Raw genomic sequence first — 230,686 nt, forward strand, 5'->3', positions numbered from 1 at the left:
TCGGGGTCTCCTTGCTGGTGACCGTCACAAACAGGGCATCGTTGCCGGGAGCGGCCGCGGACAATTCCTGCGTGGCCTCGCCGTTGGCGCCGACATTGAGGATGTTGCCGGTGGAGAGCTGCAATGGGGTGCCATGCTTCGTGCTCCAGACCCGGATCTGCAACGACGTGGCCTTCGAGGAGAAGTTGGCGACGGACAGCTGCTGCGTGGATCCGGTGGTGGTGGGCCCCAGCAGGAAGTCCTGCTCGAGCGCTGGCGCCACGCAGGTCGAGGCCGACAATCCCTTGAGATCGCCCTCGCTGGCCCAGGAGGCCACAGCCGCCGCAGCGCCCGTGCCGGATTTCGCCGCCAGCAAACGTGTCTCGAAGGCGCTCGACCCCTTGTCGGCGGAACCCGAATAGGTCTTGACGCTGGCCCCGCTGACGGTGTCGTCACCGGTGAGCTTCTTGTCATCCGCCTCGCTGCCATTGGTCACCGCGCTCACCGTCGCCTGGTAGACGGATCCGAAAGCCCCGTATCTCGCGGATGAGGCGACGTTGCCTTCGGAGGGCTGGAAGGCGCTGTCGCCGTATTTGCCGCTGTCCGAAAGCGCCATGCGCGAAGGGCAATAATAGGTGAGGTCGGTCTGGCTGACTGGTTTCGCCGTGGCGCTGGCGCCACCTTTGGCCGGATCCACCAGCCATTTCGGCAACGGCACAAGGACCACCGCGGCAATCAAGGCGACCAGCACCACAACGGTGATCACTCCCAAAACCACACGCCACACCATGCGGGAACGCGAGGCGCGGGCTTCCAACACCCCGGCCCCTTCAGGGCTTGCCTGCGATCCGGCTTCGGTTCCCTTGCCACCGCCCTGGGCGGTTTGCGCACCGGTTAAGGTCGCTGGCGGCGCCGGGACCGGCGGAACCGCGTGCCCACTGCCGTTGTCTTCCATACGTTCGTTCATCGTATCCCCGTTATCGTTCATGCCTGTTCCTGCCCATAGCGCCGCGTCCTGGGTATCGCCACCAGGACATAGACCAACGTCACTATCGCCAGGCACCACAGCCACGCCTTGCGCCAGGCGCTGTGCTGCGCCGCGTCCTGCCCCTTGGTGGACACGCCCTGCTTGCCCTCGTCGACCTTGGTCAGCCGATAGTAGGTGCCGGACGGGCTGGTGACCATCGATTGCACCCCGTCGCTAGCGTTGATGTTGCTGATCAGGCGCAACGTGGCGTCCTTGTCCGCAGCCGTCTTATCGGCCGAGACATAGATGCCGCCGAAACCAAGCTTGGCTATCGAGTCGATGGCGTCGTCATCGCCATTGGAAAGCAGCACTGCGCTGGCATTGGCCAGAAGACCGACGGACACGTCATCGACGCCAGAGGCCTCCTGGGCCATATACGCCGGCGAGACGTCGACCAAGTCCCCACGCCGCGAACGCATGACCGAAAAGTCGATGTGGTTGTCGCTTGTGGCCTCAAGCGCGAGGACGCGATGGCTGTCTTTGCCCTCAAGATAATCGGTGGCCACCATCGGCAAACCGCCTTCGCTGACATGGACATCGTTGCCCCGATACCATACGCCGAAGGCCCCGGCGCCGAGCGTGGCCGATGCCAAAACCGCAACCAAGACCACACGCCCGGCCTTGACCGCCACGCCTTTCACCTTGGCCGCGCCACTGGAAGCATCAAGGTTCTGCGCCTCCTGCTCGCCCTGGGAGACGCGCAGGGGGACGAAGCGCTTGACCGCCCCGCCGGCCACGATGCAGGAACAGGCGAGCAAGGCCATCAGGGCCAGCGCGACGCCCGGGAGCACCGATCCCGCGCCAACCGTACCACCTTGGACCACCACGCCAATGCGGCAGGCGGCCATGGAAAGCACCAGGCCGACAATGGCGACGGCCCACATCATCCTTGTGGCGCGAAGCGCGAAAGGCAGCAGCAGCGCCAGCAACGCCAAGACCACGACGATGCCGAGCACCGCCGCCACCAGGACATCAGGCCCCAACTGCCCGAAAGAACGTGTCTGCGCATCCGCGCCCGCGGAAAGGCCGAAGGCACGCGCGACGACCTGCGCGAACGAGAGCGAATCCGGCGCGGTCAAGGGTGTCGGGGCAAGCACATCGGCGAAGAACTGGCGCCACGCGCCCTGCGTGGCGTAATGGACGCCGTCAACAATCGTGGGCGCGAGCACGGCGAGGGTCGGCAGGGGAATCAGCAACAGCATGGTGCGGTGCGAGCGCACCACGACAAGGAACAGGGCCAGGCAGACGATCAGCGCGAGCGCCAGCTGCGGCTCACAGGCCGTGACCACGGCGAAGCAGAGCGCGGCGCATGCGGCGGCCTGGACGGAAGGATGGGGCCGCACCATATCCTCGGTGTTATACATCCCAACGGCCCTGAACGTGAAGGCGAACGCCGCGGGCAGGAACACCATGGCCATGAGCAATGGCAGATTGGCGTCGCCGAACGCCCCGAAAGCAAGCGCGAAGGCGACCCACAGCAGGCCGGTGACGACACGCACCGGATCGGAACGGGTGAAGACGCCCGCGAAAGCCCAAAACGCCAATGCCATCGCCGGAGCCGCCAGGAAGAACATCAACGACAAGGCAACAGCCGGATGGCCCAATGTGAACACCGAAGCCACCAGCCAGACCATGAGCCAAGGGGCTGGAGGAACGGCGATGCCGACGCCGACGCCAAAGGCCCAGGGCGTGCTCGCCGCGGAAAGTAACGTGCTGAAATTCGCGGCGCTGGGAATCAGCATGGATGAATAGGGGCTGCCGCCGCCCCAGACCTTGCGGAACACCTCCCATTGGAACGCCACGACCGCCGCGAAAGCGACCAGGGCCATCACTGTGGCGGCACCGAAACGGCGAATCGCGCGCGTGCGCAGATGGCTCTTGGCCAGAGGGCTCAGCAACACGGTATGTTGCTGGCTGTCGAACGCATTGCGACGTTTGCGCCACTGCCCTATCTGCCGGCGGTCGGCGGAAAGCAGATCCGAGGAGACCGAAGCGGCCCCATGCCGGCGTGGCTGCTGGCGGCGGGCGTGGATCATCCCCGGCAACGAGCCGAACACCCTCCATGGCAGGCACAGCACACACCACGCCCGCCACGGGCGCTTGGCGACAAGCGCGCCGATGGCATGCCAGAGCGCCCGGAACAGGTTCGCTATCCACAGCAATGGCCAGAAAAGCGTGCGGATATCCGTGTAATAGTATTTCTGCGCCGCATCGAGGACCGGCATGGTGGTATCCAGCGGAGCGTCCTCGTCAACAGGCTCGCCCGCCCTGGTCCGGATGCCCTCGAAACGCGCCCTGCGATGGGCGATATGGGCCTGGGGCACCACGATGACGCGGCCGCCGGACTCGCAGATGCGCCGCGAGAAATCGGCGCCCTCGGCGAATGTGGTGAACCACCGGTTGATGTCCCCCACCTCCTTGGTGGTCGGCAGAGGCAGCAACGCACCGGCCAACGAGACCGCGAACACATCGCTGCGCCCGTCATATTGCTCCTGGTCGGGTTCGCCTTCCACGACGAGGCTTTCCAGACGGTGCTTGCCCGCGTAGGCGCCGACGTTGTGCAGGGCGGTGCCGCCCCAATCCAGCTGCTTGGCGCCGATCAGCGAGACGGTGGGCGTGTTGTGCCAGGTCTCCACCAATGACTCAAGGCAGGACTGGCCCACAGGCCTGGAATCGTCATGCAGCAGCCACAGCGCACGCACCGAGGCGGGAAGGCTGGCGTAATGGAGCCCTTTGCCCACGGCGTCGGAAAACGAGGTGGCTCCCGAGGCACGAACCAACTGGACATCGACACGTTCAGGGGGTTCCGGCGCCAGTTGCTCGGCGGCGCCGTGCCCAAGCTCAGGCAACGAGGAGACGGCGAAGCCGGTGCGCATCGGCTGGGATGTGCCACCGGTGCAATCGGCGATGACGATGGTGCGCGGCAGCACCTTCTGGCTCAACAAGGCGTGCAAGGTCGCGGGGAAGAAACGGACATCACGCTCCACGGTCACGATGGCGGCGATGCTGCGGTCGACCGTCTGTCCGGGGATATGGGGCCGCTCACCGACCACTCCGGCCACAATCCGTTGAATATCGACACTGCCGTTGGAACTCATGCTCACCAGTGTAGACGAAGGCCTCGCTAGCCCGGCAACACAACCCAGTCACCACACAATCAGGCGTTGCATTGTGAAATCCGCCTGGTACCATCTATACAGGAAAAATTCAGCCACTAGGTTTACAATGCCCTCTGTAGAACAGTGACGGTAATATTCCCGCAGCGGTCTTTAAGGCTTTGGCTCGGGTAAGCAGAAAGGCGAGATATGGCTTCACACCGTATCAAAGACCTCCAGATACCTAATCTCGGTGGATGGCACACCCCCAAACCCATGCATGGCACCACTTATATGGTTCGCCACCGGGTGCGCAGCGCCATCGTCATGACCGTGGTCGGTATTTTGGTGTTCGTCTCGACCGCCGTCGGCGTCGCCGCCTTCGCCTTGGCCCACGCCCCCAAAACCGTCAAAGTCATCCGCCAGCATGGAGCCCCCGCCGAGAAACTCGTCGACCCCAATGCGGGCAAGCCCATCGAGTTCCTTGTTCTGGGACAGGACACCCGAGACGGCGGCGATAACGCCGCGCTTGGCGGTACCCACGATGAAGGCGAGCACAACGCCGACACTTCCATGGTGGTCCAGATCAGCGCCGACCGCTCCTATATCAACCTTGTCTCCATCCCCCGCGATTCCCTGGTCAACGCCCCCAGCTGCCAGACGTCCAAAGGCACCGTCCCCGCGCGGCACAACGTGATGTTCAACTCCATCTTTGCCACCGGCTGGAACGTGGGTGGCGACCTCGCCAGCGCGGCGAGCTGTACCATGAACGCCGTCAACGCTTTGACCGGCCTTAAACTCGAGCATTTCATCGTGGTCGATTTTCAAGGCCTTCAGGGCATGATCAACGCCATCGGCGGGGTCAACGTATGCCTGCCCACGGATATGAAGGACAATTACACCGGTCTTGACTTGAAGCAAGGTCTCCAGCATCTCGACGGCACGCAGGCCACCGAATACGCGCGTATGCGCCATGGCACCGGCACCGACGGCAGCGACATCATGCGCGCCGCACGCCAGCAATACCTGGTCAAGGAGATACTCAGCGAAGCGTTGTCGAAGAACCTGCTGACCAACAGCCAGCAACTCTACCGCCTTGCCCATGAGGCCTTGAAATCCCTGAACATCTCCAGCGGACTCTCCAACGCCACCACGCTGGCGGGTCTGGCCTTGAGCCTGCACAGCCTCAAAACCGACCACATCTACGCGCGCACCATCCCCGTCGTGCCGGCGCCAAGCGACCCCAACAACCGCGTGGTCTGGGCCAGCAATGCCGATGAGGTCTGGAGCGTGTTGCGCGAATACAAGCCGTTGACCCAACAGGACATGTCCTCCAGCCAGGGCGACGACAACCAAAGCTCGAACTCCACGAGTCAAGGAACCACTGGCCAGAACCAGACCCAGCCGCAACAAGGCGCACCCGATCCAGTGACCGGCCTGATCACCACCTCCGACGGCAGATTGATCGATCCGGCCACCGGAGGAACCGTTGACAAGAAAAACGGCATGATCCGTGATCCCAAGACGGGCCAGTACATGGGTGTCGCCAACCAGTACCTCAACGCAACCGTATGTGCGGTTCCTGCGCAGAAGTAGGGCAATCTTCCCTCCTGATGGCTTTGCCACGAGTAAAAGTAGTAAAGGCTTAGCGACAGGGGGTCATATGGTCAAGCAGTCAGGCGGATACGACGCACAGGGCAATCCCCCGAGCTTCATGCCATCCGGCGCGCATAGACGTCCCGATACCGGGCGTGTGCCGGCCGCCAATGACCCATCCGTGCCCCCTGCCTTTTCTCCCAACGCGGCACGCAAGAGGAGAAACCCTCGCCAATCCCAACCTGCCGGGATTTCGGCTCCAGCGTCCCAGGCACGCTCGCCGCGCCAGAGTGCCGGTTCCTCCCGCGTCGCCTCGCCCGTGCGCGCCTATTCCCAATATGACGGACAGGGATATCAGCCGGGCAGGCCGCCCCGGAGGCCCAATCGGGGCGATGCCCCGGGATTCGCCAATGCGGCCGCGAAACCACGTAAAAAGCACCATTGGGTGCTGACCACCCTGCTGGTCATCGTATTGGCCATCGTCCTGGCGCTGTTCGGTTGCTGGAACTGGGCCAACGCCCAATTGGACAAGGCCGATTGGCTGACCGGCAAAGCCGACACGGACGGCGCCTCATGGCTCATCCTCGGCTCCGACGAACGCGACGATTCCGGGGTCGGCGGCAGCGTCGAGGACACCCCCGGCTTCCGCACCGACACCATCCTCGTGCTCACCAAACCCGCCCACGGCAACTCCTCACTGATCTCGATCCCGCGCGACTCGCTGGTCAAGGTCGGCGGCACCAACATGAAGATCAACGCCGTCGCCGAGACGCAAAGCAAGAAAACGCTGACCGGCGAGGTCGAGGACATCACCGGCAAGAAGATCGACCATGTCGCCGAAATCAAGTTCAACGGCCTGACCAAGGTGGTCGACGCCTTGGGCGGGGTCAACCTCTGCTACGACAGCACCGTCAACGACTGGCGTTCGGGCCTGAACTGGCAGGCGGGCTGCCACGTGGCCGACGGGGCCACCGCGCTGGCCTTCTCCCGCATGCGCTACTCCGACCCGAAAGGCGATTTCGGCCGTGCGGAACGCCAGCGCCAAGTCATCGGGGCCATCATGGGCAAAGCCTTCTCTAGCGAGACCATGAAAAGCCCGAAGAAGCTCCAGCAGGTCGCCAAGGCCGCCCTTTCCTCCATCGAGGTCGACAAGAAGACGAATCCGCTGACCTTGGCGTCGATGGCGATGGCGTTCAAGGCCGCCACCGGGAAGCTCGGCATCTCCGGTTCCGTCTATTGGACGGACCCCAACCACTATGTGCGCGGTGTCGGCTCCACGGTGCTGCTGGACGATTCGAAGAACCTCGAGCTCTTCGATGAGCTTTCCGCCGGAACCCACGCGCCAGGAACCGTCGGCACCTTGGCCGAAACCGTCTCCCAATGATTTGAGACCACGAAGCCGCTGAACATCGTATCGGTTTGGTGCATCTCATTTCGTCTGGCATCAACGCGCCGGGCGATGCCGATGAGGCGAAGGACGCTCCCCATTGCCGTACGAAATGGAATTCGGGTATTTTTCTGGCAAAAACCCTTGAAAAAATATCCGTTTCGTGGTTATCTAAGAAGTGGAATCCAGTGATGACAACAGGAAGGTCGTTTGCTTCTATGAGTAATGCTTTTGATTGGCGCGCCAAGGCGGCTTGCCGCGACAAGGACCCCGAGCTCTTCTTCCCCGTGGGCAACACCGGCGCCGCCTACCAGCAGATCGAGGAGGCCAAGGCCATCTGCCGCACGTGCAAGGTCATCGACGCGTGCCTCAAGTGCGCGCTTGACACCAACCAGGATTACGGCGTCTGGGGAGGCTTGAGCGAGGATGAGCGCCGCGCCTTGAAGCGCCGCGCCATGCGTGCCCGCCGCAGCCAGAACATGCAGATGCAGGTCTGAACGCTTTTAGCGTTGGCCACGCGTACGTCAAAGTGCCTGGCCGGCGGATTGACAGAATGGGTTCTGTCTTGGTTTTATAAAAATCCCTTCCGGTTTGTGGTAATCGGAAGGGATTTTTATATGGTAATCGTTGAATACGGACTGCTTATCCATCCATGAAAGGCATCAGCGGGAAACGTACCATCCCTGATTTCCCGTCATCGATATGGATGCCCCTGTCTTGACGGCGATCAGTATTCCGCCTCGTCGCCTTCCTGCGCGGCCCGCAGGTTGATGTCGAGGATGACCCTCGTGCCGCCGCCGTGGCGGTCGTCCCAGCGCACGGTGCCGTTGAAGTCGTTGGTCACGAACGTGTTGATGATCTGCGTGCCCAGCCCGGAACCCGAGGAACGGGCCATGCCGTTGTCCTCCTCGGCGGCCAGGCCGGAGCCGTCGTCTTCGACCACCACGTTCAAGTGATTACCGCTGCGGCCCACGGAAATGGTGATGTTGCCTTCCTTGCGGCCTTCGAAGCCGTGCTCCACCGCGTTGGTGATGAGCTCGGTCAACACCAGCGAAAGCGGCGTGGCGTCCTGCGCCGGCATCATGCCGAACTTGCCAATGTAGCGGATGTGGATGTGCTGGTCGTCCATCGTGGCCAGGTCAACGCTCATCTTCAAAAGATTGGAGATCACGGCGTCGTAGTCGACGATCTCGTTGACGGTCTGGCTCAGGCCCTCATGCACGGTGGCGATGGTCTGGATGCGCCGTTGCGCCTCCTTGAGCTCGGTTTTCACCTCCTGCGATTTGGTCTTTCTCGCCTGCAGGCGGAGCAATGCAGACACTGTCTGGAGATTGTTCTTGACCCTGTGGTGGATTTCGGAGATGGTGGCGTCCTTCGTTTGTAGTTCCTGTTCACGGCGGCGCAGTTCCGTGACATCGCGGCAAAGCACGATGGCGCCGGCGCGTCCTGTCTCGTTGTAGAGCGGCAGCGAATGCATCGAGACCATGGAGTTGTTGGCGTCGAGCTCGCAATCGGCGGCCGCTTTGCCGCTCAGGACCAGCGGCAGGGTCTCGGGGACCGGGTCGTTGGGATGGAGTAATTGCGTTCCTATTTCACTCAGGTAATGTCCTTCCATTTGGGTGATGGCGCCAAGCCTGCGGAAGCAGCTGATGGCGTTGGGCGCGGCGTATTTGACGATGCCGGTGGGGCCGAGGATGATGAAACCGTCGGAGACCCTGGCGTTGTGCCGTTGGCTCATGATCGCGTCGTGATAGGGGAACTGGCCGCGTGGGATCATCTCGAAGAGCATCTTGCCGGCGTTGATGCTTTCGGATTCGTAGCGGCCGTTGGATTCGCGCGTGGACATGTTGGTCTCGCGCACCACCACGCCCAGTGTCTTGTTGCCGCAGCGCACCGGGGCGTAGACGTTGCAGACGCTCGATTTGCCGACCTGGTGCAGCGTCGTGGTGTGCAGCACGCCTTTGGCGTTCATCGCGGTGTCGATCTCGTCGACGAGGTTTTCGGAGACCTCATGCCCGACGACATCGTCACTGCGCATCGTCATCACGGTGGAGGGGCGGCACTGCTCGGCGACTATGTATTTGCCGTCATCACGCTTCAGCACCAGAAGCAGGTCGGCGAAGCTCAGATCGGCGATAACCTGCCAGTCCGCCACCAACAAATGAAGCCATTCACGATCGCCGGCGTCGAAATCTGATTGCGCGGCGAGAATCTCATCAAAATCAGCCATACTTCAATGATACATGGTCGATTCCACGAGTGTCGCGCATGGCTTGAAGATGTCATCAACTTAGGTTACGATAACGTAAGTTACGTTCGCGTAGGAAATGGTTGTTTGTGGTGCTCCTTAACGGCGCATGCCTGTTTCATCGATACATCCGAGACTTTGGAGGGACCATGTCAGAGAAGTCCGCCGACAATCCGGCAGATATCGTCTCAACCGACGACCAGCGTCACGACGACCTGTCAAACGGTGACATCGAACATGCCTGCGCACAAAACCGACAGCAAGGCTCTGACAGCGGTGCCTCCACCCAACAGAAGAAAGATTCGAAAGACGCCGACGCGATCACGACCAGCGTCACCCAAGCCCAGCAAGAAGCCATGGAAGCCAAGGCCGAGGCCATCAGGGCCACGGCGCGAGGCAAGGCCGACACCATCCGGCGCAAGGCCGATGAGCGGGCGGCATACGTCATCGCCAAAGGCGAGGTGAGGGCCGCCGAGGCGCTGGGAATCACTCCCCCACCCATGCCTGGCCGCAAGGTGCGTCTCGACGTCCACGGCCGCCCGAAGCCGTTGCTGCGCGGCTGGATCCACGCCGTCGCCGCCCCGCTGGCGCTGGCAGCCGGCATCGTGCTGATCTGCCTGGCCAAAGGCACCGGGCTCAAGTGGGCGTGCGCGGTGTTCATGGTCTGCTCGCTCATCCTCTTCGTCAATTCCGCCACCTACCACTTGGGCGACTGGTCGCCGAAGACCACCGACATCCTGCGCCGCGTCGACCACATGAACATCTTCCTGTTGATCGCCGGCACCTACACCCCGGTCTCCTTCGCGCTGACACCCGGTTGGCGCAATGGCGTCATCACAGGCATGTGGGCCTGCACGCTGGTGGCCCTCCTGATCCACGTCATCTGGATCAATGCCCCGCGCTGGCTCTACACGGCCGTCTATATCATTTTCGGAGTCTCGGGCGTGGCCTTCCTCGACCTCTTCTGGTTCTCGCCGTACGCCGGCCCGGCCGTCGTGGTGCTGCTCGCCGCCGGCGGCGCCTGCTACATCGCAGGGGCCATCGTCTACGCGCTGCGCAAGCCCGACCCATGGCCGCGGATCTTCGGCTTCCACGAGATCTTCCATCTGGGGACGGTGGCCGGTTACGCCTGCCACATGGTGGCCATCTACATGGTCATCGTCAATCTCTCGTGAGGCCATGCGTCTGAGCTTTCAACGCTGATAATCAATACCGGATGACATCCAGTATCAGATATCATAAAGGTCTGAATCCACTGTTCATGGATTCAGACCTTTATGATGTTAAGCAAAGCGCCAACAAGCCCGGGCCACTACTTCATCGGCTTGGCGTCCTTGATCTTCACTGTGATCTCACGGCCGTTGGGTGCCTTGTAGCTGACCTCGTCGCCCTTCTTGGAGCCCATGATGGCGGCGCCGATCGGCGACTCGGGGCTGATGACGTCGTAGTCGGTGGCCACGGCGATGTCGCGCGAGCCGAGCACGTACTTCATCTCCTTGCCCGCGAGCTCGAGCGTGACCAGCGAGCCGTTGCCGACCTTGCCAGCCGGCGGCGCCTTCAGGATCTTCGTGTTGCGCAGTTTCACGATGAGCTCGTTGATGCGTCCCTCGTTCTTGCCCTGCTCCTCACGCGCGGCCTGATAGCCGCCGTTCTCGGAAAGATCGCCTTCGGCACGGGCCGTGGCGATGCGCTGGGTGATCTCGTCGCGGTAGTCGCCCTGACGATAGGCCAGCTCCTTCTGAAGCTTGTCGTAGGCCTCCTGCGTGAGCAGAACGGTCTTTTCTTCCTCTGCCATGATTCTTCCTTGCCTTTTCATCGGTTTGTTTCCACTACATATCCGGCCGATACCGGACGGTTAAAAAAATAAGACCGGCGCCGCGGCCGGTCATCGTATTCGATTCCAGCGTCAGCGCGTCGAGATGATGTCGACCACAAACACCAGCGTGTCATCACCGCCGATGCCGGCCTGCGGCATCCCCTGCCGGCCATAGCCGTATTCCGGCGGAATCGAGACCACCAGGCGGGAGCCGACATTGTGCCCGGGAACCGTGCGGTCCCAACCCTTGATGACCTGACCGACGCCAATGCCGAAACTGGCGGGCTGGTGGCGGTCGAAACTCGAATCGAAGGGTTCGTCCTTGCCCCATACCACACCGTGGTAGTTGACGGTGACCGTGTCGCCGGAGCGGACCATCGGGCCGTTGCCTTCGACGAGCTCGACGGCCTTGAGTCCCGCCGGGGCCGGGGTATCCGGGAATTCGATCACCGGTCGGGCGCCGAATTCGGCGTTCACCTCGGGCATGTTCGTAGCCATACGTAGGCCTCCTTGTTGTTTCGCAATGCCACTAGGTTAGCACCCACGCACCCCTCAGGTGCGGTTTGCGCTCAAAGTGCACAGAATCTTCCGGAAGCAATCACCATGGACAGCGCGATGACCCCAACGTTTTGGCCATCGCGTCACCGTCAGCATTCCACGACGTTGACCGCCAGCCCACCTTCCGAGGTCTCCTTGTATTTCGACATCATGTCGGCGCCGGTGTCCTTCATGGTCTTGATGACCTGGTCGAGGCTGACCATGTGCTGGCCGTTGCCCAACAGGGCCATGCGCACCGCGTTGACGGCAGTGTTGGCGGCCATGGCGTTGCGCTCGATGCAGGGTATCTGGACAAGCCCGGACACCGGATCGCAGGTCAGGCCCAGATGGTGCTCCATGGCCACCTCGGCCGCGTTCTCAACCTGGCGTGGCGTGCCCTGCATGACCTCGCACAACCCTGCGGCCGCCATCGAGGCCGCGGAACCGACCTCGCCCTGGCATCCGACCTCCGCGCCGGAGATCGAGGCGTTGCGCTTGAAGAGATAGCCGACGGCACCGGCCGCCAGCAGGAAGCGGATCACGCCATCCTCGTCGGCGGAACCGGCGAAATGCCAATAGTATTCGAGCACGGCGGGGATGACGCCGGCGGAGCCGTTGGTGGGAGCGGTGACGATGCGGCCTCCCCCTGCGTTCTCCTCGTTGACCGCCAGCGCGAAAAGGTCGACCCAGGTGCATTCCGAGGATTCGAGCACGGCCGCGGGCCGACGGACGTTATGCGAGAGGATGTCGGCGTTGCCGGAAAGCTCACGGTATATCTTGGGCGCGCGGCGCGGCACATCAAGGCCGCCAGGCAGTATCGTCTGCGCGCTCATGCAGCCGTTCTTGACGCAGTCGTCCATGTGGCGCCAGACGTTGAGCAGCGCCTCCTTGATCTCCTGCGGCGAACGCGTGGCGGTTTCGTTGGCCCAGACGACCTCGGAGACGCTTTTGCCCTCGCGCTTGCAGATGTCAAGCAGCTCATTGGCGCTGGCGAAGGGATATGGCGCCTCGGGCGGAAAATCGTTGCTGCTGTCGACCGTCTCCTCCTCGGCGAAGGTCGAGCCTTTCGGCGCCTTCTCATGGATGCCGATCATCAGGTCGTCAGGATGGCCCTTGCGCACGAACCCGCCGCCGATGGAATACCAGACCTGCTCGTCGACCTTTTCGCCGTGGTCGTCGAACGCCTCGAAACGCATGCCGTTGGGATGCGCCGCCAGCATCTTCCATTTTTCGAAGACAACGTCCTTGTCGTAATCGAACTTGATCCTGTGCTTGCCATCGAGGTCGAGCGTCCCGGTGTTCTCGCATTCCTGTTTGATGTTGAGCAGGTGCTCGGTGTTGACCGTGGCCGGCACATTGCCTTCCAAACCCGCGACAATCGCCCTGTCGGTGCCATGGCCCAGGCCGGTCATGGACAGTGAGCCGTACAGGGTGCTGCGCACACGGGAGACGCGGCCGAGGAGGTCGCGCTCGTTCAACGAGGCGACGAAATTGGAGGCGGCCACCATCGGCCCGACCGTATGCGACGAGCTGGGGCCCACCCCGACCTTGAACATATCGAGAATACTGAACATGCCATCATTGTAGCGTGTCCGCGTACGAGACATGCTTCAGCGAGTGGGCCTCGCCTATCAGTCGGGTGTGGGAACTGTGTGTTTCTTGACTACTTGCGTGCCGTCGTCAGCTCCGGCTTGACGAAAAGCACCGTCAGGGCGCACAGCACCGTCATCCCGGCGATGAACAGGAAAGCGTTGGTGAACGAACCGTGGGCGGCCTCGACCATGCTGCCGAGGATGGTCGGCGCGAGGAAGCCGCCGATGGTCCCGCCGGTGTTGATCACAGCGATGGAGGAACCGATGATCTCGGCGTTCATGATCTTGTGAGGCCAGGTGAAGATGCCGGTGAAGGCGAACATCGAGACCAGGCTCATCAGCGCCAGCAGCACCATCGATATGATCAGGCTGCTCTTGCCCACGAAAGTGAAGACCACGATGAGCACGGCGGTGATCAGGCAGGCGCCGATGATGGCGGCGCGTTCACGGCCGAGGAACAGCTTGGAGAGCAGGGACCCGGAGAAGATGGTCGCCAGCATGGTGAAGATGGAGTTGACCGCCAGCACCAGAGCCGCCTGGGTCGTGCCCAGCTTGAAGGTGGTCTTGATGTAGGTGGGCATCCACGACATCTGGCCGTAGAGCATGACGTTGATGAAGACCATCGCGATGAACAGGACAATGACATTGCGGTTCTTGATGACGTCCTTGAAACCGACCTTGGGCGCGTCGGCCTTGGCGGCCGCGACGTTGCCGGCCTTGGCTTCGGATTGCGCCTTGCGCTCCTCCTCGGCCGCGCCGCCGTGGGCGGGCACGAAGAACCAGATGAGGATGACGGAGACGAGGTAAAGGGCGCCGAGGACGGCGTAGGCCATACGCCAGTTCTTGTCGACCAGCACACCACCCAAGGTGAAGGCGAGGATGCCGCCGATGCCGGAGGTGGAGAGGATCAGCGACTGGACGAACGTGCGCTTTTTCAGCGGGAAGTTCTCGGCGATCGACTTGGTGACGCTCGGCGGATAACCGCCGTGGCCGAGGCCCATGCAGAAACGCATGACGACGAAGAGGACCAAACCGCCCATCGCGCCAAACAGGAAGGCGAAGACGGCGATGAACGTCAATGAACCGATCAGCACCTTTTTCGCGCCGATGCGGTCGGCGAGCCATCCGCAGGGAATCTGCATCAACGCATACCCGAGGAAGAAGAACGACATGATCAGACCGGTCTGGGTCTTGCCGAGATGGAACTGGTTGCCAATCGGTATGACAGCCAACGAGATCATGCTCTTGTCCATGTAGACGATGGAGTAGCCGGCCATCAGCGCGACGATGATCATCGCGCCTCCGCGTTTCGCCGTCTCTTCCACTGGTTTGGCCGTGGGTGTCCCTGCCATGTATAACCGCCTTTCGAGAAGAATAAAACAACGCCAAGTTTACTCGCGAAAATGTAATTAATATTACAAAAACGGCATATTTTGAGACAAACGGGCGAAACCGGGTGTTCGGCCAGTAGAGCCGGCATGGCATAATGAGGACTTGTGGCCTCAAGGCCAGTGTGCCCCCGTGGCGGAATTGGTAGACGCAGCTGACTTAAAATCAGCCGCCTTCGGGCTTGTGGGTTCGAGTCCCACCGGGGGTACGAACGTTGGAAATCAACGAAGATTGACATTCGACCGCTATGTTCTTTGGGACTCAGGGCAATCCTTGGTGTGACATTTGTATGACAAACGTATCCCCGAGACACAGTTTTCGACGTATTAATCGTTCAGCAGTCTTGTGCCGTAATCCAGGACGATGCCGTCCAAGAGGCCGTGGTCGCTGGAGACGAACGAATCGATGACCTGGCCGTGGTCGAGTTTCGCCGCCTGCGCGACGCGGGTGAGAACGCGGTTCCAGATCAAGGCTCCCCCGCCGACCACGTCGATGCGGCCGGGATGGATGGTCTTGTAGGTCGCGCGCTCGGCGCGAGGCATGTTGAGAAAGCGGTTGTCCACCTTGAAAATGTCTTTGTATGACACGCGGACGCCATCGACGGCGCGATGATCGTATTCCTTCAATCCCAAGACCAGCGCGGTCATCGTGGTGACGCTGCCGGAGACACCGATGATGGTGCGGGTCTTGCCTGCGGGAACGTGGGCGAAAGCCTCGTCGATATGCCGGTCGATGTCCTCGCTTGCCTGGTTGATCTCATCCTGCGTCGGCGGGTCGTGGCGCAGATGGCGTTCCGTCATGCGCACCGAGCCGATGTTCATCGAGAACGCGGATTGCACGCTCGTGGCGGGCGCGGACTTGCCGTCGCCGCCCATGACCATCTCAGTGGAGCCTCCCCCGAGATCGACCACCAGATACGGCGCCTCAAGCCCACGGCGTGGCACGCTGCCGGTGGCTCCGAGGAAGCTCAGCGCGGCCTCCTCCGTCCCGGGGATCACTTCCGGGCGCACGCCGAGAATCGACTCGATGCCATCCTCGAACTCCTTGCGGTTCTGGGCATCGCGTGTGGCCGAGGTTGCCACGAAACGCAACCCGTCGGCGGGATGCTCCTTCAAAACCTCGGCGAATCGCCTCGCGGCCGCATACGCGCGTTGAAGCGCGTCATCAGCGAAACGGTGGGTCTTGTCAACATCCTGGCCGAGCCGGATGACCTCGAGCATGCGCGGAACGACATCCTCGACACTCCCGTCGGCGAAGACCTTGGAGACCTTGAGACGTATGGAATTGGTGCCGCAATCGATGCCGGCCACCGTCACGAAATCCTTGGTCTTGTCATTCATATCAGCACCATCCACTTTTGTCTCATCCTGTTTCGACGTCTCCGAGATTATCCGCCAGACGCAACATTGCCGGCCCGCAGCCAGGCGACAACAACCATATCTGCACGCGACACGCGTGAGAGCGCACGTCCGGAACCACTCAGTCCAGTTCCGTGGTGCAGCGGCAGACTTCGGGATCGAACTCGTCGGCGATGCGCTTCATCACCACGTCGCCGATCGGGTTCACGCCCTCGCCCATCACCAGCGTCTGGGCGACCAGGGCGTGCAGGCACTTCACGCGCACAGGCATGCCGCCGACGCTGGTGCCGGCGATATGCTCCTCGCTGTCGCCAAGTCGGCCAGCCAGCTCATGCCGGAAAGCGAGGTAGAGCCGGTGCGCCCGCCCATACTGTTCATGAATCGTCTCGTCGTTCTGGACCAAATCGGTATAGTGCTGCATCGAACCGTCGGCCTCGACGCGCGAGACGGCCTTGACGGCCTCCGGACTGGTCAGGTAGCAGGTTGTAGGGAACGGCGTGCCGTCAGGCAGCACCGGACGGGTCACCACGGCCAGCGGCCTGCCGCACACGCACCTCGCCCCTACGGCCACCATGCCGCGGGGAAAACGGCCAAGCTGGCGCTTCACCATCGCCACGTCGTCATCGCTTGGCTTGTCGGCCATGACACGATCGACCAAGGCCTTCGCCTGCGAAGCGAGGCCGGCATCGACATCCTGTTGGGCTTCCGGCGAATGACCGTTGGAAACGGCGGATTGTTGTTCGACGCTTTGGTCGTTCTGGTTTAGGGATTCCAGGGATTGTTCTTGCTGCACGCTGTTCCTTTATCGCTCGATTGATTAGTGGCATCCACCGCTAATAGTGCTTATTACATCGTGTTCATGTTCTAGGAATATTCACGGCTTGCACGAATTCAGCCTTCAACATTGAACACCAGATATCAGGCAGCTGATTGGCTGCCATTACCGTTTGTTGGCATTCACGCCGTTTTGGTTTCCACCTTTGGCGTCGCCCGCACCAGCCTTTTGCCCGTTCTTGTTCACGGACTGGCCACCGTTTTTAGTGTTGTCGCCTTGCTGGTTGTTCCGGCCGGATTTGCCGGCTGGGTTCGTGGCATCGCCGGATTGGCCACCCACCGCGCCTGGCGTGGTGACGGCCGTGCCGCCGACCTTGTCCTTTTTCAACGGCTCATCGGCCTTCTTGAACCCGTAGGCGAGCTCGCGATACCAGGGCAGGGTCTGCTGGTCGGAGTCCGAGGAGCTTTCGCCGCCGTTCTCTGATTTGGGTTTGACGCCGGTGACGGCCTCGGGATGCTCGACGTGGATGGCCTGTTCGCCGGGAAAGACGAATCCCAGCCGTTCCCGGGCCTGCGCGGTGACGTAGGCGCTGTCGTTCCACCGGGAGATGTCGTTCTCGAGATCCTGTTTCTTGGCCACCAACGCGGCCTCCTGCCGCTTCAACCCATTGAGCTCGGCAAGGTTCAGGGCGTAGCTATGGAACGTGGCGACCAATTGGATGGCGCCCAAGGCCACGATGAACAGGGCGATGAAGAACGCCACCGGGCCGGAGCCGCGGCGCTTGGCCGGCTTCTTGCCCGCATCGGTTTTGTTCTTGGTTGTTGTGGTGCCCATAAGACAAGAAAATACCCGTCACATTCGACTTACCAGAAGCAAATGTGGCGGGTAAAAGCTCACGGCGCAACCGCGCCGCAATGGCTAGCTAGAAACTACTTGACGTACTTCTTGCAGGCCTTGAAGGCGGAATAGCCGGCGTACTCGGCGGTGGAGCCAAGCTCCTCCTCGATCTCGAGCAGGCGGTTGTACTTCGCGATGCGCTCGCCACGGGCAGGAGCACCGGTCTTGATCTGACGGGTGTTCTTGGCGACGGCGAGGTCGGCGATGGTGGTGTCCGGGGTCTCGCCGGAACGGTGGGAGACCATGGAGGTGAAGCCGTTGGCCGTGGCGAGCTCGATGGCGTCGAGCGTTTCGGTGACGGTGCCGATCTGGTTGAGCTTGACAAGCAGGCTGTTGGCAGCGTGCAGGTCGATGCCCTTCTGCAGGCGCTTCGGGTTGGTCACGAGCAGGTCGTCGCCGACGAACTGGAGCTTGTCGCCCATTTCGGCGGTGATCTTCTGCCATGCAGGCCAATCCTCTTCGGCGAACGGATCCTCGATGGAGACCAGCGGATACTTGGAGACGAGCTCCTTGTAGTAATCCAGCATGTAGTCGGCATCGCGATCGGCGCCGTCGAAGTGGTACTTGTTGGTCTCCTTGTTGTAGAACTCGGAGGAAGCCACGTCAAGGCACAGGCCAATCTGGCGGCCGGGCTCATAGCCGGCGGCCTCAATGGCCTTCATGATGTACTTGAGGGAATCCTCGTTGTCCTTCATCTTCGGGGCGAAGCCGCCTTCGTCGCCGAGACCCGTGTCATGGCCGTCCTTCTTGAGGATGCCCTTGAGGGTGTGATAGACCTCAACGCCAGCGCGTAGCGCGTCGCTGTAGGTCTCGAAGCCGTACGGGGAAATCATGTATTCCTGGATGTCGGTGGCGAAATCAGCATGCGCACCGCCGTTCATGATGTTCATGTTCGGAACCGGCAGGATGTGGCCGTTGGTGCCGCCGATATAGCGGTAGAGCGGCAGTTCCGCGGATTCCGCAGCGGCGTAAAGGGCCGCCAGGGATACACCGAGGATGGCGTTGGCGCCGAGCTTGCCCTTGTTGGGGGTGCCGTCGAGCTCGATCATCGTCTCGTCGAGGGCGCGCTGGTCGGTGGCATCCATGCCGATGACCTTGGGCGCGATAGTCTCGTTGACGGCCTTGACCGCTTCGAGAACACCCTTGCCGTTGTAACGGGACTTGTCGCCATCGCGACGCTCCCAAGCCTCGGCCTCGCCGGTCGAAGCTCCGGAAGGAACCAGGCCGATGCCTTCGGCACCATCAACGGTGTCGAGGACTACCTTGACGGTCGGGTTTCCGCGGGAATCGAGAATTTCGCTGGCATATACGCTTTCAATTGCTGCCACAATTACTCCTTAAAGATGGACTTGCACTAACAGTTCCAAGGTTAGTGGGTTTGATGGACGTAAACAGACAAAACAAGACAAATATTGTGAGCGTTAACAGTTCTTGTTTCCAGTCAATTGCAAGTATTCGACAAGTCGCTTTTATTTGTTGTGATTGTCTTGATAAGCCTTGTCTTTTAGATGCTCCACACCAGCCATCAGCGTGCTCAGCCCTGTTTGGGCCTGCCCGTCCACGCAAGGTCCTCAAGCAACTGGTCGGCCCAGCCCATAACTTCGGGGCTGGTCATCGGCTTGCTGCCCATCGAGCCGCCGAACGGCGCGGGGATAAGGAGCGTGTGGGTGACCGGACGGTATTGCGTGCCCTTGTAAATCCGGGAAAGTCGCATCTGCAGGGATTCCGGCGGGTCAATCTTGGAAATGCGCACACGATTGCCTTGCGTGACGATTTCGGAAATACCGAGCGCACGAGCCTTGCTGCGAAGACGGGCGACATCGAAAAGCGTGTCGAACTCCTCAGGCAGCGGGCCGTAACGGTCGGTAAGCTCCTCGCGCAAATCGGCAAGATCCCCTTCGCTTCGGGCACTGGCCAGCTTGCGGTAGGCCTCGAGACGCAGCTTGTCCGAATCGATGTAGTCGACCGGAATCGACGCCTCGATGGGCAAATCGATGGTGACGGCGACGGATTCCTTGCGTTCCGGTTCCTTGTATTTCTCGACAGCATCGGAGACCATGCGCACGTAGAGGTCGAAGCCGACGCCCTCGATGTGGCCGCTTTGCTCGCCGCCCAAGAGGTTGCCAGTTCCACGCAGCTCCAGGTCTTTCATCGCTACGTCGAAGCCGGAACCAAGCGCCGTGTTCTGCGCGATGGTGGCCAGTCGGTCGTGCGACTGCTGGGTCATGGGCTTGCTTGGGTCGTAGAGGAAGTAGGCGTAGGCGCGTTCGCGGCCACGACCGACACGGCCTCGCAGCTGGTGAAGCTGGCTCAAGCCAAAACGGTCGGCGTGGTCGACGATCAGCGTGTTGGCGTTGGTGATATCGAGGCCGGTCTCGATGATTGTAGTACAAACGAGCACGTCAATATCGCGGTGCCAAAAGTCCTGGATGATGTTGTCGAGCTGCTTCTCCCCCATCTTGCCATGGGCGATGCCGATACGCGCCTCCGGGACGAGTTCGTGAATCTTGGCGGCGACCTTGTCGATGTCGTTGACGCGGTTGTGGACGTAGAAGACCTGGCCGCCGCGCAGAAGCTCGCGCCGAATCGCGGCGGTGACCTGCGCGTCCTCGTAGGCGCCGACGTAGGTGAGCACCGGCAGACGGTCTTCGGGAGGCGTGGCCAGCGTCGACATCTCACGGATGCCGGTGACTGCCATTTCCAGCGTTCTCGGGATTGGCGTGGCGGAAAGCGAAAGCACGTCGATGTTGGTACGCAGTGCCTTCAGCGTCTCCTTGTGCTCGACGCCGAAACGCTGCTCCTCGTCGATAATGAGAAGACCCAAATCCTTGAACTTGATTTTCGGGTTCAGGAGCTTGTGGGTGCCGATGACAACATCCACCTTGCCGGATTCCAGCCCCTTGAGCGTTTCGTCGATCTCCTTTTTGCTCTGGAATCGGCTCATCGCCGCCACGGTGACCGGGAAATTTTCGTACCGCTCGGTGAACGTCTCAAAGTGCTGCTGCACCAGAAGCGTGGTTGGGGCGAGGATGGCGACCTGTTTGCCATCCTGCACGGCCTTGAACGCGGCATGCACGGCGATTTCCGTTTTGCCGAAACCGACGTCGCCACAAATCAGGCGATCCATCGGCACGGGCTTCTCCATGTCGGCCTTGACCTCGTCGATGGTGGTGAGCTGGTCGGCCGTCTCCTGATACGGGAAGGAATCCTCGAGCTCCTTCTGCCATGGGGTGTCTGGGCTGAATGCGAAGCCTTTAGCCTGTTGGCGCGCGGAATAGAGCTTGACCAAATCGTCGGCGATCTCATGGACGTGCTTGCGAGCCTTGGCCTTGGTCTGCGCCCAGTCGGAGCCGCCGAGCTTGTTGAGCTTCGGCTTGTCGGCACCGATGTATTTGGAGACCTGGTCGAGCTGGTCGGTGGGAATGAACAGTTTGTCCGGAGGCGCGTTGCGTTTGGAAGGCGCATATTCGATGACCAGATATTCACGGGTGGCACGGTTGGCTCCGACTCCGGTGGTGCGCTGGCGCATTTCGACAAACTGGCCGATGCCGTGCTGCTCGTGGACGATGTAATCACCGGCCTTGAGCTCCATCAGGTCGATGGCCTTGTGACGGCGACGCGAAGTCTTCTGCTGGGCGACAGCGCTGGTCTTGCCGGTCAGGTCACGTTCGGTGAGCAAAGCGAATTTTGCGGCGGAATCGATGAAACCGTCCATCGCCTGCGAGCGCACGGTGTCGAATCTGGTTACGCCGGTCTGGCCGAGCGCACGCTTCAGGCGGGATAATGTCCCGTTGGCCGCAGCCGTGATGGTGACTTCGAAACCGTCGTCTATCAGGCCTTCGACACCGGTGGTCGCACGTTTTTCGTCGCCACGATACTCCTCGGGAACTTTCGCGTCGAGCTGGACGTGACCGGACAGAGCCTTGTCAACACCAAAGCTGGTCAATCGCCAGACGTCGTGGTTGGAGAATTCCAGCGACCGGATGGTCTCATCGAAATCGAGGAAACTCGCTTGGTCGAAGCTGATGGGCGCACCGGCTCCATGACCGCTGGCGGCCACATGCCAGCTCGCGGCGAGGAACTCGTTGGCAGTTTTGGCGAGGTCGGCCGCGGCGCGACGCAGTTTTTCAGGATCGGAAAGCATGATGACCGCGTCGCGGGGCAGCATCGTGGACACCGGCTGCATATCGTCGATCAGTGCGGGAATCAGCGATTCCATGCCTTCCACGGGGATGGAATCAGCGATAGATTGCAACATGTCATCGGCGTTGGGAATGCGGCCGATCAGCGATTTGGCACGGGCACGCACCTTGTCGGTCAGCTGGAGTTCACGGCAGGGCGTGGCCCAGACGATATCGATGCCGTCGCCGTAGGTGCGCTGGTCGGAGGCGTGGAATTCCTTAATGGTGTCGATTTCGTCGCCGAAGAATTCGATACGCACTGGATGCGGCAAGGTCGGCGGGAAGACATCAACGATACCGCCACGCACTGCGAACTCACCGCGGTTGACGACCAGATCGACGCGGGTATAGGCGTTCTCCACCAGTCGCGCAGAGACCTCGTCCAGCGGAATCTCGCTGCCGACTTTGAACACCAACGGTTCCACGTCGCCCAACCCGGCCACCACCGGCTGAATCAGCGAACGCACCGGCATCACCAGAATGCGAATCGGGCCGAACATCTCGCTGTGCTCTTGGGGATGGCAAAGCCTACGGAATACAGCCATGCGGCTGGCCACCGTGTCAGCACGCGGCGAAAGGCGTTCGTGAGGCAACGTCTCCCAAGCCTCGAGCTGGCTCACTTCATTGGGATCTCCCCCATACCACGAACGAATCGAGTTGACGGTTTCCTCAGCTTCACGGCTCGAAGACACCACCATCACCACTGAGGAATATTGTGCACGCGCGGCCGCGAGCGCCGGCCGTATGCCTTCTGGAGCACCGACAGTCAGCGCCTGATCGGCAGCACCCTCCGGAGCTTCGATCTCACCGGCAAGCAAGTCTCGGAACGCCCCGTCATCATCAAGACGCGGCAGGAATCCGGCAAGTGAGCCGGACATATCCTGCGCGGCATGGTCATCGGTACCTTTCACAGCCTGATCTGGCAGCCTTGCCGAAGAAACATCTGCGCGTTCATTGGAATCTTTGCCAGACGATACCGGCTTTTCTGATACAGACGTATTACAGTGTCGTTGAGAGCTTTTGACGCTGCCTTTTATGGTTTTCAAAGTTGACGTATTTACTTTGCCCTTGTCTGATTGCTTGGTTTTACCGACATGACGTTTATCATCACCACGGCTTTGGCCCTTCGCTTCAGCGGCCATTGAACCGCTCCTGTGCCTCGCTCATGCCTTCGAACATGATGGTCTCCACCGCGTCGGCGCCGTCGGCGAGGAATTCGGGCAGCTCCTTGCGCTGGGACGCGGAGAAGCCGCCAAGCACCCAGTTGACCGTGTTCTCGTGGGCGTGCGGCCCACGGGCGGCGTGGCCGGTGCCCATGCGAACGCGTGAATACTTGTTGGTGCCCAGCGACTTGTCAATGGAACGGATGCCGTTGTGTCCGCCTGCCGAGCCGCCTGCTTTGACCTTGATGCGGCCGAAATCGAGGTCCATATCATCATGGATGGCGATGACCTTGCTGGGGTCGATATCGTAATACTCCGAAATCGACGAAACGGCGTCTCCGGAATCGTTCATATAGGTCAACGGCTTGGCGAGGAAGAACTTCACGCTTTTGCCGCTGAGGTTCATCACGCCTTTGCCCAATTCGGCCAATCCCTTGTGATCGCCAAAGGACACCGACCAGCGCTCCGCCAGCACGTCGGCGGCCATGAACCCCATGTTGTGGCGGGTGCCCTCGTACTTCTTGCCAGGGTTCCCGAGTCCCGCGATCAGCCAGAATTGTGATGCCATCTCTTGCTTTGTTCCTTTTCGTCCGCGATATACAAGCCATATATCAAGTCTCATCAACGCAAACCGCCTGTATCCGGGCATAGCAAAACACACCGAAACGCGGTTATCTGCTCTTCATGATACCGATTCCAACCGACTCTTGACTACACCAAACACGAACACACCTGCAAACACATCGAATGTAGGTATTACAAATCCAAATACCAGTAAGACATATCAAGATAGTCATGACCGTTCCAGCAAGCCTTGGGAAGGAAACCGTAGCGGGTGAAACCGAAATGCTTCATCAGAGCGATGGAGCCGGTGTTGCTGGCGAAAATCAGCGCAATGGCCTTGCGGTCGCCGAGTTCCTTGGCCTTGGCGAGCAGCCATGACACCATCTGGGTACCGTAGCCCTGACGCTGCGCGGCGTTGGCGATGTAATAGCTCAACTCCACCACCCCGTCATAGCCGGCGCGTGGATGAAAACGCGACAGGGAGCCGAAGCCGACGATCTCCCCGTTTTCGTCTTCCATGACCACTACAGGAAAATCACGGCGCGGCTCGTGCTCCGACACCCATTGACTTCGCTGTTCGAGCCTGCGTGGGGTCAGATCGGCCGTCGATCCGCCGGCTACGACGGCTTCGTTGTAGATGTCGGTGATCGCCTGTAAATCACCATCCAACGCCGCTCGAATCATCATTGCCTCTATCCAAAACTATTTGAAGCCGTTGAAAAAAACGGTCCAGAACTTACTGATGAAATATGATAACGGCGCTATATGAACAACAAACGAAATGTCGCGTTCATATAACGCCGTTATCCCAGCCCAATCGGCTTATTACTGCTGGCCCTCCAATTGCAGGGCACGGTTCAACTGGTCGCTGAGGTCCTGCTGAGCCTTGCCGTAAGCGGCCCAATCGCCCTTCTTCATGGCGGCGTCGGAATCCTTCATAGCCTGGCCCGCCTTGTTGAGGGCGTCCTTCAGGTCTGGATTGTTGGCGGCGGCGCCGGATTGGTTGGACGTGCCGGCTTGCCCATTGGCCTTGCCGGAATTGTCGCCTTGGGTCGTGGAGCTTCCAGACAAGGAACCGCTGGCCGCGGCGCCGCCCTTGTTCTCGGCGTCGCCCGCCGAGGCGCCGGAATCGCCGCCGAAGACCTGATCAAGCGCCTCGTCCAAGGTGTCCGCGAAGCCCACTTGGTCGCCGAAGGCCACGAGGACCTTCTTCAACAGCGGGAAGCTCGTGGCGCCGCTGGACTTGACGTAAACAGGCTCGACGTAGACCAGCCCGCCGCCCAAAGGCAGGGTGAGCAGGTTGCCGCGCACCACCTTGGTGGAGCCGGATTCAAGGAGGTTGAGCTCCTTGGAGACGTCCGCGTTCGAGTTGAAGTTGTTCTGCGCCTGGCCTGGGCCGGGTACGTTGGCATCCTTCGGCAGCTCCTGCAATCGCAGGGTGCCGTAGTTCGGCCCGACCTTGCCCTTGGTGTTTCCTGCATCCGAGTCGACCGAGAGGAAACCAGTAAGAATCTCACGGGTCGAGTTCGGGTCGCCCGCTGGGATGAAGGTCGAGGTCAGCGAGAAGAGCGGCTTCTTGGAGCCACCGGTCTTCAACGTCAGGTAGTACGGCGGCTGCAGCACGTCGCGGCTCTGGGCGTCCTTGGACTCGGTCGGGTCGACCGGGGTCTGCCAGAAGTCCTCGCCCGAGAAGAACTGGCCCGGGCTGGTGACGTGGTACTTGGTCAGCAGCTGGCGCTGCACCTTGAAGAGGCTTTCCGGGTAACGCATGTGGCTCATCAGCTGGCCGGAGATGTCGGAGATTGGGTGGTACTGGCCCGGGAAGATCTTCTGCCAGGCCTTGATGACCGGATCCTGCGTGTCCCAAGTATAAAGGTTCACCGAACCGTCGTAGGCGTCGACCGTGGCCTTCACCGAATTGCGGATGTAGTTGGCCGGTTGCGAATTGAGCCCCTGAATGGTGTTCGAGGAGATCGTGGTCGAATCCTGTGTGGCCACTCCGAGGTCCGTGGTCTGCGAATACGGGTAGGCGGCGGAGGTGGTGTAGCCATCGACGATCCACTTCACACGGCCATTGACCACGGCAGGATAGACACGTCCATCGAGCGTCAGGTACGGGGCAACCTTGGCGACGCGGTCGCGCGGGCTGCGGTCGTAGAGGATCTGCGAATCGGAGGTGACACGGTCGGAGAAGAAGATCTGGTCGCTGCCGAAGCGGATGGCGTAGAGCAGACGGGTCAGCATGTTGCCGACCTTCGGCCCGCCGTTGCCCTCAAAGGTGTTGGAGGCGCCGGTGGAACCCTTCGGATAGTCGAACTCCCAAGGCGAGGTGCCCTTGGGCGAGCCGACGATGGAGTACTCCGGCGAGTTCGGCGAGAAGTAGATGCGCGGCTCGTAGTGCTGCGTGTCGGTCAGCTTGCCTTGGGTCGGGATGCCGGATTCGAAGAACTCCGGGTTGCCATCGCTGGTCACCTTGTTGCCATAGGCCGCCACAATGCCATAGCCGTGGGTATACACGGTGTGGTCGTTGACCCAGTTGCGGTTGTCGTTGCCGTCGAGGTTCAACTCGCGGGCGGCGATCACCGTGTCCTGGCTCTTGCCGTTGATGTCGTATTTGTCGACCGCGAGCGAATCCGCGAAAGTGTAATACTGTTTGGACTGCTGCAACTGCTTGAACGTGGGCGAGGTGATCAGAGGATCGAGCAGACGAATCTGCGCGGTGGTCTCCGGGTCGCTGGCCAAGGCTCCGGACTTGCCTTCGGTGGTGGCGTTGTAGCCGCCGACCTTGACCTTGTCGAGTCCGTAGGCCTGCTGGGTCGCTTTGATGTTGCGGGCGATATAGCTCGACTCCATCTCCTGCTCGTTGGGGCTGACCTTGAAGCGCTGCAAAAGCAACGGCCAGAGCATGCCGAGCACGATGGCCACGACCAGAACCGCGGCGATGGCGATCATCGGCACACGCCACGCCTTGACGGCCGCGACGACGCGGGTGTCCGGCGAGGCCGGCCCGTCGAACGAATGCGAACGCATGAGCCAGACGCCCAGCAACACGCCAAGGATCGCGGTCAAAGCGGCAAGGATGAAGGTGACGGGAACGCCGGCGTGCACCGTGGTGTAATCGGCGCCGGTGAACCGGTTCCCGCTCTGGGTGAGCGTGTCGAAAACGCCGAGGACCTGACGGGCCGACCACGCGAGCATGTTGAGGATGAACCAGACGCTGATCTGGCGACGCGCGTACTTGGTCATCGTCATGATGCCATGTCCATTGACCGGCATGGTGATGCGGATGCCGCCCATGGCGAAATGCGTGACCACGCAGAAGAGCAGGCCGAAGAACAGGAGCATCCTCAACGCCGAGAGCATGAAGCTCAGTCCGGGAAGGATGAACACATAGAAGCCATTGTCGATGCCGAACTGGGGATCCTTGATGCCGAACGGCTGGGCGTGGAACATCAGCAGGACCTCGGACCAGTTCGAGTTGAACTGGAAGCCGAAGATCAGGCCGACGACCAGCGAGACGATCACGGCCACTTTCCTGGCGGACTTGGAGCTCACCGACTTGCCGACCTCGACGACATCGCCTTTGACGCGGATGGTGGAGCCGTCCGCGGAATCCGGGCGCTTGCGGATGGCCATGGTCGCGGCGAAGTAGCTGACCAAAGCCATCAACACGGCGAACGCAGCCCATAAACCGATCTTCGTCCACAACTGCGTCCAGACGACCGACTGGAAGCCCAGCTGGCCGTACCACATCAGATCCGTGACGAAGTGATCGAGCCCGAAGAGCAAGGCCAGGACCAGCACCACGACCACAACCACGCCGATGAAGACCTTCGTGCCCTTGGAGGCCGGCTTCGGCTGATAGCTCGCACGACGCGTCAGGCGCGGGTTGCCGTTGCGCGGCGGCCAGAAATCACTCGTTTTGAAGTTCGTGCGCTTGCGGCCGGCATGGCCGTCGTCGTCGCCATCGGTATGGATGTGCAGAATTTTAGGGTCATCGTCATCGTCGTTCTGGCGGTAACGGTTGGAGCCATTGCGCGGGTCCGGGAACCCGCCGAAAAAGTCGAAGAAAGACATGCCTCAATCGTAGCGAAAGGTGTCGCCCGTCACCTTTGAGCGAAGCCGGTAAACCAGCGATAATCAAAATCATCGAGAACCGTGAAATTAGACAAGACCAACTTGACCGTCCTTCTCCTTATAGTGGTCAGCATTGAAGGTCGTGCGTCGACACAATCGCCGCAATCTCAATACCGGAGGAAACATGGAAAACATCACGGAACCAGGCGCGGCGAAGGCCGATGACGCCACTGGGACGACCACGAACGGCGCACAACGCCAAGGTGTCGTCAACGACAACAATCACGCGTCGGTGGAAGGCAAGGCGCAACGGCTTTCGGGCAAGCACCGGCTGGTCACCGCGTTCACGTTCTTCTCCATGTTCTTCGGGGCCGGCAACCTCATCTTCCCGCCGCTGATGGGCGCCCAGGCGCAATCCGCGGCGCTGCCTGCCACCATCGGGTTCATCGTCTCGGCCGTGGGCCTGCCGATCCTCGGCGTGCTGGCCGTCGCCTCGGCGGGTGGCTTCGAACACCTCGCCTCACGCGTCTCCCCCAAGTTCGCAGCCGTCCTGGCATTCGTCATCATCATGGCCATCGGCCCCTGCTTCGCCATCCCACGCACGGCCACCACCTCCTATGAGATGGCCATCACACCGTTTGTCGGCGAGAACAACCGCTTGGCGCTGCTCATTTACTCACTGGTCTTCTTCACGTTGTCGTTCATCCTGAGCCAGCACCCCGAGAAGCTCTCCAAATCGCTGGGACGCTTCATGGGGCCGCTGCTCTTGGTGCTCATCGCCGTCATGTTCGTCGCCTGCATCTTCATCAACCATGCCCCGCTCGGCAAGCCGTTCGGCGAATACGCGCATGGTTCGCTGGTATATGGGTTCATCAATGGCTACCAGACCATGGACCTGCTTGCCGCCTTGTACTTCGGCATCGTCATCTCCGCGAACATTTCGGAATTCGGCGTCACCGACACCAAGGCCAACCGCCGCGAGACCGGCATCGCGGGAACCGGCGCGGGCATCCTGCTGATCCTCATCTACGCCGCGCTTTCCTTCATCGGTGCGGTGAGCGGAACCATCAAATCCGCCAACGGCAAGAACGACACCGGAGCCACGGTGCTGACCAATCTCACCACTTCGGCCTTTGGTTCCATCGGCACCGCCTTCGTCGGCCTCATCTTCATACTGGCCTGCTTCAACGTATGCACCGGGCTCATCTCGACCTGCGCGACCTATTTCGAAGAGACATTCCCCACCGTCTTTGGCCATCCGGTCAGATACCGCGCATGGAGCGTGTTCTTCGCCGTGTTCAGTTTCATCGTCTCGAACGCCGGCCTGAGCGCCATCATCACCGTCTCGTTGCCGGTGCTTGGCGCGCTCTATCCGATGGCCATCGTCCTGGTATTGCTCAATCTCGTGCAAAAGCCCTTCTCGTCCAAGTTCCCGCGCGTCTACTTCTGGACGGTGCTGTTGGTGGCCATATTCACCATCTTCGACTGCATCGTCAAACTGCTGGCTGTTTTCGGGCTTTCGGTGACATCGGTGAGCAACGCTTTGGCCGCCCTACCACTTTATAACGCCCAACTCACTTGGCTCATCCCCGCAACCACAGGCATCGTCATCGGCATCATCGACAGCCTGATCCGGCGCAAATAGCAATTATTCTGAAGCCTTTGAAAGGTGGGCTTGTCCATACATCCAAAGCCATCACGCTGATCGAATCATTCCCATGGAAGAGATAACCCTCTATTGATTGGAACGCTCATGAAGGCAAAGATAATATTTTATTATTATCAATGACTCCTAATTCGGTTATTTTCCAATTTTTATTCGATTAAATTAGCTTTTCCGTAGGTTTTTGCTACGCTAAAGGCATGTGCACGAAATCAGAGGACTCTATTTCAGTTTCTGCTCCTCTTCTCAGATTCAAGAAAACGACTCCATTGCTGGCAAAAACACATTCAGACAAAAAGCATAAACCCGATGACGCACGTTCTTCGGACGCAACCCTCGCAACCGCGAAAAACTCCGCCCCTATGCACTATGCAATCGCGGAGCAACTCGCCGTGGACATCATAGAAGGCCGTTGGAAACCCGGCACGAACATCACCCTCAACGACATCCAGCAGAAGTTCTCCATTTCGCGTACCGTGGCCCGGGAAGTAGCGCATACACTGGAATCGGCGCACGCTGTCGTCATCAAAAAGCGCGTCGGGCTCATCGCCCAGGATCTTGACAACTGGCTTTCGCTCGACACACAGGTCATGCAATGGAAACTCCATTCCAGCTATCGCAAGCAGCAGCTGCTGACCCTGACCGAGCTGCGTCTGGCCGTGGAACCGTTCGCGGCGGCGGACGCCGCGTTGAAAGCCCCACTCGAGACCAAGGCCCTGATGCCGGTCATGGCCATGCAGCTGAGGAAAGACGGGGAATCCGGCAATCTCGAGGAATTCCACAAACTCGATATCCGCTTCCATGACGAGGTGCTCACCAGCAGCGGCAACGAATTGTTCTCAGCCCTCTCGCCTCTGGTCAATATCGTGCTGGCCAGCCGCGTGGAACAAGGTCTTTATCCGTCAAAACCAAGGCCGGAGGCCTTGGACGCGCATGACGAGGTCGCCGACGCGATATGGAAAGGCGACGCCGAAAAAGCCAAAAAGGCCATGACCCTTATCGTCGACGAGGTGCGCACCACGACAGAAAGCGCGTGAATCCTTCAAAAGCAGGCGAAACCCCATAGACATTCGCATAACTGTCTTTTGGCGCAGTGAACGCCATCCGCGCTTACGGTAATGCCTGCCTACGCCTCAAACATAAAGGGTGCTGTCCTCCAAATCAGAGAACAGCACCCTTTTACCTTTTCATCCCGGCCTCTTACGGTTCATGTCCGAACAGCTCGGGCGCGAACCTTGGAACCAATACGGAGGCCGGTTGCGAATCAGGCGATGACGCCCAACGCGTTGAAGATGCACAGCGCGATGAAAGAGACGATGCCGCCAAGGGCGTTGACCGTCGTCAGATACTTCAACCCCTGCTTGGTGTTGAGGTTGAACAGCGAGGTCATCATCCAGAAACCGCTGCAGTTGACGTGCCACAGCACCATGGAGCCGGCGCAGATGGCCAAGGTGGCCACGATCGGCGACAAGGCGAGCGCACCCATCATCGGGTTGATGAGCGATGCGGAGATCATGACGGCGATGGTCATCGAACCGGTCGCGCCCATGATGACGGCGGCCAGGACGAACGGGATGATGATGGCCGGGATGTGCATGCGGACGATCATCTGACCAAGCTGCTTGACCACGGCGTTGTCCTGAAGGATGCCGCCCAAAGCGCCGCCCATGCCGATCATGATCAGGGTGTCGATCGAGATCTTCATGGCGCGCTTGACCCAGCTGTTCATGGAGATCTCCAGGGTGGAGGACTTGTCGGTCAGACTGGAATCATCCTTCTGCGCGTTCTTCAGCACCGTCGACTTACGTCCGATGATCAGCAGCGCCACCAGGATGACGCCGACGAACAGGGCGAAAGTGGTGTTGCCGATGGAGCTGAAGAAGGTGTAGGTGGACGAACCCTTCTTGCAGAACATCTCGCCGATGGATCCGGCGCCGATGAGCACCAGCGGGACCAACAGCGGCATGAACGACAGGAACGTCGAAGGAGCGCCCTCTTCCTTGATGCACATCTCCTCGACCGTGGCGTCTTTCGGGGCCTCTTCATATTCACTGGCGAACTGGGGGTTCGCGGGAATGTATTCAGCCCTGGAAAGGAACGGCTTGCTGATGAAATAGGTGACGATGAAGGCGATGAGGCTGATGATGATGCCCCAGATCATGACCTGGCCGACATCGGCGCCGAAAAGGGCCGTGACAGCCAGAGTGCCCGGGTGGGTCGGGACCAGACCGTGCGTGACGGTGAGGCCGAGGCAGACCAGCGGGGCGACAAGCGCCATGCTGATGTGCTTGCGCTTGCCGATGATCGCCGTGATCGGGGCGGTCAGCACTTCGGTGACGTTGCCGAAGACCGCGAGGGTCATCGTGAACGCCGCGGACGACGGCGCCAGTTCCAGGTGCTTGCCACGGAAAAGCCTGATGAAGAAGTTGGTGATCTGCGTGGCGGCGCCGGTATCCTGGATGCCCATCGCGATGATGGCGCCGAAGATGATGGTGATGCCGATGCTGCCCAAGGTCGAGCCGAAGGACTTATTGATCTTGTCCATTGTGTCGGCGAGATTGCCACCCAACGTCAATCCCAGCAACAGCGCGATGACGAACAGCGACATGACAGGGTTGATTTTCAGTTTGACGGTGAACAATACCAGCAATACCACCGCAATGATCAAAATGATCAGAAATACTGCAGGACTCATGATGTCCCTTCCTTACTTATAGGAATTTATGGATTTACGAAATGGAAGCGCTTTATTCGGCCACGCCCGCCTTTTCCATCGCGTCACGGGTGGTCTTATAGGCATGGGAGAACACCCATTCCGGCGATTCCTTCCAATAGTCGGGACGGAACGTCTCGATGGACACCACTCCGCTGTAGCCGATCCGCTTCAGCACCCGCAGGAAGTCCTGCAGATCGATGTCACCGGTTCCGCAGAAGCACCTGTTGGTCTGCGTGAGCCCTTCCATCGGGCGATCGTCCGCATCGTTGATATGGACGTCGAAGACCTTCTTGGGGTCCGCCAGCTCCATCACGGAGAAATCCTGCAGTTGGTGATAGAGATAGAGGTTGCAGGCATCGAAGACCAAGCCGACGTTGTCCTTGTCGACGGCGTTGACGATGTCGGACGCCTGTTCGACGGTGCGGATGGAGCTGTATTCGTGACCCACCGACTCGAGGCACAGCTTGACGTCGTACTTCGCGGCCATGTCGCCGAGCTTCTTGAGGATACGGACGCAATTGGCAAAAATCGTCTCCCAAGGGGTGTCGTAGATGCCCTCGACCTCCGGGTTGCGGTGCAAGGGCGCGACGACGATGAACGTCTTGGAGCCAATGCGCTGGGCCGTCTCGCAGCCAAGCTGGAAGTCATCCATGACCTCCTGGTGCTTAGCCGGGTCGTCATGGTCGGTGAACAGGTCCTCATAGATGTACAAGGCGTTCATGGCATGAGGACGAACCCTGCTGTGCTTGAAGAAATCAGCCAGCTCGTCGACCGAATGGTCCTTCAGGTAGTTCCTGAGCATGTCGAGCCTGATCTCGATGGCGTCGAAACCATATTTCTCGGCCAACTCAAGATCGGTCTGCAGATCGGAACAATCCCTTGCGGTCGCTTCATTGAAACCTATTTTCATGTCTTTCCTCACTTCTGATTGGTACGGATCGGGAACTTGATCGGCTCATCGCTCTTGGTGCTCTGATAGATGGCGGTGAACAGCTCCACCGTCCTGCGGCCCTCATAGCCATCGACCAAAGGCTGGGTCCCATTGGCCACGGCGCTGAGGAAGTCCTCGATCTGCAGCCGATGGTAATAGCGCATGGAATCGACGCTGTTGAAGAAATCGCTGTCTTCCTTCTTCCAGACCTCCTGCTTGTCGGCTTCGCCTTCCACCGTCCACAGATCGTTATACGGAGGCTCGGTGATCGAGGAGACGCCGGCGATGAACATCGCGCCGCCGTCGGTCTGCACACCGATCGAGGCACCGTTCTCGCCGTAGACATGGACCTTGCCGTAAAGGGCGGGGTTCTGGGAATTGCTGACGACGATGTTGCCCAATCCGCCGTTCTTGAACTTGACGACAGCCACGGCCGTGTCCTCGACCTCGATATACGGATGGTTGAGGTTGCGCCATACGCCATAGACCTCATCCACCTCGCCCATGTACCAAAGCAGCAGATCCAGCTGATGCGGGGCCTGGTTGACGAGGACGCCGCCGCCTTCACCATCCCAGGTTCCACGCCAGTCGTCACTATCGTAATACGCCTTGTCGCGCCAGCCCAGCATGCGGACCGCGCCGAGCACCGGCTTGCCAATCTTGCCGTCGTCGATCGCCTGCTTCATGCGCATGCAAGGACGATAGAAGCGACGCTGGCAGATCACACCGACCTGCTTGTGCGTTTTCTCGGAGGTGGCGAGGATGGCATCGCAGTCTTCCAGCGAGGAGGCCATCGGCTTCTCGATCAGTACATTCGCCCCGGCTTCCATCGCGGCGATCGCGGGCTTGGCGTGGGCGGGATGCGGGGTGCAGATGCTCACCACATCGATGTGTTCCTTTTCCACCATCTCAGCCACATCATCGTAAGCGTGGACACCATATTTGGCCGCGTATTCGCGTGCCTTGTCGATATTGCGGCTGCAAACGGCCGCGAATTCAGAATTTTCCAGCTTCATGAACGCTTGGGCATGGAAATCGGTTACCTTGCCGCAACCGACGATAGCGGTTCTCAATTTGCTCATTGTTTTCTCCTTTGAAAAATAATTGATAATTATGCAGTTTTGAATTCTTGCAATCGAATATTCATTGCGATAATCAATTCTCCACTGGCGCTCCTTTCATGTCGTCCTGCGATTTTCGCACCGCGTAAAGCCTCAAACACCGGAATGGGATCGGCACCATTCCGACATGTTCAACGCGGCTTCATCGCCCACATTTTCAAACATTGGACCCCAATCTCTCGGCTTCATATCCTTTGATAAGGTCGATCGCCCGTTTTTCGACTTCCCCAGGCGTGGCATCGATCGAGATAGCGGCGCCCGGTTCGTCCTCGGCCAGGGGCTCGAGATCGCCAAACTGACTCGGCAACAATGACGTCGGCATGTAATGCCCCGTGCGCTGAGCCAATCTTGACGCGATCAGATGTTCGGAACCGACCAGATGAATGAAAAAGACATCGACGTTCTTGCGTAACACATCACGATAGGAACGCTTCAGAGCCGAACAAGAAACTACAGTCGACTCCCGTTTCCCCTCGTGTTCGACGATCCATCCGTTGATGGCTTTCAGCCAAGGCCAACGATCCTCGTCAGTCAGCGGAATGCCATGGCTCATTTTCTCGACATTGGCCGGGGAATGGAAATCATCGCCTTCAGCCATGACGAATCCCAATTGATCCCGTATAGCCTCGGAAACAGTAGTCTTCCCGCATCCAGAAACGCCCATCACGACAATGTGAATGCTCATGCCATCTCCTTATATACACGAACAGACCTGGTATGTACTATATTAATCACATCATATCAATCTGTCAAAAGAAACTACCAAAAAAATATTAAATACTCTTTTTAACATACAACTTGAGTCAGGGTCATCGATTTTAGCTAGGTAATCTTGACGGCGACCCACAAGATTCCAACCCGCAGGATGACGCCGAAAGACATTTTTAAGAAAAACGTTTTATTTTTGAAAGCGAATGTTCCATGCCGTTTTGTTCCGATACAGGATGAAGCTTTCACCGCTGGAAAAACAAAACATTGCCTCAACACATGCATAGACGACTTTGTCCGTGTCTTAAAAACTCAAAGAAAAACGAAAATCCGCCGCATCGCGTTGGTCATCCCAGGCCTAAAAATGACTCAATCCCGGATTCACCAAGCCGGGAAAATCAAAACCCGGGCCTCACGAGGCGATTGATGCCCGCCATGCGTTCACGGCCTTCGCGGCTTCCTCAATAACATGTTCTGGCGAGGCGTCAATCGACACCTCAACGCCCTCTTCACCCGGTTGCAGGGACTCCAAATCCGCAAACTGGCTGGGAAGCAGAGAGACCGGCATATAATGGCCTTTGCGCTGCCGCATCCTCGAACCAATCAAGTCCTGGGAACCCACCAGATGAATGAACAGGACATCCAGGTCCTTACGTAATACATCACGATAGGCGCGTTTCAGCGCGGAACAGGAGACGACAGTGGACACGCCCTTGGCGTCCTGCTTGCGCATCCATTGGTTGATGGTCTTGAGCCAAGGCCAGCGATCCTCGTCGTTCAGGGGGATGCCGTGGCTCATCTTGTCGACGTTGGCCTGGGGATGGAAGTCGTCGCCTTCGGCCATCTGGAAGCCGAATTTGTCGGCGAGCGCCTGGGCCACGGTGGTTTTCCCACATCCGGAAACGCCCATGACGATGATGTGTGTGCTCACGGCCTATCCTCCTGTTTGTTCTTATCCCCCACTTTAAAAACCCACAAAAGGACAGTCAACGCGGTGTCAGTATTTGCCTTACCTGACGTTAAGGATTGGGGGATCATCCATTAAACCATTCCTCGGAATGGACCACCAACAGCAAGGCCGGATGGCTCATGACAATCACCATCCGGCCTTGTTCGTCAATCACCGGTCATCCCAGCATTTCAGGCTTGGAAATCATACCTGTCAGTCCGTGTCGTCCTTGGCGATGGCGCCGGTGGCGTGACCGATGGCGCGCAGGCCATGGTAGATCACCAGCACCGCGACGGTGCCGATGGCGATGCCGTTGAACTTGACGCCCGAGATGGCGAAGCCGAAGTCGGCGATGCCGATGATCATGGTCACGGCGGCGGTCATGTTGTTGAGCGGCTTGCCGAAGTCGACGTGGTTGTCGACCCAGATGCGCACGCCGACCATGCCGATCATGCCGTAAAGCAGGGTGGTCACGCCGCCGAGCACACCGGCGGGAATCGTGTTAATGATGGCGCCGAACTTCGGGCACAGGCTCAGGATCAGGGCAAAGGCCGCGGCGCACCAGTAGGCGGCGGTGGAATAGACGCGGGTGGCGGCCATCACGCCGATGTTCTCGCCGTAGGTGGTGGTGCCGGAGCCGCCGCCGAAACCGGCGATGGTGGTGCCAAGGCCGTCGGCGAACAGGGCGGTGCCGATGTGGTCGTCATAGTTGCGGCCGGTCATCTGCGCGACGGACTTGACATGGCCGACGTTTTCAGCGATCAGGACCATGACCACAGGGATGAACATGGGCAGCACCGAGAAATCGGCCTGCGGCAGGTGGAAGTGCGGGAAACCGATCCACGCGGCCTTGCCGACCGCCGCGAAATCGACCTGACCGCGCAGGCAGGCGTAGGCGTAGCCGACCAGCACACCGAGCAGGATGTTCAGGCGGCCAAGCAGGCCTTTGAAAAGCACCGCGATGAGCAGGACGGCAGCCAAGGTGACCACGGCGGTGTCGGGGGCCTTCTGGAAGTTGTTCCACACCGACGGGGCGAGGTTGAAGCCGATGATGGCGACGATGGCGCCATTGACCACCGGCGGCATGATGATGTCGATCCATTTGACACCGGCGAAGTGCACCAGCAGGCCGATGAGCGCCAGCAGCATACCAGTGACCATGATGCCGAAGCTGGCCACGGCGATGCCCTTGTGCGCGGTGGTGACCGCGACGATCGGGGCTATAAAACCAAATGAGCTACCCAAATAACTGGGTAGCTCATTTTTATTGATCAACAGGAACAACGCCGTCGACATCGCCGTGAAGAACAACGTCGTGGATGGATCGAAGCCCGTCAATATCGGAACCAGGAACGTCGCGCCGAACATCGCGATGACGTGCTGGGCACCGATGCCCGCCGTGCGTCCCCACGTCATGCGCTCATCGGGGTCGACCACTTCTCCGGGGTTCAACGTCTTGCCGTCGCCATGCAGTTTCCAGGTGAACATGTTGCTCATCCTTGACTCTCCTTTTGGGCATACTTCCGCCACTAATTGAAAATAGAGGATTCACCGCGCGGCTTTGCTTTCACTTTGCTTCCGTCGCGCGCCTTGGGACATTTTAGCGACCCCTTTGACATCGGCGTGTCGGATCTCTCAAGCGATAATCAGCTCCTCTAAGAGACAACTGACGTTGTTGGAGGTCGGGATATGCAATGTTCGGGACGCTCCTTGGCCGCTCGGCCGTGTCTTACGCCCGAACATTGCATATCCCGACCTCCAACACTCAACACATTCTGACTGCTGAAGCAAACTTTGAACTTACAGATGCGGAGTCACGGACTGAACCACATCCACCAAGTCGCCGTTGGAAAGGTAGGGGCGCTGGAACTCACGCCACGGGTCGACCTTGATCATCCAACGGCCGGTGTCCTTGTCATAGACGGGACGGGCGGTCTGCTCGTAGCGGATGCGCTCGTCGGTGCGGCCGGTGTTCGGGTCGCGGCGGGAATAGTGCAGGCAGGTGCAGTTGGTGATGGTCCAATTGTCGCTGTCGGCGCGGCGCAGGAACTCCTCGTCGGAAAGATCCTCGAGGGTCAGCATCAACGAAAGCATGAAATCGCCGTGGGTCACCGCGATGACCGACTGGGCCTCGGCGCGACGGTTGAGCGCCGTCAACAGGTTGTGGACACGGTTCTCAGCCACGTCGGCGATGGATTCGCCGGCCGGCGGACGCCAATAGAGCGGATCGGTTTTCTTGAACATCCAGTTACGCTCGTAGTTGTTCTTGAACACCTCCTGGGTCACGGTGCTGATCTCGCCCCACGAACGCTCTCGCAACACGCGGGTCTCCTCCCACTTGGCCTTGGGAAGCGCCATGGTCGCCGCGGTCTCGCGCGTGCGCACGTAAGGAGAAACCAGATAGCGGTCGAAGAGCTGCTGCTGCTCGACCAGCCAGCGGCCGATGCAATAGGCCTGCTTGCGCCCTGTCGCCGTGAGCCGCCACGAGCGGTCTGGCACCGTAACGTTGTCCTGCTTATAGAGGGAATTGTCGCCATGCTCCCCTGCCTTGACAATGACGTTCGCCTCCGATTCACCGTGCCGGATCACATACAAATCCAATGGCATACCCATCTGCCAAACCTCGTTTTCGTTTGTCTTCGATCAATCTTCGTTATTCATCTTCAACCCATTATCGCACAAGGCGTCCGATGAAGGCCAACGGCGAAACAGAATGAAGAATGCATGAATTTCAAGACATGAAACGAATCGAGAAGATCGATAGAGGTATTGCCTTTTCAAAACAAATCAACATTGCACATACGAGCAGCAACAAAAAACGCTTTCTCACATTCCTGTAATACTTTCGCAGGAATGTGAGAAGAAGCGTTTGCGGGCTTATAGTCCGTTACGATCTCACGAATCGCAGACCAGGCAATCAGCCCTCAATGGCGATCTGGTGCTTGGTCTCGACCTTCGGCTGCGGCTGCACCTTGGCGATCTCGAGGCTCAACGTGCCGTCCTTGTAGCTGGCGTGAATGTCGGATTCCTTGACCTCGTCACCAACGTAGAAGCTGCGCGAGCAAGTGCCGGCGTAACGTTCACGGCGCAGCCACTTGCCTTCATCGTTCTTCTCGTCATGGTTCTCGTCGCGCTTGGCGGAGACGGTCAGATAGCCGTCATGCAGCTCAAGGGCGATGTCGTCCTTGTTGAAGCCAGGCATGTCGATGGAGACGTCGTAGGCCTTGTCGGTCTCGCGAACATCGGTCTTCATCATGTTGGCCGAAGAGATCGGGTTACCCATGCGGGAGCTGGAATCTCCCCAGCCGGCGAAGAACGGATCGTCGAACATATCAGAGAACGCATCATGCATCAAAGCCGGAAACATAGCCATAATCAATACTCCTAAGTATTTGAGGCAAGCCGTGACGCCGCGGCCGGAAGCCGAACCGGCCGGTGACGAGACGCTCCGGAACCTTGCGGCTCCAAGTCTTTATCTTGTCACTTAGTCCAACCGATATTCCCGCTCTCGCTTCCCAAATTTAACCTGCAGTGAACAAAACTTGAGTCTCCTTGACTCAACTTTTGAAAATTGATTCTGGAAAAGGCCGGAATCACCTAGAACCCGCAGTAACTATTTGCCAAAATACCTGCAAACATAAAGAAACGGACCATCGCCATTCACGACGACAGTCCGTTCCCAAGTTTATGCACTACGGCAAGCAGTGCGCCTATTCGCCTTTATATGGGTAGTCACGACGATGCTTCGCCCGGTATTCACGGACACGCTTGACCTTGTTCTGCCGGTTGAACTCGATGACCGACACACCGTCGAACGCGTCTTCCTTGCCGTCGCGGTTCTTGGCGGCAAACATCCAGAACACGGTGATCGACGGCTGGCCCTCACGGCCGCGGGCGTGGGTGAAATTGGCGATCCGCCAAGTCGAGACCACTTGGTCGTCGAGGGCATCCTCGATCCAGTGGTGCATCTGGTTGCGGTTCTCGTAGATATGCCCGTTGCACTCCTCATAGACGCAATCGGGCGCGAAAATCGCGTCGAGCTTGTCGAAATCGCGTGTCACCCACATATTGAAGTACTCGGAAATGGCACGCTCACGCCGCCGTGCCCTCGGAATCGATAACGTCACTGTCGCCATGACTTCAATCATACGCTATACAAACAGCGCGATGAGGCCTAAATAAGAATTTTTCTATGAAATTTACGACATCGAAACACAAGCGCCTGAACACTTTGCGGGAATAAATCCTAATGATTTTCCTTATTCTGCGATAATCAGTCCCAGCAATCGGCGACTCACGAAAGACGATCGCTAAGATAGTCCCGCAACACCACGGCTTGGTTGTGCTCCGGATCCTTGGCCCCATAAAGCAAAGTGACCTTCGGCTGCGTGCGGCATATCTCGACCAGCTTGCCAACCGTTTCCGTATCGGCGTCCAATTCTTTGCGATACTTATCCGCGAACTCATCGAATTTCGCGGGATCATGGCCAAACCATTTGCGCAACTCGGTAGTCGGACCAATCTCCTTCAGCCACAAATCAAGCTTCGCGTTCACCTTCGAAATGCCGCGCGGCCAAAGTCTGTCGACCAACACGCGATAACCGTCCGAATCCTCAGCCGCTTCATATATCCGTTTCAACGCAATCGTCATGTCCGCTCCTTCGGCTTTTATGCCTCAGCGTAGCGCAAACGTCATCAAAACGACAGAGGTAGGGAATGTCCGTGAATCGAAGTTTTGTGATACACACTGAAACCCTTTAATAGCGGTGTGATCATCCTCTGCCTGCGACCTCAAGATTTTCCGATACAAACAAGATTGCCTCGGTGCTCGTGCCGGAATCCCCTCACACACGCACCGAGACAATCGAAAAAAACTAACAGACGTCAGCTCATCAGGAAATCAAGGACGTTCATACCAGCGTCGGTTTCCGCGCGATAGAGTTCGGTGTAGCCGCATTGCGTGCAGCTGACGGTGATGAACTTCTTGTTCTGCACGTTGAAGAGCTTGGCGAATTCGCCGCCCGTCGCCTGGAATTGGTCGGAAGTGTAGTGCTGGCATCCGCACTTCTCGCATACGTACTGTTTCTGTTCCATCGTTGGACCTTTCGTTATATTTGCACATCTCTCAATAGTCTATCTAACCATAATCCCAAGGCAGAGAAAACGTATACTGCTCACAAATACATGGTCACAAAATAGGGTTCCCGAACCAGCAATCATCACTATTTTGAGCTGGTGGCTTGGCCACACACGAAAAATGGGAAGTGCCTCAACATAGCTGAAGCCACGTTGAGGCACTTTTTGCCACTGAAACATCTTGTGATAAAAGGTTCAGACCAGAACCTCGTCGATTGGCTTGTCCCCGTCATAGAAGACGACGGTCTTGCGCTTGGCGACATCCGCCGAAAGCACACGGGCGATGACGGCAGCGACATTGCCGCGCGAGGTCGCACGCTGCTCTGGCGTGGCGGGCTTGCCATCGATTAGCGTATGGTCGTCGGTCAGGACGATCTTGTCGGTCTCCGGCTCAAGCGTGAGCAAGCCAGGACCCAAAATCGTGTATTCGAGCGAGGAATCACGCAGGTGGGCGTCGGCATCATGCTTGGCCTGGGCGTACGGAACGAACGATTCCGGCCAACCCATCGCCTTCGGATCGCGGTCGGCGGTGTCGTAAGAGACCATCACAAAACGACGCACACCAGCCTTTTGCGCCGCATCCATAGCGTTGACCGCGGCTTGGTAATCGACGGCATGGGTGCGCTCGGCGTCCCCGCCACCGGCACCAGCCGAGAACACGACAGCCACGACGCCAACGAAGAGCCCCACGAAGCTGTCGACATTGGCGTGTTCCATATCAAAGACCACCGGATTCGCCCCGGCCTTGCGCACATCGTCGGATTGCGCCGGGTTGCGGATGACCGCGTCAACGCTAAAGCCCACTTCCTTCAGCTTCGGCTCGGCGAGCAGCGCCACTTTGCCATGCCCGCCCAAAATCACCACTCGTCGCTCATCAGCCATATCGGTTCCTTTCAAGAGTTTTATCGTCCATCGTTATTGATGAACCCTATTCACCCTCATCATGCCATAAAACCGATTTACGCGGACAGAACGAATATTGAACGCGCAATTGCGGAATTTAGAACTCGGTCAGCAGCTGCTGAGCATGTTGGAACCTTGATTCCATCACTGAAACGGAACGATTGTCGATGTGGCGCAACCTGGCTCGTGGAATCGCCTGCTTGACCACGGAACCCAACGTTTTAGCGTAATCTCGCGCTTCCTGCCGCGAAATGCCAAACAGATCCAATGCCTCATCGCTCGTCAATGCAGCGACGTCCACATGTTCATCTCCAAACAGCGCAAGCTGATGCCGGTCATCCGTCTCACCCTGATAAGGCTCAGGATTCAAATCGAACGCGGGCGAAAGCCGCCAATCCTTCAGCGAACGCAGGAAACCATGGTTACGCAGATGGTCGTCAAGATTGCCGATAGCCGAGCCAAACATGGCACGTTGCCAAAGCTGGCGAGTGTCAACACCAACCTGACGTGCGAACTCCACCAAGTCCAGCCAATCGCCGCCTTCGCCGTCTTTCGCCTCAAGAGCCGTCATGGCCGAAATATAGGGAATTCGTTGCAAATTTTCCGGCTGGCCGCCCTCGCCGCGGTCAAAACGTTTTGTCAGAAGAACCGTCCGCTGCTGATTATTCGAATCCTTGATGCTCGCGACACGATGCTCGGGCACATCGATTCCAGCCTGCTCGGCAAGTTCCAGCGTCACCGCTTCCCAGCCGATGACATCCCAATCATCACCGTCAGGCTTCGGGAACTTGGCCAGCCACAACGCATTACTGTCGAACACCGATGCCTTCGGACGGGCACCACCCAGTGAGCCCGTTGCCCGATAGAGCCTTCGCAAGGCGGTATCGTCGACTTCCCGATTCTCCTCGACCGCATCGGCCGTGTTCAGCAATCCCGATAAATCCGTAAGTACCGGAACACCTTCATTACTTGCGAGCGCCTTCCCATCTGCGAAAAATCTGACCGCACCCTGGCGGGTCACATCATTGACGCCCAACAGATATTCGGATTCCGGCAGATTGCGCCTCTTCCGGTTGCGCTCGAGCAGTTTTCTACCCCACCGATCGGGAGCGGCGTCGGAAAACGGCCCCAACCCAGCGAACACGAACGGCGAAAGCGAACGAGGAAGGCTGGGAGCAAAGTCGAACGATTCCGGGCTATCGACGTAATCGGAGCTGTATCTGAAAGTGGAACTAGGGCCATTGAAATACAGGGTTCCGGCAGTCATTTCCTCGCCGCTCTCAACAGTCGTACGGACTTCAACTTGTCGCTGGTTCATAGCGCCACCTCCGTTCTTTTTGCATATAGACCGGTTTATTCAACTACTATTGTTCGTTGCCTCAACAAGACAACTACCAGTCTAATGGGCCTTTGTCTACATTCGGAAATAAATCCTGATTCCTGCATCCACCCTGCAGGATTCTAAACCTTCTCTTATCTGAGTAATTATGTCCTGATTACTTCTATAGTTCGAGAAAATAGATTCTTTAATTCCTTATTTGGGATATTTCTTACGCCCCTCTCACACGCTTGGTCAAAACTAAGCCTTCTTATTGTTTTCATCTAAAAACTTATTTCGATTAGCGCACACGCTTGGGCAGAATCTGGGCGGCTCGAACCATGCCCAAGTCATGCGAATAGGGATCAGCCGCCTTGACCATGTAATCGGCCAGCTGGAGTATTCGTGCAACAGTAATCAGCGCATCAGAACGCACCGGTCGCCCGTGCTCGAGATTGGTCACGGTAGTCTCGCTAATCCCCGCACGCTTCGCCACGTCGCTGACCCGCAGCCCCAGCAACTTACGTTGCGCTGCGAAGTGCTCTCCGATAATCCGCAAGTCCCGTTTCGTAGTGGTCGGCGTATATTTCATTTCTCACCTAACAACTTAAGCATTAGAAACCTATTGATTAAATAGATTATACTATAACAAACTAATGCTAAAGTTAAAAGTGACGTCCACTCTCAAGCGGTACAAAATCTTCATTTGATTACGCTGAAACTATTTTTCCATGAGCGTCACATTCATAAGAATGGTCATATAAGTATGTTGGAGAAATATCGATAGTGTCGTTTTGCCACGTCGGAATGCCATGCACAACCTTGACATCTTTAAACACCTTTTCATCTCGCAAGGGTTCAAAGGCCGGGACTTTGTCAAAGAGTTTCGTAAAGTCACAGATCCGTGTTTCACCAGTGGAAAAGGAGACCAGCATAATGTGATCATCGGTCACACGTACGGATTCAATTTCCATTTCCGCTGTAGGAGCATCTGCATACACAATGCCATCTTTTTCAAACACTGGATATCTCCTTACGAAAGCGACTCAGCTTATTCAAGCAAACAGAGACTTACTAGTTCCTCAGCACTCCATGCCATTCATATTCATATAACATTAACCAAGTTCACACCTGCTTGTAATGCTCATTGTAAAGGAAATCTATAGTTCCGGAGAAATCTTTCCTGATATCCTCTATAATCGAAAAGTCACTGTGAATCGTATTGTTTCACAATACAACCTTGATTTATGACGTCTGAAAAGAGAGCAATTATGATGACACGACACAATTTCTCTCCACTGATGACTGTCAAAGGACTCGCAGGGCTGCTGTATCGGATGGGGCGCACCTTCGATGGGCTCAATACCTCACGGATGGCGACCGAAGATTTTCTGCGGACCGGCAATCCCCAAGTTGTTGGATCTCGCAACGTACGCACTGTTGTGCGATTTGAAAGACGCGTCCTCTTACGTTATTGAATATGATTACTCGACCCAACCTATGAATCTGGCTTGGTTCACTGGTATCAACGCGAAAATGACACGAACGGCGGCGATGGAGCCTGGCGTGTTGAGAACGGCTGAAAACGTCATCGTCTCTATTCGCCGAGGCACTTACACTCCGTCGGTGCCTTCCGCTGCGGCAATCGAGGAAGAGCTAAATCAGGTTTCGAATAACGGGATTGCCTCGTCTCTGGACACAACCAACGGTACAGCATCTCTGGAATCTTCGCAAACGCTTAATCGCGCATCCCACTTATTCGCAACCTTAACAAAAATGCAACCCTTCGGAGACGGCAATAAACGCACTGCACTACTTGCTGCAAATGGTCTACTGCTTAAACTGTGCTCGTCTGATGTACTTGCAGTACCAGTGGAGCCGCCTGATTGCGAAACATTCAACGACAAGCTAAGCGCTTGGTATCTGGATGATGACCCGTCTGTTATCGGCTGGCTTGCGGATTGGAACCGTACGAATCCAACCGACTGAACGACCATAAGAATGACGAAGTGGCCCGGTATCAGAAATATCGGGCCACTTTTAAAGTCAGACTAATATCAGCTCACACGTTGAATTTGAAGTCTACTATGTCACCGGGCTGCATCACGTAGTCGCGGCCTTCCTGGCGGAGCTTGCCTTCTTCCTTGATCTCGTTCATGCTGCCATTGGCGGCGACGAAATCGTCGTAGGAGACGATGTCGGCCTTGATGAAGCCACGCTCGAAATCGCTGTGGATGACGCCGGCGGCCTGAGGGGCGGTCCAGCCCTGATGGATCTGCCAGGCGCGCACCTCCTTGACGCCAGCGGTGAGGAAGGTCTGCAGGCCGAGCACGTCGAAACCGACACGGGCCAGCTGGTCAAGACCGGATTCCTTCAAACCGGCATCGGTAAGCATCTCGCGGGCATCGGCCTCGTCGAGGTCCGTCAAATCGGACTCGAACTGGGCGTTGAGGAAAATCGACTGCGCGGGCGCGACGGAATCAGCGAGCTGCTTCTGGAAATCCTTGTCACTCAGCTCATTATCGTCGACGTTGAACACGTAGATGAACGGCTTGGCGGTCATCAAGTGCAGGTCGTAGATGTCGGCCTTGTCGATCTTGCCGGCGGATGCGGCGTGGTCGATGGTCTCCCCTGCGCTCAGAATTTCCTTCGCCTTCTTGACAGCATCCATATATTCCTGCGTAACCTTTTTGCCGCGGAATTCCTTCTCGAGCTTCGGCAGCGCGTTCTCGATGGTCTGCAGATCGGCAAGCATAAGCTCTGTGTTGATGGTGTCGATGTCGTCGGACGGGTCGACCTTGCCGTTGACGTGGACGATGTCGTCATCCTTGAAGGCGCGCACGACCTCGCAGATCGCGTCGGCCTCGCGGATGTTGGCCAGGAACTTGTTGCCCAGGCCCTCGCCCTCTGAGGCGCCCTTGACAATGCCGGCGATGTCAACGAAAGTGACTGTGGCCGGCACGATCTTCTCGGTGCCCACCAGCTTGGCGAGCACGGGCAAGCGCTTGTCGGGCAGCGGCACGATGCCGGTGTTGGGCTCGATGGTGGCGAACGGATAGTTTTCCGCAAGCACGTTGTTGCGGGTCAGGGCATTGAACATGGTGGATTTGCCGACATTGGGCAGACCGACGATTCCGATAGTTAAAGACATATCTCAAGTCTACCGGCGAACCGGACGTTATCGGATTGCAGATTCGATGACACGATGAACCGTTCATCACAACTGCGAGTCTGGTTATCTAAATCACGAAAATATCAGAGAACAATGCTCAAATCGAAGCAAGGCCGCATCGCTGACGTAATATTACCAGTTCAACAATGCCATAAACAAAACAAACCTTGCCAACGTGGCAAATCCTCTCAACCAAGGCTGAAAACACTAAACCAATGACTCGTTCATTTTGTTCATTACCGTAGAATTCTGACGTAAATAAACTAAACCGAAATTCTACAGCAAACTCAATCTTGCGGAGGAACGAATGCCTCGAAAATGAAGTAGTCGAAACCGTCACGGCATTGAGCGAGTTCCTCGGCGCTGCGCGGGGTCCAGGCCACCGGAATCGTACCCAACGCACGCGCGGCACGCATCGACGGCGAATGGCCACCATGCCAGTCATAGGCGATAAAATCAGGACGCGAGACCCAGTTGAAGCCGAGTTTTCCGGCAATCCACGACAACGCGCCATCGATGGATTTGAACGAAAATGGCCCGGAAGCCGCGAGTTGCCCGCGGAAGACCTCGGGATGATTGTGGCGATACCAGCCCATGGCCATCGGGTTGAAGGATTCCACCACATACGGGCCGTCATAGGCACGCAAAAGAGCATCACCACTTTCCATCAGCAAGCGTTGGCGAGCGCCCCAGGCGTTGCCTTCGAACTTGTATTCGACGATGATCGGCACACGCCCGGCGACGACCTTGAGCACATCGGAGAACAGCGGAACATGCTGGTACTTGCTCTGCTGCGGCAAGGGCATGATCTTCTCCGCCTCCACTTCGGCGGGCGTGAGGGCCTCGGCTTTCGCGTCGCCATAGACGCTGGGGTTCGGGAACAGCGGAATATGTCGCAATTCGTCATACGTGAGGTCTGCTATACGCTGTTCGCAACCTGCCACGCGTTTCAAATCAGGGTCATGGACCACCACGACCTTGCTGTCGGCGGTGAGCTGGAGGTCGAGTTCGATGCCGTATCCGGCCTCACAGGCGGCGGCAAAGGCGGCAAGCGAATTCTCTGGTGCGATTGGCCTTTCGTCGTTTTCCAACCCGACGCCATAGCCTGCCTGACGGGCCATGCGACGCGCGAGCTGGATATAGTCGCCGTCGGTTTCCCCGTATTGCTTGGTCAACCCCGAACCGGCGTCGTGCAGGCCGCGATGGGCGTACCAGACGTCCGGCATCTGAGGAACATTGCTGGCTTTCCTGTCTTTTTGGGAACGCGGAGCCAACGCCCATGCCGCCGCTCCGGCAAGCACGACACCACCCAGCAATACCCGGGAAAGCCAGGAAGCAGAACCTTTCCTGGCCGCTTTTGGCTTGGCGATTTGCCGATTCTTGGTGCGCCTTGACATTTGTTCTCCTACCATTGCTGGAAATTCGCGTCACACATCATCGTATATGGCGTAGATGAAATACCCTGATAAATATCCGTCGCACTACAAAGACTCTGTATAAAATTGTTGTGCTTCGCGCGCCTTGCCCATCAAACTGTGCTCATCCTGCTTCGTCATATCTAGTAACACTTTGTCATACAGTATTACAACAGGTCATATCCATATGGCACGCTTCCGGTAATCCAATCTTTCAGCGACGGTCACGATGAGGGATATGGATGTGCGGCACCCTGCCCCTGACGATGACCGTCCAGGCATCGGTCAGGGTGTGGATGAAGTGCCCTTCTTGCCGTTCCGCGGCGGCGATGGCGCGCGCGGCCGGACCCATAATCGGATTGTCAAGATGCGGAACAAGACGGAAATCGACGAGATGGAGACCGGTCACGTCCTGCAGCGAAGGGGCGGCGCTGCGTTCGTCCATTTTGCCGATATAGCCGATGTCCGGACCAGCGACGACGGCACCGGCGGAAACCCCGACATACGTCTTGCCCGCGGCGACCTGCCGGACGATGATGTCGGCGGCCCCGGAACGGCGCAGCTCATGCAACAGGAAGAAGCTGTTGCCGCCACCCACCCAGATGATGTCACAAGTGGAAAGAATGTAGTTGATTTCCTTGGCACTCGCCCGCGCGACTTCGAGCAGGTGCACGCGGAAACCTGCGGCGCGCAACATCCACCGCACCCAAGGCCGCAGCAAACGGGTGATTTCCTTGTTGTCGGCCGTCGGGATATAGGCAATGCGCAGACGGGAATGAAAAGCATGGCGTTGGGGCAGCACGCTCAACAGCGAGCGGAGTGCGGGAAGAGCGCTCGACGCCAAAAGTACCCTGCCCATGTCAATCCACCTCCGATTCCTGCCATTCGTGCGCCACCTTTTCTATTATTGTGACGTCGTCAACCCGTATTTTCCTTATGATAACGCCCGGAATCAGGGATATTCCGTGAGATTAATTGCACAAAACCAGTCCCTCGTCGCCATCACAGCATTATCACTTTACAGCAATAAACCGCCTGGAAACCGCGACATTCAGCCGTTCTGGATGGCGTCCACACCCGAAATCACCGCGCCTCGGAAGCCCTGCTTCTCCAGCTCGGTGACGCCTTTGATGGTGGTGCCGCCGGGCGAGCAGACGGCGTCCTTCATCGCGCCGGGATTGGTACCGGTGGCCATGTAGAGCGCCCCGACGCCTTCGGTCATCTTGGCGGCCAACCGGTAGGCGGTCTCGCGCTTGAGGCCGTATTTCACGCCCGCGTCCGCGAGCGCCTCGATGTACATCGCGGTGAACGCGGGCGCGCAACCGGCCACGGACGAGCCGATGTCCATGAGCGCGGTGTCCACGCGCTCAATCAAAGCAATCGGCGAAAACAGGGACTCGAAAGTCTCACGCTGTGAATCAGTCAACGTATTGGCGTTTTCGGTGACGAGGATGCCCTGGTCGACCTCGATGGGCGTGTTCGGAATGACGCATTGCACATGCGCCCCTTCGCCCAGAAGCTCCTCGTAGTAGTCGAGGTTCCGGCCTGCGGCAATGGAGACGATGAATTTGTCATCGCTTTTGAGGTCGTCCAGAACGTCGGCGAGCGCCGTCTCAATCTGGTTTGGCTTGACGGCGACAATAATCACGTCCGTTGCGGCGACGGTCTCCGTGGCGCTATGCGTGGCCTCGGCGCCGATGGCGGCCGTCGCGGCTTGCGCTTTGTCAAAATGGCCGGAGTTGGCGATGATGTGGGAACCGTCGACCACTCCCCCGTTGACCAGTCCTTTGGCGATGCCTTGCGCCATGTTGCCGAAACCGATGAATCCTACCGTCACGTTTTGCGCCATAAAAACTCCTTGTAACCGAATCAATGAAAAAGGTTGCTTCCCTCAATCCTAATCCATAGGCCAAGTAAGCGCGCCTTCCCCATCAGCTACCAATCCAAGGAATCAAGCAGAGCAACTGAACGTAACGGCAGACACACCAAACAAAAGTCCCGACACGCCACCGGCGTCAACCAAGGAAGGCGACGCAAGGCGCGGCCGAACTCAGAACAGGCTCTCCAGATCCCCGCGGTCAAGGGCCGCACGGTAAAGATGCGCGAACACCGTGCCGCCGTGGTGGATGCCGTCGTGCTCGTAGGCGTTGGTGACCCAAGCGTGCGAGTTGCCCACGCGCGAAAGCGTGTCGAGCTGCATACCGGAGTCGACGTACATGTCGTCGAAATAGACGGCGGCCTGAAGCGGCACGTCGTTGCGCTTGAGCTGCGCGACATCATAGATCTTGCCGAAATGCGTGTCGGCCATGAGCACATCCATGGCCGCGCGGAACGGCCGCAGGGCGCGCTCCTCCTCGAACATCCACGGGAAAGTCGCCTCGCCGGTGAACATAAGCGGCCGGTGGTCGGTGGCGAACTCAGGATGGGTGTCGCGCACCTGCTGGGCGGCCCAACCGATGGGCTCGGCAAGCTCACCGTCGGCGTAGATGAACTCCTGAAGCGGCCAATAGAGCGGATACGACGAGGTGGCTTCCATGACGGATTCGAGGAACTGGTCGGAAAGCGGGGCGTGCATGTCCTCGGAACCGTCGCCTTGAGCAAAGGCCATGTCCAAGATCCAGTGCAGACGTTCGGGGCTCGGCTTCATGCCGAAGTCGCTGCCCAAGGTCTGCAGGCGTTCGACGGTCAACTGGTCGCCGTTGGGCAGCACGATCTTTTGTCCGGCCTGCGTCGCCCGCGAAGTCGGCTTCTTGGCGCGCTTGCCGGCAGCGAACGGGGCCAGTTTGTTGGCGACGGCCACCACGCGCTCGATGTCCTGCGGATAACGCTGGTAATACCGGTTCGTCTTGTTGACCATCCGCGTGAACGTATGCTCATAGACTTCCCGGGTATTGGCCGGAACGTGCGGAATCCCGCCGGCGGTGAAACTGGCGGCGACCCCTTCGGGATACAGCGAAAGATAAGCCAACGTCAGGAAACCGCCGTAGCTCTGGCCCAACGTCACCCATTTCCTCCCGCCGAATTCAGTGCGGCGCAAATGCTCGAAATCGCGGACAATAGAGCCAGCGAGAAAGTATTTCAGGTATTCCGCTTGGTTCGCCGCCCCTTCGATGCGACGCATGGCGTTCGAATCCACGCAGGACGAACGGCCGGTGCCACGCTGATCGGGCAGGATGACGCGGAAATGCTTGATGGCCTCCCCAATCCAGCCATCGCTCGACGGATCCAGCGGACGCGGCGAGGCGCCTCCCGGCCCACCTTGCAGAAAAATCAGCAATGGCAGATCATCGTGCACATGCTCGGGCGCGGTGACCACGCGATAGAACAGGCTCAACGACTCGCCTGTGAACCCCTTCCCAGGCGAGTTGACGCGCCAATCGAGCGGCACCTTGATGGATCGGTCCTCCACAGACAGTCCAGGTACGTAATATTTTGCCAGTAAAGTCATGTTTTCCCCCTGATAACTATGACATTCCAACGTGTTTTACTGTATACCGACTACGGAAAATACGCCAGTCAAACAACCATTATTTGACTAAAAATGTCACATGGTGGAATCACTACCAATGTCATTATACATAATGAAAAATCACCGAAACCGATTACCAGCGTAACACGGCGAACGATGCTTCTTCCAGCTTCAAATTTAAGGAAAACTATTATAACGGAAATATCAAGCCGGATATCATTCCTCAGCACGATATCGGAGGCGACCGGGCTGCGATAGGCTTGAGGCATGAGCAAGATACGGCGGTTCGGCGCATGGCTGGCGCGCAACCCGGTGGCCGGGGACTCCCTGCTGGCGCTGGTGGCGCTGTTCTTCGCCTGCATCAGCACGACCTCCGCTGAAGGCGGGCTGTGGGTCGGCTACAGCGCAAGCTGGCAGATCCTCTGGTCATGCGCGCTTATTGTTCCGCTCCTTTTCCGTCGTACGCATCCGCAAAGTGCGGCGCTGGTTTTTGCTGGCCTTGCCGTCCTGCAGCTTCTCACAGGGCCAAGCTATGTATTCGGCGATTTGCTTGCCGCAGTGATGCTTTATTCGGTTATCGTTTACGGCAATCCCGCACGCAGCAAGGTGTTTATCACCTTGGCATTTGTCATCGGCACCGCCGCGGCACCGATCATCATTTGGGGCTCGGAAGTCGGGCCACTGCAAAACAATCCTCAAAACGCAGGTGATTCGGCAAGCTGGGTCTATTATTCCTGCCATGCCGTCTACACGTCAGGCCTTACTCACTCGTGCGGAGTTAATCTTTTCGGCACCACACTTTTCCTGCTCGTCTGCATCGTCACCGTGCTCGTCGCCGCCTGTTTCATGGGCTACCGGTCGCGCATAAGGCTCGCCACCGCGTCCCTGCTGCGCGAACGCAACGAGGCGCTGGCCGCACGCGAACAGGAGAATCTCGACATCGCGCGCACCGCCGAACGCGCCCGCATCGCCCGCGACATGCACGACGTGGTGGCCCACACGCTTTCCACCATCATCGTTCAGTCCGACGGTGGCAGGTACGCAGGTGCGAAAGACCCGGCAAAAGCGCGGGAAATCATGGAGACCATCCGGCACGAGTCGCTACGGGCACAGCATGATATGGACGGGCTCCTGAGCACATTCGGCGGAACCTCACACGCCGGTTACAGTGATATTCCCGCGCTTGTGGCTCAAGCCGACACAACCGCCCACGCCGCCAACGGAAACGTAATACGCACAGTCGGCGGCACCGCCCGGCCGCAACCGGAACGGCTGAGCGACAAAGCCCAATCCGCGCTGTATCACGCCGTGCAGGAAGCACTCACCAATGCCCGCAAATATGCCGGTAAAGGTGTTACCGTTGAGGTTTCGGAAACCTGGAACGCCAACGGTCTGCATTTGACCGTGCGCGACAACGGCAACGGAGCCGCAGCAACGCTCGACGGGCATCGTCCGGGCTACGGGATCACCGGCATGCGCGAACGCATCGAGGCTGTGGGCGGGAACGTTCAGGCCGGGCCTAGGGTAGGTGGCGGGTTCGAAGTTGACATTACTTTGCCGTTTGATACAACCACGAAAATATCGCACGATACAGCGGTGTCGGTTCAGGCAATATCTTCTCCTCACACAGAAGTTTCATTGCAGACCAATGACAAAAAGGCCAATCGTCAAGTTGATAATTACGAACCTATAAATAAAGAACCCGGCAATCATCACGCCAAATCTGTTGAGATTTCAGCAAAAGGCGGCAGCGAGCGTAGCGAGCCCAATGGCATAACAACACATCACTATTCCCTCTTTGCAAACCTCTTGGCGAACAAAGGCAATTCCACAGCAAAACCGACAAACGGACAGGCATCGGTCGACCTCAACTGGGCGGAACGCCTATCAGAATTCTTCGCAAGGCACTACGTGCTGGCCGACGCCATCATCGCGTTGGTGCTGATGGCCGTCATCTTCCCTTGGAGCGTGCTGACGTTCCGGTACAACGACGGCAGCCACATCATGATGCTCGGCACCTCAGCCCATGCCTCCACACTTATGCTGAATATCGCTGATTTCGTCATCAGTTTGGTCGTGTTTGCAACCTTGACGCTTCGTCGTCGTTTCCCGCAAACTGCGGCGGCCGTTATGGTCGTTGCGGCGGCCTTCTCGTTATGTTTCCTGGAGGAGATACCGTCGGCCGTACTCTATGCGCCGCTATCGCTGTATTCGGTATGCCTTTACGGCAGAGACCACTCGCGTCGCTGGGCAAGCGTCACCGCGATCGTGGATTCCATATTGTTCGGTCTGCGTTTCAGTGGGTCGTTCGTCGGCTATCCGACGTTGGTGGATTGGGTGTCGAACCGGCAACAATACCCGGGGGTTTACGGGACGCGGGGCAGCTATCCCCACGAGATCATCGGGTTCATGTTCTTTGCCTTGGCCATGTGCGCGGTGGCGATCGGCGCCGCGCTGTGGGTGCGGGCCAGCGGCACGAACGCCATGGTGCTCGAGGCCCGGCACGAGGCGCTGGAAGCGGAATCAGCCAAAAAACAGGTTCAGGCGGCCAACAGCGAACGCGAACGGATCGGTGCGCAGATTCGCGGCGAAGTCAGCGAAACGTTGGCCGGTGTTATCGACAAAGCCGACGCGGGACTTTCCATGCTCAATACCGATGCGGCTTCGGGCGTAACCACTTCCCCGCAATCCATCACCGAGGCCTTCCGCGCCATCGGCGAGCAGGGCCGCGAAGCGCTGGCACACATGCGGGAACTGCTGCGTATGCTGCGCGAAACCGGCGGCAGCGATGACAATCTGGCCATAGCTCAGCCTTTGCTACATCCTGTAGCAGGGATGGAAAGCAAAGAATGATGGCTTTGCCGCCGCGTGTTGCTAACCTTGAAACCATGAGTGAAACACAGCCTATCCGAGTCCTTATCGCCGACGATCAGGAGCTGGTGAGGGCGGGTTTCGCCATGGTCATCGATTCGCAGGACGACATGGAAGTGGTCGGACAGGCCTCCAACGGCGACGAAGCGGTGTCGCTGAGCCTTGACTTGAAGCCGGATGTGGTGCTGATGGATGTGCGCATGCCAGGCACTGACGGCATCGAGGCGACGAAACTCATCATCGACGCGGAACGGAAAGCGAATTCTGCAGATGATACGACAGTTCCCGACAGGAAAACCCACGTCATTATTCTGACCACATTTGATCTTGACGAATACGTGATGAGCGCCATCGACGCTGGAGCCTCTGGGTTCCTATTAAAGGACACCGAACCGGAGACGCTGTTGTCCTCGATTCGTACGGTGTATCAAGGAAACGCCATCATCGCCCCGTCCGCCACCAAGCGGCTCATTGAGAAGATGGTCGACGGCGAACTGGGTGCGACGCGGGCGGCGGCGAAAAATTCTGACATCATCGGCAATACCGAAAATACTAAGAACGACAATGCCATTGCCCAAGTTCCGCAGCAAGACAACAATTCCGCAGCACTTCCTTACCACGACCCGGCGGTCGATACGCTGACCGACCGCGAGCGCGAAGTGCTGATCGAGATCGCACACGGCCTCTCCAATCAGGAAATCGCGGACAAACTGTGCATTAGTCTGCCGACCGTCAAGACCCACGTCGCCCACATCCTACAGAAGACCTATTCGCGCGACCGCGTGCAGGCCGTAGTCTTCGCCTACGATAACAAGCTGGTCTAAGCAGGTCATTGTCCAGCCAAGCGCGAGCCACACCGGTTCCGCGTCTCCGCCAATAAGAGAAATCGCTGCGATTGCCACATATCTAACCAACCAGACGAATCCATGTAATCTTTACTGTGAAACATAGTCGATTCAGAAACCATCAAATAGCCTGGTGGCGATAGATTCCAAGTAATCAATCAAGCCAACCGAGCATAAAAAGGTTCCGTTCAACTCTCATAATCAAGAAACGAACGGAACCTTTTATATCGAACGCTGCCTCAGAACGATACTGGCTTTCTTCTACGCTTCGGCAAGCGCGGCCACCGGCGGGGTCTTGACCGCCCGCCTAGCCGGGAAGATGCTCGAGACCAGAGCGGCGAGCGCGGCGATCAGCAGGACCGCACCGTTGAACTTCCAGTCGAAGAGGTAGGCCGTCTTGCCGTAGAGGCTGAAGACCATGTAGGAGCCAAGCCAGCCGAACGCCGTGCCGAGGACGACGCCGACCACGCCGGAGACCAGCGAGATCAGGAGCGCCTCGCAGGCCAGGGAGCGCTTGAGTTGGCCGCGCGTCATGCCGATGGCGCGCAGGGTGGCCGATTCGCGGGTGCGTTCGATCACCGACAGGCTCAGCGTGTTGGCCACGCCGATCAGGGCGATGAGCACGGCAACGGCAAGCAGGGCGATCAATACCTTCATGATGGTGTCGATCTGCGTGTCCCAAGTGATGCGGTCGGCGATTGGGCCGGTGACGTTGATGCCGTCGGTGGAGCCCAAGGCGCTCTGCACGGCGTCGAACGTGTCGGTGACACTTGCCGCGTTCGTGTCGAACTTGGTCAGGAGCATGTGGCCGTCGATTTGGATATTGCCGCCGGTGAGCACCGACTGGTCGACGAAGACGACCATGGAATACATGCTGGTGAGCTTGCGGTAATCGGCCTGGGTGACCTTCATCGTTGGCAACTCGATGTGGTTCTTGGAACCGTCCTTGCCAACGTTGTCGAATTTGACGGAGTTGTTCTCGAAGCTCATCTTTTTGCCGGTCTGCCCGTTGTAAAGCGGGGCGAGCACGGTGCCGGGGGCGATGGTTCCGGAAGAAATATCCGTGTGCATCACCTTCTGCAGGCTTTGCTTGCTGTTGACACCGACCAGTAGCGCGCTCACGTCGACCTGTCCGTTGCCCAGTTTCACCATCGCTGTGGCGGTGGGTGCGTAGAGCGTATCCGAAATGCCCTTGATCTTCGCGACTTTATTCGCAGTATGTTTGGTCAGACCGTTGCCTTCGGCGGTCATATCGACACTGTAATGCGAATCGAGCGTGGAGTCCATGGTCTGCTTGCCGCACGCAGCGCCGGTGGCGATGGTGGAGACGAGGGTGACACCGATCAGCAGAGCGACACCGGTGGCGGCGACACGACGCGGATTCTTCTGGATGTTCGCGTTGGCGATGTTGGCGGACGGGCCGATGTGCGCGACCAATGCTCCGACACCGCGCATCAGCACCGGCATCCAGAATGTGGCGGTGATGGCCAGGCCGACGAAAAGCAGGATGCAGCCGCCGATGGCCGAGAGCAGCGCAAATTCGTAAGTGGTGTCGCTGCCGTTGCCCGGTGATGGGGTGTTGATGATGGAAGGCATACGGCTCGCGCCGAGCGCACAGCAGACCACACCGAAGACAATCATCAAAGTACCCAGAACGCCGCGCACCCTGCCGGCCTTGCGGGTATCGGTGACCTCGATCGGGCGCAGCGCCTCAAGCGGGGTGACGGCCGTTGCGGAACGCGCGGAGCCGATGGAGGCGAGCACCGTCATGACGATGCCGAAGGCCAGCGGCACCACGATAACCGGCCAGGTGACAATAAGCTTCATGGTGGAACCCATGTCTCCCATGGCGAAGCCAAGCTTGCCCAAGCCGCCTATCAAGGCCATCGCCACGAGAATGCCGAGGACGGAAGCGATAAGACCCAGTATGCCGGCTTCGAAAAGCACGGAACGGTAAAGCTGGCCTTTCTTGGCGCCGATGGTGCGCAGCAGGGCGAGCGTGCGACGACGCTGGGCGACCATGACCTGGAAGGTGTTGGCGATGACCAAGGCCGCGACGAACATGGCAAGGATGCCGAAGACCATGAGGAAGATCTTCACCGGTGAGCTGCCATTGCCGCTCAGGGCCTTCATCTGCTCGTCGCCGATATGCTCTCGGGTGTCGACGCTCATCTTTTTGCCAAGGATCTGCTTGACCTGGGGTATGGCCATTCTGGCTTTGGCCGGGTCGACGTTGATAAGCAAACCGTTGGAAGGAACGTCGTTGAAGGAATCCACACCATAGAGTTTCGTCAGCACTTGCGGCGAAACCAAGGTGACGCCGCCGTAAACGGTATAGCTACCGCTCTGGTCGCGGGTCAGGCCAATCAACGTCGAGTTGGCGGTAGGGGCATTGCCGGAACCGCCCTCGGAAAGGGTGAGTTTGAACGCATCGCCGATCTTCAGATGCATCTTGTCAGCCATCTTCTCGGGGATGGCGGCCTCATCGGCCTTGAGTGGGCTATGCCCCTTGACCACCTCGACTGGCTGGAGCCTATCGCTGGTGGAGCCCAGACCGTACATGGTTGTGGACGAGCTATCGCCCTTCTTGACATGGCCGTCGCCATAAACCACGGGCTGCGTAGCGGTGACACCATCGACCTTGGCGATTTCGTCGGCCTTGAAGGTGCTGACTGTCGGCGGGGCGTCGTTGCTGTAAGTGCTGCTATCGCCACCATTCGAACCTTTCAGCGCCGCGACATAGTCGGCCTGCATGAATCTCGAGGTCAACTGCGTGCGCAGCGAGTCGTCCATGGAGTTGCCGAACAGGAAGGTCGCGGCGATGAACGCGGTGCCGATGAGGATGGCGATGCCGGCGGGAATGAGCATCTTCCCGCTCTTTTTCATAAGTTTGAGTGTTACTGAGAACATTGTTGGTTCCTTTGTCTGCTGCAGGTTCGTTCGCTGGATCTAGTGAAGAGGGCGCTTACGCTGCCTCGATTCACCGGACCGCTTGCGCGTGCCTGGGCTTGCCGTTCATCAGCTGATCCATCGTGGGCGCCGCGCTCTGTCGGGCTGCGCGTTCGCTTTCCTCCATCAACAGGTCGCTCATGTGCTCAGCGGTTGGGTGCTGCTCGTCGGCCACGATGCGGCCGTCAGCGAAGACGATGGCGCGGTCGGCGTAGGAGGCGGCCACCGCGTCGTGGGTGACCATGACCACGGTCTGGCCGAACTCGCGTACGGAACGCTTGAGAAAGCTCAGGACCTCGGCGCTGGAAACGGAATCCAGATTGCCGGTCGGCTCGTCGGCGAAGACTACCTGCGGCTTGGAAATCAGTGCACGGGCGATGGCGACGCGCTGCTGCTGGCCGCCGGAAAGCTCGTTGGGGCGGTGTTTCAGGCGTTGCGTGAGTCCGAGGGTTTCGATCAAGGTGTTGAACCATTTCCTGTCAACCTTGGAGCCGGCGAGGGTCAGGGGCATGAGGATGTTCTGCTCGGCGGTGAACATCGGCAGGAGGTTGAAGCTCTGGAAGATGAAGCCGATCTCGTTGCGGCGCAGCATGGTGAGCTGGTTGTCGTTCATCTTGGTGATGTCCTGTCCGCCGAGGATGACCTTGCCGCTCGTCACGGAATCGAGGCCGGCAAGCGTATGCATCATGGTTGATTTGCCGGAACCAGAAGGGCCCATGATGGCGGTGAATTTGCCTTTTTCAAAGCCGACGTTGACATTGCGCAACGCGTGCACGACGTTCTCGCCCGTACCGTAGTCCTTGACCAGGTCGATGGCCTCGACCGCGAACTTCTTATGCTGTTGTGGTTGCGCTTGGGGTTGGATCTGGAAAAGTGGCTGCGCCTGCTGCGGCTGGGATTGAGCGAATTGCTGTGGCTGCGGCTGCGGCGGCACGAAAGAAGGAGCGGGAACATTGGCGTTCGGCGCGGCGTTGGCGTAACCGGCATCAGGATTCACGCCTGAATTCGGGTTGATGATGCTGTGGAAATCGCTGCTGGCGTTGTTGCCGTTGACGTTGGTGGGGTTCATCTGGACTCCTTTGTTGAGGTCACTGCTTGTCTGATACCTCAGATTCTAAAAGAAACCGCCCGTCTCCCCCATCGTGCGCAGGAATGAATTTCCGTCATTTCTTTGCTTATATCCGATTCCATAACCATCATCCAAAAGGATGACAACGCTCAAGAACATGACAGAAGGCAGACACCGGAATAATCCGATATCTGCCTTCTGACATATTTGTACTACGAAATTACTTGGCGAGGCCGGAGGCGCGTAGGGCCTCAAAACCGCCCTTCAAATCATCGAGGATGTCATCGATGTATTCGGTGCCGATCGACAGGCGGATGGTGCCTTGATGAATGCCCTGGCTTTCCAGCTCCTCGCGCGTCTCCTGGGCGTGGGTCGTGGAGGCCGGGTGTACGACGAGGCTCTTCACATCCGCGACGTTGGCGAGCAGACTGAACAGGTGCAGGTTGTTGATGAATACGCGCGCTGCGTCCTTGCCGCCCTTGATATCGAAGGTGAAGATGGAGCCGGCGCCGTTCGGGAAGTACTTCTCATAGCGCTCGTGGTCGGGACGGCCGGGGATCGAGGGGTGCGAGACGGACTCGACCTCGGGCACGGTCTGCAGGTATTCGACCACCTTGAGCGCGTTCTGGACGTGGCGTTCGACGCGCAGCGACAGCGTTTCGGTGCCTTGCAGAAGCAGCCATGCGGCGAACGGGCTGATGCAGGCGCCGGTGTCGCGCAGGAAGATGGCACGGGCGCGGGTGACGAAGGCCGTCTCGCCAAGCGCCTCGTAGAAGTTCATGCCATGATAGGAGGGATCAGGTTCGGTCAGCGTCGGGAACTTGCCCGGCACCGCGGCCCAGTTGAAGTGACCACCTTCGACGATGACGCCGCCGAGGGTCGTGCCGTGGCCGCCGATGAACTTGGTGGCCGATTCCACGACGATGTCCGCACCGTTCTCCAGCGGACGGAAAAGATACGGGGTAGCGAAGGTGTTGTCGACGAAAACCGGCAGGTTGTGCTTGTGCGCGATCTTGGAGATGGCCTCGAAATCGGGCAGGTCGGCGTTCGGGTTGCCGAAGGTCTCGAAGTAGACGAGCTTGGTGTTCTCCTGGATGGCGTCCTCGAAGTTCTGCGGGTCGGCGGGATCGACGAACGTGGTGGTGATGCCGTCGCGCGGCAGGGTGTGGCGCATCAGGTTGAAGGTGCCGCCGTAGATGTGCGATGAGGAGACGATGTGGTCGCCGGTCTGCGTGATGTTGCGCAGCGCGGCCTCGACTGCCGCCGCGCCACTGGCCAAAGCGAGCGCCGCGGTGCCTCCTTCGAGCGCGGCCATGCGCTTTTCGAAGACATCCTCGGTCGAGTTGGTGAGGCGGCCGTAGATGTTACCTGGATCCTGCAGGGCGAAACGCGCCTCGGCGTGGTCGAAGTCGTGGAAGACGTAGCTGGTGGTGGCGTAGATCGGCACGGCGCGCGCGTCGGTGGCGGGGTCGGCCTGCTCCTGACCCACATGCAGCTGCAGGGTCTCGAAATGGTACTTCTTCGGTGTGGTCTCGTCGGTCATTTCCGGCTCCTTATATATGACAATGTCCAATGTGGTATTTCCCATTCCGAGCGTAAACCAAGGGAACAGGCGCGGCAAGCGCGACGCTATCCCGGTAATCTATAACGGCTTGAAAACCCTTGGAATCTAGACGTTAACCGAACAAGCCTGACACGGCGTATTTGGCAAAAATCCAATACCCAGCCATCTTGCGGACGAAACGGGGCGTGTCTGTCCGCAACAAGGCTACAGTCGGTACCAGCGACGCACCAGGCATTCCCGCCTGGCACGGACGCCAATATTATTCATAGACTTTCTGAAAGGTCATGAAATGCAAGAAGATACGACGCTCTATGAGCGCGACCCCAAATACATCCCCCGCGTTGCGGCAGTGCACGACATGTGCGGCTACGGCAAATGCTCGTTGACCGCTGCGATCCCGATTCTTTCGGCGTGCGGCTGCGACGTGTGCCCGGTGCCGACGGCCCTGTTTTCGGCGCACACCAAGTTCCCGGTCTACACCTTCCACGACACCACGGATATGCTTTCCGGCTATCTCGACGCGTGGCAGAAGGTGAACGTCCAGCTCGACGGCATCTATTCCGGATTCCTCGGCTCGGCCGAGCAGGTGGACATCATCAAGCGCATGTACCGCGAATACCCCAAGGCGCTGCGGCTGGTCGACCCCGTGATGGGCGACGGCGGGCAGATGTACCCCACGTATTCCAAGGAAATGTGCGACGCTATCAAGACGCTCGTGGACGGCGCGGACGTCTTGATGCCGAACCTCACCGAGGCCAGCATCCTGACCGGACGCGACTACCCGGGCCAGAACCTCAACGATGACGAGGCGACCGATTGGGTCGGCGCGTTGCTTGATATGGGCGCGAAGAACGTCGTATTGAAGGGCATCGACCGCGGCGACGGCGAGCTGCGCAACTTCGTGGGCAGCGCGAGCGCCGGAGCCTCGGCACGCGTCGAGCTCGCGCACGACAAGCTCCCTTACATGATCCACGGCACCGGCGATGCCTTCGCTTCGGCGTTGTGCGGCGCGGTGATGGCCGGAAAGACACTCGGTGAATCGGCCCAGGTGGCCGGCGAATTCGTGCGTCACGCCATGGAGTCCACGCGCAACCAGCCCGATTTCGAGCAGCGCGGCGTGAGCTTCGAGCTCAACTTGGGCGAGCTGACCGGGCTCGTCGGCTGATCGTTTTGCTTTCGGCTTTGATTGCCAGTTGCCGTGCTGCGGTTTCGTCTTGATTTGATCTGGGATTGCAGCACGGCATCGGCATGAACCATATATCATCCCTGTTTCTCAGCGTTTTCCTGTTATTCCGCCGAGAAACAGGGTGATTTTTTATATCGCTCCCCTCTAATGCTTTCTGATCGGCAGCGCAGGATTACCACGGAATTTGCATATCATTCCTTCCCATTCATCCATTTCCGGGATTGCGCCAAACCGCAAAGAGCGATTCCGCATCGGGTCTCAAGCAACAAGTCAAGTCATCGTAACTATCAAGAATGATGGCCGAATAGAGAGCCGGACAGTAGTTCGTAAGGTGGATGAATTTGTGGGTACTTTCGGCTTCCCGCACCGAGTTTTCCACCACTGACGCTCACACCGGCAAAGTTCTCCACCACTCGCATCCCGACTTACGCACATGCCATTAAAACCATCCACATCCTTGCCCACAATTGCATTACATCAAAGTGAAGTTATCCAGAGAAACGCCGGGAAAATCGAAAACGGCGAGCGTTCGACCACAGCACCCGTTTTTTCCACGGTGAAAACGGGAACCGTGCAACACTCAAATACATGGACACACAAACTTCAGTATCACAAAAATATCGATCCGCAGGATATTTTGGAGGCGGCACCGGCTCCAACGACATAGCTTCGGAAGGGCTGCTGGCAGAACTCGAGGAGCAGCTGGCCATGCCAGACCTTTCGGCCAAACAGCTCGGGACGATCGGCGAACGGTATGCGGCGGCATGGCTGGCCCAGCTCGGTTGGCATGTGCTGACTAGAAACTGGAGCACCCGTTTCGGCGAGCTTGACATCATCATGCTGACCCCGGAACACATCGTGGTGTTCGTCGAGGTGAAAACGCGGCGGACACAGCGCTACGGCACCCCGCAGGAGGCCATCACCCCGCACAAACAGGCGAACCTTCACCACGCGGCCGCGCTCTGGCTGGCAGGGCCGGGCAAATCCATACGCCGAACGGGCATCCGCTTCGACGCCATGTCCATCCTGTTGGAAGGCAATAGGCCAAAAATCCAGCACATACCGGGGGCGTTCTGATGGCCATCGGGACGGCGATGTCGGTCGGACTGGTCGGGCTCAAGGCCAACGCCATCCAGATGCAGGCCTTCATCTCGCCCGGACTGCCGTATTTCTCCATCATCGGCCTGCCGGACACCTCGCTGAGCGAAGCGCGCGAACGGGTGAAATCCGCCTGCCAAGCCAGCGGTTTCAGCTGGCCAGAAACACGGGTGACGGTCAACCTCTCCCCTGCCTCGTTGCCCAAACGCGGCTCCTCGCACGACCTGGCCATCGCGGTTTCCGTGCTGAGCGCGGCCGGAGTCATTCCACACGATTGCCTGGCCGACACCATCGTGCTCGGCGAACTCAACCTCGACGGTTCGGTCCTGCCGGTCACCGGCGTCCTGCCGATCGCCCTGTATGCCCGCGAACACGGCATCGACCAGATCATCGTGCCGGATCGCAATGTCGAGGAAGCCCAACTCGTGGACGAAATCAGCGTCATCGGCATCCGCCATTTGGGCGAACTCATCGAGTTGATGGGCGGGACGGCGAAATACCATATCAACGAGGCGCGCATCCCCGCCGAGCAAACGGTCAACGACGACGAGGCCAACCTCGCTCCGCCCGTCGGCGACATGGCCGAGGTCATCGGTCAGGAACGTACGAAATGGGCCTTGGAAGTGGCGGCGGCAGGCGGCCATCATCTGCTCATGACCGGGCCTCCCGGCTCCGGCAAGACCATGCTCGCCTCACGCATGCCCGGCATCATGTGCCCGCTGAACGAACAGGAGCAGCTTGAGGTCGCTTCGATACGCTCACTGTGCGGGACCTTGCCAAACTATGGCATCAGCGACGTCCCGCCGTTCGAGGCCCCACACCACACCGCTTCGACGGCATCGCTGGTCGGCGGCGGATCGGGAATCGCCACGCCAGGGGCCATCACGCGCGCCCATCGCGGGGTGCTTTTCATGGACGAGGCGCCGGAATTCTCCCCACGCTCGTTGCAGACATTGCGCGAACCACTGGAATCCGGGTACGTCGCCCTCTCCCGCTCGAAAGGCACAACCTACTACCCCGCCAATTTCCAGCTCATCATGGCGGCGAACCCCTGCCCGTGCGGCTATGGGTATGGCGACGGCTCACGCTGCACCTGCAAGGAAAAGGACCGCATCCGTTATTTCTCAAGGCTCTCCGGCCCCATCCTCGACCGCATCGACATCCAGGTAGAGGTGCCGCCGGTGGAGCACCTGATGACACAAAACTCGCAACCACAGACCACCAGCGAGCAGATGCGCCATAAGGTCACCACCGCCCGACATACCGCCCAGAAACGTTTCGCCGCCTACCACTGGACCTGCAACGCGCAGGCATCCGGCACCTGGCTTCGCGCGAACACCTCAAAGGCCGCGCTCACGCTGATCGACGAGGCCTTGGAAAACGAGCGGTTGAGCCTGCGCGGCGCCGACCGCGCGTTGCGCCTGGCATGGACGCTCGCCGACCTGAGTGGCAAGACGACACCCGGCCACGACGAAATGATGCAAGGCATCGCCTTGCGGACGAAAGAGTCATGATGAACGAGATCACACAAGCGACGGCCAATCCGTCACCCGCCATGTCAGCGGACCGAAAATCGGTCAATACGTCGAACATCGATGAGGACATGCTGGCGCGGGCCATCCTGACCTTCTGCGTCGACAGCGCCGACGCTTTGCTGTTCGCCACCATCAAAGGAGCCGGCGACGCCGTCACCGCCCTTCGGCTTATCGCCGACGACAAAGGAGAGGCAGCGAACCGCAACAGACTCGATGAAGCTTTCGCCACAGGCACGGCCAAATGGGGGCGGAAAGTCAACACACGCGGCATGAGCTCGTTCCATCACGGCTTGGAACGCTGGCGGGAACGACTTCGTCAACTGCCGTCATCCGATGCCCAAGAACTGACGGAATGGTTCAGTGCAGGTGGGGCCCAATGGATCATCGGACCGGCCAGCCCTTACTGGCCGGCTCAGCTCGACGATCTATCAATAAGAAAGGACTGGGCCTCCCCGCTGTGTCTCTGGGGCATCGGCGACCCGGCGGCTTTGACGAGCTGCCCACAACCATTGGCCGTCGTGGGTTCCCGTGGCGCGGATGATTACGGACGATACGTGGCGAGGACCATCGCCAAGAAAGCCGCGGAGCAAGGACATCTGGTGGTCTCCGGCGGCGCGTTCGGCATCGATGCCGCTGCGCATTGGGGCGCACTCGACGCCATGAACGGCATCGGAGAGGACGAGAGTGGGCGAACCGTCGCCGTCTTCGCCGGAGGTCTCAACCACATTGGCCCCGAGCGCAACCAACCTTTGTTCAATCGCATTAAGGCCAACGGCGGGGCGCTCATCAGCGAGCTGTGCCCGGACACCATCCCCGAGGCGCGACGGTTCCTCTTGCGCAACCGCATCATCGCGGCCCTGGCCTCCACGGTGGTCGTGGCGCAGGCTCGCAGCCGCTCGGGAGCGCTCAACACGGCCAACTGGGCGGCGGAGCTCGGACGGGTAGTCTACGCGGCCCCCGGCAACATCAACACCCCAGGCAACACCGGCTGCAACTGGCTCATCCGCGACCAACGGGCCACCATCCTCACCTCCGTCAATGACATCGACGAAATCTGCCACAAAGGCCATGCACCAAAAGTAATACATTCTGACGATAGAACGACGACACGAAATAACACTGAAACCGAAGAGAGCCTCGTGAAGGCTCCTATACCAGCCATATCCACCGACGCCAAGGAGAAAAATCATGAATGCATTGACCATTCCAGAAAGCAATCCCACAACACCGATACCGGTAACGGACACGCTGCCATGCAAATCCCTTTGCCAAGCCGCGCCGAGGCTTCGCAAGCCGAACAAGGAAACGGCGCAATGGGCCACGACTCATCCGGCCATCCACTCCCGGAATCGCCAACTTCCAAGGCAAAACCCACCCTTGTGCAGCAGGAGGTGCTGACGGGCATACGCCGTTGCAGGAGACGAGGCGACGCCGCCACGCACGAGGCCATTCTGATGACGCTCAACACCCCCCGTTCGAAGGCCAAGCACGGACCCGCAGCACAGCACCAATCAAACGACATAACAGAACCAGCCAAGCCATGGAACATCGGAAAGTTGGAAAGCATGCTCGGAGAGATGGAGCTGCTTGGTATGGTCGAACAGCGATTCGGCACAGTTCATATCATCAGCGGCAATGCCGGTAGAAGCGAGAAATCATGACTCAATCCATCAAACCAAGCCGAAAGACAGCAATGGGATACAAACAGCCAGCCACGGGCGTTTCCGAGGCCTCAGCACTGCCACTGGCAACGTTGCATGTCAACGACCCATCCATCCTCGCCGGCGTTCTCATGTTTCGGGGCGGGAGGCAGGAATGATACGCCCTCATCCTCAAGCAACGCCCGCTGACGATCGGGCCCGCCGAACGCAAAGCCAGGAGCCAGCGAACCATCGCGGAATACGACACGATGGCACGGGATCACGCCCGGTTCAGGATTGGAATGTAGCGCATAACCCACGAACCTCGCGTTGCGCGGATTACCCGCGAGCGCCGCCACCTGCCCGTACGTGGCCACCTTGCCTTCGGGAATCTTTCGAACGACATCGTAGACACGTGCATTGAATGTTCCACTCATACCCCCATGGTACGAGCGCCCCACCCATAAGGGAAGAGCCAATTAACCTCGTTCCTGCAAAACGCTCTTGCTGGCCTTGTGCCATAATCGGGGGTATGAGTCCAGAGCAAGTTGAAGACATGTACGATGCGGTGATCATCGGCGCGGGGGCTGCCGGATTGTCGGCGGCGCTGGGAATTTTACGAACCGATGCGGTCAAGGAAATGAAGGCGGAAGGCCGCGAACCGAAGCTTCTGGTCATCTCGAAACTGCAGGCGTTGCGCTCGCACACCGGCTCGGCGGAAGGCGGCATCGCGGCGAGTCTCGGCAACATCGAACACGACGACTGGCACTGGCATTATTACGACACCGTCAAGGGCGGCGATTGGCTGGTCGATCAGGACGCAGCTAAGATTCTGGCACAATACGCCCCGCAGACCGTTGTCAATCTCGAACGCAGCGGAGTGGCGTTCTCCCGTACAGCAGACGGGCATATCGCCCAGCGCAAGTTTGGTGGGCATACCAAGGATTACGGCAAGGCACCGGTGCGACGCGCGGCATACGCGGCCGACCGCATCGGCCATCAGATCCTCTACGCGCTGTGGCAGCAGTGCATCGGCGCGGGAGTGCAGTTCGCGGAGGAATGGTACGTCACCGATCTGGTTTTGAACGACGCCAAAGACAAAGCTTGCGGCGTGGTCGCATTCGACACCCATACCGGCAAGACACATGCCGTCGCCTCGCGCAACGTTCTCATGGCGACCGGCGGTGCGGGGCGTCTTTTCCATACGACCTCGAACTCATGGGACTTGACGGGCGACGGCATGGCATTGGCTTTGAAAGCCGGACTGCAACTTGAGGATCCGGAATTCGTACAGTTCCACCCCACCGGACTGGCACACACCGGAATCCTGCTTTCCGAGGCCTCACGCGGCGAGGGCGGTATCCTGCGCAACGCCGACGGCGAGGCGTTCATGGCCCGTTACGCTCCGGAACACAAGAATCTGGCGGCACGCGACGTGGTCAGCCGTTCCATCATGGCCGAGGTCGACGCCGGCCGAGGTGTGGCCGACCCCAAGGATCCGGATGGCCCCAAGGATTGCGTCTGGCTGGATATGACCGGAATCGATAAGACACACATGCAAGAGGTGCTGCCGCAGGTCGTCGAGACCATCCGCGACTATGCAGGACTCGACCCGAGCAAGGACTGGGTGCCGGTCAAACCAACCGCGCATTACACCATGGGCGGCATCCCCATCACCACCAATGGCGAGGTCTACCGCTGGCAGGATGGTGAACGGCATATCGTCCAGGGACTGTACGCGGCCGGCGAGTGCTCCTGTGTCAGTGTCCACGGCGCGAACCGTTTGGGCGGCAACAGTCTGCTCGACGCCTGTCTTTTCGGCACACGTTCCGGTGAATCCATCGCAAAAAGCATCGCCAGCGACGAGGATAACACTGGTAGCACCGACGTACAGTCACCGGATGCCGAAAGGCAGAATTCCACTAATGCCGCAACGGAGAAACGCAAACTATCAATCAACAACCTGCTGACCTCGTTGGGCAACGATGGCGCTCCGGCCGAAGATGCGGGAGATGCCGAAAAAACATCGACAACAGCGGAAACAGCTGAAAGCGACGACAACCCATACCAGCTGCTGGCCGACCTTGGCACAACCATGGAGCATGCGGTTGCGGTGAGATGCGACGCCGGCAGCATCGCCGAAGCGCAACGAACAATCATCAACGAGTTGCTGCCACGAGCGAAAGCGTTGCGCTCCCATTCGGATACCGCCGCCTTCAATCAGGAGCTGACGGCCATTTTCGAAGTCGACAACCTCCTCGAACTTGCCCAGGCCATGCTCAACGCCTCGGCCGCACGGCACGAATCCCGTGGCGCATTCGCGCGCACCGATTTCCCGCAACGCGACGACGAGCATTTCCTGACCCACTCCATGGCTGACGCTACCGGCGAAGTGGATTGGCAACCGGTCCATATCGTCGATATGCCGCCGAAAGCGCGCGCATACTAAGTCGGCCAAGAAACCACAATTGACACATAGACCATAGAAACAACGGCCATGGTTCGTGGCAGACTACAGACAGCGGAACAGACAACAAAGGCACTGGCAATGAGCGATGATGTAATACAAGGAATGAATGTGACCATAAGGGTTCACCGGTTCACCCCGAAACCCGAAGAAGACCGTGCCCGTCGTCATTCCTCAAGCCCGTTCGGAGCCAAGGCACGCAACGGCAGCCCGTTCGGATCGTCACCGTCGCGCCGTCGGGTGCGCGGCAAACATTGGACGCAGGACTACGCCATCCAAGTGCAACCCGGGCAAACCGTGCTCGACTGCTTGCTCGGCATCAAACGCGACACCGACCCGACGCTGGCCTTCCGCTATTCCTGCGGCCATGGCATCTGCGGCTCCGATGCGGTGGCCATCAACGGCACGCCGACGCTGCTGTGCACCGCCAAGGTCGAGGATTACGCCAAGCCAGAATCAGGCCAAAATGGCGGCGCAAACGCAATGGCCGACGAAGGATTCCGGCCGACCGCAACCAAAGAAAACGTCGTGGCCAATAACGCTTCCGTTAACGATTCCAATCAGTCTTACGATGACGGCCGCTCTCGCATCATTCCCAGCTCAGGCGATCCCAATAACCTCGGTGGTTTCGATGATTCGAATGGTGCCGCGGCGAATTCAGACAGCCCATCAAACCTCGGCCTCATCGAAATCGCCCCGCTGCCTGGCTTCCCCGTGCTGCGCGACCTCATCGTCGACATCGACCAGATGATGAGCCAGATCAAGAAACTCGAACCGTATCTCAAAGCCGACGGTAAGCTGGCCACCACCGAAGACGGCAAAATCGACATGTTCGAATACCTGCAACGCCCCGAAGAGCTCAAACGCTATGAGCTCTTGAGCAATTGCATCTCGTGCGGGGTATGCGAAGGCAGCTGCCCGGTCTACGCCGGCGGCGAGGCGTTCATCGGCCCCGCGGCGCTGATCGCGGCCTCACGGTTCATCAACGATTCGCGCGACGATGACACCAACGCGCGGCTCAACGCCATCGCCACCGCCGACGGCATCACCGCCTGCCAGTCCGTGCGCGCCTGCAGCCGCGAGTGCCCCCGCGGCATCGATGTCGGCGAGGAGATGTGGCAACTCACCGAACGGGTCAAGAACCGGCAAATCTAGTCCTCCGCCCAAAGCGACTCCGGTAATCTCATCATCACAAAAGATGTATGACATTTTATCTTCGTGAAGTGATAACACCGCTGATTCTTCCTTTACGGGCCTTTCATTAGGCTTTGGCGATTGCTAGCCGTATCATGAAAACCAGTAACGAAGCCGCTATACGCGGAAAGTCAACAGAAGTGCGGAGCGCAAGATGAACAAGACGACGTATACGAACATGGCCAAGGTCTGGGAATTCACGGAGGAACATGCGCTGGGCCTCGAAAACGACGTCCTGCGCAAGGCGCGCGCGGACGCCGAAGCGGCCGGGCTTCCGCAGGGTTCCGCCGCCCAAGCCAACCTGCTACGTTTCATCACCAGGACGCTCAACGCCACCTCGATCATCAGCGTCGGCACCGGTTCAATCGTCGAGGCATTGCAACTGGTGGAGGGGCTGGGCGGCGCCGGCCAGCTGACGGCCGTGGATTCCTCGGCCCGTGGCATCACCATCATCCGCAGCCTGTTCGCTGACTTCTCCGATTCCGTGGACAACCGAACCACCCTGAGGGCCGTCAACACCTCGCCGACCGTCTTCCTGCCGCGGCTCAACGCCGGCACCTACGACCTCATCGTCGTCTCCGGCGTCGCCTCGAATTATGCGCCCTCATTCGAGCAGGCGGCGAATCTGCTGAAAGCCGGAGGCCGGATCATCTTCACCGACATGTCAGGCTCCGCCTTCCCCGATGATGACAAACCGAACGCCATGCGCACGCTGTTGACCCAAGTCGAGGACGACGAACGCTTCGAAGAGGCGTTGACCCCGACCGGAACCGGCATGCTTATCGCCGTGAAACGCTGAACTTTCAGCTATTTCGTCATTCCACCAATCGCCAGCCGAACGGCTTCCTCTGGATTGTCGGTGAACTGCACCTTTTTGAGGTCTTCCTTCGAGATGAGTCCACGATCAAGCATCGGCCCCTGGACCCAGTCAAAAAGCCCTTTCCAATACTGCGTGTCGAACAGCACCACCGGCTTGGGTGAGGTCTTGCCGGTCTGCACCAGCGTCAAAATCTCGAACATCTCGTCAAGCGTGCCGAACCCGCCCGGGCAGACGATCAGCGCCGAGGAATACTTGACGAACATCATCTTGCGCACGAAGAAATAGCGGAAGTTCATCCCGAGGTTGACCCACTGGTTGAGCCCTTCCTCGTGCGGCAGCTCGATGCCGAGCCCCACGGAGACGCCACCGGCCTCGGCCGCACCGCGGTTCGCCGCCTCCATGATGCCGGGCCCGCCACCAGTGATGACCGTAATGCCGCCCTGCGCCGCCATCTGGCCCATGCGCATGGCCTGATGGTACTCCGGCTCGTCCTCCTTCACCCGAGCCGAACCAAAGACGCACAGCGCCCGACCCAAATCCGCCAGCGCGTCGAAGCCTTCCACGAATTCCGATTGAATGCGTAACACACGCCAGGGGTCACCATGCCGCCAATCCTTGTTGCCCCGGACTTTGACCGGACGCGCGGCGGCGTTCTTGGCGAAACTCCCATCATCGCCCCGAACAGCCATGTCGCCTTCGTTGGCCTCGCTGTTCCGGCTTTCATCAGCGATGGCATCGTCATCGGACGCCGCAAGCAAGGCCTGGTCCGGCGTCTGTTGCGGAATCATGGATCCGCGCATCAACACCGAGCCGCTACGATGCGTCTCCCACGAACGCACATCGCCCATGGAACCTGCTGCGTCGCCGGCCTTACCCGTACCGTCGATTCCACCATCAGCGCTGCCGGCACCGGACATTTTGCCGACATCGGTTCCGGCGTGGTCATCCGCTCTGTTCATTGTCATTACGCTCCTAGTCTCCATACCCAAAATCCCGCCTCCCATGCCCGTCACACGCAACGCAACATGATTCTTACCGCATGCTATTGTCCTAAGCAGGAGAAGCCTTCAATACTGTCATTGAAGCAGGAAGGGACGCCAAATGAGCGGCAATCAGTCATGGAACCAACCGGGAACGAACGCGGGATACCAACCGGCTCCAGCCAGCAACACGATATACAACGCTCCGACCAGCAGCATCCCACCACTGCCCACCACCGTTCCTCTTCCCGGCGGCATGACGCCCCAGCAAAACGGCGGTGCGACGCCTCCCGCGAAAACCCGCAAGAACAAAATCACCATGGCCATCATCATCGCGGCCGTCGTGGTTGTGGTGGCGGCCATCGCAGCGGGCGGATTCTATTATTACTCCACGAATTCCCACGATTCCGCGGTAACCCAGTACGGAAAAGCCGTCAACCATCTCGCGGATGTCAAGTCGGACCTGAAATCGGCCATCAAACACGCCAATAGCGACACCAGCGACATCCACAAAGGCCAGCTCAAGAACCCTGGGCTCCTCGACACTTACCAGAAGACACTGAAGAAATCCCGAAAGCTTTCCAACGCCAAATCCCCCGCAAATATCTCCGACACGGCCAACACCTCCACCAAGGACCTCAAGCGGGCGACGCAATCCTTGAACGACCTTTCCGGCAAAATCGCCGCCAGCGCCGATGACATGAGCAAAGCCGCCAAAAAGATCATCGATTCCAAAAACGCCGCCGACGAAGTGCTGAAACCCGTGGAACGCGAAGTGGTGGCGGCCGAAAAGCAGAAAAAGGCCAATGACGAGGAAGCGGCCAACAGCGGCATCGACCTGGGCGCCATCAAGCACGGCGATTATTCTAGCCTCACCGGCACCTGGACCAACCCGGGCGGGGCCTGGATGAAGATCTCGAACGGCGAGGTAACCCCTCAAAATCCAGTCTCGGGCAGCACGCCTCCCTACCGTCTTGCCGAATGCCCGGGAGGCTATGACGATTACTGCTTCTCCCCCGGCACATTGCCATCGACGCAATACCAATTGCTGCAAAACGGAGCCTTGCAGGATTTCCATGGCGAGGAAGTCAATTTGCAATACAGTCTTGTCATCGTGCCGAAAAACGTGACACTCTACAACGCATCGTATGATTCCTATGATGTGGGCAACGACCCGACGGATTCATCACGCGACCGTATCATCCCCTCAGCGGGACCGGCAATCAACCAGGGCCAAACCCCGTTCTGCGGAGATTCCGGCTGCGCCTACTACCGCAGTGGCGGCGGCGAGGCTTCGGACGCCTCGAAACAGAAGCTCAAGAGCAAGGTCAACTCGGCCAACGACGATATCGCCAACCTCGACGAACAATGGGAGGAAGAGGCCAAGGCCAACTTCCAGTGCCGCGTCGACGTGGTCAACGGCGCACAGAAGACCTGCCCGGCGATTGGCGCCAACGACAAGGACTCCAACGACGCCGGCAAGTCCGGCGACACGAAGGCCAGCGCCTACGTTGAATCGAAAACGCACGGTACAAAGTTGCTTGCCAGTTCAGCTCTGCTGGACAATACCGAAAATTCGGGCTCAAACCATCAAGCAACGGTCTCCTCTCGCTAATTCGCGACCTCAGGATTAATTTTTATCATTACAACTTATCCATGCCGGCCTTGTACCAGAGGACGGCTATGTTGACACGCTCCCGAGCGCCGAGCTTGGCGAGAATGCGGCTTACCGTCTTTTTGACGGAATCCGGCTGGATGCTCAAACGTTCCGCGATTTCAGCGTTTGACAGACCTTCGCTTACCAACGAAGCGACTTCAAGCTCGCGCCTGCCGAGGGTCGCGAATTGGGCGCGCAGATCGGCTTGTTCGGCTTTGGCATTGGCCTTCGAAATCCCGCGTTTGATCACTTCGCCAGTGATGCGCGGCGTCAGAATCGCGTCGCCCTCGTATACCGAATGAATCGCACGGCAAAGGCCTGCCGTATGCACATCCTTCAAGAGGAAACCGGAAGCGCCCGCACCCAACGCCCCGAAGGCGTAATCGTCCTGGTCATAGGTGGTCAGCATCAGAATCTTGATATTCGGATAACGCTGTTTGATGGCTGCGGTCGCGTCGATACCATCCATGACCGGCATCCGCACATCCATCAGTATGACATCAGGTAATGGTTCATTGTCCGCACTCAACGAAACGAGCGTTTCGAGTGCCACCTGCCCATTTTCCGCCTGACCCATCACCTGAAGTTCGCGGTCTTTGGCGACCATCAGCGCGAATCCCATTCTCGCCGGCCGCTGGTCATCGACAATCATGACGCGAATCATGCCCGCTCACCACCTTGCGATTGCTTGGCAGCGAATCCTATCAACGAAGGAATATACGCCTTCACCGTCCAGCCATCGCCATCCGGCCCAGCGGCAAACGTACCTCCTACCCGCCTGACACTTTCCCTGAGTCTCGCCAATCCAGTGCCATCGCCGTATTCGGTTGACTTCAGCTCTGTTTTGTTATTTTGTTCAAATTCTGTTTGATAGGTTCCAGCAACTTGTCCGGAAACGACGGAATTTGTCTTGTCTTTTTGACCACTTGATGCAACCGAATCTTTCTCAGCAACATTCTTTTGGTTCAGTCCATCAACTGATTTTCCATTGTCACGAACGGTAATGGCAATGCCACCTTGCCCGTCATGATCCCAGGAAACGACGATCCTATCGGCACTTTGCCCATGCCGGATGGCGTTGGTAATGGATTCGCGAGTGATGATGAAACTCAAATCCGCCTGCTGCGAATCTTGCGGCCGACGTCCCGTTTCCGTCAAAGCCGTGGTGATACCAATTTGGCGGGAATGATCAAGAATAGATTCGATGTCGTCCCAATCGTGAAACTTTACCTGAGCAGACGACACAGGGATGTTGCTGTCCTGATTGCCATTTTTGGCAACGCCACCAGCGTTTTGTTCGGAACCATGATTATTTTCCTGATTCGTACTCTTATCGACGTCAACTGGTTGCAATGCCTTCACCGCGGTTCTCGTGTCCGCAAGCCCTTGCCGCGCCAAATCGTTGATCATGCCGATGGCATCGTTCATCTCAGGCTTGTCGCTGATGCCATCCAATCCTTCGGAAAGGGCGATGATGGCGGTCAGATCATGGCCGACGCTGTCGTGAAGTTCAGCTGCTATACGGGACTGCTTCATGGCCTTGTCGCGTTCCTGAATAAGTTGTTTTCCGCGTTTCTGCTCATCATGCAAAGCCTGCATAGATTGCAGACGCTTTCTATAGCTCCGCACCATCACCCCAGAAACAACAAACACTATATAGAGCAGAACGAAAGGGTATAAAAAGTTGGTCAATCCGCCATCCTGGTGCCATACGGTCGCCAAAACCACACTGCCCGATCCCAGCAATCCCGCAGCAACCAGCCCGCATAGCCGCAACGGCAGGCTCCCGATTCCCGCCGCGGCAAAATACAAAGCAATCGCCCACGGCAACGACAGATAGCTAATAGCAGAACCGTAAAGCGCCGAAACCAGTAGTAACAATGCGGTTTCCAGCAACACCGTCCCTAGCGGCCAACGACGGCAGAACCATATCCCGATCACCGCAACGACAACGATGAGAACAAATAACGGCATTGCCCATGCATTCGCTGTCATCGCCAACCGCAATGTCGGATTCGCAATGCTGGGAACCAGCAATAGACGGGTCACGAACACGGTCTCATACAGGGCGCAGAGCGCAGCAAGAACATGGGCGCCGTTCATACGACCCCAAGCCTGTCGCATTTGATCCGTTAGTTTCGCCGTGCTCATATCGTCTCCTTTCATCGACCGCCGTTTCATTCCGTCTGTTCTGTCCGTTTCGCCTGTTCCATCCGTGCCATCCATTCCATTATGGCGGTTTTGACGTATAACTTCGGGCATCGTTATACGGCCTTGCGCGTGAGCCTGTGGAAAATCAGCCCGCCAACGATAACCCAGAACGCCGCCATCAATGTTGCCGTCATTACGGAACCGAGCGAAGCAATATTGTCCAGGTCGCGAGCGGCCGAAGCGCCGGTAATCAGCGAGAAGGGATAGGCCAGCGTCAACGAAGGGACGACAAGCGAAAGTACACATCCGACCAACGTCAATACCAAAACGACGCTCATCATGCCGGCAAAGGATTCGAATTCCACCGAAATCGCCTGGGTCAAGGTCATGATCGTCCAGACGGCCAAGGTCATGGGAACGCCACGAAACAGGAATGGCCCTACGTCACGCAAGTTGAAACCAAGTATCACCTTTCCGACCACGAAGAATTCAACCTCGAAAACTGCCACAGTCAACAACGAAGCCAACAAGCCATGCAGCATCTTGCCCGCGACCGCCGCCAATGCCGTGCCGCTGGCGTTGAGACGCTGCCAGTTGCGGCCGACGTGCTCGTTGGATTCGATTTGCGAGGCGAACGCCGCGACCAGAATCGGCATGAACACCATGCTGGGCAGCAGGATGGCCTGCCCCCAGACCGCCGCCCACGTCACGCCTTGGGCTTGAAAATCCTTGCGATAGTCGACATACTGGCTCCACCCATTGAACATGCCGATGAGGTCGAAAAGCGCCGTTGCGATCCAGTACCACAGATTGCCCGCCTTACGTATCTCCCAGCGAAGCGCCGCGGCTACGGAGGGTTTGGAAATCCGCTTGTTCGCCGCCATTCGGCCGTTTATCGACGATTGCGCGTTTACCATTACTTGTCCATCTATCATTTGATTCCCATTCATCGCCTTGACTCCTTTGCCTTGATAATGAACACAGAAGCAACCGTCCAAACCACACAAGCGATAAGACTTGCCGCTACACGAATCCACGGGTTTACAACCATCGTCACACTCGCGTATCCGTTTGCCATAGCCTTGCTCACGAAGGGATCAGCGGCAGAACTAATGCCAGCAGGAAACAACCAGCCAAGCCACGGCTTGTCCAACGCAATCAGGCCGGAACCGATTAGACCAGCAATGACGCCGACGCCAAGGCCAACGGCCTGTTTGCCGACAAGCATGGAAATCAGCAATTGAATGGCCACGACCGCCAACGACGAGAACAACGCGATCAGCGATGTCACCACCAACAGCCTTGCAAAACTTCCAGTAAAACCGAAACCTTTCGCCTTTGCGGCCACGGGAATCCAGGCCAAAGGAATGATGAAGCACATCGCGAGCACCAACCCCGCAACCACAAACTTGGCAAGGAATCTCATCGCCTCTGATTGCCCCAGCGACAGCCATTTGAGGTTCATCCGCCCGCCCGTTTCCATAACCGCCAGGCGACTGGTCAGCAACGCGGCCAGAATCGGAGCCATAAGACTAATGAAGGTGTATGGCTCGTTGTCAGCAAGCAGAACGGTACGAAACGCCGGATTGCCGCTGGTCCGCTTCATGAATGCTGCTCCCGCCCACGCAGAGGTCAACAACGCCATGCCCGCTGCCATCCACCAGAACGACGAACCTTTGAGCTTGCGTAGTTCCATAAGAATTGCGGTAAATATGGGCATGCCGCTTTTCTTGCCGGTTGTGTTTACAGAGGTTCTCAAAACCGATTGATTGCAATATGGATTGTCGTATAGACTAAATCCTATCATGTTGGCACTCATCGCACACCTCCCGAAATCGGCATCGAACCAACGTTGGAATATGGCCGGAATCCAGAAACATTCTGATTCACCATAGTTGGCATGTTGCCGATATTCGCTGCCATCTGGGTCGTTTCTGGTTTGCGCTCCATCGTCATCGATGCTTGAGTGGCATGATTGTTCTGTTTATCTTGCAATTCCTGATTTTGCGGGCTTTCCACCAACTCAAGGAACGCTTCTTCGAGACTCTTGCGCTCGGAAGCGACGCGATAGACCGCGATGTTCTTATCGACCATTTGCGAGACCAAAGCGGCAATCCGACCATCCGAACATTCTGGAATCTGCAACTCGCCGGTCTTTGGCATGAACCGATAGGCGATGCCGTTCCCGCTGAGCACCTCAGCGACACTTTTCGGGTCGGAAACGCGGATATTGATATGCCCCTGTTCGCGCAGATCGTCCAAAGAACCCTGATACAGCAGACGGCCGGAAGCGATGATGCCGACCACCGGCGCCATCTTTTCGATTTCGGAGAGGATATGGCTGCTGATGATGAAGGTAACCCCTTCACAGACCGCCAGATTCATGATCATCTCGCGAACCTCGACCACCGCCTCGGCATCAAGACCATTCGTGGGCTCATCTAGCAGCAACAGCTCAGGCCTTGAAATTAGCGCCATAGCGATACCCAAACGTTGCTTCATACCCAACGAATAGTCCTTGGCCTTCTTGTCTTCGTGACCTTTCAGACCTACCTGAGCCATCACCTGCGTCGCTGCAAAGGACGGCAGACCAAGATAGTCAGCGACCATCCGGCAATTGTCCAAACCGGACAGGCCGGGATAGAAGCTCGGCCCTTCGATCATCGAACCGACACGACCGGGCTGAATACGGTGGCTTGCGCCACGTTTGCCGTCAACCTGCTGCCCCAGCATCCACATCTGGCCAGAGGTCGGCGAGGTAAGTCCCAGCAAGAGCTTCATCGTGGTGGATTTGCCGGCGCCATTCGGTCCGAGCAGGCCGTAGACACCGCCCGTCGGCACTTTGAGATTCAACCCATCCACCGCTTTGAAATCCCCGTATGTCTTCACGAGGTTCTGGGTAGCCACAGCCAGTTCCGGCTGCGCCCCAGATTTTCCATAACCGTTGACATTCATCGTTCCGCCTTTCAAAGTAAGTACTTCGTGTACTTCCTATACAAGACGGGGCAACTTGTGGTGACAACGCAAAACGGAAAACTGTACCCCTAGGTAGACATAGAGAGCCCAGTAGCGAAACTAAATACCAGAGGATTTATGCTTTCTTATTGATCCATAACAGCACAGCAAAGAAGAGCATTTCCCAGATTGCCTTTCCGGAAACGGCACCTGTATGCAGGGATACATTTGGAATACATGCCATCGGCAAAGCATATTGTCGAGAAATCAAAAAATCCACGGAACCTTGCGATTCCGCGGATTTAATTTGTGCGCACGGCAGGATTCGAACCTGTAACCTGTGCTATAATAATAGAAGTTGTAGATTAACAGTTTTTGGCTTATTTACAACGTTTTAATCTAATTTTCAAATGTTGATATTGTCGATATTGTTGCTATTATAGGATGTTGTTGGACACCTATTGGACACCTATAAGAAGGTTGATATGAAGTCTCATCTCACCGATGCTGAAAAAACGAAATTTGAGCGTGAGCAGGTGGCGGTCCAGAAGCTTCGACCGGCTACTGGTGGCATCATCCTACGAATGGCTGCCAATGGCTCTTTCCGTTACATAGCTCGATATCATTGCCCCGCATGTGGCGGCCGGAAGCACTCTCATTCCTATCACACACGCCATCAGGCGGTTGCCGCACTCAATGCTGTCGCCGCATCCATAGATTTGGCCGAAGCCAGCGGTCGCAAATATGAATGTGCCGAAAAAGAGCAGCCTTCACATCCAACGGCGCAGGCAGCCCAAACACTTGATGATTACGCAGCAACCTTCATCGATCACCCGGAACGGTGCGGAGCAAGAAGCCACGCTCCAAGTCACCAGAAAAACATGTGGCAGACATACAACCAACTGATTAAGCCCTATCTCGGCCGCACGCCACTTCCCCAGCTTTCAACTACTCAAATCGCTGCATGGCATAATTCCTTGACCGTCAGTGAACACCGCAAAGCAGTGGCATACAACCTTCTGCACTCCATCATGCAAGCTGCATGCCACGATCCTACAGAACCGAGAGTGACTATCAATCCAGTAGATATTCCACGCGCTGGAGTTCGTCGGCGCGCCACCGAGCGCTATGCGGCAACCCAAGAAGAAATTGAGCTGTTCGCCTCGAAAGTCGTTGTACATGCACGACCAAAATTAGGTGCCAGGCCAGGCGACGCACGCCCGGTGGACGTTCGTGGCACTCAAAGTATGCGCATGCTCTTTTTGACTACCGCATATTGCGCTTTGCGCCGTGAAGAGGCAATTTGTCTGACCCGTAGCGATGTCCAACAAGATGAAACTGGAATCTGGTACATCAATATCGACAAAGCGGCAACGCGCGGGCTCGACCCCCAAACGGGATCGACTAAGCTCATCGTCGGCAAACCTAAATCCAAGGCTTCAAAACGACATGTACCAATCAGTCCTCTGCTTAAGGACCGTCTCATCGAATACATGAACCAAAACGTCGGCCTGGACCAGCTTTCACTCTTGTTCCCTTCAACTATCGGACGTATGTGGGATGACCATACTATCTACCGTGTCCTCCGAAAAGCTGCCGATGAAGCGGGGCTGCCACCACAGAGCAACCCGCCAAAACGATTCGACATGTATGCCTTACGCCACACCGGCATTACATGGTACGCCAGATACAGCAAGGCCACGCTACCCGCAATCATGCGCTTCTCAGGGCAATCGGAAATCAAATCCGCACAGCAATACTTCCATGCCGATGACGATCAAGTTTCAAAAGACATCGCCCTCGCCGCACAACGAATGAGCCACGAAGGACAAGCCACAGCTGTCTAGAGTAGACAGCTACCTCGCCGCCACACACCCCTATCCGTCTACATACTAAACCAAACAATATCAATGTTTCATACACGGTATTAGACGGATAGACAGATAGTAGCCCACTCGTATTCCTCACCACAAATACCATTACACCATAAATAATTTCATATTAGCTATTGTATTCTAAAATACCCGTCTATCCGTCTAGTCTTCCATAGAAACCTTGTATTTCCAACGGTTCCACGCAAGACAGTTATGAAACATCGACCGTCTATAGCTGTCTATATCCGTCCACTTTGGCCTACCTTCGACCCCAAACAGCCAATTGAAGCCATGGAGGGTCTGCGTGGCAACAGTCTTATCAAACTTCTTGCGAGATTTGAAGAAGCGTTTAACGGTCCGGCCGTTTCGCACACCGATGCCTCTGTTTCAGGTCAAGTTGGTCCAGTGTCTCGTCAAGGCTATAAGTGACTAGGGAGCCGTTGCGGGTCTGTTCCTCACGGTTGTCATGGTGGTCGAGTTGTCCTAGCTAGGCAAGGTGGGGAGAGTCCCACAACAGACACTGTATTGCCGGAATGCCATGATACGCTGAAACTATTTACGCAGAAGTACGAAGAAATGAGACCAAATGATACCAATGAGACCAACAAGGAAGAAATATCAGGTCTTCGTCAGTTCCACGTTCACTGATCTGGAGGATCTCAGGAAGGCGGCCCTGGACGCGTTATGGACCCGTGACTACATTCCCGCAGGTATGGAGCACTTCGCGGCCACTGACCAACCCCAGCTCGACCGTATCTCAACGGCTTTAGATGAGACCGATATACTCGTACTTATCATTGGTGGCCGTTATGGGTCAATCAACGAAAACCCGAAATCGCCCTATTTCAAAAAGGGCTATGTCGAGTGCGAGTATCTGATGGCTCTCGAGAAAAAGATTCCCGTATTAGCGTTTATCTGTGAAAATCCAGGTCAACTTCCTCGCGATGAATGCGATAGGGACGACACCAAACTTGAAGAGTTCAAGGCGCAAATAAGAAGTGACGATCGGGAATGCGGCAGTTGGAAAGCCGGCGATGATCCGGCGGTACTGACCACCGACATCGTCACAGCCGTGAACGAAGAGAGGGAGCGCCTCGAAAACCAGTTGTGTGGCTGGTCGAGGGGTGACGCCCCCTCGACCGTGGCCGACAGCCTCGCCACTGTCAACAGTCTCAGGAAGAAAAGCGACGAACTGGAAGCGGAGAAAAAGTCACTCATTAATCAACTGGCACTCTTCAAAAAAGAAGACAAGGAAGAAAAAGAAACGACGGAACCTGTCACCCTGGAGCAGGCAAAAGAGCTATCCGACAGGAAACTCACCATTCAAGGGGCAGGATACCGTAAGCCAACCACTGATTTCGAAAGGTTTGATCTTGAGACGACTTTAGGCTCGGTGTTCAGACTCATGGGCCGCTTCCTGATAGAAAATAAAACATGGGATTCCCTTTTCGAAAGGTTCAATGCCGACCTGTCCTGGCAAGTCAATTGGAACACGACAACCATCTCGCCTCCCTCAGAGGATTCAATAGCATCAAAACTCAGGCGCACCGGCCTCATTGAGACATACGAGTCGCCCGAAACAACGAACTGGGACGACAACGATAATGTACTTTGGTTCCACCTGTCAGATTTCGGGGAGCAGGCGCTCACCATACTCGAGAGAGCAGACCCTGAAGACAAGCAAATACAATTTGCCTTCAAACAACGGGAAAAAGAATCAAAACCGATAGTGGATCCTTGGATGCAGTCATCTCAAGCAGTCGAACCAACGACACGCCAAGAACCCGAATTCTAGCAGCATTGCAAAAGAGCACCAGAGCCATTTATTGCTTCTTGGTTTGTTGCAAGGTTCGGTAGATAGTGGTGCGTCCGACGTTGTATTGGCTGGCGATCTCGTTGACGGTGACGGTGCCGGATTCGTAGAGCTCGCGGGCGCGTTTGGCCTGGGCTGGGGTGAGCTTGGGCTTGCGCCCGCCCTTGCGTCCTCGCCGGCGTGCGGCCTGGAGGCCGGCGTTGGTGCGCTCTCGGATCAGGTCGCGCTCGAACTGGGCCATGGCGGCAAAAATGTTGTAGACGAGCATCCCGCCCGAGGTGGTCGCGTCGATGTTCTCCGTGAGGCTTTTGAATCCCACCCCTGCCTCTTGGAACCGGTTCATGAGGTTGACGAGGTTCTGGAGGCTGCGGCCCATGCGGTCGAGCTTCCAGACGACCACGGTGTCGCCCTCGCGCAGGGTCTGGAGCATGAGGTCGAGCTGGGGTCGGTGCTCCTTCGCCCCGCTGGCGTGATCGACGTAGATGTGACCGCGTTCGCACCCGGCCTTAACAAGCGCGTCCACCTGGAGATCCTCGTTCTGGTCCAACGTGGAGACCCTGGCGTATCCGATCAGCATCCCGAATCCTTTCGTACCGAAACCCGTTACTATTCCATTATATCGGACATTGAATACGGTACGGGTTGTGGTACGTCGAAAGCGTAAGGAAACCGGTAAAAACCGAACCGGGTTATAGGCGTCCCGTAAACGACCGTTTATGGGACACCCGAAAACGGGTTGTTGAAAGGAAAAGGGAGCGATACGACGAGCTTGGTCGGCCGTCGCATCGCTCCCCTTTCGAAGGTTTGGAGGATGTCAGCTCTTGGCGTTCGAGTCTTTGCTGACGGCTTTGGCGTGGTCGATGGCTTTCTTGAGCTGGTCACGGGTGGCGTTGTCGGCCACCTTGCCGTCGGAGTCCTTGTAGAGCTGCTCGGCCTTGGCGAGGTCGCCGTCGAGCCTCTTGTGGGTGGTCCTGTCCATGTCATTGACGAGCGCCTGCTGGTGTTTGGCTGTATCCGTATTTCCGGTGTATGTGGCGGCGAGGTCGCGGTTGTCGATCGCGGTCTGGCGGATGTTCTTGGTCGGCCCGCCCGCAGGACAAGAGACGGCTTTTGGCGCCTTGCCGGCCTTAGCGCTGTCTTCTTCGACGGTTTTCAGCAGGGTCTTGTCGGTGAGCTCGCCGGGCTTCTTGGCGTCCTTGGCGAGGCTGGCGCCTTTGGCGAGTGTCGCCTGGTGCTGCTTGTAGGCGGTGTTGACGGCGGTCTCGCTTTGCCGGCAGTCGGCCAGCGCCGTCCTGTGGTCGGCTTGTACGCCCAGATACGCGCCCACGCCTACCAGCGCTACGACCAGCAGTGCGACGACGGTGCTGGCGATCCTGTGGTTTCTGATGTACGCGGTGATGGCTTCCATGCCCGTCCTTCTCCTTGGTGTTCGATCTCCGGTATCGCATTGTACGCACACCTGAGGAAAGAACGGCATGACAAACACTAACGGTCAGGTCGTGGAAGCGGGCTACGATGCAAGACATGAACGAGAAGAGGAACACAAGGAAGATTCGCCCGCTGCTGGCGGGCACGGCGACGTTGCTGTTGGCCGTGGGGATGCTGGCCGGAGGCGTCGCCGACGCCGCAACCCCGGCATCGACCGGCGATTACCAAGCCTATGATGCGGCGGATAGCCAGCTGGTCGATGCGATGAGCGCCGTCAACGGCTCCGTCAAGCAGAAGTCCGACGCCGACGCACAGGCTGCCGCCCAAGCGGCGCAACAAGCCCAAGAGGCCGCGCAGGCCCAGGCACAGTCGGCCCAGGGTTCAACTGGTGGAGGCCGTTCCTCTGTTGGCTTCGGTTCCCGTTCCGGCGGATGGAACTCGTCGCGCTATTCCGCGCCTTCCACTCCATCGGCACCTGCGCCGTCCTATCAACCAGCACCTTCATATACGCCGTCTGCACCTTCAAACGGCGGTAAAGATCCACTTGCTGCACACGGCCCTTGGATTGATCCTAGCGATGGATCTTGTTTTGCTGAGTGTTTCTGAGAAGATCCATTTCATCTACTGAGATGCAATGTAGAGGCCGTCATTCTTTAGAGAATGGTTTTTGTGATTTGTGATCCCTGTTTGGGCTGCATGGCTATCGTCATGGACAGTATTGATTGTAACGTTTCAGCGCGCTAAAACAGGCAAAGTTGTTTATCCTAGTAGCATGTCAAAGATACCAATAGGCCGCTGTTTGCTGTGCTGTTGAGGTGTACCACGTGTATCGGAAGACTAGATGATGGTATGAATCCTCGATATGAGGAGCGGGCCAACTACGTTAGCCCTTGCATTTAAGGGCTAAGCCATGACCGAGGTCACCACGCGGGGCGTGTCCCTGCCGGGTGGCTTAACCCTGAAATGGCCAGGGGCTTACGCCCCCGACACCCCTCTGCCTCATTGCATGAAAGGCCGGGCGGCAACCTTGCATCGGTTGCCGCCCGGCCTTTCCTGTCTTCGGCTCCTCGCCTTCGCCGTGTCGGTGGGCGGGTGCGCGGTGACACGGGTCACGGCTCCCGTCCACAAGCACGGCGGAGGCTGCGGCCAAGGCGTTCCAGCCTTGGATCCAGGCGAGGGAGCCGATAGGCCCCCTCGACCCGCGCCACCCGCACACCGGCGCAGAGACGCCGGGCGCGGACGGATTGCTAGCCCAGTTCGGGACCGGCGGGTACGGGGGCGGGACAAGCCGAAAGATCCTCACCGGAGGCGTCACCGCCATCGTCGCCGGTTTCAAGGCGGGCCAGATAGTCCTCGGCCTCCATGACCGCGCGACGGCCGGGGTCCATGCCCTCCACGAGTTGCGACGCCTCGGCGTCAAGCTCGTCGGCGATCTCGTCGAACGACCGCCCGTCCCCTTGCAGCCCGGACCAGGCGGCGAGCGCCCGGTCGTCATGGTCGCGCATCCGACGCACCAGCGCGAGGAACGGGCCGTCACCGTCGCCGCCGTCAGGGTCACCGTCGGCGTCCCCGCCGCCGGACGCGATCTTCAGGAGGCGCCTGGCGATCTCGTCGCCGTCCTCGCCGAGGTACCTGAGGTACAGGTAGCGTTTCAGCATCCGCATATCGCCCGCATAACCCTCGAGGCCACGGGTGCCGGCGCACAGCACGCCGTACTCGTAGCAACAGGTCTCGAACCAGCCCGGGCTCGTCAGCCTGCCGGTGAAACCGTCATCGGCACGCATCGCGGCCATCACTTCGGCGGCATCGGTCCCGTCCGGCAGATGCCGGGCACCCTCGTCGATGCGTCTCGCCATCTCGTCGGGGTCGAACGGCTCGTGCCGCATGCCCATGCCGATGATGATGTTGACCGTCTTGTCAATCTTAATGTTGGGTTCCATTTTCCCTACTTCCTTCCGTGCCGTTCATAACGGCACACATATAAATTCGTTCTTTACCGGGTTACGGCGGAGCACCCGCCGTCGCGTCTAGGGCGGCAGCCAGAGGCCGGCGGATCTACAGGACACGCTCATGGGAGCGCCCCCTTCCCGTATCCGGCTCCATGCGGTCCAGAAGCTCCCTTCTGCGTGCCGGGGGAAGCCCACGCCACTCATCGGCCGTATACAGGCGTCCGGAGGCGTGTCTGGGCAGCAGACCGGGCTCGTCGTCCAGCATCCGCCCCAACGCCTCCAACGCCTTCTCCTTTTCAGGCGGGGGTGCGACGGGCCGGGCGGCAGCGCCCTTTTCCACGCCGGCGCGATAGCCCTGTTCATAGCCCTCTCGCCGAGCCTGCTCGACCAGGGTTTTAGCACGGGCCATCTCATGTGAAAGCCACGAACGCAACGCAGTCACGAAACGCTCACACGTCTCCCGCAGCCATTCCAGCAGTGATGCCTCACGGGCGTCCAGCGCCTTCTCACGCTTGTCCAGAGCCGTCCGGCGGCATTCAGTCGTCTCCAGCTCCTTATGGGCCTTGAGGGCATCGTTTTGGGCCTTTTTGCGGACCTCAAGCGTCCTCCGGGCCAGCGGGGCCACCTCGGCGGCCACTGCGCTGTCCATCTTCAGCTTCTCGACCTCGGCATTGGACGAATACGAGGCCTTTGTAGACTCGTAATGGCAGTCGAACCGGTCACGCGCCAAAGCCTGTATCCTACGGTTCAGTTCACGCAGCCACTTGCGGGTCACCAGACGGTTGCAGTCGAACCACACGCCCTGTGGCGCACGCCCACGGCGCGAGCGCGTCCGCGGGGCTGTCCCGTTGATCCTCTCGATCTGCTCCGGAGAGGTCGCTGGCACGAACATGGCGTGCATGTGGATGCGCGAGGTGCGCGTCACCGGCGGGTCGTCCGGACCCGCCGGCACGCCCTCGGCCTCAAGCTGGGAACGCGGGACCACGTAGTCGTGGACCTCGTCATAATGAATGACGCCGCCCACGCACATGCCCCAGCCGCCGGCCATCGCCGACTGCTCGGTCAGGCACCCGCGGAAGAACCGGATGACGGCCCCGCGGTCATCAGGATGCGGGAAGTCCTCGGGCAGGTCATAGACCATCGAGCACATCACCACCGTGTCCTTGCGCCACCGCCGGCCCGGTGGCTTGGCCGCGCGCACCTCCCCCACGATCCGGCGCAGACGGGCCATCAGATCCTCGCCATCCACACTCAGCACCACGTTCAACCGCGTCAGCGCCTGATCTATATGGGGATTCGAATGCCGCTCGCCAAGACGAAGAACATGGAAAATGATCGCGACGGCCTTCGAAAACGAATATTTTCCAAGATTGACACCAGCCAAAACAGCCACCTCCTGAAGCAAAAATGTGATTGGAGCCGCCGCCCCGACAGCCACAGACGTGTGGCATCGGGACGACGGAATAAGACAGCGGAACTAGCCCAGCATCTCCTCCGGTGTCGGCTTATGACGGGTAGGTGGGATGTTGACGGCAGGTGCCTCCTTGGCGCGTGGAATACGCTTCAAGCCACGTACCTGATGCTTGCCCTGATCTATGGAACGCACAATGGATTCGGAAATGGTCTCTGCCACGTAATCCTCGCGACCCTCAAGCGTAGGCAGCCTTGATTTGCTAATCGACGGCACGCCCAGCTGCCATCCATCAGACTCGGCAAGGGGCCTGAGAGCCTTGCCGAATACTATTCTCCCGACTATCCTGCCTAAAGGATGGTTCCGCTTGAACCAGCGCTCGTAAAGCTCATACAACGCGCTGCTCGGAATTTCAGACATACCGTAAAGTTGATCGTGAATGTCGAACCACCACTCCTTGACGGGATCGTTCTCCAACGCCCATTCCTCAAGCGCGCGCCTGGAAAATTCGGTTTCGGCCCATGTACCGAAGTCCGGGCACAACAACGCCCAGGTAAGCAGGTAGCTCAGCACATCCGTCCGTTGCAGGTAATCGCCGATCTCCGGCCGCCGGGCATGATCCTTGAACTGCTTGGTCAGCTTAACGACCACAATCCTGTCCAACATCGCCTCGCTCTTGTCCTTCACTCGCGGAAGATCGTTGAACGCCTGAACCACGAGGCAGCACGGTTTGAGAAGATAGCTGTCCTTGCCTTTGTGCTCGGCCTTGATCTCACCGCCGGAGATGATGGATTTGAACATGGAACTGTCATTGAAATACGTGTTCGCGTCATTGTCGTCACCGATGACCAGCGATGTATGCTCCAGGGAGGCACCGATCCAACGCGACTGGCTGGGGTCATTGAAAACCGACAGTGGAAGTGATGCTGTCTGTTCCCTCCCGACAATGCTGACCATGAGGTTGAGTAGCGTCGACTTGCCGTTGCTGCCATCGCCGACGAGGAAAATCGCCTTCCGCGCCCTCACCGCCAGGCTTGGGATCAGGGAAGCCTTGAGCATCTCCCGAATCATCGGGACAAGCTCATCGCCATACGTGTCCTTAAGCCAACTCATGGCCTCCCAGCCATCGATGACCGGACTCTCGGCTTGGGGGTTGTACGGAATGCCGCCCTTCGCCAGGAACACGAGATCCGGAGAGAACGGCTTGAGGACATTGCCTTTCACGTCCCATACGCCATTGGCGAGCGGCACATATTCACTGCGGGATGTCAAAGTCACACGTGGTGCCATATCATGGATCTCCGCAATAACCTCGTCAACTTCGCGCTTAGTCACCGGAAGAAAAATACTTTCCGCAAAAACCCTTGCGATCACGGCGATATCGGACTCGACCACATCCGATGGCAAATAAACGCCAGACTCTTTGTCGTATGCGCAAAGCTGCGAGCCACGCTCTCTGCCCACTTCACGCCGGACAACCCGAAGCGGACACCCAAGAGCCTCGCAAGCTTCCCGTACCAATCTGCCCATTGTGCTGGTATCAACGCCCACCGGCTTGCCTTTAGGACCTTTGGACATGCGAACCGGATATCCGTTACTCACCCTCGCATAAATCTTCTCCTGGAGTGAGTCTGGCTTAATCCCACTGCCAGCGAGTACTATATTCGTCGTCAATCCCTCGGTCATAGAACCAAAACTGGCGGCCGTCTTCCGTGACCTCTCGTCACCCGTACCGTCCGTATATCGTGGCTTATAGCTCATGAGTTCCGGCTGTCCGCTCATCGGGCATCACCCGCCATCGGGTTCGCCGGTTCGAACAGAGCGTCTACATCGGCCATATACACACGAAGCAGCGCGTTCTTGCCGCCATGCGGGCTCGGATGGCGGTAGGCCATAAGGTCGCCGCGAGCGATGTCACGATACAGAAGGTCAGGAGAAACACCCCAGCGCTTCGCAGCACAGGAAACAGACACGAATGAGTGGTCTAAACTGACATTGTTGTTACTATGGGTACCCACTATTGTAGGCATAATGCTCCTTAGCATCACACCCTTGCGAGAGAGTACGCGCAACAGCGATACACATATTACGTGATTTAGATAATTTGCTGGGCCGAACCCATGACATTTTTAAATGCCAACAAACCACTAGGTACAATGTCAATGATAGCAATTATGCAGTTACTATGCAAACTTCACGCTAATAGCGATAAACGCATGTGTCTACATAAACGTTAGCTAGCCACATAAAATAGGACAAAAGCATGAGTACGATCAGAAGAAATGAATAATTATGGCAGAAAATAATGCAACACAAGATTTTAGCCGAGTCGTGATCCGCTGTGAAAATTCCGAAACTCATAGGAGGAACGGAAAACAAGCAGCGCCCGTACTAGCAGAGTATTGGCGAGATGGGCAGAACCGGATCTACCGGCCAGATATATTTAACCATTGGGAAGATCCGTCAAACCCCGGCACCTTTAAAGTGTATCCATTTGGTGTGGATCGATGCCCCCAATGCCACAAGAACAACCCTATATCCATAGAAAAGACGCGTCTGGAGCTCGAAAGGCTCTGGGACATCCTGCGATATCCTGCAGTTTTAAAAAAACTTGACGCGAGCCGATTTTCACTCGATGAAGAATACGTTCAAGGTATTCATGACGATATCCTTCCGATTTTCGATAACATCGAACGTTATAAGCACGATCTTCTGGCATCTGACGGATCTGGGCTCCAGAAGGATCTCAAAGACCTCGATCCCATCGAAAAAGAAAAATATGAGTACCTATACGATGAATCTGAGCTGATGGAGGAGGAAGTCGAAGAAACCAGATCCGGGAACGGCTCCTTCACGATAGCCATACCTGCATCCCGATTCGCTTCCCTCCTGTCAAACAGACAATACGAACGGAACGTATTTTCCCTAGCCATACATGAAGGCTACAGGCCACAGTTACAGGCTACGCACGAATAACGGAATAAACAACATTTCGGCAACGGTGTCCAACCAAAATATTATTTCTATTGGACACCTATTGGACACCTGGAAAAAGTAAATCCGCGGAATCGTTGAAATTCCGCGGAATTGAATGGTGCGCACGGCAGGATTCGAACCTGTAACCTGCTGATCCGTAGTCAGCTGCTCTAATCCATTGGGCTACGTGCGCAGTGTCAAGAACCTTGTTTTTGACAACTCATCTAATATAACGTTTCGGGTCGATTCTCGCAAGCATAGGCGTGTCGCGAAGGCACATCAATGCATTACATAACGATCTGGAATCATGTCCCGCAATTCATGGAAAACCGTTCGCTGATGGTCATCCAAACCTCCACGAACGAACTCCATCAGTCGATAGCAGGTATGAATATCTGAAACATCAACAACGACAAAACAAAAGCTTCAAGCCTTGTCATTCAAGACACCAGTCAAAACCATAACCCAGAAAACAAGTAACGTTCCGCTTATCCGAACGCGTGTACCTTGCTGCGACGCGAAGAATGCCCGGACGAGGCCGACGAAACCACCATCTTCGGCACGCCCTCACCGCTGACGGCGGAAGCGTCCACGATAACCTGCTGAACATCGTTCATCTCCGGAAGCTGGAACATCGTCTCCTCAAGCGTCTTTTCAATGATGGAACGTAGTCCGCGGGCACCGGTTCCCTCTCTAATCGCCTTGGCGGCGATGGCGGCGATGGCCTCATCGGTGAACGAGAGTTTGACCCCGTCGACGGCGAAAAGCTTGCGGTATTGCTTGACCAGCGCATTGGCCGGGCGCACGAGGATATCGCGCAGATCCTGCTCGGTGAGTTCGTCGAGCACGCTGACTACCGGCAGTCTGCCGATGAATTCGGGCAGCAGTCCGAAATCGCCCAGATCATCCGCATCGACCTGCCGCAACAGATCGGCTTTGCTTTCGTCGTGCTCGTGCAGGGTGGCGGTGAAACCACTTTCCTGCGCACCGAGCCGCTTGCGGACGATGGCGTCGAGACCGACGAACGCGCCGCCACAAATGAAGAGGATGTCGCGCGTGTCCATCTTGACGGTGTTCTGATCGCGGTGCTTGCGCGTACCCTCACCTTCCAGCGGCACCGAGGCGATGGTGCCTTCGAGGATCTTCAGCAGCGCCTGCTGCACGCCCTCCCCACTCACGTCACGGGTCAGCGAGGCGCTTTCACCACTTTTGCGCGCGATCTTGTCAATCTCATCAATGTAAACGATGCCGTGCTGTGCCCGATCCACATCGCCGTCAGCGGCCTGCAGGAGCCGTTGCAACACGCTCTCCACGTCGTCGCCGATATAGCCGGCCTCGGTCAGCGTGGTGGCGTCCACAATGACGAATGGCACGTTCATCACGCGGGCGAGCGTCTGCGCCAGATAGGTCTTGCCAACGCCCGTGGGTCCAAGCAGCAGAATATTGGATTTGGCCACTTGAACGTCGACCAGAGGGTCACCACTTGATTTTCCAGAACGTTTGGAGGAACCTGCCTTGTTGTTTCCAGCGGTGACGGCTTTTCGCGCAGCACCCGATGCGGCAGCGGCCTTGCCCATCCCCGCGCCGGAGACGCGGCCACCCTCGCCCATCTCCATGTTGACGCGCTTGTAATGGTTGTAGACGGCCACGGAAAGGGTGCGCTTGGCCTGCGGCTGGCCGACCACGTACTGGTCGAGATAGGCGTATATTTCTGAAGGTTTGGGCAGGTTCAGCGCATTAATCTTGACTTCCTCGTCGGTGTCATCGTTGATGAGGTCGACGCATTGGGCGATGCACTCGTCGCAGATCGCCGCACCCTGGCCGGTGACCAGCTTGCGCACCTGACGTTCGCTTTTGCCGCAGAATCCGCAGCGCGGGACGGAGTCGTTATAATCCACCACGTCGCCCATGCCTTCTCCTTACCGCGTCGCACGCTTTCAGCTCAGCCTGTCATGACCATTTGTTCGCCGCTTTTCCAGCAGCACATCCAATACGACGATACCCCTCACGCGCGAACGCAAGGGGTATCGAATTATTTTTGTTGTAAATCTACACGGCGAATCGCGGCATAATCACTACCGTAACCGTTACCGCTACCACTACTTGCGGTTGGCAAGCACCTCGTCGACCATGCCGTAATCCTTGGCCTCCTGGGCCGTCAGGAAGGTGTCGACCTCGATGTCCTTGCGGACGCGCTCGACCGACTGGCCGGTGTGCTTGGCAAGAGTCTCCTCGAGCCATTCGCGCATACGCAGCATTTCCTTGGCCTGGATCTCGATCTCGGTGGCCTTGCCAAATCCCTGATCGATGGCCGGCTGGTGGATGAGCACACGCGCGTTCGGGAGCATCAGACGCTTGCCCTTGGTACCAGCAGCCAAAATGACCGCAGCGGCCGAAGCGGCCTGGCCAAGGCAGACGGTCTGCACATCAGGCTTGATGTATTGCATCGTGTCATAGATGGCCGTCATCGCGGTCATCGAGCCGCCGGGAGAGTTGATGTACATCATCACGTCGCGGTTAGGGTCCTGGCTTTCCAGCACCAAGAGCTGAGCCATGATGTCGTCGGCGGAGGTGTCGTCCACCTGCACGCCCATGAAGATGATGCGATCCTCGAACAGACGGCTATACGCATCCTGCGTCTTCATACCGTACGGCGTCTTCTCGCTGAACTGCGGCATCACGTAACGGTTCTGGGGCGCAAAACCGGCCACGCCACGCGGGCCCGCGAGACGCTCGGCACGAGCTACAAACTTCGCTTCTTCACTTGCCATGTTCACTCCCCGTCCTTCTTGGTGCTCATCGTGCCCGGCGTGGTCACGATCTTATCGAAGAAACCGTATTCCAGCGCCTGCTGGGCGGTGAACCAGTGGTCGTATTCGTTGTCGCGGTAAATCTCTTCGAGGGTGTGGCCGGTCTGCTCGGCCGTGAGCTTCGAAAGGGTCTGCTTCATGTCCATGATCAGCTCGGCGTTGATGCGCACGTCGGTGGCCGTGCCGCCGATGCCGCCGGAAGGCTGGTGCATCAGGATACGGGCATGGGAAGTGGCGAAACGCTTGCCCTTGGTGCCGCTGGAAAGCAGGAACTGGCCCATGGAGGCCGCCATGCCGACAGCGACGGTGGCCACGTCGGGCTCAATGAGCTGCATGGTGTCGTAGATGGCCATGCCGGCGGTGATGGAACCGCCGGGCGAATTGATGTAAAGCCAGATGTCCTTCTTCGGGTCTTCGGCCGCGAGCATCAACATCTGGGCGCAGATGACGTTAGCGTTCTGATCCTTGACCTCGTCGCCAAGCCAGATGATGCGCTCCTTCAAGAGCCTATTGAAAATCGGATCCGTGATGGAGGGAGCGGAATCCTCCCCCTCGTCCATCGACGGCGTAGATGTCAGCAATCCTGCCACCATATCTCCTTGATATTCACGTTTTATTACCGTTAAAGATATTACCCGCACTTATACGACAGCCCTCAGTTTTTTGCGCTGAGAACGAGAAACAAAGCCGATGAAACCGCGCGAAACCAGCGCCGACACGGCCACGCCGACACCGACCGGCACGAAGAAGGCCATCGGTGCCCCCGTCAGTTCCATCACCAGGCACATTGCCATCAGCGGCGCCTGCTGAGAGGCGGCGAGCAACGCCGAAGCCCCGACCAACGCACACGCGGTGACGGTGTCACCTGGGCTCAACAAAACCCACGCGAAACCGAGCAATGCGCCCAGTGTCGCACCTATCGAAATGCCAGGCTGGAGCACGCCGCCAGAAGCGCCGGAACGGATGGTGCCGAGCGTCAACACGACTTTGGCCACCAGCAGAGCCAGCAGAATCGGTATGAGGGCATCAGCCTCGCGGGCGGTGGCGGCAAAGGCGTATTGCGCCACGGAACGGCCGTTACCCATGATCTGCGGCAGCCATATCGCCACGATGCCAGTCGCCAGCGCGGCCAACGGCATCATCCAGAGGATGCCCGCGCCTTTGGGTTTGTTGCCTTCGGCCCATTGCGAGCCTTTGCGGAACAGCGCGCCGGCGATACCGCAGACAATGCCGGCGAGAACGGCGAACAAGGTCAGGCTCAGCGTCGAAATCACAGATTTGCCCATGGCGGACATCCCGTAGAACGTACCGCGCCCGCGGATCATCGAAGCGATATAGGCCGATACCGCCGAGGTGCCGAGCGCCAAGGTGACGGTTTCCATGCTGATGTCGGAAAGCAGGATCTCGATGGCGAAAAACGTGCCGGCGAGTGGGGCGTTGTAGACACCAGCAAGTCCTGCCGCCGCGGCTACGGCGACAACGGTCTTGCGGTCTTTTTCGTCGTTTAAATGGACAAGTTTCGAAAAGCGTTGCCCAAGCATCGCACCGAACTCGCGCGGTGCGACCTCACGGCCGATGGACGAGCCAGAACCCACGATGAAGATCTGCAACAAGACATGAACGGTGGTCTGCCAAACTGGCATTCGTTCCCCCGCCACGGCAATCTTCACTGACGGCACTTTGGTGGTTTTGGTACGCAGCAGCCACCAGACGACCGCCGCGAACACCGATCCGCCAACAATCGACGCGATGCGCCGCCACGCCGCCACCTGATAGGGGCTCGGATTCTGCGGGTTCTCGACATAGCCCAGCATGATCCGTTCGACACCGCTCAGCATCAGGCCGAGCAGGCCGGAACTCACGCCGACGACTCCCCCGAGCAGGAAGATGACGGCGGCGAGCAGGCCCAGCCGTTTCAATCCGCTATCGTTCTTTTCTTCCACCAGCGCTTCTGACTTTCCGCGACATTGATATGGAGGACGCGTTGCGCCACTTCCACTTAATTATCTTCAGACCAATATAATCGCGACCAAGAAAAACCGTCGCACCAATGCCAAATTCGATCGGCCACATTCATGCTGTCCACTTACATTGACAGCATTCGCAAAGCAAAAATGCAAAGAACCAAACAGTATTAAAAATCAACATCCATTGCAATAGACCTGAACCAAACAAACGAAAAGGGAGCCGGGCGAACCCGTACTCCCTTTTAGCGTTATTAGAGATTGATGATTACTCCGAAATCACTCGGCCTCATCTTGGTCGGAAAGCTCGTCGGCGACGGCGGCAGCGGCGGACGCGGCCTCGACGCTTTCGTTCTCCTCGGCATCCTCGACGGCCTCGTCCTCACCGAGGAACGGGGTCAGGTCGAGATCCTTGCCATCGCAGGTGAACTTGACGGCACGCATGCCGGCAAGCAGGCCCTTGGAACGGCCGACTTCCTGAACGGCGGAGCCAAGCTGGCCGTTCTGGACGATCGCGTTGATGAAGGCGCTCGGATCCATGCCATACTGCTGGGCGATGGAAGCGAGGAAGTTGGTGACATCGGCCTGGGAAACCTTGACGTCGAGCTGCTCGGCCAAAGTGTCGAGCACGATCTGGTCCTTGAGCTCCTTGTCGGCGGTCTCTTCGGCTTCCTTCTTCTGCTCGTCGGTGGCCTTCTCGGGATCGGCGGTGACCTGCTTCAAGCGCTCTTCGACCATGTCCTTGCGGACGCCTTCGGGCACCGGAATCTCCACGTCCTTCTTCAGGGCGTCGAGGAACGCATCGCGCGCCTCATTGGCCTGACGGCCTTCGCCGTCACGCTCGCACTGCTTGCGGATATCGGCCTTGAGCTCGTCCAAGGTGTCGAACTCGGAGGCTTCCTGGGCGAAATCATCGTCGAGCTTGGGCAGCTCTTCGGCCTTGACGGAGTTGACCTTGACCTTGATCTGGGCCTTCTCGCCTTCGTGGTCACCACTTTCCAGCGTGCCTTCGAAGGTGGTCTCCTCGCCTGCGGACAGACCATCAAGCGCTTCGTCGATGCCGTCGAGCAGCTTGCCGCTGCCGAGCTCGTAGCTCACGCCTTCCTGGGAATCGACGGACTCACCGTCAATCTGGGCGTCAAGGTCGATGTTGGCGAAATCGCCCTTCTTGGCGGGACGATCGACACCCACGAGGGTGCCAAAACGCTGGCGAAGGTTGTCGAGGCGCTTGTCGACGTCCTCATCGGTGACCTCGGTCTTGGGGACCTCAAGGGTTATGCCGTCGAGCTTCGGCAGCTCGATTTCAGGGCGGCGCTCGACGGTGGCGATGAACTTCACCTTGGTGTCGTCCTTCTCGCTGGTCGGCATTTCCTTGACATCCAGCTCGGGCTGGGCCATGGGGCGAATCTTCTTTTCCTCGAGGGCCTTGGAGTAAAGCTCCGGGACGGCGCTGTTGACGGCCTCGCCGGCGACGGCACCAAAGCCGACGCGCTGGTCGATGATCTTGCCCGGGACGTGGCCCTTGCGGAAGCCCGGGACGCTGATCTGCTTGGCGATCTCCTTGCGGGCTTGATCAAGATACGGGTCGAACTCTTCCGGGTCGACGGTGACGGTGAGCTTCACCTTGGTGGGCTCGAGATTCCTCACGCTGATTTTCACGCTAGTACTCCTGACGATTATTCCTACTACTTCTGCACTTAGGCAACCCTCATATGATAACGCGACTTACGGACTCAGAGACAAGCGCAACCTGCCATTTTCGCGCCCCTTGTTCGCGTAGAAACTCAGGGATATCAAGGCCGGCCGCATCATCTCGCCAGCACAGGTTGCGGATGATCTGCGGCTTGATGACCACGTCGGGCGGGGTCCTTGTGTCCTGCGCGATCTGGGCGATGACGGCACGGACTTTCTTGAGACGGGCGAACCGCTCAGGTTGATGAACGGACCAGTATTTCATCGAACGCGGCGCATTGGCTTGTGCCTCCTTCGAGGGCGTCGGCGGCTCAGGCCAGTCCTTCGGCTTGAGTTTCAGCGCCTCTTGGATGGTGTCTTTCCACACGCTGGGCTTGATGGAACGCTGGATGGGGGCGTAACGTTCGAACATCTTGTCCTGCTCGTTGCCCATGTGGATGCGCACGCGCTCGTTCAGGCTGCGGATGGCGCGGAACTGGCGGGCGTTATGTGGCTTCTTCTGGGCGGCCTCGATGATGGCGGCATCGCTCAGAAGCAGGGTCGGGGCGATGTCATGCTCGCGTGCAAGCTCATCGCGTTTTTCCCACAGCGCTTTGGCGACGGCCTGGCCTCGCCTGTCGTGGCCAAGCGCGGTGAAATGGGAAATGCGCATCCACGGCACCGGGTGGGGCGTTTGCGGACCTGTCCCCTCTGCCAGCGCATGGCTGAATTCTTCATTGGCCCATTCCATTTTGCCGGCTTTTTTGAGATCGGCACGCATTTTCTGCTCAAGTTCGATCAGCAGTTCGACATCAAGGGCCGCGTAATTACGCCAATCCCTTGGCAAGGGGCGATACGACCAATCGGCGGCGGAATGTTCCTTGGCCAATGTAATACCAAGGTAATGTTCGGTGACCGCGGCAAGGCCGAAACGTTTCAACCCCAACAATCTTGCGGCGATTTCGGTATCGAAAAGATTGCGAACCTTCATACCCAGATCGGTGAAGCCAGGCAGATCCTGTAGGGAATCGTGGATGATCCACGTGGCATCGCCGACGGCACGGTTGAATTCGTTCCAGTCCGCTCCGGCTTCATTCAGGGCTATCGGATCGAGCAGAACGATGCCGGAACCGGTGCGTTTGAACTGCACCAGCCAGTCCTCATGACCGTATCGATAGCCCGAAGCGCGTTCAGCATCGGCCGCCAGCGAGCCATCGCCAGCGGCCAACCTGTCGGATGCCTCGCGGAATCCGTCAAGCGTGTCGGTCACCTCAGGGACGCCCTCACGCGGCTCTTCCTGCAATCGCGGATCGCTACTCAACCGAACTCCCACTCCGTCCACCGCAGAGCTCATAGCTTCGCTTTCCCATACAAGGCGTTGCAAGCTCCGAGTCCAATGGACACTGCTATACACTAAATCCGGCGTCCACCATATCGCGAGCCTTGGGCAGTCTTTTCTACACCGGCTGAGAGGATTACCAAGCAAACATCAAAACAAGGCAGAAATCATGCTTTCTCTCGCTGATGAGATGATTACGGATGGCCATCGCTCCCTCAGTTGGAGCGCACCACGTCCATGAAACGGGGGCCGTAAAGGTGCAGTTTGTTCTCGCCCACGCCGTTGACCGCTAGGAACTGGGCGTCCGTGACCGGCTTGATACGGGCCATGTCACGCAGGGTTTTGTCGGAGAAGACAATGTAAGGCGGTTTGCCGATTTCCTGGGCGATGGTCCGACGCAGCTCACGGAACTTCTGGAAGAGCGCCTCATCCTCTTCGGTGGGTTCGTAATCGCCATAAACGGCCTTACCGGCACGCGAGCCGCCAGCACCATTTGTGTCATCGGCATCATAGGAACCGAAAGCGGAACCTGATGTTGCGGCAACCGGCTTCTTGCGCTGGACGCGTTTGATCTCATAGTGGAAATCGGGTTTCACTGTCTCCCCCGCCCGCACACCGAAACGGACAATCGGCAGTCTGCCTTCAGAAACGAACAGATAGCCATCGGTGGCCATCTGGTTGATGACATCGTGGATTCGCGCGTCCGGCACATCACGCAACGCACCATAGCTTGGAACACGGTCGAGGTGACGATTGATGAGATCCTGCGCTTTAGAGCCTCGTAATACGGATACGATCTTGCCCATGCCGAAGCTCTGGTTCAGGTCGTGGACGCAACGGCTCACCGCCCGAGCCACGTCGGAAACGTCGATGGTCTCGAACGTGCTTTCGCAATTGGAGCAGTTGCCGCACCTGAATGTTTCACCATCCGCTTGCGTATCCTGCTCTGAATCATGTTCTGCGGGATCGACGCTCTTGGGATCGGCGAAATACCGCATGATGTAGCGGTGCAGACATTCGGTGGTGCGGCAATAGCCAATCATAGCGTTCAACAGACGCCGATGACTCTGCCGAACGATCTCTTGCTCTTCGGGGCTCATGCGGTCGTTGTCGGAATCCATGTCCAGAAGCCTGCGGCGGGTGACGATATCCGATTCGTTCCAGAGCAAAGTGCAACGTCCCGGTTCGCCATCCCTGCCCGCTCGGCCAGCCTCCTGATAGTAGGCCTCGATGCTTTCCGGCATATTGTGATGGATGACGTAGCGGACGTTCGACTTGTCGATGCCCATGCCGAAGGCGTTGGTGGCCACCACCACCGGCACCTGGTCGGTGACGAAATCGCGTTGCGCCTTGTCGCGCGCCTCAGCGGACATGCCGCCGTGATAAGCGGCGGCAACGATGCCGTGTCGGTTCAGCTCGTCGGCGAGCGCTTCGGTCTCCTTGCGTGTGGCGCAGTAGACGATGCCGGATTCGTCGGGATGCTTAGCTGCATATTCGGTAATCCATACGTTCTTACGTTTGGTCGGCATGTTGATGATGTCGAAATAGAGATTTGGCCGGTCAAAGCCCGTAACCGTAACCTTGGGATTGCGAAGACGCAGCAAACGGACGATATCACGACGCACTTTTTCGGTGGCGGTCGCCGTGAACGCGGCGACGGTCGGTCGCACCGGCAAACTGTCGATGAACTCGCCGATGCCCAGATACGACGAACGGAAATCCTGTCCCCATTGCGAGACGCAGTGCGCTTCGTCCACCGTAATCAGCGATATTTTGACCTGCGAGGCGAAGTTGCGGAACCGTTCGGTTTCCAGACGTTCGGGGGCAACGTAAAGCATTTTCACATCGCCACGACGGGCCAGCGCGAACACCATGGATTGCTCGTCGCTTTCCTGCGTGGTGTTGATGAACGCGGCCTTGATGCCCGCATCATTCAAGGCGTCCACCTGATCGCGCATCAGCGATATCAGCGGGGAGATGACGATGGTCAGACCTGGCAACATGGTGGCCGGCACCTGATAGCAGATGGATTTGCCGGCCCCTGTCGGCATTACCCCCAGAACGTCATGGCCAGCAAGGATGGCATTGACCAGATCCTCCTGACCTTCGCGGAACGAATCGTAGCCGAAGTACTGCTTCAGGGCTGCGAGCGCACCACTAGACGGCCCAGACGATACAGACTCAGCCTGGGTCAATGACGAGGAAGAAGGCAATGCAGACATCAGTCACCGAGCCCATTCTTCAGTTCGATGCCGGCTTCGCTCATCTGCTTGCGTGCGCTCACGCCTTGGTCCTCGCTGACCGGTTCGGTCATGTCCTCAAAGACGGTGACGGAATACCCCAGCTTCTTGGCGTCAAGAGCGGTTTCCTTGACACAGTGCGATTCGGCCAGGCCGACCACATCGACGTGGTCGACGCCGGCATCCTTCAAGCCCTGAGCCAAGGTTTTGCCGTCTTTCTGCATCTGGGCGAATTCCTCGCGGGTCTGCACGCGGTCGGTATTGTCTTCGATGCCTTCGAAGCCGGAATACGCCGAGGCGTACTGGCCCTTTTTGAAGTGGTGCTTAAGACCAAGCGCCGCGATCTGTGGCATCAGTTCGGCGTTCGGCGTGCCCGCGACGCCGTGCTTCGGCCATGAATCCACAAAATCGGGATGGTCAGAGAAATGCGAACCCGGTTCGATATGCCAATCCTGCGTGGTGGCGATATAGGCGTACTCATCGCCATGCGCCTTCACATATTCGGCGATGCGATCGGCCACAGCCGTGCCGCCTTCGACCCCAAGCTCCCCACCTTCGCAGAACGTGGGCTGCACGTCCACGATGATCAATGCCTTGCCTGCCATATTGACTCCTGCCACTACCTTGAATCCGAATGATTTCCGAATTCCAAAACCAACTCCACAAAGATTGCGCCGCCGAATCGCCAAGCGCGAACCCGCTCGGCCAGAACCCACTCAACTCAAAACCAGACCGTCAGTCCTCTTCAATCTGCTTCAGTGCGTCCTCGACGCTGACGCACAAATCCGGAAAATGCTTGATCAGATCCTGGTCACCGGTCACCACCATGTCGGCGTTGGCCTGGCGCGACGCGGCGATAATGAGGTCATCCTCATAATCGGGATGAACCTCCCATAGCTTGAGAGCATTCTTGCAAGTTGATTGATCAACCGCAACCACCATTGCAATTAATTTCAATAAATCATCAACGCAATGCCAACCGAATTTAGGAGCCATATTGGAGACCGTAGCCTGCACAACTACAGATTCGCTGTTTGCAAATTGTTTTTTGAACGATGACCTCGAAATGTAGTCAACATCCTTTAAAGACAAGGATATGCAAAGCAGCTTAATCACGTCCGAATCCAAACAGGCACGCAGAAGTTGCATAGCGTTCGCGTTACCGGAACGCCATCCAAGAAGGTAATCCAGCAACACATTCGTGTCGAAAACCACTCGTTTTTCTTCAATCATTGTCATCACCTCTCTTATTTATGCGCATATTCATCGACTACATCTTCATAAGCCGCATCGCGCATTTCCTTATATGTCATATTCGCCCAAGGATGTTCGCCGTCATCAGACAAACCAGCCTCTTTCAACGTTCGAGACCACAAGGTCGCACCATCCTCCATCGCCTTGAGTCTGCGCTGCTTTTCGGCTTCCCTATCGGCCTTTTCAGCTTTAGTTTGCAAATCCGGAGTATCGCCATAATCCTTGATGAAGTCCCACAGCTCACGCACCACGGAACTTGGGTTCTTCCCCCTGCGCTTGAGTATCTCGTCAACGTCGTCTTTTAAGTCGGCATCGATACGAACGTTCATCTGCACCATCGACATAGTCCCTCCTTTACCTCGCACTCATGACTCTAACTGCTATACGTTATAGCTTAACATATATCGTAATAAAATCAAAACGGGACAGAAGCATTGTCCTGTCTCGTTTTAAAGAGTTTCAGCTAAAAAATAAAATCACTGCTATACGCGGCACACAAAGCCTTCCCATGGGCCAAGCTGACCTCGCACGGGCAGCGAACCAGTGGTTGAAATCAGCAACCGAGCCTTGTCAAGATTCCCGCTCGTTGCCAGCAATTTCGCCGCCTGACGCGGAATCGGAACGTTCTGGCTGGAACAGTTCACCGCAACCAACAGTTTTTCGTTGCCGAGCGAACGCGTGAAAGCGTAGACATACTCGTCATGGGCATCAATCAGCTTCCAATCGCCGGCGGCGACCACCGCGTTGGTGTGCCGTAATTCGATAAGCTTCTTATAGAAGGAATACACAGAATCCGGATCGTCCACTTCCGCCTCGACGTTGATGACATCGTGGTTCGGATTGACAGCGATCCACGGTTCGACCGAAGCATCCGATGCCGTAAAGCCGGCGTATTTGCTGCCATCCCACTGCATCGGCGTACGCGCGTTGTCGCGGCTGCGTTTGGCCAGCACCTCCAGCATTTCCCCGGGCGAGACCTGATGCTGCTCGTCGACGCGCTCCTGATAGATGTTGAGCGACTGGATGTCGCGGTACTGCTCGAGCCGGGTGAAGTGGGCATTGGTCATTCCCAGCTCCTCACCTTCATAGATATACGGCGTGCCGCGATGCATGTGCAGCAGCAGGCCGAGCGCCTTGGCGCTTTTGACCCGCATCGCCTCGCTGTCGTCGCCCCAACGCGAGAGGGCGCGCGGCTGGTCGTGGTTGCTGAAATACAGGCTCGCCCAACCGGCTTTGCGCACCACCTTCTGCTCCTTGGCCATGACCTTGCGCAGATCTTCGACCTTGAACGGGACCGGCGTCCATGTGTCATAATTCTTGCAATCAAACAACACGTGGTCAAAGAGAAACATCATGTCAAGCTCGCCGTGGGCCGGATCGGTGATATAACCGTCGCGTTTCATGCGGATTCCGGGCGCCTCACCCACGGTCATATAGCCTTCGCGCCCGTCGAAGACCGCACGGCGCATCTCGCGCAGGAACTCGTCGAGCCGCGGCCCGTCAGTGCAGGCCAGGAACGGCGTGGAATAGCCATGATTCGCCGGCAAATCAGGAATGTGCCCGCCCTGCTCGCCCGGCAGCTTGCCGTTGGAATCGACGCGCTTGGAGATTTCGGCGATGACGTCCATGCGGAAGCCGTCGATGCCGCGATCCATCCACCAATTCATCATCTTGTAGACGGCCTTGCGCACCTCCGGATTCTCCCAGTTGAGGTCGGGCTGTTTGGCGGAATATTGGTGGAGATAGTATTCGCCGCGTTTCGGATCGTAGGTCCAGGCCGAACCGCCGAAATAACTGCCCCACTTGTTCGGTTCCGCGCCCGGCGTGCCCGGTTCGTGCCCCTTGCGCGCCGGCCGCCACCAATACCAGTCCGCGTGTTCGTCGTTCTTGTCGCGGCTGGCCTGAAACCACGCATGCTCGTCCGAGGTGTGGTTGACGACGAGATCCATCACGACCTTGAGCCCGCGTTTGTGGGCTTCGCTCAGTAGCTCGTCCATATCGTCCATCGTGCCGAATCTGGGGTCGATGTTCTGGTAATCGGCGATGTCGTAACCGTTGTCGACCTGCGGCGAAACGTAGACAGGACTCAGCCACAGCACGTCCACGCCAAGACCGGCCAAGTAATCAAGCCTAGAGATAATCCCCTGAATGTCGCCGAAACCGTCGCCATTACTGTCCTGGAAACTGCGTGGGTAAATCTGATAGACCACCGCGTTGGCCCACCAAGGATTCGGCGTCGCCCCGTTGGTGCGTACGTCGTCCGCAATCGTCATCCTCTGTCCATCAACCATATCAACACTTCCTTCCGCTGCTGCATCTTCGCACTTACGTATCGAATCTCAACATTCATCATATTCGTTATTACGAAAACTTGGAATCCCTCGATACATCGTTTCTCATAACACGCAATCGGTCTCTGTCATTCCACGTTGCCCAACTTCGAATCGCCGGCAAAAACTAAATCGTCAATGTGATATATTTGCAACATAGTGATAAATACATCACTACACTTGTAGTTACGAACAGTTTGTAATCACCGGAAAGGAACCGAAGATGCCAACGTCATCACATCGTTTCAATCCCAAAAGTTGGTCGCTGAACCAGATACGCTGGGTGCAATTCGCTTGCATGCTGCTCGCCACCCTTATTTCACTTCCCGCTGTGTTCTTCCCCGACACTTGGATTTGGCAGCATTTTCTTTGCATGGTCGGCTTCCTCATTCTGGGAGGTATCGACCTAGCCCTCAATAAACTGATTTCACATGGCCCGAACGGCATGTTCACCATGGGGTTGAGCAACTCCGCGGAAAACAGATTGAAAGACGAGAGCGCGCTGCTCCATGAGAATCAGGCGAATACCATGTCTATTTTCATTTTGTTCTTAGCGCTCATCTGCATCGCCATGATCAACCAATTCGCTTTAGGCAATTGGCTGCGTTTCAATGTCTATCTTCTGCTCTTCATCGCCTCATTGATGGAGACGGTGCAATTGGGATGCTATCTCTATCTCGAACGTCGTGACTTGAAGGCCGCCGATGCCGAGGCTTAATACCACGCTCAAGCAGGTCCGGCAGAAAGCTGGCATGACACAATCCGAACTTGCCGCACTGGTCGGCGTGCGGCGCGAGACCATCATCCGGTTGGAAGCGGGCGCGTACAACCCCTCACTCAAGCTGGCGCTTGATATCGCGCACGTTTTCGATACCACCGTCGAAAAGCTGTTTTCCTTCGAAAACTGAGATGCACAAAAGTATGCCACCGAAACGCGCGAAATACCAATCCATAGCCGTTTCCTCAAATGAACGGTTCATCTTCCCTAGGCCAGAGGCGCAATTATCCTTGGGATTATGGAGTATATCGAAACGCAATCAGAACGCACCGAACTGCCGCTGGTGGTCATCCCCACGATGTTCGAGGCCATGTACCAGCCGCTCGCCACAAGCATGCGCATGCTGCACAACGTCGCCCGCGTGAGGATGTACCGTGATTTCAACATCGAGCCGGAGACCATCGTCGAACGCTGCAAAGACGCCGATATCGTCGTGGTCATCGGCTTCCACGTCACCGGCAAGCTGCTCGACGAACTCGCCACCCACGTCCGCTGCTTCGTGTTCGGCGGCACCGGCGTCGCCAATTTCATCGATCTCAACCGCACACGAGAACTGGGCATCCGCGTGTGCAACACCGTCCATTATGGCGATGAAACCGTTGCGGAATATACGTTCGCGCTGATTTTCGAACTTGCTCGTGGCGTCGGCACGATGGATCGCAGCATCCGCGAAGGCAACTGGAGCGGCCTCGAAGGTACGTCACTGAAAGACAAGACCATCGGACTTGTCGGTTTCGGCGGCATCGGCCAGACCGTGGCCCGCATCGCCGACGGTTTCGGCATGCACACGCTGGTCTGGAATTCGCACGTCAACGCCGCCACCGCACGCTCATTGCGGGCAACGCGGGTTGACAGCATCGGCGAGCTGATGGCCCATTCGGATATCGTGAGCCTTCATCTGCCATTGAACGACGAGACATTCCGGGTCGTCACCGCCGCCGATCTCGACCAAATCAAACCAGGCAGCTACTTCATCAACACCGCCCGTGCCGAGCTCATCGAACCAGGCGCACTCGCCAACAGGCTCAAGCGCAGCGACATCAAAGCCGCCATCGATGTCTATGACACGGAGCCGCTGCCCGCCGATGACCTGCTGCGCTCAGTCCCCAACACGATCCTCACCCCGCATGTCGCCTGGCGTGCCGACGACGCCTACCGTGACCTTTCCCGCCAACTCGCGCGCTCAATCCTCGCCTTCTGCAATGGCGAGCGTTTCAACGTGGTGGAATAGCAACAGACTTACAACGACGCGGCGGCAACTAGTTCACGGGTATAAACGGCTTGCGGTCGATTCAGCACGTCATCGGTGCTGCCGCTTTCGATCACCTTGCCATCGTGAAGCACGACGATACGATCAGCAATGTGCTGGACAACGCCCAAATCGTGCGAAATCATGATGATGGCTGTTTCCGGGCGCGACTTGCGGATGGCAGCGAACGCCTCAAGGATCTGCAAGCGCGCTGCCACATCAATGGCGCTCATCGGTTCGTCAGCGACAATCAGCTTGGGGTCGGTGACCAACGCACGGGCGATGGCGACACGTTGCGCCTGCCCACCTGAAAGGTCAACCGGATAACGATTCAGAAACTCATCAGGATCAAGACCGACCAAGGACAGGGATTCTCGTACTTTCTTGTCGATATCCAGATTGTGGTTTTTCGAATACTTGTGTTGGATTCTCAACGGTTCCGCCACCGACTTGGCCACCGTCCAACACGGGTCGAGTGAGGTAAACGGGCTTTGGAATACGAGACTTGATTCCCGGCGCAAAGCCTCATATCCAGCCGATTTTCTGCCGTCGACCTCTTCGCCTTCGAACGTCACCGTTCCCAAAGTCGGCTTGTCAAGGCCCAGCAGAATCCGTGTCAACGTGGACTTGCCCGACCCTGAGCCGCCGATCAATGCAAGGCACTCCCCCGAACGCACTTCGACGTCCACGCCGTCCAGCGCAACCTGTCGCTCTTTGTCTTTCCCGAACACACGGTTAATCCCTTTGCCGGTCAACAACATCTGTGGCTCAGTCATCATAATCCCGCTTTCGTTGCAACGTGAGCTCCCGCGCCGCCCCTACCAATTTCTTGGTCTGCTCGTTCTGCGGATCGTCAAGCAAATCTGAGGTCTTTCCCGATTCGATAATCCGGCCGTCGTCAAGCACATAGCAACGAGTCGTGGCTCGGGCGAGCACCGAAAAATCGTGGGTGATGAACAGCATCGAAGCTCCGGCTTTGTCTACCAACGAAACCAGCAGGTCCACGATCTGACGCTGGGTAATGGAGTCGAGGGCCGTCGTCGGCTCGTCGGCGATAATCAGGCGCGGCGAAGTAATCAGAGCTGTGGCAATACCGACGCGCTGCTGCTGGCCGCCGGAGAGCTCGCTCGGATATTTCTTCGCCGTGGCCTCGTCAAGCCCGACCTTTTCAAGCATTTTCGCAACACGGGCTTGCCGGTCGGCTTTGTCCAAATCATAATGAAGTTTCAGCGGCAGTTCGACCTGATTGCCGACGGTCAAAACCGGATTCAACGATGACGCAGGATTCTGGAACACCGCACCGACATAGCGCCCACGCAGACCGGCAAGAACGGCTTCGTCCGCCCCGATTACTTGCGTATCGCCAAGCATCACAGAGCCTTCAGCTTGTGCGTTCATTGGCAGTAGGCCGAGCATCGCCTTGGAAATCATGGATTTGCCGGAACCCGACGATCCGATGAGCCCGACTCGTTCACCGTCGCCGATACGCAAATCGACACCGTGCACAATCGGCTTGTCGGCAATAGAAATACCAAGCTGTTTCACTTCAACACTCAAAATCAAACCTCCCGCAATTCCGGATTGGTCACAGGATCGACGGCATCGCGCAACACGTCGCCGAAAACATTCAACGCCACCACCACGACGGTGACGATGAGACCAGGCCAGAGGACGGTCAGCGGATAGACATTGATGAACTTGACCGACGTGGCCAGCGAATGCCCCCAGCTCGGAACGCCGCTCGGAACGCCGACGCCGAGGTAGGTCAGGCCGGATTCGGCGAGCACGGCGGTGCCAGCGGAAAGCGAAAGCTGGACCATGATGGTCGGCATCGTGTTTGGCAGGATATGGTACAGCATCACCGAGAAACCTGAAGCACCGTATGAAAGCGCCGAGGCGACATAGTCGGAATTGGCCGCCAGCAACGCCTGCGGCCGTGCTATACGCGCCAGATTGAGGCCGTAGCCGATGCCGCAGGCGATGATGATAACCGCCACCGAAGCCCCCATCGGAACCGCGAGAATCAAGGCAATCAGAACGGTCGGGATGGAAATCAGGGCGTCCACCGCAACCACCGAAACATTCGACAGCGCCGAGTTGCGCGAGACCATCGCGCCCATCAGCAATATGCCCAACGCTCCAGCGAAGATTACGGCCAAGATCGCGATGAAAAGGTTCGTGTGTGCCCCGGCCATCAGCCAGCTGAACACGTCCGCGCCGGTGCCGTCGGTGCCGAGCCAATGCGCGGCGGATGGCTTGGCCCAGACATGGTAACCGTCGGTCGCCCACAGCGATTGCGGCGTCCAAACCAATGAAATCAGCGAAACTGCAACCCACAACGCCAATACGATGAGTGCAAACTTGCCTTCGCCACGCCGCCATATAGAACGTAATACAATGGCAAACTTATTCGAAGACTTGGTTCCCCTGTTCTTTGATACTTTTCCAGAAGGCTGAGTCATTGCATTTTCAACGGCATAAAGAGCATCCTGTTGTGCATTCGTCGATTTCTTATTGATGCGATTCGATTCGGGTACGTTTCTCGTCATTGCGCACCTCCTTGGACGGCGTGCTTCAGACGCGGGTCGAGGAAGCGGTGCAACAGATCTACGAGGAAGCCGACGAGCAGGAAGAACGCGGCCAGCATGAAAAGCTCGCTTTGCACGGCGATGAGGTCTCGATTGCCGAGGTCGGTGACCAAGCCCGCGCCGATGCCAGGCAGCGCGAAGAGGTTTTCGATGACCATGACGCCGGTGATCATGCCGGCGAACATCAGCCCGACCACACTCACCAGCTGCGGCGTCGCCAGTCGCAACCCGACCTTAAGCGCGGCCTGACGGCGTGTATAGCCGCAGGCCATCGCCTGATCCATGTAGCCGCTGTTCATCACGTCACCCAGCGCCGAACGTGTATAGCGCATCAGGCTCGCGCCGTCGATGATGCCGACCGTCAACGCAGGCAACACCAACGAGGCCAATGCCGAACCAAAGCTCGACCAGCCGGCCTCAGGGAATCCTTGTGAAGGCAAGATACCCAGCAGTCCCGTTCCGCGCCCAAACAACAGAATCAGCAGCAGACCTCCCCACAGCGCGGGGATGGCACCGCCGACGATGGCGACGAAGTGGAATGCGGAACGTACCGCCGAACGCGTGGTCAAAGTGGCCACTACCCCGAGCGTCAGGCCGATGGCGAGCGCCACGACAAGCCCCAGCACAATCAGCGGAAAAGTGACCGAGGCACGCATGGCGACGGTCGAGCTGATCGAGCGTCCGGTCAGAAGCGAGGTGCCGAAGTTGCCGCGCAGCAAACCGCCCATCCAGCTGAAATACTGCACAACCAGCGGCCGGTCGAGCCCCATCTGCGAGCGCAGCTGTGCCACACGTTCCGGCGGTGCGTTGAGCCCGGCCATCACGCTGGCCACGTCGCCCGGCAGAATGCGCAGCGCCGCGAAAATCACCACCGAAATGGCAAGCAGCGCCGCCACAAACAGCAGGAAACGCTGAATGACGAATCGCATCACACTACCTATCCCTTTCCAAATCAGATATTGGAACCAGCACGAATACAACTCCTAAGTTCTGTGATACCTCTGCACTGATGCCAAGGCCGCAACAGGAATCATGTCGACAATCTTTATTTCGTGATTTCCTCTGTAAAAGAGCCGGGCATACAGGGAAAATTATGATTTAAGGCCATTTTCGTAATTTCCTCTGCATGCGTATCATCTTTATCAAGAAAATCATGATTCGAGCCGATTCTTCTGAATCTCATCGCATCCTCACTATGAACCATGAGCTGCGCACACACTCATGCAGCCGCTACTTGGCTGATGTCATATACATCACTCCATACAGCGGCAGCAGTGTCTGGTTCAGGTTGAGCGGGAAGCCCGATACGCCCCTCCTCATCGCGGTGGTGATGCGGTAGTTGAAGAGCCAGTCGGCCGGCGCGTCCTCGCTAACCACACGGGCTGCCTTGGCCAGCAACGCGTCGCGCTGAGAGTCGCTGGAGGCGGCCATCGCCTGGTTGTAGTAGTCCTTGACCTTCTGGTTGCTGTAGTTGTAGTAGTAACTGTCCTGTGTCCACTGCGAGAAGTCGTGGCTTTCGTTGTGATCGACCAGCGAGAGGTCGTAGTCCTTGTTTTTCAGCACGTCCTGCAGCCACGTGGAGAATTCGACCACATTGACTTTCAGATCGATGCCGATGAGCTTCAACTGGCTGCGCAGCTGGTCGCCGAGTTCGGTGCCGTAAGTGTTGGCGTAGGTCAGTCGCAGCTCAAGCGGATGGTCTGGCGTATAGCCAGCCTCCTTCATCAGCGCCTTCGCCTTGTCCACGTTGTGCGGATACAGCCTGGTCAGATCCTCGTAGCCAGGGTCGAGCGAGGGAATCGGCCCACCCAACGGCTTGTCGGCCCCACCACGTGAAGCGATGAGCTGCTTGTGGTCGATGGCGTAGCGGATGGCCTGGCGCACGCGCACGTCCGCGGTCTTGGCGCCCTTGGAATTCATGGCGAGCACGTATTTGTCGGTGTCGTCTCCGGCCTCGACCCGATAATGATCCTTGTCTTTTACAAAGGGTTCGGCAAGGTTCTCAGTCACGGGTGCCAGCACCTGGACATCCCCGGATTTCAGCGCGTTGACGGCTGCATTGTCATCGCCGAAATAGCGCAGCACGATAGTTGGAGTCACCGCCTTGTGCTCGCCCCAGTACTTCGGATTGGCCTTCAAGGTGATGGAATCGTTCGGCACGAATTTGGCGACGGTATACGGCCCGGAGCCCACCGCTTGAGTCTTCATATCATAGTTGGCGTTTTTGTCGAACACCAGTCCCGGCCGGCAGGCGAGCACCCACAACAGGTTGGCGTAGGGCGCGGTCAGGTCGAGTTTGACGGTATCGGCGTCGGTGGCCGTCACCGACTTGAAATTCATGAGCGATTCGGAATCGTGATAATGCTTGGACACCAGTTCGTTGATGGACCACGCCACGTCGTTGGCGTTGAGTTTGTCGCCGTTGGAGAAGTTCATGCCGCGGTTGAGATGGAACGTATAGCTCAAACCGTCGGCGCTTTTCTCCCAGCTTTTGGCCAGCCCCGGCACAACCTTGTTGTTGGAATCGCGGGCGACAAGTCCTTCATAGACATTGCCGACGAGCACCTGGTCGAGCGAGGAGCCGGACTGGTTGCGGATATCGAGGTTCGTGGGGGCAAGTTTGAGACCCACGGTCACGGAATCAGCTTTATGCATCTCAGCCATTCCCGTATCGACCTTTTGATTGCCGCGAACCACGACGAAAACGGCGATAAGCGCCACCACAACCACCGCCGCGATAATCGCCCAGATCCAACCTTTTTTCTTACCTTTGCCGGTCTTACCGCCGTTGCCGCCAAAACCGTTACCAGCGTTGCCGCCTTTGACATGCGCGTTGAGCGTCTCATCGGTGCTGCCCGCGCTGTTTTTGCTGGGATTGGCGTCGGCGTTGGCATCCCCCGCATTTGCGGAGCCGCCGGTCACACTCGCTTTGACACCGGAAACATTCGCCGCCGTCTCGTTTTCGTTGCCGCCTGTTGCATTGTTATCGGTTGCGTCGTTCTCGCCGTACACACCTGAATTGGTAGGCATACTTTCCTCTTTGATAGGTACTATTACATTCGCTAGCCGCCCTTACGGGTCGTCTGCACTTCCCCATCCTAGGATTACCGATAGATTTATGGCGTCAAATCCAGTACACCCAGCGCACAGAACTCACCCATTACACCTAGCGAGCCCGAAACGTCCCATACGCCTCAACCGCGCCTACCCCTTCAGATCCAGCTTCCAGATGCCGTCATTGCCCACCCGGCTACTGATGATATGAATGAATTCCGAAAGCATCCAGATGGCCGCGATCTCGGTGACCGCGACGAGGAACACGGCTATGTAGATGCCGAAGGACATCAACCTGGCGAAGGTCCAGAACAAGAAGAACGTCACCAACATATAGATCTCCGCGAATCCGATGATCGAGCGCAGGAACCTCAGCTGCCACAGCTGGCGCGCGTCGTCGTCAAGCACCAAAGCGTCATACAAAAGGTTGAGCGTGGACACGATGACGACACCCAGCAAAACGCCGCCCACGACCACCGAAATATTGGCCAGCGGCTTCATTCCGGCCAGCAGCGGCCAGTTCACCAACACCCTGGGAATGGTCCCATAGATCAAAAACGCCCCCCAAGCCACCATGCAGAGCAGCGAGACTTGGGTAAACAGAATGGCGATTCTTAACCAGATGCGTGATTTCATAATTCCAGTTTACGTTGAGGCCTCACTTTCGAGCGTCGAGCTATCATAAAAGGACACGCGCATTGGAAAATGCGCATCATCCGTATCGTTCAAGGCGTGGCCCACGTCTGGAAAACTTTTAGGAAAGGCGGACACATGCTCCTCGCCATCGACATCGGCAACACGAACATCGAAATCGGCGTGGTGGACGACGCCTCCTCGGCCATCACCGACACCTGGCGGATCACCACCAAGACCTTCCGCACCAGCGACGAATATGGCCTGCTGTTGCTCCAGTTCCTCGATACGGGCGGATACAGCCCCGAGGACGTCCAGGACGTCATCATCGCCTCGGTGGTGCCGCAGATCATGCATTCCTTCCGCTCCAGCATCATCAAGTTCCTCGATATCGACCCGATGGTCGTGGGCCCTGGCGTCAAATCCGGCCTGTCCATCCGCATGGACGACCCGAAATCGCTGGGGGCGGACTGCCTGGCCGATTGCGTGGGCGCCTACGGCGTCTACGGCGGCCCGGTGCTGGTCGCGGATTTCGGCACGGCGACCACCTTCAATTACATCGACGGCAACAAGGCGATCACCGCAGGTCTCATCAGCCCCGGCCTGCAGACCTCCATCAGCTCCTTGGTCTCCGGCACGGCGCAACTGCCGGAAGTGGAGATCACCCGGCCCGACTCCATCCTCGCCAAAGGCACGAAAACCGCGATGCAGGCAGGATTGTATTACAACTTCCTCGGTGGCATCGAGCGCACCATTGAGCAGTTCCATCGCGAAATCAACGAGCAATTCAAGGTCGTAGCCACGGGCGGCCTCGGCTCCGTCTTCAAGGACGACACCGACGCCATCGACGTCTACGACCCGGACCTCATCTTCAAAGGCATGTCGATCATCTACCAGCTCAACGCCTGAGGCAGAGGCGAATCCCAAGAAACCAAACCGGCCTCATTGCACGGTGAAGCCCTGGTTGGTGCCGTACTCCTTGATGTCCTTCTGCCATAAGGCCATGCCGTCGACCAGGCTCACCTTGGGCCCCGGGTCCTGCGGCAGGTTCAGCGGGCTGCCGTCCTGGTTGGTCTGCCCAAGCCTGATCCGGTTCTCCACCTTGAGCAGGGAGCGTTCGGCGTTCGTCCACTTGTAGGATTGCCCGAGTGTGGCCCGGAAATCGCTTCTCGCGTAGACCTCGAAGGGCAGGTATTGGTAGCCGACCGACACGTTCTCGGCGGCGCGCGAGAGCACGCGGTTGAACTGCTGGCCGCCGAAATAGGGCACGTCGATGCCGCGCGAGTCCCGCACGGTGGTCTTGTTGAGGAAACGCGGGCTGTTCAATGTCGCCTTATCGGCGGGGAACGCGCCGCCGTCGACCCTTTTGGCGATGCCGGAGCGGTCGAGGCAGACGTAGCGGATGAAACGCATGGCGGCCTCGGGTTTGCGGCTCAGGTTCAGCACCGAAAGCGCCGATCCCCCGTTCTCGGAGTTCGTCGCCGAGCCATCGGCCGTGGGCATCGAGGCCACCCGCCAGAGCCCGGCGCTTCCCGGCACATCGGAAAGCAGGAGCGAGGGCATCCACGCCCCGGTGAACACAGAGGCGACCGACCCGGTGGCCAGGGCGTTCTTCCAACCATCGGACCAGGTGTTGAGCTGGGTGTTGATGAGGTCCTCGTCGATCATCTTCTGCCAGAACGCCGTGAAACCTTGCGTCCCCGCGTCATCGGCCAAGTCCACCGTCACGGTTTTGCCGTCCCCGGTCGTGTGGAAGGGCCGCCCTCCATTGAGCCAGATCATGGCGTTGTAGAAACTCGCGTCCCCGGCGTCTGCGGCGATGTAGACGCCAATCGCCTTGAGCTTTTTGGCGGCCTCGTAGTAATCATTCCATGTGTGTATTTGAGAGGCGTCGACACCAGCCTGTCGGAAGACGTCGTCGTTGTAGAAGAAGGCCATCGGACCGGAGTCCATCGGCACACCGTAGACGCGGCCGTTCATGTGCACGCTCGACCAGGTGCCGGGCGTGTAGTTGTCGCCGTAGCCTTGCGTCTGGTCGGTGATGTCACGCAACTGGCCGCTGACGGCGTACTGCGGCAGGGCGAAGTACTCGAGCTGCACCACGTCAGGCATGTTATAGCCGTCCTGGATGGCGGAATTGAGGTTGTCGTAGCCGCTGGTGGCCTTGATGTCCACGCGGATATCGGGGTTGGCGAGCTCGAAATCGCGGGCCTCGGCCCTCATGCTCGGCTCCCACGACCAGACGGTGATGACGGTGCGGTTGTCCTGCCGCCCGCAGGCGGAGACGGCGAAAACGGCTGACAACACAGCCATCATGGCCAACAGACGCCTGACCTGTCTTAATAACACCGCGCACTCCAGTCTCGCCGAACGTTCTTCAACAGTCTACGCGAGGTCCACCACCTGCCTGCGCTCATCTTGGCCATTCACATGTCTGGAGCCGAATCGAATCCACCAATAACGAATCGGCGCCCGCGGGATTTCCTGAGAGGAAACCCGCGGGCGCCGATGATGCGCGATCGTCAATCAGCGGTTATTCCTTAACCGTATAACCCTGCTTCTTGGCGTAGTCCACCAGATGGTCCTGCCAAGTGGCGACGCCCTTCTCGAGGGTCGTCTTCTTGTCCGTGAACGCGGCGCCGGCATCATCGGAATAGATGCCACGCGCGTAGACCTCGAACGGCAGGAACTTATAGCCGGGAACCACGTTCTTCGCGGCCTGGGCAAGCACCTCGTTGAACTTCTGGCCACCGAAGTACTCGTTGGGCTGGCCCTTCGAATCCTTCAATGTGGTCATGTTCAGGAAGTCGCTGGACGCGAGGGTGTTGTTGTCGGCCGGGAAGGCGCCGGCATCGACGCGGGTCTTGATGCCGGCCTTGTTATGGCAGACATAATCGATGAACTTGTAGGCGGCCTTGCTCTTGGCATCGTCCTTGGACTTGATCACGGCAAGCGAGGAACCGCCGTTCTCCGAGTTCTCGGTACCACCGCTCTTCCAGGTCGGCATCGGGGCCACACGCCACTTGCCGGACGCGTCGGGAGCGCCGGACAGCAAGTTGTTCGGCATCCAGGCACCGGTCAGCAGGGACGCGATGGAGCCATCGTTAAGCCCCCTGTTCCAATCATCGGACCAACCGGGGGTCTTGGTATCAATCAGGTCCTCATCGATCAGCTTCTGCTCGAAATCGACCCACTTCTTGACCTTCGGGTCCTTGGTGAGGTTGATGGTGACCGTCTTCCCGTCTTTGCTGGTGCTGAACGGTGTGGCGCCGGCCTGCCATGTCATCGAGTCGAAGAAGCCCGCATCGCCGGAATCCGAGGTGATGTAGTTGCCGGTCGCCTTGACTTTCTTGGCATCCTCATAGAACTCGTCCCAAGTGGTGGGTGGCTGGCTGATACCCGCCTTGTCGAACACCGACTTGTTGTAGAAAAGGGCCATCGGGCCGGAATCCATCGGCAATGCGTAGACCCCGCCGTTGATGTTGACGGAGTTCCATGTTCCGGGCGTGTAGAAGCTCTTGTATCCCGAAGCTCCCATGTCGGAGAGATTCGTGACGTTGTTCCTGATCACGTATTCAGGCAGCGCGTAATACTCGATCTGAGCCACATCGGGGGCACCCTTGCCCGCGGACATCGCGTTGTTCAACGCGGTGTATTCCTTTTTGTTGGTTCCCGCGTTCGTGACCTTCACGGAGATGTCGGGATTCGCCTTTTCAAAGCCCTTGACCGTCGCCGGAAGCGTCGGCTCCCACGACCACACGACGATCGAGGTCTTGCCACCTGAATTCGATGACGAGTTGGATCCTCCACCGCATGCGGCCAATGGCATTAACATCGCCGCGGCACCCACCATGGCGATAATTCGCTTGTCGAACTTCATCGTTCCTTCTCCTTCGTTAATTATTATCAAAAACAGTTGCGTTACTTATTTTTTTCCACCATCTCACGGCTCTCGGCGGAAACGTCTCATCCTCACCTTGGAACCAACCACCCCCTTTGCTCAGGCAAAGACGGTTCATTGTCATGCAAAATATTCATGGTGCTTCCTTGCGGATCCGTCATTCCTTGACGGCGCCGGCGGCGAGGCCGGACTGCCAGTACTTCTGCAGGAGCAGGAACGCAATCACCAACGGGATGATGGTGATAAGCGATCCGGTGATCACCAAGTTCTGGATGGCCTGGCCACCAGCGGTCGAGGCCTGGTCCTTCCACTGGTTCAGGCCAATGGTCAGCGGGTACCAATCCGCGTCCTTCAACATGATCAACGGCAGGAAGTAGTTGTTCCACGTCGCCACGATCGTGAACAGCGCGGTCGTGACAATGCCCGGGGAAAGCAAGGGAAGGGCGATGGTGAAGAAGGTGCGGAACTCGCCCGCCCCGTCCACGCGCGCCGCCTCGATCAGCTCGGTGGGCACCGCCTGCTCCGAGAATATCCACATCAGATACAGGCCGAACGGCGAAATCAGGCTGGGCAGAATCATCGCCCAGGGCGTGTTGGTCAGGCCCAGCTTGGCGAAGAGCAGGAACTGCGGGACGGCCAAGGCGATGCCAGGCACCGAAATCGCGCCGATGATGACCGCGAAGACGGCCTTGCGGCCCGGGAAGCGGAACTTGGCCAGCGCGTAGCCGCCCATGATCGCCAGCAAGGTCGCCCCGCCAGCCCCGACGACCACATAGAAAATCGTGTTCAGCAGCCAGCGGCCGAAGATGCCGTCCTGGTAGGTGAACACGGTGACGATATTGTCCCACAGGGCGAAGGTGTGGCCGAAGCCCAGGCCGAACGTCGAGGTGAAGTCCGACTGCGTCTTCGTGGCGTTGATCAGCAGGTAGACGAACGGGAAGAGGCTGTAAACGGCAAAGATGCCGACCACGATCGTCAGCCACATCGAGCGACGCGGGTTGTCGGGGTTCGAGAAGCCGGATTTGGCGGCGCGTTTGCGCTCGGCGGCCTCGTCTTTAGCGATGCGGCGCTGACGTTGTTTCTCCGCCTTTTTCGCGGCTTTCTCCTGGGCACGCAGATCCTGCTCGGAGGCACGGGTCGAGACGACGGCGTTGACGTTCATTTCGATGGTCTCACTCATTTCATCTGCTCCTTCATGCTGTTCAATTGCACCGCGTAGGCGATCACCATGGTGATCACGGCCATCACGATCGCCAGCGCCGCGGCGTAATTGCTCTGCCCGCCGGTGAAGCTCAGGTTGTAGGCGTACATGTTCGGGGTGTAATACGTCGTGATCGCGTTGCCCGGAACCATGTTCTGCATGATCGAAGGCTCGTTGAACAGCTGGAAGCTCCCGATGATGCTGAAGATCACCGTGATCGCCAGCGAGCCCTTGAGCTCCGGCATCTTGATCTTGCGCACGATCTGCCACTCCGAGGCGCCGTCGATGGCCGCGGCCTCATACATGGAGTGCGGAATGGTGGACAGGGAGGAATAGAAGATCAGCATATTGTAGCCCGTGAACTCCCAAGTATTGATGTTACCGATCGCCGCCAGCAGCACCGAAGGCTGCAACACGTCGATATGCGTGCCCATCCACTGGTTGAACGAGCCGATCAGGCCGTATTTCGCGCCGTACATGAACGCCCAAATCAGTGTGGAGACCACGGCGGGCACCGCGTAGGGCAGGAACGTGGAGATGCGGAAGAACTTCGTGCCGTGCAGGCGCATCGAATCGATCGCCAGCGCCAGAAGCGCGGCCAAGGTCAGCATGATCGGCACCTGGACGATGGTGAAGAGCGTCACGCGCCACACCGAGCTCCAGAACTGCGGGTCATGGAAAAGCCTCGTGTAGTTCTCGAACCCCACGAACACGGTGCCGCCGATCATCTTCGTCTGGAAGAACGACAGATAGATCGCGTACAACACCGGAATCACGAACACGAAGACGAACACGAGGGCGAACGGCCACATGAATTTCCAGCCACGCCAGTCGAGTTTATGACGATGGACCTGAACTGCCTCATTGCTTCCCTGCATTGCACTCCTCGTTCCCTGTTTGCCGTTGCCCGATAAGACATCTCCGTCTGTAACAATCGACATGACTGCCCTCCCTCATGAAGGGATCCGTTACGACCAGGCACATCATCCCGGTCCTTACGAATGTTTACGTTACCATTTTACCATGAATTTTCAAAATCAATCAAAATGAGGGAAATCTTATGCTCGAGGAATACCAAGGCCCTGTGTTCGCTATATGATGAATCATTATGCATCGCAAACAATCAGCATCGATTCAGGATGTAGCCAAGGAGGCCGGCATCTCGCCGCAGACCGTCTCCCGCGTGGCCAACAACAGCGATAAGGTGCGCCCTGAAACGAAGAAAAAAGTGCTTAGCGCGATGCAGAAACTCGGCTACCGCCCCAACTACGCCGCCAGGGCATTGAAACGCGGGCATTTCAACGATGTGGGCGTCGTGCTATACAGCATGGCCGAATACGGCAACACGCATATCCTCGACAGCATCCTCTCCACAGCGAACGCGAATCATTACGCGACGACCATCCAGATCATGGATGGCTCAAGTCCACACCCGCTTTATGACGCAGTGGAACGCATGCAGGTCCTGCCGGTGGACGGCATCATCGTCATCATGGAACGTTGTACTTCGGATTTTGAGGATTTCCAACCACCGGCGGATTTTCCAGTGGTGTTGATCAGCGAGCGCCCCTCCCCCCATTGCGTCACCGTCGACACTGACCAATACGACTGCTCGACGCAGATCGTCAACTATTTGCTGGGAAAAGGCCACAAGACCGTCTACCACATCGCCGGGCCGATCCACTCCTCGCAGGCGGCGGAGCGGAGACTCGCCGGCTGGGCGGACGCGCTCTATGACGCCGACATCACCGACCTGCCGGAAGTGCATTACGGCGACTGGCACGCGCAATCCGGCTATGACATCGCCCTCGAGTTGGCCAAACGCCCCGATTGCACCGCCGTGTATGCGGCGAACGACCAGATGGCCTACGGCGCGATGCTCGGCTTCAAGGCCGCCGGCAAGCGGGTGCCCGAAGACATCAGTGTCATGGGCATCGACGACTCGCTGGGCGACTACGTGCCCCAACTGGAGCTGACGACGTTGCGCCCGCGTTTCGATGAGATCGGCAGGCGCGCCTTCGACACGATCATTGGGGCGAGCACTGGCAGGCAGGCCCCCAAGCCGGGGGTCAAGATCGGCATTCCCGCGAGCCTCATTGAGCGTGGCTCCGTTCGGGCGATACGGTAACGGAATACACGACGAATCACAGCCGATCGGCACGAAGGCCCGCAACGGCCAAGCCAGTGAATCGGCAAAATGCCACAGAAAGCGTAACAAAGCAATGCGGCGCCGTCCTAGGCGTTGAAGTCATTTGGAAATCAACGCGCCAGCCTAGACAGGCGCCGCACAGTCATTCACTTTCGCTTATTCCTTGGTCACAACCACCCCGTTGGGTTCCAGAAGCGCGTTCTTTCGACCCGCGTCGACGCTGGCATGAGAGGTGACGACTGGGACACCGGATATCGCGGCGGCCGCCGGCTTGCTGTCGCGGTTGAAATAGAACACGAAACAGGTGTCTTTGCCATCCTGTGTCGCCCCGCGCTCGACGCGAAGAATGGATCCTGTATCCTGGCCTTTGACGTAAGGAACATTCATCTGGCCAAGTAGCTCGGGAAGCGTTTGGGAAAGGCCCTCGCGGCCCAAACGGCAACCCACATAGGCGGCCAACCCGGAACCGAAACCGTTGAGGGTGATGGCGGGAACGCCGTCCAAACCGGTGTATTCGCCCGCCTTGTAGCTGGCAAGCACCTTGGCGGATGGCGCCACATCGGTGATGTGATCGGCGATGTCACGCGCCACCGTGCCGTTGGTCAGCTCAAGATGGTCGAGCGTGCCGTCATCGTCGCCCATCGGCACGAATTCCTCGCTACGCACTCCCACGACGTCGCCGATCGACCCGGGGTAACCGCCGAGCCAGATGTGGTCGTGCTCGTCGGAGATTCCCGAATAGCAGGTGACGATGACCTTGCCGCCGCCCTTGACGTATTCGCGCAGGCGCTGCGAGTTCTTCTCGCTCAGCAGGTAGACGCTGGGGAGCACGACGGTGTCATACTCGTCCCAAGGCCCACGGATGGGCACCATGTCGGCGGTGACGCCATGATCGGCGAACGCGCGGAACCAATCAAGCGGTTCGGTGGCGTGGCACACCTGCTGGGTGGGTGTGGCGAGATTTTCGGTGGCCCATTCGCTCTCATAATCGAAGACGATGGCCACTTCGGACTTCTTCAGCCTCGTCTCCAGAATCCCGGCGTCGGCGAGCTTGTTGAGGTCGTCGCCCAATTCGCAGACGTCGCGAAACACCTGGCTGTTCTCGCCGGAATGCGGAAGCATAGCGCTATGGAACTTCTCGGCGCCCGCCCTCGATTGCCTCCATTGGAAGAAGCAGATGGCGTCCGCGCCCATCCCGAGATGGACCATCGCGTCGCGGATGAGCTGCCCAGGCTCCTTGCGGTAGTTGATCGGGCGCCAATTGACGGCGGACGTGGAATTCTCCATCAGGAACCACGGCCGCTTGCGCGCGATGCCATCGACCAGCGAGGCCGAATAGGCCATTTCGTCCAGATGGGCCTCGCCAGGCAGGAAGTAATGGTCGTTCGAAACGAAATCGACCTCATCGCCCCAATCATCATAATCAAGCACTGAGGAGTTGACGCTGACCATGAAATTCGTGGTCAACGGGATGTCTGGGGTGATGCGGGAGAGCTCGTCGCGTTCGGCGCTGTAGAAGGCCTTGAGCGCGTCGGAGCAAAAGCGCTTGAAATCAAGCATCTTGCTGGGGTTGGTGAAGCTGCCTTGGACCCCGACGTAACGCGGCGGGATAATCTGCGAGAAATCGGTGATCTCCTGCGACCAAAACGCGGCTCCCCAGGCCTCATTGACGGCTTGCGGGGTGCCGTAGCGCTGCCTACACCATTCCTGGAAGGCATGCATGGCGTCGTCGGAATAATCGAAGCGGTTGTGGCAACCATACTCGTTGCCGACATGCCAGGCGACGACGTACGGGTTGCCCTTGTAATGCTCAGCCAAGGCGCGGCAGAGCTTCAGGGCATAATCGCGGAACACCGGACTCGTTGGGCGCCAATGCTGGCGTGCCCCAGGCCAGACGGTGTGGCCCTCCTGGTCGCGCAACAGCACTTCGGGGTGCTTCTGCGTCAGCCACAGCGGCGGCGAGGCGGTGGCTGATGCCAGGTCGACGGCGATTCCGGCGCGGCCGAGCATGCCGATGACCTTATCGAGCCAGCCGAAATCGAACTCCCCCTCGCGAGGTTCGATGCGATCCCAGGAGAAAATGCCCAGCGAGACGATGTTCACCCCCGCCTCGCCCATGAGCCGGACGTCCTCGCTCCAGACCTCCTCTGGCCACTGGTCGGGGTTGTAGTCCCCGCCATACCAGATGCGCGGGCGGGAGCCTTTGAGCGGCTGCGGCCACCGGTATTGCCTGTGCTCGAACATATTCGTACTCCATTGCCAAACAATTTTGTTTACGTTGCCATTCTTATGATACCAGCAACGCAGAAAGGATATCAGAAACGTGACGCGTTTTCATCCGCCCGCACATCCCCATCCTGACTATGCCTTCAGCTCGTTGATCTCAAACGACTTAGACAAGCGGGATGCGCGAAACGAACGTGCGCGGCTCGTGGCCCACCGGGTCGATGAAACCCATCGAGCGCGCCACCAATTGCAACGGTTGCGAGAAATCCGAATAATCGGGCTCGATGATTCGCGGGTAGAGGTCATCGCCTTTGATCGGCAGGCCGAGCGAGTTCATGTGGACCCGCAGCTGGTGCGTCTTACCGGTTTTCGGGTGAAGGACGTATCGCCGGTAGCGCACGGCAGCGTATCCCGCGTTTGGCGAACCGCTTGATGGGCCGCTTGACGTTTGTTCCAAATCCATGTCGCCAAGTTCAATGACCGTCTCAGCGTTGACCTCGCCCGGCACCTCGTAGGCCTGCAAGCGCCCGCGGTCCTTGACGATATGCGAGCACCGCCTGAGCGGAAACACAGCGGGAGGATCCAACCGCTCGATGGTGCCGGTCTTTGGCCGAGTGATTGGCTTGGCTGGCGCCAGGCACTCGTAGACTTTCTCAACGCGATGGTCCTGGAACAGCATCTGGTAATCCCGGCGCCGAGCGGGATCGCGTACAAACAAGACCACTCCGGCGGTCAGGCGGTCGAGTCTGTGGGCCGGCGTGATTTGCGGCTCCCCGAAACGCTCACGCAACCTGACGAGCGCGGTCTGCCGGTACCACATCCCCCGTGGCGTGGTGGCCAGAAAATGGGGCTTGTCCACCACAATGATGTTCTCGTCCTCGTAAAGGATCGCCAACTCGAACGGCACTTCCGGCTCATCGAGGACGAAACGATGCCTGGCCTCCAAAATGTATTACTCTACCGTCACGGACTTGGCGAGGTTGCGGGGCTTGTCGACGTCGTAGCCCTTGAGCTTGGCCACATCAAGCGCGAAAAGCTGCAGGGGCACCACGTCGACCAGCGGGCTCAGAAGCGTCGGGCACTCGGGCCTCCAGAAGACGATGTCCGCGTATTTCTCGGCGTCCGGGTCGCCCACCTCGGCCACGGCGATGGTGAACGCGCCGCGCGCCTTGACCTCCTCGATGGAGGAGATGACCTTGTTGTGCAGCACGTTGCGGCCGCGCGAGGACGGCACGATGACCACCACCGGCTCGCCTTCCTCGACCAGGGCAATGGGCCCGTGCTTGAGCTCGCCGGCGGCAAACCCTTCAGTGAAGGTGTAGGCGATCTCCTTGAGCTTCAAGGCGCCTTCCAACGCCACCGGATAGCCGACGTGGCGTCCCAAAAAGAGGAACGACTTGGCGTTCAGCAGTTTCTTGGCGGCTTCCTGGACCGAACCGGCCTGTCTGTCGAGCACCCACTGGATCTTCTCGGGCATCTCCTTGAGCTGGTCGAGGATGTGGTGGATCTCGTCGCGGTAAAGCGTGCCCTTGACCTGCGCCAGATAGAGGCCAAGCAGGTAGGCGGCGACGATCTGGGCGACGAACGCCTTCGTAGAGGCCACGGCGATCTCGGGACCGGCGTGCGTGTAGAGCACCGCGTCGGACTCGCGCGGGATCGTGGAGCCTTGTGTATTGCAGATAGCGAGCACGCGCGAGCCTTGTTCGCGGGCGTGTCGCAGGGCCATCAGCGTGTCCATGGTCTCGCCGGACTGCGAGATGGCGACCACCAGCGTGCGCGGGGTCAGAATCGGGTCGCGGTAGCGGAACTCGTGCGCCAACTCGACCTCGACGGGGATGCGCACCCAGTGCTCGATGGCGTATTTGGCGACCATGCCGGCGTAACTGGCGGTGCCGCAGGCCACGACGATGATCTTGTCGATCTGGCGGAAGACCTCGGGGTCGATATGCACCTCGTCGAGCTTGATCTCACCGGCCTCGTTGAAGCGGCCGAGCAGCGTGTTGCGCACGGCTGCCGGGTCCTCGTGGATCTCCTTGTCCATGAAGGAGTCCCAGCCGCCCTTCTCGGAGGCGCTGGCGTCCCAGTCGACGGTGAACCGCTTGGAATCGGTGACGGGGTTGCCGTCGAAATCGGTGACGGTCACCTTGTCGCCGGAGATGCACACCGCCTGGTCCTGGTCGAGCTCCATGGCCTCCTTGGTGTAGGCGACGAACGCGGCGACATCGGAGCCCAAGAAGTTCTCGCCGTCACCGAGGCCGACGACCAGCGGGGAATCGTGGCGGGCGCCGACGACGATATCTGGCTGACGGATGTCGACGGCCAGGATGGTGAACGCACCGGAAAGCATGCGGGCCATGCGCCGCAGCGCCTCGAAGAGGTCGGGCTTGCCGGTCTCCTCGATGATGGTGTTGGCGATCTTGCCCAGAAGTTTCGCGGCCACCTCGGTGTCGGTGGCGGAGAGGAAGGTGTAGCCCTCGGTCTGCAGGTCGAGGCGCAGGGTCTCGGCGTTCTCGATGATGCCGTTGTGGATGATGGCGATCTTGCCGTCCTGGCTGGTATGCGGATGGGCGTTGACATCGCTCGGCTCGCCGTTGGTGGCCCAGCGGGTATGGCCGATGCCCACGGTCGCGCTGGGCATGGGGCTGCGCTTGATGTCGGCGGCGAGATTGGCCAGCCGCCCGGACTTCTTGCGTACGGCTACGCTTTCCATCCCCGGAGCGGCCAGCGCCACGCCCGCCGAGTCATATCCGCGGTATTCGAGGCGTTGAAGCCCCTGCATGCACACTTCCAGCGGCTTCCCGCAAGCGGTCTTGTTTCCAGCAAATCCAACGATTCCACACATAACAATCTAGTTTACGTGACGCCCCTGAGACGCGACACCATCCCCGCGAAAGTTTCACCATCTGTTACATTCTTTAACTTTTACAGATTGGCTTTAACTACTTACTGACGTGGCGGGGTGGGGATATGCAATGTCCGACACGCTCCGGGCCGCTCAGGCCGAGTCTTTACGGTCTGACATCGCATATCCCCACCCCACCACTCAACGATTAAAACTCGGATATGAACCATGCTTTAGGCTGAGTCTTGGGGTCTGGGATATGCGATGTTCGGGCGTAAGACACGGCCGAGCGGCCAAGGAGCGTCCCGAACATTGTATATCCCAGACTCCAAGCACGTCAGTCAGAAACCTAATCGATTAAAAGCAATTAGAGCACGTGGCTCAGGAAGTCCTGGAAGCGGGGCTCCTGTGGGGCGTCGATGATTTCGGGGCCGCCGTGTTCGACGACGACGCCGCCATCCATGAAGACGATCTGGTCAGCCACTTCGCGGGCGAATCCGATCTCGTGAGTCACCACGATCATCGTCATGCCGGCGTCGGCCAGCGAGCGCATCACGCTAAGCACCTCTCCCACAAGCTCCGGGTCAAGCGCCGAGGTCGGCTCGTCGAAGAGCATGATCTTGGGGTTCATCGCCAGCGCCCGGGCGATGGCCACGCGCTGCTGCTGTCCGCCGGAAAGCTGCATCGGGTAGTAATTCGCCCTGTCCGCCATACCCACGCGTTCCAGCTCGCGCATGGCCTGCTCGCGCGCCTTCGCTTTGGGCACCTTGCCGACATGCACCGGCGCCTCCATCACGTTCTGGAGCACCGTGCGGTGCGGGAAGAGGTTGAATCGTTGGAAGACCATGCCAAGCTTCTCGCGCTGGCGGGCAATCTCCTTGTCGCCCAGCGTCTGCAGCTCGTCCTTGCCGTCGTGGTCGACGTGCTTGTAGCCGATGAGCTCGCCGTCGACCTCGATGCTGCCGCCGGTCAAGGTCTCGAGTTGGTTGATCAAGCGCAGGAAGGTGGATTTGCCGGAGCCGGAAGGTCCGAGGATCACCGTCACCGTACCCGGCATCACCGTCATGTCGATGCCCTTGAGCACATGCAAGCTGCCGAACGCCTTATGCACCTGCGTCGCCTTGACAGCGGGCACCACAGCGGAGTCCAGAGCGGTCGGTTCGCCACTGGCGGCTCCGTTCACCGCCGCGTTCATCGCTGAATTGTCAATCATCATATCGTTGTTGTCCATGTCTCACTCCCTCACGCGTTCAGTCCGAGGAACGCCGTTTCACCGGTGTCGCTGGCCGCCTTGGCCGCAGGTTTCTCGGCCTCGCCGTCGGCGCCTTTGGCGTCCGGTCCGTCGGAGCCCTCGTTGAAGCCCTTGCCGAAGTAGCGCTCGAGCCAGGCCTGCGCGACCATCAGGATGGAGGTGATCACCAAGTACCAGAAGCACGCCACCATGAGCAGCGGGATCGGCTTGTAGATGCGGTTGGCGATGGCGTTGGTAGCGAACTGGATCTCGAGGCTGAATGGCACCGCGGAGACCAGCGAGGTCGTCTTCAGCATGCTGATGACCTCGTTGCCCGTGGGCGGCACGATGATGCGCATGGCCTGCGGCAGGATCACGCGGCGCATGATCATCGTGCGCGGCATGCCCAACGCCTCGGCGGCCTCGCTCTGCCCGGGGTCGACGGCCTCGAGCCCGGCGCGCACGATCTCGGCCAGGTAGGCGGATTCGTTCAGCGCCAAGCCGGTCATGGCCGCGAGGAAACCGGGCTGGATGAGCTTGTTGAGCTGGGCGGTGTCCATCTGCCAGAAATTGATGTTGGTGAAGGGAATCCCCAGCGAAATCGTCGGAATCAAGACCGCGAACAGGCCCCAGAACACGAGCTGCGTATACACAGGCGTGCCGCGGAAGAACCAGATCCAGAACCAGCTCACCCCGCGCAGCACCGGGTTGACGGACTTGCGCATCACCGCCAGCAGGACGGCCAGCACGATGGCGATGAGCATGGAGGTCACCGTCAAGACGAGCGTCCAGCCGATGCCGCTCAGGACGTGCTCGTTGAAGAGGTATTTCCAGACGGTGGGCCAGTCGAACTTCTTGTTGGTCACCATGCCGTGCGCGAGCATCACCGCGAGGAACGCGATGATGACGCCGGCAATCAGCGAGCCGGGACGATGCACCGGCCTCGCGTGGATCCGATTGGGAATATCAAGCCCGTCCGATTGACTCCTGTGTGCCATGACGCACCTTTCCGCTTTCACTGCGCTTGGAAACCAATATCATTCGCATGCCTCCACCAGATGAGGCAGATTGAAACCTATTTGTATATTATACGAAGCTACGCATAATTGTGTCGTTATCTCATATTCGGGAACGCCGACACGGATTCACTCCGCAAAACCAAGAAAGCCCAGCCGACACCCACAGGCATCGGCCGGACTCCCCTCACAGCGCGACTTACTTACTTGACTTCACTGTAGTCGTTGATCTTGGCCTCCTTGATGGCGCCGGACTCGTCGCCCCAGGCCTTGAGGATCTTCATGTACGTGCCATCGTCCATCAGCTTCTGCAGCGCGGCCTGCACAGCCTTCGCGGTCTGCATGTCGCCCTTCTTGACCACCACGGCCTCGGGGGTCATGTTGAATGCCTTACCCAAGAGCTCAAGCTGGTCGCCGTTCTGCTTGACGGCGTAGCCGGAGACGGGCGAATCGGCGCAGAACGCGTCGGCCTTGCCGGTGGCCACGTTGGTCGCCACGACGGTCTGCTCCTTCATCGACTGGATGTCGATGGCCTTCTTGCCGGCGGCGACGCACTGCTGGCTCAGGTTCTTCACCGTGGTCTCGTGGACGGTGCCGGTCTGCACGGCCACGCTGTGCCCGCAGAGGTTGTCGACCGAAAGCTTCTTCGGGTTGCCCTTCTGCACGGCGAAGGAGGCGCCGACATTGAGGAAGGAGACGAATTCGCCGGCGTCCTTACGGTCGGGGTCCATCGTGAAGCCGGAGATGCCGACGTCATACTTCGAGCCGATGCCGGGCATAATCGAGTCGAACTCGGCCGCGGTCGGGTCGAACTTCAAGCCGAAGATGGCGGCGAGCGACTTGGCCACATCCATGTCATAGCCAATCGGCGTCTTGCCGTCCTTGTCGAGGAACTCGGCCGGCGCGTAATCCGGCGAGACGCCGACGGTGAACTTGCCGTCCTTCTTGACCGAATCCGGCAGCATCGCGGCAATCTTGGGGTCCTTCTTGACAGAACTCGTGTTGGAAGTGCTGCCCTTGGGCGTCGCGCTCTTGTCGCTGTCATCGGTGGTGCCGCAGGCGGCCACACTGGCCACCATCGCCGTGGCACACACGCCCACCAGCACGCTCTTGATTATTTGTGAGACTTTGAACGACATCTTGCATCCTCTCTTCTTGAATGGACTCGGACGTTCCATTCATCGCGTATAACTTGCATAATATACTTACCTCTGTATTTATGCAATTCATCGTCTCACTAAATGGACACTCATGTATTGGGAAATCGGTTTTCACAAGAACTATCACGATATGCGACACGCCGTAGCACCTGTTTTTGAGACGCATTTCAGGCAGTCGTCTCTTGCGACATCAAAACTTCCACGAACCTTGTCGAAAGGTATGGCATTGCTGGGTTGCAAACCTTTTAAGCACATCCACCAGACCGTCACATGACGCGGTTTCCACACGCCCGAAGGCGGTTGTTTTTGTACCTAAAAGCCGTTAAGGTGTGGACTCATCGGAACGGTGGAACCGTATACGATAATGTATTACATCGCGGGTTCCGATTTTGAAGAAAAAAGGTTGGTGTTTGCCATGGGTGTTATCCGCACGTTGGTCTCGGCGCTGGTTTGTATTGCAACGATGTCAACGCTAACCCCCCCCGCAATGCTAGTCTAAACGAAACTTTCCCATCACTTCCCAACACCACCCAATCCTCATCCTCACCCCACGGTACTTCCCAATCAGCCTTCTCATCTGAACCTTCCGGTTCCACGCGTCGTTCCAACCCATCACGGCCCACGCCCTCTTCCAAGTCCCCTGCGTCCCCCAACGCAACGTCGCGTCACAGCTCCCCCATCTTCTCTACCGTTCATTCCGCCTCGCACATCGTCGAGGGCCAGGTCCCGTCCCCGTCCGCGTCGCCGTTGACGCGTGGCGGGCCATCCGTGGGCCCGCAAACGTCGTGCGCCGCGCAGCACGGCACTTGGGGTACAGCGGGTTGGGACTTCAGTACGGACTGCGCGCTAATCATCCATGGCGGCAACAACTCCACCGCCTTGAGTTCCACCGCATTTGGCTCAGGCACGACATCGGGCTCGATCGCCAACACCGCCACCAGCGTGACCATCGATGGGACCCTCAGCATAAACGCTTACCGCGCGTTTTATCATTGGGCCTCACTCCAGCATTTCCACATGACGACCACAGGGAAAATCACACTCCCCTCAAGCGCCGAAAGCATGTTCGAAGGCGACACCAATCTGAAGTCGGTGGACGCGTCCGGTTGGGACACCAGCAGAACCACATGGATGGACAGCATGTTTTACGGCTGCTCTCAGCTGTCCGGCCTGAACCTATCCGGCTGGGACGTACACGCCATCAGCGCACCGAACATGTTCTCTGGCGCCGTCCTCGACTCCGTCACCGCACGCAACTGGCGGGTCGGCAGCAACATCGGCATGGTCAAAGCATTCAATGTCTCGGGCCTGTCGAAGCTCGACCTGTCCAGCTGTACCTTCGACACCTCCCTCACCAGCCTCGGTGCCATGTTCATGAATATGTCCGGACTCACCTACGTGGACGTATCCGGCTGGGACACCAGCCACATCACCGACATGGGCAACATGTTCAACGGTGACGGAAATCTGACCGCCATCACCGGCCTGCACGACTGGGACACCGGCAAGGTCACGAACATGGGCAGCATGTTCTCCGGCTGCCGCAGCCTCGCCAGCCTGGACGTGTCCCATTTCGACACCAGCAACGTCCAGACCATGATAAGGATGTTCCAGAACTGCGCCAAGCTCGTGACCCTCGACGTCACCGACTTCAACACCAGCAAAGTCACCAACATGGACACCATGTTTGGCGACATGCCGAAGCTCACGGTCCTCGACCCGTCGGGCTTCGACATGCACGGGATCACCTCTACCGCCAACCTGTTCAGAAACGACACCAACCTTAAGAAGCTCGACCTGAGCGGTTGGGATCTACGCAACGACACTCATGGCCAACAAGGCACACTTCCCACGGGACTGCGTATGCTCGCCCTCGGACCAAACACCAAACTCTATGACACCAACTCGTTCTCCAATGTCAGCCGGAGCATCAACTGGGTGCAGACGGACGGCTTCCAACCCGGCGCCACGCTGACGGGATGGAACGGTCTGACCCCCGCCCTGGCCACCAAGGCCGCCTCCGCCGACCGCGCGGGCTACTACGTCGACGAAAAATACGTCGGCGCCACGGTCATCGCCGACGCCAACGGCGGCACCGGTAGCGACATACAGGAGTTCAACACCTGGGACACCACCCAGACCGTCGCCGCGCCCGCCGCCAACAAGCTCACCGGCCACAAACCCCACGCCGTGTTCACCGGCTGGAACACCTGCCGGGCCGGCGGCACCACCGGCGGATGCACCCCGTACGCACCCGGCCAGACCATCGTCAGCCTCGAACGGGGCAAGTACTTCCCCCAGCAGAACATCGTCCTCTACGCCCAATGGCGTGACGTCGACGCGCCCGCCGGCCTCACCATCGCCTACCACCACCATGCGGGCGGCGGCACGGTCGACGTGGCCGGAACGGCCGCCCACGCGGGAACCGTCGAAACCTGCCTGGCCCCCGGCCAATGCCAGACCGCCATCACCAGCGGCGGGTCATGGAGCATCAGCTTCACCGACAGCACGTTCACCACCCAATACCCCGCAGGCTCCCAGTACACCCTCACCACACACATCACCGACAGGGACACAGACCCCGTCACCAACCAGCCGGTCATCAGCCCCGACGTTCTCCTCGAAGGCACCCTGCCATACATGGCCACCACACTCGCCACCGACGGCGCCGCGACACCCGTCGGCAGCGTGCCCGACGTGCCAACGGCCCTCATCGACGCCGATGACGCCAAAGCCTACCCGATCCTGCCAAGGCTCGCCGCCTCTGGCGGCATCAACGTCGACGGCGGCTACCTCACCGGCTGGCACCACCTGGCCGGCAAGACCACAGCCGAGTTCACCACACCAGGCGAGACAGGCATACCCGCCGCCGACGGGACCACCAGCGGCAAACGGACCACCGTCACCCTCCACCCGGTCTGGCGCACCCTCAACACCCCCACCGGCACCGGCCAGCGCTCCCCCACGGACAACAGCGTGCGCTTCACCACCACCGGCAAGCCATGGACCACCAACGACACCATCACCCTCTGCGTCAAACCACGCACCCAAGCCGCCTACCAGCCCGGCGACTGCGCCACGCCCAAGACCACAAGCGACTGGGACGGCGCCAGCGACTACACCACCAACCACGACTACACCAAGGAACAAATGCCCCAAGGCGGCGACTACGACATCAAAACCACACTGAGCACACCCAGCGTCACCGACACCTGGCGCGGCGACGGCACCACCCAGACCGGAGCGATCACCAAGACCAGCACGACAACCACCCACATCAGCGGCATCTACCTCAGCAGCCTGCCCCTCACCGGCGGACAACCCCAGCGACTCGCCGCGCTGCTCGCCGCCGGGCTCGCCATGGCGTTGCTCCTGCTCGCCGGAGCCGACTGGCTCCGCCACCAACGCCAAACCAACACCCGCCACAGTAGATGAGACACACGGCACAGGACATTGCCCGCCCACAACGGGCAAAACCTTGTCCCGCGCCCCAAATCAAAGACTTCCCGCCAAGCCAACCAACACCCCGGCCGGCGGGAACCCAACCGGGTGCCGGCACGGCAACCAAACCCAAACCAACCCCGCGCCGACACCCACTCTCAACGCAGTGGGTCCCATTCCAATGAAAAGGAATGGGATCCACTGTTGTAATACATATAAGTTACACGCTGGCAGAACAGCTAAATACAAAACCAAAACCAGTATCAGCTCAGTATTCAGTCATTGCAAATGTTGCAACAACTGCGCGCGAAACCGCTCAGCGCACCAGCTTGTTCTTGTAGCGCATCGCACGCAGGGCCTCGCGCTTGTCTTCGGCCTCGCGCAGGGCCTGACGCTTGTCGTATTCCTTCTTGCCTCGGGCCAAGGCAATCTCGGCCTTCACGCGGCCGTCTTTGAAATAGAGGCTCAGCGGCACGATGGTGTAGCCCTTGGCTTCGGTCTGGCGGGAAAGCTTGGCGATCTGCGAGGCATGCAGCAGCAGCTTGCGCTTGCGCTTCGGGGCATGATTGTTCCATGTGCCGTTGAGATATTCGGGGATATTCGCGCCTTCCAGCCACATCTCGCCGTTGCGGTCGATGGAGACGAACGATTCGGCCAGGGACGCGCGGCCCTCGCGCAATGACTTGACTTCGGTGCCCGTGAGCACGAGGCCGGCCTCGTAATGGTCCTCGATGGTGTAGTTGTGCCGCGCCTTGCGGTTCTGCGCAATAAGTTGCGTGCCTTGTTCCTTCGCCATGTCCTCTTCCTTCTCTTTTGCCCGTTGTTCCTGTGATTTCGATATGCCGACCATAGCACGAACGCGCCACCCGAAACGGGCAGCGCGCTCATGATGTTAGCTATCGAAACATTCGGACAACGGCAAACCGGCCATCAGTAAATGTATTCGTATGCGCTTGAGGCGGGAAGCGTCTCGTACGCCGGCCAGCGCGGCCAGAAGCCGCTGCCACCTTCGGAAATCGTCATCATGCCGCCGTTGATCGATTCGACGACCGCCACATGGCCGTACGCGGGGCTGGCCACCCAAGTGGTGACCCTCTGGCCACGGGCGAACACGACAACCGCGCCTACCGCGGGCGTGCGGCCGACGGCCCAACCCATGCTACGGGCGGTATTGGCCCAATCGCCACCGTTGCCCATGTGTCCGGTGACCGGCTTGCCGAGCTGGTTGCGGCGGATCCAAGCCCACAACGTGCACTGCTTGGGCGGGTACGGAGCGGCGCCGCCACTCCAGCCGCCGCCACCGCCACCGCCTGAGACAGGCCGTGAGGGCCGGGCAGGAGCGGACGGGCGGCTGCCGCCACCCCAGGTCTGGCCACCGTTGGAATGGGCGTTGTAATTGCTGTTGGAGGCAGAGATAGCGGCCTGCGACTGGGCATCAATCTGCGCCTTAAGCGAGACCATCTGCGCCGCTGCCCTTGCGGAATCCGTGGTCAGCTGGCTCTGCTGGCTTTGCAGATAGTTGCGCTGGCTGACGCCTTGGTCGAGCAGGCTCTGCAGGCTGCTCTGCTTGGCCTGCGCGGTCTGCGCCGCTTGCTGGGCCGTGGCCGCGTCGCTGTCGGCCTGCACTTTGAGCTTGGAGATCTGGTTCTCGATGGCCTCAAGGCGCTGCTTGCGGTTCTGCGAGGTGTTGAGCGTGTTGGCGTCCTCGTCGGCGGCGTTGGCCTCGCTGCGCTTGACGGCGGCCTGCGACTGCATCGTGTCGACGAAGTCCTGCGTGGTGGTCGACTTGGTGACCACGTTCATGACCTCGGTGGCCTGCGTGGCATGGAAGCTGTCGCGCGCCACCTGCGCCACACCGGCCTTGGCGTCATCGTAATCCGCGCCGGTCTGCTTGATCTTGGCCTCAAGGTCCTGCTTGTCCTTGATGGCCGCGTTGAGACGGTCCGTGGCCGATTGGGCCGCGCTCTGGGCCTGTGTGGCGCCATCCTGCGCGTCCGAGGCGGCCTGCTGGGCCGCGGGAATCTGATTGTCGGTCAGGTCGTTCAATTCGATGATCTTGTTCGCCAGATCGGCGTTGACCCCGGCCAGCTGGCTGCGAAGATTGTTGGTCTCCTGCTGTTTCTGACGATAATCCCCCCATGTGGCGGCCTCGGCCGGCTCCGGACTCGTCGTAAGCACCGCAGCGGCGCAAGCAAGCAACATGGAGACGGAAAGCACCATCCCCACAAACACGCGCAAACGTTGAGTGACTTTCAGCACAACAACACCTTTCCTAAAGTAATGCAATGTTTCCATTGTAACAAACCCATATTAACCACTTCGATGGCATGCCCCTCACGATTCAATAGCCGACAGCGCAATTGTCGTTGGTCTGCCTCGAAGCCATCGGACCGTCAGACCTGCAGATAACGTCTCAGCGAGAGCGTCGAAACGAACGCCGAAAGCAGCATCGCGCCGATGATCAGCGCCGGAGCCATCAGCCAGACCGTCACCTGGTTGATGAACGGCATCCACTGCACGTTCTTCGCCAGCCAGTCGGTGATGAACAGCTTGACGATCGCGCTCAGCGCCGCGCACGAGAGCAGCGAGCCCAGGAATGAGGCCAGCACGCCTTCCAGGATGAACGGCAATCGGATCGTCCAGTTCGAGGCGCCCACCAGGCGCATGATCTCCGTCTCGTTCTTGCGGCTCGCGGCGCTCATACGTATGGTGATGCCCGTCAGGAGGACGGCGACCACCACCATCACCGCCGCCAGGACCAGGGTGACGGCGGTTCCCTTGTTCAGTATGGCGAAGACCGGGTCGAAGATCTGGCGTTGGTCAAGCACCTCTTCGACACCCTGACTGCCGGTGAGCGTCTCAGAGACTTCCTGGTATTTGGTCGGGTCCTTGAGCTTCAGTTTCAGCGAATCCTGCATGTCCGCGGCCGTCAGCGTGCGGCCCTGGTAGATGCCGTTCGGGTATTGCTTGAGGAAAGTGTTCTTGTAGAAGTCCTCACGGCTTTCGTAGGTGATCTTGGAGACCACGTTGCTCAGGTCGTCGTGAATCTTGTCTTCGAGCTGGACGATCTCCTGCTGGGTCGGAGCCTTGCCCGCCGAGCAGTTGGCGACCTGGCTGGTGCCGTCCGGGCAGAGCCAGACGACGACCTCGACCTCCTTGTACCAATCGCCCTTGGCCTTGGTGATCTGCGCCTGCATCAGGCCGGATGCGCCGATGAAGAGGAAGGAGATGAACGTGACCAGCAGCACGGAGAGGATCATCGAGACGTTCTGCCTCAGGCTCGTCCATGTCTCCGAAAGGATGAATCGTGCTCTCATTTGCGCTCCTCCGTGGCTTCGCCGTTTCCGCCGGGCTGGCTTGCCGCATTACGTGGCTGGGCCGACCCATTGCGCGGTTGGCCTGATGTATTACGATTCTGGCCGTTCCCGGCGCTCTTGCCAGCTGTTGATTTCGACGCTGATGCCGATTTCACTGGTGGCACCGGCGGCGCGGGCAAAGCGGGCGACTTGGCTTTCGAGGTTGGCTTCTTCGCCTTCGGCAACGAAACGGAAACTGGCTTGTTGCCTTGCCGACCCATACTTAGGGTTGTATTCCGCTTTGTCTTTGGTACCGATTTTGACGTGGACGTTGCCTGCGGCGTTGAAGTTGATGTCTGCTTCGATGTTGATGCCGATGCCGTCGTCGGCTTAGACTTAGCCTTCAACTCATGCGCGCTGGTGACCTCTTCGCGCGTCAGGCCCTTGCCCCAGGTCATCGTGGTCTCCGCGGCTTGGAACACCTCGCCGTACCGTCCGGTCCTGCCGGAATGCATGGCGTTGGCGAGGCGTGCGATGCCCTCGTTCTCGCCGGTCCCGTTGGCCACGGCATCGGCGACGGCGTCCATGGCCTGCGTGGCGACGATGGAACGGTCGCTGATGGGCGCATCAGACGACGTATTCGATGAGGTGCCGCCACCAATCGCGTTGGCACCTTGCGGCCTCTTGAATTTGTTGGCGCTGGGATCGATGACCTGCTTGGCCTTCGATTCCACGTCGGCGTCCGGGAAGTAACGGGCGGAATCGTAGCTGCCCTTGGCCTCGTCGCGCACGATCTTGCCGGCGTGCAGCTCGACCACGCGCTTGCGCATGGAATTGACGATCTCCTCGTTGTGGGTCGCCATGACGATGGTGGTGCCGGTGCGGTTGATGGCGTCCAGGACCTCCATGATGCCGAGGGATGTGGTCGGGTCGAGGTTACCGGTGGGCTCGTCGGCCAGGAGAATCTGCGGGTGGTTGACGTAGGCGCGGGCGATAGCCACACGCTGCGCCTCGCCGCCGGAAAGCTCGTGCGGGTAGTTCTTTTCCTTGCCGGTAAGACCTACGGTCTCAAGAACTTTGGGGACCAGCGACTTGATGGTCGAACGCCGTGTGCCGATGACCTCGAGCGCGAAGGCTACGTTCTGCCAGACCGTCTTGTTATTCAGGAGCTTGTAGTCCTGGAAGATGAAGCCGATGGAACGGCGGTACTGCGGGATCTGCCGGGCGGTGAGGCGACGCAGGTCGTTGCCTGCCACGCGGATCTCGCCGTCGGTGGCCTCCTCCTCGCGCAGCAACAGGCTCAACAATGTCGTCTTGCCAGAGCCGGAGGCGCCCACAAGAAAGACGAAGTCGCCGCGTTCGATGTCGAGGTTGATATGGTCGAGGGCGGGCCGTGTGCCCTTGGGATAGATCTTGGAGACCTTGTCCAATGTGATCAACGCCATAATGCCGTTTCCTTACTGTTTTCCGCTCAAGTCCAAGTCTACGGACTTCAGCATCGCAGATTGTCCTGATTCCACCGAAATGGCTGAAAGTCTTTACTTTTTACTTTTTATTGCCGTCTTTGCCGTCGTCCTCGGCTTGCTCGGCCTCCAACGCGGCCTGGCGGCGTTGCTCGTGACGCCAGCGGATGCCCGCGTCGATGAAGCCGTTGATATCGCCGTCGAAAACGGCCTGCGTCTGGCTGGTCTCGTAGCCGGTGCGCAGATCCTTGACCATCTGGTAAGGATGTAATACATACGAGCGCATCTGGTCACCCCAGCTGGCCTTGATATCGCCCGCCAGTTCCTTCTTTTTCTTGGCTTCCTCCTCGTGACGAAGCACCAGAAGGCGGGACTGGAGGACGGCCATGGCGGCGGCGCGGTTCTGTATCTGGCTGCGTTCGTCCTGCATCGTCACCACGATGCCAGTGGGCAAATGGGTGATGCGCACCGCGGAATACGTCGTGTTGACGCCTTGTCCGCCGGGGCCGGAGGAGCAGTAGGTATCCACGCGGATGTCGGAATCGGGGATGTCGATGTGGTCGGTCTCCTCGACCAGCGGCACCACCTCGACCGCGGCGAAACTGGTTTGACGGCGGCCTTGGTTGTCGAACGGCGAGATGCGAACCAGACGGTGCGTGCCTCCCTCGACGGAAAGACGACCATATGCGTACGGCGCGTCGACCTCGAACGTTGCCGACTTGATGCCGGCTTCTTCGGCGTAGGAGGTGTCCATCACCTTGGCCTTGTAGCCGTTGCGCTCGGCCCAACGCAAGTACATGCGCAGCAACATCTGCGCGAAATCGGCCGCGTCGACGCCGCCGGCACCGCTTCGGATGGTGACCACGGCGCTGCGCTCGTCGTATTCGCCGTCAAGCAGCGTCTGAATCTCCATCTCGTCGAGGTCCTTTTGCAGGGCGTCGACGCCGTTCTGGGCCTCTTTCATCGAATCGACGTCGTTCTCTTCCTGGCCCAGCTCGTATAGCGTCTCAATGTCGTCAAGCCTGCTCGAAAGCGAATCGAGCTTCTTGATCAGGCCCTGCTTGTTGGAGAGCCTGCTCGTGATCTTCTGCGCGTTCTCGACGTCATCCCAGAGGTTCGGCTTCGACGCCTCTTTCTCCAACTCGGCGATCTCGGACTTGAGGCGGTCGACGTCCAACGCCTTTTCAATCGTCTCGTATTTGGTACGCGCTTCGCCCAGCGCCTGTGAAAAATCAAATTCCGCCATTGCACTCCACCTTATGTCTGCTCACTGAAAACTCTCTGACCGTCCTGATCACCGCTATACCGTGGCAAGCCGTTAAGCATCAATCCGATTCCTTGGATCTTGAAACCCGCCTGTTGCAGGCACGCACGTCACGCTTTCGATGAACCGCGCCGCAACATGGCGTTGATGCCACCGTTCTTGCCGGGAAGCATATGCAAGGCGTCAAAGACCCGCATAGATCGCAGGAATCACCAGCGCGAGCAACATGGCCGCAGCCACGACGATGCAGATCGCCCGCACGATGTTGCGGCGACGGCTTTCGCGGCGTTCGCGTTCGTTCCTGTAATCACTCACAATCCTTCATTGTATCGAGCCTGCGGGATTTAGCGTCTATATCCAATCCGACTGACGTTGTGGGGCGGGATATACAATGCTTCGGCACCCTCCAGGCCGGTAGGCCAAGCTTTACGCCTCAGCATCGCATATCCCGCCCCACAACTCAACGTTCAGAAAATCCTGACTATCCACCTTTGAGCTTTACAGGGACAAAAAGGCGGTTATGCGCTAGATTAGAAACATATTTATTTCAACAATGTAGCTAGAAGGAGCAGGTATGAGTGACGAACGGACGGCTTGGGGCTGGGGTCTGGCCTCGATCGACGAGGCGGGCAACACGCTGGACGTGTGGTATCCAAAGCTGGAGATGGGCGCGGCGCCGAGTGAAGCCGACCGTCCTCGCCACGGATTCGACGCCCTCGTACGCACCAAAGCCGACGAGCGCGGGGTTCGTCGTGAGCCTGTGTTCACCGTTTCCGACCTTGACTCCCCCATCGCCGATGCCGCCGACGCCTACCTGCGTCTGCATTTGCTGAGCATGTGCATGGTGGAGCCGAACACCATCAATCTCGACGGTATCTTCGCGCGTCTGGCCAACGTCGTATGGACCAACTACGGACCGTTCGCCGCCGAAAACTTCGCGCTACGCAAGATGGACGTGATGAACGCGGTCGCACGTTCCAGCCGGGACGCCAGCGGCATGCCAACCCCTCACGTCGATGTCAACGTGCTCGCCATCGACAAGTTCCCGCGCATGGTCGACTACGTAGTGCCCGAAGGTGTCCGCATCGGTGACGCTGACCGCGTGCGGCTTGGCGCACACCTGGCTCCTGGCACGACGGTGATGCACGCCGGTTTCGTCAACTTCAACGCCGGAACGCTTGGCACCTGCATGATCGAGGGCCGGGTCTCACAAGGCGTCACCGTGGGCAACGGCTCTGACGTCGGCGGCGGCTCATCGATCATGGGCACGCTTTCCGGCGGCGGCAAACTGCGCAACTCCATCGGCGAGCACAGCCTTCTGGGTGCCAACGCCGGCATCGGCATCTCCTTGGGTAACAACTGCGTGGTGGAGGCGGGACTCTACGTCACTGCCGGCACGAAGATCACCATCCACGACAAGGCCAAAATCGCCGCCGGCGAGCCGCTGGAAGTCGTCAAGGGCTCAGAGCTTTCGGGCAAGGACAACATCCTCTTCATCCGCAATTCGGTGACCGGCGCCATCGAGGCACGCTACCGCAAAGTCGGCATCGCCTTGAACGAGAAGCTGCACAAGAACTAAGCCATAGCAAAAAGGTCGGTCGATAGCTTTTCAGAAACATTGGAATTCTGCCAATGTCATTGAGCTATCGACCGACCTTTTTGCTGTTTCAGCGCTGGTCCATTGGCACATAGTCGCGCTTGACCTCGCCGGTGTAGACCTGACGCGGGCGACCGATCTTGGTCTCGGGGTCGGCCAGCATCTCGCGGTATTGCGCGATCCAGCCAGGAATGCGGCCAAGCGCGAACAGCGGGGTGAACATCGGAGCGTCGAAGCCGATGACCCGGTAGAGCAGTCCGGTGTAGAAATCGACGTTCGGATAAAGATGACGCGAGACGAAATAATCGTCATGCGTGGCGATGTCCTCGAGTTCGGTGGCGATGTCGAACAGGGCACGCTCGTCGGCGGGCAGACGGTTGTCGACGTCGCCGCGAGCCATAAGCTGCTCAAGATAATGCTTGGCGACCACGGCACGCGGGTCGTAGCATTTGTAGACGCGATGGCCAAAACCGGAGATGCGGGTGCCGTTCTTTTTGGAGTTTTCGACGAACTGACTGACGCTTTCGCCGGAGTCACGAATGACCACCAACTGCTTCAGCACCGCCTCGTTGGCGCCACCATGCAACGGCCCGGAAAGCGCGTTTACACCGGCTGCGACAGCCGAATAGAGGTTGGCATGGGCGCTGCCGGCGATACGCACCACGGAGGTCGAACAGTTCTGCTCATGGTCGGCGTGGATGATGAGCAGACGGCCGAGCGCATGGATGGAAAGATCATCGGATTCGTACGGCTCGTAAGGCACGGCGAAGCACATGCGCAGGAAATCGTCGACGTAGCCGCGGGCGATATCCGGGTACAGCATCGGCTCGTCGCGGCGGCGACGATAGATGTAGCTGACGATGGTGCGAGCCTTGGCCATGATGATGCGCGCCGATTCGTCCAGCTGGTCGGGATCGTTGATATCGGTGGTGTCCGGATAAAAAGCGGCGAGCGCGTTGATGGCGGAGGCGAGCACGCTCATGGGTTGGGCGGCGCGCGGGAACGAGGCCATGAAACTGCGGAAATCTTCGCCGACCATGGTGCGGTGGTTCAGATCCAGGCAGAACTGGTCGTATTCGACCTTGGTCGGCAGCTCGCCGTGCTGCAGCAGCCAAGCCACCTCAAGGAAATCGGACTGGTCGCACAGCTGCTCGATTGGGTAACCGCGATAGCGCAGGATAGAGTTCTGGCCGTCGATGAAGGTGATCTTGGATTCGCACTGGGCCGTGGTCAGGAAGCCGGGGTCGAGGGTGACGAACCCGTCGTTCCTGAGGCTGGAGACGACGATGCCATCGGCCCCTTCCGTGGCCTTGACCACGGGCAGATCGAACTTGCTCGTGTCCACATTGAGTTTTGCCTCCACCATGGCTTCCACCTTCCTTTGTGTCCCAATCGTCGGCTTATGCTCCATTTTCTGCGTAAAACAGACAAATTCACAAACGTTGCCGCAACCAATCGGGGATTGAACATACCTTATTGCATGAATGTAAACTGAGGCAACCGATGTCCACGTTGCGTACATGTATGGTCTCAAAAAGGGAGCAAAAGCCTAAAACAAAGCGGCATCCGCACTTTGAGTTGCGGATGCCGCTTAAGTAAAAGAACTACTAAACCAAGTCGATGATTACTCGCGAACGGTCAGAATCTCCGGGCCGTTGTCGGTGATGGCGATGGTGTGCTCGCTGTGGGCGCCGTTGGAGCCGTCGGAGCTGCGCAGAGTCCAGCCGTCCTTCGCGTCCTGGTAGATCTCGTCGGTGGTCTTCATAAACCATGGCTCGATTGCGATCGTGAGGCCCGGGCGCAGTTTGTAGCCGTGATGGGCCTTGCCGTCGTTGGGTACGAACGGGTCGCCGTGCATGACGTGGCCGATGCCGTGGCCACCGAACTCCATGTTGACGGTATAGCCGTGCTCGTGCGCCACATCGCCGACGGCCGCGGAGACGTCGCCAAGACGGTTGCCGGACTGGGCCGCCGCGATGCCGGCCGCGAGCGCCTCTTCGGTGCACTTGATGAGCGCAATATCTTCCGGATTCGGATCCTTGCCGACCACGAAGCTCACCGCGGAGTCCCCGCACCATCCGTCGACACTGACCGCCAGATCGAGGCTCAGCAAGTCGCCGTCCTTGAGGGCGTAATCATAAGGGACACCGTGCAATACCGCGTCGTTGACGGACGTGCAGATGTAGTGCTTGAACGGGCCGGTGCCGAAATCTGGCGCGTAATCGACATAGCAGGATTCGGCGCCTTTGCGGCTTTCGATGCGGCGGCGCACGAGGTCGTCGATCTCCAGCAGATTAGTGCCGACCTTGGTGGTCTCCTGCAGCTCCTTGAGGATGCTGCCGACGAAGCGGCCGGCCACCTTCATCGAAGCGATTTCCTTTGGCGTTTTCAATTCGATCATGCCTTCACCCTACTTCGCCAGCCCAACAATCTTCCAGTCTTGTTCACTTGGATAAAAGCCTTGACCACATTGGGATGACTGCGCTTATGCCCAACACAAAGCGTCCCGGACCGCCTGAATGGATTCAGGGGTCCGGGACGCAATGAGAAAGCGACTTTTCTTCTAACGCTTCTGCTTATCGTCCAGCAAAAGCGTAATACGTCAAATATCGCATCAGTTCTTGCCGAAACGGAAGGCGCGGATGATGGCGAGGATGCCCATGACCACCATGGAGACACCGGCGAAAACAATCAGCACGATAACCGAGGCGCCGGGCATGAACAGCACGACGATGCCGGCGAGGATGGAGACGATCGCGTAGAAGATGGCCCAGCCGGACTTCGGCAGACGCCAGGTCTCGACCAGCGCCATGATGCCTTCCATGATCCAGCCGATGCCGACAGTGAGGGTGACCAGGATGGTGAGCAGGGCGGTGGAAATCGCGGTGTTCTTCAACATGATCACACCACCGATCACCAAAAGAATGCCGATGAAGATGTCCAGCACGCGCCAGCCGCCTGGCAACCCGTTCTCGACGATGGCGCCGATGACGCGGATGACACCGGAAATCAGGAAGTAGATGCCCAGCGCGACGGCCACGGCCACCAACGTCTTGCCCGGCCAGATCAGCAACGCGATGCCAAGCAGCAGCGCGACGATGCCGACCACGCCATAGACGATGCGGATGGTCTTTTTCGCTTGGCTCGGTAGCCATTCCTCGGCGAGCTTGAACGGGTTCATCCGCCACCATTCATTGCTGCCCGGCTTGCCCGCTTGCTCTTGCCAGCCATTGCCTTGCGGTTGCCCGCCGTTGCCCTGGGGCTGACCGTTCTGCGCGTATTGGTATTGGCCATTCTGGGCATACTGGTATTGGCCGTTGGGATTGCCGTTCTGGTATTGCTGCTGATTGTATTGATTCGGGTCCGCGGCATACGGGCCATAGGCATTGGCCCCATAGCCGTTGTTGTATGGGCCTTGGTTGGGATTCTGGTTCTGCCCTTGCCCGTTGTATTGGTAGGGATTGGCGTATGGGCCATTCTGCTGCCCACCCTGGTTGCCCGCGTATTGTCCATATCCTTGTCTGGTTTGACCCGCATTCTGCCCGTATGAGTTATTGGCTCCAGGCTGGCCTTGGTTGCCATTCATGCCATTGGGCGCGTAATTGCCGTATCCCGTCTGTCCTGTTGGCTGTCCATTGGCCTGGCCTTGGTTGCTTTCGTTGCCTTCATTCACATTCGGATCATTATCATTCGTATTGGCGTCTGACATTTCGACTCCTTATCATCATGACCGCACCATGAAACTTATGGCCACGGATTACTTCAACCACCATGTGATTCAACAGATAATCGTAAGGACTATTCCTGAATACCTGCTGGATGGTAGGTGAACAGACTGAAAAAGGAAGTTGAAAATGGCTGCCTTTCCGGCCTGCGTTTTCCTTTCATTTCCCGCCTTTCTTGTCAGCAAACGCCGATACAGTAGAGCCATGTCTACACCTTTGATTTCAGGCCTTGATACGACCTCATTCTCCAGCACCATCAGCCCCGGCGACGACCTGTTCCGCTTCGTCAACGGCCCATGGATCGACACCTATGAGCTGCCCGACGACCGCTCCCGTTACGGCGCTTTCGACAAGCTCGCCGAGGACGCGGAAAGCCAGATCCGCGACATCCTCGAGGACGAGAACTGCCCGGCCCACAAGTCCCAGAGCCTCTACCGCGCATTCCTCGACACCGATGCCATCGAAGCCGCCGGCATCAGCCCCATCAAGGACGCGCTCGAGCGCATCGACAACGCAACCAGCAAGGCGGAGCTGACGAAGATCCTGGGCGAGCTAAGCACACTTGGCGGGCCCGACTTCTTCGACTGCGGCGTTTATGGCGATCCGGGCGACCCCGAACACAACATCCTGCATATCGAGCAGGGTGGCATCGGCCTGCCCGACGAGGCCTACTACCGCGAGGACCACTACGCGCCAATCCGCGAGCAGTACGTGAACATGGTCACGAAGCTGCTGATGTTCGCCGATTATGGCGACAGCGTGAAAAGCGAGGCGGACGCCAAGCGATTCCTCGAGATCGAGACCAAGATCGCCTCGAACCACTGGGACAACGTGGCCACCCGCGACTCACAGAAGACCTACAACCCCACTGATTTCCAAACGCTGAGCTCGACGCTTTCCCATTTCGACATCACCTCATGGCTCGATGCGTGGCAATCCGCCTACAACGCGTTGCCCGCCTCAAAGACGCAACCTTTGAACCTCACCAATGTGTTCGCCAACACCATTGTGCACGAGCCGAGCTTCCTTTCCGGTTTCGACAAGTTCTGGGACCAGAGCGATCTCGACGACCTGAAGCTTTGGGCGCGCGTGACGATGATCAGCGGCTCCGCCAGCACGCTCAGCAGCGATTTCGACAAGACCCAGTTCGATTTCTACGGCAAGGTGCTTTCCGGAGCCAAGCAGCAGCGCGACCGCTGGAAGCGCGGTGTCTCGCTGGTCAACGGCATCTGCGGCGAGGAGGTCGGCCGCGAATACGTCCGTCTCCACTTCCCCGAAAGCTCGAAGGAGCGGATGGAGCAACTGGTCTCCAACATCATCGAGGCCTATCGCGTCTCCATTTCCGGCAGCGACTGGCTAGGCGAGGCGACCAAGGCCAAGGCCCTTGAGAAGCTTTCGAAGTTCACTCCGATGATTGGCTACACCAACCATTGGCGCGATTACACCGCCCTAGACATCAGACCCGAGATGAGCCTGGTCGATGACCTCAACGCGGCAGTCGCCTACGAGACCGGATTCCAGTTCTCCAAGGTCGGCCAGGTCGTCGACCGCGAGGAATGGCTGATGAACCCGCAGACGGTCAACGCCTATTACGAGCCGTCCATGAACGTCATCGTCTTCCCCGCCGCCATCCTCCAGCCTCCATTCTTCAACCCGGAAGCCGACGACGCAGCCAACTACGGCGGTATCGGCGCGGTGATCGGCCACGAGATCGGGCATGGCTTCGACGACCAAGGCAGCCAGTACGACGGCGACGGCAAACTCAACGACTGGTGGAGTGCCGAGGACAAGGCGAACTTCGAAAAGCTCACCAAGGCTTTGATCGACCAGTACAACGGATTCATCCCCTCCCAGCTTCAAGAGAAGTATGGCGACGACCTCAGCCAGGCCCCGCACATCAACGGCGCGCTGACCATCGGCGAGAACATCGGCGACCTGAGCGGCGTCAACATCAGCCTGAAGGCCTACGCCTTCGCGCTTGACAAGGATGCTGGCCGTCCGGTCGACGGCTCGCCGGAAGCGGTGACGGCGTCGCTGGCGAGCGCACCGGAGATCGACGGATACACCGGCCTGCAACGCTTCTTCCTGAGCTACGCCTCCATCTGGCGCACCGCGCAACGCGAGGAGCTGACCGAGCAGTATCTGCAAATCGATCCGCACTCCCCCGCCGAATTCCGAACCAACGGCATCGTACGCAACGTCAACCTCTATTACCAGGCATTCGACGTCAAGCCCGAGAACAAGCTGTGGCTCGCTCCTGAACAGCGTGTCCATATCTGGTGAGCCGCATTCACAGCAAACTGCGAAAATCCAGACTGGATGTTTGTGATTCCCCAGTCACGATTGTATGACAATGATGGCCGGAACGTGATGACAACGTTCCGGCCATCAATGTGTCATGCCTTTTCACATTGCTGTCAGCTGCTGCCGGAACTCCGTTCTTATCCCACCGATGCCACCAAACGGTCGGCGGTGCCAGTCTCCTCGAACACCTCGCTGGCATCCCACGGGTCATCTCCGGGGACGTCGGCATCGCCGTCCCCATCATTATTGGAGAGGCCTCCGGTCATGGCATCCCTGGATCGTGCACCATTCTTGCCACCTTGCGCCTCGCTCCGGCCGTTGTGCGCGACAGCAGAGACCTCATGGCCCTCGACTTCATTTTGTGCAGTTGCCGTCGCCGCGGCGGAAGCATCGCCTGCACCTCCCGGCTCCCGCATTCCCGGTTTGACGCGATGGAACACCGAGGTACCAAAGCTCAGGTCATGGCCCACGCTGGTCGCCTCCATCACCATCTTGGTGTGTTTGGTATCCTCCCGGGTCCATTCCTCGGTCGCCAAGGTGCCGGTCGCCACCACCGGATCGCCTTTGTGCAGACTCGATAGGACGTTCTGCGCCAATGTGCGGAACGCCTTCACGGTGATCCATGTCGTCGGCCTGTCACACCACTCATTGGCCATCGCGTTGAAATACCTCGGCGTGCATCCGATCCTGAACGAACACGCCGCAGGCCCTCCCTCCTTGCCGAAACCCTGCGGATCCGCACCCACGAATCCCGAAATCGTCACTGTCCCTTGCTGTGCCATATCTGCTCCTTCGCGTTTTCCATATATCTACGTGGACTGCAGGATTCGTCCGGCCGGCATGGAATCCAGACGCATGCGCGAATGAATTCCGCGCTGAATCGCCGGCCGAGACATGAACCCCGCGGTCCTCTCAGTATGCACCGCGCAGCAAGTCCCGTTCAAGCCAAAACGGGCACTGTGGTCGAACGCCCGGGGTCCCGGCGTTTCGTGGATGGAATGTGGACAAACCATTCATTATCCACCTGAAAATGACGAATGTGGACAACCGGACGCGAGAACAAGAGACATGGAAACGCTTGTAGGCATGACAATGGCGCCGCATACCGAAAACGGTACACAGCGCCACATGCAAGCAAATCACCTACCCCATCCAACGCATATCAACCCAGACGTCTCCCTGAAGGCCAAATGGCCATCAAGTCACCTTGACGTCGAAGCGAGCGTATGAGAAGACGGTTGTCAATCACTCATAGTCATAGAAGCCATGGCCTGTGGATTTGCCCAGCTTGCCCTTGTCGATGTAATCCTCCTTAATCCGGCGAGCAAACTCCTTCTTGACCGGATTGGTGGCATCCTTGTTGAGGTTGTAAGGAGTCATCATGCCGACGGTGTCATAGATCTGGAACGGGCCTTCAGGCGAGCCGGTGGCGATGCGCCAGGTCTTGTCGATGTCCTCGAAGGAGGCAACGCCACGGACCCACAGATCGGCGGCGGCATCGAGCAGCGGCACCAGCAGCGAGTTGAGCAGGTAGCCAGGCTGTTCCTTCTTCACGCGGATCGGCACCATGCCGATCTCCTCGGCGAACTGCGCGACCTCTTCGAACACGGCCGGGTCGGTCTTCGGCTGGGCCATGACCTCGCCGGTGTTGAACTTCCAGATCTCGTTGGCGAAATGCAGGCTCAGGAACTTCTGCGGACGATCGACGAACGGCGCCATCTTGCTCGGCAGCAGCGTCGAGGAATTGGTGCAGAACACGGTCTTGGCCGGCGCGTACTCGCTGACTTTCTGCCAAGTGTCCTGCTTGATGTCGAGGCGCTCCGGGATGGCTTCGATGATGATGTCCGCATCCTTGACCGCGTCCTTGAGATCAGCGGTGGCGCGGATACGCGAAACGGCGGCGTCGAGCTTTTCATCGGTGGCGTCAGGGATGTCACGCTTGTATTGCTTCTTCAGATACTCCCAGCGGTCCGGAAGGCCGGCCAAAATCTCGTCGCTGATATCGTAGGCGACCACGTCCTTGCCTTTATATGCCGATTGGAAAATGATCTGGGAACCAAGAACGCCGGTGCCCAAAACGGTAAGATTCTGCATTGATTCTTCTTTCGTCATTGTCATCCCCGGATTGCAACGCAGCAAATCCTCGATGACTGATATATGTCGGAGCGACATCAACATTGCGGTGGCGCACCGAACTCGTACACCAACAATTCTACCCAAGATGTCGCCAATACCACCTTTGACTCGCCGTTTCAGCGAAATTTCGCCTCATTCCCATCCGACACAGCCATCTTTCGTCACGTCCATGCCGAATACAAAATGTGGCCGCCCCCACCAAGGGAGGCGGCCACATTCATTACGAAATTGCGTACGGTTTAAAGCATCGCGCCATAGCGTTCGGCCAACGTGTCGGCGGCTTTGTCAGCTGGAACCTTCACCGCGTTCTCGCCGTTGCGGTCACGCACCTCGATGGTGCCGTCGTTGAGGTAATCGCGGCCGACCACGGCGACCAGCGGCACGCCGAGCAGCTCGGCGTCTTTGAACTTGACGCCGGGCGAAACCTTCTTGCGGTCATCGTAGATGACCTCGAGGCCCTTGGTCTCAAGCTCTGCGATGAGCTTCTCCGCACCGTCGAACGCCTCGTTCTTCTTGCCGGTGGCAACCACGTGCACGGCGGCTGGCGCGACGTTGACCGGCCAGGCCAGGCCCTTCTCGTCGTGATGGGTCTCGGCGATGCAAGCCATGACGCGCGAGACGCCGATGCCGTAGCTACCCATCCACACCGGCACGGCCTTGCCATTCTGGTTCAAAACCTTGAGGCCAAGCGCCTCGGAATACTTGAGACCGAGCTGGAAGACCTGGCCGATCTCCACACCGCGCTCGAAGCTCAGCGGGCCAGAGCCGTCCGGGCTCATGTCGCCGTCACGAACCTCGGTCGCCTCAACAGTGCCATCGGCCTTGAAATCACGGCCGTATACCATGTCGAAAGCGTCCACGCCGTCCTTGTCGCCGCCGGTGACCCAAGCGGAGCCTTCGGCGATGTGGGCATCGACCAGATAACGCACCGGATCCTTGATAGCGGAGCCCTCGACGCGAGCCTGCGGACCCAAAACCGACGGCCCGATATAGCCCTTGACCAGTTCGGGATGAGCCTTCAGATCAGCCTCATTGGCCTCTTCAATCTCGGCGGGCGCAAACTGCGCCTCCAGACGCTTCATGTCAATCTGGCGGTCGCCGGGCAGTGCCACGACGACGACCTCGCGCCACGGCTTGCGGTGGTCCTCGTCCTCGTCGTCAGGCTCTCCGGGGTGCTTCACCGCGATGACGACGTTCTTGAGCATATCGGTCTGCGCCCATTGCCGGCCGTCCTCGCGCGGATACAGCGCGTTGCACTGGCTGACCATGTCGTCAATCGTCTTGGCGTCCGGCAGATCACGCAAGGTCATCGCCGGGGTCTTGGAGCAATCGATGGCCGGGACCTCGGGCGTCGTGAGCGCCTCAACGTTCCAGGCCTTGCCGCTGGGGGCCTTGGCGAAGGTGTCCTCGCCGATGGCCATCGGCGAAAGGAACTCCTGCGATTCGAAACCACCCATCGGGCCGGAAACCGCGTGCACCATGATGTAACCCAAATCAAGGCGCTTGAAGACGCGCTCGTAGGCGTCGCGCTCCTCGACATAGGCCTTCTTCAGCCCGTCCTCGTCAATGGTGAAGGAATAGCCGTCCTCCATGATGAACTCGCGGCCGCGCACAAGGCCGGCGCGCGGGCGGAACTCGTCGCGGTACTTGGTCTGGATCTGGTAGAGCGTAACGGGCAGATCCTTGTATGAGGAATACATGTCCTTCACCAGCAGGGTGAACATTTCCTCGTGTGTCGGCGCAAGCAGATAATCGGCCTCGTGGCGGTCCTTCAAGCGGAAGATGTTCTCGCCGTACTCCTCCCAACGATGCGTCGCCTCGTACGGTTCCTTCGGCAAGAGAGCCGGGAAATGGACTTCTTGGCCGCCGATGCCGTTCATTTCCTCGCGAACCACGGCCTCGATCTTGTTCAAGACGTTCAAACCGAGCGGCAGCCACGTCCAGATGCCGGGCGCGGCCTTGCGGATATAGCCGGCTCGCTGGAGCAGGCGCGCCGAATCGACGTCGGCGTCGGCGGGGTCCTCGCGCAGCGTGCGCAGGAACAGAGTGGACATACGAAGTGCTTTTGTCATGGTTTCTAAATTATTCGCGCGAGCCGACATTGAAAGCGCTACAGACAACATATCGTCTGAAGGTATTACGACAAACGAATTCTCTCAGAACAGCTCATCCTGGGCGAACTCGTCGGTATCGTCGGGCAGCTGGCCGGAAGCCTGCTTGGTGAATGCATCGCTGCCTTCGGATTCGAGACGGGCGCAAGCGACCTTGGAATTGTCGCGCAGCTGACCGTCGAGCAGGACGGCGTCGGGCGAGACCATGAAGGCGCGCTCGCTGATGTCGTCCAAGTAAAGGCCGTCAAGGTTTTCCACACGGGACAAGGCGACGTAACCCATGCCGGGCGCGAAGGTGCGACGCAGGTTCATCACGGCGCGGTCAAGCGTCATGCCCTGCGACTTGTGGATGGTGATGGCCCAGGCGCAACGCAACGGCACCTGCTTGACACTGGCCAGCACGGTCTCGCCGTCCATCATGTCCCACGAGGCCTGCTTCACAGTCACTGTATTACCATTTTCGAAGGCGACGATCGGCCAGCCGCCCTTGGCTTCGGAAACGAAGCCTTCCACCTTGCCGATGGATCCGTTGACGTACTGGCGGTCGGCGTCGTTGCGCAGCGCCATCACGGCCGCCCCTGTTTTGAGCTCCAGCTTTTCGGGAGCCAGCATGTTTTTCTTCAGACGCTTGACCAAGTCGGCAGGGCCCGCGGATTCGGCGACATAGTCATGCGTCTCGTCGTGGATCTGCGAAAGCCGCAAATCGTTCAAAGTGTCCGCTTGCTTGTTGACCGGGAACAGATGGACGGCCACTTCCCCATCGGCCGGTGATTTGCCCAAGCGCCCGGCAAGCACGTCGTGGTCTTCCTGGGTGACATCACCCTCACGGATATCGGTGAGCACCGTAAGCAACTGGCCGTCATCCTGACGGTGCTGCTCGGTCAGATAGCAGACCACGGGATTGAGCTCGTCCCAGACCAGCGACTCGGTGACGAAACCGTCGGCGTCCTTGCCGGCATCGGCATAGCGCTGACGAGACATCAGGAATTCTGGACTCGGCGCCATATCGTCGCGGCGGAACGATTTCTTGACCGGCGGAAGCTGGAAGAAATCGCCGGAAAGCACGACTTGCAGCCCACCGAACGGCTCTGGGCTGTGCCGCAACGCGCGGCAAACGTCATCGACCATGTCGAACAGCCACGCGGGCAACATCGAAACCTCGTCGATGACCAGGATATCGGCGGACTCGATCCTGCGTTTTCGGCGCGAGCGAATCCGCTTCATCAGCGCCGTGGTCATGACCTGCGAGACACCGACCCCAGACCAGGAATGAATGGTCTGGCCATTGATGTGGGTGGCCGCGATGCCGGTCGAGGCGGTGACGGCGACGGAGGCGCCGCGGGCACGGGCGGAGTGGATGAACTCGTTCAAGACGTAGGTCTTGCCGGCGCCTGGAGCACCGGTGATGAACACGTTCGCCCCCGCGTCAAGAATCGTCAGTGCTTCCGCCTGTTTCATGCTATTGTCCCTTCACTTCTATCAATAATCGCCCATTTCGCCCCAACCAAAAGCATGTATTACACATCCTCCGTTGTACGCTTTCATTCACCACGGAGGAAACGCAAACCCATGAGAACACGCTTCCAATCGTTGGCCTCACCCGCCACGACGGAAAGCACGTTCTCGTTTTAACAGCCTACTTGTTCAGCAGACTCGTGGCCTCGATGTCGGCCTCGATCTTCTTGGACTGCGCGTCATCCGGACCGGGGGTCGGGGCCATGAAAGCCGCACGATAGTAGCGCAGCTCGTCAAGCGACTCGATGATGTCGGCAAGCGCACGATGGCCGCCGTTCTTCGGCGGACGGTTCATGTAAACCGCCGGATACCAGCGACGCGCCAGCTCCTTGATGGTGCTCACGTCGATGCTGCGATAGTGCAGGTGGCTCATGAAGTTCGGCATGTAGTGGTCAAGGAACTTCTTGTCGCTGCCGATGGTGTTGCCGGCAAGCAGCGGCTTGACCCCGTCGGGCGTGAAGCGGGCGACGTACTCGGTGACCTTCTTCTCGGCGTCGGCCAGGCTCAGGCCGTTCTCCCACTCGTTGATCAGGCCGGAGCGGGTGTGCATCGCGCGCACGAAGTCGCCCATGTGGTCGACGGCCTTCTGCGAGGGCTTGATGACATAGTCCACGCCTTCGTCGAGCACCTTCAGATTGAAGTCGGTCGGCACCACCGAGACCTCCACGAGCTCGTCGCCGCCGAAGATATCGAGGCCGGTCATCTCGCAGTCGATCCAAATCAGCCGCGAATCCGCCGCCGAATACGTCTCGTCATCCTGAGCATTCACCATAATATTGACCCTTTCGCTGCCAACAACAGAACTCTACACACTATCTCACGTGCATGACTGTCAACGTTTCTCTTCTATTTCCAGTAAATAATAAAGGTAATGGAGAGGCGCAACCAAATGTCTCTCCATTACCTTTCTGTAATTAAATCAATCAGTCGTTGTGGAAACCGCTGTAGTTCGGGGCTTCTGTGGTCATCACGATGTCGTGCGGATGGGATTCGCGCAGACCGGCGGTGGTGATGCGGATGAAGCGGCCCTTTTCGGCCATTTCCTTGATATTGTGGGCACCGATGTAGAACATCGACTGGTGCAGCCCGCCGATCATCTGGTAGAGCACCGCGTTCAGGGAGCCGCGATAGGGCACCTCGCCTTCGACGCCTTCGGGGATGACCTTGTCGTTGCTGGTGACGTCGGCCTGGAAGTAGCGGTCCTTGGAGTAGGACTTCTTGCCACGCGGGGCCATCGCGCCCAGCGAACCCATGCCACGGTAGAGCTTGTACTGCTTGCCGTGCAGCAACACCTTTTCGCCCGGGGTCTCGTCGCAACCGGCGAGCGCGCCGCCAAGCATGACGGTCGAGGCGCCGGCCACCAAGGCCTTGGCGATGTCGCCGGAATAGTGGATGCCGCCATCGGCGATGCAGGGCACGCCGGCCGCACGGCAAACCTGGGCCGCGTCGTAGACGGCCGTGAGCTGCGGGACACCAACACCAGCGACCACTCGGGTGGTGCAGATGGAGCCCGGGCCGACACCGACCTTGACGGCATCGACGCCGGCGTCAATCATGGCCTGCGCACCGGAAGCGGTAGCGACGTTGCCGCCGATGATCTGCACACCGTCAAAGGCGTGGTCGGACTTCAAACGCTTGATCATATCCAGCGCCAGACGGGCTTCGCCGTTGGCGGTATCGACCACGAGCACATCGACGCCAGCCTCCATCAGCGCGGAAGCGCGAGCCCACGCGTCACCCAGGAAGCCGATGCCCGCGGCCACGCGCAGGCGCCCCTGGTCGTCCTTGGTGGCGTCGGGATACTGCTCGGTCTTCACGAAGTCCTTGACGGTGATGAGCCCGGCCAACCTGCCTTCGTCATCGACCAACGGCAGCTTCTCCACCTTGTACTTGGCGAGCAGGTCGTGGGCGTCCTCGCGCGAGATGTTGGCCGGACCGGTGATGAGCCCATCCTTGGTCATCACGTCCTTGACCTTGAGCTTGTCATAATCCTCGGAAGCGATGAACCGCATGTCGCGGTTGGTGATGATGCCGAGCACCTTGTTGTCGCTGTCGACCACGGGCAGGCCCGAAATATGGAAACGGCCACACAGCTTGTCGAGATCGGCAAGGGTGGCCTCTGGGTTGACAGTGAGCGGGTCGGTGATCATGCCCGATTCACTGCGCTTGACGATGTCGACCTGCGAGGCCTGGTCGTCGATGGAAAGGTTGCGGTGCAGCACGCCGATGCCGCCGTTCCGGGCCATGGCGATGGCCATGTCGGATTCGGTGACGGTATCCATGGCCGCCGAGAGCACGGGCACCTTCATGGTGATTTCACGGGTCAGATGCGTGGTGGTGTCCACATGCGAGGGAATGACGTCGGTCTCGTTGGGAAGCAACAACACATCGTCATAAGCCAATCCCATCTTCGCGAAAATGGGGGGCAACGGATTGAATGATGACTGGGTATCAGGTTGAGAATTTATAGCCATAGCACAACTATATGGGCGCGGGGTGACGAGCGTCACCTTTTGTTGAGATACCTAGCCCTTCCGGGAATGTCGCGCGTTGCGCACGCCCGGATCCTCCTCTTTTTGTATTTCAAGCCAGCGCCGCATCAGGTATGGCGACATCGTCAGAATCGTCAGAATCACTGCCGCGACAAGCATGCCGATGGCCACATATTGCCATTTGAAGAACAGGATCATGATCGAGCCAAAGGAGATCAGCGCCGCCCAGCCCCAGAGAATCAGCACCGCGCCTTGGACGCTGTGGCCGATGCGCAGCATGCGGTGGTGCAGATGCATGCGGTCGGGGTGCATTGGCGACTGGCCTTTGCTGAGGCGCCGGACGATGGCCAGGCACATGTCGAGCACGGGCAGGAACAGCACGAGGATCGGCAGCAGGATGGGCATGAACGCCGGCAGATAGAGGCTGGTGTGCACGGAGGCCGGGTCGAGATGGCCGGTCATGATGATCGACGCGCAGGTGATCATATAGCCCAAGAGCATCGAGCCGGAGTCGCCCATGAAAAGCTTCGCCGGATGCCAGTTGTGGAGCAGAAAACCGACGCAGATGCCGACCAAGGCGACGTCCAGCAACGTGGCCATGGAGGCATAGCTCGGCGTGGATCGCGCGATGACGTAGGAATAGGCGGCGAACGCGATGCCGCCGATGGCGACGATGCCGGAAGCGAGGCCATCAAGACCATCAACGAAATTGACCGCGTTGATCGAGGCCACAATCAAAAAGGCCGTGATGGCCATGGAAATGCTCGGCGAGGCGGTCACCAACGAACCGAACGGCAGGAAGATAATCTGTACCCCGCCCCAGGCGACAAACACGGAAATCAAGAGTTGGCCCGCCAGCTTGAGCATCCAGTCGAGATCCCACAAATCATCGGCGACGCCCAGCAGGCAAATCAGCACCGCGCCGGCAAGCACTACCCACGCTTGGTTCGAACCCACGAAAAGGCCGGAGATGAACGGCATCTTGCTGGCGAACACTATCGCCACCACAAGACCGATCAGCATCGCCAAACCGCCCATACGCGGGGTCGGCACCGTGTGCACATCACGCGCGCGAACCTCCCCCACCGCGCCGATTTCAATGGCGAGATGGCGAATCAGGGGGGTCACCAGCCAGGTAGCTCCTCCAGCGATCGCCGCGATGAACAGGTAGACTCTCACGCGTTCAGGCTCCCGTCTTCGGCGTCCATCAGCGCGGCGCGAACCTGCGCTTCTCTGATCACGCCTTCGCGGACAACCGAGATGCCGTCGCGCTCGCTCGCATCGGCGGCGACCACCGTGCTGGCGACGTGGCTCACGGTCGGTCCGCCGTCGAGATAGAGGTCGACATCATCGCCGAGCGCGGCAACCGCTTCCTCTACGGTCTGCGGGCTTTCCCCGCCGCTGCGATTCGCGCTGGAACAGGCCAGCGGGCCGGTGGCACGCAACGTTTTGAGACAAGCCTCGGAATCAGGCACGCGCACGGCTTGGGTCTTGTTTCCGTTCATCTCGTCACGCAAAGTGACCAGTTTCGAACCAGCCTGCGCCACCGCAATCGGCGAGAACGGCCCGGGCAAGAAAGCTTTGGCAAGCCGGTCCAAAGGAATCGGAAGATACAACCCCAGCCCCTCAAGGTCGTCGACTGAGGAAAGCAAGACCTGCAACGCCTTGCTGCGCGGGCGGCGCTTCGCCTCATAGATGCGGCTGACGGCTTCGGCGCTGAACGGACTTGCGGCGACACCATAAACGGTATCAGTAGGTAATACAATCAATCCGCCTTCTTTGACGATCTTGGTAGCCATCGCCAAGGATTCCTCGTCAATCGCACGCACGTCGCTCATATTGCCTCCAACATCACCAAGTATGCCTTAATTGCACCATTGCGCCCCGACTTCACCGACAACAACCATGGAAGCGTCACCAATCCGCACACATCCCCGCAACCGGCTTCGCCACACCGAACATACGTATTACACATTGCTTTCGAACAGTGGTGTACCAAATTGGCCGATCAGGAAAAAGATGTTTTATGGCGCACAAACATCGAAGCCTTGGTGAAATCGCGTCAATCCAATGTGCACAAAACCATAGATTGGGCGAAATCAGCCAGTCCGGCAACACTATTTTTTGATGGCGAACAGGTAACGCGGCCGACCGGTAAGATCATCGCCAGTCCGCGCGCTGTGGAAACCGTGGGTTTTGGCGAAATCGACCAACGCTTGACCTTGCGAAATATCGTGCTCCATCACCAACGCGCCACCGCTACGCAAAAGCTTCCCCGCACGCAGGATGATGCGTTCGGGAATGTAGGTTCCATCGGCCGAACCGCCGTAAAGGGCCATTTGCGGGTCATAGTCACGCACTTCCGGCTGCTCGGGAACCTCAGAAAGCGGCACGTAAGGCGGGTTCGCGACCACCGCGTCGACGGTGCCATTGAGCTGGGAAAGCGTCATCTCGCTTGTCGCATCGGCGCAGGAAAGGTGATAGTGATAGCCAGCCAGCGAATGATCCTTGAATACCCGCCGCTCGTTGCGTTTCGCCCATTTGAGGGCTTCTTCAGATTGTTCTACCGCCCAGACCTCGCCGCCTGGAACTTCGGTGACCAGCGCCAAGCCAATCGCTCCGCTGCCGGCGCACAGATCGACCAGTCGGCTTGGCTTGATGTTCTCATGCGTCAGCCAGTCGATGGCCGCCTGCACCACGGTTTCGGTTTCAGGACGAGGAATAAACACGCCTGGCCCGACTTGCAAATCCAGATAACGGAATGGCGCATGACCAACAATGTATTGCAATGGCTCGCGCTGCTTGCGCCTGGCAATCATGACGGCAAAACGGCGAATCGCGGCGTCGTCGGCATCGCCAAGCGAGCCGGCATTTTGGGATTTCCGTACATCTTTAGTGCAGGCAGAATCAGATTCCGAAGTCGAAGCAGCGGGACCTTGGTCGGATTCGCTCTCGGAGCCATCGCCATCATTGATGCGCTGCACATCGACGCCGTCGGTCGAAACGTCTTTGATGCTGCTGTGCAACGGTGTGTCCAGCAAAATCGACTTTTCGACGTCACCAGGCGTTACGCCGAACGCTTCGGCAAGCAACAGCTTCGCGTCGTTTCGCGGCGTTTCGATACCGGCGGCCTTGAGCCAATCCGTCGCCTGTTTGAGAATCTCAGAGGTCGAACGCGCCACGTTTTCCGACATTGCCCGAGACTTCCGTTCAGTCGGTTTTGACGAGACGCTCGGCCTCGTCGGCCTGGATGTCGCTGTCAATGACGGCCTGCAAGTCGCCGTCGAGCACCTGATCGAGGTTGTAGGCCTTGTAATTGGTGCGATGGTCGACGATGCGGTTTTCCGGGAAATTGTAGGTGCGGATGCGTTCGGAACGGTCGAGCGAGCGCACCTGCGAATGACGCATGTCGGCCGCTTCCTCGGCTTCCTTCTCGTGTTTCATCGCCAACAAGCGGGATTTGAGGACCCGCAGCGCCGCCGCGCGGTTCTGAATCTGCGATTTCTCGTCCTGCATGCTCACCACGATGCCAGTGGGGATATGGGTCATGCGCACTGCGGAATACGTGGTGTTGACCGACTGCCCGCCAGGGCCCGAGCTCATGAAGATGTCGATTTTGAGGTCTTTGGGGTCGATTTCGATCTCATCGTCATCCTCGTCGGCCTCGGGGAAGACGATGACGCCGGCAGCGGAGGTCTGGATGCGACCTTGCGATTCGGTGACGGGAATGCGCTGCACGCGGTGCACGCCGCCCTCATATTTGAGGCTCGCCCACACCCCATCTTCGGGAGCCGGATTGCCTTTCGCACGGATAGCAACCTGAACGTCCTTCACGCCGCCAAGTTCCGTAGAGTTCTCGCTTTGGATGGTGGTGGTCCAGCCGCGCTTTTCGGCGTAGCGCGTGTACATACGCAGCAGATCGCCGGCGAACAGCGCCGCCTCTTCCCCACCGGTGCCGGCCTTGATCTCCATGATGGTGTCACGAACGTCATCCGGGTCACGCGGAATCAGTGTACTGCGCAGCTTCTCCTCAGCCGGAGGCACCAACGCCTCAAGTCGCTTGGCCTCTTCGGCAAAGTCGGCGTCCTCGCCGGCCATTTCCTTGGCGGCATCAGCGTCATCGCGGGCGTGCTGCCAAGCGCGATAAGCCTCGACGATGCTGCCGAGTTGGGCATGGCGACGCCCCAGCTTGCGGATCGCCTTCGGATCGGAGGCGACCTCGGGCTGGCTCATCTGCCGCTCGATGTCCTGGTACTCCTCCAACGCGCTTTGCGCCGCCGGGAATTGCTCGTCTGCCATGCAAAAGTCCTTTTATCAAATATTCGAGATTCTTAAACGCTATAAAAATGACGGAAAACAGGTATGAAAAACGCCAGCTCGGATCCGGGTCCGCAGACCCGAACCAGCGAGGCTGGCGAATAAGAATGCTACTTGGTCTTCTTGCCGTAGCGCTTCTCGAAGCGGGCGACACGGCCGCCGGTATCGAGAATCTTCTGCTTGCCCGTGTAGAACGGGTGGCAGTTCGCGCACACATCAACCGTCATGTGATCGCCCTTGGCGGTGCTGCGCGTGACGAAAGTATTGCCGCAAGAGCAGGTGACCTGCACTGGGTGATAATCGGGATGAATACCCTGCTTCATAATGTCTCCTAAGGAATTCAGGTGACCCGGGTCGCCTAACCCCAATGGCCAGACGTGAACCGGAACTTTGATATTCTATCAGCGAGCGTTGACTTGGCCTCTTTCAATCCGCCGAAATGGCAGACTTCTTAAAGGCAACTTGAATCAATCGCAGGCTCAAGCGATACAACAAATCACGTTGCCAAATCATCCCGGTTTCGTCTTTCGGCTGATTGGTCGCTGCTTGCTTTTCGTCCAAACATTTTCAAGCCGACTATCCAACCGTCGAAATCCTTTGGTAATTTGCTGGTATCAACAACTAAGCAAAGGAGCCAACAATTGACCGATATGCTGTATTTTGAAACGCACGGCAAGACCCATACGGTCTATCTCCCCAGCCACGAACGTGCCCTGGAAATCGAATCCGATATTATGGCGAATCCATCCGGCATTTTTCCCATAGAAATCGTCTTCGGCAAAAAGACCTGTACCGTTTATATCAATCCCAAGGAATGGAGCTATTGGCAGTTCATGGAGACAAAAGGCGGAATCAAAGTCAAAACCGAACCGAGTTTCTGAAAAGTGAATACTGTCGAATCGACAATGAGTGGGGCCTCTGGGGCTTGAACCCAGGACCGACGGATTATGAGTCCGCTGCTCTAACCGACTGAGCTAAAGCCCCACATTGGCAAAAGCCAACTTCTATACTTTATCAAACACTCTGACCAGCACACCACGCGGGAACGCCGGATTATGCACGGCTCAGAAAACAAAACGAACGGCATCTTTTACCGGCACGCAACGAAAGACACCGTTTTACAGTTTGCTTTTATCATTGCGGCTTTATCCATCAGGTTTTATTTCCTGCTTCTCACCGCGCGGCCTGAGGCGAAGCGATCCAACGCGCCTGTTTTGGCGATGGCGAGATAGAGGAACCAGCTCATCACTCCGGCGATGAGGATGCCGCCGATGATCTCGCAGGTCATGTGAGTCAAGCCTCGCGGGCTGACCAGCGCAACGCCCTGCAAGCGGGTGAAGAGTACATAGAAACCATATTCCACCGCTGTCAGCGCTCCCGAAACCACTGTCAGGCCGAGGTTGTATTTCCGATAGCGGAAAACGGCAAACGGCACTTCCGCGAACAACCCTTGCAAGGCCGCCGAAATGAGGACGAACGTGAAGGAGTACTGGTTGCCGAAAAGGGTTTCGGTGAGGCAACCGATGATGTTGACGTAGACGGCGGCACCGGGTTTGCGGATGATGAGCAACGCCAGCGGCCCGGAGAAATACCAGAAGGCGTGGAAGAGGCTGGTGACGCCTGGCAGCACGGCGCGCAGCAGCGGGGCGATCCAGGCGTAGGCGAAATTGAAACCCCAGAAGACGATGCCACAAGCCACGCCGAGCGCTGCACCGATGGCGATATCAGCTGCACGCCAGCGCAGGCGGGAAGCAGGAGTCACAGCTGGTTTGGCCGCGTTTTTCGGCCGCAAAGATGGTGCGGAAACGCTGGTACGCGATGAGTTTTTTGATTGATCTGGTTGAGCCGGCTGATCCGGTTTCGGGGCGTATTTGGCCACGGTGTTCCTTATATTCCAAGACTGTGCACAGCGGTTGGGCTCCGGCGCCCCTTGACCTGCACAGTCCGGGCGGAGACGCCAACCGCCACTTTAGCAGGCCAAAACCACCGGCGCGCTCCTACGCTATCGGCGCTACTTATGGCCTACTACCGGATGCGCCCATTCCAAGAGTCCTGTGCGGAGGAAACGCTCCGGCATCTGACGACGTTGCGTCACCCACAATCGAAACGGCATAGAGCCGCCTACAACCGGTCATTTGGAGGAATTGACATATTCCAACGGATTGTCGATGAACCTACGGAGCCCAACCTGCGCCGCGCCCAAAAGCGCCGGCCTGGTATTGATGTCGGGCAGGACGACCCGAGGCTGGACGGCGGGGTAACTCAGCACCTGCAACTCCAGTTCATGGTTGAGCCTGCGAACCAGCCCCTTGCCGAAACGTTCCCACAACCCGCCGAGGACGACGGTATTGATGTCGACGATGTTGATGGCCGAAGCCAAGGCGGAGGCCAAGGCCCTCAAGGCCCGATCAACCGCCGCGATGGTGCGGTCATCGCGCTGCCGGTAGCGTTCAAGGACCTCGTCCACCGCTTCCATTTTCGTGGAGCCTTCAGGGCCTGCCACACCCGAGGCCTCCACCAAAGCCTTGCGCCCCGCGTACATCTCCAGGCAGCCGCAACGTCCACAGGTGCATTGCGGACCGTCCAAAGCCACGGAGACATGGCCGAGCTCACCGGCGAATCCGGAATCACCACGGTCGACCTGGCCATGATGCACCACCGCGCCGCCGATGCCGATATCGGTGGAGATATAGAGGAATGAGTCGGTGGGGCGGATGGAGCTTTTGCCCTTGCGAGGCGTGGCATACCCAGGTATCTGCGCCAGAGCCGCGAGATTGGCCTCATTGTCGGCCTCGGCGTCGAGTCGTTTCACCACATCGAACCGCGAGAGCTCGAGTTCCTTCCAACCCAGGTTCTTCGCCGACAACAGTTTCATGTCATCGGTGACCAGGCCCGGCAAAGCGAGCCCAGTGCCCACCACCTGCAGGTCCTTTTGGCGGATCACCGATTCGCTTTGGTCGGCCAAGGCACCAAGCCGCGCGAAGATCTCCTCCGGCTCGCTGCCTTCCATGGATTGGCTCACCCAATGCTCGCTGATCACCGAGCCGTCCAAAGCCAGCACCATGACCCCATAACCGTCGGTGTTGATTTGCAGGCCGATGGAACAGAACCGTTGCCCGGAAACGATCAACGGGGTGCTTGGACGGCCATACGTAACGCCTTCGGCGACCGGCTCCCCTTCTTGAACCGCTTGGGCGGAGACCAGCATGGGCACCAGAAGCGACATGGACGCCTTCGTCAGTCCCGTAGCCTTGGCGAGTTTCGCGCGGCTCATCGGCTTGGTCGATTGCAGCAGGGTACTCAGCACCGCCGAAAGGTTGTGATTACGTAAATCATCCTGGTTGATGCTTTTCAATACCATGGTCCATCCTTTTAGTCAATTGCCTTTACTCTATCAGGCACACCGAAACTCATTGCATGTGGTCGGTTTGAACAGCTGTGCTGTGTGCTTCGATGTCTAACGATTTTCGATGACGACGGAAATTCGAGATTTGAAATAATTGATTGATTTAACTAATATGGATGGTATTGCTTAACAGAACAATCCACCAGGTTTGATTCTTTTCGTCTTCCCTTGCTTCCAAGCTTGCGCGGATCACAATGACGAGGAAAGTCACGTGGTCGGACGAAAGTGTCAAGTAAAATAAGTGTAGGAACGCGACGGTGCAGAGATGCATCACGCAACGCAACCAGACCAAAGGCAGGCCAGCTCATGATACAGCGCATAGCACAAACAGATTCCCCCGCGACGCTCGTGGCGGGAGTCGACACTTCCACGCAATCGACCAAAGTCCGTGTCACCGATGCCGCGACCGGCAAGATGGTGCGTTTCGGGCAGGCCAAGCATCCTGACGGCACCAGCGTCGACCCCGAGCATTGGTGGCGCGCCTTCCTCGAAGCCTCCAAACAAGCCGGCGGATTGGATGACGTCAAGGCGCTGGCCGTCGGCGGACAGCAACACGGCATGGTCCTGCTTGACAAGCAAGGGCGCGTCATCCGCGATGCGCTGCTTTGGAACGACACCCGTTCGGCGCCACAGGCCGACGATCTCATCGTGCGGCTTGGCAAGGCGTCGCCAGCTACCGGTGACGAGCCCGAAGACGTGGTGGCCCGCGGCAAACAACGTTGGGTGAAAGCGGTGGGCTCCTCCCCCGTCGCCTCTTACACACTGACCAAACTGGCTTGGGTCGCGCAAAACGAGCCGGAGAACGCCGCGAAAATTGCGGCGATCTGCCTGCCGCATGATTGGCTGAGCTGGCGCATCGCCGGATTCGGACCGGTGGAGGTTGGCGAGGACGCCCATCTGGACGCCCTGTTCACCGACCGTTCCGACGCCTCGGGCACCAGTTATTTCGATTCGGCCAATAACTCCTATCGCTATGACCTGATCGACATGGTGCTGGGCCGCCATGACATCATCCTTCCCAAAGTGCTTGGGCCACGCGAAATCGCGCCCGTCAAGGCTTCCCCAGCCATTGCCGGAGCATCGGTGGATAACGGCTGCATCATCGGCCCTGGAGGCGGCGACAACGCCATGGCCTCGCTGGGGTTGGGCATGTCGGTGGGCGACGTGAGCGTCTCGCTGGGCACCTCTGGCGTGGCGGCGGCCATCGCCGAGAATCCGGTATACGACCTCACCGGGGCCATATCGGGCTTCGCTGATTGCACCGGGCATTATCTGCCGCTGGCCTGCACCATCAACGGCTCGCGAATCATGGACGCCGGATGCGCCGCACTCGACGTGGATTACGACGAGCTCGGCAGGCTTGCCCTCGCCGCCAACCCCGGTGCGGACGGTCTTACCTTGGTGCCGTATTTCGACGGCGAGCGCACCCCGAACCGGCCCGAAGCCAGCGCGACGCTGAGCGGCATGACGCTGGCCAACACGACCAAGCAGAACCTCGCACGCGCCTTCATCGAGGGGTTGCTGTGCTCCCAGCGCGATTGCCTTGAACTCATCAGGGCTTTGGGAGCGAGAATCGACCGGATACTGCTCATCGGCGGTGGCGCGAAATCCGAAGCCGTACGTGAGCTCGCCCCGGCGATCCTCGGCATGCCGGTCACCCGACCGGCCACCGACGAGTACGTGGCCATCGGCGCCGCCCGTCAGGCGGCGTGGGTCTTGAGCGGAGAGGCGGAGCCCCCGCAATGGGAATTGACCATCGATGGCACCGAAGCCGCCGAGGCGACCCCGGAAGTCTACGAGGCCTACGCCAAGGCTCGCGGCTGAAAACCACAGCGGAATTGCGCGGATGGTCAGCTCACGCTCAATCACCATCCGCGTTTTCTTCCGCCTTGTCTTTGACGGGGGCATGGCGCATAGTGAGCCCAAGTTGAATCGCGGAGACGAGAAAATAGACGGCGGCGACCAGCAGGCAGAGCAGGAAAATGATATTGGACACCTTGAGCAAGGAGCCATCCTGCATGGACTGGACGATGGAAACACCCAGCCATATAAACGCCGCCAAACTGCCTAAAATATAAAACCACAACCGCGTTTTGTCGCTCATCGTCCACTCACTTCCATTGTCTCAAAACGAAGCACCCGTCAACATCACAACATTAACGGATATCAGGGTTCGCCGGTTTCAACGTCCTAGTTTCTAATTCCCAGTTCCTAGGTCACAGACACGACGTCCATCCGAGACATCGTCCGAACCGTCATACGAATTAAACGTGGCTTGCCGGAATCCAACCATTTGGTCAAATCCCGACAAGCCACGGCCTATTACACCATTTCAATCCACATATCACAGCATTGGCATGGCACAACAGTCATTGCGGTCACAGATCCATCAGGCCTTCTTCTTTTTGCTGACCAGATCGTAGGCGACCGCCGCGATGACGACAAGGCCCTTGATGGTCTTGACGATTGCCGCATCAGCGCCCATAATCGAAAGGCCCTGGTTCAAGACACCCATGATAAGAGCACCAACCATGGCACCGGGAATCGTGCCGACGCCACCGGCAACAGCCGCGCCGCCGATGAAGCAGGCCGCGATGGCATCCATCTCGAACTCCATACCGGTCTGAGCCGTTGCGGAAGCCAGACGAGAAAGCGTGATGATGGCCGCGACGGCCGTCAAGAAGCCCATATTCAGGAAAATCTTAAAATCGACCATCTTGGTATTGATTCCGGAAAGCGTCGCCGCCTTGCGGTTGCCGCCCACAGCGTAGATGTCACGGCCGAAGACCATGCGGTTGAGCACGAACCAATACACCGCCACCAAAACGCCGATGATGACCAGCACGATGGGGATGCCACCGGAGGTCGCGTTGCCGGAGCTGGCGAACAGATAGGTCACGTAGCCGATGACGAGCACCTCGACGGCGCACTTGAGGACGACCCAAGACATCGGTTCGATGGTGCCGCCATTTTTCAGCGCCTTGTTGCGCTTGTTGATCTGAGACCAAAGGACGAGCACGATGGCAACGAGGCCGACGACGATGGTCAGGCCATCGAAGCCTCCCCAGAACCCCAGGATGTTCGGCAGGTAGTCCTTCGCTATGGCGCGGAACTCGGTGGATTGCAGGGGAATGGACTCACCTGCGACGACGGTCGCAAGACCACGGAAGATGAGCATGCCGCCCAGCGTGGTCACGAAGGCGGGGACGCCGACGTAGGCGACCCAGAAACCTTGCCAAACGCCGATCAACAGGCCGATGACGATCATGAAGAGGATGGCGACCAACCAATTCATGTTCCAGTTCTTCATGGCGAACGCGCCGACACCGCCGATGAAGGCCACCACCGAGCCGACGGAGAGGTCGATGTGGGTGGCGATGATGATCATGAGCATGCCGATCGCGGTGATCAACACATAGGCGTTCTGCTGAAACAGCGCCACGACGTTGTTCGGATAGAGCAGCCTTCCACCGGTGAGAATCTGGAAGATGATGATCACCAAAACCAACGCCAGGTAGATGCCATACGAGCGGATGTTGCCGAACAGCAAATCCTTAATCGAAGCGGTTTTCACCGTCTTCGTCTCGGCGCTTTGCGGAGCGCCTTTCACTTCTGCTGAAGCCATAATCTAAAGTTTCCTTTCTTAAAAACGATCCTTGGGCCCCGATCAGGCGAAAGCCTTGTCGAAGTCCATGCGCTTGGAGTCGGTCATGTAATGCATGAGCTCTTCCTGGTTGGTGTCAGCCGCATTACGGCAAGCCGTGATGACGCCCTGGCTCATCGTGTAAATACGGTCACAGATGCCCAGAAGCTCCGGCAATTCGGAGGAAATGACGATTACGGCGCTTCCGCTGTCCGCCAGTTCGTCGATGATCTCGTAGATCTCGTATTTGGCGCCCACGTCGATGCCACGGGTCGGCTCATCGAGAATCAGGACCTTGGGATCGGCCGAAACCCACTTGGCGAGCACGACCTTCTGCTGGTTGCCGCCGGAAAGATTACCTGCCGGCATGTCGATGGAGGGAGCCTTCGTATGGAATTCACGACGGTATTTCTCCGCCACTTCGACCTCACGGTCGCGATTGATGACGCCATGCTTGCTCAAGGCCTTGAAATTCGCCATCGAGGTGTTCTCCTTGATGGTGGAAAGCAGGTTGAGCCCGTAGACTTTTCTGTCCTCAGTGGCGTAGGCGACACCGTGATCGATGGCGGCACTGACATTGGGGAACTTGACTTCCTTGTTTTCCACGAAAATCTTGCCAGTGGCCCCGACGCCATACTGGCGGCCGAAGATGCTCATGGCGGTCTCGGTTCTGCCCGCGCCCACCAATCCGGCCATGCCCACGATCTCCCCGGCACGGACATTGAAGCTCACATCGTTGGCGATGAGGCGATCCTCATCGAGAGGATGGTGGACCGTCCAATGCTCCACCCTGAAAATCTCCTTGCCGATTTTCGGGGTGTGCTCGGGATAGCGGTTCGTCAGCGAGCGGCCGACCATGTCTCGTATCAACGCATCCTGATCGAGCGGATGCTCCTTGTCGATAGCGTAATGGGATATCGTCTGTCCATCGCGGATGACCTGGACGGTATCCGCGGAAGCCGCGATCTCGTTGAGCTTATGCGAGATGATGATGGCGGTGATGCCACGTTCACGACGCAAATTGTCGATAAGAACCAGCAACTTCGCCGATTCCTCGTCATTCAACGCCGCTGTGGGCTCATCGAGAATCAGCAGCTTGACATTCTTCGTCAAAGCCTTGGCTATCTCGACCAGCTGTTGTTTGCCGACACCGATATTCGCGATCAGCGTGTCCGGGTCTTCGTCCAACCCGACCGTCTCCATCACCTCTCTGGCGATTTTGCGCTGCTGCTGGTCGTCGACAAAAATCCCCTTCTTGATAGGGTTGCCTAGGAATATATTCTGGGCGATCGTCATGTAGGGAACCAAAGCCAGTTCCTGATGGATAATCACGATGCCAAGCTTCTCCGAGTCCCTGATGCTTTTGAACTCGCAGGTTTGTCCGTCGTAGATGATGTCGCCTTCATATGATCCGTACGGGTATACGCCCGACAGCACATTCATCAATGTGGATTTCCCGGCTCCGTTCTCACCGCAAACCGAGAATATCTCGCCTCGTTTGACGCTGATGTTGACATCATCCAACGCCGTGACCGGGCCGAAACGCTTGGTGATGTGCTTCATTTCAAGAATCACATCCTGTTGATTAGGCACAATTACTCCTTCTTAGACCAATACGAACGGAAAGTGCCGCGCCGCACAACATTTCAAGCAGCGCGGCACTTTTTTATTCGCCCCTATCAGATTCCTGCATCCTTGGCGGTGATATAACCGGAATCCACCAATTCCTGCTTCGCGTTCTCCTTGTCAACCGAAATAGGAGTCAGCAGCGTGGAAGGAACCTTCTTCTTGCCGTTATCGAAGGTGTCCTTGGCCTTCGGCTTCTTGCCGTCGACCAGGTCCTTGATGAGTTCTGCGGTGGTCTTCGCGAGCTTGCGGGTGTCCTTGTAGACCGTCATGGACTGCTTGCCTTGGAAGATGGCTCGCACGTTGGCCTTTTCGGCGTCCTGACCAGTGATGACCGGATAGTAGTTCCAGCCGGCGCTTTCGACCGCGTTCACGGTTCCCAGCGCGATGGCGTCGTTCGGAGCCAGGACGGCATCCAGCTTCGTTCCATTGTTATAGAAGGAGTTGATGCGGTTCTCCATCTCGGCCTGGCCCTTTTGACGATCCCAGTTGTCAATGCCGATGGACTGATAATCGGCGGTTGACTTCGGGACCTTGCCCGACTTGGACTGAAGCACACCGGACTTGAAATAGGGCCCGAGCACAGACCATGCGCCCTCATAGTAATACTTCGCGTTGTTGTCGGTCGGGGAACCGGACATGAGCTCGACGTTGAACGGGCCCTTCTTGCCTTCCTTGAGACCGAGCTTCTTCTCGATGTACTCGCCCTGCAGCTTGCCGACCTCCGTCAGCGAGAACGTGGTGTAGTAATCGACGGCGTCGGTATTCATGATCAGGCGGTCATAGGCGATGATCTTGGCACCGTTGGATGCGGCTTGTTCGGCCGCGGCACCGGTCGCCGTACCATCGATGGACGCGATGACGATGTATTTGGCACCTTGATTGGCCATGTTCTGAATCTGAGAGGACTGCAAATCGGTCTTGCCGTCAGCATACTGCAACGTCACTTTGTAGCCGTAGCTTTCCAGCTGCTTCTTCAGATTCGTGCCATCAATCTGCCAGCGTTCCAGCTGCTGTTCCGGCATGGAGATACCAATGGTCACCGGACCGGAGCTTTTACCGCCATTCGCGCTGTCTCCCCCTCTTGCACCTCCGCAAGCCGCAAGAGGAACAATCATGGCGGCCGCAGCCGCCAGGGCAATGCCCTTTACCAGTTTCTTCATAAACTTCCCTTTCCTCATTAATTGGGATTTGAACTTCTTCTTTTACGCAAAGAGAGATGCGCCTTTGCGAAAAACCACTTTGTGTATCACAAATAAAAATACACCCTTGTAAACTCCGTCTAATTATCACACTCGCCGTACCGGGCGAAACAACTTCGGTTCACCACGTACGGTAAATAAATTTGACGAAGATAACCCTTTAAGCTTCTACAACGGCCATGGCGACAGCCAATGACCTAAAGCCATATCTGGGGAATCAGCCGCACAAACGGCGTGCGGCGATTCCCGGAAAAACCAGCGATTACTCGCTCAGGGCCTCGATCATGTAGTTGTTGATCGTGGCCTTGACGCTCTCGAGATGATCAGAGTGCGTGGATGCAATCAGATCCTTCTGCGGGATGTCGATCGCATAGTCCTCGAGCGTTGCCAGCGTGGCGGTGCCGTCCTCGACGGTCTTGCCGATGCCGGAGTCGTAGGAGCTGTAGCGCTTGGCGACGAGATCCTCGATGTACTTGTCCTCGTGCATCTTGGCGGCGACCAACAGGCCTGCGGCGAAGGAATCCATGCCCGCGATGTGGGTGCGGAAGAGGTCTTCGGCCTCGAAGGAGCTGCGGCGCGGCTTGGCGTCGAAGTTCAGGCCGCCGTGAGGGCCGATCTGGCCTTCGGCGAGGACCTCCCACATCACCGCGGTGGTCTCGTAGAGGTCGGTCGGGAACTCGTCCATGTCCCAGCCGATGAGCTTGTCGCCCTGGTTGGCGTCGAGCGAGCCGAGCTCGCCGGCGTCGCGCGCGACGCGAATCTCATGCTGGTAGGTGTGGGTGGCGAGGTTGGCGTGGTTGCCTTCGAGGTTGAGCTTGAAGGTGCCCATCAGGTCGTACTTCTGCAGGAACGAGATGGCGGTGGAGGCGTCGAAGTCATACTGCAGGCTGCAGGGTTCCTTGGCCTTCGGCTCGATCAGGAACTGCGCGTTCATGCCGATTTCCTTGGCATAGTCCACGCACATGTGGAAGAACTCGGCCATGTGGTCCTTCTCACGGGCCATGTCGGTGTTCCAGAGGTTCTCGTAGCCTTCGCGGCCGCCCCAGAAGACGTAGTTCTCGCCGCCCAGGCGCTTGCCGATCTCCAGGCTGTGCTTCAACTGCGCGCCCGAATAGGCGAAGATGTCGGCGAACGGCGAAGTCGAGGCGCCGTCGACGAAGCGCGGGTTGGTGAAGAGCGACGAGGTGTTCCACAGGAGCTTGACGCCCGTGGACTTCATGTTCTCCTCGATCTTGTCAACCACCTTGTCGAGGTTGGCGTTGGTCTCGCGCAGAGTGTCGCCTTCCGGCGCCAGGTCGCGATCATGGAAGCAGAAGTAATGGACGCCGAGCTTCTGGAACAGCTCGAAGGCGTAATCAACCTTGGCCAACGACTGGTCCATCGGATCAGTGTACTTATAATACGGACGATGCGCGGTGCCGTCACCGAACGGATCGACGAGTTGCTGGTCGAAGGTGTGCCACCAAGCCACGGCGAAGCGCAGCCAGTCCTTCATCGGCTTGCCCGCGACCACACGGTCGGCGTCATAATAATGGAAACCAAGCTCTTCCTTGACTCCCTTGTCATGCCCGACATATTGAATCTTGTCAACGTCCCACAGCCCCATAAGTTGCTCCTTTGCTGTTATATTGCTTTGGCGAGTCATTGATTCACCATCCCCTACATAGTACATCCACTTACCTAAGTATGTCAAATGAATTAATTATATAGCCCGCGAGGGGTTCTTATTTATGGGTTTTCGATACCTTTGTGTCGTTTTTGATAAGCGGGTTTCATCGACAACCGCTTACAGATATGGCAAGAGGCCGGTTCCGAAATGATTCCGGAACCGGCCTCTTGCCAGCGATCAAATGAACAGAGCGGCCTTTTGCTTTACCAAGCGGACGGCTGCTTTACTTGCCAGACCTCACAGCTCCTGGGCGGCGTAGAGGGCGCCGGGGGCGTTGGACTTGTCGAAGTGGTCGGCGGTGACCAGGAGCTTGTCGTTGGTGAACGCCATCTGGCCCAGACGCGACATCTCGCGGCCGTAGCCGGAGAGCTTCACGCCGCCGAACGGGATGTCAGGCAGCGAGGCGAGCGGGGTGTTGACGAACATCATGCCGGTGTAGACCTTCGCAGCCACCTCGGCACCGTGGTTCTTGTCGCCGCAGAAGAGCATGCCACCCAAGCCGTACGGGTTGTCGTTGGCGAGCGCCACGGCCTCCTCTTCGCTGTGGACCTTGTAGACCGCGGCCACAGGTCCGAACATCTCGGTCTTGTAGCCGGGGTTGTCGGGGGTGATGTCGGTCAGGATCGTCGGACGGAAGAACTGGCCGTCGGAGTCGATCTCCGGGAAGCGGTAGGCGACCTTCGCGCCTGCGGCGACCGTGGCATCGTACGTGCCCTGCAGCTTCTCCTTGGCGCGCTTCGAGTTCATCGGGGCGATGGTGGTCGAGGGGTCCATCGGGTCGCCCGGGGTGACACGCGAGAAGGCGTCGATCAGGCCGTCGAGGAATTCGTCGTAGACGTTGTCCATGACGATGAAGCGCTTGGCCGAGGTGCAGACCTGGCCGGCGTTGTAGAGGCGGACGCGCCAGGCGACGTCGTTGACGGACTTCATGTCCGCGTCGCCCAGGACGATGAACGGATCCATGCCGCCAAGCTCCATCGTGCTCTTCTTCAGGGCCTTGCCCGCGGCACCCGCGACGGCGACGCCGCCACGCTCGGAGCCGGTCAGGGCCACGCCCTGCACGCGCGGATCCTCGATGGCCTCGGTGACCTGATCGTAGGTCAGGAAGAGGTTCGTGAGCGCGCCCTTGGGGGCTCCGGCCTCCTCGACGATCTCGCAGAAACGCTTGGCCGAGGTCGGGGTGTTGGCCGCGTGCTTCAGGATCATGGTGTTGCCGAGCATGTAGTTCGGCGCGAAGACGCGCATGATCTGGTAGTACGGGAAGTTCCACGGCTCGACCATGACGACCACGCCGACGGACTGGTGCAGCACCTGGGCGTCACCGGCGACGATGCTGTCGAGCTTGTCGGGCTTCAGCAGTTCCTCGCTGTGGTCGGCGAACCAGTCGGCGATGATCGCGCACAGCTCCACCTCGCCCGCGGACTCGCCAATCAGCTTGCCCATGTCGACCGTGCAGATCTTGGCAAGCTCATCGGCATGCTCGCGGAACTTCGCGGCGACGTTGTGCAGGATCTTGGCACGTTCGGCAATAGGCTGGCTTTGCGTCTCGTGATAGGTCTTGTCCGCCAGGTCGATGGCGCTCTTGAGCTCCGCGTCGGTGGCGAACGGATATTCCTTTACCAATTCGTTGGTATAAGGGTTGACGGTTTGATAAACCATAACTACCTCCTTGTAGGTATAATCAATCATACCCGATATTTTCGACGATGCGAAATGCTCCTACAGGGAAAATCCAAATGTGAGCAATCAGACACGGAAAATCCCGTTTATCTGGTTCCAACCTCAAAAAACAGGCTGCTGGCCCGCATCACAAGACACGGGCCGGCAGCAAGAATTCAAATCCCACGGAAGCGGCTAAAACAAAGCCGCCTTTTGGCTTTTACCAGTTCACGTGGTCGATCTCCTCGTCGACGGGCTGGTGGCGCACGCCGGAAAGCATCAGCGCGCCAAGCTCGCTGGCGGCGCGACGCTCGCGGTTCTCGAGCTCCGGTGTGTCGAAATCCTCCTTGGTGGCCATCAGGCTGGTCGCCGTCGGAACGGCGCGGAAGAACGCGAACAGGCCGCGCATGACGACGTCAGGCACCAGCGCATGGCGGTTGGAGCCGCCGGTCGCCGCCAGGATCATCGGCATGTTGGTGATCGCGTCGCGCGGGACCAAATCCCAGAACTCCTTGAACAGGCCGGAATAGGAGGCCTTGTAGATGGGAGTCGCCGCTATGAGGCCATCGGCGGCGCGGACCGCGGAGATGGCCGAGGACAAACGGTTGCCGGATTCGGCGGTGACGGAGGCCTTGGCGATCTCGCCGGCCAGGTCGCGCAGGCTGATCATCTCGACCACGACCTGCTTGCCTTGCGCCTCAAGGTAGGCCTCAGCCTTCTTGGCGACCTCGTTGGCCAGCCTGCGTGTGCTGGATGGCTCCGAGATGCCGGCGTTGACCACCGTTAGGCGGTACTGCTTCACTTCGGTTTCCGCCTTGGCGGCCAGCGCTACGATATCCGTTGTCTCTTCAAGATCCACAGTGTTCCTCCTTGCAAATCGCGACTTTGTTTTCCTGTGCTTGCCAAAAGCCCCGGCGGACATGCCACCGAAGCGTTTTCCCATAATCCAAGCACGTCTTAACCCTTAGCAAAGGTACCACTTTCACTCGTCCGACGCGAGGCGAAAACATCATGCGCCGCTAGGAAAAACAGTGATTGTGTTCACATTGCATTTTGTAATGCAATGTGCTTGTTTGTGGGACATCAACGTTTTAATGAAACATGTTCACGTCCGGGCGGAAAGCATTCGACCGGACGCGGCCGTTGATCTCGGCAAGGCACTCCCCTTACTTGTTGGCCTCAACATGCTTGGCGAAGGCCTCGGCGAAACCGCGCAGGAAATCCTCGGAGCCCTCAACGACCAAGCCGCGCTCATCCAGACCAGATGCGGCGTTGAAGTAGACCTCGGGCTGGCCCATGAGCTTCATGTCGAGGAAGAGGGCCACGTTGCGCAGGGCCTGCTGGGCCTGGGTGGCGCCGAGCGCACCCATGGAGGCGCCGACGATGGCGGCGGGCTTGCCGGCGAACGAGCTCTGCCCCCACGGACGCGAGGCCCAGTCGATGGCGTTCTTGATGACGCCGGAGAAGCTGCGGTTGTATTCGGGGGTGACGAAGAGCACGCCGTCGGCGGCCTCGACCTGCTGCTTCATCTCGACCACCTTGGCGGGCATGTCGACGTCAAGGTCCTGGTTGTAAAGCGGCAGGTCCATGTCGATGTAGTCGAATTCGACGCCCTCTGGAGAGAGGCGCTCGATGTTCTTGGCGAGGCTCTTGTTGAAGGACTCCTTGCGCAGCGATCCGACGAAAACGGCGATCTTGGTCATGATATGCTCCTTGAATTTCTTGTGGTTTCGTTTATGAAACGTCTGCACGCTGGGTGCGAAACGCCTCGTTTCACTTGTCTCAAGCCACAGCCACCCGTTGTGGCGCTGCCATATCGCATTGCAATACGAAAGCTTGTAAAAGCTATACTATGCAATATCGGCCGTACTGTCATATTCCGCCGCGAGATAAGCGGGAATAAATTGACGTACGCGAAAGTGTCTAATTATCTTGAGTCGCCAGCGATGTTCGATATCCCCAAAACGCTGTGACCACAAGGGCTTCCGTGTATTCAATGCCGAATCCTACACTTGAAGAACCAATAACCGTCATCCCGAAGCGAGCGCCATTGAACCCCACTTTCCACGTCATCAGCCCACTTTCCTGGGTGCAAGACGCCTTCGCGGAGTATTTCGACAAAGCTCACATGACAGATAGCTCACATTCGGACGTAAGATTTGATGACGCTCGCCCTGCAAGCGAAACGCCTGGTTGGAATCTTGCGTGCGATTACGGGTTTGAACCGACGCAGGACATCGCCGACAACGACGCCGTGTGGATCGCACCCGACCTGCTTATCGCCCTCAACGCCTGGCGAAAACGGCATGATTTAGCGCCACTGTTGTTCGAGGCGCCGCCGGCTGATTGGCTGAGCTCGTTGCCGATCGGTTTGACCGGGCGGAAGGCTGTCAGCGCAACGGTTTCACACATCAGAAGCTGGACCGCATTCCCGGAGGGGTTGGGCGAGCGCCCATGGTCGCAGCTCGGCAATGGCCGGGTGCCGGAATTCAGAGCCGCGCGGCGTACCCTGGCCGAACTGCAAGGCGACTTGCGCGACGCCCCGGACGACTCCCTGATTTCCGTCAACGCGCATATTCCGGCGATTGCCGAGGAATGGTGCGTCATCATCCGCGATGGGGTCGCCGCGGCCTCATGCGGGTATTGCGTTCATCCCTCTTTAAACCCTGAAAGCCACGACATCCTCACGGTGTTTGACGGGGCACGGTTCCATGAGACGTACCGAGCGATCGCCGAGGCCAAAGCGAGCGCCGCGGCGCAATCCAGCCATCTTGGCAACGCCAGTATCATCGTGGGCTTTCAGGACACGGAAGCTTGGCGAACCCCTGACAAACGTAATACACCTACGATAACGGAAAGAGTCTCAGACCTTTCGCTTTTTCGCACTTCTTCGCCCTCTCCCGCCGCTTTTATCCTTGAAGTTGACCCCGTCTGGTGCACCACGCCATACCCGTTCCGAACGGTTGAGGAAAACCGCTCTTTCCTTGAGACCATAGCGGACTCACGGGTGCGGCAACGCGATGACGGCTTGTTTGAAACCTCACACGGCCCCACGCGAACCGTTCCGGCCGATAACGTCTACGAGCCCGACCCGTGGATGATCCGCCATCATATCCACCGTTACGATGGCGTTGAGAAACCGGCGCTATGACACGACAAGGCGATATGTGCACTTAAACGGGTATTCTTGAACGGAGAGAGTGAAAAGCAGTACCCCGCGAAAGAGAAAACGATGAAGTCCAGATCTCAGCAAAACCCACGCCATGCGGTCCAATCCTCACGCGAAGGTCCGGCATCCGGCATATCGGCGCCGTTGCGGCTTATCGGGGCGGGCGTCATCGTGCTGGCCGTGATCGCCGCGGTCGCGGCGGCGCTCTACTTCGGCATGCGGCACCAAACCTCCAGCGCGCCAGCCGGCAAAACGGCCGAAACCAATGTCACGATGAACAAGAAAAACACGCCCAAGCCGGTAGTGGTGCATCACGGCAACTCCCCCGACTGCCCGGATGACGATTGCATCGCCTTGTTCGTCAACGGCGACCTGCTCTTCCACCCGCATCTTTGGCAGCATTTCCAGAACAATCCGAACGCGACCGACGGCACCGCCTTCAATTTCGACCCGCTGTTCGAAAACATGAAACCGTATATTCAAGCCTCCGACATCGCCGTGTGCGAGTTTGAGACGCCGATCGCCCAGCGCGGCGGCCCCTACGCCGGGTACCCGGTTTTCAACATCCCGCCGGAGGTCGTCGACGCCGCCCAGCATGTCGGCTACAACGCCTGCACCCATGGAACGAACCATTCCTGGGATCAGGGTGCGGCCGGCATCAACCGGCTCTGGGACGAGCTCGACAAGGCCGGCATCCAGCAGACCGGCTCGTACAAAACCGAAGCGGACTCCGTCAAACCGCTCGTCATCGACTCCCCGACCGGCGGCGGCAAGCTGGGGCTTGTCACCGGCACCGTCTCGCTCAACGGCGAGGTGCCCGACGCAGATTGGCGCGTCGACCGGCTACGCGAATCCGGCGACCCGCAGCACGAAGCCGACATCCAGAAAGCGGTGGCGAAGGCCAAGGCGGCACGCAAGCAGGGCGCGGACGTGGTGGCGATGGCGATCCATTCGCTGCAGGAATACCTCACGAAAGCCGATTCGTGGCAGGTCTCGGAGGCGCACGAACTCGCGGACACCGGCGCCTTCGACGTCATCTACGGAGCCGGCTGCCACTGCGCGCAACCAATCGAGAAATATAACAATACGTGGATCATCTACGGGCTGGGCAACGCCGTGACCGTCACGACCACCATCCCCGGCCACGAGGTCAACAACCAGGGCGTGAGCGCTCGCATCCAGTTCGCCGGCAAGCGCGGCAAGCCCGGTTCGTGGCGGGTCAACCGCATCGACTGGGTGCCCACCGCCAACGAAAGGCAGGGCGAGTACCGATGGTGTCCAATCGCCAGTGACCACCCCAACGGCGTCTGTTGGAACCCGACCACCGATGCGCAGCAGGAGCAACGCATCCACGACATCATCTACTCGATGGGCGCCGACAACAATGTCGTGCGCGAATGGCGACTGACCGACGAACGTAAGTAACTAGAGTCCGTCAAAACACAAGTAAAGCCGTTACACACAGCAAACGACGTGTGTAACGGCTTTACTTATTCGATTTCTAATTTCTCCCCAGATTTATCGTCAAGTCACATAACCGAATCAAAAACCGAAAGCACCTGGATAAGACACCGCTTTCGCGAAGTCGTATAAGCCCAAATCCATAGACCTTGCAAAATACCCAAGAGACATGCATATCAATAGGGGTTGTAGAAAGTCGTGTTTGAACTTTCTGCAACCCTTACTTTCAACAGATCGACAACGTCTCAAACCCTTACGCCATCGACGCGCCAAGCTCCTTGATGCGCTCGATGTGCTTGGCCGCGGCCGCGTGGGCTTCCGGCGACGGATCCGCCATCTCAAGGTTGTCGACGTAGACCAGCTCGGCATCCTTCACGCCGCAATAATGATGGAACATGTAGTAGATGACCTGGTTGTAGATGGCATCGTGGATGCCGGACTCGTGGTACCACTGCTCCGAGCTGCCGGTGAGCATGATGAAGCGGAACTTCTTGTCGGCGATCGCGGACTTGCTATGGTCGGGGTTGTAGCCGAAGTGGCGGCACAGCACGCGCTCGGTGAAGCCCTTCATCATCGCGGGCATCGAGCACCAATAGATCGGGCAGACCAGCGCGATGACGTCAGCGTCGAGAATCTTCTTCTGCAACGCGGCCACGTCGTCGGGCATCGGCCCTTCGGCGAGGTACTGCTTGCGGTCGGCCATGCGATAAGTCGGGTCGAACCCAATGGCGTGCAAGTCGACGAACTCGGTGCCCGCCCCCTTGCTCGCGGCGCCCTCGAGGAACGCCTTGCCGATATATTGCGTCAGCGATTCCGGATCCGGATTCGCCGTAAATGCTAAGAATTTGCTCATGGTTCCATTGTACGAACGCAAGCTGATTTTTCAACGAAGTTGCTTCATTTGTAGCGTATAGTCCGACAAATGAAGCAACATCTTATAAAACTCGAAGGCTCCGCAACTCACTCGTACACGGCGACTAGACGACCGCGTACGTCGCCTTCCTCGAGCTTCTGCAAACCTTCCGGAATCTCGGAGGACGGGATCGTGGTGGTGACCGGGTTGAGCTCGCCATCGGCCATGAGCTTGTAGACGCCCTCGATATCTTCCTTGGTGCCGCCATTCGAACCGCGCAACGTGCACTGGTTGAGGATCAACGACTTGGTGTCGATGGTGCTCTCGAGCTTGCCCATGCCGACAAGCACCACGATGCCGTCGCGGCTGATGACATCGACCGAATCGGCCGTGGTGTCACCGAAGCCGGCGAAATCGATGATCTTATCGAACTTCACATCCTTGAAGTCCTTGATGGACTTCTTCACATCGACGGCGCCAAGCTCCTTGGCCATCGGCCAAATGGATTCCTTGATTTCCGCGACGTAAACATTTGCACCCAGCAGATGGGCCACGCGTGCGCCGATCTGGCCCAATCCGCCGACACCGATGATGCCGACGTTCTCGCCCTTCTTGACCTCGCCTTGCACGACCACCGCATGATAGGACGTCATGCCCGCATCGGTCGCAGCGGCACCCTTAACGAAATCAATCGAATCGGGAATCCTCACCAGTGCCTCGGCACCGATGGCAATCTTCGGTCCGAACCCGCCATCGAATCCGAATCCGGGAGTGCCAGCGGAGGTCGTCGGACAGAGCGCCACCCTATCGCCCACCTTGAACCCCTTGACGGAGCTGCCGACTTCCGTGATGACCCCGGCATTTTCGTGTCCGAGCGCGAACGGCACCGGCTTGCACAAGGACATCCAGCCCGGATCGCGCATGCAGCCAACATCGGTATGGCACAGGCCCGCGGCCTTGACATCAATGACCACCCCATCGTCCGCAGCGTGCGGCTCCGGCACATCCTCAAGCTTCAGCGGCTTGTTCGTCCCATAAAACATCCATGACTTCATGGTTTTGACCTCCCTTTTGGTCTTTCCATTGCACATTGTAAGCAAGCAAGATTCCGTGCCACGCCAAAAATAATATGAGTTATGTGCGCGCTCACAGTATAAGAATGTTTTATAAGAGTTTTGTTAAATACTACTGTCTTTCAGCTTTGAAAATTCTTTAGCACGCCTGAACCAAATCACATAGTTTATAAACAATAGTTCACCTTGATGGCACTTAAATCCTTATAACATAAAAATGGTATCAAACAGATACGCAATCTCACATGCCGCGTTTATCCGGGAAATCTTGAATCCTTGAAATCATAAATCTTTTCTAGATATCCATTCAGCATGTTCACGAGAAAAAGCTTGTTCAGCATCAGCCACAGTTGAAGAAATTCCATCCCGCTTTACTGTTTGTTCAAAACCATCTCTAACAAAATCAATATCATTAGCGGTTACGCGATAACTCTTAGCTAATTCCGAAAAGCGCTTACTCTCAGTCCAAGTTATCAAAGAAACGGCCGCCGTAATGAGAACTTCTAAGGGCAGATTCGCATCATTAATATTACAAAATAAATTTTTCATTACAAGCGCTAATGCTATTGAAATAATAAATATGAGTATACCGAAAGAAACTGAACTTGAAATCTGATTTCTACGAGCTTTATATTGATACCAACTTTCCTGCTCATCAATACGCTTCTGCAAATATAAATCCTGCCGCTCAGAATCAGTTTTATTTCGGAAGTCTTTCATTGAATTCCGTATTATACCGTGGTTATTAGGATCAGGCAAAAACGAAATAACATCTTTATTCGATTCAGAATCCATTAATTTTTTAACCCTTTCCCTATATAAGGATTCAGCGCCTTGATCGTCCACATTAAAAGGTTCAGCATGCATCACGAATTTCCAAGATAAAGTTTTCAGTGATTCTGCAAACGCTCTCAACACATACCATTTTTGTTCTGGTTTTTCAACAAATCTATATATCGCTGCACAAATTAAGAACAGCAGAGCTATAAAAGAAAACCACTCAAATTCATTCGAAAATCTCTTTAGAAATTCAGCAAGCGGGACAACTATTACTGCGACAAGTTCGATTCCCAAAGAAATATGGTACTTTTTCTGCTCCTTAGCAGACTCTTCATCAGCGTGATGAAAAACTGGAGGGAATATATCAAAATCATCTTTGACTTTGCTACTCATGGTCGTACTCTCACTTTATCCGCAATTGGTTCATCTCTTTTTTCGAATGCCTGATCAATATAAGCATTTGGATTGTTTACAAAATTATCCCAAGTTGTCAGTATGCAGTATCTATCTTCATCTGCCCAAGCACATTTATTAATAGGAATAAAATAGTTGCGACCGAATTCTCTGATTACCGTATCATCAGTCAAATCAAGAGTCTCATGGATTTTCCCGCAAACGTTACAAGTGTGAGAACCTAAATAAATTTTATCCGTCATCGAAGGAAGAACTATTCCCAATATCCCATTTCTATCATTATTAGAACCATTATATAAAGAAGCTTGCAGCTCTCTCTTAATAAATCTTTGTTCATTCCACCCAAGCGATTCAGAGCTACGTTCTCCGATAATAAAAATTGTGACAGTTGAATCCGATAAATAGTCTTCTCGAATTTTCCGCATAATATAATCTTCATCTTCAGAATCGATAGGTTCATTCAGAGACTTATCGATCATGTCAACGTCTAACTCATTTTGAATATATTGTTTATAATCTTTATCTTCTAATTTAAAAGAAATATAACATTTATGTTTCATTTGAGAACCTCCAATATTTGTATCAATTTTAACAATATCTTTAAATTGTGATAAATTGTATTTCATGAATTCAAAAATATTTCTCAGTTGGTCTAAACCACTAAGCTTAAAAGTGGCTGAACTGTTTCAAGCTTCAATCCCGAATTTTTTGCAGCCTTGCAACAATTTCTTTTTATCAAAAAATGACATCAACGGCGGCGATGCATGGTTTAGCGCAATAACAACTGAACTAGACGATTCGCCTTTGGCATTAGTCTTTATAACTAGAGAAAACAAAGATAGTCCTTGGCTGAATATTGAAGCAGGGGCATTTTTAGGAAAATTAGGTAGGAAAAAAGTAATTCCTATTCTTGTTGATCTAAAAAAACCTGATTATGATGGCCCCCTTAACTCATTGCAAGTTCGAGAAGCAACAGATCAAGAAGAGATGCGAAATCTATTAACGGACATAGACACAAGTATGGAGTATAATATACCTCCCAAAATAATAGATCATGCTTTCTCCACTTTTTACCAACAATTCTCTGACAAAATTTCTGAAGAAATTAATAATAATAACAAGAAAAGTAAGGTAAATACTAGAGACTCAGCTAGATCACAAGAACATAAAATCAACGAAATTCTTCTATATACTCGTTCCATTAGTCAACGATTAGATAATATTTCAAGTGATAGTCAAAATAGCCAGCATGCCTTTTTAACCAATGAGATTACAAATGATGAGATGCAAAATAGGAGAATTATTTATTCGATTTGCAGTGAGCTTCGACGTTTGCAAGTAGAGTTCAATCCATCTCAAATTGAAAATCCTCGCCCTAACTTTTATACGGTGACTATAAAAGAGAGCTCAATACCTGCAACCATAGATAAACGCGAAATTCTCTACCGCCTCCGTCGTCTAGAACGAAGATTTAGTACACATATCTCTGTTTCCATAACTGACCCAGATAATGATGATCTACCTGAGCTCTGATAAATTAGTTGATGTTGTTCTCCATTCCCTACCACCCTATAACTCACAGATAAGATAGGACGAGTAGATAAGACAGGCTGTGAGTTTAAAGACAAACAGCCTGTCTTATCTAATTTACAGGAAACGCTATAGCTCAAGTCCTTCAGACACTTTATAAAAGCACTCTTTAATGGGAGCAGCGTAAGTTAGGAGACATCGCCGAAATTAAGACCGGGCCCTTTGGAAGCACGCTTCATGCTAATGATTATGTTGAATCAGGAACTCCTATCATTACTACAGAACATTTTAAAAATGGCGTGCTTCCTGATACTTTCGAAAATTTGCCGCAGGTTTCTAATAAAGACTTATTAAGGCTAAAACAATATACGTTAGTATCGGGCGATATCGTCTTTTCTCGAGTTGGTTCGATTGATATCAATGCTGAAGTTGGTTCAAAACAAAACGGTTGGTTATTCTCAGGACGAGTGTTACGGGTTCGTTTAGTCAAAGAAGCTTCTGCAAATTTTATGCATTTTTGTTTAAGCACTAAAACCGTACGGGACTCAATTATTTCGAGATCAGTAGGACAAACTATGCCCTCGATTAATACTCTTATTCTTAAAGAAACAAAAATCTCTTATCCTGCGCAACTCAACGAGCAGTCTCGCATTGCTGAGTTCTTCAAAACGCTGGATAATCTCATCGCTGCCTGCGAGCGTAAAGTTGAGCTCCTCAAGAAGCGCAAACGCTACTACCTGCAACAGATCTTCAGCCAACGGCTCCGGTTCAAAGGCTTCACCCAACCCTGGCAAGAGCGTAAGTTAGAGAATCTCTTCAATTTCGAAGTACGAACAAACACAATTTCGCGTGAAAGATTGACGACTCAACCATCTTCAGTTCAAGATATACATTATGGAGATGTATTAATTAAATATAGTTCAGTTACAAATGTCTCTAAAGAAAGAATTCCTTATATTATTTCGGCGAATAAAACCGACTTTTTAAAGGACTCTCTGCAAAATGGAGATGTTATTGTAGCTGACACAGCTGAGGATGAAACAGTTGGCAAGGCTACTGAAATTCAAGGTATTAACAGGCAAATTGTTGTATCTGGTCTACATACGATTGTATTGAGACCGACCCAAGAAGCCAGTGCTGGATTCTTCGGCTATCTAATTAATTCACCTGTTTTTCATCAAACACTATATCCTTTGATGCAAGGAGTTAAAGTACTCTCGATAAACAAATCAAGCCTTTCCTTAGTTCAAATAAAGACGACTTACAGTCTCCCAGAGCAATCTCAAATTACGGATTTTCTTTTGCTCTTAGACTCCGAAATTGCAAAGCAAATAGTAAAAATAAACTTAACCAAACAATTAAAATCAGCATACTTAAATGACTTGTTTATTTAATTTCATAATACTTTGTTAGCCTTCATTTGTTGGAAATCAACAGATAAATGGAGAGTAAGGATGAACAAGAATCAAACATTGCCGATTTACTTTAAACAGTGGATAGAGATGTATAAATTAGGCGCTGTTGCTGATGTCACCTATCACAAGTATGTAGTCACACAAAAGAAATTAAAAGAATTAGCCCCTAATCTCCGTCTAGGAAGTATAACACGAATAAAGTACCAGGAGCTTCTTAATAAATATGCTTGTACACATGAGCGGCAAACTGTTCTAGACTTTCACCACCAAGTCAAAAGTGCCCTGTTGGATGCAGTTGAAGAAGGTATTATTAAAAAGGATCCAACTAGAAGAATCGTTATCAAAGGGACTAAGACCCAAAGACATAAGCCAAAGTTCCTGAATGAAAAAGAATTAGAATCATTACTCCAAGAACTTGATCTGAACAATTCCGTTAACTGGGATTATTTGATTCTGCTTATCTCTAAAACAGGATTGAGATTTGCTGAAGCCTTAGGTTTGACACCTAGTGATTTCAATTTCCAGAAGCAGGAGATTTCTGTGTCTAAAACTTGGGATTACAAGTCTCCAATAGGAAAGTTCGCTCCGACTAAAAACACCTCTTCAGTTCGTAAAGTACGTATCGATTGGCAACTTGCCATGCAATTCAATCAGTTGTTGCAAGGACTACCAAAGAATGAGCCTTTCTTTGTTCAACAGAAGCGCGTCTATAATGCAACGGTCAATGATCGATTAGCGAAGCTATGCTCAGATGCCAATATTCCTATTATTTCTATTCATGGGCTTCGCCACACTCATGCATCGCTATTACTTTATGCTGGAGTTTCTGTAGCCTCTGTAGCCAAACGATTAGGACACTCAAATATGACTACAACTCAGACCACATATCTGCATGTGATTCGTGAACTTGAGAATAAGGACAATGATAAAGTCATGCAATTTCTGAGTACGCTCTAGTTATCTGAATAAAGCTTGAAGATAGAACTTCTTCACATACTGATAAAGATTAATTTTTCTGTCGTTTAATGAACTAATAGCATCCAACTCTTGTAAAAAAAGTCCTATTGCAACTTGTTCGTTATATTCTGGCAAAAAGAATGTAAAATTTTCCAATTCAGTTGAAGAAATAGAATCAAAAGTGGAGCCGGAACTAATTCGGCTCCATAACTTTTCATTTCTTGCATTCAGAAGTACTTGGAAAATAAAATCATTTCCGCGAATAGCCGCTACCCCTCGACCTAATACCACTTTATATGAAGTTTTTCCTACTTCCCCAACTGGAGCTCTCACAGTAAAGATTAAGTCTCCTGGCATTGCTTCTTTAGTAACTTCTTTTGTATGGATTCTCGGCTTTACCCATCCATTTACTAAATCAGCATTACCCTGAACCAAAATCGGATCGTCATGATTTAGAGTATAATTTTCGCCTTTTGGCGACTGACCCATAACGATTAAAGCAACTTCTTTTAACTTACGCTCTTGCCAGGGTTGGGTGAAGCCTTTGAACCGGAGCCGTTGGCTGAAGATCTGTTGCAGGTAGTAGCGTTTGCGCTTCTTGAGGAGCTCAACTTTACGCTCGCAGGCAGCGATGAGGTCATCCAGCGTTTTGAAAAATGCTGAGATTCTTCTTTGTTCGTCGCTTGCGGGAACGGCAATTTTTATCTCAGCTAAGTCAGCCAAGTAAATACCGGGTTGAGCTGAAATTGAAGTGAATTGTCTTAGTTGGTTTTGTACGTTTTCGGTTCTTAAATAATCCAGAAGATATGAATTCAGCAGATTATTTTTGCCTCTCAGCACTGCTACACTACGCTGAAAGGCAATTGGTGGTATGTCTTCGGGGACTTGAGCTGTTTCGCCGATTGAACCCACGATTGTGAGCAAAACATCATTAGGTAAAAGCTCATAGTTATGAAAGATTTGATTGTAATCATCAAATGAGATGTGTCTATCAGATTTATCGAATATGACCTTTCCGTTTTTAATATTTTTAGCGCTTAATAGATAAGGCCCATCAGCCTCTTGGTGAGTTCCATGTGTCCCGTCTTTAAGTAAATTTAGGCAACTGCCTAACTTACGCTGCTCCCAAGGGTCATTAAAACCCTTAAAACGTAACTGCGGCACCAGTTTTCGGTCTTTTTGTTGTTCAGACATGGAGCACTCCTTCACTTACTCTGCTTTTTAGCGTAAGTTCGTCAAACGAAAATAAAAAATGTTGAATAGATTACGAACTCATAAGGTTAAAGATTATTGACCGTCTGCTTTATCAGTCGGCACTAGTTCCTTTACCATGGCATCGAATTTTACCTGCAATTCGGCAATTTCTTTGTCGGTTTCAGCCAGTTGCCGGTTTACCTCATTGATATCGATTGGTTCTTCTTCCTCGAAAGTATCAACATAACGGGGAATATTGAGGTTGTAATCGTTTTCCTTAACTTCATCAAGCGACGCAACGTGAGCATATTTGTCAACATCCTTGCGAGCTGCATAGGTATCGACAATCTTATCGATATCTTCGTCACGCAAATGGTTCTGGTTCTTACCCTTTTCAAACTCTTTCGAGGCATCGATGAAGAAGATATCGTCACGGCTGCGATTCTTCAAGAAAACCAAAACAACCGTAGGGATCGACGTGTTGTAGAACAGATTTGCCGGCATACCAATAACAGCATCAAGGTAGTTCTTATCAATAATCGCCTTACGAATCGTTCCTTCTGCCGCACCTCTGAACAAGACGCCATGCGGCAATACGATAGCCATTCGCCCAGTATCTTTCAGATGGTAAATGCAGTGCTCCACGAATGCAAAATCGGCCTTTGATTTAGGCGCGAGCTTGCCATAATCCTTAAAACGCGGGTCCTTCATTTTCGATTCGGCATTGTCCCAATGCTGGGAATACGGCGGATTAGCCACTACAGCATCAAAGAACAGCGGATGGTCGATGCCATTGACATCCGTGCCATCAGGCCAATCGGATTCCAGCGTATCGGCATTTCGTAGATTCATACTTTCAAAGCCAACACCATGCATCATCAGATTCATACGAGCAAGGTTGTAAGTAGTCCGGTTAAGCTCTTGCCCATAAAACACAGTCGAGGCAAACTCAGTACGCACAGGCAATTCCTTCTGTACTGTCAGCAACAATGAACCAGAACCCATCGTCGGATCGTACAAAGAGAAATTTCGAGCAGAATTCCACAATGGGTTTTCGCTTTTATTCGAGACCTCTGGATCTTTGAAAGTCACCAAACGTGCCAAAACTCGGGAAACTTCGTGAGGAGTATAAAATTCCCCTGCCTTCTTACCGGAATCGCTTGCGAATTCAGAAATCAGATATTCGTAGACGTCTCCGAGCAAATCGTGGCCCTGCGCATCCATAAAATCGACCGTATCGATTTTCTGCGCGATATTGGAAAGACTCTTTGCCCTTGCGGCAGTGGAGTTTCCCAGACTTGAATCAGAAAGATTGATATCCGAAAACACATCTCGAAAATCCTTCTCACTCTTTGAATTATTCCTTTCGGCAGCCAACTCGGCATTGCGTTTGAAACTATCAAACATATTCTGGAAATAATCTGGACGAATCGTCTGGTCAACAATCCCTTGCATCATAGAGGCCCAAGTATATTCGGGATCGATAGCATAACCCAAGTCATGAGCAATGTCCTCTCGCCATTCTTCTATACCATCTACTGGCGCTTGACGTTTGTATGCATCATTGATGCTTTCGCCAGCTTTGACGTCCAAAAGATCAGCGCTGGCAATGTAGTTCTCCTGCTTATCGGAAAGATAACGATAGAAGATGAAACCAAGAATATAATCACGAAATTCGTCGGCCGACATCTTGCCACGAAGATCATTGGCCATTGCCCACAATTGAGAAGTAAGCTGCCTGGCTTCATTCTGTACATCACTCATCGGTATTCCTCATTTCCTCAGTAATGGGCAACAACATAATCCGCAAACTCGCGGAATGCGGCACGAAACTCATTTCGATATTTTACCGGAGAAAGTTCGCGAACTGCCGGATCTTCCGCAGCCTGTTTATAAACTCTTCCCTTAGTAGCCATTCCGAGCAATTTTGAGAGCTCCTCGCCATCACGCAAATCATCCGCATCAAGCGTATGACGCTGTAACATCTTATCGATAAGCAAATCGGCAGTCATAACTTCGACCAAACCCCAATGATGCCGGAAATCCGCAATTGCATTCTGGCGGTTGTCTTTGGTTCTTTTCCGCACCAGTTCTTCAACAGAATTAGGCTGAACAGGATACTCGACGTTCAAATCCTCACCATTCATCGCCGCATCAGCAGTGTCTTTCATCTGTCCTGCTAGACGGCGGTCTTCCAGTTGATCGGTTGCGCGCACGAACGTACCGTAAGTTTCCTGAGCGTCTTTACCTTCGTGAACCTCATTCAAGACCTGAGCCAAAAGTTCGGCTATATAGTCATAATTAATTTTCACTTCTGCAATGTGCTCGACGTCGAAGTCCAGCATGGAAAGATCAAGCGTATCGTCCTTCGGGTGTTTGGCAGCCCAATCCTTCAGAACGTTACGTGCTGAATTATTAATCCAGTTGTCATTATCTTCTGTGATTCCAAGTTCATGACACAATTTTTCAGGGCGATCATAGTCATATTCCGTATACTGTTTCAGCTGAGAAACCTTGGTGCCATATTTGCTGATGAGATTCGCCAGTTCTTGCTTGGCGTTCTCACTTGGCGGCACCTCGGTGAATCCATCTGAGAGCTCACGAATTTGATTTACCACTTCCTTAGCCGCAGCCAGCGTATCCTTAAATTCTTCCGCGACAACGCCAGAAAGGCCAGGATCCTCAAGCTCACCTTGCACAGAAGCTGATTCACGATTCGCATACACCTTCAGTGCGGCATCCATCAATCTTTTTGATGTTTCAGGCCAACGGTAATTGACAATAATCCCCCATGGCTTGTCTTTATGGTTGTCGATGCGATTCGTCCGCGAATAGGCCTGAATCAGATTAGCTCCGGCCAATGTACGATCAACATACAATGTATTGACTTTGGGCGCATCATAGCCCGTTAGCAACTGGTCGATGACAATAACCAAATCAAGCTTCGGGCCATCGTCTTCCCCACGAAGCCGACCCATGACATCTTTGAAATAACCATCGACGGTTTCATCGTCAAACGAAGTTCCAAATGTAGCGTTATAAGCATCCATCGCACGGCGTAATCCCTTGTTCTTCTCCAACTGATGTTCGGAATTATCAGTTGCATACGAGAATGTGACCGCCACATTCAACGGCTTCTTATGCGCTGCAATAAGTTCTTCGTTCTTTTTCTGAAACTCATCAAAATATTGCAATGCCATCGGCGCCGAAGCCTGCAAACCACCAACGTGCGTGGTCAGAATCGCACTGTATTTGCCTTCTTTCGAACGATTACGCCAATGCTTGACGATATCATCCACGACAGCTTCAACATGCTTGGCATTGTTGTCATACAAATCTGAATCAATATAGTCGTCTACTTCCTCAGGAGACATGTTGGCGATTTTCTTATTGATCGCTTTCTCGCCCCAATTCGGGTATTTCTCCTCCAACATTTTAGGAAGAAGCTCATCCTTGATTTCTGCTTCTTTAAGCGTATGCTCAAAATCGACCTTGAACCCAAGCACGTTCCCATCGGCTATCGCCTCACGGATAGTGTAGGTGTGCAAAACGTCACCAAAAGCCTGTCTGGTCAAATCGCCATCAAATACAGGTGTTCCCGTATAACCGACCCATGCAGACCGCAGGAAGCTCTTTTTGATGCGCTTGAGCATATCACCGTTAGTGGAACGATGAGCCTCATCAACGATGAAAACGAAATTCTTATCAGGAACAGCAAACGAATCTCGTTTGCACAAACGGTCAAGTTTTTGAATCGAGGTCACCACGATAGTGTTGTTTGCCTGCTTGCTACGCAACTTTTGCGCCAGAACCCCAGTGTTAGCAGTTTCAGAAACGACACCGTTATTGTTTTCATCATCCGTATCAGGATCATAAGCGTTGTATTTAGCGAACGTCTGGTCCGTAAGAGCAACGCGATCAACCACAAATACTACTTTGTCGACATTAGGTAGACGCGATGCTAACCAAGCGGTCTTGAAGCTGCTGATGGTCTTACCAGAACCAGTAGTGTGCCAAATATAGCCGACCTCATGTTTATCTACTCCGAAGGTATATTTCCTTAAAGCATTGATCACACGTTTTGTGGCGTACACCTGATATGGACGCATAACGATGAGATTCTTATGCTTGGGATCACCATCAAGAATCATGTAACTGGTAGCCATTTGGTGGGCCATTGGAATTGAAAGCATAAGGTCAGCAAACTCACGCCAACCCCAAACTGGTTTGCTGTCTGCTTCTCGTTGCCATTGGAAAGCGAAATCAGTGTTAAATGATTCAGAATCAGTATTAGCCATATACAACGCCTGATCAGGCGTCATACCAACCAATATCTGGACCGTCGAATAAATGTCACTGAACTGGCCTTCATCGATATATTGACGAATCTGATTCAATGCCTCATGCGCATCATGGTGATGGAACTTTTCTTCAATATGAATAACGGGCAGACCATTAATCAACAATGTGGTGTCAAAACGGCGCTGTTTTCGACCCGCCAAAACCCTTGGATGCTCAATCTGGTTGACAATCTGATAGACGGTATTCCCAGCTCCAACGTTTGACTGATCAAAAACCGTCAGGAATATATGATCGCCCTTACTGCCATCAGATTTATCATCGCGGTCGACCTCGACTTGGGTAACGCCATTCATACCATAAATCCAACGCCCGGCTTCATAAGGAGACCCTAGATCACAGATGACTTTCTTAACTTGAGCAAACTCGGCATCAGAAAGTGGAGTCCCCTGTAATTTCTCTTTATTGTTTCTTTCAAGAATGGAACGGAAATTAGCCCACAAAGCCGCTATGGTTTTGATATTCGGCAGATATTCCCATTGTTTGGTTCCACCAATGGATTCAAGATGATGAATCAGTTCCATTTCAAAATCAAGTTCGCTATCCACAAGATTCTCCCTTGTACTTTTCATTAAGTACAATACTAAATTTGCTGTTCACACTATCTTACGCAATTTGCAAAGAGGCTGTCCAGCAACCTGACAAACTCATTACTCTCGATACAATTCGCTCATTGAACGTCCTGCACGATCACGCCACTCTACCCAACCGTTATTTGAACCGCCGAGTACAAAATCGGCAGCACCACTTGGCGATTTGAACTCTATCGACTTTTTAAGAGTCCATACTCTCTCATCCGATTCAACAAGATCACCAGAATCAACTAAATTCTGACGAAGACGTGTATAAATGGTCTCCTTAGGCTCAGTTGTCATATCAATGACAGATCCCTTTAAAACAGTAAATCTATCCTTGTAAACGCCCATAGCGCGAATACCTCGCCGATGAGTATAAAGCAACCCATCCTGCGCTACAGAAACGATGGGAGAATCGAGGGTATAGCCAAGTGAAGCCATCATAAATTCAATTTCTTCGAAAACTTTCCCAACTAGAACTTTTTGAGATTGATTGATGTGGTATTTCGGATTAGCTTTGTTTTCTACTGTATAGCGTTGCGATTTTTGCGCTTTTTCTATGCCATATTTTTCAAGGGCACTAATGAGATCAAGCGAAAACACATCATCGTCAGCAAGGAACATAATTGCCTTGTTCCAGAAATCTTTCTTCGCCTTATGCACGTCTAAGCGCAATATGCCTTGACTAGTCTGTCCAACATAAACACGCGCCAAAGCTCCATCTTCTTCATCAATGAGGTAATAGATACCTCTTAATGGCAAATTTTCAAGCTTCTTAGCGTCAGCAAGCAAATGACGAGGAATAACAAGTGTAGTCATGGCAGAAAGCATTCGCCGGCAAACACGAATTCCCTCTGGATTGCCATCCACATATTGAGTGGTAATGATTTCTATCTTATTCATTTGTAATCTCCACTTCTCGTCAGTTAGACACTACAAACAACAATAATCAGAATGTAGATACAAAGCTCATCCACTCTGTCTTGTAAGAACTTTATCAAATGTTAGAATTACAATTTTGATCTCATAATCTTTAAGCAACATCTTCAGCTGTTTTCAGTTCAAATCAGTAATAAGAAAAATTCTACTGTCAATTCTTTTATTTTCCTGAAATTATTGTAGTATATACAATATATTATTAATATTATTGTTTATATTTCAAAGGATTACATGAAACGAACCAAAGAATTAATCCAGCTTTTAAAAGATAACAGCGGCACACTCTCGACTTCGGAAATCACCAGCGCCGGATTCTCACCCGGCTTTCTTAACTATATGAGCGAGAAAAACCTCATTGTCAATGAAACCAGAGGAATCTGGTCCTTACCAGAGGTTCCAATCGACGATTTGGCCACAATCACCAGACGCTGGAAACGCTGCGTCGTTTCATATGGCAGTGCACTCTGGCTTCATGATTTAACAGACCGTACGCCACACGTTATCGACCTTACGGTTCCTGAAGGGTACATGCCGCGCACCACTCACAAAGAATTCCCTAATATAATCTTCCATACCGTCATCAAGGAAAAATACGAAATCGGACTCAGTGAAGCCAAAACACCAGCAGGAAACATTGTGCCAGCGTATGACAAAGAACGCTGCATCTGTGACGTTTTAAAAGCCAGAAACTCGAACAATATCGATATTCAGGTCTTCTCCGAATCTTTGAAACGCTATTTTGCTGACCCAACGCCCGACATGAAAAAACTGTCGAACTATGCGAAACTGTTACATGTAAGCAATGAACTGCACAGATACACTGAGGTACTGCTATGAATCCGAACGGTGATGCCAGTCTACGCGGCAAAGTGCGTACACTTGCCCAAGCAAACCATTTATCAGCACAGGAAATATTGCAAATGGTGATATTTGAACATTTCCTTGAACGCCTGGCAAAAACACAATATTCCGACCAGTTCATTCTCAAAGGAGGGCTGCTTATTTCGTCGCTTATTGGTATCTCAGGCCGAACCACAATGGATCTGGATGCGACAATACGAGGAATTTCCATGGAGAAAGAACAGCTTAAGCACGTTCTTCAAGAAATTTGTGACGTTGATTTGAAAGATGAATTTTCATTCGTGTTCGAACGTTTGGAACCAATTCGAGAAAAAGACAAATACGCGGATTTCAGAGCCCATCTCAGAGCGAAATATGGTCGCATCGATGCCCCACTGAAATTAGACCTCACCACTGGAGATGCTATCACCCCTAATCCAATTGATTACAACTATCCCACGCTTATGGATGGAAAAACTATTCGGATTAAGGCATATCCAATAGAAACACTTATCGCCGAAAAGATTGAGACGGTAATACGTCGAGGTAGCGAAAACGGACGAGCGCGTGATTTTTATGATTTGGACATCTTATATAGGCGTTTCAGCGGGAATCTTGATTCTCAAACTCTGAATCGAGCTATAACCAATACAGCCAAAAATCGCGGGTCTTATGAGATTATGCAAAATTATGAATCCGTTTGCGATGAACTTAGAAATTCTGATTATTTTCAACGGAGTATATGGAAACCATATATCGCCGCGAATTCGTATGCTGCCGGTAGAAGTTTCGATGAAGTCATAGACAGTGTTATTCAATTAGGAAAAATGGCAGGACTGTAAATCTAATAACAAACGGCCTAGAAATGATCTAACAATCATAAAGGGTTCCGTGTCTAGCCAAACGACAGAACCCTTTATTAATTTTCAACTATGAAAATCACTTTCGTGACTTTCGATAATCATAATGCACGTTTACTCCTGCGCGCGGAGGCGATGGAGCTGCTCTCTGCGCTCGCGCTGTTGGCGAGGGTCGGGGACCGGGAGGGAGGCCAGGAGCTTTTGGGTGTAGGCGTCCTGGGGATGCTCGATGATCTGGCTGGCATCGCCGTGCTCGACGATCTGGCCCTTGTGCATCACCATGATGCGGTCAGCGAGCATGTCGACCACCGCAAGATCGTGGGTGATGAACAGGCACGCGAAGCCGATCTCGACCTGCAGGCGCTTGAAAAGCTCCAAGACCTTGGCCTGCACGGAGACGTCCAGTGCGGAAGTCGGCTCGTCGGCGATCAGCAACGATGGCTTCAGGGCAAGTGCCCTGGCAAGCGATGCACGCTGGCGCTGGCCACCGGAGAGCTCATGCGGGAAACGGTCCATGTAGACACGCGGCAATTGCACCATCTCCATCAACTCACCGACGTAGTTCCTTGCGTCAGCGACCGATGAATATTTCTTGTGCACAATCAGCGGCTCGGCCACGTTCTCGGCGATGGTCATGAGCGGGTCGAACGAACTGCCCGGGTCCTGGAAGACGAAGCCGATGTCGGCGCGCTTGGGCTTGAAGTCGCGTTCCTTGACACCGCTCATCTCGACGCCGAAGACCTTGAGCGACCCGTCGCTGATCTTCTGTAGACCGGCGATGGCGCGGCCTGTGGTGGACTTGCCAGAGCCGGACTCCCCCACCAGTCCCAGAACCTCGGAACGGTGGATTTCGAAATCGACCTTGTTGACGGCTACGAAATCGGGCTGCATCAGACGGCCGGGATAAGTGACGCTCATGCCCTTGGCCTCGACGACCACAGGCTCCTCACGCCAATCAACGGAACGCTTGACGACGCTGCCGTCCTTGTTCTTGACGACGAGCTTCTCGCCGATGCGCGGCACGGAGGCGAGCAGGCGCTGGGTGTACGGGTCCTTCGGATGGTAGAAGATCTGCTCCACGTCGCCCTGCTCGACGACATGGCCCTGGTACATCACGACCACCTGGTCGGCGATGTCGGCGATCACGCCCATGTTGTGGGTGATGATGAGCACCGAGGCGCCGAACTCGTCGCGTGCGAGGCGCAACAAATCAAGGATCTCCATCTGCACGGTCACGTCGAGCGCCGTGGTGGGCTCGTCGGCGAGGATCAGGCCGGGGTTCAGAACGAGCGCCATCGCGATGACGATACGCTGCTTCTGGCCGCCGGAGAACTGGTGCGGATAGTAGTCGATGCGGGTCTCGGCATCGGGGATACCGACCTTCTTCAGGATCTCGATGGACTTTTCGCGGAGTTCCTTCTTGTCCTTCATGCCGTGGGCGCGCAGGCCCTCTTCGATCTGCCAGCCGATAGTGAACACCGGATTCAGCACGGAGTTGGGCTCCTGGAAGACCATCGCGGCCTCGCCGCCTCGCAGCTGGCGCAGTTCCTCGCCGGAAAGCTTCAGCACGTCGAGTTCGCCGGTGCCCTCCTTGTTGGAGATGTAGATCGCGCCGGAGGTCGATGCCGTCTCAGGCAGCAACTTGATGATCGAGCGGGCGGTGACGGACTTGCCGGAACCGGATTCGCCGACCACGCCGACCACGGTCTTGCGCGGGATGGTGAAGGTGATGTCGTCGACGGCCTTGATAGGGCCCGCGTCGGTGACGAAGGAGACGCCGAGCTTGTCGACCGAAGCCAGCATATTCTTGGAAAGATGGGGCATCACGGCGTTCTCAGCGGCTTTTCCGTAGGAAGCGCCGGCGGTGTTGACGTCTTCAGTGGCTTCTGTGGTTTGTGTATTGTTCGTTTCGCTCATTATCGTTCATCTCCCTGACGCTGAGCGTCCGAATGCTGTCCGGCGGCTCCTGCGGCGCCAGCGGCACCTGAGGAACCGGGGACGACGGGATCGTCCACGACCGCGGTCGCGATGTCACTCGTGTCGTTCGCGTCGATGGTCTTGCCGTCGATCTCCACGGCTACGTCATCGCTCTTGTTCGGGTCGACGGACGTGTCCTCAATGGAGCCGATGACCTCGGCCGCGGACTTGCGAGCGCGCAGACGCGGGTCGGCAAGATCGTTCAGGGACTCGCCCACCAACGTGATGCCCAGGACGATGAGCACGATGGCCAGGCCCGGGAAGATGGCGGTCCACCAGATGCCGGCGGTGACGTCGGCCACGGAACGGTTCAGGTCGTAGCCCCATTCGGCGGCCGCAGTCGGCTCAATGCCGAAACCGAGGAAACCGAGGCCCGCGAGTGTGGAGACCGCTTCGGAGGAGTTCAGGGTCAGGATGACCGGCAACGTACGTGTCGAGTTCTTGAGCAGATGCTTGGTCATGATCCTCCAAGTGGAGGCGCCGACCACGCGCGCGGACTCGATGTAGGCGGATTCCTTGATACGCATTACTTCAGCGCGGATGGTGCGGAAGTACTGCGGGATGTAGACCACAGTAATCGAGATGCCGGAGGCGAAGATGCCGCCCCACAGGCTGGACTGGCCGCCCGAGATGACGATGGCCATCAGGATGGCGAGCAGCAGCGACGGGAAGGAGTAGATGGCGTCGGCGATCACGACGAGCACACGGTCGATCCAGCCGCCAAAGTAGCCGGAGACCAGGCCGAGCAGGACGCCGACGAAGATGGAGAGCACGACGGCGATGATGATGGCGATGACGGCGGTGCGCGCGCCCCAGATGGTGCGGCTCAACACGTCGAAGCCGGCGACCGTGGTGCCCCACGGGTGGGCCGAGCTTGGCGGGGCCTGCGTCGGGAACGCGGTGCCGTCGGCCGCCTTGATCTGTGCGAAGCCATACGGCGCCAGAACCGGCGCGAAAATGGCCACGAGGATGAAGAAGATGGTGATGATCAGACCGGTGATGAGCATGCCGCGCTGCCAGCCGACCGACATGCGCAGTTCGCTGATCAGGGGCAGCTTGGAGAACCAGGACTGCTTTTTCTTGGCGTTAAGATGCTCCAAACGCTCGTCGTGCGAGAGCGCGATGGTGCTGGAAGCGGAAGTTCCTCTAGACAAATCAGTACCTCACTCTCGGGTCGATCAACGCGCTGACGACGTCGACGATGAAATTGACCACGGCTACGATGATGGCGATCAGGATCACGATGCCCTGGACGGCCACGAAATCGCGGGCTTTCAGATACTGCGAAAGCATGAAGCCCAGGCCCTTCCATTCGAAAGTGGTCTCGGTAAGCACGGCGCCGGCGAGCATCGTCGCGATCTGCATGCCCATCACCGTGATGATCGGGATGAGCGCGGGACGCCAGGCGTGCTTGGAAAGCAGGCGCTTCTCGGAGACGCCGCGCGAACGCGCCGCCTCGACGTAACCGGAATTGTAAGTGGAGATGACATTGGTGCGGACCAAACGGATGAACACGCCCGCCGTCAGAAGACCGAGCGCGATGGCCGGAAGGATGGCATGCAGCAGGACGTCGCCCAGCACCTGCATATCCCCCAGCTGCAACGCATCGATGATGTAGAAGCCTGTCGGCGAGACGAGTCTGCCGAACTGCATCTCGCTGCCCAGCGAGGAACGCCCGGAGCTCGGGAGCACGCCCAACCATGAGGAGAAGATGAGCTTCAGCACAAGTCCGAGGAAGAAGACCGGGGTGGCGTAGCAGAGGATGGCGAAGACCCTGATGCAGGCGTCAGAGGCGTGGTCGCGATGCTTTGCGGCGACACGGCCGAGGCCGATGCCGACCACCAGCGCGACGATCAGCGCCAGGATGGCGAGCTCGAAGGTCGCGGCGCCATAGTGCATCAGAATCGAGCTGACGGGCTGGTTGTCGGTCAATGTGGTGCCGAGGTCGCCGTGCAGGAGCTTCCAGAGATAGTCACCGTACTGCACGATGAGCGGGCGGTCATAGCCTGCGGCGTGGATACGGCGCTGAAGTTCCGCGGGGCTCAACCTGCCGCCCTGTGCGGCCGAAATCGGGTCGCCGGTGGCGCGCATGACGAAGAACACGACGGTGACCAGGATGAACACCGTGGGGATGATCAACAGGAATCTTGTCAGCACGAAGCGGAAGAACCCGCCTGACAACCTGTTCTTCTTAGGTTTCTTTGCCTTTGATGGCGCTTTGGCGTCCACCTGACCGGCAGTCTTTTCAGACATATCTTACCAATTCCTCAAATTAATAACATTTAAACAGCATGATACCGGCACGTACTGAAAAAGACGTCACCGGTATCAACGCTGAGATGTCAAATCCCTACAAAACAGGATTATTTACTCATTTTATCAGGACTTGACGATAGAGCAGTAACGGAAGCGGAACGAACCGTCCAGCACCACTCCCTTGATGTTCTTCGAGGTGACCGCGACCTGAGAGCCCTGCAGAAGCGGGATGACGGAAAGGTCCTGCGTGGCCATGTCCTGAATCTGCTTCAGCATGGCGACACGCTTGGTCTTGTCCTGCTCACCGGCCTGCTTGGCAATCAGCGCGTTCATCTCGGTGTTCTTGTAGCCGTTGTTGACGAAGTTGCCATCACGGAAGAACGGGGAGAGATAATCGTCGGGATCCGGATAGTCCGGGAACCAGCCGACCTGGTAGGCCGGGTAGGAACCGTCGGACTGCGCGGTGACGACACGGTCCTTGTTATACTGCGTCCACTCGGTCTGCTGCAGGTCGACCTTGAAGAGGCCGCCGGTCTCGAGCTGGGACTTCACGGCCGCATACTCATCGGCCGAAGCCGCGCCGTAATGGTCGCTGTTGTACTGCAGCTTCAAGTCGACTGGGGTCTTCACACCGGCCTCGTCCAAAGCCTTCTTGGCCTTCTCGAGGCTCGGCTTGCCGTTGCCGTCACCGTAGGTCTCCTTCAACGTGTCCACATGGCCGGTCAGGCCGCTGGGAATGAAGGAATACATCGGGGTGTAAGTGGTGCCCTTGTAGACACGCTGGGCGATGGATTCGCGATCGAGCAGATCGGCGAACGCGTGACGAACCGCGGTGGCCTTCTTCGGGTCAGGGTCGGAGGTCTTCTCGCCGTAAGGCATGATCTTGAAGTTGAAGGCGATGAAACGCTCCTCACCACCGGGGCCCTTGACGACGTTGACCTTGCCGCTCTTCTTCAGGTCCTGGATATCGGTCGGGCTCAGTGTGCGGGACGCCACTTCGACGGAGCCCTGCTGAACGGCCATCTTGAGGTTCGAGGCATCGGCGAAGTACTTGACCTGCACGGTCTTGTTCTTGGCCGGGGTCAGGCCCTTGTATGCGGGGTTCTTGATAAACTGCGCGGTCTCGTTCTGCTTGAACTGGCTCAAGGTGTACGGACCTGCGAAGCCTTGGCCCTTCATGATCTGGTCGGAGGTAGCCAGCTTGTCGGCGGGATAGACCTGATGGTCAACGATCGGGGCGGCGGGGCTGGAAAGCACCTGCTTCAGCGTCACGTCGTTCGGCACGGCCGAGGTGAAGACCACGGTGGTGGCATCCGGTGCGTCGATGGACTGCATATTGGCCAGCAACGAAGACGGGCCGTTCTCGTCCTTGATCTTCTTGACACGGTCGAACGTGTACTTCACGTCCTTGGCGGTCAGCGGATGGCCGTTGGCGAACTTCAGGCCAGGCTTGATCTTGACGGTGAACTTCGTACCGTCCGCACTCCAGTTTCCACCGTCGGCCGCGATATCAGGGCTCATTTCGGAAGAATTGTAGTTTTGCGAATACAGGAACGGATAAATCTGGAACTCGACGGCGTAGGAGCCATTATCGAAGGAACCGGCGGGATCGATGGAGACGATCTTGTCGGTGGTGCCGATGGTGATGGTCGACGCATCCGAAGCCGCTCCGGAATCCTTTTTCACTCCGCCGCACGCTGCGAGCGACGCCAAGGCCGCCACCGCCGTGAACGCGGCCAGTATCTTCTTATACTTCATATAAGGAAAACCTCTCTTTAATATCAGCAATCAGGAACATTAGATTATGTCAAAGTGATGAATATTCACGGTCTCGAAAAACGAAAACTATAAAGCTCCAACCGAATGCTCGTGACATTCCCGATTACTGCCATTATGGAACAGAGACTGAACCATAAGAGATTCATCTCACAATGCGAAACAGAAAATTTTGGAATTGAACGCTGATATTCATGGAATATACGTCGAAACTTGCATAGTTTTGTAGCCATCCAGCGCCGATGCCAATAGACAAAAGACAGCAAAACGACCAGCAGCCGATAACTTGGAATTTACAAAGCATCGAGCCGCTGGTCGCATTCACCTCACCGAAGAAACCCGTTCGGCGATACGCCCGGAATCAGGACTTGGTGATGGGGGCGAAACGGAAGCGGAACGAGGCGTCGAGGATCACGTTCTTGACGCCGTTGCCGACGACCGCGACCTGGTTGCCTTGCAACAGCGGCAGCGTGGAGAGGTCCTGGGTCTCCATGTCCTCGATCTGCTTGATGATCCCCATGCGCTTGGCGTGGTCCTGCTCGCCGGCCTGCTTGACGATCAGATCGTTGAGCTCCTTGTTCTCGTAGCCGTTGTTGATGAAGTTGCCTTCACGGAAGAACGGGGAGAGGTAGTTGTCGGCGTCCGAGAAGTCGGGATACCAGGAAAGCTGGTAGGCCGGATAGGTGCCGTCGGAATCCTTGGTGACGTTGCGCTGCTTGTTGTACTGCGTCCACTCGGTCTGCTGCAGGTCGACCTTGAAGAGGCCACCCGACTCCAGTTGCGATTTCACCGCGGCGTACTCGTCGGCCGAAGCCGCGCCGTAATGGTCGCTGTTATATTGCAGCTTCAGGTCGATCGGGGTCTTGACCCCTGCCTCGTCAAGGGTCTTCTTGGCCTTTTCCAAGCTCGGTTTGCCGTTGCCGTCACCGTAGGTTTCCTTCAACGTGTCCTGCTTGCCATCCAAGCCGGTGGGAATGAAGGAATACATCGGCGTATAGGTGCCCTTGTAAACCTTGCTCGAGATCTCCTGACGGTCGATGAGGTCGGCGATGGCGTGGCGCACCGCACGCGCCTTGGCCGGATCAGCGTCGGGGGTCTTCTCGCCGTAAGGCATGATCTTGAAGTTGAAGGCGATGAACCGCTCCTCGCCGCCCGGGCCGTTGATGACCCTGACTTTGCTGTTCTTCTTCAGGTCCTGGATGTCGGTGGGATTGAGCGTGCGCGAGGCGATATCGACGGAACCCTGCTGCACGGCCATCTTGAGGTTCGAGGCATCGGCGAAATACTTGACCTGCACACTGCCGTTCTTCGCTGGCGTGACTCCCTTGTAGACGGGGTTCTTCTCGAATACGGCGAGCTCGTTGTCCTTGTATTGCGTCAAACGGTAGGGGCCGGCGAAGGCGTTGCTTTTGACGATGGTCGCCGCGGGGGTGAGCTTGTCGGGAGAGAAGACCTGCTCGTCGACGATCGGGGCGGCGGGGCTGGAAAGCACTTCCTTGAGGGTCACGTCGTTCGGCGCGGAGTCCTTGAACACCACGGTGGTCGGGTCGGGGGCGGAAACCGATTCGATGTTGACCAGCATGGAGGAGGGGCCGTTCTCGTCATCGATCTTCTTAATGCGGTCGAAGGTGAACTTCACGTCCTTGGAATCCAAGGTGTGGCCGTTGGCGAATTTCAGGCCCGGCTTGATCTTGACGGTGAATTCGGAGCCATCGGGACTCCATTTGCCACCATCGGCCGCGACATCCGGAGAGAGCTTGGTGGTGTTGTAGTTCTGCGAATACAGGAACGGGAAAATCTGGATCTGGACCGTGTATGAGCCGTTGTCATACGAACCGGCGGGATCGATACTGACCACCTTGTCAGTGGTGCCGATGGAAATCGTCGAACCGCTCGCCGCCTCGGAGTCCTTCTTCACTCCCCCGCAAGCGGCCAGTGACGCCACGGCGGCGGCTGTTACAGCCATCGCCAGAATCTTCTTATATCTCATTTTGGTTCTCTCCCATGATGTCGACAATGCGAACAACAACATCATTTCACACGGAACCACGTAAGGAAGAGAACACGCCACATAACGGACAATCCGGGCCAAAGGCACCGGATTGTCAATCTCAATCAATTGGTCACATCACCAAAGCAGTGTGGCCTTGAAGCATCCAATCAGGACTTGGTGATGCTTGAATAGCGGAAACGGAACGACGGGTCGAGGACGACGCCCTTGACACCGCTGCCCATGACCGCGACCTGATCACCCTGCAACAGAGGCAGCGTCGAGAGATCCTTGGTCTCCAGCTCCTGGATCTGCTTCAGCATGGCCATGCGCTTGGCGTGGTCCTGCTCACCGGCCTGCTTGACGATCATGTCGTTGATCTCCTTGTTGGCATAGCCGTTGTTGACGAAGTTGCCATCGCGGAAGAACGGGGACAGATAATTGTCAGCATCGGAATAATCCGGGTACCAAGAGAGCTGGTAGGCGGGATAGGTGCCATCGGAATCCTTCGTGACATTGCGCTGCTTGTTGTACTGCGTCCACTCGGTCTGCTGCAGGTCGACCTTGAAGAGGCCGCCCGACTCGAGCTGGGACTTGACCGCGGCGTACTCGTCGGCGGAGGAAGCGCCATAGTGATCGCTGTTGTATTGCAGCTTCAGGTCGATCGGGGTCTTGACGCCCGCGGTCTCGAGGGTCTTCTTGGCCTTTTCGAGGTCGGGCTTACCGTTGCCATCGCCGTAGTTCTCCTTCAACGTGTCCTGCTTGCCGTCGAGGCCGCTGGGAATGTAGGAGTACATCGGGGTGTAGGTGCCCTTGTAGACCTTGGTGGAAAGTTCCTGGCGATCGATGAGGTCGGCGACGGCCTGGCGCACCGCGAGCGCCTTGGCCGGATTCGCGTCGGGGGTCTTCTCGCCGTAAGGCTGGATCTTGAAGTTGAAGGCGATGAAACGCTCCTCGCCGCCGGGGCCCTTGACGACCTTGACCTTGCCGCCCTTCTTCAGGTCCTGGATGTCGGTCGGGGTGAGCGTACGCGAGGCGACGTCCACCGATCCCTGCTGCACGGCCATCTTGAGGTTGGAGGCGTCGGCGAAGTACTTGACCTGGACGTTGCCGTTCTTCGCGGGGGTCAGGCCCTTGTAGGCCGGGTTCTTCTCGAATGCGGCGAGCTCGTTGTCCTTGTATTGCACGAGCTTGTAGGGGCCGGCGAACGCGTTGCCCTTGACGATCGTGGCTGCGGGGTCAGCTTGTCAGGCGAGAAGACCTGGTCGTCGACGATCGGGCCGGCGGGGCTGGAAAGCACCTGCTTCAGCGTCACGTCGTTCGGCACGGAATCCTTGAACACCACCGTGGTGGCGTCCGGGGTCGAGATCGAGTCGATGTTGGCCAGCAGCGAGGCGGGGCCGTTCTCGTCGTTGATCTTCTTGATGCGGTCGAAGGTGAACTTCACGTCCTTGGAATCGAGCGTGTGGCCGTTGGAGAACTTCAGGCCCGGCTTGATCTTGACGGTGAACTTGGAGCCGTCGGCGCTCCACTTGCCGCCGTCCGCCGCGATGTCCGGCGAAAGCTTGGCGGTGCCGTAGTTCTGGGAATACAGGAACGGGAAAATCTGGATCTGGACCATGTACGAGCCATTGTCATACGAACCGGCCGGATCGACGCTGACGACCTTGTCGGTGGTGCCGACGGCGATGGTCGAGCCACCGGCGACGTCGGAGTCTTTCTTCACGCCGCCGCAAGCGGCCAGTGACGCCACGGCGGCGGCCGCGACGGCCATCGCCAGTATCTTCTTGTATCTCATGGGATTCCTCTCTTATTTGTTATTACAACAGCACAGACAACAACAATTTTCCATCATAGACATGCATGGCGAAGAGCCGCACAGATGGCGGGCCATCGGTGCGGCGAATGCCCTGAGGCAATCAAGCCATCAGGAATTGGTGATCGGGGCGTAGCGGAAACGGGACGCGGTGTCGAAGGTCACGCCTTTGATGCCAGGCGCGGTGACGGCCATCTGGTTGCCCTGCAGCAAAGGCAGCGTCGAGAGGTCCTGGGTCTCCATTTGTTGGATCTGCTTCAACATCTCCATGCGCTTGCCTTTGTCCTGCTCGCCGGCCTGCTTGGCGATCAACGCGCTGATCGCGTCGTTCTTGTAGCCGTTGTTGACGAAATTGCCGGCGCGGAAGAACGGGGACAGGTAGTTGTCGGGGTCGGAATAGCTCGGGTACCAGCCCATCTGATAGGCCGGGTAGGAACCGTCGGAGTCCTTGGTGACCACACGCTCCTTGTTGTACTGCGTCCATTCGGTCTGCTGCAGATCGACCTTGAAGAGGCCTCCCGCCTCAAGTTGCGACTTGATGGCCGCGTACTCGTCGGCGGAGGAGGAACCGTAATGGTCGCCGTTGTATTGCAGCTTCAGGTCGACCGGGGCTTTCACACCGGCCTCATCCAACGTCTTCTTGGCCTTTTCGGGGCTTGGGCCGCCTTTGCCGTCACCGTATGCGGACTTCAGCGTATCGGTATGGCTCATCAGGCCGGTGGGGACGTAGGAATACAACGGCGTATAGGTGCCTTTGAAAACCTTCGAGGCGATTTCCTTGCGATCGACCAAATCGGCGACGGCCTGGCGCACCGCGAGCGCCTTCTTCGGATCGGCGTTGGGGGCCTTCTCGCCGTAAGGCTGGATCATGAAGTTGAAGGTGATGAAACGCTCCTCGCCGCCGGGGCCCTTGAAGACCTTGACTTTGCCGCTTTTCTTCAGATCCTGGATGTCCGTCGGGGTGAGCGAGCGCGAAGCCACCTTCACGCTGCCTTGCTCCACCGCCATCTTGAGATTCGAGGTGTCGGAGAAATACTTGACCTCCACGGTCTTGTTTTTGGCCGGGGTCAGGCCTTTGTATGACGTGTTCTTCTCGAAAACGGCCATCTCGTTGGGCTTGTACTGGGTGAGCCGATACGGGCCGGCGAAGGCGTTCGCTTTGATGATGTCGGCGGCCGGGGTGGGTTTGGTGGCCGAGAAGACCTGGTCGTCGACGATCGGGCCGGCGGGCGTCGACAGCGATTGCTTGAGCGTGACGTCGTGGGGCACAGCGGAGGTGAAGACCACCGTCGTGGGATCGGGGGCGGCGACCGACTTGATGTTGACCAGGATCGAGGACGGGCCGTTCGGGTCGTTGATGTTCTTGATGCGGTCGATGGAGAACTTCACGTCCTTGGAATCCAGGGTATGGCCGTTGGCGAATTTCAGGCCCGGCTTGATCTTGACGGTGAACTGCGTGCCGTCGGCGCTCCAGGTGCCGTCGTCCGCGGCGATGTCCGGGGAAAGCTCGTTGGAGTTGTAGTTCGGCGCGAACAGGAAGGGATAGATCTGGATGTGCACGTTGTAGGATCCGGTGTCGTAGGCCGCGGCCGGGTCGAGGTTGATGACCTTGTCGGTGGTGCCGACGGTGATGGCCGAACCGGCGGTGTCCGCGTCTTTCTTCACGCCACCGCATGCCGCGAGCGAGGCCAACGCGGCGATGGCCGTGAAAGCCGCCAGAACTTTCCTGTATTTCATCTTCAGAGCCCTTCTCTTATGCATCCATCCGCCGGAGTTACCGGACGATACCCGTCATGACAAGGTCTCGCCGGACAACGACGCAGCCGGGAGATACCGGCGCATTCCCATTCATCGAAAACCCGAAACCACGGGATTCGATATCGGACTGTTCACATTATATGAGTCGGAACATGCCGACCGGCTTACGGACCTATACGCAAATCTTGTAACTATCTATAAATTCAACACATTCGTAGCGTTTAACACATTCAGCCCAACAATTGCAGCAGGTCGTCCTTCGTAAGGTTCGAGATGCCGGCGGAGGTGCCGGTGCCGGCGTTGTCCACGAAGCGGTGGGCCAGGTCGCTCTTGGATTGCTGCATCTTGAGGATGCGTTCCTCGATGGTGTCCTTGGCGACGATCTGGTAGACGTTGACGTCCTGGGTCTGGCCGATGCGGTGGGCGCGGTCGGTGGCCTGCTCCTGCGCGGCGGCGTTCCACCACGGGTCGGCGTGCACCACCACGCAAGCGCCCGTAAGGTTGAGGCCCGTGTTGCCGGCCTTCAGCGAGATCAGGAAAACCGGGGTGTCGTCGGAGTTGAATTGGTCGACCAGCTCGAGACGCTTGCGCTTGGGGGTGGTGCCGGTGATGACGTTGTAGGCGACACCGTTCTTGCGCAAACGCTCGGCGATCAGATTGAGGAAGCTGGTGAATTGGGAGAAAATCAACATCTTACGACCGGCATCCTGGCAGCTGGAGACCAGCTCCTCGATGGCGTCGAGCTTGGCGGAACTGACCTTGCGAGGCTTGGTTGGATTGCCGGACTTCGACGTTTCCGAAGCGTTGTCACCCGACAAATCGCCGTTACCAACAATCGCGTTCGCTGACGCATCGGCGGTCTCGCTGAGCTCGTCGATCGGTTCGTCGTCGGCGCGTTCGACTTCACGGCTCGGGGCACCCCAGACGTGCGCGTCCTTCTTGACGACGTTGCTGCCGACATTGCTGAAGAGCAATCGCGGGTCACAGCAGGCCTGGCGCAGACGGGTGAGCTGGGCCAAGATCTGGATCTTGCCGGTCTTGTATTCGATGTCGCGCTGTTTGTTGAGCGTGGCGCGCAGCTGCTGCTCGAGCGCGGCGTACAGCCTGCGCTGTTCCCCTTGCAACTGGACGGTGATGACGTTCTCGATCTTGTCGGGGAGGTCTTTCAAGACCTGCGACTTCAAGCGACGTAGGATAAACGGCCCGACGAATGCCTGCAATTTGGCCTGCGCGTTCTCGTCACCAGAGAGGATCGGCATCTCGAAGCGGTCACGGAAATGCTTGTAGGCCCCGAGCATGCCTGGCATGAGGAAATCGAAGATGCTCCACAGCTCGGAAAGCCGGTTTTCGATCGGCGTACCGGTCAGGGCGAAACGGTGGCGCGCACTGACAGAACGCACGGCATGAGCGGACTTGGTAGCGTGGTTCTTGATGTATTGCGCTTCGTCAAGTGTCATACAATAACATTCAAGGCCATCGTAATCCTCAATATCGCGGCGCAAGAGGTCGTAGGAGGTAATCAGGACGTCTGGCGCGACCCATGGTGCCGTATCGTCATCTATCGATTGTAGGCTGTCAGCGCTCTGCCAACCGTCGTCGTCGGAACCGTCGAGCTTCTGATTGCGATTCGGAAGACCGGCATCATCCACCGAAAAATCGAGACCTACCTGTTGCGGTCCCGAGACATTCTGATTAACAGTCAGAAGCTCTGTATTATCGGTATTTGAAGTAGAATGATCAGACTTACTATAGCCAATCGCTTTCTTCCCGGCTTCGTACCAAACTTTCGTGTTCTTGAGCGTCGCACGGCGTTCGGCCTTGGAACCGGCCAGCACCTGCACGTTGAGTTCGGGAGCAAACTTGTCGCATTCCGCGGCCCAGTTATAAACCAACGAAGCCGGGCAGACTATGAGATTGGGGCCGATTTTGCGCTGTTCATCACGACGCGCAAGAAGATATGAGAGCATCTGCACAGTTTTGCCCAGGCCCATCTCGTCGGCCAGTATGCCGCCGAAGCCTTTGTCGGCCACGGCGTTGAGCCAGCGGAATCCCTCGACCTGATACGGGCGCAGCACATGCGCCAGCGACTCCGGCACCTTGTAGATCTTCGGGTCGATGACGCGCAAGTCGTTCAGATAACTGCGGAATTCGTCGCTTTTGTCTTGGTCTTCCGCCTCGTTGTCAAGATAATAGGCCTCGTAAGCCGGAACGGAAACGGCTCCGGAATCAAGATCGACCGGCTTCAGGCCCAGATCGTTGCTGACCTCGTCAAGCTTGCTGGTGTCGACGTCGGCCATGTTGACGAAGGCACCGTTGCGCAGGCGGTGGAACTTGTGACGTTTGCGGTAGCTGTTCAAGAGCGCCGGCACTTCGGACGGATCGATCTCGTCGGCGATTGGCGAGATCTCGACCAACCCGGACTTGATCGACAAACCAATCTTGAAAACCGGATGCGGCGAGGAGGTGAGCCCGTCGAAACTCGGAGTGGAGAACACCTCGCCAAGGCCTCGCAGAACCGGCAAACCCTCGTTCAACAGCTTGTAGATGGCCTTGTCGTTGTCCTCGGGGATACGCGCTATCGGGCCGTTCGGCATCGGGAAATACTGCCGCACGGCCTCCACGGCCAGGCGTTCGGTTTCCTTGTCTCTGGCGACCGGTTCGTTCGGGCCGATACCGGAGAAGACATGGAACCGCTCATCGCCGTAACGGGCCTGCACGTCGCAGGTGATGCCGTTCTTGTCGCGGTCGAGATACGTTTCGATATGGCAGGGCACGCGGCGCATCCTGACCAGTTCAGGCGGCAGCTTGACGGCGATGCCACGGTGCGAGGTGTCACTTTTTCCCGCGGCGACTGGGTCGAGTGCCGGCAGCACCGTGCGCGAGAACTCCTCGATGTCCTCGCCGCTTAAGTAGAGGTCGCCGCGCTCGTCCGCGCCGCACAGCACCGAAAGCAGGTTCCGATTGTTCACAAACGACTTGGAGCAGCGGTAAATCTCGGGAACGATGTCGTCTTGGCCATGCAAGGCGTGCGCCATCGCGACGATGTCATCGGACAGACCGATGTCATCCGACAAACCAGAATCGTCGGAACCCGCACCATCGACGGCGTCCTTGGATATCAATGCCTGATGGACGACGACGTATGACGAGCCGCGGCCCGCGATGAAATTGTCGACGATCAGGCGGTGACGAATCACATAGCCGCCGGCCGACAAGCCATTCGCGTCTTTCTCGCCACCTTGGCCGGCACTCCCCTGCTGCCCGGATTCCGGGGTCACTCGGCCATCGGCATCAACTGGCTGGACGGCAAGCCCCAAATCGGGATCACCTTCACGGACCTCGACGGGTATGGAGGAGGTATGCCAGCCATGAGCGGGCACCAAGTCCAGCGTCGCGTCCGCGTCAACGAACAGATCGAGCAGCTCCGCGGTCTCATCATCGGAAAGCCGCATTTCCTGGGCTTCCGCCTTGCTCTGGTAGAACTCGTAGTCGCCGGAAACACTTTTGCGAATCTCGATGGCGCGGCCGAGGATGGCCAGGATCGAACGCGAGCGCTCGTCGAACGAATCGCGGGAATGCACGAACGCGAGCTTCTTGCCGTAGGTGACGAACTCGCGGCGCTGCACCGCCTCCACCAAGGCGCGCACATCCTTGATGACATAGGAGATGCCTTTGGAAGGCACGGCGATATGCAGGCGCAGGTACCAGTCGCGTCCGGAATGCTCCAGCATCGGGCGGAGAACGACGGAACCGATGGGCATGTGGCGGCTCAGCGCCACATCGCTGCCGATGTCGCCGGAAGCGCGGCTGCTGACCTCCTTCAACAAATCAAGCTGGCGATTCTTGGCCTGGGCCTCAAGCACCGAATCCTCCTGCTGCATGAACGAGCGCAGGGCCCGCGAGGTGCGGCGGATGACCTTACGTTGGCGAGCGCCCATGCCCGCACCACTACGCGAACCGGAAGCACCAACGCCATTGCCCAGCTCCTCGAATTTCTGCGGCGAGTCATTGTATTGCATGATGAGCGCGATGACATGCTTGCAGATCGAGCCGAAACGACCGAACGCCGGGCAAGTGCAGTCAGAACTGAGGATTTCGCCATGGTTCTCATCGATGGTCGCGCGGACGGCGTAATCGTCCGCGAATTCGTCGGCCGGCTCCACCGATGCCGCGAGCACCGTGCCGTTCTCACCCGGGGTGCAGGTCAGGTCATGCATGCGTCCGCTGGAAATGACCTCGTAGGCGCGGTAGAAGGCCTTGCCTCCGCGCTGGCGCAGGACCTTTTCGGGAACGGCCGGCTCGTTGGCGCCGAAGGTCACGCCGCCGTCAGGGTCGATGGCACCGCCGAACGTATCGTCATCGGAACCCGCCCCGAGGCCAAATCCGCCTGAGCTTCCCGTCCTCGACCCATACACCGACGCATGCCAATCCAAATCGCGTTCCCCTTTTCGCTGCGTTTGCGCTGGTCTCGATATGCTTTGATACCAAAGACCGCAAACTTCTATCCTACCCCATTTGAAGAATTTGGTGAAATGCTGTTTCCTCTAAAACAAACGCAAGAACATGCCGGCAGACGCAGTATTTAAGCCTAAGCCGAACGTTTTCTGCACTTTCGCGCGGTTTTGTGGGACACTATCAGCAATACATGGATAATCAGGAACAACAGGAAATGGATATGGAGGAGACATGACGAGCACAGCCGATATCGCAGGCAAGACGAACAACGCTTCCGAAACCGGTTCAAACGGCAATGGCGAAGCGACGGCAAACGGAAATGGAGGCCACACTGACACCCAGACAGCCTATTTCGCGGGCGGTTGCTTCTGGGGTGTCGAACGGTACTTCCAAGGCGTCGACGGCGTGACCGACACGCAGGTCGGCTATGCGCAGTCACGCAAGGAGAACCCATCGTATGAAGAGGTGTGCTCCGGGCAAACGGATGCGGCGGAGACCGTGCGCGTCAACTACGACCCGGTCCGCGTGACGTTGCGGACGCTGACGCTGCTGTTTTTGGACGTCATTGACCCGTTCTCCGTGGACCAGCAAGGCAACGACAAGGGGCGGCAGTACCGCACCGCGATGTTCTATCTCGACGAAGTGCAGAAAGCCGTGTATGACAAGGCGCTGCGACAGCTCGCCACGCGCGAGGGACGCGAATCCGCGGTGATCGTCGAGCCATTGCGCAACTTCTACCCCGCCGAGGCCTACCATCAGGATTATCTTGACAAGAACCCTGGCGGCTATTGCCATATCCCGGTAGCCAAACTTCTGAACGTCGGCAAACGGCAACGCTATATCGAACGCGTCTGGGACCTCGACCCGGAGCAGTACGCGGTGACGCAGGAAGCCGCCACCGAACGGCCGTTCGCCAACAAGTATGACCAGAATTTCGAGCCGGGCATCTACGTGGACGTCGTCAGCGGCGAGCCGCTGTTCCTTTCCACCGACAAGTTCGACGCGAGGTGCGGCTGGCCGGCCGTTCTCCAAGCCGATCGACAACTCGGCTTTGACCGAGCACCGCGACACCAAGCTGCCGGGACGGCCACGCATCGAGATCCGCACCGCCGACTCACAGATCCATCTGGGCCATGTCTTCGACGACGGGCCGCGGGATCGCGGGGGCTTGCGCTACTGCATGAACTCCGCCTCGCTGCGCTTCGTGCCGCGCGACCAGATGGAGGCGCAGGGGTACGGCAAGTACCTGAAGCTGCTTGACAGCGCGCAGTGAATCGGGACTGAATCAGCCAGCCAAGTGCTTGGCCAGGTAATGGCCGGTGATACTGGCGGAATTGTCGGCAATTTCGTCTGGGGTTCCAGTGGCGACAATGGTGCCGCCTTCCTCGCCACCGCCGGGGCCCATGTCGATGACGTAATCGGCGTTGGCGATCATGTCGAGGTCATGCTCGATGAAGACCACCGTGGCACCGCCTTTGATCAGACGTTGCAGCACATCGATCAGCGTGCGGACGTCCAGCGGGTGCAGGCCGGTCGTCGGCTCGTCGAGGACGAACAGCGACGTGCCCTGACGCTTGCCAAGCTCGTTGGAAAGCTTGAGGCGCTGCGCCTCACCGCCGGAGAGGTTCGGGGTGTCCTCCCCCAGCGTGAGGTAGCCAAGACCCAAGTCGTGAAGCGTTTCGAGCGCCTTGTGGATGCGTCTGAGCAGGGCGGAGGTGATCATATCGCCGGAAACCGCGGTCTCGGGTGACAATCCATCGAGTTTCGCGAAATCAGCTGATGTATTATGTTTTTGATTCACCGAACCGTTATTCACCGAACCGGAAGCCGAACCAAAATCATCATCAAGCGCGAAGACATCAAGGGCATCATCCACTTCCAGATCCAGTACTTCGGGAAGCGTCAGGCCGTTCGGATGCGTCGGTGTCGCCAGCCGTATATCGTTGACCTCGTTACGATACCGACGTCCCTCGCAGGTCGGGCAGGTGATGGTGACATCGGGCAGGAACTGGATGTCGAGGCTGATCTGGCCGGTGCCGTCGCATTGCGGGCAACGCAGGGATCCAGTGTTGTAGGAGAACACGGAAACCTTGAGCTTGCGCTTCTTGGCCGCAGCGGTTGAGGCGAACGCCTTGCGCAGCATGTCCATGATGCCGGTGTAGGTGGCGACCGTCGAGCGCACATTGATGCCGATGGGCGTGGAATCGACCAGGCGAACACGGGTGATGCCAGCGGCATTGAGCGAACGGACATGGGATGGCAACGGGACATGGTCCTCCTGCGCCTGTAATGCGGGAATCAGCGATTCAAGGACCATCGTGGTCTTGCCGGAACCGGAGACGCCGGTGACGGCTGTCATCCGTCCGCGCGGAATGGCCACTTGCAACGGATGAACGGTATGAATGGCGTCGGTTTTCATACCAATCCACGCAGTTTCGGAAACCGGCGGCAACGCAAGGCGCTTGCGGACGAGAACGGGTTGGGAGCCGTCGAGGAAACCGGCGATGCGTGACTTCGGATTGCGCAGTATCTCGGCAGGCGAACCCTCTGCAAGGATACGTCCGCCACGGCTGCCGGCACCCGGACCCATTTCGATGAAGTAGTCGGCGGCGTTGAGCACATGGACGTCATGGTCGACGAACACCACGGAATTGCCGGAAGCCAGCAAGTCCCGCATCACGCCGATGAGACCCTCGATATTGGCCGGATGCAGGCCGGTGGAAGGCTCGTCAAGCACGTAGAGCACGCCCGTGGTCTCGTTGCGCACGGCACGCGAAAGCTGAGCGCGCTGCCGTTCGCCGGTGGAAAGCGTCGAGCTGGCGCGGTCGAGCGTCAGATAGCCCAAACCCAGCTGGATGAGCCTGCGGCCCATGTCCTGCAAGGTGCCGACCAGGCTTTCCGCCATCTGCCGCATATCCCGCGGCAACGAATCCGGCACGGTCTTCGCCCAGGAAAGCACCTTGCGCAACGGCCAGGCCGTGACCTCGGCCAGATTGTATTTGCCGATTTTCGGCGCACGCGCCGCCTCGTTGAGACGAGACCCACCGCAATCCGGACAGGTACGCTTGACCAAGAACTTCGAGACCTTCGCCAACCGTTTCTCGTCGTTGGCGCGGTCAAGCTCCTTGGTCACCGTCAGCCTCGCGTTGCGGAACGTGAAACCGAGATGATGGACGCCTTTGACGGAGGTGAGCGTGATGGGTTTCTTTTCCTCCGGCCCGTTGAAGACGATGTCGCGTTCCTTGTCAGTGAGTTCCTTGAACGGGACATCGGTGCGCACGCCAAACTCGCGGACGATATCCGGCTGGACGTTGAAGCCGAAGGTGCGCCATGGCACGACGGCACCCTCGTCGATGGTGAGGTTCTCATCGGGGACCAAGGCGGCGTCATTGACCTCATGGATGGTTCCGGTTCCCTGGCAGGTCGGGCAGGCGCCGGTGGAATTGAACGCCATCTGCTCGGCGCTGGGAGGCTCGACAAGCGCCCCGCAAACCGCACAATGGATGGGAATCTCGGCGGCGACATCAAGCGTCGGCTTCTGGTAATGCCCGTTCGGGCAACGATGCGAGGCCAAGCGCGAGAACATCAGCCTCAGAACATTCAGCGTCTCGGTGGAAGTGCCAAAGGTCGAACGCATGCCGCCGACACCAGGCCGTTGGCGCAAGGCCAAAGCCGGCGGAATGAACCGCACCGAATCGACCTGCGGCTTCTCGGCCTGCGTCATGCGACGACGGGTATAGGTGGAAAGCGCGTCAAGATAACGGCGCGAGCCTTCCGCATACAGCACGCCAAGCGCCAGCGACGATTTGCCGGAACCGGAGACCCCGGCGATGCCGACGAGCTCGTTCAACGGGATGGAAACGTCGATATCCTGCAGATTATGGACGCGTGCGCCACGCACCTCGATGGCCTGCGGAACCGCAGAACCCTTGGCTTTACCTGCGTCAGGGTTATTTGTATTACATTTATCGTTCATCGCGTTCCTCGCAAGCATCTCATTGCCACCATCATTCCCATGCCAACTTTATTCACTGCTCCCTCCCTGTTTCGCAATCAGCCACAATACGAAGCCTATAGAACAGAAAAAGGTGCCGTGAAAATCCACGACACCTTAAATGGCATTCAGATTGTGAGCTTAATGGACAACGGCTTCAAAACCGCGCCTCACATGCTTCACCGTCCACGACGGAATGGGGTCGAATTGCGCTTGCCACGCGAACGGTGGAAGCCGTCGGCCTTGCGCGAACGCTGGTTGCGGCCGCCGGAACGCCTGTCATCATAACGGCCTTTGCCTTTGCCGCCACGATTACCACGGTCGTCGTAATCGGAATGATGCCGTTTGCCGCTGCCCTTGCGATAATCATCGTCATAGAATTCACGCGAGCGACGGTCGTCACGACGCCCACGCGAGGTACGGCCGTCAATCGGCCCCTGGCCATCATCGTAACGCGGGTTGCGGTTCTTGTGTCCGTCACGCCGTCCACCGCGCGGGCGCGAATCATTGAAACTGTCATCACGGCCACCACGGCCACTGCGAGAACGCGAATCATTGAAGTCGCCATTACGACCGCCACGTTTGTTAAAGCTCTCGTCGGAATCGTCATGGCCACGCTTGCCGAACGAACGGCCGGAATCGCCATGCCGATTGTTGCGGTCACGGCGTCCGCCACGATCCTTGCGGCCATAGCCGCCACGTCCACCACGGCCCTCGTTGCGCCCGCCGCGTCCGCTCCGACCGGCCCTGCGGTTGACCACAGGCACCGTCAACGTCCAGCCTTCGACCAGCGGGGCGTGCTCCCCCACCAGTTCCTCAAGTTCGGGAGCACCAGGGACGACCTGCTGGCTCTTGGCCTTGATGCCTGCGCGATGCAGCATCTGACGCGCGTCGCGACGCTGCTGCGGCAGCACGAGCGTCACCACGTCGCCGGATTCACCGGCGCGCGCGGTGCGGCCGGAACGGTGCAGGAACGACTTGGGGTCCTCCGGCGGTTCGGTCTGCACGACCATCGCCACATCGCTGACGTCGATGCCGCGCGCGGCCACATCGGTGGCCACCAACACGTTGACATCGCCGGAAGTGAAGGCCTCGAGGTGCCGGTCGCGCTGGTTCTGCGAAAGGTTGCCCTGCAGATCGACGGCGGGAATGCCCTCCTTGACCAGCTTGTCGGCCATTTTCTTGGCCTGGTACTTGGTGCGGGTGAAGAGGATGCGCTTGCCCTTGCCGCTTGCGAGCTCGCGGATGACCTCGTATTTGTTGCCTTGCGAGACCTCGAAGACGTGATGGGTCATGGTGTCGACCTGCGCGTCGGCGGGCGCGATCTCGTGGATCTTCGGGTCGTGCAGGAACTGGTTGACGACCTTGTCGACGCCGTGGTCGAGCGTCGCGGAAAAGAGCATGCGCTGGCCGGTCGGATCGACCTGCTCAAGCAGGCGCTGTACGGAGGGCAGGAAGCCCATATCGGCCATTTCATCGGCTTCGTCGAGCACCGCGATCTCGACGTTCTCGATGGAAAGCGCGCCTTGACGCAGCAGGTCCTCGAGACGGCCCGGGCAGGCGACGATGATTTCGGCACCGGCCTTGAGTTCGGAGATCTGGCGGCTGTACTTCACCCCGCCGTAAATGGTGGCGGTCTGCATGTCGTAGGCGGCGGCGAGCGGGGCCACGACGTCGTTGATCTGGTTGACCAGTTCGCGAGTGGGGGCCAGGATCATCCCGTGGGGATGAGGCAGCATCGCGCGCTTCTGCGCCTTGCGGTCGCCGCGCTCCATGCGTTCGAAGTCGCGCATCGCGCCCTCGCCTTCGCCCTGCTCGCCAAGACGGGCGACCAGCGGGATGGCGAATGCCAAGGTCTTGCCGCTGCCGGTCTCGCCACGGCCGAGGACGTCGCGTCCGGCCAGCGAATCGTCAAGGGTGTCGGCCTGGATCGGGAAGGCTACGGTTTTGCCATCGCGGGCCAAGACGCTTACCAGCGGACCGGGCACGCCGAGTTCGGCGAAGGTGCGCTCGGGCTGGTCGCCGCTCTTGGCGTACGCCGCCGCGCTTTCGGCCGCTTCTTCGGCCTGTTTCGATTTGGATTTGTTTGAGTTATAAGAATCAGGATTATTCATTTCCGAGCCTGCATATTCTCCGCCCTTGAAATTGGCAGAGTTGTCTGAATTATTTTTATGAGTACGACGCTTCGGCACAATAGCCTTTCAAAAGATTGAAGCCGACTTGTCTCTCATATATGGACCCGGCTTCGTAATGGACAATTCACTATATCAGACCCGCCCCACAACGATTGCGGGCAGATCAATGAAAAAGCCCACAGAGGCACAACAAACCGCGAAATGACTTCCCAGCTGCAGCAAATGAACACCGTTCAACGTGACGTCAACCCACCGTAGGTTCAGTTCGATTCCACGATGGCCTCGCTGGGCGGGGTCTGCTTCTTGTGGCGCGGGCTGGGCTGCTTGGCCGGCGGCACATCGGTGTAAGGATGCCCCATGCTGGCCGTCGAGGTATAGAAGCTCTTGGCGGTGCCGTTCGGGTTGACATTGGGAACCGGCGCAGTGGAGGTGTTCTGGGCACCATCGGCATGTCCGGTCTCGCCACGACGATAACGGTCCATCATCTGCTTCTGCAGCTGGGCGGCGCTCGGCGGCGTCCATGAAAGCGCGTTGGCGCCGGCTTCGATAGTCTCACGGATGGATTGCGCGGAACCGCCGGAACTGGCGACCACCGGAATCTCCGGGTAACGGTCCTTGATGCGGGCGACCACTTCGGCGGTGTTCTTGCCGGCCGCGACATTGATGATCTTCGCGCCCGCCTCGATCTTGCGCTGCACCATATCGTCCCACTGCACGACAGTGGCCATCACGGGAACGTGCACGGTCATGGCGACCTCGCGCACGATCTCGACTTCGCTGGGCGCGTTCAAGACAACGCCGGCGACGCCCTGCATTTCGGCGAAAACGGCTAGTTCGAGCACGCGAGTTCCAGTGGTGGTGCCTCCCCCGACACCGACGAAAACCGGGGCCTGCGCCACGGAAAGCACGGCCTGGTTGATGACCGGCTGGCCGGTGAACGGGTAGACGGCGAGAATCGCGTCGGCGTTGGTATTATGTATTACAGCAGCGTCGGTGGTGTAGGCGAAGGAACGCAGGCGCCTGCCCTGCAGCAACAGTCCCGAGGATTGCTCGATCTCCGCCGGCACCCGGGCGTCAGCCGAGCTCAGCGGGTTCTCGATAGGCAAAGCCTCTGGCAGGTTCACCTGGAAATTGGTCATTTCCTGTTCCATCGTGCCGCTCCCTTCACGGGTTTCCAGTACTTCTCAATCCGCCAGTCGTGGCCGTCATGTCTAAGACAGCATAATCGTATGACGTCACAACACACAGGTTGAAACGAGCACATCAACAGACCCAACATATCATCGCAGCCATTTGTTCCCAAGTGAACGCCGTTTCTTGGCAGGATGCGCGAAAACCGCATTAAACGCACAGCAAAGAAACGTTGATACGTCTACTCGATATGCCAAAATTGGCTTGAATCTGCGGGTGGAGCAAACCGCGCGGAACGTTTGAAACGTGAATGAGACATAGCACACACCAGAACGAAGGAATGAATACTTGGCTGAGTTTATTTTCCAAATGATCAATGCTCGCAAGGCCTACGGCGACCGTGTGATCCTTGACGACGTGACCCTGAGCTTTTTGCCGGGCGCGAAAATCGGCGTCGTCGGCCCCAACGGCATGGGCAAGTCCACCCTCTTGAAGATCATGGCCGGGCAGGAAACCGTCTCCAACGGCGAAGCGAAGCTGACACCGGGCTATTCCGTGGGCATCCTGCAGCAGGAACCGCCGCTGGACGAGGACAAGACCGTCGGTGAGAACATCAAGGCCGCTTTCGGTGACATCACCAAGAAGGTCGACCGGTTCAACCAGATCGGCGAGGAGATGGCCGACCCCAACGCCGACTATGACGCGCTGATGGCCGAAATGGGCAAGCTGCAGGAAGAGATCGATGCGGCCGACGGTTGGGACATCGACTCCCAGCTCGAGCAGGCGATGGACGCCCTGCAGTGCCCCGATCCCGACACTCCCGTGAAGGTCTGCTCGGGCGGTGAGCGCCGTCGCGTGGCGCTGTGCAAGCTGCTGCTGGAAGCCCCCGACCTCTTGCTGCTGGACGAGCCGACCAACCACCTCGACGCCGAATCCATCCTCTGGCTCGAACAGTTCCTGCACTCCTACAAAGGTGCCGTCATCGCCGTCACCCACGACCGCTACTTCATGGACAATGTGGCCGAATGGATCTGCGAGGTCGACCGCGGCCATCTCTACCCCTACAAGGGCAACTACTCCACGTATCTGGAGACCAAAGAGAAGCGCATGGAGATCCAGGGCGCCAAGGACGCCAAGCTCGCCAAGAGACTCAAGAACGAGATCGCGTGGGTCAAGAGCTCGCCCAAGGCCCGTCAGGCCAAGAACAAGGCCAGGCTCGAGCGCTACGACGAGATGGAGAACGAGGCGCGCAACGCCAAGAAGCTGGACTTCTCCGAAATCGTCATCCCGCCGGGGCCACGTCTGGGCTCGCAGGTGCTGGAGGCCGAGCATATCCGCAAGGCGTTCGGCGACCGCGTGCTGATCGACGATCTCTCCTTCACCTTGCCGCGTAACGGCATCGTGGGCATCATCGGTCCCAACGGCGTCGGCAAGTCCACCCTCTTCAAGACCATCGTCGGCAAGGAGCCGCTGACCAGCGGCAAGCTCGACATCGGCGAAACCGTCAAGATTTCGTACGTCGACCAGAACCGCGAGGGCCTCGACCCGAACAAGAACCTCTGGGAGGCGGTTTCCGACGGCAACGACTTCATCGAGGTCGCCGGCGTCGAAGTGCCGACCCGCGCCTACGTCGCCAGCTTCGGCTTCAAGGGCAGCGACCAGCAGAAGCTCACCGGCATGCTTTCCGGCGGCGAGCGCAACCGTTTGAACCTCGCGTTGACGCTGAAGCAGGGCGGCAACCTGCTCCTGCTCGACGAGCCCACCAACGACCTCGACGTCGAAACGTTGGAATCGCTGGAGAACGCGCTGATCGAGTTCCCCGGTTGCGCCGTGGTCATCTCCCACGACCGCTGGTTCCTCGACCGCATCGCCACGCATATCCTCGCATGGGAGGGCGATGACGACAACCCGGCCAAGTGGCACTGGTTCGAAGGCAACTTCCAGGCCTATCAGGAAGACAAGGTCAAGCGCCTAGGCGAAGAGGCCTCCCGCCCCCATCGCATCCACCGAAAGCTCACGCGCTAATCCTCCGAACAACTCATTGTTCCTTACTGACTGACGTGGGGAGGTGGGGATATACAATGCTCGGGACGCTCCTTGGCCGCTCGGCCATGTCTTACGCCCGATCATCGCATATCCCCACCTCCCCACTCAACTTTTAACCGTTAAAGATTTCTAACAGTTCGCTTTGCTGAGTAGAGGGACTGGGATATGTGATGCTCGACCGTAAAGACTTGGCCTGAGCGGCCCGGAGCGTGTCGAGCATTATATATCCCAGTCCCTCTACGTCATGAGTAAGTTTTATATATGCAAATCTGATGGGCCAGCGCGAAATAATAAATAAATAGACAGGTTCAGATGATGGCGAAATTCGGACGGAAAGTTGGGCGGCGCGGATAGACTCGCATAAGCGTTATTTGACAGAATCGAGGAGTGACATGGCGAAAGTCAAGGCGGGCGACGCAGCACAGCAGGCGGTTGAGGCGCTCAAGCTCAAGGCAGGAGAAGAGCAGGGCGGACGCACCGTCTTCCATGACGCCACGAACCTCTACTACCCCACCGAACACATCTACGGCGGCCAGATGACCGCGCAGGCCATCATCGCCGCGTCCGACACCGCCGACGACGACAAGGTCGCCAACTCCATCCACGCCACATTCATCAAGGTCGGCAAGCTCGACGAGGAGACCCGCTACGAGGTCGAATCGCTGAGAGACGGCCGCTCCTTCTCGACCCGCCGCGTCGACGCCAAGCAAGGCAAACAGCTGCTCTTCACCGCCACGGTGAGCCTGCAGAAGGCTGGCCAATCAGGCGTGGAGTTCAACGATGACATGCCCAAAAACCTGCCCGCCCCGGAAACGCTTACCAGTGCCAAGGATCTGATGGAGCCTTACGCCGACCAGTCCGGCTTCGCCAAGTACTACGCCTCGCAGTCACCGTTCGACATCCGCCACATCGGCTCGACCGTGATGTTGGAACCGGACAAGGAAAGCGCCGACAAGGATTCCGGCAGGCAGATGGTCTGGATGCGCATGGCCAGCCCGGTCACGGCCTCGCAGAACATCTATCGCGCGTTGCTGGCGCTGGAATGCGATCAGGTGATGATGGAGCCGGATCTGCGCCGCGCGGGCTTGAGCATTTCGACACCGGGCATCTTCTACGCCTCGATCGACCACTCGATGTGGTGGTATGACAACATCGACATGAATCAATGGCACCTCTACGTGCAGGATGCTCCGGTGGCCGGCCATGGCCGCGCCCTGGGCATCGCCAAGGTCTATTCGGCAGACGGCAGGCTTCTGGCCGCGATGACGCAAGAAGCCACCATTCGAGTGCCAGAGAAGAAGGACGACAAGAAAAACTGAATTTCATCAGTTATCGAAATAATTTGGCGGATGGAATGGCACTCAAACCAATCCATCCGCCGAAATCGTATATATCCAAACTCATACCAGTCTAGGAATCGCTTCTTTTGCCCATGGAACCTGCGGCGAGCTTGCGCCGGCGTTCACGGCGCTTCGCGGCCTTGATCTTCGGATTCTCCGCACCCTCATCTGGCGGAAGCTGGCAGAACCATTCTCCGATGATGCCCACAACCATGTCGGCGATGCAGATAACGGTGGCGATAGCGCATTGGATGATCACGTTGTGATAATACGAGGCACCCCAATGGGTCAGGCAGAGCAGCAATTGCGCCAGATACCAGCCGGCGAGTCCCGCACCTGCGATGCCCAGCGCCTTGCAGAGCACCAGCGTATAGACGGCTTTGGTGGGGTCGATCCAGCTTTTGCGCTTGGCCGGGTCGGTGATGGCGTATTGGTGCACCTGCAAGGCCAAAGCCAGGACGACGACACCGAGCAACACCAGCACGAACGAGACGAACCACGGGGCCCCAATGAGCGAAAGACCGGTCATCTCGTCGGATTTGAACAATATCGCGCCGAACACCAGGCCTATCAAGACCGCGATCACGTAATACCACCAAGGGGTCCGTCGTGCACTCATTGCGTCTCCCCCAGTATCCAGCGGTCATCGACCTTGCCCACGCGGGCGGCATCGGGCGCCATCGCCAGCAGGAAGGAGACCGGATCACCGTCGAGCCTTGCGTCAGGGTCCATATCAAGCCAAGGCGCAAGGATCTCGGCCTGCTTCTTGGCTTCCACCAGCGGCAGTTCGATGGCGTACGCGACATCCGCAGCGGCATCTTGAGCGGCTGCTTCCGCGCTCATTCTCTCGCCTTCGACATCGATCAGCCGCAATGTGACGGCGCCTTCATGCGAGGCCGAAAGGGAATCAAGTAACGCCGCGATGGCCTGCGGCTTCAGCTTGGTGGTCATCTGGATGACGGCGGCGCTGGCATCGGAGCTGTCATCAACGCCCATGACGTGATACAGCGGCGAGATGCCCTCGACCTGGTTGCCTGGCACCGCGTCCAGCGAGACGATGGCGGAACGGAAGCGTTTGGCGGCGTCACCAGTTTTGCTGCGCATGGCGATGACGGCGCGTCGGGGCACGTCATAGACGTCGTCGGCGGTGTCCTGCTCTTGGGCCCGCTTCTTATCGGCTTCGTCCTTGCGCCGCTGTTCGGCGATCGTCGCGCCAGCCAGCGAAGCCTTGGTGGGAGCGGCGCTTCCGCCTACGCTGGTTGATGTGATTTCGCCTTCGCCAACATTATTGCCAATTGTCACCGGAACGCCGGTGAATCTGAGCCGGCTAATGGCTTGCGTATCGCCTTCGTTTTCGTCTCCATCATCAAAAGACGATGAAACCGCGGCATCCGCTTCATCATCAAGATGAACCGTGATCTCGGCGCGTGCCTTGCCGCTTTGAACGGCCTGGAGCACCCGTTGCCATGCCTCGGCACCGGCAGCAACATCCTCGCTCAGTGTCTCATCGAACGAGAGCGAAAACCGCGCCTGAACGCCGAGGGGCGTGCCATCAGCTGTCACGCCCCTCAACTCCCGCGAATCATCAATTGGCGAATCCGTCATGTCGTTCACTTGGACTCTTCGGGCTTCATGCCGACCGAACGCTTGAGCGATTCGGGAATCGGCACCGGCGGGATGTCGGAATCCGGGCGAGCCGAATCGGAAAGCCAGAGCTTGCGTTCCGGAGCCATCTTCAAGTTGGCGAAGATGACCTTCAGCTCCTTCTCGTTCAAAGTCTCCTTGACGAGCAGCTGGCGCACCAACTCATCGAGCACGTCGCGGTTATCGGTGATGATTTGCCAGGCCTCGGTATGCGCGGTCTCAAGCATATTGTGCACTTCTTCATCGATGACGTCCTGCGTACGCTCGGAGTAATCATGGATGAAGTTGTTGGCGGAATCCTCGCCGTGCTCGGAATCGCCCCATTTGACGGCACCGAGCTTGGAGGAAAGACCGAATTCGATGACCATCTTACGGGCGATCTGCGTCGCCTTCTCGATGTCGTTGGAGGCACCGGTGGTCGGATCGTGGAAGACGATCTCCTCGGCGGTGCGCCCGCCCATGGCGTAGGCCATCTGATCCAAAAGCTCGTTGCGGGACTGGGAGTAACGGTCCTGCGTGGGCATGACGGCGGTATAGCCCAAGGCACGGCCTCGCGGCAGAATCGTCACCTTGGTCACCGGATCGGTGTTGTGCAGGGCGGCGGCGACCAGCGCATGGCCACCCTCGTGATAGGCGGTGTTGCGCATCTCGTCGAGGGCCATGCCGCGCGACTGGCGCTTCGGGCCGGACTGGACGCGGTCGATGGCCTCGTCGATGGCGCGGTTGTCGATCAGCTGGGCTCCCACACGGGCGCACAGCAATGCGGCCTCGTTCAGGACGTTGGCCAAGTCCGCACCGGTGAAGCCGGGGGTACGCACAGCCACAGTGTGCAGGTCGACGTCGGGAACGAACGGCTTGCCCTTGGCGTGCACCTTGAGGATCTCCTCGCGGCCCTCGAGATCCGGGGCCTCAACGGCCACCTGACGGTCGAAACGACCTGGTCGCAGCAGCGCTTCGTCGAGCACGTCAGGACGGTTGGTGGCGGCGATGATGATGAGGTTGGTATCGTTGTCGAAACCATCCATCTCCACGAGCAACTGGTTCAAGGTCTGCTCGCGTTCGTCGTGCCCGCCGCTCATGCCGGAGCCACGCTTGCGGCCGACGGCGTCGATCTCGTCGATGAAGATGATGGCCGGAGCGTTCTTCTTGGCCTCGTCGAAGAGGTCACGCACACGGGAGGCACCGAGACCGACGAACATCTCGACGAAGTCGGAACCAGCCATGGAGTAGAACGGCACGCCAGCCTCACCGGCGACGGCTCGCGCGAGCAGCGTCTTACCGGTTCCAGGAGGGCCATAGAGCAGTACGCCGCGCGGGATGCGGGCGCCGAGAGCCTTGTACTTCGAAGGATCCTTCAGGAAGTCCTTGATCTCCTCTACTTCGGCCACGGCGGCTTCCTCGCCGGCCACATCGGAGAACTTGGTGGTCGGGGTCTGCCCGTCGAGCAACTTGCCGTTGTCCTTCTTGCCGCCCATGCCGAGCATGCCGTTCATGCCGCCACTCATACGGCTGAACAGCCACCAGCAGAGCACCAGAAGGATGATGAACGGCAACAGCGTCGATATCAGATAACCCCATATCGAATCGGACTGCATGTCCGAGGTCCAGCCGTTCTTGGGATCGGCCTTCTGCACGGCCTTGAGCACCTCGGGCCCCTCGGCGAGCGTGTAGTAGAACTGCACGTCACGGCCGTAATTGTGGTTGGCCTTCGTGTTCGGGTCGGTTTTGGTGAAGTCGCTGTCGAGCTTCAGCTTGACCATCTGCTTGTTGTCGACGATCTGGATGCGGTTGGCCTCACCCTGCTGGATGAGCTCCATGCCGTTCTTCGTGTCGATGGTCTGCGTGCCGGTGGAGCTGAAAAGCTGGAAGCCGGCGAGCACAAGCAAAACAAGCACCACGATCCAGAGTATCGGGGACTGCCAGAACGGCCGTTTCTCGTTGGGGTTGCGCTCTCCTCGGTTGTTGTTGCGGCGGTTGTTGTTGCCGTTGTTGGGATTGTTGCCGTTATTTGGGTTGTTGCCCCGGTTGAAGGGGTTGAAAGGATTGTTGTTATTGGGCCCGTTCGGATTGCCCATCGGCCCCATGGGGTTCTGGGGATTCTGAGGATAGCTCATGCCGCTTCTCCTTCATATACTGACGGCTTCAAAACTGCGATGGAATCAAGATTGCGGAAATGTTCCTTATAGTCAAGCCCGAACCCTACCACGAATTCGTCCGGCACTTCGTAACCCTTATATTTCAGTGGCACCTCGACCTCACGACGTGATGGTTTCTCCAATAGCGCAAACACCTCGACGCTCGCGGCGCCGCGCTTTTTCAATTCGTGGGTGAGCCAATCCAACGTGCGCCCGGAATCGATGATGTCCTCGACGATCAGGACGTTACGTCCCTTGACATCACAGGAAAGGTCTTGGCGCACCGTGATCGTCCCGCTGCTTTCCAAGCCTTCGCCGTAACTGGACAGGCTCATGAAATCCATTTGCACGTCGATGCTCAAGGCCTGCGAGAACGCCACCAGGGTGTTCATGGCCCCTTTGAGCACGGCGACCAGCAAGAGGTCCTTGCCTTGATAATCCTTGCTTACCTGCGCCGCCACTTCTTTTATCTTGTGTTCGATTTGCGTCTTCGACACCAACTCTTGGTCAATTTCGTCCTGTACATCCGCGATTTCCATGTCACCCATTTTTACACACGCGAATGACGTGTTTCTGCCTATTTGCTGAATATCCGCTGGGAAGCGAAACAGGCCCCTGGCCATGCCAGTGCGTCACCAGAGCCTCGATGGAGCGCACGTGGCTGGAAGTGAACGCCATCCCCAGCTCGGCGAGCACCCGGGCGATGACACGGCGGCGGATCGCCGGATGGGCTTCGGCAAGCGGTTTGACACGCATATCGACCACCGTGTCTTCGCCGTTCCGGCAAACGGCTTTCCCATAGAGGCCGTCCGCCGAAACCTCGAGGAAATCCCTGTCGGCGCGGGCGACCTCCGTGCTCTGCGCGAGATGTGCCGGGAAATCGCCGTTGAAGAACGAGGACAGATAAGGCATCAGCGTATGGCGTACACGGGAACGGAGCGGGTAGCTTTCCGGCAATGGCTGGTCGGCGGGCATTGTGTCGCCATTGGTGGGGTCATCCCACCATGTGATGCCCAGCTCCCCGCAGATGGCGGTGGTCTGCTTGCGGGTGAGTTCGAGGAACGGACGGAGGAAACGGACGCCGTCACGCTCGAAGACCGGAGGCATGCCGGCAAGCGCATCAATGCCGGCGGAACGCATCAGGTCCATGGCCACCGTCTCCGCCTGGTCGTCACGGGTGTGCGCGAGCAGCACCACGGCGGCAGCGTCGTCGCGGGCGGTTTCGACGATCGCGGCGTATCGCGCCTGCCGTGCCACGTCCTCGGTGCTTCTGCCACCATGAAGGTCTTGGACATCGATGGCGCGTACGGTGACGGGATCGAGCCCGAGATCCTCGCAACGTCGGGCCGCGTCCCGCGCGACCTGCCTGGAACCAGCTTGGAGTTGGTGGTCGACGATGACCGCCCCGCAATGGATCCCAAGCGTCGCGCAGACGATATGGCTTACGGCGGCGAGCGCCATCGAATCACGGCCTCCGGAACAGGCCACCAGAACCGTGGGCGCGTCGGTATCAGGGGTGTGCTTCCCGTGCTGGGCGAACCGTGGATCCTGCCGTTCAAGGCCGACGGACGCGAACGCGCGGCGGACCTCGCCGATCGCCTTCCTCATACTCGCCGAATACGCCATTGTTTTCAGAGCCCCACGAGCGCCGACATGAAGACGTCGATCGCCTTCCTGGCGGCGAAATAGTCCTGCGGCCTATTCACCACCACCGCGAAAGTGAGCACGCCGCCGTTCTTACGTGAGACATTGCCCGCCATCGACGTGACGGCATCAAGCGAACCCGTTTTGACGCGCAGAAGCCCATTCGCGCCCGGATCCTCAAGACGTCTCTTGGCCGTGCCGACGAAACCGGGGACGGACAGCCCCTCGCCCGCCGCCGCGCCGGGGCCGGCCTTGAGGTTATGGGTCTGCACCCCGATCAACGTCTTGACCTCAAGCGCCGACCCCTCGGAGAGCCCGGAGCAATCGGCCATGTTGAGGTTCGCCGTTTCGACGCCCATTTTGCCAAGCTGGTCCTTGACGGCTTTGGTGGCCCCTTCGGGGCTGTTGGCGGCTCCGGTCTTCAAAGCGGTGAGCCTGCCGAATTCCTCGATCAGCGTGTTGTCGGAATGGCGCAGGGTGAAGGCCATCACCTCCGCAAGCGTCGCCGAGCCCACCGTCGCGACGCGGGTAGCCTTGCCCGTGGCCTGGCCGGCAGCGGCCTCGCCATCCACGGCGATGCCACGCTGCGAAAGCAGGGAGGAGAACACCGCGGCGGCATCGTGCGCCGGAGTCGTGGACATCTCGGGGTAGGCGGTGTATTCGTCGATGTCGTGCGGCTCGCCTTTCCACTGCCGTCCCCCGTCGACGGCCATAGAGGCGATGGAAGTGTAATTGCTGTTGCCCGGGTTATGGGAGGCGATGTTGGCGGGAGAGCGCACGGCTCCAAACAGCGTGTCATCGTATTGCAGGTGGATCCGGCTGATATCGCGTTTCCTCAATTTCGCGACGGTCTGGTCGGCGAGTGTGGCGAGGCCGGCCCTGCCATTGATGTGATGCGGGTCGCTCTGCCCGGCTCCGAGCAGCATGTCCCCGTCCGAATTCAGCGTCAAGGTCGCCTCGCCGGCCTTGCCGCCGCTGACGGGTTCCAGCATGGTGCTGGTATGGAAGGTCGAGCCCATGTCCAGCGTCGAGGAGACGGCCAAGGCGGTCAGCGTCTTCATGGTCGAAGCGGGTTCGCGGGGCGTGTCGGGGTTGCGCGAAGCCACGAACTGGCCATTGGCGTCCGCTATCGCCACCGAGAAATCGCCTCCGACCCCCGGCGTGGCGGCGAAGGCGTCAATCAGCGCGTTCGCGGCGTTCTTGTCGATCGGCTTGCCGAGGTCCGCAGGCCCGGCGATCGTTTTGGCGGACTGCACGGAACCGGAAAGCATGGTCGACGTCTTGCCGATGGGAACGATTGTCAACGGGCCCGGGACCCACCCGTAACGGTCGGCGACGAAATAGAACGCGCTGAGCAGCACGGTCAATACGGCGGCGACGGCGATGCGCCACGCGCGGTCGCGCGTGGTATGGTCAGCCTTCCGCGCGTGCATGCCGTGCCCGGAATGTTGTTGCGCCTCTGTGTCCACAACCGCTCCTGTACTGCGCACTGCCAACTAGCCCTTGTGCTCGATGGGCTTCCACTGAGCCTTGGAGAAGATGGCCTGGAAGGAGATGGGGATGTAGCTGGCCATGTAAATCGGGAAGCTCAGCACGTACGCCAGCAGCTCCTTGTTGGAGGCGCCGATCTGGCCGCGTTCCGCGAAGACGGTGAGCGCGGCGAGGAACATCATGCCCAAGAGGCCAAGCACGCCGCCGACTGCCCAACTGATCAGAGAATCGAGCTGGGTGGTCCACGAGACGAAGCCGAACGCTGCGAAAAGGATGCCCAATGCGATGCGCAGCAAGGCCAGGAGCATGAACGGGCAAATGAGCATGGTGAAATCGACGGCCGAGAAATCGCGTTCCTGCACGGCGCGGCGAATCAGCTGGGGCCCGTAATAGCGGAAGACCTGCAAGAAGCCCTTGCTCCAACGCAGCCGCTGCCGCCAGCTCTGGCCGAAGGAGACCGGCTGCTCGTCGTAGAGGATGGCCGTGCCGCAATAGCCGATGCGGTCGCCGTGCAGCACGGAGTCCATGGTGAACTCGAGGTCTTCGGTCAACAGGTGGAATTTCCAGCCGTTGTTGCGCTGCATGATCTCGCGCGAGAACATGAAGCCGGTGCCGCCGACGTGGCAGCTGGAGCCGAACAGCATGCGCGAGTTGTTCAAGAAACGGGATTCGCGGATGAACCAGAGCGCCGAGCCGGAGGAGACCCAGTTGTCGGAGAGGTTGGTGGAGTTGCGGTAGCTCGTGAGGATCTTAAAACCGGACTGGAAGGCCTTGTTCATCTCCTCGATGTAGTGCTTGTCGAGCCGGTTGTCGGCGTCGAAGACGAAGAAGGCGTCGTAATCGTTGGCGATCCCCTTGCTGATCATCGCGTCAAGGAGATACGTCAGGGCGTAGCCTTTGCCGACCTGCTCCATATTGTGACGTTCGACGACATTGCATCCCATGGCGCGCACCACGTCGGCGGTGTTATCGGTGCAGTTGTCGGCCACCAGCCAGATGTCGACCAGACGCGCCGGATACGTCTGCGCGCGAATCGATTTGATGAGGTTCGGCACGACGTTCTCCTCGTTGCGCGCCGAGATCAGCACCGCGTAGCGCTTGTCCATCGGGACGGCGGGAAAAGTGATGTGGTGGTGGAACAGCGAGGCGATGATGCAGACCGCCTGATAGCCAAGGCTGACGGCGCCCAACACGAACATCACGACATCGAGGATGCTCAGCAGTACCATCAGCGCCACCTTCTCCTTGGGTTGTCCGTCTTTGCGTCTTCCGGCTTGTCGTCCGTGGATTTTTCGTTCACCACTCTAGCCTGCACTCCGCCCTGGCCGTCATCCGAGGGTTTCGAGCCCTTTCCCTGCCGCAGCTCCTGGGTGTCCTGCTCATCATCCCGTTCGCTGCCCCTAAGGCCTTTTCGCCGTGGTTCCTCCTGCGAAAGCACACCCTTGGGAATGGCGATCGTCTCGGATTCATCGAGGTCATGGCCGGTGGATCCGGCGTTCGATTCGGCGGTGAGGCGATAGACCTGGTCGCGCAGGTTGCGCAGCTCGTCGTCGACGGGCACCCTCGCGCTCGATCCCTTTGCCGCACGGGGCATGCGCTGCGCCACCGGCTGGACGACATGCTCGTTGAACGCCTCGGCCCCGGCGACGACCTTGGATTTCTTCACCGGCTCGGGGTCGCTCATCAGCGGCGACTCGACCAGCTCGTAACGCTTGGTGTACACCTTGAAGATGGCCTGCAGGCTGGCGGTGATCGGCAGGGCGAGGAACGCGCCGAGCGCGCCGAAGACGGCGCCCAGGACCAATACCGACAGGAAGGCGATGGCCGGGTTCAAATCCATCGTGCGCTGAGAGACCTTGGGCGAGATGATGAGGTTCTCAATCTGCTGGTAGATGACGATGAAGACGACCACGGCGACCCCATAGATGAACCCGCGCGAGCTCCAGGCGAAGATGACCGGCAGGGCCCCGCCGATGTAGGTGCCGATCGTGGGCACGAACTGCGAGACGATGCCGCAGAAGAGGGCCAGCGGCAACCAGTTGGGCACTTTGATGACCATGAGGAATATCGAGGTGAAGAAGGCGTTGAACGCGGCGAGGATCGTGCGGGAGAAGAGGAAGCCGGAGATCTGGTCCTGCACCACCGTCCAGGCCAGGAGGAAACGGCGCTGGGTGACCGGGCCGAGCCATTGGCACAGGCTTCGGCGCATCTTGGGGCCGGCGGCCGAAACGTAATACGTTACCATGACGACGGTCAGAAGGTTCAGCAGGGCGCTGAACAGCCCCATGGTGGTGCTCAAGGCCTGGCCTGCGAAATCGGTGACCCAGGAGGTCTGCACGTTCTTGGCGATCTCGCTGCCGAGGTTCGATATCTCGGGAAGACGGAAATCAGTGTATTGGGCCACCAGATGGCGCGCCTGCTCGTACAGGTCGGGAATCCCCTTGAGCATGGACACCATTTGAGTCACGAACATGTTGCCGAACAATCCCAGCAACGCCAGCACGACGACGATGAGCCCTACAAGCGTCACCGCCGAAGCGACGCCGCGCTTCCAACCGTGCCTGACCAAACGGACGACGAGCGGCTCCATGGCCAGGGCGATGAAGATGGAGACGACCACGTCGAGGATGACGAACTCGACCTTGCTCCATGAGCGCCAGAGGAAAATGCAGACGAACACCATGATGGCGGTATAAAGCAACGCCCGCCCCCACCAATCCGGTGGCCTGCGGGAATCCCCCTTCTGGGGGAACACCGACGCAAAATCGATTTTCTGGCTCTCGCCACTGCCCACTTCCTGCCCACGTTCCTTCATAATTCACCATCCTACCCCGCCCCATGTGTAGGCAAGTGGGCATATCCTCATATATTATGGTTCGTGTTTCAATCGTTATCCCCGCGTACAACGAGCAGGATCGCATCGTCAGCTGCCTGGCGAACGCCGTCTGCCAAACCGTCGCGCCGTACGAGGTCATCGTGGTCGACAACCGATCCACCGACCAAACCGCCGAACTGGTCAACCATTTCATCGCCGAGAACCCGGATTCCGGGGTGAGGCTCATCCGCCAGGACCAGGAACAAGGGCTCATCCCCACACGCAATTTCGGCTTCGCGAACGCTCTCGGAGACGTGTTCGGCCGCATCGACGCGGACTGCATGCTCAAGCCGGATTGGGTCGAGGTGGTCACCGACATCTTCGATCACGACCCCCAGGCCATGGGCGCCACCGGCCCGGCCGTCTACTATGACATGCCTGCCAAGAGGCTGGGCCTCGAGGGCGACAACAAGGTGCGCCAGGTCACCTACCGGGCCGACGGCGGCAAGGTGCTGCTCTTCGGATCCAACATGGCGGTGCGGGCCAGCGCCTGGCAACGCATCAAAGACAAGGTCTGCCGCGACAAACCGGACGTCATGCACGAGGACATCGACATCTCCCTGCACCTGATCGACCAGGGGCTCAAAACCGTCTATTCCCCGAAGATGATCACCGGCGTGAGCGCCAGGCGCATGGACACCCCGTTCTCCTCGTTCCGCAAATATATGCAACGCTTCCAGAACACCTTTGACGCCCATCCCAACCATTCGCGTGCGCACGACACCGAACGCACGCTGTACGCGCTCTACCCCGCGCTGCGGGCCTTCTACCCCGTTTACCAGAAATACCTGGTCCACAGGGACATCAACCCCGCCGAGCGCATCTGGAGCAAGGAACAGCACGGGATCCGCCAAGAACAAACGGCAAAACAATAAGTGTGAGCGTTCACAAGCGAATAATGATTTTTGCCTAAAATTATTATATAGTGATTTGTGTCACAATAATAATCGCTCAACAGAAAGAGCTCATCATGACAAAAGTCGCAATGGTAACTGGAGCGGCCCAAGGAATCGGCGAAGCAATCGCCAAACGACTCGCCAATGACGGATTCGCCGTGGCCGTGGCCGATCTCAACGAAAACAAGGCCCAGGAAGTGGCCGACGACATCAAGAAGTCGGGTGGCAAGGCCATCGCCATCGGTCTTGACGTCTCCGACCAGAAGGCCTTCAGCGACGCCGTGGACACCGTGGCCGACAAGCTCGGTGGCTTCGACGTGATCGTCAACAACGCAGGCCTCGGCCCCACCACCCCGATCGAGTCCATCACCCCCGAGCTGTTCGACAAGGTCGTCCACGTCAACGTGGCCGGCACCATCTGGGGCATCCAGGCCGCAGTGCGCAAGTTCCGCGAGAACAAGACCAAGGGCAAGATCATCAACGCCACCAGCCAGGCCGGCGTGGTCGGCAACCCGAACCTGATGCTCTACTCCTCCACCAAGTTCGCCATCCGTGGCATCACACAGGTCGCCGCGCGCGACTTGGCCGCAGAGGGCATCACCGCCAACGCCTACGCACCGGGCATCGTCAAGACCCCGATGATGATGGACATCGCGCACAATGTCGGCAAGAACGCCGGCAAGAGCGATGAATGGGGCATGTCCACCTTCTCCAAGGACATCGCTCTCGGCCGCCTTTCCGAGCCTGAGGACGTCGCCGCGGCGGTCTCCTTCCTCGCCGGACCGGATTCCGATTACGTCACCGGCCAGACGCTGCTCGTCGACGGCGGCATGCAGTTCCAGTGAGTCGGGTTCCGTCCCACTGATCCATACGATATGACGATGCGGATGCCAGCTTATTGCCGTGCATCCGCATCGTTTTAGTTTCGGCGCCTCTTGACCGCGGGCATCCAGCAAACGTATTACATTCGTGAATAACCTCTTATATTGTCCTTTCCATAGACCGCGCACGCGAGTATGCCCCATTGATTCTTCGAAAGCGCGAAACGCCTTTGTCCGCACGAAATCGCCTGCCCTCCGGTATCGGAACCTCGCGTGTTAAAATGTATAACCTATTTGGCGATACAAGGAAGAAGGAACGCGCAAAGCAATGGGAACACAACTGGCGATGTGGGGCTGGCAGGCCCTTTATCTTTTTGAGGCGTTGGTTTTGTCGACCGCCATCGGCCTCGAGCGTCAGGCCAAGCACAAGGACGCCGGCACGCGCACCCACGCCTTGGTGGGCGTCGGCTCGGCGTTGTTCGTCATCATCAGCAAATACGGCTTCATGGACGTGCTCTCCGCCGACGTGCACCTCGACCCGGCGCGCGTGGCCGCTCAGATCGTCTCCGGCATCGGCTTCATCGGCGCCGGCGTCGTCTTCACCCAGCGTTCCCACGTGCGGGGGCTGACCACGGCGGCCTCCATCTGGATGACCGCGGCCATCGGCTCGGCTTGCGGCGCAGGGCTGTTCGTACCCGCCCTGGTGTGCACCATCCTTTATTTCCTTGCGGTCACGTTGCTGCCGTTCCTCACCAGGATCATCGCTCCGGGCTATGGCAACGATGACATGCTGCGCCTGAGATACCGCGACGGCCATGGCATCCTGCGCTCGATTCTTTCGGTGTGCGCCATCCACGGCGTTTCGGTGGAGGGATTCTCCACCCGCAAGTCCAAAGACAGCGACGACGAGGAGCCTGGCAGCCGCGGGCATGTCGTCTCCGCCGATTTGGAGGTGCGGGGCCGGGACAGCAAGGCGCTGATCGGCGACTTGAGCGACATCGACGGTGTGATTTCCGTCACAAGAATCAATAATAACGATTGACGTTTATCTCCCGCATTCGGGAAACGATGGCCTTAAGGGATAAAATCGGAGTATCCGATATCGGCTCTCATGCTATATTGGGTACGTTCGTTTGAATACCAAGTATTTTGCCGAGAGGTCTGGTGAGCATGCCACATCAACAGGAACTCCTGTTGCGCGACGATTTGAAGCGCGTGGTGGAAACGTTGCACCATGAAGAGGACAACGTCACCCCGTACCGCGACGATTACCGTCGTTTGCTCGACAACCATGGCAAGATGGTCCGCGCCTCGCTGGTGCTCCTGTTCTCCTACGCCATGCACCAAGGCAAGCCGCAAGCCGCCTCCCAACGCGTCATCACCGGCGCGGCCGCCATCGAGATGCTGCACCTGGCGACTTTGGTCCACGACGACGTGCTCGACAACGCCTCCGTGCGGCGCAACGAGCCCACGGTGCAGACCACGCGCGGCAACAAGGCCGCCATCTACCTGGGCGACCTCATCCTCTCGCGTTACATGGAGATCATGGCCACCATTGCCCCGGGCAAAGGTTTCATCGTCGAGCAGGCGCACACCGTCAACGAGATCGTCGCCGGCGACCTGTTGCAGGAACGCGCCAGGCACGACACCGGCATCACCAAGGACTACTACGAACGGGCCATCGCCGGAAAGACCGCGGCGCTGTTCCGCCTGGCGGCCCTCACCGGGATCAAGCTGACCGTCGACTCCCCTGCCGCCAAAACGCTTGAGCAGGCGGCGGCATTCGGCGAACATCTGGGCATCGCTTTCCAGATTCTTGATGACATCGAGGATTTCAACGTCGCGCACGACACCGGCAAACCGAAACTCGAGGACATCCGCGACGGCATCTACACCCTGCCGGTCATTCTGGCGATCAAGGCCGATCCGTCGTTCGTCGGCATCGTCAAGCTCGACGACCCGCTCAAGGTG

The 230,686-nt window shown here is 57.8% G+C and carries 180 protein-coding genes, 3 tRNA genes and 3 pseudogenes (2 of these 186 only partly in view); 47 read left to right on the top strand and 139 right to left on the bottom strand.

Annotated elements, in window-relative coordinates; all coding sequences use genetic code 11:
* Both OZX73_RS05675 and OZX73_RS05680 read right to left on the bottom strand, forming a co-directional pair.
* A protein-coding gene (locus OZX73_RS05675) for a DUF5719 family protein (RefSeq protein WP_277148386.1) crosses the window boundary here: on the bottom strand, positions 1-967 show its 5' portion. 731 nt of this gene lie to the left of the window's left edge; only the first 967 of its 1,698 coding nucleotides appear in the window; it begins with the start codon at positions 965-967; its stop codon lies off the left edge, out of view.
* A complete protein-coding gene (locus tag OZX73_RS05680; protein ID WP_277148388.1) occupies positions 964-4,104 on the bottom strand; it encodes a glycosyltransferase family 2 protein in 3,141 nt (1,046 codons plus the stop codon). The genes OZX73_RS05675 and OZX73_RS05680 overlap by 4 nt, the downstream gene beginning before the upstream one ends.
* 207 nt (positions 4,105-4,311) lie before the next feature.
* Here OZX73_RS05680 and OZX73_RS05685 point away from each other — a divergent pair, with 207 nt between their 5' ends.
* The 3 genes from OZX73_RS05685 to OZX73_RS05695 all read left to right on the top strand — a co-directional run bounded on the left by OZX73_RS05685 (position 4,312) and on the right by OZX73_RS05695 (position 7,581).
* On the top strand, positions 4,312-5,697 hold the full coding sequence (locus OZX73_RS05685; protein ID WP_277148390.1) for an LCP family protein: 1,386 nt from the start codon (positions 4,312-4,314) through the stop codon (positions 5,695-5,697).
* Between the two features lie 67 nt (positions 5,698-5,764).
* The gene (locus OZX73_RS05690; protein ID WP_277148392.1) at positions 5,765-7,081 is read left to right on the top strand and encodes an LCP family protein; all 1,317 of its coding nucleotides are present in this window, start codon (positions 5,765-5,767) and stop codon (positions 7,079-7,081) included.
* Between the two features lie 221 nt (positions 7,082-7,302).
* Positions 7,303-7,581, top strand: a complete 279-nt coding sequence (locus tag OZX73_RS05695) for a WhiB family transcriptional regulator (RefSeq protein WP_277144447.1) — start codon at positions 7,303-7,305, stop codon at positions 7,579-7,581.
* A 230-nt stretch (positions 7,582-7,811) separates the two neighbouring features.
* On the opposite strand, the gene OZX73_RS05700 is transcribed toward OZX73_RS05695, so the two are convergent.
* On the bottom strand, positions 7,812-9,314 hold the full coding sequence (locus tag OZX73_RS05700; protein WP_277148394.1) for a PAS domain-containing sensor histidine kinase: 1,503 nt from the start codon (positions 9,312-9,314) through the stop codon (positions 7,812-7,814).
* 167 nt (positions 9,315-9,481) lie between these two features.
* On the opposite strand from OZX73_RS05700, the gene OZX73_RS05705 reads away from it, so the two are divergent.
* The gene (locus tag OZX73_RS05705) at positions 9,482-10,507 is read left to right on the top strand and encodes a hemolysin III family protein (RefSeq protein ID WP_277148396.1); all 1,026 of its coding nucleotides are present in this window, start codon (positions 9,482-9,484) and stop codon (positions 10,505-10,507) included.
* A gap of 137 nt (positions 10,508-10,644) precedes the next feature.
* Here OZX73_RS05705 and greA read toward each other — a convergent pair whose 3' ends face one another.
* The 4 genes from greA to OZX73_RS05725 all read right to left on the bottom strand — a co-directional run bounded on the left by greA (position 10,645) and on the right by OZX73_RS05725 (position 14,629).
* Positions 10,645-11,127 (bottom strand): transcription elongation factor GreA, encoded by a 483-nt coding sequence (gene greA, locus OZX73_RS05710; protein WP_277148398.1) that lies wholly within the window; start codon positions 11,125-11,127, stop codon positions 10,645-10,647.
* A gap of 111 nt (positions 11,128-11,238) precedes the next feature.
* Positions 11,239-11,646 (bottom strand): FKBP-type peptidyl-prolyl cis-trans isomerase, encoded by a 408-nt coding sequence (locus OZX73_RS05715; RefSeq protein ID WP_277148400.1) that lies wholly within the window; start codon positions 11,644-11,646, stop codon positions 11,239-11,241.
* Positions 11,647-11,795: 149 nt separating this feature from the next.
* Positions 11,796-13,259: an L-serine ammonia-lyase gene (locus OZX73_RS05720; RefSeq protein WP_277148402.1), complete on the bottom strand. Its 1,464-nt coding sequence runs from the start codon at positions 13,257-13,259 to the stop codon at positions 11,796-11,798.
* 89 nt (positions 13,260-13,348) lie between these two features.
* Positions 13,349-14,629 carry an MFS transporter gene (locus OZX73_RS05725; protein ID WP_277148405.1) on the bottom strand — a complete coding sequence of 427 codons (1,281 nt, stop codon included), beginning with the start codon at positions 14,627-14,629 and terminating at the stop codon, positions 13,349-13,351.
* 163 nt (positions 14,630-14,792) lie between these two features.
* Between OZX73_RS05725 and OZX73_RS05730 the strand changes: the two genes are divergently transcribed.
* Positions 14,793-14,874, top strand: a tRNA-Leu gene (locus OZX73_RS05730).
* 118 nt (positions 14,875-14,992) lie between these two features.
* Here OZX73_RS05730 and OZX73_RS05735 read toward each other — a convergent pair.
* The 8 genes from OZX73_RS05735 to OZX73_RS05770 form a co-directional block, all read right to left on the bottom strand.
* Entirely contained in the window at positions 14,993-16,006 is a 1,014-nt protein-coding gene (locus tag OZX73_RS05735) for a Ppx/GppA family phosphatase (RefSeq protein WP_277148407.1), read from the bottom strand.
* A 139-nt stretch (positions 16,007-16,145) separates the two neighbouring features.
* Positions 16,146-16,667 (bottom strand): DUF501 domain-containing protein, encoded by a 522-nt coding sequence (locus tag OZX73_RS05740; protein WP_277150939.1) that lies wholly within the window; start codon positions 16,665-16,667, stop codon positions 16,146-16,148.
* Positions 16,668-16,964: 297 nt separating this feature from the next.
* A complete protein-coding gene (locus tag OZX73_RS05745) occupies positions 16,965-17,633 on the bottom strand; it encodes a septum formation initiator family protein (RefSeq protein WP_277148409.1) in 669 nt (222 codons plus the stop codon).
* Between the two features lie 95 nt (positions 17,634-17,728).
* The gene (eno, locus tag OZX73_RS05750) at positions 17,729-19,024 is read right to left on the bottom strand and encodes a phosphopyruvate hydratase (RefSeq protein WP_277148411.1); all 1,296 of its coding nucleotides are present in this window, start codon (positions 19,022-19,024) and stop codon (positions 17,729-17,731) included.
* Positions 19,025-19,230: 206 nt separating this feature from the next.
* Positions 19,231-22,755: a transcription-repair coupling factor gene (gene mfd, locus OZX73_RS05755; protein ID WP_277150940.1), complete on the bottom strand. Its 3,525-nt coding sequence runs from the start codon at positions 22,753-22,755 to the stop codon at positions 19,231-19,233.
* 253 nt (positions 22,756-23,008) lie between these two features.
* On the bottom strand, positions 23,009-23,608 hold the full coding sequence (gene pth, locus OZX73_RS05760; RefSeq protein ID WP_277148413.1) for an aminoacyl-tRNA hydrolase: 600 nt from the start codon (positions 23,606-23,608) through the stop codon (positions 23,009-23,011).
* A gap of 188 nt (positions 23,609-23,796) precedes the next feature.
* Positions 23,797-24,291, bottom strand: coding sequence for a GNAT family N-acetyltransferase (locus OZX73_RS05765; RefSeq protein ID WP_277148415.1), 495 nt, complete (start codon positions 24,289-24,291; stop codon positions 23,797-23,799).
* A gap of 138 nt (positions 24,292-24,429) precedes the next feature.
* Positions 24,430-27,681 (bottom strand): UPF0182 family protein, encoded by a 3,252-nt coding sequence (locus OZX73_RS05770; protein ID WP_277148417.1) that lies wholly within the window; start codon positions 27,679-27,681, stop codon positions 24,430-24,432.
* 184 nt (positions 27,682-27,865) lie between these two features.
* Between OZX73_RS05770 and brnQ the strand changes: the two genes are divergently transcribed.
* Complete coding sequence (gene brnQ, locus OZX73_RS05775) at positions 27,866-29,326, top strand: branched-chain amino acid transport system II carrier protein (protein WP_277148419.1); 1,461 nt, start codon at positions 27,866-27,868, stop codon at positions 29,324-29,326.
* A 380-nt stretch (positions 29,327-29,706) separates the two neighbouring features.
* Positions 29,707-30,381: an FCD domain-containing protein gene (locus OZX73_RS05780; protein WP_277148421.1), complete on the top strand. Its 675-nt coding sequence runs from the start codon at positions 29,707-29,709 to the stop codon at positions 30,379-30,381.
* Between the two features lie 227 nt (positions 30,382-30,608).
* Here OZX73_RS05780 and OZX73_RS05785 read toward each other — a convergent pair whose 3' ends face one another.
* The 4 genes from OZX73_RS05785 to OZX73_RS05800 all read right to left on the bottom strand — a co-directional run bounded on the left by OZX73_RS05785 (position 30,609) and on the right by OZX73_RS05800 (position 34,797).
* Positions 30,609-32,039: an SLC13 family permease gene (locus OZX73_RS05785; RefSeq protein WP_277148423.1), complete on the bottom strand. Its 1,431-nt coding sequence runs from the start codon at positions 32,037-32,039 to the stop codon at positions 30,609-30,611.
* Positions 32,040-32,091: 52 nt separating this feature from the next.
* Positions 32,092-32,970: a sugar phosphate isomerase/epimerase family protein gene (locus OZX73_RS05790; RefSeq protein WP_277148424.1), complete on the bottom strand. Its 879-nt coding sequence runs from the start codon at positions 32,968-32,970 to the stop codon at positions 32,092-32,094.
* 8 nt (positions 32,971-32,978) lie between these two features.
* Positions 32,979-34,073 carry a Gfo/Idh/MocA family oxidoreductase gene (locus tag OZX73_RS05795; RefSeq protein ID WP_277148427.1) on the bottom strand — a complete coding sequence of 365 codons (1,095 nt, stop codon included), beginning with the start codon at positions 34,071-34,073 and terminating at the stop codon, positions 32,979-32,981.
* Between the two features lie 196 nt (positions 34,074-34,269).
* Positions 34,270-34,797 (bottom strand): gluconokinase, encoded by a 528-nt coding sequence (locus tag OZX73_RS05800; RefSeq protein WP_277148428.1) that lies wholly within the window; start codon positions 34,795-34,797, stop codon positions 34,270-34,272.
* Between the two features lie 180 nt (positions 34,798-34,977).
* On the opposite strand from OZX73_RS05800, the gene OZX73_RS05805 reads away from it, so the two are divergent.
* Positions 34,978-35,247: a hypothetical protein gene (locus tag OZX73_RS05805; RefSeq protein WP_277148430.1), complete on the top strand. Its 270-nt coding sequence runs from the start codon at positions 34,978-34,980 to the stop codon at positions 35,245-35,247.
* Here OZX73_RS05805 and OZX73_RS05810 read toward each other — a convergent pair.
* From OZX73_RS05810 to OZX73_RS05860, 11 genes are all read right to left on the bottom strand, one after another.
* A complete protein-coding gene (locus tag OZX73_RS05810) occupies positions 35,233-35,751 on the bottom strand; it encodes a gluconokinase (protein WP_277148432.1) in 519 nt (172 codons plus the stop codon). The genes OZX73_RS05805 and OZX73_RS05810 overlap by 15 nt on opposite strands.
* 231 nt (positions 35,752-35,982) lie before the next feature.
* Positions 35,983-37,266 carry a solute carrier family 23 protein gene (locus OZX73_RS05815; protein WP_277148434.1) on the bottom strand — a complete coding sequence of 428 codons (1,284 nt, stop codon included), beginning with the start codon at positions 37,264-37,266 and terminating at the stop codon, positions 35,983-35,985.
* A 303-nt stretch (positions 37,267-37,569) separates the two neighbouring features.
* The gene (locus OZX73_RS05820) at positions 37,570-38,382 is read right to left on the bottom strand and encodes a histidine phosphatase family protein (protein WP_277148436.1); all 813 of its coding nucleotides are present in this window, start codon (positions 38,380-38,382) and stop codon (positions 37,570-37,572) included.
* A gap of 304 nt (positions 38,383-38,686) precedes the next feature.
* A complete protein-coding gene (locus tag OZX73_RS05825; protein WP_277148438.1) occupies positions 38,687-39,142 on the bottom strand; it encodes an Hsp20/alpha crystallin family protein in 456 nt (151 codons plus the stop codon).
* 337 nt (positions 39,143-39,479) lie between these two features.
* Positions 39,480-39,905 (bottom strand): nuclear transport factor 2 family protein, encoded by a 426-nt coding sequence (locus tag OZX73_RS05830; protein ID WP_277148440.1) that lies wholly within the window; start codon positions 39,903-39,905, stop codon positions 39,480-39,482.
* Between the two features lie 158 nt (positions 39,906-40,063).
* Positions 40,064-40,420: a DUF488 domain-containing protein gene (locus OZX73_RS05835; RefSeq protein ID WP_277148442.1), complete on the bottom strand. Its 357-nt coding sequence runs from the start codon at positions 40,418-40,420 to the stop codon at positions 40,064-40,066.
* A gap of 233 nt (positions 40,421-40,653) precedes the next feature.
* Complete coding sequence (locus OZX73_RS05840) at positions 40,654-40,863, bottom strand: zinc ribbon domain-containing protein (RefSeq protein WP_277148444.1); 210 nt, start codon at positions 40,861-40,863, stop codon at positions 40,654-40,656.
* A 237-nt stretch (positions 40,864-41,100) separates the two neighbouring features.
* Complete coding sequence (locus OZX73_RS05845; protein ID WP_277148446.1) at positions 41,101-41,787, bottom strand: SDR family oxidoreductase; 687 nt, start codon at positions 41,785-41,787, stop codon at positions 41,101-41,103.
* Positions 41,788-41,905: 118 nt separating this feature from the next.
* Positions 41,906-43,126, bottom strand: a complete 1,221-nt coding sequence (locus tag OZX73_RS05850; RefSeq protein WP_277148449.1) for a type II toxin-antitoxin system HipA family toxin — start codon at positions 43,124-43,126, stop codon at positions 41,906-41,908.
* Positions 43,127-43,427: 301 nt separating this feature from the next.
* The gene (locus OZX73_RS05855) at positions 43,428-43,718 is read right to left on the bottom strand and encodes a helix-turn-helix transcriptional regulator (RefSeq protein WP_277148451.1); all 291 of its coding nucleotides are present in this window, start codon (positions 43,716-43,718) and stop codon (positions 43,428-43,430) included.
* A 118-nt stretch (positions 43,719-43,836) separates the two neighbouring features.
* Positions 43,837-44,148 carry a DUF2442 domain-containing protein gene (locus OZX73_RS05860; protein ID WP_277148453.1) on the bottom strand — a complete coding sequence of 104 codons (312 nt, stop codon included), beginning with the start codon at positions 44,146-44,148 and terminating at the stop codon, positions 43,837-43,839.
* Between the two features lie 427 nt (positions 44,149-44,575).
* On the opposite strand from OZX73_RS05860, the gene OZX73_RS05865 reads away from it, so the two are divergent.
* Positions 44,576-45,115, top strand: a complete 540-nt coding sequence (locus OZX73_RS05865; protein ID WP_277148455.1) for a Fic family protein — start codon at positions 44,576-44,578, stop codon at positions 45,113-45,115.
* A gap of 73 nt (positions 45,116-45,188) precedes the next feature.
* Here OZX73_RS05865 and ychF read toward each other — a convergent pair whose 3' ends face one another.
* The 6 genes from ychF to OZX73_RS05895 form a co-directional block, all read right to left on the bottom strand.
* Positions 45,189-46,277, bottom strand: a complete 1,089-nt coding sequence (gene ychF / locus OZX73_RS05870) for a redox-regulated ATPase YchF (protein ID WP_277148457.1) — start codon at positions 46,275-46,277, stop codon at positions 45,189-45,191.
* A 308-nt stretch (positions 46,278-46,585) separates the two neighbouring features.
* Positions 46,586-47,695 (bottom strand): glycerophosphodiester phosphodiesterase family protein, encoded by a 1,110-nt coding sequence (locus OZX73_RS05875; RefSeq protein ID WP_277148459.1) that lies wholly within the window; start codon positions 47,693-47,695, stop codon positions 46,586-46,588.
* A 232-nt stretch (positions 47,696-47,927) separates the two neighbouring features.
* Entirely contained in the window at positions 47,928-48,572 is a 645-nt protein-coding gene (locus OZX73_RS05880; RefSeq protein ID WP_277148461.1) for a Type 1 glutamine amidotransferase-like domain-containing protein, read from the bottom strand.
* Between the two features lie 192 nt (positions 48,573-48,764).
* Entirely contained in the window at positions 48,765-49,562 is a 798-nt protein-coding gene (gene proC / locus OZX73_RS05885) for a pyrroline-5-carboxylate reductase (RefSeq protein ID WP_277148464.1), read from the bottom strand.
* A 201-nt stretch (positions 49,563-49,763) separates the two neighbouring features.
* Entirely contained in the window at positions 49,764-51,161 is a 1,398-nt protein-coding gene (locus OZX73_RS05890; RefSeq protein WP_277148466.1) for an alpha/beta fold hydrolase, read from the bottom strand.
* Between the two features lie 68 nt (positions 51,162-51,229).
* Entirely contained in the window at positions 51,230-51,544 is a 315-nt protein-coding gene (locus tag OZX73_RS05895; protein ID WP_277148468.1) for a hypothetical protein, read from the bottom strand.
* Here OZX73_RS05895 and OZX73_RS05900 point away from each other — a divergent pair.
* A complete protein-coding gene (locus OZX73_RS05900; RefSeq protein ID WP_277148470.1) occupies positions 51,522-54,035 on the top strand; it encodes a histidine kinase in 2,514 nt (837 codons plus the stop codon). The two genes, OZX73_RS05895 and OZX73_RS05900, sit on opposite strands and share 23 nt — an antisense overlap.
* Positions 54,036-54,070: 35 nt before the next feature.
* Entirely contained in the window at positions 54,071-54,877 is an 807-nt protein-coding gene (locus OZX73_RS05905; protein ID WP_277148473.1) for a response regulator transcription factor, read from the top strand.
* A gap of 282 nt (positions 54,878-55,159) precedes the next feature.
* Here the strand turns inward: OZX73_RS05905 and OZX73_RS05910 are convergent, their stop codons facing one another.
* From OZX73_RS05910 to OZX73_RS05920, 3 genes are all read right to left on the bottom strand, one after another.
* Positions 55,160-57,808 (bottom strand): FtsX-like permease family protein, encoded by a 2,649-nt coding sequence (locus tag OZX73_RS05910; protein ID WP_277148475.1) that lies wholly within the window; start codon positions 57,806-57,808, stop codon positions 55,160-55,162.
* 70 nt (positions 57,809-57,878) lie between these two features.
* Complete coding sequence (locus OZX73_RS05915) at positions 57,879-58,916, bottom strand: ABC transporter ATP-binding protein (RefSeq protein WP_277148477.1); 1,038 nt, start codon at positions 58,914-58,916, stop codon at positions 57,879-57,881.
* Between the two features lie 220 nt (positions 58,917-59,136).
* Entirely contained in the window at positions 59,137-60,459 is a 1,323-nt protein-coding gene (locus tag OZX73_RS05920; RefSeq protein ID WP_277148479.1) for an O-acetylhomoserine aminocarboxypropyltransferase/cysteine synthase family protein, read from the bottom strand.
* A 310-nt stretch (positions 60,460-60,769) separates the two neighbouring features.
* On the opposite strand from OZX73_RS05920, the gene OZX73_RS05925 reads away from it, so the two are divergent.
* The 4 genes from OZX73_RS05925 (at position 60,770) to OZX73_RS05940 (ending at position 65,960) form a co-directional block, all read left to right on the top strand.
* Complete coding sequence (locus OZX73_RS05925; RefSeq protein WP_277148481.1) at positions 60,770-61,645, top strand: pyridoxamine kinase; 876 nt, start codon at positions 60,770-60,772, stop codon at positions 61,643-61,645.
* A gap of 609 nt (positions 61,646-62,254) precedes the next feature.
* Positions 62,255-62,743: a YraN family protein gene (locus OZX73_RS05930; RefSeq protein ID WP_277148482.1), complete on the top strand. Its 489-nt coding sequence runs from the start codon at positions 62,255-62,257 to the stop codon at positions 62,741-62,743.
* Positions 62,743-64,278, top strand: coding sequence for a YifB family Mg chelatase-like AAA ATPase (locus OZX73_RS05935; RefSeq protein WP_277148484.1), 1,536 nt, complete (start codon positions 62,743-62,745; stop codon positions 64,276-64,278). The genes OZX73_RS05930 and OZX73_RS05935 overlap by 1 nt, the downstream gene beginning before the upstream one ends.
* A complete protein-coding gene (locus OZX73_RS05940; protein WP_277148485.1) occupies positions 64,275-65,960 on the top strand; it encodes a DNA-processing protein DprA in 1,686 nt (561 codons plus the stop codon). The genes OZX73_RS05935 and OZX73_RS05940 overlap by 4 nt, the downstream gene beginning before the upstream one ends.
* A gap of 71 nt (positions 65,961-66,031) precedes the next feature.
* Here OZX73_RS05940 and OZX73_RS05945 read toward each other — a convergent pair whose 3' ends face one another.
* Positions 66,032-66,376 (bottom strand): MGMT family protein, encoded by a 345-nt coding sequence (locus OZX73_RS05945; RefSeq protein ID WP_277148487.1) that lies wholly within the window; start codon positions 66,374-66,376, stop codon positions 66,032-66,034.
* Between the two features lie 95 nt (positions 66,377-66,471).
* On the opposite strand from OZX73_RS05945, the gene OZX73_RS05950 reads away from it, so the two are divergent.
* From OZX73_RS05950 to OZX73_RS05960, 3 genes are all read left to right on the top strand, one after another.
* Entirely contained in the window at positions 66,472-68,388 is a 1,917-nt protein-coding gene (locus OZX73_RS05950) for an FAD-binding protein (protein ID WP_277148489.1), read from the top strand.
* 123 nt (positions 68,389-68,511) lie between these two features.
* Positions 68,512-69,561 carry a 2Fe-2S iron-sulfur cluster-binding protein gene (locus OZX73_RS05955; protein ID WP_348519475.1) on the top strand — a complete coding sequence of 350 codons (1,050 nt, stop codon included), beginning with the start codon at positions 68,512-68,514 and terminating at the stop codon, positions 69,559-69,561.
* A 193-nt stretch (positions 69,562-69,754) separates the two neighbouring features.
* Positions 69,755-70,399 carry a methyltransferase gene (locus tag OZX73_RS05960; RefSeq protein ID WP_277148493.1) on the top strand — a complete coding sequence of 215 codons (645 nt, stop codon included), beginning with the start codon at positions 69,755-69,757 and terminating at the stop codon, positions 70,397-70,399.
* A gap of 8 nt (positions 70,400-70,407) precedes the next feature.
* Here the strand turns inward: OZX73_RS05960 and OZX73_RS05965 are convergent, their stop codons facing one another.
* Entirely contained in the window at positions 70,408-71,268 is an 861-nt protein-coding gene (locus OZX73_RS05965) for a TIGR00730 family Rossman fold protein (RefSeq protein WP_277150941.1), read from the bottom strand.
* Positions 71,269-71,521: 253 nt separating this feature from the next.
* Between OZX73_RS05965 and OZX73_RS05970 the strand changes: the two genes are divergently transcribed.
* The gene (locus OZX73_RS05970) at positions 71,522-73,015 is read left to right on the top strand and encodes a DUF6287 domain-containing protein (RefSeq protein WP_277148495.1); all 1,494 of its coding nucleotides are present in this window, start codon (positions 71,522-71,524) and stop codon (positions 73,013-73,015) included.
* 28 nt (positions 73,016-73,043) lie between these two features.
* Here the strand turns inward: OZX73_RS05970 and OZX73_RS05975 are convergent, their stop codons facing one another.
* From OZX73_RS05975 to OZX73_RS05995, 5 genes are all read right to left on the bottom strand, one after another.
* Positions 73,044-73,721 carry a response regulator transcription factor gene (locus OZX73_RS05975; RefSeq protein WP_277148497.1) on the bottom strand — a complete coding sequence of 226 codons (678 nt, stop codon included), beginning with the start codon at positions 73,719-73,721 and terminating at the stop codon, positions 73,044-73,046.
* On the bottom strand, positions 73,718-75,208 hold the full coding sequence (locus OZX73_RS05980) for a histidine kinase (RefSeq protein WP_277148499.1): 1,491 nt from the start codon (positions 75,206-75,208) through the stop codon (positions 73,718-73,720). The genes OZX73_RS05975 and OZX73_RS05980 overlap by 4 nt, the downstream gene beginning before the upstream one ends.
* A 113-nt stretch (positions 75,209-75,321) precedes the next feature.
* Entirely contained in the window at positions 75,322-76,092 is a 771-nt protein-coding gene (locus tag OZX73_RS05985; protein WP_277148501.1) for an ABC transporter permease, read from the bottom strand.
* A gap of 62 nt (positions 76,093-76,154) precedes the next feature.
* A complete protein-coding gene (locus tag OZX73_RS05990; protein WP_277148503.1) occupies positions 76,155-77,027 on the bottom strand; it encodes an ABC transporter permease in 873 nt (290 codons plus the stop codon).
* Entirely contained in the window at positions 77,024-78,163 is a 1,140-nt protein-coding gene (locus OZX73_RS05995) for an ABC transporter ATP-binding protein (RefSeq protein WP_277148505.1), read from the bottom strand. The genes OZX73_RS05990 and OZX73_RS05995 overlap by 4 nt, the downstream gene beginning before the upstream one ends.
* A gap of 485 nt (positions 78,164-78,648) precedes the next feature.
* Between OZX73_RS05995 and OZX73_RS06000 the strand changes: the two genes are divergently transcribed.
* Both OZX73_RS06000 and OZX73_RS06005 read left to right on the top strand, forming a co-directional pair.
* Complete coding sequence (locus OZX73_RS06000; protein WP_277148507.1) at positions 78,649-80,010, top strand: site-specific integrase; 1,362 nt, start codon at positions 78,649-78,651, stop codon at positions 80,008-80,010.
* Positions 80,011-80,632: 622 nt separating this feature from the next.
* The gene (locus OZX73_RS06005; protein ID WP_277148509.1) at positions 80,633-81,832 is read left to right on the top strand and encodes a DUF4062 domain-containing protein; all 1,200 of its coding nucleotides are present in this window, start codon (positions 80,633-80,635) and stop codon (positions 81,830-81,832) included.
* Between the two features lie 28 nt (positions 81,833-81,860).
* Here the strand turns inward: OZX73_RS06005 and OZX73_RS06010 are convergent, their stop codons facing one another.
* Positions 81,861-82,427: a recombinase family protein gene (locus OZX73_RS06010; protein WP_277148511.1), complete on the bottom strand. Its 567-nt coding sequence runs from the start codon at positions 82,425-82,427 to the stop codon at positions 81,861-81,863.
* A 237-nt stretch (positions 82,428-82,664) separates the two neighbouring features.
* Positions 82,665-83,258 (bottom strand): hypothetical protein, encoded by a 594-nt coding sequence (locus tag OZX73_RS06015; RefSeq protein ID WP_277148513.1) that lies wholly within the window; start codon positions 83,256-83,258, stop codon positions 82,665-82,667.
* Positions 83,259-83,374: 116 nt separating this feature from the next.
* Between OZX73_RS06015 and OZX73_RS06020 the strand changes: the two genes are divergently transcribed.
* On the top strand, positions 83,375-83,884 hold the full coding sequence (locus OZX73_RS06020; protein ID WP_277148515.1) for a hypothetical protein: 510 nt from the start codon (positions 83,375-83,377) through the stop codon (positions 83,882-83,884).
* Positions 83,885-84,525: 641 nt separating this feature from the next.
* On the opposite strand, the gene OZX73_RS06025 is transcribed toward OZX73_RS06020, so the two are convergent.
* The 4 genes from OZX73_RS06025 to OZX73_RS06040 all read right to left on the bottom strand — a co-directional run bounded on the left by OZX73_RS06025 (position 84,526) and on the right by OZX73_RS06040 (position 88,668).
* Complete coding sequence (locus OZX73_RS06025) at positions 84,526-85,218, bottom strand: hypothetical protein (RefSeq protein ID WP_277148517.1); 693 nt, start codon at positions 85,216-85,218, stop codon at positions 84,526-84,528.
* Positions 85,219-85,333: 115 nt separating this feature from the next.
* A complete protein-coding gene (locus tag OZX73_RS06030) occupies positions 85,334-86,611 on the bottom strand; it encodes a hypothetical protein (protein ID WP_277148519.1) in 1,278 nt (425 codons plus the stop codon).
* A gap of 93 nt (positions 86,612-86,704) precedes the next feature.
* Positions 86,705-88,216 (bottom strand): phage/plasmid primase, P4 family, encoded by a 1,512-nt coding sequence (locus OZX73_RS06035; protein ID WP_277148521.1) that lies wholly within the window; start codon positions 88,214-88,216, stop codon positions 86,705-86,707.
* 200 nt (positions 88,217-88,416) lie between these two features.
* A complete protein-coding gene (locus OZX73_RS06040; RefSeq protein ID WP_277148523.1) occupies positions 88,417-88,668 on the bottom strand; it encodes a hypothetical protein in 252 nt (83 codons plus the stop codon).
* 262 nt (positions 88,669-88,930) lie between these two features.
* Between OZX73_RS06040 and OZX73_RS06045 the strand changes: the two genes are divergently transcribed.
* Positions 88,931-89,614 carry a hypothetical protein gene (locus OZX73_RS06045; RefSeq protein ID WP_277148525.1) on the top strand — a complete coding sequence of 228 codons (684 nt, stop codon included), beginning with the start codon at positions 88,931-88,933 and terminating at the stop codon, positions 89,612-89,614.
* A gap of 116 nt (positions 89,615-89,730) precedes the next feature.
* On the opposite strand, the gene OZX73_RS06050 is transcribed toward OZX73_RS06045, so the two are convergent.
* From OZX73_RS06050 to OZX73_RS06105, 12 genes are all read right to left on the bottom strand, one after another.
* Positions 89,731-89,807: transfer RNA gene (locus OZX73_RS06050), tRNA-Arg, on the bottom strand.
* Between the two features lie 295 nt (positions 89,808-90,102).
* Positions 90,103-91,524 (bottom strand): ATP-dependent Clp protease ATP-binding subunit ClpX, encoded by a 1,422-nt coding sequence (gene clpX / locus OZX73_RS06055; protein WP_277148527.1) that lies wholly within the window; start codon positions 91,522-91,524, stop codon positions 90,103-90,105.
* Between the two features lie 189 nt (positions 91,525-91,713).
* The gene (locus tag OZX73_RS06060) at positions 91,714-92,385 is read right to left on the bottom strand and encodes an ATP-dependent Clp protease proteolytic subunit (protein ID WP_277148529.1); all 672 of its coding nucleotides are present in this window, start codon (positions 92,383-92,385) and stop codon (positions 91,714-91,716) included.
* A gap of 2 nt (positions 92,386-92,387) precedes the next feature.
* Positions 92,388-93,014, bottom strand: a complete 627-nt coding sequence (locus tag OZX73_RS06065; RefSeq protein WP_277150942.1) for an ATP-dependent Clp protease proteolytic subunit — start codon at positions 93,012-93,014, stop codon at positions 92,388-92,390.
* Between the two features lie 51 nt (positions 93,015-93,065).
* A complete protein-coding gene (locus OZX73_RS06070; RefSeq protein ID WP_277148531.1) occupies positions 93,066-94,367 on the bottom strand; it encodes a chloride channel protein in 1,302 nt (433 codons plus the stop codon).
* 300 nt (positions 94,368-94,667) lie between these two features.
* Complete coding sequence (gene tig, locus OZX73_RS06075) at positions 94,668-96,047, bottom strand: trigger factor (RefSeq protein WP_277148533.1); 1,380 nt, start codon at positions 96,045-96,047, stop codon at positions 94,668-94,670.
* Positions 96,048-96,096: 49 nt separating this feature from the next.
* Positions 96,097-97,413 carry an HRDC domain-containing protein gene (locus OZX73_RS06080; protein ID WP_277148535.1) on the bottom strand — a complete coding sequence of 439 codons (1,317 nt, stop codon included), beginning with the start codon at positions 97,411-97,413 and terminating at the stop codon, positions 96,097-96,099.
* A 200-nt stretch (positions 97,414-97,613) separates the two neighbouring features.
* On the bottom strand, positions 97,614-99,620 hold the full coding sequence (gene recQ / locus OZX73_RS06085) for a DNA helicase RecQ (protein WP_277148537.1): 2,007 nt from the start codon (positions 99,618-99,620) through the stop codon (positions 97,614-97,616).
* Positions 99,620-100,243, bottom strand: a complete 624-nt coding sequence (locus tag OZX73_RS06090) for an isochorismatase family protein (RefSeq protein WP_277148539.1) — start codon at positions 100,241-100,243, stop codon at positions 99,620-99,622. Before OZX73_RS06090 ends, recQ begins: the two co-directional genes overlap by 1 nt.
* Positions 100,244-100,373: 130 nt before the next feature.
* On the bottom strand, positions 100,374-100,871 hold the full coding sequence (locus tag OZX73_RS06095) for a PIN domain-containing protein (protein ID WP_277148541.1): 498 nt from the start codon (positions 100,869-100,871) through the stop codon (positions 100,374-100,376).
* Positions 100,872-100,885: 14 nt separating this feature from the next.
* On the bottom strand, positions 100,886-101,236 hold the full coding sequence (locus OZX73_RS06100; RefSeq protein WP_277148544.1) for a damage-inducible protein J: 351 nt from the start codon (positions 101,234-101,236) through the stop codon (positions 100,886-100,888).
* A gap of 138 nt (positions 101,237-101,374) precedes the next feature.
* Positions 101,375-103,183, bottom strand: a complete 1,809-nt coding sequence (locus tag OZX73_RS06105; protein WP_277148546.1) for an alpha-glucosidase — start codon at positions 103,181-103,183, stop codon at positions 101,375-101,377.
* Between the two features lie 337 nt (positions 103,184-103,520).
* Between OZX73_RS06105 and OZX73_RS06110 the strand changes: the two genes are divergently transcribed.
* The 3 genes from OZX73_RS06110 to OZX73_RS06120 all read left to right on the top strand — a co-directional run bounded on the left by OZX73_RS06110 (position 103,521) and on the right by OZX73_RS06120 (position 105,231).
* On the top strand, positions 103,521-103,940 hold the full coding sequence (locus OZX73_RS06110; protein WP_277148548.1) for a hypothetical protein: 420 nt from the start codon (positions 103,521-103,523) through the stop codon (positions 103,938-103,940).
* Entirely contained in the window at positions 103,927-104,130 is a 204-nt protein-coding gene (locus OZX73_RS06115; RefSeq protein WP_277148550.1) for a helix-turn-helix transcriptional regulator, read from the top strand. Before OZX73_RS06110 ends, OZX73_RS06115 begins: the two co-directional genes overlap by 14 nt.
* A 108-nt stretch (positions 104,131-104,238) precedes the next feature.
* Complete coding sequence (locus OZX73_RS06120) at positions 104,239-105,231, top strand: D-2-hydroxyacid dehydrogenase family protein (RefSeq protein WP_277148551.1); 993 nt, start codon at positions 104,239-104,241, stop codon at positions 105,229-105,231.
* Between the two features lie 8 nt (positions 105,232-105,239).
* Here OZX73_RS06120 and OZX73_RS06125 read toward each other — a convergent pair whose 3' ends face one another.
* The 6 genes from OZX73_RS06125 to OZX73_RS06150 form a co-directional block, all read right to left on the bottom strand.
* Positions 105,240-106,028 carry a dipeptide/oligopeptide/nickel ABC transporter ATP-binding protein gene (locus tag OZX73_RS06125; protein ID WP_277148553.1) on the bottom strand — a complete coding sequence of 263 codons (789 nt, stop codon included), beginning with the start codon at positions 106,026-106,028 and terminating at the stop codon, positions 105,240-105,242.
* Positions 106,018-106,806: an ABC transporter ATP-binding protein gene (locus OZX73_RS06130; RefSeq protein ID WP_277148555.1), complete on the bottom strand. Its 789-nt coding sequence runs from the start codon at positions 106,804-106,806 to the stop codon at positions 106,018-106,020. Before OZX73_RS06130 ends, OZX73_RS06125 begins: the two co-directional genes overlap by 11 nt.
* A gap of 2 nt (positions 106,807-106,808) precedes the next feature.
* Positions 106,809-107,711 (bottom strand): ABC transporter permease, encoded by a 903-nt coding sequence (locus OZX73_RS06135; RefSeq protein WP_277150943.1) that lies wholly within the window; start codon positions 107,709-107,711, stop codon positions 106,809-106,811.
* 83 nt (positions 107,712-107,794) lie between these two features.
* On the bottom strand, positions 107,795-108,766 hold the full coding sequence (locus tag OZX73_RS06140) for an ABC transporter permease (RefSeq protein WP_277148557.1): 972 nt from the start codon (positions 108,764-108,766) through the stop codon (positions 107,795-107,797).
* A gap of 301 nt (positions 108,767-109,067) precedes the next feature.
* Positions 109,068-110,867, bottom strand: a complete 1,800-nt coding sequence (locus OZX73_RS06145; protein ID WP_277148559.1) for an ABC transporter substrate-binding protein — start codon at positions 110,865-110,867, stop codon at positions 109,068-109,070.
* Between the two features lie 174 nt (positions 110,868-111,041).
* Entirely contained in the window at positions 111,042-111,527 is a 486-nt protein-coding gene (locus OZX73_RS06150) for a hypothetical protein (RefSeq protein WP_277148561.1), read from the bottom strand.
* A gap of 135 nt (positions 111,528-111,662) precedes the next feature.
* Here OZX73_RS06150 and OZX73_RS06155 point away from each other — a divergent pair, with 135 nt between their 5' ends.
* Positions 111,663-112,433 carry a type III pantothenate kinase gene (locus OZX73_RS06155; protein ID WP_277150944.1) on the top strand — a complete coding sequence of 257 codons (771 nt, stop codon included), beginning with the start codon at positions 111,663-111,665 and terminating at the stop codon, positions 112,431-112,433.
* A 33-nt stretch (positions 112,434-112,466) separates the two neighbouring features.
* On the opposite strand, the gene OZX73_RS06160 is transcribed toward OZX73_RS06155, so the two are convergent.
* The 4 genes from OZX73_RS06160 to OZX73_RS06175 form a co-directional block, all read right to left on the bottom strand.
* Entirely contained in the window at positions 112,467-113,840 is a 1,374-nt protein-coding gene (locus tag OZX73_RS06160) for an extracellular solute-binding protein (RefSeq protein WP_277148563.1), read from the bottom strand.
* Between the two features lie 217 nt (positions 113,841-114,057).
* Positions 114,058-115,404 carry a sugar ABC transporter substrate-binding protein gene (locus tag OZX73_RS06165; protein ID WP_277148565.1) on the bottom strand — a complete coding sequence of 449 codons (1,347 nt, stop codon included), beginning with the start codon at positions 115,402-115,404 and terminating at the stop codon, positions 114,058-114,060.
* A 178-nt stretch (positions 115,405-115,582) separates the two neighbouring features.
* Entirely contained in the window at positions 115,583-116,587 is a 1,005-nt protein-coding gene (locus tag OZX73_RS06170) for a carbohydrate ABC transporter permease (protein ID WP_277150945.1), read from the bottom strand.
* Between the two features lie 14 nt (positions 116,588-116,601).
* Entirely contained in the window at positions 116,602-117,504 is a 903-nt protein-coding gene (locus OZX73_RS06175; RefSeq protein ID WP_277148567.1) for a sugar ABC transporter permease, read from the bottom strand.
* Positions 117,505-117,734: 230 nt separating this feature from the next.
* On the opposite strand from OZX73_RS06175, the gene OZX73_RS06180 reads away from it, so the two are divergent.
* Positions 117,735-118,754 carry a LacI family DNA-binding transcriptional regulator gene (locus OZX73_RS06180; RefSeq protein WP_277148569.1) on the top strand — a complete coding sequence of 340 codons (1,020 nt, stop codon included), beginning with the start codon at positions 117,735-117,737 and terminating at the stop codon, positions 118,752-118,754.
* Positions 118,755-118,931: 177 nt separating this feature from the next.
* Here OZX73_RS06180 and OZX73_RS06185 read toward each other — a convergent pair whose 3' ends face one another.
* The 7 genes from OZX73_RS06185 to OZX73_RS06215 all read right to left on the bottom strand — a co-directional run bounded on the left by OZX73_RS06185 (position 118,932) and on the right by OZX73_RS06215 (position 128,218).
* Positions 118,932-121,019 (bottom strand): beta-galactosidase, encoded by a 2,088-nt coding sequence (locus OZX73_RS06185; protein ID WP_277148571.1) that lies wholly within the window; start codon positions 121,017-121,019, stop codon positions 118,932-118,934.
* Between the two features lie 148 nt (positions 121,020-121,167).
* On the bottom strand, positions 121,168-121,947 hold the full coding sequence (locus OZX73_RS06190) for a pseudouridine synthase (protein ID WP_277148573.1): 780 nt from the start codon (positions 121,945-121,947) through the stop codon (positions 121,168-121,170).
* Positions 121,948-121,953: 6 nt separating this feature from the next.
* Positions 121,954-123,843 carry a glutamine--fructose-6-phosphate transaminase (isomerizing) gene (glmS, locus tag OZX73_RS06195; protein WP_277148575.1) on the bottom strand — a complete coding sequence of 630 codons (1,890 nt, stop codon included), beginning with the start codon at positions 123,841-123,843 and terminating at the stop codon, positions 121,954-121,956.
* Positions 123,844-124,210: 367 nt separating this feature from the next.
* Complete coding sequence (locus tag OZX73_RS06200) at positions 124,211-125,074, bottom strand: amino acid ABC transporter ATP-binding protein (RefSeq protein WP_277148577.1); 864 nt, start codon at positions 125,072-125,074, stop codon at positions 124,211-124,213.
* A gap of 11 nt (positions 125,075-125,085) precedes the next feature.
* Positions 125,086-126,072: an amino acid ABC transporter permease gene (locus tag OZX73_RS06205; protein WP_277148578.1), complete on the bottom strand. Its 987-nt coding sequence runs from the start codon at positions 126,070-126,072 to the stop codon at positions 125,086-125,088.
* Positions 126,073-126,293: 221 nt separating this feature from the next.
* A complete protein-coding gene (locus OZX73_RS06210; RefSeq protein WP_277148580.1) occupies positions 126,294-127,229 on the bottom strand; it encodes an ABC transporter substrate-binding protein in 936 nt (311 codons plus the stop codon).
* Positions 127,230-127,942: 713 nt separating this feature from the next.
* The gene (locus OZX73_RS06215) at positions 127,943-128,218 is read right to left on the bottom strand and encodes a hypothetical protein (protein WP_277148583.1); all 276 of its coding nucleotides are present in this window, start codon (positions 128,216-128,218) and stop codon (positions 127,943-127,945) included.
* A 49-nt stretch (positions 128,219-128,267) separates the two neighbouring features.
* Between OZX73_RS06215 and OZX73_RS06220 the strand changes: the two genes are divergently transcribed.
* A complete protein-coding gene (locus tag OZX73_RS06220; protein WP_348519451.1) occupies positions 128,268-130,685 on the top strand; it encodes a BspA family leucine-rich repeat surface protein in 2,418 nt (805 codons plus the stop codon).
* 322 nt (positions 130,686-131,007) lie between these two features.
* Here the strand turns inward: OZX73_RS06220 and smpB are convergent, their stop codons facing one another.
* From smpB to OZX73_RS06250, 6 genes are all read right to left on the bottom strand, one after another.
* Positions 131,008-131,487: an SsrA-binding protein SmpB gene (gene smpB / locus OZX73_RS06225; RefSeq protein WP_277148587.1), complete on the bottom strand. Its 480-nt coding sequence runs from the start codon at positions 131,485-131,487 to the stop codon at positions 131,008-131,010.
* A 134-nt stretch (positions 131,488-131,621) separates the two neighbouring features.
* The gene (locus OZX73_RS06230) at positions 131,622-132,950 is read right to left on the bottom strand and encodes a CHAP domain-containing protein (protein ID WP_277148589.1); all 1,329 of its coding nucleotides are present in this window, start codon (positions 132,948-132,950) and stop codon (positions 131,622-131,624) included.
* A 134-nt stretch (positions 132,951-133,084) separates the two neighbouring features.
* Complete coding sequence (ftsX, locus tag OZX73_RS06235) at positions 133,085-134,008, bottom strand: permease-like cell division protein FtsX (RefSeq protein WP_277148591.1); 924 nt, start codon at positions 134,006-134,008, stop codon at positions 133,085-133,087.
* The gene (gene ftsE, locus OZX73_RS06240; RefSeq protein ID WP_277148593.1) at positions 134,005-135,432 is read right to left on the bottom strand and encodes a cell division ATP-binding protein FtsE; all 1,428 of its coding nucleotides are present in this window, start codon (positions 135,430-135,432) and stop codon (positions 134,005-134,007) included. The genes ftsX and ftsE overlap by 4 nt, the downstream gene beginning before the upstream one ends.
* A gap of 100 nt (positions 135,433-135,532) precedes the next feature.
* Entirely contained in the window at positions 135,533-136,696 is a 1,164-nt protein-coding gene (prfB, locus tag OZX73_RS06245; RefSeq protein ID WP_277148595.1) for a peptide chain release factor 2, read from the bottom strand.
* Between the two features lie 201 nt (positions 136,697-136,897).
* Positions 136,898-137,029: a hypothetical protein gene (locus OZX73_RS06250; RefSeq protein WP_277148597.1), complete on the bottom strand. Its 132-nt coding sequence runs from the start codon at positions 137,027-137,029 to the stop codon at positions 136,898-136,900.
* A gap of 259 nt (positions 137,030-137,288) precedes the next feature.
* Here OZX73_RS06250 and dapD point away from each other — a divergent pair, with 259 nt between their 5' ends.
* Positions 137,289-138,293, top strand: a complete 1,005-nt coding sequence (dapD, locus tag OZX73_RS06255; RefSeq protein WP_277148599.1) for a 2,3,4,5-tetrahydropyridine-2,6-dicarboxylate N-succinyltransferase — start codon at positions 137,289-137,291, stop codon at positions 138,291-138,293.
* 88 nt (positions 138,294-138,381) lie between these two features.
* Here dapD and OZX73_RS06260 read toward each other — a convergent pair whose 3' ends face one another.
* From OZX73_RS06260 to OZX73_RS06270, 3 genes are all read right to left on the bottom strand, one after another.
* Positions 138,382-139,677: a citrate synthase gene (locus OZX73_RS06260; RefSeq protein WP_277148601.1), complete on the bottom strand. Its 1,296-nt coding sequence runs from the start codon at positions 139,675-139,677 to the stop codon at positions 138,382-138,384.
* Between the two features lie 258 nt (positions 139,678-139,935).
* On the bottom strand, positions 139,936-140,712 hold the full coding sequence (map, locus tag OZX73_RS06265; RefSeq protein WP_277148603.1) for a type I methionyl aminopeptidase: 777 nt from the start codon (positions 140,710-140,712) through the stop codon (positions 139,936-139,938).
* 213 nt (positions 140,713-140,925) lie between these two features.
* Positions 140,926-142,020: a DUF308 domain-containing protein gene (locus tag OZX73_RS06270; RefSeq protein WP_277148605.1), complete on the bottom strand. Its 1,095-nt coding sequence runs from the start codon at positions 142,018-142,020 to the stop codon at positions 140,926-140,928.
* A 220-nt stretch (positions 142,021-142,240) separates the two neighbouring features.
* On the opposite strand from OZX73_RS06270, the gene OZX73_RS06275 reads away from it, so the two are divergent.
* Positions 142,241-144,319, top strand: coding sequence for a M13-type metalloendopeptidase (locus OZX73_RS06275; RefSeq protein ID WP_277148608.1), 2,079 nt, complete (start codon positions 142,241-142,243; stop codon positions 144,317-144,319).
* Between the two features lie 158 nt (positions 144,320-144,477).
* Here the strand turns inward: OZX73_RS06275 and OZX73_RS06280 are convergent, their stop codons facing one another.
* From OZX73_RS06280 to rpmE, 11 genes are all read right to left on the bottom strand, one after another.
* A complete protein-coding gene (locus OZX73_RS06280) occupies positions 144,478-145,122 on the bottom strand; it encodes a single-stranded DNA-binding protein (RefSeq protein WP_277148610.1) in 645 nt (214 codons plus the stop codon).
* Between the two features lie 463 nt (positions 145,123-145,585).
* A complete protein-coding gene (locus OZX73_RS06285; RefSeq protein ID WP_277148611.1) occupies positions 145,586-146,434 on the bottom strand; it encodes a 3-hydroxyacyl-CoA dehydrogenase in 849 nt (282 codons plus the stop codon).
* A gap of 281 nt (positions 146,435-146,715) precedes the next feature.
* The gene (locus tag OZX73_RS06290; RefSeq protein ID WP_277150946.1) at positions 146,716-148,530 is read right to left on the bottom strand and encodes a proline--tRNA ligase; all 1,815 of its coding nucleotides are present in this window, start codon (positions 148,528-148,530) and stop codon (positions 146,716-146,718) included.
* A gap of 102 nt (positions 148,531-148,632) precedes the next feature.
* Positions 148,633-150,045 (bottom strand): PIF1 family DEAD/DEAH box helicase, encoded by a 1,413-nt coding sequence (locus OZX73_RS06295; protein ID WP_277148613.1) that lies wholly within the window; start codon positions 150,043-150,045, stop codon positions 148,633-148,635.
* Positions 150,046-150,223: 178 nt separating this feature from the next.
* Positions 150,224-150,874 carry an oligoribonuclease gene (gene orn, locus OZX73_RS06300; protein ID WP_277148616.1) on the bottom strand — a complete coding sequence of 217 codons (651 nt, stop codon included), beginning with the start codon at positions 150,872-150,874 and terminating at the stop codon, positions 150,224-150,226.
* A 151-nt stretch (positions 150,875-151,025) separates the two neighbouring features.
* The gene (guaB, locus tag OZX73_RS06305) at positions 151,026-152,576 is read right to left on the bottom strand and encodes an IMP dehydrogenase (protein WP_277148618.1); all 1,551 of its coding nucleotides are present in this window, start codon (positions 152,574-152,576) and stop codon (positions 151,026-151,028) included.
* 51 nt (positions 152,577-152,627) lie between these two features.
* Entirely contained in the window at positions 152,628-153,773 is a 1,146-nt protein-coding gene (locus OZX73_RS06310; protein WP_277148620.1) for an MraY family glycosyltransferase, read from the bottom strand.
* On the bottom strand, positions 153,770-154,432 hold the full coding sequence (locus OZX73_RS06315; RefSeq protein WP_277148622.1) for an L-threonylcarbamoyladenylate synthase: 663 nt from the start codon (positions 154,430-154,432) through the stop codon (positions 153,770-153,772). The genes OZX73_RS06310 and OZX73_RS06315 overlap by 4 nt, the downstream gene beginning before the upstream one ends.
* 279 nt (positions 154,433-154,711) lie before the next feature.
* The gene (gene prmC / locus OZX73_RS06320; protein ID WP_277148624.1) at positions 154,712-155,788 is read right to left on the bottom strand and encodes a peptide chain release factor N(5)-glutamine methyltransferase; all 1,077 of its coding nucleotides are present in this window, start codon (positions 155,786-155,788) and stop codon (positions 154,712-154,714) included.
* A 16-nt stretch (positions 155,789-155,804) separates the two neighbouring features.
* Complete coding sequence (gene prfA, locus OZX73_RS06325; RefSeq protein ID WP_277148626.1) at positions 155,805-156,893, bottom strand: peptide chain release factor 1; 1,089 nt, start codon at positions 156,891-156,893, stop codon at positions 155,805-155,807.
* 128 nt (positions 156,894-157,021) lie between these two features.
* Complete coding sequence (gene rpmE, locus OZX73_RS06330; protein WP_277144110.1) at positions 157,022-157,234, bottom strand: 50S ribosomal protein L31; 213 nt, start codon at positions 157,232-157,234, stop codon at positions 157,022-157,024.
* A gap of 318 nt (positions 157,235-157,552) precedes the next feature.
* Between rpmE and OZX73_RS06335 the strand changes: the two genes are divergently transcribed.
* A complete protein-coding gene (locus OZX73_RS06335) occupies positions 157,553-157,792 on the top strand; it encodes a hypothetical protein (RefSeq protein ID WP_277148628.1) in 240 nt (79 codons plus the stop codon).
* A gap of 29 nt (positions 157,793-157,821) precedes the next feature.
* Here OZX73_RS06335 and OZX73_RS06340 read toward each other — a convergent pair.
* From OZX73_RS06340 to OZX73_RS06350, 3 genes are all read right to left on the bottom strand, one after another.
* A tRNA-Ile gene (locus tag OZX73_RS06340) sits at positions 157,822-157,895 on the bottom strand.
* Between the two features lie 175 nt (positions 157,896-158,070).
* On the bottom strand, positions 158,071-158,673 hold the full coding sequence (locus tag OZX73_RS06345; RefSeq protein WP_348519452.1) for an ECF transporter S component: 603 nt from the start codon (positions 158,671-158,673) through the stop codon (positions 158,071-158,073).
* A 369-nt stretch (positions 158,674-159,042) separates the two neighbouring features.
* Positions 159,043-160,272, bottom strand: a complete 1,230-nt coding sequence (locus OZX73_RS06350; RefSeq protein ID WP_277148630.1) for an ROK family protein — start codon at positions 160,270-160,272, stop codon at positions 159,043-159,045.
* Between the two features lie 351 nt (positions 160,273-160,623).
* Between OZX73_RS06350 and OZX73_RS06355 the strand changes: the two genes are divergently transcribed.
* Entirely contained in the window at positions 160,624-162,141 is a 1,518-nt protein-coding gene (locus OZX73_RS06355; protein ID WP_277148632.1) for an FGGY family carbohydrate kinase, read from the top strand.
* A 37-nt stretch (positions 162,142-162,178) separates the two neighbouring features.
* Here the strand turns inward: OZX73_RS06355 and OZX73_RS06360 are convergent, their stop codons facing one another.
* From OZX73_RS06360 to OZX73_RS06395, 8 genes are all read right to left on the bottom strand, one after another.
* Positions 162,179-162,421 carry a carbon starvation protein gene (locus tag OZX73_RS06360; RefSeq protein ID WP_277148634.1) on the bottom strand — a complete coding sequence of 81 codons (243 nt, stop codon included), beginning with the start codon at positions 162,419-162,421 and terminating at the stop codon, positions 162,179-162,181.
* A 285-nt stretch (positions 162,422-162,706) separates the two neighbouring features.
* Entirely contained in the window at positions 162,707-163,942 is a 1,236-nt protein-coding gene (mmsB, locus tag OZX73_RS06365; protein WP_277148636.1) for a multiple monosaccharide ABC transporter permease, read from the bottom strand.
* A 42-nt stretch (positions 163,943-163,984) separates the two neighbouring features.
* Positions 163,985-165,523 (bottom strand): sugar ABC transporter ATP-binding protein, encoded by a 1,539-nt coding sequence (locus OZX73_RS06370; RefSeq protein ID WP_277150948.1) that lies wholly within the window; start codon positions 165,521-165,523, stop codon positions 163,985-163,987.
* Positions 165,524-165,639: 116 nt separating this feature from the next.
* Positions 165,640-166,749: a sugar-binding protein gene (locus tag OZX73_RS06375; protein ID WP_277148638.1), complete on the bottom strand. Its 1,110-nt coding sequence runs from the start codon at positions 166,747-166,749 to the stop codon at positions 165,640-165,642.
* Positions 166,750-167,050: 301 nt separating this feature from the next.
* Positions 167,051-168,394, bottom strand: coding sequence for a xylose isomerase (xylA, locus tag OZX73_RS06380; RefSeq protein ID WP_277148640.1), 1,344 nt, complete (start codon positions 168,392-168,394; stop codon positions 167,051-167,053).
* Positions 168,395-168,694: 300 nt separating this feature from the next.
* On the bottom strand, positions 168,695-170,116 hold the full coding sequence (locus OZX73_RS06385) for an NAD-dependent succinate-semialdehyde dehydrogenase (protein WP_277148642.1): 1,422 nt from the start codon (positions 170,114-170,116) through the stop codon (positions 168,695-168,697).
* Positions 170,117-170,336: 220 nt separating this feature from the next.
* Positions 170,337-170,975, bottom strand: coding sequence for a CE1759 family FMN reductase (locus OZX73_RS06390; protein ID WP_277148644.1), 639 nt, complete (start codon positions 170,973-170,975; stop codon positions 170,337-170,339).
* 307 nt (positions 170,976-171,282) lie between these two features.
* Positions 171,283-171,819 carry an NAD(P)H-dependent oxidoreductase gene (locus OZX73_RS06395; protein ID WP_277148646.1) on the bottom strand — a complete coding sequence of 179 codons (537 nt, stop codon included), beginning with the start codon at positions 171,817-171,819 and terminating at the stop codon, positions 171,283-171,285.
* 425 nt (positions 171,820-172,244) lie between these two features.
* Between OZX73_RS06395 and OZX73_RS06400 the strand changes: the two genes are divergently transcribed.
* The gene (locus tag OZX73_RS06400; protein ID WP_277148648.1) at positions 172,245-173,267 is read left to right on the top strand and encodes a hypothetical protein; all 1,023 of its coding nucleotides are present in this window, start codon (positions 172,245-172,247) and stop codon (positions 173,265-173,267) included.
* A 234-nt stretch (positions 173,268-173,501) separates the two neighbouring features.
* Positions 173,502-174,710 (top strand): CapA family protein, encoded by a 1,209-nt coding sequence (locus OZX73_RS06405; RefSeq protein WP_277150949.1) that lies wholly within the window; start codon positions 173,502-173,504, stop codon positions 174,708-174,710.
* 289 nt (positions 174,711-174,999) lie between these two features.
* On the opposite strand, the gene OZX73_RS06410 is transcribed toward OZX73_RS06405, so the two are convergent.
* The 4 genes from OZX73_RS06410 to OZX73_RS06425 all read right to left on the bottom strand — a co-directional run bounded on the left by OZX73_RS06410 (position 175,000) and on the right by OZX73_RS06425 (position 178,492).
* Complete coding sequence (locus tag OZX73_RS06410) at positions 175,000-175,599, bottom strand: NAD(P)H-dependent oxidoreductase (protein WP_277148650.1); 600 nt, start codon at positions 175,597-175,599, stop codon at positions 175,000-175,002.
* A 107-nt stretch (positions 175,600-175,706) separates the two neighbouring features.
* Complete coding sequence (locus tag OZX73_RS06415) at positions 175,707-176,654, bottom strand: zinc-binding dehydrogenase (RefSeq protein ID WP_277148652.1); 948 nt, start codon at positions 176,652-176,654, stop codon at positions 175,707-175,709.
* Positions 176,655-176,954: 300 nt separating this feature from the next.
* Positions 176,955-177,845 carry a DUF4231 domain-containing protein gene (locus tag OZX73_RS06420; RefSeq protein ID WP_277148654.1) on the bottom strand — a complete coding sequence of 297 codons (891 nt, stop codon included), beginning with the start codon at positions 177,843-177,845 and terminating at the stop codon, positions 176,955-176,957.
* Positions 177,842-178,492, bottom strand: coding sequence for a TIR domain-containing protein (locus tag OZX73_RS06425; RefSeq protein ID WP_277148656.1), 651 nt, complete (start codon positions 178,490-178,492; stop codon positions 177,842-177,844). Before OZX73_RS06425 ends, OZX73_RS06420 begins: the two co-directional genes overlap by 4 nt.
* A gap of 46 nt (positions 178,493-178,538) precedes the next feature.
* Here OZX73_RS06425 and OZX73_RS06430 point away from each other — a divergent pair, with 46 nt between their 5' ends.
* From OZX73_RS06430 to OZX73_RS06440, 3 genes and pseudogenes are all read left to right on the top strand, one after another.
* Positions 178,539-179,399, top strand: coding sequence for a toll/interleukin-1 receptor domain-containing protein (locus tag OZX73_RS06430; RefSeq protein ID WP_277148658.1), 861 nt, complete (start codon positions 178,539-178,541; stop codon positions 179,397-179,399).
* Between the two features lie 182 nt (positions 179,400-179,581).
* Positions 179,582-180,790: pseudogene (locus OZX73_RS06435) on the top strand (restriction endonuclease subunit S); the annotation flags it as partial.
* A 60-nt stretch (positions 180,791-180,850) separates the two neighbouring features.
* Complete coding sequence (locus OZX73_RS06440) at positions 180,851-181,768, top strand: site-specific integrase (protein WP_277148660.1); 918 nt, start codon at positions 180,851-180,853, stop codon at positions 181,766-181,768.
* On the opposite strand, the gene OZX73_RS06445 is transcribed toward OZX73_RS06440, so the two are convergent.
* The 4 genes from OZX73_RS06445 to OZX73_RS06460 form a co-directional block, all read right to left on the bottom strand.
* The gene (locus OZX73_RS06445; protein WP_277148662.1) at positions 181,769-182,962 is read right to left on the bottom strand and encodes a restriction endonuclease subunit S; all 1,194 of its coding nucleotides are present in this window, start codon (positions 182,960-182,962) and stop codon (positions 181,769-181,771) included.
* Positions 182,963-183,055: 93 nt separating this feature from the next.
* A complete protein-coding gene (locus OZX73_RS06450; protein WP_277148664.1) occupies positions 183,056-184,726 on the bottom strand; it encodes a type I restriction-modification system subunit M in 1,671 nt (556 codons plus the stop codon).
* Positions 184,727-184,743: 17 nt separating this feature from the next.
* On the bottom strand, positions 184,744-187,869 hold the full coding sequence (locus OZX73_RS06455; protein ID WP_277148666.1) for an HsdR family type I site-specific deoxyribonuclease: 3,126 nt from the start codon (positions 187,867-187,869) through the stop codon (positions 184,744-184,746).
* Positions 187,870-187,971: 102 nt separating this feature from the next.
* Positions 187,972-188,799, bottom strand: a complete 828-nt coding sequence (locus OZX73_RS06460; RefSeq protein WP_277148668.1) for a GIY-YIG nuclease family protein — start codon at positions 188,797-188,799, stop codon at positions 187,972-187,974.
* Positions 188,800-189,066: 267 nt separating this feature from the next.
* Between OZX73_RS06460 and OZX73_RS06465 the strand changes: the two genes are divergently transcribed.
* Together OZX73_RS06465 and OZX73_RS06470 are read left to right on the top strand one after the other, a co-directional pair.
* A complete protein-coding gene (locus OZX73_RS06465) occupies positions 189,067-189,672 on the top strand; it encodes a hypothetical protein (protein ID WP_277148670.1) in 606 nt (201 codons plus the stop codon).
* Positions 189,669-190,517 (top strand): nucleotidyl transferase AbiEii/AbiGii toxin family protein, encoded by an 849-nt coding sequence (locus tag OZX73_RS06470; RefSeq protein ID WP_277148672.1) that lies wholly within the window; start codon positions 189,669-189,671, stop codon positions 190,515-190,517. Before OZX73_RS06465 ends, OZX73_RS06470 begins: the two co-directional genes overlap by 4 nt.
* Before the next feature lie 132 nt (positions 190,518-190,649).
* Here OZX73_RS06470 and OZX73_RS06475 read toward each other — a convergent pair whose 3' ends face one another.
* The 8 genes and pseudogenes from OZX73_RS06475 to OZX73_RS06510 all read right to left on the bottom strand — a co-directional run bounded on the left by OZX73_RS06475 (position 190,650) and on the right by OZX73_RS06510 (position 206,541).
* Complete coding sequence (locus OZX73_RS06475; RefSeq protein WP_277150950.1) at positions 190,650-192,359, bottom strand: ABC transporter ATP-binding protein; 1,710 nt, start codon at positions 192,357-192,359, stop codon at positions 190,650-190,652.
* Positions 192,360-192,451: 92 nt separating this feature from the next.
* On the bottom strand, positions 192,452-193,636 hold the full coding sequence (locus OZX73_RS06480; protein WP_348519476.1) for an ABC transporter permease: 1,185 nt from the start codon (positions 193,634-193,636) through the stop codon (positions 192,452-192,454).
* Positions 193,637-193,667: 31 nt separating this feature from the next.
* Positions 193,668-194,765, bottom strand: coding sequence for an ABC transporter permease (locus OZX73_RS06485; RefSeq protein WP_277148674.1), 1,098 nt, complete (start codon positions 194,763-194,765; stop codon positions 193,668-193,670).
* 126 nt (positions 194,766-194,891) lie between these two features.
* A complete protein-coding gene (locus tag OZX73_RS06490; protein WP_277148677.1) occupies positions 194,892-196,526 on the bottom strand; it encodes an ABC transporter substrate-binding protein in 1,635 nt (544 codons plus the stop codon).
* Between the two features lie 379 nt (positions 196,527-196,905).
* Positions 196,906-198,534: an ABC transporter substrate-binding protein gene (locus OZX73_RS06495; RefSeq protein WP_277148679.1), complete on the bottom strand. Its 1,629-nt coding sequence runs from the start codon at positions 198,532-198,534 to the stop codon at positions 196,906-196,908.
* 170 nt (positions 198,535-198,704) lie between these two features.
* A pseudogene (locus tag OZX73_RS06500) lies at positions 198,705-200,332 on the bottom strand (ABC transporter substrate-binding protein).
* Between the two features lie 129 nt (positions 200,333-200,461).
* On the bottom strand, positions 200,462-202,087 hold the full coding sequence (locus OZX73_RS06505) for an ABC transporter substrate-binding protein (RefSeq protein ID WP_277148681.1): 1,626 nt from the start codon (positions 202,085-202,087) through the stop codon (positions 200,462-200,464).
* 251 nt (positions 202,088-202,338) lie between these two features.
* On the bottom strand, positions 202,339-206,541 hold the full coding sequence (locus OZX73_RS06510; protein ID WP_277148683.1) for a DEAD/DEAH box helicase: 4,203 nt from the start codon (positions 206,539-206,541) through the stop codon (positions 202,339-202,341).
* 253 nt (positions 206,542-206,794) lie between these two features.
* On the opposite strand from OZX73_RS06510, the pseudogene msrA reads away from it, so the two are divergent.
* Positions 206,795-207,836 (top strand): annotated as a pseudogene (gene msrA, locus OZX73_RS06515) (peptide-methionine (S)-S-oxide reductase MsrA).
* A gap of 12 nt (positions 207,837-207,848) precedes the next feature.
* Here the strand turns inward: msrA and OZX73_RS06520 are convergent.
* The 3 genes from OZX73_RS06520 to OZX73_RS06530 form a co-directional block, all read right to left on the bottom strand.
* Positions 207,849-210,539, bottom strand: a complete 2,691-nt coding sequence (locus OZX73_RS06520) for an excinuclease ABC subunit UvrA (protein ID WP_277148685.1) — start codon at positions 210,537-210,539, stop codon at positions 207,849-207,851.
* A gap of 197 nt (positions 210,540-210,736) precedes the next feature.
* Positions 210,737-212,671, bottom strand: a complete 1,935-nt coding sequence (locus OZX73_RS06525) for a DEAD/DEAH box helicase (RefSeq protein ID WP_277148687.1) — start codon at positions 212,669-212,671, stop codon at positions 210,737-210,739.
* A gap of 281 nt (positions 212,672-212,952) precedes the next feature.
* Positions 212,953-213,843, bottom strand: a complete 891-nt coding sequence (locus OZX73_RS06530; RefSeq protein ID WP_277148689.1) for a dioxygenase — start codon at positions 213,841-213,843, stop codon at positions 212,953-212,955.
* Between the two features lie 328 nt (positions 213,844-214,171).
* On the opposite strand from OZX73_RS06530, the gene ettA reads away from it, so the two are divergent.
* Together ettA and OZX73_RS06540 are read left to right on the top strand one after the other, a co-directional pair.
* On the top strand, positions 214,172-215,848 hold the full coding sequence (gene ettA / locus OZX73_RS06535) for an energy-dependent translational throttle protein EttA (protein WP_277148691.1): 1,677 nt from the start codon (positions 214,172-214,174) through the stop codon (positions 215,846-215,848).
* 413 nt (positions 215,849-216,261) lie between these two features.
* Positions 216,262-217,188 (top strand): acyl-CoA thioesterase domain-containing protein, encoded by a 927-nt coding sequence (locus OZX73_RS06540; RefSeq protein ID WP_277148694.1) that lies wholly within the window; start codon positions 216,262-216,264, stop codon positions 217,186-217,188.
* Between the two features lie 91 nt (positions 217,189-217,279).
* Here OZX73_RS06540 and OZX73_RS06545 read toward each other — a convergent pair whose 3' ends face one another.
* The 8 genes from OZX73_RS06545 to OZX73_RS06580 are packed head-to-tail and all read right to left on the bottom strand — an operon-like array spanning position 217,280 to position 226,938.
* Positions 217,280-217,828 (bottom strand): DUF3180 domain-containing protein, encoded by a 549-nt coding sequence (locus tag OZX73_RS06545; RefSeq protein WP_277148696.1) that lies wholly within the window; start codon positions 217,826-217,828, stop codon positions 217,280-217,282.
* Positions 217,825-218,814: a hypothetical protein gene (locus OZX73_RS06550; RefSeq protein WP_277148698.1), complete on the bottom strand. Its 990-nt coding sequence runs from the start codon at positions 218,812-218,814 to the stop codon at positions 217,825-217,827. The genes OZX73_RS06545 and OZX73_RS06550 overlap by 4 nt, the downstream gene beginning before the upstream one ends.
* 5 nt (positions 218,815-218,819) lie before the next feature.
* Entirely contained in the window at positions 218,820-220,967 is a 2,148-nt protein-coding gene (gene ftsH, locus OZX73_RS06555) for an ATP-dependent zinc metalloprotease FtsH (RefSeq protein WP_277148700.1), read from the bottom strand.
* Positions 220,964-221,527: a hypoxanthine phosphoribosyltransferase gene (gene hpt / locus OZX73_RS06560; RefSeq protein ID WP_277148702.1), complete on the bottom strand. Its 564-nt coding sequence runs from the start codon at positions 221,525-221,527 to the stop codon at positions 220,964-220,966. Before hpt ends, ftsH begins: the two co-directional genes overlap by 4 nt.
* A gap of 1 nt (position 221,528) precedes the next feature.
* Entirely contained in the window at positions 221,529-222,614 is a 1,086-nt protein-coding gene (gene tilS, locus OZX73_RS06565; RefSeq protein ID WP_277148704.1) for a tRNA lysidine(34) synthetase TilS, read from the bottom strand.
* A gap of 5 nt (positions 222,615-222,619) precedes the next feature.
* Entirely contained in the window at positions 222,620-224,101 is a 1,482-nt protein-coding gene (locus tag OZX73_RS06570; RefSeq protein ID WP_277148706.1) for a D-alanyl-D-alanine carboxypeptidase, read from the bottom strand.
* Positions 224,102-224,128: 27 nt separating this feature from the next.
* Positions 224,129-225,352, bottom strand: a complete 1,224-nt coding sequence (locus tag OZX73_RS06575; RefSeq protein WP_277148708.1) for a glycosyltransferase — start codon at positions 225,350-225,352, stop codon at positions 224,129-224,131.
* Complete coding sequence (locus OZX73_RS06580) at positions 225,352-226,938, bottom strand: AI-2E family transporter (RefSeq protein WP_277148710.1); 1,587 nt, start codon at positions 226,936-226,938, stop codon at positions 225,352-225,354. The genes OZX73_RS06575 and OZX73_RS06580 overlap by 1 nt, the downstream gene beginning before the upstream one ends.
* Before the next feature lie 56 nt (positions 226,939-226,994).
* Between OZX73_RS06580 and OZX73_RS06585 the strand changes: the two genes are divergently transcribed.
* From OZX73_RS06585 to OZX73_RS06600, 4 genes are all read left to right on the top strand, one after another.
* A complete protein-coding gene (locus tag OZX73_RS06585; RefSeq protein WP_277148712.1) occupies positions 226,995-227,873 on the top strand; it encodes a glycosyltransferase family A protein in 879 nt (292 codons plus the stop codon).
* Positions 227,874-227,968: 95 nt separating this feature from the next.
* On the top strand, positions 227,969-228,739 hold the full coding sequence (locus tag OZX73_RS06590; protein WP_277148714.1) for a (S)-acetoin forming diacetyl reductase: 771 nt from the start codon (positions 227,969-227,971) through the stop codon (positions 228,737-228,739).
* Positions 228,740-229,043: 304 nt separating this feature from the next.
* Positions 229,044-229,757 (top strand): MgtC/SapB family protein, encoded by a 714-nt coding sequence (locus tag OZX73_RS06595; protein ID WP_277148716.1) that lies wholly within the window; start codon positions 229,044-229,046, stop codon positions 229,755-229,757.
* A 128-nt stretch (positions 229,758-229,885) separates the two neighbouring features.
* Positions 229,886-230,686, top strand: partial view of a polyprenyl synthetase family protein gene (locus OZX73_RS06600; RefSeq protein ID WP_277148718.1) — the 5' portion only. 171 nt of this gene lie beyond the right edge of the window; the window shows 801 of its 972 coding nt (coding positions 1-801); its start codon is at positions 229,886-229,888; the stop codon falls past the right edge of the window.

Origin of the sequence: Bifidobacterium sp. ESL0775 (assembly GCF_029395475.1) — a bacterium.
GTDB lineage: Bacteria > Actinomycetota > Actinomycetes > Actinomycetales > Bifidobacteriaceae > Bifidobacterium.

Coding starts and splice junctions, on each gene's coding strand:
- OZX73_RS06580 (WP_277148710.1), bottom strand. CDS start 226,938: ATGAAGGAACGTGGGCAGGAAGTGGGCAGTGGCGAGAGCCAGAAAATC.
- OZX73_RS06155 (WP_277150944.1), top strand. CDS start 111,663: ATGCTCCTCGCCATCGACATCGGCAACACGAACATCGAAATCGGCGTG.
- OZX73_RS05740 (WP_277150939.1), bottom strand. CDS start 16,667: ATGGCCGACAAGCCAAGCGATGACGACGTGGCGATGGTGAAGCGCCAG.
- OZX73_RS06370 (WP_277150948.1), bottom strand. CDS start 165,523: ATGAAGCACATCACCAAGCGTTTCGGCCCGGTCACGGCGTTGGATGAT.
- OZX73_RS05990 (WP_277148503.1), bottom strand. CDS start 77,027: ATGAGTGCCAACATGATAGGATTTAGTCTATACGACAATCCATATTGC.
- OZX73_RS06530 (WP_277148689.1), bottom strand. CDS start 213,843: ATGGAACAGGAAATGACCAATTTCCAGGTGAACCTGCCAGAGGCTTTG.
- OZX73_RS05920 (WP_277148479.1), bottom strand. CDS start 60,459: ATGACCGACGAGACCACACCGAAGAAGTACCATTTCGAGACCCTGCAG.
- OZX73_RS06095 (WP_277148541.1), bottom strand. CDS start 100,871: ATGATTGAAGAAAAACGAGTGGTTTTCGACACGAATGTGTTGCTGGAT.
- OZX73_RS06575 (WP_277148708.1), bottom strand. CDS start 225,352: ATGGTACTGCTGAGCATCCTCGATGTCGTGATGTTCGTGTTGGGCGCC.
- OZX73_RS06185 (WP_277148571.1), bottom strand. CDS start 121,019: ATGTTCGAGCACAGGCAATACCGGTGGCCGCAGCCGCTCAAAGGCTCC.
- OZX73_RS06120 (WP_277148551.1), top strand. CDS start 104,239: ATGGAGTATATCGAAACGCAATCAGAACGCACCGAACTGCCGCTGGTG.
- OZX73_RS06595 (WP_277148716.1), top strand. CDS start 229,044: ATGGGAACACAACTGGCGATGTGGGGCTGGCAGGCCCTTTATCTTTTT.
- OZX73_RS06385 (WP_277148642.1), bottom strand. CDS start 170,116: ATGGTTTATCAAACCGTCAACCCTTATACCAACGAATTGGTAAAGGAA.
- OZX73_RS06220 (WP_348519451.1), top strand. CDS start 128,268: ATGACGACCACAGGGAAAATCACACTCCCCTCAAGCGCCGAAAGCATG.
- OZX73_RS06160 (WP_277148563.1), bottom strand. CDS start 113,840: ATGATGGCTGTGTTGTCAGCCGTTTTCGCCGTCTCCGCCTGCGGGCGG.
- OZX73_RS06115 (WP_277148550.1), top strand. CDS start 103,927: ATGCCGAGGCTTAATACCACGCTCAAGCAGGTCCGGCAGAAAGCTGGC.
- OZX73_RS06400 (WP_277148648.1), top strand. CDS start 172,245: ATGACAGATAGCTCACATTCGGACGTAAGATTTGATGACGCTCGCCCT.
- OZX73_RS06585 (WP_277148712.1), top strand. CDS start 226,995: ATGGTTCGTGTTTCAATCGTTATCCCCGCGTACAACGAGCAGGATCGC.
- OZX73_RS05965 (WP_277150941.1), bottom strand. CDS start 71,268: ATGGGCGATGTGCGTTCGTGGGAGACGCATCGTAGCGGCTCGGTGTTG.
- OZX73_RS05880 (WP_277148461.1), bottom strand. CDS start 48,572: ATGGGCAGGGTACTTTTGGCGTCGAGCGCTCTTCCCGCACTCCGCTCG.
- OZX73_RS05985 (WP_277148501.1), bottom strand. CDS start 76,092: ATGGCGGCGAACAAGCGGATTTCCAAACCCTCCGTAGCCGCGGCGCTT.
- OZX73_RS06415 (WP_277148652.1), bottom strand. CDS start 176,654: ATGAAGTCATGGATGTTTTATGGGACGAACAAGCCGCTGAAGCTTGAG.
- OZX73_RS05850 (WP_277148449.1), bottom strand. CDS start 43,126: ATGAACCAGCGACAAGTTGAAGTCCGTACGACTGTTGAGAGCGGCGAG.
- tilS (WP_277148704.1), bottom strand. CDS start 222,614: ATGGCGTATTCGGCGAGTATGAGGAAGGCGATCGGCGAGGTCCGCCGC.
- OZX73_RS05695 (WP_277144447.1), top strand. CDS start 7,303: ATGAGTAATGCTTTTGATTGGCGCGCCAAGGCGGCTTGCCGCGACAAG.
- smpB (WP_277148587.1), bottom strand. CDS start 131,487: ATGGCGAAGGAACAAGGCACGCAACTTATTGCGCAGAACCGCAAGGCG.
- OZX73_RS05910 (WP_277148475.1), bottom strand. CDS start 57,808: ATGTTCTCAGTAACACTCAAACTTATGAAAAAGAGCGGGAAGATGCTC.
- OZX73_RS05845 (WP_277148446.1), bottom strand. CDS start 41,787: ATGGCTGATGAGCGACGAGTGGTGATTTTGGGCGGGCATGGCAAAGTG.
- OZX73_RS05725 (WP_277148405.1), bottom strand. CDS start 14,629: ATGGCAGGGACACCCACGGCCAAACCAGTGGAAGAGACGGCGAAACGC.
- OZX73_RS06440 (WP_277148660.1), top strand. CDS start 180,851: ATGAACAAGAATCAAACATTGCCGATTTACTTTAAACAGTGGATAGAG.
- OZX73_RS06460 (WP_277148668.1), bottom strand. CDS start 188,799: ATGAATAAGATAGAAATCATTACCACTCAATATGTGGATGGCAATCCA.
- OZX73_RS06175 (WP_277148567.1), bottom strand. CDS start 117,504: ATGCAGGGAAGCAATGAGGCAGTTCAGGTCCATCGTCATAAACTCGAC.
- OZX73_RS06180 (WP_277148569.1), top strand. CDS start 117,735: ATGCATCGCAAACAATCAGCATCGATTCAGGATGTAGCCAAGGAGGCC.
- OZX73_RS05945 (WP_277148487.1), bottom strand. CDS start 66,376: ATGAGTGGAACATTCAATGCACGTGTCTACGATGTCGTTCGAAAGATT.
- OZX73_RS06375 (WP_277148638.1), bottom strand. CDS start 166,749: ATGAAGAAACTGGTAAAGGGCATTGCCCTGGCGGCTGCGGCCGCCATG.
- OZX73_RS05915 (WP_277148477.1), bottom strand. CDS start 58,916: ATGAACCCCACCAACGTCAACGGCAACAACGCCAGCAGCGATTTCCAC.
- OZX73_RS05820 (WP_277148436.1), bottom strand. CDS start 38,382: ATGGGTATGCCATTGGATTTGTATGTGATCCGGCACGGTGAATCGGAG.
- OZX73_RS06080 (WP_277148535.1), bottom strand. CDS start 97,413: ATGAGCTCTGCGGTGGACGGAGTGGGAGTTCGGTTGAGTAGCGATCCG.
- prmC (WP_277148624.1), bottom strand. CDS start 155,788: ATGTCGGAAAACGTGGCGCGTTCGACCTCTGAGATTCTCAAACAGGCG.
- OZX73_RS05735 (WP_277148407.1), bottom strand. CDS start 16,006: ATGAATGACAAGACCAAGGATTTCGTGACGGTGGCCGGCATCGATTGC.
- OZX73_RS05905 (WP_277148473.1), top strand. CDS start 54,071: ATGAGTGAAACACAGCCTATCCGAGTCCTTATCGCCGACGATCAGGAG.
- greA (WP_277148398.1), bottom strand. CDS start 11,127: ATGGCAGAGGAAGAAAAGACCGTTCTGCTCACGCAGGAGGCCTACGAC.
- orn (WP_277148616.1), bottom strand. CDS start 150,874: ATGGTGAATGCTCAGGATGACGAGACGTATTCGGCGGCGGATTCGCGG.
- OZX73_RS05830 (WP_277148440.1), bottom strand. CDS start 39,905: ATGGCGACAGTGACGTTATCGATTCCGAGGGCACGGCGGCGTGAGCGT.
- OZX73_RS05835 (WP_277148442.1), bottom strand. CDS start 40,420: ATGACGATTGCGTTGAAACGGATATATGAAGCGGCTGAGGATTCGGAC.
- map (WP_277148603.1), bottom strand. CDS start 140,712: ATGATCGAATTGAAAACGCCAAAGGAAATCGCTTCGATGAAGGTGGCC.
- hpt (WP_277148702.1), bottom strand. CDS start 221,527: ATGGAAATCGCGGATGTACAGGACGAAATTGACCAAGAGTTGGTGTCG.
- OZX73_RS05680 (WP_277148388.1), bottom strand. CDS start 4,104: ATGAGTTCCAACGGCAGTGTCGATATTCAACGGATTGTGGCCGGAGTG.
- OZX73_RS06545 (WP_277148696.1), bottom strand. CDS start 217,828: ATGAGTGCACGACGGACCCCTTGGTGGTATTACGTGATCGCGGTCTTG.
- OZX73_RS06150 (WP_277148561.1), bottom strand. CDS start 111,527: ATGAAATCACGCATCTGGTTAAGAATCGCCATTCTGTTTACCCAAGTC.
- OZX73_RS06410 (WP_277148650.1), bottom strand. CDS start 175,599: ATGAGCAAATTCTTAGCATTTACGGCGAATCCGGATCCGGAATCGCTG.
- proC (WP_277148464.1), bottom strand. CDS start 49,562: ATGGCGCAAAACGTGACGGTAGGATTCATCGGTTTCGGCAACATGGCG.
- OZX73_RS06020 (WP_277148515.1), top strand. CDS start 83,375: ATGAACGAGAAGAGGAACACAAGGAAGATTCGCCCGCTGCTGGCGGGC.
- OZX73_RS05745 (WP_277148409.1), bottom strand. CDS start 17,633: ATGGGCACCACAACAACCAAGAACAAAACCGATGCGGGCAAGAAGCCG.
- OZX73_RS06110 (WP_277148548.1), top strand. CDS start 103,521: ATGCTGCTCGCCACCCTTATTTCACTTCCCGCTGTGTTCTTCCCCGAC.
- pth (WP_277148413.1), bottom strand. CDS start 23,608: ATGGCATCACAATTCTGGCTGATCGCGGGACTCGGGAACCCTGGCAAG.
- OZX73_RS06475 (WP_277150950.1), bottom strand. CDS start 192,359: ATGCCCCATCTTTCCAAGAATATGCTGGCTTCGGTCGACAAGCTCGGC.
- OZX73_RS06295 (WP_277148613.1), bottom strand. CDS start 150,045: ATGAAACAGGCGGAAGCACTGACGATTCTTGACGCGGGGGCGAACGTG.
- OZX73_RS05955 (WP_348519475.1), top strand. CDS start 68,512: ATGAATGTGACCATAAGGGTTCACCGGTTCACCCCGAAACCCGAAGAA.
- OZX73_RS06165 (WP_277148565.1), bottom strand. CDS start 115,404: ATGAAGTTCGACAAGCGAATTATCGCCATGGTGGGTGCCGCGGCGATG.
- OZX73_RS06405 (WP_277150949.1), top strand. CDS start 173,502: ATGCGGCACCAAACCTCCAGCGCGCCAGCCGGCAAAACGGCCGAAACC.
- OZX73_RS06215 (WP_277148583.1), bottom strand. CDS start 128,218: ATGCTGAGGGTCCCATCGATGGTCACGCTGGTGGCGGTGTTGGCGATC.
- OZX73_RS06015 (WP_277148513.1), bottom strand. CDS start 83,258: ATGGAAGCCATCACCGCGTACATCAGAAACCACAGGATCGCCAGCACC.
- OZX73_RS06005 (WP_277148509.1), top strand. CDS start 80,633: ATGAGACCAACAAGGAAGAAATATCAGGTCTTCGTCAGTTCCACGTTC.
- OZX73_RS06045 (WP_277148525.1), top strand. CDS start 88,931: ATGGCAGAAAATAATGCAACACAAGATTTTAGCCGAGTCGTGATCCGC.
- OZX73_RS06280 (WP_277148610.1), bottom strand. CDS start 145,122: ATGGCACAGCAAGGGACAGTGACGATTTCGGGATTCGTGGGTGCGGAT.
- OZX73_RS05715 (WP_277148400.1), bottom strand. CDS start 11,646: ATGGCTACGAACATGCCCGAGGTGAACGCCGAATTCGGCGCCCGACCG.
- OZX73_RS05840 (WP_277148444.1), bottom strand. CDS start 40,863: ATGGAACAGAAACAGTACGTATGCGAGAAGTGCGGATGCCAGCACTAC.
- OZX73_RS06285 (WP_277148611.1), bottom strand. CDS start 146,434: ATGCAGAATCTTACCGTTTTGGGCACCGGCGTTCTTGGTTCCCAGATC.
- dapD (WP_277148599.1), top strand. CDS start 137,289: ATGAGTGACGAACGGACGGCTTGGGGCTGGGGTCTGGCCTCGATCGAC.
- OZX73_RS05700 (WP_277148394.1), bottom strand. CDS start 9,314: ATGGCTGATTTTGATGAGATTCTCGCCGCGCAATCAGATTTCGACGCC.
- OZX73_RS06425 (WP_277148656.1), bottom strand. CDS start 178,492: ATGAAATACAATTTATCACAATTTAAAGATATTGTTAAAATTGATACA.
- OZX73_RS05890 (WP_277148466.1), bottom strand. CDS start 51,161: ATGACTTTACTGGCAAAATATTACGTACCTGGACTGTCTGTGGAGGAC.
- OZX73_RS05875 (WP_277148459.1), bottom strand. CDS start 47,695: ATGTCAAGGCGCACCAAGAATCGGCAAATCGCCAAGCCAAAAGCGGCC.
- rpmE (WP_277144110.1), bottom strand. CDS start 157,234: ATGAAGCAGGGTATTCATCCCGATTATCACCCAGTGCAGGTCACCTGC.
- OZX73_RS06470 (WP_277148672.1), top strand. CDS start 189,669: ATGAATCCGAACGGTGATGCCAGTCTACGCGGCAAAGTGCGTACACTT.
- OZX73_RS06270 (WP_277148605.1), bottom strand. CDS start 142,020: ATGTCAGACGCCAATACGAATGATAATGATCCGAATGTGAATGAAGGC.
- OZX73_RS06395 (WP_277148646.1), bottom strand. CDS start 171,819: ATGACCAAGATCGCCGTTTTCGTCGGATCGCTGCGCAAGGAGTCCTTC.
- OZX73_RS05815 (WP_277148434.1), bottom strand. CDS start 37,266: ATGAGCAACATGTTCACCTGGAAACTGCATGGCGACGGCAAGACGTTG.
- OZX73_RS05855 (WP_277148451.1), bottom strand. CDS start 43,718: ATGAAATATACGCCGACCACTACGAAACGGGACTTGCGGATTATCGGA.
- recQ (WP_277148537.1), bottom strand. CDS start 99,620: ATGTCTGCATTGCCTTCTTCCTCGTCATTGACCCAGGCTGAGTCTGTA.
- OZX73_RS05895 (WP_277148468.1), bottom strand. CDS start 51,544: ATGCAGGCGAAGAACAGCGCCACCAGCGCCAGCAGGGAGTCCCCGGCC.
- ychF (WP_277148457.1), bottom strand. CDS start 46,277: ATGTCTTTAACTATCGGAATCGTCGGTCTGCCCAATGTCGGCAAATCC.
- OZX73_RS06000 (WP_277148507.1), top strand. CDS start 78,649: ATGAAGTCTCATCTCACCGATGCTGAAAAAACGAAATTTGAGCGTGAG.
- mmsB (WP_277148636.1), bottom strand. CDS start 163,942: ATGGCTTCAGCAGAAGTGAAAGGCGCTCCGCAAAGCGCCGAGACGAAG.
- OZX73_RS06450 (WP_277148664.1), bottom strand. CDS start 184,726: ATGAGTGATGTACAGAATGAAGCCAGGCAGCTTACTTCTCAATTGTGG.
- OZX73_RS06205 (WP_277148578.1), bottom strand. CDS start 126,072: ATGGCACACAGGAGTCAATCGGACGGGCTTGATATTCCCAATCGGATC.
- OZX73_RS05975 (WP_277148497.1), bottom strand. CDS start 73,721: ATGATTCGCGTCATGATTGTCGATGACCAGCGGCCGGCGAGAATGGGA.
- OZX73_RS05980 (WP_277148499.1), bottom strand. CDS start 75,208: ATGAGCACGGCGAAACTAACGGATCAAATGCGACAGGCTTGGGGTCGT.
- OZX73_RS06505 (WP_277148681.1), bottom strand. CDS start 202,087: ATGAAATACAGGAAAGTTCTGGCGGCTTTCACGGCCATCGCCGCGTTG.
- ftsE (WP_277148593.1), bottom strand. CDS start 135,432: ATGGCGTTGATCACATTGGACAAGGTCTCCAAGATCTATCCCAAGGGC.
- OZX73_RS05970 (WP_277148495.1), top strand. CDS start 71,522: ATGAGCGGCAATCAGTCATGGAACCAACCGGGAACGAACGCGGGATAC.
- OZX73_RS05790 (WP_277148424.1), bottom strand. CDS start 32,970: ATGAAAATAGGTTTCAATGAAGCGACCGCAAGGGATTGTTCCGATCTG.
- OZX73_RS06495 (WP_277148679.1), bottom strand. CDS start 198,534: ATGAGATATAAGAAGATTCTGGCGATGGCTGTAACAGCCGCCGCCGTG.
- OZX73_RS06140 (WP_277148557.1), bottom strand. CDS start 108,766: ATGCGATTCGTCATTCAGCGTTTCCTGCTGTTTGTGGCGGCGCTGCTT.
- OZX73_RS06200 (WP_277148577.1), bottom strand. CDS start 125,074: ATGGACAACAACGATATGATGATTGACAATTCAGCGATGAACGCGGCG.
- OZX73_RS06590 (WP_277148714.1), top strand. CDS start 227,969: ATGACAAAAGTCGCAATGGTAACTGGAGCGGCCCAAGGAATCGGCGAA.
- guaB (WP_277148618.1), bottom strand. CDS start 152,576: ATGGCTATAAATTCTCAACCTGATACCCAGTCATCATTCAATCCGTTG.
- glmS (WP_277148575.1), bottom strand. CDS start 123,843: ATGTGTGGAATCGTTGGATTTGCTGGAAACAAGACCGCTTGCGGGAAG.
- OZX73_RS06525 (WP_277148687.1), bottom strand. CDS start 212,671: ATGAATAATCCTGATTCTTATAACTCAAACAAATCCAAATCGAAACAG.
- OZX73_RS06540 (WP_277148694.1), top strand. CDS start 216,262: ATGGCGAAAGTCAAGGCGGGCGACGCAGCACAGCAGGCGGTTGAGGCG.
- OZX73_RS06105 (WP_277148546.1), bottom strand. CDS start 103,183: ATGGTTGATGGACAGAGGATGACGATTGCGGACGACGTACGCACCAAC.
- prfA (WP_277148626.1), bottom strand. CDS start 156,893: ATGGCAGACGAGCAATTCCCGGCGGCGCAAAGCGCGTTGGAGGAGTAC.
- OZX73_RS06355 (WP_277148632.1), top strand. CDS start 160,624: ATGATACAGCGCATAGCACAAACAGATTCCCCCGCGACGCTCGTGGCG.
- brnQ (WP_277148419.1), top strand. CDS start 27,866: ATGGAAAACATCACGGAACCAGGCGCGGCGAAGGCCGATGACGCCACT.
- OZX73_RS05960 (WP_277148493.1), top strand. CDS start 69,755: ATGAACAAGACGACGTATACGAACATGGCCAAGGTCTGGGAATTCACG.
- OZX73_RS05770 (WP_277148417.1), bottom strand. CDS start 27,681: ATGTCTTTCTTCGACTTTTTCGGCGGGTTCCCGGACCCGCGCAATGGC.
- OZX73_RS06040 (WP_277148523.1), bottom strand. CDS start 88,668: ATGCCTACAATAGTGGGTACCCATAGTAACAACAATGTCAGTTTAGAC.
- OZX73_RS06135 (WP_277150943.1), bottom strand. CDS start 107,711: ATGACTCAGCCTTCTGGAAAAGTATCAAAGAACAGGGGAACCAAGTCT.
- OZX73_RS06210 (WP_277148580.1), bottom strand. CDS start 127,229: ATGTCGTTCAAAGTCTCACAAATAATCAAGAGCGTGCTGGTGGGCGTG.
- ftsX (WP_277148591.1), bottom strand. CDS start 134,008: ATGAGAGCACGATTCATCCTTTCGGAGACATGGACGAGCCTGAGGCAG.
- OZX73_RS06465 (WP_277148670.1), top strand. CDS start 189,067: ATGAAACGAACCAAAGAATTAATCCAGCTTTTAAAAGATAACAGCGGC.
- OZX73_RS05685 (WP_277148390.1), top strand. CDS start 4,312: ATGGCTTCACACCGTATCAAAGACCTCCAGATACCTAATCTCGGTGGA.
- OZX73_RS06490 (WP_277148677.1), bottom strand. CDS start 196,526: ATGAAGTATAAGAAGATACTGGCCGCGTTCACGGCGGTGGCGGCCTTG.
- OZX73_RS05935 (WP_277148484.1), top strand. CDS start 62,743: ATGGCCATCGGGACGGCGATGTCGGTCGGACTGGTCGGGCTCAAGGCC.
- OZX73_RS06445 (WP_277148662.1), bottom strand. CDS start 182,962: ATGTCTGAACAACAAAAAGACCGAAAACTGGTGCCGCAGTTACGTTTT.
- OZX73_RS06090 (WP_277148539.1), bottom strand. CDS start 100,243: ATGGCAGGCAAGGCATTGATCATCGTGGACGTGCAGCCCACGTTCTGC.
- OZX73_RS06550 (WP_277148698.1), bottom strand. CDS start 218,814: ATGACGGATTCGCCAATTGATGATTCGCGGGAGTTGAGGGGCGTGACA.
- OZX73_RS05765 (WP_277148415.1), bottom strand. CDS start 24,291: ATGATGATTCGAGCGGCGTTGGATGGTGATTTACAGGCGATCACCGAC.
- OZX73_RS06010 (WP_277148511.1), bottom strand. CDS start 82,427: ATGCTGATCGGATACGCCAGGGTCTCCACGTTGGACCAGAACGAGGAT.
- OZX73_RS05940 (WP_277148485.1), top strand. CDS start 64,275: ATGATGAACGAGATCACACAAGCGACGGCCAATCCGTCACCCGCCATG.
- ftsH (WP_277148700.1), bottom strand. CDS start 220,967: ATGAGCTATCCTCAGAATCCCCAGAACCCCATGGGGCCGATGGGCAAT.
- OZX73_RS06290 (WP_277150946.1), bottom strand. CDS start 148,530: ATGTCCACTCTGTTCCTGCGCACGCTGCGCGAGGACCCCGCCGACGCC.
- mfd (WP_277150940.1), bottom strand. CDS start 22,755: ATGTCCGGCTCACTTGCCGGATTCCTGCCGCGTCTTGATGATGACGGG.
- OZX73_RS05795 (WP_277148427.1), bottom strand. CDS start 34,073: ATGAGCAAATTGAGAACCGCTATCGTCGGTTGCGGCAAGGTAACCGAT.
- OZX73_RS05720 (WP_277148402.1), bottom strand. CDS start 13,259: ATGTTCAGTATTCTCGATATGTTCAAGGTCGGGGTGGGCCCCAGCTCG.
- OZX73_RS06520 (WP_277148685.1), bottom strand. CDS start 210,539: ATGAACGATAAATGTAATACAAATAACCCTGACGCAGGTAAAGCCAAG.
- clpX (WP_277148527.1), bottom strand. CDS start 91,524: ATGGGCGACGTGGTGGATTATAACGACTCCGTCCCGCGCTGCGGATTC.
- OZX73_RS05925 (WP_277148481.1), top strand. CDS start 60,770: ATGCAAGAAGATACGACGCTCTATGAGCGCGACCCCAAATACATCCCC.
- OZX73_RS05780 (WP_277148421.1), top strand. CDS start 29,707: ATGCACTATGCAATCGCGGAGCAACTCGCCGTGGACATCATAGAAGGC.
- OZX73_RS05805 (WP_277148430.1), top strand. CDS start 34,978: ATGACGCCGAAAGACATTTTTAAGAAAAACGTTTTATTTTTGAAAGCG.
- OZX73_RS06315 (WP_277148622.1), bottom strand. CDS start 154,432: ATGAGCGACGTGCGTGCGATTGACGAGGAATCCTTGGCGATGGCTACC.
- prfB (WP_277148595.1), bottom strand. CDS start 136,696: ATGGCGGAATTTGATTTTTCACAGGCGCTGGGCGAAGCGCGTACCAAA.
- OZX73_RS06360 (WP_277148634.1), bottom strand. CDS start 162,421: ATGAGCGACAAAACGCGGTTGTGGTTTTATATTTTAGGCAGTTTGGCG.
- OZX73_RS05785 (WP_277148423.1), bottom strand. CDS start 32,039: ATGAGTCCTGCAGTATTTCTGATCATTTTGATCATTGCGGTGGTATTG.
- OZX73_RS05995 (WP_277148505.1), bottom strand. CDS start 78,163: ATGAATGTCAACGGTTATGGAAAATCTGGGGCGCAGCCGGAACTGGCT.
- OZX73_RS06350 (WP_277148630.1), bottom strand. CDS start 160,272: ATGGTATTGAAAAGCATCAACCAGGATGATTTACGTAATCACAACCTT.
- OZX73_RS05690 (WP_277148392.1), top strand. CDS start 5,765: ATGGTCAAGCAGTCAGGCGGATACGACGCACAGGGCAATCCCCCGAGC.
- OZX73_RS06170 (WP_277150945.1), bottom strand. CDS start 116,587: ATGAACGTCAACGCCGTCGTCTCGACCCGTGCCTCCGAGCAGGATCTG.
- OZX73_RS06275 (WP_277148608.1), top strand. CDS start 142,241: ATGTCTACACCTTTGATTTCAGGCCTTGATACGACCTCATTCTCCAGC.
- OZX73_RS05930 (WP_277148482.1), top strand. CDS start 62,255: ATGGACACACAAACTTCAGTATCACAAAAATATCGATCCGCAGGATAT.
- OZX73_RS06145 (WP_277148559.1), bottom strand. CDS start 110,867: ATGCCTACCAATTCAGGTGTGTACGGCGAGAACGACGCAACCGATAAC.
- OZX73_RS05950 (WP_277148489.1), top strand. CDS start 66,472: ATGAGTCCAGAGCAAGTTGAAGACATGTACGATGCGGTGATCATCGGC.
- OZX73_RS05825 (WP_277148438.1), bottom strand. CDS start 39,142: ATGGCTATGTTTCCGGCTTTGATGCATGATGCGTTCTCTGATATGTTC.
- xylA (WP_277148640.1), bottom strand. CDS start 168,394: ATGGGGCTGTGGGACGTTGACAAGATTCAATATGTCGGGCATGACAAG.
- OZX73_RS06125 (WP_277148553.1), bottom strand. CDS start 106,028: ATGATGACTGAGCCACAGATGTTGTTGACCGGCAAAGGGATTAACCGT.
- OZX73_RS06260 (WP_277148601.1), bottom strand. CDS start 139,677: ATGGTGGAGGCAAAACTCAATGTGGACACGAGCAAGTTCGATCTGCCC.
- OZX73_RS06100 (WP_277148544.1), bottom strand. CDS start 101,236: ATGTCGATGGTGCAGATGAACGTTCGTATCGATGCCGACTTAAAAGAC.
- OZX73_RS06420 (WP_277148654.1), bottom strand. CDS start 177,845: ATGAGTAGCAAAGTCAAAGATGATTTTGATATATTCCCTCCAGTTTTT.
- OZX73_RS05705 (WP_277148396.1), top strand. CDS start 9,482: ATGTCAGAGAAGTCCGCCGACAATCCGGCAGATATCGTCTCAACCGAC.
- OZX73_RS06025 (WP_277148517.1), bottom strand. CDS start 85,218: ATGGAACCCAACATTAAGATTGACAAGACGGTCAACATCATCATCGGC.
- OZX73_RS05800 (WP_277148428.1), bottom strand. CDS start 34,797: ATGAGCATTCACATTGTCGTGATGGGCGTTTCTGGATGCGGGAAGACT.
- OZX73_RS06060 (WP_277148529.1), bottom strand. CDS start 92,385: ATGGCAAGTGAAGAAGCGAAGTTTGTAGCTCGTGCCGAGCGTCTCGCG.
- OZX73_RS06035 (WP_277148521.1), bottom strand. CDS start 88,216: ATGTCCAAAGGTCCTAAAGGCAAGCCGGTGGGCGTTGATACCAGCACA.
- OZX73_RS06485 (WP_277148674.1), bottom strand. CDS start 194,765: ATGTCTGAAAAGACTGCCGGTCAGGTGGACGCCAAAGCGCCATCAAAG.